Annotated in this window: 135 protein-coding genes and 1 pseudogene; 82 read left to right on the plus strand and 54 right to left on the minus strand. The window is 39.5% G+C overall.

What is annotated here, in order from left to right; translation table 11 throughout:
- Positions 1 to 881: 881 nt before the first annotated feature.
- From CTN07_RS07900 to CTN07_RS08015, 26 genes and pseudogenes are all read left to right on the plus strand, one after another.
- On the plus strand, positions 882 to 1,682 hold the full coding sequence (locus tag CTN07_RS07900; RefSeq protein WP_005305738.1) for a TIGR02642 family protein: 801 nt from the start codon (positions 882 to 884) through the stop codon (positions 1,680 to 1,682).
- 61 nt (positions 1,683 to 1,743) lie between these two features.
- Positions 1,744 to 2,337: a hypothetical protein gene (locus CTN07_RS07905; RefSeq protein ID WP_005305735.1), complete on the plus strand. Its 594-nt coding sequence runs from the start codon at positions 1,744 to 1,746 to the stop codon at positions 2,335 to 2,337.
- Between the two features lie 67 nt (positions 2,338 to 2,404).
- On the plus strand, positions 2,405 to 2,650 hold the full coding sequence (locus CTN07_RS07910; protein WP_036765810.1) for a hypothetical protein: 246 nt from the start codon (positions 2,405 to 2,407) through the stop codon (positions 2,648 to 2,650).
- Positions 2,640 to 3,185 carry a lysozyme gene (locus CTN07_RS07915; protein ID WP_005305731.1) on the plus strand — a complete coding sequence of 182 codons (546 nt, stop codon included), beginning with the start codon at positions 2,640 to 2,642 and terminating at the stop codon, positions 3,183 to 3,185. Before CTN07_RS07910 ends, CTN07_RS07915 begins: the two co-directional genes overlap by 11 nt.
- Before the next feature lie 40 nt (positions 3,186 to 3,225).
- On the plus strand, positions 3,226 to 3,540 hold the full coding sequence (locus tag CTN07_RS22680; RefSeq protein WP_146154883.1) for a hypothetical protein: 315 nt from the start codon (positions 3,226 to 3,228) through the stop codon (positions 3,538 to 3,540).
- A complete protein-coding gene (gene lysC / locus CTN07_RS23380; RefSeq protein ID WP_036765808.1) occupies positions 3,422 to 3,739 on the plus strand; it encodes an Rz1-like lysis system protein LysC in 318 nt (105 codons plus the stop codon). Before CTN07_RS22680 ends, lysC begins: the two co-directional genes overlap by 119 nt.
- Positions 3,740 to 3,832: 93 nt before the next feature.
- Positions 3,833 to 4,006: a hypothetical protein gene (locus tag CTN07_RS22760; RefSeq protein WP_157132374.1), complete on the plus strand. Its 174-nt coding sequence runs from the start codon at positions 3,833 to 3,835 to the stop codon at positions 4,004 to 4,006.
- Positions 4,007 to 4,017: 11 nt separating this feature from the next.
- On the plus strand, positions 4,018 to 4,815 hold the full coding sequence (locus CTN07_RS07925) for a hypothetical protein (RefSeq protein WP_005305729.1): 798 nt from the start codon (positions 4,018 to 4,020) through the stop codon (positions 4,813 to 4,815).
- Positions 4,808 to 6,472 (plus strand): terminase large subunit, encoded by a 1,665-nt coding sequence (locus CTN07_RS07930; RefSeq protein WP_005305725.1) that lies wholly within the window; start codon positions 4,808 to 4,810, stop codon positions 6,470 to 6,472. Before CTN07_RS07925 ends, CTN07_RS07930 begins: the two co-directional genes overlap by 8 nt.
- A pseudogene (locus tag CTN07_RS07935) lies at positions 6,472 to 8,554 on the plus strand (portal protein). The gene CTN07_RS07930 and the pseudogene CTN07_RS07935 overlap by 1 nt, the downstream one beginning before the upstream one ends.
- 321 nt (positions 8,555 to 8,875) lie before the next feature.
- Positions 8,876 to 9,883, plus strand: a complete 1,008-nt coding sequence (locus tag CTN07_RS07940) for a hypothetical protein (protein WP_005305720.1) — start codon at positions 8,876 to 8,878, stop codon at positions 9,881 to 9,883.
- Between the two features lie 60 nt (positions 9,884 to 9,943).
- Positions 9,944 to 11,155: a phage capsid family protein gene (locus CTN07_RS07945; protein ID WP_005305716.1), complete on the plus strand. Its 1,212-nt coding sequence runs from the start codon at positions 9,944 to 9,946 to the stop codon at positions 11,153 to 11,155.
- An 18-nt stretch (positions 11,156 to 11,173) separates the two neighbouring features.
- Complete coding sequence (locus tag CTN07_RS07950) at positions 11,174 to 11,554, plus strand: hypothetical protein (protein WP_036765807.1); 381 nt, start codon at positions 11,174 to 11,176, stop codon at positions 11,552 to 11,554.
- A gap of 57 nt (positions 11,555 to 11,611) precedes the next feature.
- The gene (locus tag CTN07_RS07955; protein ID WP_005305714.1) at positions 11,612 to 12,040 is read left to right on the plus strand and encodes a hypothetical protein; all 429 of its coding nucleotides are present in this window, start codon (positions 11,612 to 11,614) and stop codon (positions 12,038 to 12,040) included.
- Between the two features lie 2 nt (positions 12,041 to 12,042).
- Entirely contained in the window at positions 12,043 to 12,624 is a 582-nt protein-coding gene (locus CTN07_RS22685) for a hypothetical protein (RefSeq protein WP_005305712.1), read from the plus strand.
- Positions 12,624 to 13,244, plus strand: coding sequence for a phage adaptor protein (locus CTN07_RS07965; protein WP_005305709.1), 621 nt, complete (start codon positions 12,624 to 12,626; stop codon positions 13,242 to 13,244). Before CTN07_RS22685 ends, CTN07_RS07965 begins: the two co-directional genes overlap by 1 nt.
- Positions 13,245 to 13,253: 9 nt before the next feature.
- The gene (locus CTN07_RS07970) at positions 13,254 to 16,280 is read left to right on the plus strand and encodes a peptidase associated/transthyretin-like domain-containing protein (protein WP_005305706.1); all 3,027 of its coding nucleotides are present in this window, start codon (positions 13,254 to 13,256) and stop codon (positions 16,278 to 16,280) included.
- A gap of 17 nt (positions 16,281 to 16,297) precedes the next feature.
- Positions 16,298 to 17,899 carry a hypothetical protein gene (locus tag CTN07_RS07975; protein ID WP_005305704.1) on the plus strand — a complete coding sequence of 534 codons (1,602 nt, stop codon included), beginning with the start codon at positions 16,298 to 16,300 and terminating at the stop codon, positions 17,897 to 17,899.
- Entirely contained in the window at positions 17,899 to 19,077 is a 1,179-nt protein-coding gene (locus CTN07_RS07980) for a phage tail tip fiber protein (protein WP_005305702.1), read from the plus strand. The genes CTN07_RS07975 and CTN07_RS07980 overlap by 1 nt, the downstream gene beginning before the upstream one ends.
- 3 nt (positions 19,078 to 19,080) lie before the next feature.
- Positions 19,081 to 19,389 carry a hypothetical protein gene (locus CTN07_RS07985; RefSeq protein ID WP_036765806.1) on the plus strand — a complete coding sequence of 103 codons (309 nt, stop codon included), beginning with the start codon at positions 19,081 to 19,083 and terminating at the stop codon, positions 19,387 to 19,389.
- A gap of 2 nt (positions 19,390 to 19,391) precedes the next feature.
- Positions 19,392 to 20,096, plus strand: coding sequence for a hypothetical protein (locus CTN07_RS07990; RefSeq protein ID WP_005305699.1), 705 nt, complete (start codon positions 19,392 to 19,394; stop codon positions 20,094 to 20,096).
- A 348-nt stretch (positions 20,097 to 20,444) separates the two neighbouring features.
- Positions 20,445 to 20,849, plus strand: coding sequence for a hypothetical protein (locus tag CTN07_RS07995; protein ID WP_036765805.1), 405 nt, complete (start codon positions 20,445 to 20,447; stop codon positions 20,847 to 20,849).
- Positions 20,850 to 20,851: 2 nt separating this feature from the next.
- The gene (locus tag CTN07_RS08000; RefSeq protein ID WP_005305696.1) at positions 20,852 to 21,526 is read left to right on the plus strand and encodes a hypothetical protein; all 675 of its coding nucleotides are present in this window, start codon (positions 20,852 to 20,854) and stop codon (positions 21,524 to 21,526) included.
- Positions 21,527 to 21,536: 10 nt separating this feature from the next.
- Complete coding sequence (locus CTN07_RS08005; protein ID WP_036765803.1) at positions 21,537 to 21,905, plus strand: hypothetical protein; 369 nt, start codon at positions 21,537 to 21,539, stop codon at positions 21,903 to 21,905.
- On the plus strand, positions 21,905 to 22,144 hold the full coding sequence (locus CTN07_RS08010) for a hypothetical protein (protein ID WP_036765802.1): 240 nt from the start codon (positions 21,905 to 21,907) through the stop codon (positions 22,142 to 22,144). The genes CTN07_RS08005 and CTN07_RS08010 overlap by 1 nt, the downstream gene beginning before the upstream one ends.
- A gap of 12 nt (positions 22,145 to 22,156) precedes the next feature.
- Entirely contained in the window at positions 22,157 to 23,479 is a 1,323-nt protein-coding gene (locus tag CTN07_RS08015) for a hypothetical protein (RefSeq protein ID WP_005305693.1), read from the plus strand.
- Between the two features lie 39 nt (positions 23,480 to 23,518).
- Here CTN07_RS08015 and CTN07_RS08020 read toward each other — a convergent pair whose 3' ends face one another.
- Positions 23,519 to 23,917, minus strand: a complete 399-nt coding sequence (locus CTN07_RS08020; protein WP_036765800.1) for a hypothetical protein — start codon at positions 23,915 to 23,917, stop codon at positions 23,519 to 23,521.
- 264 nt (positions 23,918 to 24,181) lie between these two features.
- Here CTN07_RS08020 and CTN07_RS08025 point away from each other — a divergent pair, with 264 nt between their 5' ends.
- The gene (locus tag CTN07_RS08025) at positions 24,182 to 32,314 is read left to right on the plus strand and encodes an LPD5 domain-containing protein (protein WP_005305691.1); all 8,133 of its coding nucleotides are present in this window, start codon (positions 24,182 to 24,184) and stop codon (positions 32,312 to 32,314) included.
- Between the two features lie 317 nt (positions 32,315 to 32,631).
- Here the strand turns inward: CTN07_RS08025 and CTN07_RS08030 are convergent, their stop codons facing one another.
- Positions 32,632 to 33,306 carry a fructose-6-phosphate aldolase gene (locus CTN07_RS08030; RefSeq protein ID WP_005305688.1) on the minus strand — a complete coding sequence of 225 codons (675 nt, stop codon included), beginning with the start codon at positions 33,304 to 33,306 and terminating at the stop codon, positions 32,632 to 32,634.
- A gap of 245 nt (positions 33,307 to 33,551) precedes the next feature.
- Here CTN07_RS08030 and CTN07_RS08035 point away from each other — a divergent pair, with 245 nt between their 5' ends.
- The 4 genes from CTN07_RS08035 to CTN07_RS08050 all read left to right on the plus strand — a co-directional run bounded on the left by CTN07_RS08035 (position 33,552) and on the right by CTN07_RS08050 (position 38,761).
- Positions 33,552 to 34,493: a glycyl-radical enzyme activating protein gene (locus CTN07_RS08035; protein ID WP_005305685.1), complete on the plus strand. Its 942-nt coding sequence runs from the start codon at positions 33,552 to 33,554 to the stop codon at positions 34,491 to 34,493.
- Positions 34,494 to 34,495: 2 nt separating this feature from the next.
- On the plus strand, positions 34,496 to 36,919 hold the full coding sequence (locus CTN07_RS08040) for a formate C-acetyltransferase/glycerol dehydratase family glycyl radical enzyme (RefSeq protein WP_005305684.1): 2,424 nt from the start codon (positions 34,496 to 34,498) through the stop codon (positions 36,917 to 36,919).
- Positions 36,920 to 36,993: 74 nt separating this feature from the next.
- Positions 36,994 to 37,731 (plus strand): DeoR/GlpR family DNA-binding transcription regulator, encoded by a 738-nt coding sequence (locus CTN07_RS08045; protein WP_036766055.1) that lies wholly within the window; start codon positions 36,994 to 36,996, stop codon positions 37,729 to 37,731.
- A gap of 580 nt (positions 37,732 to 38,311) precedes the next feature.
- The gene (locus CTN07_RS08050; protein ID WP_036765798.1) at positions 38,312 to 38,761 is read left to right on the plus strand and encodes a hypothetical protein; all 450 of its coding nucleotides are present in this window, start codon (positions 38,312 to 38,314) and stop codon (positions 38,759 to 38,761) included.
- A 43-nt stretch (positions 38,762 to 38,804) separates the two neighbouring features.
- Here the strand turns inward: CTN07_RS08050 and CTN07_RS23220 are convergent, their stop codons facing one another.
- Positions 38,805 to 39,167 carry an HMA2 domain-containing protein gene (locus CTN07_RS23220; protein ID WP_036765797.1) on the minus strand — a complete coding sequence of 121 codons (363 nt, stop codon included), beginning with the start codon at positions 39,165 to 39,167 and terminating at the stop codon, positions 38,805 to 38,807.
- A gap of 141 nt (positions 39,168 to 39,308) precedes the next feature.
- Here CTN07_RS23220 and CTN07_RS08060 point away from each other — a divergent pair, with 141 nt between their 5' ends.
- From CTN07_RS08060 to CTN07_RS08080, 5 genes are read left to right on the plus strand one after another with little or no spacing between them, the layout of a single operon-like run.
- On the plus strand, positions 39,309 to 39,641 hold the full coding sequence (locus CTN07_RS08060; RefSeq protein WP_080551776.1) for an HMA2 domain-containing protein: 333 nt from the start codon (positions 39,309 to 39,311) through the stop codon (positions 39,639 to 39,641).
- Positions 39,638 to 40,348: a YtxH domain-containing protein gene (locus CTN07_RS08065; protein WP_005305680.1), complete on the plus strand. Its 711-nt coding sequence runs from the start codon at positions 39,638 to 39,640 to the stop codon at positions 40,346 to 40,348. The genes CTN07_RS08060 and CTN07_RS08065 overlap by 4 nt, the downstream gene beginning before the upstream one ends.
- Positions 40,341 to 40,640: a magnetosome protein MamC family protein gene (locus CTN07_RS08070; protein ID WP_036765796.1), complete on the plus strand. Its 300-nt coding sequence runs from the start codon at positions 40,341 to 40,343 to the stop codon at positions 40,638 to 40,640. The genes CTN07_RS08065 and CTN07_RS08070 overlap by 8 nt, the downstream gene beginning before the upstream one ends.
- Positions 40,637 to 40,939, plus strand: a complete 303-nt coding sequence (locus CTN07_RS08075; protein ID WP_036765794.1) for a YtxH domain-containing protein — start codon at positions 40,637 to 40,639, stop codon at positions 40,937 to 40,939. The genes CTN07_RS08070 and CTN07_RS08075 overlap by 4 nt, the downstream gene beginning before the upstream one ends.
- Positions 40,939 to 43,002: a heavy metal translocating P-type ATPase gene (locus tag CTN07_RS08080; RefSeq protein ID WP_005305674.1), complete on the plus strand. Its 2,064-nt coding sequence runs from the start codon at positions 40,939 to 40,941 to the stop codon at positions 43,000 to 43,002. Before CTN07_RS08075 ends, CTN07_RS08080 begins: the two co-directional genes overlap by 1 nt.
- Before the next feature lie 43 nt (positions 43,003 to 43,045).
- Here the strand turns inward: CTN07_RS08080 and CTN07_RS08085 are convergent, their stop codons facing one another.
- Complete coding sequence (locus CTN07_RS08085) at positions 43,046 to 43,642, minus strand: Rha family transcriptional regulator (RefSeq protein WP_005305671.1); 597 nt, start codon at positions 43,640 to 43,642, stop codon at positions 43,046 to 43,048.
- A 683-nt stretch (positions 43,643 to 44,325) separates the two neighbouring features.
- On the opposite strand from CTN07_RS08085, the gene CTN07_RS08090 reads away from it, so the two are divergent.
- Genes CTN07_RS08090 through CTN07_RS08100 form a run of 3 tightly spaced genes read left to right on the plus strand, consistent with a single transcriptional unit; the run spans position 44,326 to position 45,835 of the window.
- The gene (locus CTN07_RS08090; protein ID WP_005305668.1) at positions 44,326 to 45,195 is read left to right on the plus strand and encodes an LAPAL motif-containing putative phage structural protein; all 870 of its coding nucleotides are present in this window, start codon (positions 44,326 to 44,328) and stop codon (positions 45,193 to 45,195) included.
- A 56-nt stretch (positions 45,196 to 45,251) separates the two neighbouring features.
- A complete protein-coding gene (locus tag CTN07_RS08095; RefSeq protein ID WP_036765792.1) occupies positions 45,252 to 45,449 on the plus strand; it encodes a hypothetical protein in 198 nt (65 codons plus the stop codon).
- Complete coding sequence (locus tag CTN07_RS08100; protein ID WP_036765791.1) at positions 45,449 to 45,835, plus strand: hypothetical protein; 387 nt, start codon at positions 45,449 to 45,451, stop codon at positions 45,833 to 45,835. Before CTN07_RS08095 ends, CTN07_RS08100 begins: the two co-directional genes overlap by 1 nt.
- A gap of 71 nt (positions 45,836 to 45,906) precedes the next feature.
- Here CTN07_RS08100 and CTN07_RS23225 read toward each other — a convergent pair whose 3' ends face one another.
- Together CTN07_RS23225 and CTN07_RS08110 are read right to left on the minus strand one after the other, a co-directional pair.
- Positions 45,907 to 46,014 carry a YegP family protein gene (locus CTN07_RS23225; RefSeq protein WP_197574034.1) on the minus strand — a complete coding sequence of 36 codons (108 nt, stop codon included), beginning with the start codon at positions 46,012 to 46,014 and terminating at the stop codon, positions 45,907 to 45,909.
- A gap of 510 nt (positions 46,015 to 46,524) precedes the next feature.
- Entirely contained in the window at positions 46,525 to 48,444 is a 1,920-nt protein-coding gene (locus CTN07_RS08110) for a RecQ family ATP-dependent DNA helicase (RefSeq protein ID WP_005305666.1), read from the minus strand.
- Positions 48,445 to 48,836: 392 nt separating this feature from the next.
- On the opposite strand from CTN07_RS08110, the gene CTN07_RS08115 reads away from it, so the two are divergent.
- Positions 48,837 to 50,480 carry a methyl-accepting chemotaxis protein gene (locus CTN07_RS08115; RefSeq protein ID WP_005305663.1) on the plus strand — a complete coding sequence of 548 codons (1,644 nt, stop codon included), beginning with the start codon at positions 48,837 to 48,839 and terminating at the stop codon, positions 50,478 to 50,480.
- Between the two features lie 57 nt (positions 50,481 to 50,537).
- On the opposite strand, the gene CTN07_RS08120 is transcribed toward CTN07_RS08115, so the two are convergent.
- A complete protein-coding gene (locus CTN07_RS08120) occupies positions 50,538 to 51,023 on the minus strand; it encodes a CreA family protein (protein ID WP_036765789.1) in 486 nt (161 codons plus the stop codon).
- A 205-nt stretch (positions 51,024 to 51,228) separates the two neighbouring features.
- Between CTN07_RS08120 and CTN07_RS08125 the strand changes: the two genes are divergently transcribed.
- On the plus strand, positions 51,229 to 51,564 hold the full coding sequence (locus tag CTN07_RS08125) for a hypothetical protein (protein ID WP_036765788.1): 336 nt from the start codon (positions 51,229 to 51,231) through the stop codon (positions 51,562 to 51,564).
- Positions 51,565 to 51,668: 104 nt separating this feature from the next.
- Here the strand turns inward: CTN07_RS08125 and CTN07_RS08130 are convergent, their stop codons facing one another.
- From CTN07_RS08130 to CTN07_RS08145, 4 genes are all read right to left on the minus strand, one after another.
- Entirely contained in the window at positions 51,669 to 52,697 is a 1,029-nt protein-coding gene (locus tag CTN07_RS08130) for a hypothetical protein (RefSeq protein ID WP_005305660.1), read from the minus strand.
- Positions 52,694 to 53,008, minus strand: a complete 315-nt coding sequence (locus tag CTN07_RS23315) for a DUF1289 domain-containing protein (protein ID WP_036765787.1) — start codon at positions 53,006 to 53,008, stop codon at positions 52,694 to 52,696. Before CTN07_RS23315 ends, CTN07_RS08130 begins: the two co-directional genes overlap by 4 nt.
- Positions 53,009 to 53,106: 98 nt before the next feature.
- Entirely contained in the window at positions 53,107 to 53,655 is a 549-nt protein-coding gene (locus CTN07_RS08140) for a GNAT family N-acetyltransferase (RefSeq protein ID WP_005305657.1), read from the minus strand.
- A 694-nt stretch (positions 53,656 to 54,349) separates the two neighbouring features.
- Entirely contained in the window at positions 54,350 to 54,919 is a 570-nt protein-coding gene (locus tag CTN07_RS08145) for a hypothetical protein (protein ID WP_005305654.1), read from the minus strand.
- A 445-nt stretch (positions 54,920 to 55,364) separates the two neighbouring features.
- Here CTN07_RS08145 and CTN07_RS08150 point away from each other — a divergent pair, with 445 nt between their 5' ends.
- Entirely contained in the window at positions 55,365 to 56,582 is a 1,218-nt protein-coding gene (locus tag CTN07_RS08150) for a NupC/NupG family nucleoside CNT transporter (RefSeq protein WP_036765786.1), read from the plus strand.
- 88 nt (positions 56,583 to 56,670) lie between these two features.
- On the opposite strand, the gene CTN07_RS08155 is transcribed toward CTN07_RS08150, so the two are convergent.
- On the minus strand, positions 56,671 to 57,540 hold the full coding sequence (locus tag CTN07_RS08155; RefSeq protein WP_005305648.1) for an NAD(P)-dependent oxidoreductase: 870 nt from the start codon (positions 57,538 to 57,540) through the stop codon (positions 56,671 to 56,673).
- A 232-nt stretch (positions 57,541 to 57,772) separates the two neighbouring features.
- Between CTN07_RS08155 and CTN07_RS08160 the strand changes: the two genes are divergently transcribed.
- From CTN07_RS08160 to CTN07_RS08180, 5 genes are all read left to right on the plus strand, one after another.
- Complete coding sequence (locus CTN07_RS08160) at positions 57,773 to 58,330, plus strand: hypothetical protein (RefSeq protein WP_005305645.1); 558 nt, start codon at positions 57,773 to 57,775, stop codon at positions 58,328 to 58,330.
- A gap of 181 nt (positions 58,331 to 58,511) precedes the next feature.
- Positions 58,512 to 60,341 carry a protein translocase subunit SecD gene (gene secD, locus CTN07_RS08165; RefSeq protein ID WP_172460614.1) on the plus strand — a complete coding sequence of 610 codons (1,830 nt, stop codon included), beginning with the start codon at positions 58,512 to 58,514 and terminating at the stop codon, positions 60,339 to 60,341.
- 4 nt (positions 60,342 to 60,345) lie between these two features.
- Positions 60,346 to 61,257, plus strand: coding sequence for a protein translocase subunit SecF (secF, locus tag CTN07_RS08170; protein WP_036765784.1), 912 nt, complete (start codon positions 60,346 to 60,348; stop codon positions 61,255 to 61,257).
- Positions 61,258 to 61,367: 110 nt separating this feature from the next.
- A complete protein-coding gene (locus CTN07_RS08175; protein WP_005305638.1) occupies positions 61,368 to 62,570 on the plus strand; it encodes a cystathionine beta-lyase in 1,203 nt (400 codons plus the stop codon).
- 70 nt (positions 62,571 to 62,640) lie between these two features.
- The gene (locus CTN07_RS08180) at positions 62,641 to 62,931 is read left to right on the plus strand and encodes a hypothetical protein (RefSeq protein ID WP_036765783.1); all 291 of its coding nucleotides are present in this window, start codon (positions 62,641 to 62,643) and stop codon (positions 62,929 to 62,931) included.
- A gap of 29 nt (positions 62,932 to 62,960) precedes the next feature.
- On the opposite strand, the gene CTN07_RS08185 is transcribed toward CTN07_RS08180, so the two are convergent.
- Entirely contained in the window at positions 62,961 to 63,224 is a 264-nt protein-coding gene (locus CTN07_RS08185; protein ID WP_136039880.1) for a hypothetical protein, read from the minus strand.
- 327 nt (positions 63,225 to 63,551) lie between these two features.
- Between CTN07_RS08185 and CTN07_RS08190 the strand changes: the two genes are divergently transcribed.
- Entirely contained in the window at positions 63,552 to 64,490 is a 939-nt protein-coding gene (locus tag CTN07_RS08190; RefSeq protein WP_005305635.1) for a cation diffusion facilitator family transporter, read from the plus strand.
- Positions 64,491 to 64,587: 97 nt separating this feature from the next.
- Here the strand turns inward: CTN07_RS08190 and lplA are convergent, their stop codons facing one another.
- The 7 genes from lplA to CTN07_RS08225 all read right to left on the minus strand — a co-directional run bounded on the left by lplA (position 64,588) and on the right by CTN07_RS08225 (position 74,174).
- On the minus strand, positions 64,588 to 65,604 hold the full coding sequence (lplA, locus tag CTN07_RS08195) for a lipoate--protein ligase (RefSeq protein WP_005305632.1): 1,017 nt from the start codon (positions 65,602 to 65,604) through the stop codon (positions 64,588 to 64,590).
- Between the two features lie 524 nt (positions 65,605 to 66,128).
- Positions 66,129 to 68,249 carry a type I secretion system permease/ATPase gene (locus CTN07_RS08200; protein ID WP_005305629.1) on the minus strand — a complete coding sequence of 707 codons (2,121 nt, stop codon included), beginning with the start codon at positions 68,247 to 68,249 and terminating at the stop codon, positions 66,129 to 66,131.
- 2 nt (positions 68,250 to 68,251) lie between these two features.
- Positions 68,252 to 70,180 carry a bifunctional diguanylate cyclase/phosphodiesterase gene (locus CTN07_RS08205; protein ID WP_036766051.1) on the minus strand — a complete coding sequence of 643 codons (1,929 nt, stop codon included), beginning with the start codon at positions 70,178 to 70,180 and terminating at the stop codon, positions 68,252 to 68,254.
- 5 nt (positions 70,181 to 70,185) lie between these two features.
- Positions 70,186 to 70,857: a transglutaminase-like cysteine peptidase gene (locus CTN07_RS08210; RefSeq protein ID WP_005305623.1), complete on the minus strand. Its 672-nt coding sequence runs from the start codon at positions 70,855 to 70,857 to the stop codon at positions 70,186 to 70,188.
- Positions 70,858 to 70,862: 5 nt separating this feature from the next.
- Entirely contained in the window at positions 70,863 to 71,453 is a 591-nt protein-coding gene (locus CTN07_RS08215; RefSeq protein ID WP_036765780.1) for an OmpA family protein, read from the minus strand.
- Between the two features lie 13 nt (positions 71,454 to 71,466).
- Positions 71,467 to 72,777: a TolC family outer membrane protein gene (locus tag CTN07_RS08220; protein ID WP_036765778.1), complete on the minus strand. Its 1,311-nt coding sequence runs from the start codon at positions 72,775 to 72,777 to the stop codon at positions 71,467 to 71,469.
- 2 nt (positions 72,778 to 72,779) lie between these two features.
- On the minus strand, positions 72,780 to 74,174 hold the full coding sequence (locus CTN07_RS08225) for an HlyD family type I secretion periplasmic adaptor subunit (protein ID WP_005305614.1): 1,395 nt from the start codon (positions 74,172 to 74,174) through the stop codon (positions 72,780 to 72,782).
- Positions 74,175 to 74,488: 314 nt separating this feature from the next.
- On the opposite strand from CTN07_RS08225, the gene CTN07_RS22765 reads away from it, so the two are divergent.
- The gene (locus CTN07_RS22765) at positions 74,489 to 97,990 is read left to right on the plus strand and encodes a retention module-containing protein (protein WP_005305611.1); all 23,502 of its coding nucleotides are present in this window, start codon (positions 74,489 to 74,491) and stop codon (positions 97,988 to 97,990) included.
- 110 nt (positions 97,991 to 98,100) lie between these two features.
- Here CTN07_RS22765 and CTN07_RS08320 read toward each other — a convergent pair whose 3' ends face one another.
- From CTN07_RS08320 to CTN07_RS08335, 4 genes are all read right to left on the minus strand, one after another.
- Entirely contained in the window at positions 98,101 to 99,813 is a 1,713-nt protein-coding gene (locus CTN07_RS08320; protein ID WP_005305608.1) for an ATP-binding protein, read from the minus strand.
- Positions 99,814 to 99,817: 4 nt separating this feature from the next.
- The gene (locus tag CTN07_RS08325; protein ID WP_036765776.1) at positions 99,818 to 100,351 is read right to left on the minus strand and encodes a heme NO-binding domain-containing protein; all 534 of its coding nucleotides are present in this window, start codon (positions 100,349 to 100,351) and stop codon (positions 99,818 to 99,820) included.
- Positions 100,352 to 100,541: 190 nt separating this feature from the next.
- Positions 100,542 to 101,054: a hypothetical protein gene (locus CTN07_RS08330; RefSeq protein ID WP_050787820.1), complete on the minus strand. Its 513-nt coding sequence runs from the start codon at positions 101,052 to 101,054 to the stop codon at positions 100,542 to 100,544.
- A 101-nt stretch (positions 101,055 to 101,155) separates the two neighbouring features.
- Positions 101,156 to 101,884 (minus strand): nitroreductase family protein, encoded by a 729-nt coding sequence (locus CTN07_RS08335; protein WP_005305604.1) that lies wholly within the window; start codon positions 101,882 to 101,884, stop codon positions 101,156 to 101,158.
- A 260-nt stretch (positions 101,885 to 102,144) separates the two neighbouring features.
- Between CTN07_RS08335 and sgrR the strand changes: the two genes are divergently transcribed.
- Entirely contained in the window at positions 102,145 to 103,833 is a 1,689-nt protein-coding gene (sgrR, locus tag CTN07_RS08340) for an HTH-type transcriptional regulator SgrR (protein WP_005305601.1), read from the plus strand.
- A gap of 71 nt (positions 103,834 to 103,904) precedes the next feature.
- Here sgrR and CTN07_RS08345 read toward each other — a convergent pair whose 3' ends face one another.
- Positions 103,905 to 105,149 (minus strand): serine hydrolase, encoded by a 1,245-nt coding sequence (locus CTN07_RS08345; RefSeq protein ID WP_005305598.1) that lies wholly within the window; start codon positions 105,147 to 105,149, stop codon positions 103,905 to 103,907.
- Positions 105,150 to 105,216: 67 nt separating this feature from the next.
- A complete protein-coding gene (locus CTN07_RS08350; protein WP_036765775.1) occupies positions 105,217 to 105,675 on the minus strand; it encodes a hypothetical protein in 459 nt (152 codons plus the stop codon).
- A gap of 449 nt (positions 105,676 to 106,124) precedes the next feature.
- On the opposite strand from CTN07_RS08350, the gene CTN07_RS08355 reads away from it, so the two are divergent.
- The gene (locus CTN07_RS08355; RefSeq protein WP_005305595.1) at positions 106,125 to 107,015 is read left to right on the plus strand and encodes a phosphotransferase; all 891 of its coding nucleotides are present in this window, start codon (positions 106,125 to 106,127) and stop codon (positions 107,013 to 107,015) included.
- Positions 107,016 to 107,063: 48 nt separating this feature from the next.
- Here CTN07_RS08355 and CTN07_RS08360 read toward each other — a convergent pair whose 3' ends face one another.
- The 3 genes from CTN07_RS08360 to CTN07_RS08370 form a co-directional block, all read right to left on the minus strand.
- Positions 107,064 to 107,882, minus strand: a complete 819-nt coding sequence (locus CTN07_RS08360) for a DUF2797 domain-containing protein (protein ID WP_036765773.1) — start codon at positions 107,880 to 107,882, stop codon at positions 107,064 to 107,066.
- A gap of 48 nt (positions 107,883 to 107,930) precedes the next feature.
- A complete protein-coding gene (locus CTN07_RS08365; protein ID WP_005305589.1) occupies positions 107,931 to 109,217 on the minus strand; it encodes a winged helix-turn-helix domain-containing protein in 1,287 nt (428 codons plus the stop codon).
- A gap of 382 nt (positions 109,218 to 109,599) precedes the next feature.
- Positions 109,600 to 110,052 carry a DUF3069 domain-containing protein gene (locus CTN07_RS08370; RefSeq protein ID WP_005305586.1) on the minus strand — a complete coding sequence of 151 codons (453 nt, stop codon included), beginning with the start codon at positions 110,050 to 110,052 and terminating at the stop codon, positions 109,600 to 109,602.
- A 299-nt stretch (positions 110,053 to 110,351) separates the two neighbouring features.
- On the opposite strand from CTN07_RS08370, the gene CTN07_RS08375 reads away from it, so the two are divergent.
- The 4 genes from CTN07_RS08375 (at position 110,352) to CTN07_RS08390 (ending at position 112,893) form a co-directional block, all read left to right on the plus strand.
- Positions 110,352 to 111,008: a YceH family protein gene (locus tag CTN07_RS08375; RefSeq protein ID WP_005305584.1), complete on the plus strand. Its 657-nt coding sequence runs from the start codon at positions 110,352 to 110,354 to the stop codon at positions 111,006 to 111,008.
- 156 nt (positions 111,009 to 111,164) lie between these two features.
- Positions 111,165 to 111,482 carry a GIY-YIG nuclease family protein gene (locus tag CTN07_RS08380; protein WP_036765771.1) on the plus strand — a complete coding sequence of 106 codons (318 nt, stop codon included), beginning with the start codon at positions 111,165 to 111,167 and terminating at the stop codon, positions 111,480 to 111,482.
- A gap of 139 nt (positions 111,483 to 111,621) precedes the next feature.
- Entirely contained in the window at positions 111,622 to 112,161 is a 540-nt protein-coding gene (locus CTN07_RS08385; protein WP_005305582.1) for a YaeQ family protein, read from the plus strand.
- 84 nt (positions 112,162 to 112,245) lie between these two features.
- Positions 112,246 to 112,893: a YdcF family protein gene (locus tag CTN07_RS08390; protein WP_005305578.1), complete on the plus strand. Its 648-nt coding sequence runs from the start codon at positions 112,246 to 112,248 to the stop codon at positions 112,891 to 112,893.
- Between the two features lie 163 nt (positions 112,894 to 113,056).
- Here CTN07_RS08390 and CTN07_RS08395 read toward each other — a convergent pair whose 3' ends face one another.
- Positions 113,057 to 113,842 (minus strand): thioredoxin domain-containing protein, encoded by a 786-nt coding sequence (locus tag CTN07_RS08395; protein ID WP_005305575.1) that lies wholly within the window; start codon positions 113,840 to 113,842, stop codon positions 113,057 to 113,059.
- A 307-nt stretch (positions 113,843 to 114,149) separates the two neighbouring features.
- On the opposite strand from CTN07_RS08395, the gene aphA reads away from it, so the two are divergent.
- The gene (gene aphA, locus CTN07_RS08400) at positions 114,150 to 114,875 is read left to right on the plus strand and encodes an acid phosphatase AphA (RefSeq protein WP_005305572.1); all 726 of its coding nucleotides are present in this window, start codon (positions 114,150 to 114,152) and stop codon (positions 114,873 to 114,875) included.
- Between the two features lie 67 nt (positions 114,876 to 114,942).
- On the opposite strand, the gene CTN07_RS08405 is transcribed toward aphA, so the two are convergent.
- Together CTN07_RS08405 and CTN07_RS08410 are read right to left on the minus strand one after the other, a co-directional pair.
- Positions 114,943 to 116,244: a GGDEF domain-containing protein gene (locus CTN07_RS08405; RefSeq protein WP_005305568.1), complete on the minus strand. Its 1,302-nt coding sequence runs from the start codon at positions 116,242 to 116,244 to the stop codon at positions 114,943 to 114,945.
- A 268-nt stretch (positions 116,245 to 116,512) separates the two neighbouring features.
- Complete coding sequence (locus CTN07_RS08410) at positions 116,513 to 118,516, minus strand: exoribonuclease II (RefSeq protein ID WP_005305565.1); 2,004 nt, start codon at positions 118,514 to 118,516, stop codon at positions 116,513 to 116,515.
- A gap of 525 nt (positions 118,517 to 119,041) precedes the next feature.
- Between CTN07_RS08410 and CTN07_RS08415 the strand changes: the two genes are divergently transcribed.
- Both CTN07_RS08415 and cfa read left to right on the plus strand, forming a co-directional pair.
- The gene (locus CTN07_RS08415) at positions 119,042 to 120,985 is read left to right on the plus strand and encodes a DEAD/DEAH box helicase (RefSeq protein ID WP_005305562.1); all 1,944 of its coding nucleotides are present in this window, start codon (positions 119,042 to 119,044) and stop codon (positions 120,983 to 120,985) included.
- 369 nt (positions 120,986 to 121,354) lie between these two features.
- The gene (gene cfa / locus CTN07_RS08420; RefSeq protein WP_005305559.1) at positions 121,355 to 122,506 is read left to right on the plus strand and encodes a cyclopropane fatty acyl phospholipid synthase; all 1,152 of its coding nucleotides are present in this window, start codon (positions 121,355 to 121,357) and stop codon (positions 122,504 to 122,506) included.
- 112 nt (positions 122,507 to 122,618) lie between these two features.
- Here the strand turns inward: cfa and CTN07_RS08425 are convergent, their stop codons facing one another.
- The 3 genes from CTN07_RS08425 to CTN07_RS08435 all read right to left on the minus strand — a co-directional run bounded on the left by CTN07_RS08425 (position 122,619) and on the right by CTN07_RS08435 (position 126,491).
- Positions 122,619 to 123,962 carry a TldD/PmbA family protein gene (locus CTN07_RS08425; protein ID WP_005305556.1) on the minus strand — a complete coding sequence of 448 codons (1,344 nt, stop codon included), beginning with the start codon at positions 123,960 to 123,962 and terminating at the stop codon, positions 122,619 to 122,621.
- Positions 123,962 to 125,347, minus strand: a complete 1,386-nt coding sequence (locus CTN07_RS08430) for a TldD/PmbA family protein (protein WP_005305553.1) — start codon at positions 125,345 to 125,347, stop codon at positions 123,962 to 123,964. Before CTN07_RS08430 ends, CTN07_RS08425 begins: the two co-directional genes overlap by 1 nt.
- Before the next feature lie 154 nt (positions 125,348 to 125,501).
- Positions 125,502 to 126,491, minus strand: a complete 990-nt coding sequence (locus CTN07_RS08435; RefSeq protein WP_005305551.1) for a CobW family GTP-binding protein — start codon at positions 126,489 to 126,491, stop codon at positions 125,502 to 125,504.
- A 190-nt stretch (positions 126,492 to 126,681) separates the two neighbouring features.
- Here CTN07_RS08435 and modD point away from each other — a divergent pair, with 190 nt between their 5' ends.
- From modD to poxB, 5 genes are all read left to right on the plus strand, one after another.
- A complete protein-coding gene (gene modD, locus CTN07_RS08440) occupies positions 126,682 to 127,542 on the plus strand; it encodes a ModD protein (RefSeq protein WP_005305548.1) in 861 nt (286 codons plus the stop codon).
- A 330-nt stretch (positions 127,543 to 127,872) separates the two neighbouring features.
- On the plus strand, positions 127,873 to 129,216 hold the full coding sequence (locus CTN07_RS08445) for a paraquat-inducible protein A (RefSeq protein WP_005305545.1): 1,344 nt from the start codon (positions 127,873 to 127,875) through the stop codon (positions 129,214 to 129,216).
- A 36-nt stretch (positions 129,217 to 129,252) separates the two neighbouring features.
- Positions 129,253 to 130,896, plus strand: a complete 1,644-nt coding sequence (gene pqiB, locus CTN07_RS08450) for an intermembrane transport protein PqiB (RefSeq protein WP_036765769.1) — start codon at positions 129,253 to 129,255, stop codon at positions 130,894 to 130,896.
- 2 nt (positions 130,897 to 130,898) lie between these two features.
- Positions 130,899 to 131,462: a PqiC family protein gene (locus CTN07_RS08455; protein WP_036765768.1), complete on the plus strand. Its 564-nt coding sequence runs from the start codon at positions 130,899 to 130,901 to the stop codon at positions 131,460 to 131,462.
- 320 nt (positions 131,463 to 131,782) lie between these two features.
- Positions 131,783 to 133,501 carry a ubiquinone-dependent pyruvate dehydrogenase gene (gene poxB / locus CTN07_RS08460; RefSeq protein ID WP_005305536.1) on the plus strand — a complete coding sequence of 573 codons (1,719 nt, stop codon included), beginning with the start codon at positions 131,783 to 131,785 and terminating at the stop codon, positions 133,499 to 133,501.
- A gap of 81 nt (positions 133,502 to 133,582) precedes the next feature.
- On the opposite strand, the gene CTN07_RS08465 is transcribed toward poxB, so the two are convergent.
- Positions 133,583 to 134,746 (minus strand): alpha-hydroxy acid oxidase, encoded by a 1,164-nt coding sequence (locus CTN07_RS08465; RefSeq protein ID WP_005305533.1) that lies wholly within the window; start codon positions 134,744 to 134,746, stop codon positions 133,583 to 133,585.
- 367 nt (positions 134,747 to 135,113) lie between these two features.
- Between CTN07_RS08465 and CTN07_RS08470 the strand changes: the two genes are divergently transcribed.
- The gene (locus CTN07_RS08470) at positions 135,114 to 135,374 is read left to right on the plus strand and encodes a hypothetical protein (RefSeq protein WP_005305530.1); all 261 of its coding nucleotides are present in this window, start codon (positions 135,114 to 135,116) and stop codon (positions 135,372 to 135,374) included.
- 83 nt (positions 135,375 to 135,457) lie between these two features.
- On the opposite strand, the gene CTN07_RS08475 is transcribed toward CTN07_RS08470, so the two are convergent.
- Positions 135,458 to 136,441 (minus strand): GlxA family transcriptional regulator, encoded by a 984-nt coding sequence (locus CTN07_RS08475; protein WP_005305527.1) that lies wholly within the window; start codon positions 136,439 to 136,441, stop codon positions 135,458 to 135,460.
- Positions 136,442 to 136,599: 158 nt separating this feature from the next.
- Between CTN07_RS08475 and CTN07_RS08480 the strand changes: the two genes are divergently transcribed.
- Positions 136,600 to 138,456 carry a beta-ketoacyl synthase gene (locus tag CTN07_RS08480; protein ID WP_005305524.1) on the plus strand — a complete coding sequence of 619 codons (1,857 nt, stop codon included), beginning with the start codon at positions 136,600 to 136,602 and terminating at the stop codon, positions 138,454 to 138,456.
- 139 nt (positions 138,457 to 138,595) lie between these two features.
- Here CTN07_RS08480 and CTN07_RS08485 read toward each other — a convergent pair whose 3' ends face one another.
- Positions 138,596 to 139,888, minus strand: a complete 1,293-nt coding sequence (locus tag CTN07_RS08485; RefSeq protein WP_005305522.1) for a DEAD/DEAH box helicase — start codon at positions 139,886 to 139,888, stop codon at positions 138,596 to 138,598.
- Between the two features lie 333 nt (positions 139,889 to 140,221).
- Between CTN07_RS08485 and CTN07_RS08490 the strand changes: the two genes are divergently transcribed.
- Positions 140,222 to 140,647: a hypothetical protein gene (locus tag CTN07_RS08490; protein ID WP_036765767.1), complete on the plus strand. Its 426-nt coding sequence runs from the start codon at positions 140,222 to 140,224 to the stop codon at positions 140,645 to 140,647.
- 71 nt (positions 140,648 to 140,718) lie between these two features.
- Here CTN07_RS08490 and ylqF read toward each other — a convergent pair whose 3' ends face one another.
- A complete protein-coding gene (ylqF, locus tag CTN07_RS08495) occupies positions 140,719 to 141,672 on the minus strand; it encodes a ribosome biogenesis GTPase YlqF (protein ID WP_036765765.1) in 954 nt (317 codons plus the stop codon).
- 537 nt (positions 141,673 to 142,209) lie between these two features.
- Between ylqF and CTN07_RS08500 the strand changes: the two genes are divergently transcribed.
- The 7 genes from CTN07_RS08500 (at position 142,210) to CTN07_RS08530 (ending at position 152,411) form a co-directional block, all read left to right on the plus strand.
- Positions 142,210 to 142,989 carry a hypothetical protein gene (locus CTN07_RS08500; RefSeq protein WP_005305516.1) on the plus strand — a complete coding sequence of 260 codons (780 nt, stop codon included), beginning with the start codon at positions 142,210 to 142,212 and terminating at the stop codon, positions 142,987 to 142,989.
- 3 nt (positions 142,990 to 142,992) lie between these two features.
- Entirely contained in the window at positions 142,993 to 145,932 is a 2,940-nt protein-coding gene (locus CTN07_RS08505) for a coiled-coil domain-containing protein (RefSeq protein WP_005305514.1), read from the plus strand.
- Entirely contained in the window at positions 145,925 to 147,337 is a 1,413-nt protein-coding gene (locus tag CTN07_RS08510; RefSeq protein WP_005305510.1) for a hypothetical protein, read from the plus strand. The genes CTN07_RS08505 and CTN07_RS08510 overlap by 8 nt, the downstream gene beginning before the upstream one ends.
- On the plus strand, positions 147,334 to 147,900 hold the full coding sequence (locus CTN07_RS08515) for a condensin complex protein MksE (RefSeq protein WP_005305507.1): 567 nt from the start codon (positions 147,334 to 147,336) through the stop codon (positions 147,898 to 147,900). The genes CTN07_RS08510 and CTN07_RS08515 overlap by 4 nt, the downstream gene beginning before the upstream one ends.
- A gap of 219 nt (positions 147,901 to 148,119) precedes the next feature.
- Positions 148,120 to 150,582 (plus strand): DUF8426 domain-containing protein, encoded by a 2,463-nt coding sequence (locus tag CTN07_RS08520; RefSeq protein ID WP_005305504.1) that lies wholly within the window; start codon positions 148,120 to 148,122, stop codon positions 150,580 to 150,582.
- Positions 150,575 to 151,876 carry an McrC family protein gene (locus CTN07_RS08525; RefSeq protein ID WP_036765762.1) on the plus strand — a complete coding sequence of 434 codons (1,302 nt, stop codon included), beginning with the start codon at positions 150,575 to 150,577 and terminating at the stop codon, positions 151,874 to 151,876. The genes CTN07_RS08520 and CTN07_RS08525 overlap by 8 nt, the downstream gene beginning before the upstream one ends.
- A 133-nt stretch (positions 151,877 to 152,009) precedes the next feature.
- A complete protein-coding gene (locus CTN07_RS08530; protein WP_036765760.1) occupies positions 152,010 to 152,411 on the plus strand; it encodes a (deoxy)nucleoside triphosphate pyrophosphohydrolase in 402 nt (133 codons plus the stop codon).
- Positions 152,412 to 152,543: 132 nt separating this feature from the next.
- On the opposite strand, the gene CTN07_RS08535 is transcribed toward CTN07_RS08530, so the two are convergent.
- Complete coding sequence (locus tag CTN07_RS08535) at positions 152,544 to 153,212, minus strand: glutathione S-transferase C-terminal domain-containing protein (protein ID WP_005305496.1); 669 nt, start codon at positions 153,210 to 153,212, stop codon at positions 152,544 to 152,546.
- 281 nt (positions 153,213 to 153,493) lie between these two features.
- Between CTN07_RS08535 and CTN07_RS08540 the strand changes: the two genes are divergently transcribed.
- Together CTN07_RS08540 and CTN07_RS08545 are read left to right on the plus strand one after the other, a co-directional pair.
- On the plus strand, positions 153,494 to 155,485 hold the full coding sequence (locus CTN07_RS08540) for a TonB-dependent receptor family protein (RefSeq protein ID WP_005305494.1): 1,992 nt from the start codon (positions 153,494 to 153,496) through the stop codon (positions 155,483 to 155,485).
- A gap of 79 nt (positions 155,486 to 155,564) precedes the next feature.
- Positions 155,565 to 156,632 (plus strand): ABC transporter substrate-binding protein, encoded by a 1,068-nt coding sequence (locus CTN07_RS08545; RefSeq protein WP_005305491.1) that lies wholly within the window; start codon positions 155,565 to 155,567, stop codon positions 156,630 to 156,632.
- 119 nt (positions 156,633 to 156,751) lie between these two features.
- Here CTN07_RS08545 and CTN07_RS08550 read toward each other — a convergent pair whose 3' ends face one another.
- The 3 genes from CTN07_RS08550 to CTN07_RS08560 all read right to left on the minus strand — a co-directional run bounded on the left by CTN07_RS08550 (position 156,752) and on the right by CTN07_RS08560 (position 158,999).
- Complete coding sequence (locus CTN07_RS08550; protein WP_005305488.1) at positions 156,752 to 157,777, minus strand: Rossmann-like domain-containing protein; 1,026 nt, start codon at positions 157,775 to 157,777, stop codon at positions 156,752 to 156,754.
- Between the two features lie 90 nt (positions 157,778 to 157,867).
- Positions 157,868 to 158,191: a cupin domain-containing protein gene (locus tag CTN07_RS08555; RefSeq protein WP_005305485.1), complete on the minus strand. Its 324-nt coding sequence runs from the start codon at positions 158,189 to 158,191 to the stop codon at positions 157,868 to 157,870.
- The gene (locus tag CTN07_RS08560; RefSeq protein ID WP_005305482.1) at positions 158,184 to 158,999 is read right to left on the minus strand and encodes a methyltransferase domain-containing protein; all 816 of its coding nucleotides are present in this window, start codon (positions 158,997 to 158,999) and stop codon (positions 158,184 to 158,186) included. The genes CTN07_RS08555 and CTN07_RS08560 overlap by 8 nt, the downstream gene beginning before the upstream one ends.
- 194 nt (positions 159,000 to 159,193) lie before the next feature.
- On the opposite strand from CTN07_RS08560, the gene CTN07_RS08565 reads away from it, so the two are divergent.
- Complete coding sequence (locus tag CTN07_RS08565; protein ID WP_036765757.1) at positions 159,194 to 159,868, plus strand: Crp/Fnr family transcriptional regulator; 675 nt, start codon at positions 159,194 to 159,196, stop codon at positions 159,866 to 159,868.
- A 123-nt stretch (positions 159,869 to 159,991) separates the two neighbouring features.
- Here the strand turns inward: CTN07_RS08565 and CTN07_RS08570 are convergent, their stop codons facing one another.
- The 6 genes from CTN07_RS08570 to CTN07_RS08595 form a co-directional block, all read right to left on the minus strand.
- Positions 159,992 to 160,645, minus strand: a complete 654-nt coding sequence (locus CTN07_RS08570) for a TorD/DmsD family molecular chaperone (protein WP_005305476.1) — start codon at positions 160,643 to 160,645, stop codon at positions 159,992 to 159,994.
- A 64-nt stretch (positions 160,646 to 160,709) separates the two neighbouring features.
- Entirely contained in the window at positions 160,710 to 163,127 is a 2,418-nt protein-coding gene (locus tag CTN07_RS08575) for a DMSO/selenate family reductase complex A subunit (RefSeq protein ID WP_005305473.1), read from the minus strand.
- Between the two features lie 25 nt (positions 163,128 to 163,152).
- Positions 163,153 to 163,977 carry a DmsC/YnfH family molybdoenzyme membrane anchor subunit gene (locus CTN07_RS08580; RefSeq protein ID WP_005305470.1) on the minus strand — a complete coding sequence of 275 codons (825 nt, stop codon included), beginning with the start codon at positions 163,975 to 163,977 and terminating at the stop codon, positions 163,153 to 163,155.
- A 2-nt stretch (positions 163,978 to 163,979) separates the two neighbouring features.
- Positions 163,980 to 164,603, minus strand: a complete 624-nt coding sequence (locus tag CTN07_RS08585) for a DMSO/selenate family reductase complex B subunit (protein WP_005305467.1) — start codon at positions 164,601 to 164,603, stop codon at positions 163,980 to 163,982.
- A gap of 106 nt (positions 164,604 to 164,709) precedes the next feature.
- A complete protein-coding gene (locus CTN07_RS08590; RefSeq protein WP_005305464.1) occupies positions 164,710 to 165,360 on the minus strand; it encodes a response regulator transcription factor in 651 nt (216 codons plus the stop codon).
- On the minus strand, positions 165,360 to 167,126 hold the full coding sequence (locus CTN07_RS08595; RefSeq protein ID WP_005305462.1) for a sensor histidine kinase: 1,767 nt from the start codon (positions 167,124 to 167,126) through the stop codon (positions 165,360 to 165,362). The genes CTN07_RS08590 and CTN07_RS08595 overlap by 1 nt, the downstream gene beginning before the upstream one ends.
- Before the next feature lie 379 nt (positions 167,127 to 167,505).
- Between CTN07_RS08595 and deoD the strand changes: the two genes are divergently transcribed.
- Positions 167,506 to 168,213, plus strand: a complete 708-nt coding sequence (gene deoD, locus CTN07_RS08600; protein WP_005305459.1) for a purine-nucleoside phosphorylase — start codon at positions 167,506 to 167,508, stop codon at positions 168,211 to 168,213.
- A 79-nt stretch (positions 168,214 to 168,292) separates the two neighbouring features.
- Complete coding sequence (tsgA, locus tag CTN07_RS08605; protein WP_005305456.1) at positions 168,293 to 169,465, plus strand: MFS transporter TsgA; 1,173 nt, start codon at positions 168,293 to 168,295, stop codon at positions 169,463 to 169,465.
- 115 nt (positions 169,466 to 169,580) lie between these two features.
- On the opposite strand, the gene CTN07_RS08610 is transcribed toward tsgA, so the two are convergent.
- From CTN07_RS08610 to CTN07_RS08620, 3 genes are all read right to left on the minus strand, one after another.
- Positions 169,581 to 170,255: a Crp/Fnr family transcriptional regulator gene (locus CTN07_RS08610; protein WP_005305453.1), complete on the minus strand. Its 675-nt coding sequence runs from the start codon at positions 170,253 to 170,255 to the stop codon at positions 169,581 to 169,583.
- Between the two features lie 259 nt (positions 170,256 to 170,514).
- Entirely contained in the window at positions 170,515 to 171,120 is a 606-nt protein-coding gene (locus CTN07_RS08615) for a YhgN family NAAT transporter (RefSeq protein WP_036765754.1), read from the minus strand.
- Between the two features lie 674 nt (positions 171,121 to 171,794).
- Entirely contained in the window at positions 171,795 to 172,295 is a 501-nt protein-coding gene (locus CTN07_RS08620; RefSeq protein ID WP_005305441.1) for a GNAT family N-acetyltransferase, read from the minus strand.
- A gap of 440 nt (positions 172,296 to 172,735) precedes the next feature.
- Here CTN07_RS08620 and modA point away from each other — a divergent pair, with 440 nt between their 5' ends.
- Together modA and CTN07_RS08630 are read left to right on the plus strand one after the other, a co-directional pair.
- Entirely contained in the window at positions 172,736 to 173,503 is a 768-nt protein-coding gene (gene modA, locus CTN07_RS08625) for a molybdate ABC transporter substrate-binding protein (RefSeq protein WP_005305438.1), read from the plus strand.
- Between the two features lie 97 nt (positions 173,504 to 173,600).
- Positions 173,601 to 174,113: a lipoprotein gene (locus tag CTN07_RS08630; protein ID WP_050787819.1), complete on the plus strand. Its 513-nt coding sequence runs from the start codon at positions 173,601 to 173,603 to the stop codon at positions 174,111 to 174,113.
- Positions 174,114 to 174,206: 93 nt separating this feature from the next.
- Here CTN07_RS08630 and nagA read toward each other — a convergent pair whose 3' ends face one another.
- Positions 174,207 to 175,340: an N-acetylglucosamine-6-phosphate deacetylase gene (gene nagA, locus CTN07_RS08635; protein ID WP_005305432.1), complete on the minus strand. Its 1,134-nt coding sequence runs from the start codon at positions 175,338 to 175,340 to the stop codon at positions 174,207 to 174,209.
- A gap of 211 nt (positions 175,341 to 175,551) precedes the next feature.
- Here nagA and CTN07_RS08640 point away from each other — a divergent pair, with 211 nt between their 5' ends.
- Together CTN07_RS08640 and CTN07_RS08645 are read left to right on the plus strand one after the other, a co-directional pair.
- Positions 175,552 to 176,934, plus strand: coding sequence for an MDR family MFS transporter (locus tag CTN07_RS08640; RefSeq protein WP_005305429.1), 1,383 nt, complete (start codon positions 175,552 to 175,554; stop codon positions 176,932 to 176,934).
- 207 nt (positions 176,935 to 177,141) lie between these two features.
- Entirely contained in the window at positions 177,142 to 188,454 is an 11,313-nt protein-coding gene (locus CTN07_RS08645; RefSeq protein ID WP_170107344.1) for an Ig-like domain-containing protein, read from the plus strand.
- 109 nt (positions 188,455 to 188,563) lie between these two features.
- On the opposite strand, the gene CTN07_RS08650 is transcribed toward CTN07_RS08645, so the two are convergent.
- The gene (locus CTN07_RS08650) at positions 188,564 to 189,097 is read right to left on the minus strand and encodes a DUF4832 domain-containing protein (RefSeq protein ID WP_470381921.1); all 534 of its coding nucleotides are present in this window, start codon (positions 189,095 to 189,097) and stop codon (positions 188,564 to 188,566) included.
- Positions 189,098 to 189,178 lie beyond the last annotated feature (81 nt).

Raw genomic sequence — 189,178 nt, forward strand, 5'->3', positions numbered from 1 at the left:
ACTCCATTTATATTTTGTTTGTGGAGTTTAGCTTTATTGTGATTGTGTACTATGATGATAGTCACATATTAGTAATTTATAAAATAGATATCTAAATGCTGATTACTAGGGATTTAAAATTAATAAATATAAAAAAGGGCTACAGATAATGTAGCCCTATGATAATGAACCTAGTTAAATTAATGGCTTCGCTTCCAACGAGAAATCATTTCATGCGTTACTTCTCGTTCATAACAAATAGGAGAGTAACCGCCAGGCTTGCTCCACGCACTTCTTTTACCACAACGAGACCCATTGCTTGTTACATTGTAAGGGCAAGGACATCGACCTGGATAAGAGCGTATAGATTGCTTGATGATTTCTTGTTTTATTTCTGCATTAGTCTTTGCGCTTACAGATAAAGATGGAAGACTAAGAACGAGAATAATAGTAACTAATATAGATTTCATGTTAAATATACAAGTTAAGATGTATGGCAAGAACTTGAACAATAATAACAGCCATTAGCCTTTGAATAAGTTTTTTTTGCTTCAGTCACAGCTTTGCTACAACTAACAAAATCACCAAGGTAATCTCTATTATGTTCTAAAGGTAGGCGTGTACAGCTTGCGGAATGAACTTCATGATCACCATTTGCTTGAGCATTTTTGTTTACATAGTAATGAGTCATAATATTTCTCATGTTTGATTGAGTGGAGACAATATTTTGCTGCTATTTATAACTTACTCAATAGTAAATTATCATATATGAGCCAAGCTGCATAATTGAGTTGTAACTTTTTCTATAGTTGCAGGAGATTATCCTAGCTAATGTCTCATTTATCTTGTTATGTCGCGGTACCATTTGTATCTACTTCGTTTATTAATACATGGAGATACCTATGAGTAGAGCTGTTGAGTTACTAGCCCGCATGCATGAAGTTCGTAGTATTACTGCAGATGAACATGGTCGGCAGACAATTACTGGTGATGTGATCATTGCTGTTTTTGGTAGAGTGCAGCACGAAATGCCTTTTGGTATGGATTTACTCATGGCTAAGTATGTTCATGATGCTCAGGCATTTAATCGGTTAGTGGATCGTATTACGGTTTCTGTTCAAGGTGAGCCATTAAAACGAAAAGATTTAGCTATTGCTCTTGGTTGTGTTGCATTAGATGTGTTTTGTGATAAGCCCGTCGCTAGTCAACAACGTCAACTGACATCACTGTGGCGTAAATACAGTACACAAGCCAAGCGAAGTCATAAACTCGTTAAACGTTGGGAGTGTCAGCTCAAGAATATCGAACGAGAGTTAGACTATTGTGAGACGATATCTGCTGAAGACCGAATAAATGCTCGAATATCTAATATTGAATCGTTAATCATCAAGGAACGTCGTCGCTTGGATGAATTCGCTCAAAGTCAGGGACTGTCAAAGTCTATTTGTCCTCGTTGTAGCGGTACCGGTTTTACTCAAACTACACAATGTCCTTCATGTGATGGTAAAGGTTCGTTTACGCCAACGCTTGATAATATTCGCCAACATTTACGCCATATAGGACTTGCTAGAGTGAGTGATAAGCTATGGGATGGAGAGCTTAAACCATGGTTTGATAAATGCTTAACAATGATGCATCGAGAGGCAGGAGAAGCCACTTGCGAATTAACTAATCAGTTAAATAAAGAAAAATCAATAGTATAATCTAATTCCCTTGATAGAATAGTTATAGATAATTAGTTTGTGTGTTTTATACAAGGGATATATGAAACTAAAGTTTATAGATAGCGCTACCTTCATAGCGATTTTCGCAAGTTATTTCTACTGTATTGATACAGTTTATACCAATGGGTATTTAAGCGTATTTGGATTAGATAATGATTTGCTTGAAAGAAATTTTCACCAGGTGATTTATTCTGGATTTATGAGGGCTTATCATGGAATATTCTTAGGTGTTGGTTCGTTATTTTTGGTTTTTTCCGTTCTAGCGTTATGTAAATTAAACATAAACTTTGATTTTAATCCATGGAGAAAAGCAGTTTTTTGGTTCTCTGCTATGATATTTATGTTTGGTCTGATATATGTTTTATCTCATTACGAGAGTAATGGTATAGACGATGCTAAAAAATGGAAGAAAGAAATTGCAAAGGGTCATTCTTCCGTTGTGACGATTGATAAATATAAAAATGAATTGGCTTATTTATATTGTGGTTCTAAGAATTGTGCTGGATATGACATAAAAGAGCAAAAGATAATATACTTCCCTCAGACAATATTAGCTATTAGAAATAAAAACATAACGATAAAAGCAATCGAACGTAAAGGTAAAACAGCCAGTCTTGACCCTACCACAAACTAAGGTAATCTATATTAATCATGCCAAGCCTCGATTATTTATCGGGGCTTTTTCATATCTGGAATTTTTTATGTTTGATAGATCAACACTTGCTATCAGTGCCGGAACGGGTACTGTAATTGGTATCGGTGCTACCAAGTCCATTGAAAATGTTCAATCATTGCTAAATAGTAGTTTAGACCAAATTATACATGGTCAATTTACTTGGTATGGCAGTGATATTGGAATGGTTGTAGGTATTATCCTTTCTCTTATCGGCATCGTAGTGACTATTTATCGTATTCGAGTCACTAAAAGTATTCGTGATGCGTTATAACAAACTTACTGCAAAGATTTTAGCTGGTGCAATTGCTTTGACGGGGGGATTTGAGGGTTATCGTCACTATGCTTATCAAGATAGTGGTGGGGTATGGACAGCCTGTTTTGGTGAAACTGAGAGAATACATCCAGGCGATCAATTCACTATCTCTGAATGTGAAACGATGTTGGCCACATCACTTGATAAACATAACGCACCTATTCGTAAAATTCCTCAACAATTACCTCTTTCTGTCCATCTAGCTGCTTTAGACATGTCCTACAATATTGGCATATCTGCTTTTGAACACTCGACAATGTATCGCTACTTACTTAATGGCGATTATCCTAGTGCCTGCCGTCAGATTTCTCGTTGGCGTTTTGTTGCAGGTAAAGACTGCGCAATTAAGCGCAATAACTGTTATGGGATCGTAAAACGCAGAGAATTAGTTCAAAAGTTATGTCTTGGAAAGATAACCATTAATGATGCTCTTATCCAAATAGGACAGGAGCCGCTGGATGAAGATATTTTGAGACAGATGAATGCTGATTAGTCGAATCAAAACCATAGTTATAGTTTTGCTCGGTGTATCAATGGCAATAACAGTCTTTCAGCTAAAACGAATTACAGCCTCCTTTGAAGAGCAAAAACAAGAAATGGCCTCGTTACATTATCAGTTGGCCACAACTCAAACTATTAAAGATTCTCAATCAAAACAAATTTCGCAATTGGTTCAAGAGCGTAATGAACTGTCTACGTTACTTCAAGCTCGTGTAGAGGAACAAAACAGTGAACGAGAACGGTTATCTCAAAATATTGCGGTGCTTAAGAAAGAGCTATCGGATAACCAATCTTTCAATACTCCTTATCCTAAGTCTGTTCTTAAGCGGTTGCGTCAGTCCTACTAAGGTTATTACTAAAACTGATACGATCTACGTACTACCGCCTGTCGGCCTTGTTATTCCATGTCATAAGCCAACAGTTACTGCAAAAACGCCAGCTCAACTGCCGGCAGACGTATTAAGATTGAAGTCCGCATTAAAAGAGTGTGCGCAATACGTTGATGATTATCTTAATTGGCGCAAAGTAAAAGAGACATCTAACTAACCACTAATGATGAATGAGCATTACTCAGGGCTCTTATGAGTGTCATCGATAATATTTCCTCCAAATATCCTCTTTCCTTTCTGAGTTACCATCATGACTATGAATATAAAAACAGGTCGAGTTGCGAAAGTTAAAAAGCAACAAGGTTTACTTGTACGAGTAATGCTAACTAATGGTGTTGAAATAGACGTCAAAGCGCCTTATGAGATTAAAATCGGTGACTGGATTATAGAAGGAGAATTTAGTAGAGAACTAGCAGCTAAGTAGTAGTGAATGGTATGGCTAAAGACTGGAGTCAATTACAACAGCAGTTTCTTATCGACAATGCTAGAACTGGTATTACTGCTAAAGATTGGTGTGAACGACAAGGGCTTAATTATCAATCTGCTCGTCGTTACATCAAAGTGCGCACTGCGCAAAAACATAGTGCGCATTCTGCGCAAAGAACAGCGCATGACAAAACTGTGCGCAAAGCAAATAAGACTTCAAAGCATTCAAAAGGAAATCGAGATAATAAGAATCGGCTCGGAAGAGACAGTAAAGGTCGATTTACTGAAGGTAATCCAGGTAATACGAATATCCCAACAAACGCATTTGAGAAAGGTAACCAATACTCAAGAAAGCATGGCGGTTATGCGACACGTTTCGATGATTGTTCCTTATTTGATGATGCAGTTGAAATGTCACTGCAAGAAGAGCTTATTCTTTGTCGCGCTCGTGCTCTTAGTTGTATTGATACGATGAAACTAATCCGAATTGATTTAAAAAATGCTACATCAGTTGAACAACGTATTGAGCTTTACAATGCGATTGCTAGCACAGAGCAAGCACTAGACAAAAATGTTATTCGTATTGAATCCATCACAAAAACATTATCGTCTATCCGTATTGATGATGTTAACGAATATAAAATTATTGCTGATACATCCCGAATTGAAGCAGCTACGAATAAACTCAACCTTGAGTCAGATAAACTAGCTAAAGATGGTAAAGGCTCGATAACTCCTATCTCTGAAATGATTTCTGAGCTGCAAGAAATGGGCAGTGATGGTCTTATGAGCAATATTGATGAATAACCCAGAGAATATTGCTTATATCAAAGCAAGGGTGGGTAATAAGTGGTGGCGTTTAAATAACCTTTATAAGATTGAAAATGAAGATGGCCAACTCGTCACCTTCAAATTACGCCCTGCTCAAGCATTGCTGTTTAAAATGATGGGGCGAAAAAACATCATCCTTAAAGCGCGTCAATTAGGGTTTTCATCAGCGATTGATATTTACCTTCTTGATGAAGCTCTATGGCATAAGAATCTTAAATGCGGAATTATTGCGCAAGACCAAGGCGCTGCAGGTGAGATCTTCCGTACCAAAATAGAAATCCCATTTGATAACCTTCCTATATGGCTTAAAGCTGAGTTTCCCATAGAGAGTCGTCGTTCTGGAGCTAATGGTGGCTATATTTTGTTTAAAAATGGTTCATCAATCCAATGTGCGACTAGTTTCCGTTCAGGAACGGTCCAACGACTCCATATTTCGGAGCATGGAAAAATCTGTGCAAAGTATCCACAAAAAGCCAAAGAAGTAAAAACAGGTACCTTAAACACGATACACCAAAAGGCTATTTGTTTTATTGAAAGTACAGCTGAGGGCGTCGGTGGTGATTTTCATTCGATGTGTGTTCGTTCTCTGGATTTGTTTAATTCAGGTGAAGTCATTGGTGATATGGATTATAGGTTTCATTTCTTTGCGTGGTTCCAAGATCCTAAGTATGCAGCGGCATTGCCGAAATCAGGGTTGCAGTTAAGCAAGCACCATCAAGAATATTTTGCAGCAGTCGAGGCGGCGATGAACGTCATTCTCACTGATGAGCAAAAGCAGTGGTACATCAACAAAGAAATTGAACAAGGGGAGGAAATTAAGCAAGAGTTTCCATCTACACCTCAAGAGGCATTTCTTACTTCTGGTCGAAGGGTCTTTGATGCAATCAAAGTAATGAATGCAGAAGCTTATACATGTAAGCCATTGATTATCTATGACGTAGAGCCTGTTATGGGTAAAAAAACAAAGGCTCAGTCCATGCGAAATGCCGAAAATGAAATGTTACAGCGTAGTTTATTAAATATGCTGCTTGTATGGGAACTTCCTGATATGGAGGAAGATTATGCAATCGGCGTTGATATTGCTGAAGGACTTGAGCATAACGACCGCAGTAGCTTTGATATCGTTAAGAGATCTACAGGAGAGCAAGTTGCACATTGGTTTGGTTATCTCGATACCGAACTCTTTGCTTCACTCGTTCGTCATATTGGGCTGATGTATAATACGGCCTTTGTTGGTCCTGAACGAAATAATCATGGTCATGCATTTATTCAAGCTTTTAGAGATATTTATCCAGTAAGACGTATCTATCAAGAGCAGTATATTGACCGTGACAATAATAACGACACACCTAAGCTGGGTTGGCTTACAACCAAACAATCTAAGCCAATTATTATCGAAGGGCTTAAGGAATTACTCCGAACTCAATCATCTGGCGTTCGCTGGATAGGTACCATTTCTGAACTTAATTCGTATGTTTATGATGCAAAAGGCAGCATGAATGCACAAGCTGGTTGTTTTGATGATCAGGTCATGAGCTATGCCATTGCTCAAGAAATGCGAGCTCGGATGCCTGCAACAGTAAAACGTAAACAAAATAATCACCGAGCATCAAATCATTGGATGACAAAATAATGATGATACAAACCAAAGTAGATCAAAAAAAACTACTCCAAATTATGGCTGATATTGATGCTCAACCCGATTGGCGTAGCTTGGCAAATAAAGCTTGTTCTTATTACGATGGAGATCAATTAGCTCCTGAAGTTATTTCTATTCTTAAAGAGCGTAATCAGCCAAGAACAACACATAACCTTATCAAGCCAACGATTAACGGCGTGTTGGGGATGGAAGCTAAAACTCGCACTGATTTGCTTGTAACTGCCGATGATCCAGATGATGAGATGGAACAACTTGCTGAGGCGATTAATGCTGAGTTCTCTGATGTATGCCGTTTAGCTCGTTTAGATAAGGCTCGTTCTGATGCTTATGCTTCTCAGATTAAGTCAGGTATTGGCTTTGTTGAGGTCTTTCGTAACCCTGATTTGTTTGGTTCAAAGTATAAGATTAAAAATGTTCCTCGTGATGAAATCTTTTGGGATTGGTTATCAACCGAGTGTGATTGGTCTGATGCTCGTTGGGTTATGCGCCGTCGTTGGATTGATACTGATGAACTCATTTCATTAATACCAGGTAAAGCTGAAATCATTAAAAATGCAGCAAACTGTTGGCATAATTTTGTCGATGTCGATCATATTGATGGTATGGACTCAAACTTATTGAGTGCTTATAACGAGTATCAATCATGGAGTAGAGAGGATAGTGAGTGGTTAAGTGGTAACCGTCAGCGCATTCGTCTACAAATCATCTATTACCGTAAGATTGAGCGTAAGCCAGTTATAGAGTTATCAGATGGTCGTATCATTGAGTACCAGTCGCAGAATATTGCACATGTAACGGCTGTCGCTATGGGAAAAGTAAAATTACAGATGGCCCAAGCATCAACCATTATAGAAAGCTGGTATGCAGGACCTCATCATCTCGGTGATAAGTTATGTGATGCACCTTATGGTATGTTTCCGATTGTCCCATTCTGGGGGTATCGTAAAGACAGTAGTGGTGAACCATATGGTTTAGTTGCCGATGCTATTCCAGCTCAAGATGAAGTGAACTTTCGTCGTATTCGATTAACTTGGTTGCTGCAGGCTAAACGTGTCTTAATGGATGAAGACGCAACGAATATGTCAGATAGAGCAGTTCAAGAAGAAGTTGAACGTCCTGATGGTTTAATAAAGCTAAATCCTGATAGACGTAATCAAAAATCAATGAGTGAAGTATTTCAAGTTCAGCAAGACTTTAATATCGCTAGCCAGCAATTTTCTGTGATGCAAGAATCGATGAAATTGATCCAAGATGCCATGGGTGTTTACTCATCATTTCTTGGCCAGGATGGAGGACAAAAATCAGGTGTTGCTATTGCTAACTTGGTAGAACAAGGCGCTACAACCTTAGCTGAAATTAATGATAACTATCGCTTTGCTTGTCAGCTAGTCGGAGAGTTGATCTTAGGTTATATCCTAAATGACATGAAAGGACGTCGAAATTATAAGTTGATTATAAATCGCGATGATAAATCTAAGCGGAAGCCTATTGTGATTAATGAAGAAACAGAACAGGGCTTGAATAATGATGTGACAAGATTACGAGCGCATATAGCTTTAGCACCAATTCAACAGACTGCAGCATATAAATCACAACTTGCTGAACGAATGATGCAAATAACATCGCAGCTACCTCCTGAGGTACAAAGCACTGTCATTGATTTAGTACTAGAACTCAGTGATGTACCGAATAAGAGTGAATTTATGGAGCGTGTTAGAAAAGCTCTTGGGGTGGGAAAAGACCCTGAAGATATGACGCCAGAAGAGCAAAAAGCGGCTTTGGAACAACAGCAACAAGAGCAAGCCCAACAAAAATTAATGATGAGAGAGCTAATTGCTCGAGTCAGTAAGATTGAGGCAGAAGCTACAGCGAGTAGCCTCATTGGCTGAAAAGGAACGGGTGATTGCTGATAGTCAACGCTATACCAACGCTAAGACTCAAGCTGAGACAGGTAAGATTCTGACTGAGATGGAGAGGGTTAACCAAGAAGTCGAACAAATCAAACAAGGCTTATTAGCAAACCTGCAACAGCAAATAAATTCTATCGTTATATAGCAAATAATAAATAAGAATATTCGCTCTAGAAATAATAGTGTATAAAAGTATTTACCGCACAGCATTAACGTTGACGTGTAGAAAAGCAAACGGATTAATATAGTCACACGGAAGTGATAAACTTATGTTTAGTTCCCCCTAATCTTAAGTATTTGAGTCGTCTTGACTCTACCCAAATCTAAGATAGTCTATCTCTATTATGACGAGCTGCACCCGAAAGGGATGCGGCTTTTTTTATACCTGTTTTTGCGGTTAAGTACTTTTCTCTAAGAATACTTACCCGCACAGACAGCGATACGTCTACAAATAGGAGTGCTAATTGTGGCTATTGAAATTACAGGTTACGAAACACTTGATGAGTTAGAAGCGATGCTAGATCAGCTTGAGGATGCAACTGTGGTTGACGAACCCCAAACAAGTGTTGAAGAACAGCCTGAAGTAGTATCTGACTCATCAGAAAGTACGGTAGAAGAAAGATCAGATGGCGATAAGGACGCAGCTTCGCCAACTGCGGATCAAGATGATACCGTTCCTAGTGATGAAGGAACTGATGAACCCAAGAAAGTTATTATTGCAAAAGATGGTGTACATACAATCCCATACGATGTACTAGAAGCTGAACGCCGAGAGGCCGAGCGTCTACGTCAACAACTTGCTGAAATGGAAAGCAAACAAGTTGAATATGAGAATCAAGCACGACTTCTTGATATCCGTGATAAACAACTTCAAAAGCTTGGTGTTAATCCTGATGACTTACCTGAAAATCTCAAAGTTAGCGAGCAGCAAATCGATGAATTACGCGAGAATTATCCTGAATTAGCTCCTTTTATTACATCTCTTATGGCGAAAGTTGATGCTGTTTCAACGAGTGTGAGCACTGCTCAAAGTTCAACATTAGAGCACAATCCGATTATGGCTGATATTCGTGCGAATACAGATTTAAATAGTTGGATGGAAGAAAAAGGAGATAAATGGTCCCTTGCGCTCGATATTGACGATCGTCTGTTAGCAGATCCAAAATGGTCTAGTAAATCTCAACCTGAACGTTTTAATGAAGTAGTTCGTCGAACTAAAGCTGCGTTTGGTGAAAATATACCAGAAGCAAAGCCAGTAGCTACGAATAAAGAAATTCAAGAAGAAGCGGCCGATAAAGAACAAACTGTTACGAATTCTTTACCGGCAAGCCCTTCTTTGGTTGGTGCATCAAATACGCATGAAGGAAGTGTATTGCAACAAGCTGCAAATATGAATAATGAGCAGCTTCAGGTATTGATGGCGGGGATGACTGCTGATCAAATTGATGCGCTTTTAGATCAAATCGATTTTTAAATCAGAACAACTAATTACTGAACCCGCCATTGTGCGGGTTCTTTCGTTTTAGGAGTCGTTATGACAACTATCACGCCAGCACAGGCGAAACATTTACAAGAAGTTGCGCTTTTTACTGCTGCGAACCGTAATCGTTCGTTTGTAAATATGCTAACTGAAGAAGCTCCAAAGCAGACCTCTGGGGATAAAAAAGGTAATAAGCAAACATCACCTCATGCACCGATTGTTCGTGTCTCAGATTTACAAAAGCAAGCCGGTGAGTCTGTTGATATGCAAATTATCCATAAGTTATCAAAACGTCCAACAATGGGGGATCGAAAACTAGAAGGTCGTGGTGAGAATCTTGAATTCTCTAGCTTCGACCTCAAAATTAATCAGGGTCGTCATATGGTTGATGCTGGTGGCAAAATGAGTCAACAGCGAACATCTCATGGTATTCGTCGAGCAGGTAGAACGCTGTTAGGTCCATATTTTAATGATCTACAAGATCAGATTGCGACGATCCAACTAGCGGGTGCTCGTGGTGATTATTTTGATGATGACATTATTGTGCCTCTTTTTGACCATAAAGAGTTCGGTGAGATCATGGTCAATGACATTACGCCTCCAACGTATGACCGACATTTCTTTGGTGGTGATGCAACGTCTTTTGAGTCACTCGATTCAGCTGATATTTTCAATATGGAAGTGGTTGATAATATGGGTCTGTATATTGAAGAGATGGCCCATCCGCTACAACCTATTCGATTTCAAGCTGACGAGCTTGCAGGGGATGAACCTTTTTATTTGTTAACTGTTACTCCACGCCAATGGGCAACATGGCAAAAAACGTCATCATATAAAGACTGGCAACAACTTACAGCTGCTGCGATTAACCGAAGTCGTAATTTCCGACATCCCGTCTTTGCTGGCGAATGTGCAATGCGTGGAAATATCCTTGTACGCAAGTATAAAGGAATGCCGATTCGTTTTAATCAGGGGTCAGTTGTTAATGTCTCTAATAATGATAATCAGGCTACAGCAAAACAAGTTGAAGCTAAGACAACTATTGACCGAGCGATGCTAATTGGTGGCCAAGCATTAGCGAATGCTTGGGGAGCAACATCATCTGGTAATCAATTTAAATATACTGAGAAGAAAGTTGACCATGATAATGGTACTGAAATCTCTATTGCCTGGATGAATGGCCTTAAGAAAATTCGTTTCCCTGATAAACGAGGTCGAATCAATGACCATGGCGTTATTGCTCTTGATACAGCAATTAACATTTAACGAAGTTGAGAGTGAGTTATGACAAAGATTATTGCTCCAAGTATGCGTGATACGCTCTATGCAGGACCTGCAGGTAATCTGAGTGTTGCCGTGACTGGTGTAACTCTAAAAGCAGCGGTAACGGATACGGAAGTTGAATTGATAGAGTTACCTATCGGACTTAACCTAATTGGTTTACGAGTTGTTACTAGTGGCCTAGGAACTGGTGTCAAAGTGGATGTGAAGGTCGGTAAAAAGATATTAGCTACAGAGCTCGATGTTTCCAGTAAAAGCGCAGTAACAATGGCCATTGAACCTGTATATCTAGTCGACAATACAACACTAGAGTTGGTGATTAAAGGTGGATCGGCGACTGGTGATATTTCTGTGATGCCAGAGTACATTTCTGTCGGGTTTTAATAAGAATCTTAATCATGGAAGCGCTCTTGATGGGCGCTTTTTTATTTTGGGGGATTTATGTCAAAAATCAGTATTGCTTACATTGGTGATAAACCATTTAAGAAAGATACCATCACTGGCTCGTTACTTGTTTTTCCTCAGTATCAACCAATTGACGTTGAAGCACCAACTGCGTTTATGTTGTTGCAATATCCGAAAGTATGGGTTCGTTCTGAAGATATTGAGGTAACCAAAGAGCAGAAACAGCTAGCAGCTGATGAACGAGCGAAGTTGCTTGAGGATGAGCAAAAAGAGCAGGAAGCTTTAGAGTTTGCAAAAAGTATGGTCGTGACAGTAGCTGGTGAAAATCTGGATTTAGCTAAATTACCTTCTGTTAAATTAGCAACTCTCATTGAAGCAAATGATTGGGAGCTTGAACCAAAAGGAGCTCAAGAGTCTGTAGATGAGTTCCGTACTCGAGTACGTGATTTTATTCGCGGATTATAAACATGATTAGAGTCTCTGAATTTTTACCGTCATTGAGATTGTTAGTTGATGTTCCCTTACCAGGATTAATGGAGAGAGCGATAATACAAGCATCTATCCGTTTTTGTCGCGAAAGCCGTAGTTTGGTGAAGAGACGATCTTTTGAAGAGGTATTTGAGCTGCAGACCATCTCGGCCATTAGCAGACAATATGACATAAAAGGAATTCCCCAATTGAAAGGAGCAGGGCTTATCTCTGTTTCAAGCCAATCTCAATTATTAGAAGCTGGTGTTGATTATACGGTATTAGGGTTGGACAAGATTACCTTTCAGCAGGATTTTATTGATGTAGAGATCTACGCTAGAGCAGAACCCACTCAATCAGCAGCAATGTTACCCGAAGAGCTTTATCATGATTACTGTGATGTAATTTGCTCAGGTGCCGCCGCTATTCTCCAGATGCAGCCAAATCAAACATGGACTGGCCCTAACTTGGCAAAATATAACGAGCAATGTTTTGTTGAAGGATATCGCCAAGCTTTTCGTCATGCAGTCGAACATCAATCATTTACCTCTAGGCCAGAGAGAAAGCGGGTATTTATCTAATGAAGGTTAAAATCCTAATCGACCGAGTTAGCAGAGAATTGGTTGATCCTCGTAATACCCGTTGGTGCCGAGATGAATTAACTCAATATCTCAATGAAGCTATTGGAGTTATTGCAACAAAACAACCAGGTCTTGTAGCAAAAGCCACTGACTTATCTGTAACGTCCAGCCCAATTGATCTCCCTAGAGATGGTTATTCTTTATTAGCGGTTCATTCAATTAATGGTATTGCTGCTCAATATGTATTAGTTGAAAAGCTTGATCATATGTATCCGACGTGGCAACTCGATAAAGGTGTACCTATATGTTGGACCAAAAGAGAATACGATCTCAAAAGGTTCTGGATTTATCCTCAGCCGAGTGAACCTGTTGTTGTTTCGATTCTTTATGTTCCTGAGATTAGGATTTCGGATGAAGAGTTTGAGGTCTCACTTCCAAACATTTACGAAGGGGCTTTAGTTGATTTTATGATGTATCGAGCGTATTCGCGTGATGGTGAAAATGTTAGTGAAGCCAATAAATCGCAACAACACTTCCAATCTTTCTCTCTGTTTCTTAATGATGATCAAGCATTGAAAAATAATCGAGAACAGCGGCTGAACCAGTCTATCTTCAAATAAGGTTTAACTATGTTAGTTAAAGGTATTCTTTCTGATGCAGCTGATCAGTGTATTCCGAAAGGGATTATTCAGATTGTGTCCATCAATACATCAGAGTCTGTTCTTGAGGGTTCCACTGTATGGATTAAAGCCGATAATGAAGGACACTATAGCTTTACCTTATTGCCTGGTTCGTACTTAATTTATGCTCAATCGGGTAGACAAAATGATGTGGTGTATTTGGGAGAGACGATAGTTACCGATGATACACCAGATGGAAGTTTAAATAGTATTGTGGGTATTACGACTCCAGTATTACCACCGCAAGTTCAACAAGCCGTGAATGCGGCAAATAAAGCAACTCGGTCTGCAGAAGACGCAAATGATAAGTATCAAGATCTCATTGAGTTAGCAAAGACGGTAACAAATTCTATTAATGATTTAGTTACAACAGTGAATCATGTCGAGAACCTATCACAATCAGTTGAAGGTTACGCTTTAGCGAGTGGTAATGCCTTACAAGGCTCATTACGAATAAAAGCTGAAGTGGGAGCTGTTAATCAATCCGTTAGGTTGGTTAAAGATGAAATCTTGTCCATACAAAAAAATATTATTCATCTAAAATCTGATGCAGAAACGTTTAGTTCTAAAGCATCATCTAGTGCTCAGAAAGCCCAAAAACAGGCAAATAGCGCGGTACTTAGTGCAAACAATGCTGCTGCTGATAGCCAAAAAACATTTCGCTTGATGACGGTAGTTGAGAAGTATCGTGATGATGTAATGGGAGCATTAGACGAAACTCATCAGTCACTTGAATGGCTTAAGTTCATGCAAGTGCAGTTTGACACTAAACTGCAGGAAATGACGTTAATTGACGAGCATCTTTCCATTCTTGCAAGAGAGATTGAAAAAAACAAACAGAAAGTAGAACAACTTCGGCTGAATGCTAGAGAAAGTGCAGGTAATGCAGCTACAAGTGCGTTAAGAGCAGAGCATGAGGCTAATCGTGCAGAAGTCGCTGCTAGTATTGATATTGTCCGCGAGGCAGAAAAACAGGCTAAATCATCAAAATCCGAAGCTGATAAATCGTTGTCAGCATCTTTGGTTTCTGTTAATGCAAAGAACGTGGCAGTGGCTAAAGCTAATGAGGCTAAACAGTCAGAGCTATCTGCAACAACGAGTGCTCAAAATGCTGAGCAAAATAGCTTAACTGCTAAAGAACAAGCAAAGCTTTCAACAGAGAAAGCCAGTAGTGCAGCTATCAGTGCTAAAAATTCAAAAAGTAGCGAAAAATCAGCTCTAGAAGCTGCAAGCGAAGCAGCTTTAAATTCCACAGCGACTAAACAATCAGCTAACTTAGCCAGTAGTCATGCAGTTACTGCTGGTGAAAGTGCGAATACTGCAGAACAGAAAGCTGATGATGCTGCAAATCAAGCATCGATTGCGACTCAACAGGCAGGTATAGCAAAGAGTAATGCTGACGCTTCATTAAATAGCCAAACACTAGCAGCCAACAGTGTTGAATTAGCTTCAAATCAAGCAAAATTAGCCAGTAACAGTGCTAAGGTCGCTGCAGAAAAAGCAATGATAGCCATAAACCAAGTGTCTTTAGCTCAACAAGAAGCTGCCAAATCTAGAGTTAATGCGGGTGGAGCAGCACAGTCAGCAAAAGATTCAGAACGAAGTTCCCAAACTTCAATCGCTAAAGCTGATGTTGCAGCTAAGAATGCAGGGTTATCTGCTACTCATGCCATTGAAGCATCTCAAAGCTTTATTCGAGCATTATCCGCTGAAGAATCGGCAATTAGTGCAGCAAAACGAGCAGAAACAGCAGTTGCTAGTTTGTCTGGAGCTATGATTGAACAAGGAGGGGTCGATCTTTCAAAAGGTGTTGCGCCACAACCTCCGCTTGATATTAATGGAGCTAAGAGAGCTTGTTTTTGGAAAGTAACGGCAGCAGGCACCGTTAACAATATTGAGTATGGTGTTGATGATTCGATTGTGTATTCAGCTAGTATGGATACGTATTACAAAATAGATAATACAGAAAACGTTACGTCCGTAAATGGGCACCGAGGTGTCGTTAATCTCACCAAAAAAGATGTAGGTCTTAATCTTGTTCCTAATAAGACTCATACTGAAAGTGTACTTGCTGATAGTGTGCCTATTCGAGATCACTCTGGTGATGTTAGTTCGAGATTATTTCGTTCAAATTATACTGAACAACAGACTATATCAGGAGCTCTTGCTTTTCGAATTGATAATGTTACGGATAATTACATTCGATTTTGTTCTAACCAAGAGGCCATTCGAACGTGGTTAAGTCTGTATTCTAAAGATGAATCAGATAACAAATATTTATTGAAGTCTGTACAAGATAGTTTTGCTCAAAAGATAAACCCGTCTTTTACCGGGCGAGTTTCTATTTCGAGTGACGAAAGTACGTCAGATGCTCCATGCCTTCTAAGCTTACAAGCATTATCAACACGGGGGCACCCACACCCGACACCGATTATTAACGATAATCAAGGATTAGATTCTGATGCTGATATATACAAATACCGAAATACATTCACAGGCTCTATTTCTTATGAGTATATTAAATCTCTCAACATAGATTTAACGGGGAAAAATGGTAAATACGTGAAGATTGCATCGGTATATATCCCACAAGATGGATCTACAGCAGAGATTGAAATTATTGGCGGTGCAGGTTTTAATTTAGGATCACATACACAATGTGATCATAGTCGAATTATTATTCGTTCTGGGAATGGTACCCCAAAAGGGATTAACTGTAGAGTTTATGCTCATCAAATTCATACGTATCGTTTTTTCACTAAAATTTATACTCACAATGTTACTTCCGATTGGTACGATATTTATTTGTTAGTTGTTAACGCCTATGCAAGTAATCTTATCTTCAAGTTCTCCAGCTCTGTTGGATGCTATATCAAACCCTCGTTAAGGGATCCCTTAACTTTATCCGCTCTACCTTCTGGTAGTCAGAAAGGCGTGATCTATCTGTATAGCTATAGCCAAGATGATATTGAGTAGATCAATAGAGATAATTTATGTTAGTAAATATTCCTTTAATGAAAGGTGAAATCCCTCGATTAAAACCTCATCTTTTACCCAATGAATCATCAGTCAAAGCTATAGACTGTCAGTTTGAGAATGGGATTATTTCGCCAATCAAGTCTGATAAATGGGTTCAGAACTTATCAATTTTGGTGAAAACATTATTCAAATATAATGATGAGCATTGGTTTATCTGGCCAAAGAAAGTTGAAGCTATTCATAACCCAATGGCTCAAGATAAATGGCAGCGAGTCTATTTTACAGGAGATGGCAAACCCCAAGTTACTGCCCAAGATATCGCTATTGGTCCAGTGAGTCCTGCTGCGAGTTATGAGCTTGGCGTACCGGCTCCAGCAACTAAACCTGTTATTGAGCAAATTGACGACTCAACGGGTGAAGAACCGTCACAAGGCGAAGCGGCTTTGTTTGATGATGAGACGCGTTTTTACATTCAGACCTATGTAACCCGGTTTGGTGAAGAGGGGATGCCATCGTTGCCCAGCTCTGAAATTCTAATAGAGAAACCAGGCTCTACCGTTCACCTCCTTTTAGCTCGTCCTGAGCAGAACAAAAATAACATAACGCGTACACGGCTATATCGAAGCGTGACAAGCAATAATAGTGCTGAGTATATGTTAGTGGCAGAGTTGCCTATCTCGCAGGAACGTTATTTGGACGCAGTAAAAACAATAAATGGCCCTATTTTAGAAACATGGGATTTTGCTGTTCCAGATGCAAATATGCGAGGGCTATGCCAAATGGCTAATGGTATCTGTGCGGGTTTTGCCGGAAACGAGGTGATGTTTTCTGAGGCCTATCTTCCTTACGCTTGGCCAAAAGGATACCGAGGTACCACTGAACATCCAATTGTAGGGATTGCGGCGATTGGTACGAGCCTAGTTGTCCTTACCAAAGGGTATCCTTATCTTTTCTCAGGAGTAACGCCAAGTGCTATTAATGGTACTAAGATAGCATCAGAACAGGCTTGTGTGAGTGCAGAATCTATAGTTGTGGTAAATGGAGCGGTTATTTATGCATCCTCTGATGGTCTGGTTGCTATTGGCAGCGACGGTGCAATGACGATTACTGATCAATTGATTACTCGTTCACAGTGGCAAAAGAAAACTCCTCAGACAATAAGAGCATGGGCAGCAGAAGGCTTGTATATCGGAATATCAAAGACAGGTAGTTTTATTTTTGATCCGGTATCTCAAGACTTTAGAGAGTTATCAAATCGATGGGACTGCGCTTACTCTGACTTAGAACGTGATCAGCTCTTTGTTGTGAAGGATAAACAACTTTATATCTGGCAAGGTGGAGAAAATGATTTACCGTTGATTTGGAGGAGTAAGGTTTTCAAATTACCAACAGATAGTTTGATGTCATGTGCTCGGGTCATCTCAAATGATATTTCTAAGTTATCCATCAAGATTATCGCTGATGGCAAAGATATTTATTCGCTCTCGACTGGAGAGCTAACAGATAGAAGTTTTCGATTACCTGCAGTAAGAGCAACTAATTGGCAGATTGAAGTTTCAGGCAATGCAGAAGTAGAGCGTTTAGCCATAGCTAGTTCTCTGCAGGAGTTAACGTAATGGTTTCACCTAATCGAAATAAGATAGCAGGTTTTAGGGGGGGACGGGATCCTGCTGCGTTACAGGAAAATATGGAGTTGTTAACCGGTCAAAGAGGAAATGGTTTAGATCGCGCTATTACTGTGCGAGAGCTCGCCCAGCTTGGCTTAATTAACGTAACACGTAATAGCCAGGGTTCTGTTGTCACGAAACCAGTATTGCCACAGGCCCCAGATGATAAACCTATTAGTATTCCAGATGCTCCTGTTAATTTCTCTGGCTTTGGTGGTTTTGGTGCCATCATGCTTGAGTGGAAAAATCCTACATTTAATGGATTTGCTTATGCTGAGATATGGAGAGCGGTACCAAACCAGGATAATTCAGCCCCAAGTATTAAACAGGCAGTTTTAATTGCTACAACACCCGCTACGGTATTTGGTGATGTGGTTGATCCTGGTTCTACGTTTTATTACTGGTGTCGTTTCGTTAATACCAATAATGTTCCTGGTCCTTATCAGGGTATTGATGGAGTTAAGGTCTCAACAAGTACAAATATTCATGATGTGGTTGATGATATTGGATCACAAATGAAAGATTCAGAGCTTATTAAGTCTTTATCTTCAGATATCTCAAACCTTTCCTCGTCCGTCACTGAGTCACAACAAGCGATTAAATCAATAAATAAAGATGGATCTTTAGCGTATCAATCTCTGTGGAGTATGAAGGCTCAAGCTGGAGATATCAAAGCGGGTATTGGATTTTTGGCTAAATCAGATGGTACCAGCCAGGTCGCTGTATCAGCAAGCCAGTTCTTTGTGTTCGATCCAAATGTCGCAGGTGGTGAAACGCAGCCGCTATTTGCCATCGACAAAGGCAATGTCGTTATACCTAAAGCTTTGATTGAATCAGCTACTATTCAGATTTTAACTGCACAAACCATCGTTGCAGATAAAGTAAAATCTGGCATCAGTATTTCATCGCCTCAGATTCATGGTGGACAAATTACTGGGGGATGGGCTGGATTTGGTATTGGAGGCCCATATCGAGGATATCATACAGCTATCTCTAAAGATGGAGTCATTGAAACAAATAGATTGAGGTTCAAGTCTGCTCAATCAGGGACGCGGCTCGAAATAAATGGTGATCGTATTGAGGTATGGGAAAATGGAAGTATTCGTGTTCGAATGGGAAGACTGTAGTAAATGACCTTTGGTGTGCAATGCTGGAGTCCAACAGGTCAGACGGTAATAACAACGATCCAACCTATGAATCTTGTTGGGATATACCCCATATATGAAGGTCGTCATACAATCGCTATTGAGGGAAGTATTGATGGTGTACTTGAATGGACCTTTGCCTTTGGTGAGCAAGGAAATGGCACAACAGGTGTAGCGATATCTAGCGTGTCTGTATCAGGTAACAAATTAACGTATGTTGGTACAAAATTCAGATCCCCAGATATGCAAAGTTTAGTTCAAAAACCCAGTATTAGTATTTATATAAGGCGTTAAATATGACTTATGGTATTGATATGCGAACCACCAATGGAAAGCGCATGGTGTGGGGAAGGGAGGAAGTTTATTTATACTGGGGGAGGGTGGAGGTAAATTATGAAGGAAATGAAGGTAAAAAGATTCATAGCTTATTTAATATTCCTATAAATTGGTCACCGTTGGTTTTTAGCCGAATCTTAAGCAACTCAATACCAAATATTGTAGCCGGAAAAAGTGATGGTATTCACATGGTTAATAAGAATGAAAGGTTACATGTTGAGTCTAATTTTGAAGGTAATAGTGGCTCAAGAAAAATATCGTATTATGTTTTCGTGCCTGCAAAACATATTCCTTTGCCCAAACATGGCCTAATGGTGAAAAATGATATTGGTAACATATGTTTTCACAGTGGGCGTCGATCATTAAATGTTAAGGACTTGTTGAAGAAAACCAATATAGGTGCGAGTGGAGTATCAACAACCTATTCTTATAATGTAGCTGCACAAACAACACTTACAGGAGCCGCAAGAATACCGATCAGTCCTTATCAATCATTTGGTTATTATCGGACCACTTTAGGAAGCGAAAGAGGCATCCATATTTCGTGGTTTTTGGTTGAATCTAGTAGTAATCCATATCCAGAAACACCAACATTTATAACAGCGTCAGTTCCTTTGATTAATGCTGACGAGTATCATGATATTTCTAGCTTGCATTGGATTTAGATGGACAAACTAAGTTATACACCTCGGACTCTTTAAGCATCCCTCTGATCATGACGCTTTGAGCACGATAAAGCGTTTTTCCATGACGCTCTATCTTCCCAATAATTCTTGTCTTTATTGCCTCTAGAGGGGCGCCTCTAGGTTTCTGGTAATTCGGTAGATACACAAGAATATCAGCGTAACAGTCAAGGGATGTATATCCTCCGTAGTATTTATGTTCGTGAGTAGCTGAACAAGATGAAACCAAAAAAGAAATAATAAAAAAGTATAAAATACGCACTATGAGATTCCTAAAAAATTTAAAATTCTCTGGCATTTTAATGTGAATCAAACGGTAAAAAGAGACAAATGAATATAAATGTTAGTAAATCTTATTGGATAAATTATCGAGATAAGTTACTTCCAATAATGAAGCAAATAGAACGAAGAAATAGTCATGTGTTTGCTGATGAAACAGATAAGGCTCTATCGGAAGGTAGAGCCTTTTTGTTTGTTGGTGAAGATGGTTTTTTCATTTTAGATCCTTTACTTCGGAATGAGGAAATTATCGTGAATGTGATGTTTGCCTTTAATTGGGGAAATAATGCTATTGCTAGATACCAAGAAACGATTGAGCGTTTGTCTCTTGATATTGGAGCTAAAGGATTAGAGTTATGTACTGCAGTAAAAGGGTTGATTCCACTTTTAGAGCAGCAAAGATGGGAGTGGGTTTCTACTGACAATAATGTGATGTATTGGATTAAGAGGTTGTGATCATGGGTGGCCGCAAATCACAAGAAGTACCAGAAACAACGGCTCAAAAAACGCAAGCAGAAGTGGCGAATAAACAATGGGATCTTTATGAAAATGAACTAAAAGGTTTTGAAAATAAATTTATTCAACGAGTCGATAATTTTAACTCATCGAGCAAGATGGAAAAGACAAAGCAAACAGCTGGACTTTCATATGCCTCAAGCTTTGGCCATGCACGTAAGCAGTTAGATCAAAGTATGACTGCAAATGGCGTGGATCCAAGTAGCCAGAAATTTCAGAATGCTCAAGCAAATTTATCAGACGATCAAGGATTAGAACTATCTGATACAGTTAATCGTGCTCAATCTTCTGAGCAAGATAAATATTTAGCTGGTTTACAAGATGTAGCTGCCATGGGAATGGGACAGAAAAGTGATGCTTTAGGCAGTATAGGTGATGTTGCTAATGCGAGCTTAAGAAAGGCGACATCTGACGCTTATGATTCTTTTAACCGCCGAGCTGCAAACAACCAGTTAATTGGCACTGTTACAGGAGCGGGGGTTTCTGCTGGACTTCGTCAATTACCGTCATTTAAAAGTGCATCTTTAGATGGCGCTAGTGTTGATGGGATTTCAACTACCAAGCGATTGAATTCATACAACAATCGCTTTAATCCAAGTGGAACCATGATAACTTAAGGATATAAATATGGGTATTGCATCAGATACTTATGCCAATATAACTCGTCAAATGTATGAAGATTGGGAACAGAGGTTTTATCCCAAACAAAAGGAGCTATTAGATAAGGCTGTATCGGGAGAGTTAGCAACTGAACAGATCAATCGTGTTGACAGAAATATGCAAGATTCTATGCGTTCAGCAACCCAAAGTAATATAAACCATATGGCTAGATATGGTGTTGACGCTAGCCTATCTCCGAATATTGAAGCCAGACAGGCACTTGGATTAGCCAGCGCTAAAAATGCCATTCGAGAATCAGAGCAAGAACGCTCAATGGGAATTTTTTCTGACTCAGGAATGGGATTACGAGAGAAGATTAATATCGGAGGTATGTAATGTCATATGGATTATTATCTTTGGGACAAGATACTCGCCAGCAAGCTTTAAATGGATTACGTAATGCTGCTAATCAAGAACAGGAACGGGAGCAGATAAATCAGCAACTAAAAAATGCTCAAAGAACACAGACTATGGGCTCTATTGGCTCAGGTGTAGCAATTGGAGCTATGGCTGGGGGGCCTGTTGGTGCATTGCTTGGTGCTGGAGCAGGGTTGATCCTTGGTGAGTTATTTTAATTTGGGGGTTATATGGTGATAGATACCCGGGGTTTTATGGATGGGGCTTTGCGTGGTTTTGATTTAATGGAAAATCATTATGACCGAGCTGAGCGTAAAGCGGACCGTGAAAGAAGCTTAAGACTTGCTGATGAACAAAATAAAAGGCAAGAGCAATGGCGGCAAAAGGCATGGGATCGAGATGAAGACCGTTATCAGGAACGATTGAAAACAGATCAAGCAAATAATGATAAAGAAGAACGTCGATATCAAGATGGGTTAAAACTAAAAAAGCAGCAGTTAGCTCAGAGCAATGCTGTTAATGCAGCTCAACAACAATACTATCAACAACGAAATAACCGAGAAAAGAGATTACAGTTTATCCAGGATAATGCTCCTTTGATTGATCAAGCTTGGACTCGATTTAATGAAACGGGGGAGTTGAGTGATATCTTAAACAACGATTATATAAAAGGAACTGCGTATGATGTTCGCTCTTATACGCCAGATAAAATTAATGCTTTTAATAATTTACGCACTAACATACCTAACGTACTGTCAGGGAAAGCAGACGTAGACTCTCTTGTTCCTGATATTGGTGTTGTGTACAAATCAAATATTGATCGAGTCATTGGCTCAAAAGATGATTCGGGAAAACGAACAGTAACAGGGGCTGAATTAGCTAACATTCACCTAGCGTCAGACATAAATCCAGATATCAAAGGGGATCAACCTGGTTTGGTTTTAGGACTAAAAGTGAAATATGATGATGGCTCTACAGCAGTCAAACCTGTAACGAAGCTGCGTAGCTCAGATCCCAATGACCATCCATTAGTCATCCCATTAGATGAAGCAATGAAAGACCTTTCAGGGCAGATGAAATTAGCTCGATTAGCTTCAACATCTAAGGCTTATCAGCAATTGTTTGGAAAAGATAATAAAGCTCAGAAATCAGTGGATAAAGAATATCGCGGAGAAGTAAATAAGATCTCTAAATGGTATGGTGATGCGACTTTAGACTTAATGAAAAATAGCGGTGGAACTGTAAGCCCTGAGCAACAAGAACAATTAGATAAACAACGGGATGATATGCTGGCTAAGTTGAACAAAATGTATGGTAAAGCTCAAACCACTACCATTACCAAGTTCACCCCAACAGAGCGTTGGGCAAGCGGTGATGGGACTAAGCAAGAGTATCTTCAGGCCATGAAATCAGCGGGTAGAGATATTGGTTCTTTGAGTGTTGAACAGTTAGAGCAGGGGTATCAGCAAGCTTTGATCCGCAAAAAAGAAAGAGAAAAGGAGCAACATGAATCAGAGATTGCAAATAGGATTAGAGGAGGCATAGTTTATTGATAGTGGCCAACCAGTTGATAATTAGCCACTATTTAAGACTTAGAACTCATATTGATTCTTAATATCCGGAGATAGTGCTATCACTATAAAACGGGTATCTATCGATCCTTGAATTGTAGCGGTGCTATTTATTTTACCATCTATCAAGGTCATCAGTTGCTCGCCTATATGTTTCTTCGTTAGTTGCTTTAGTGAATCAGAAGCATCTTGTGATATTTCTAGTAGAATGGAGTTATCGTCTCTGATGGTGGTTTTTAAAATATCCTGTTGTGAAAGATAAACGGAATCGCCAACTTTGATATCGCCAATATTTTTAGTGACGTTCTGGCTTAAATGGTTCTTAACAATAGTAAACTCTATTCTATCTATTTTCTTTTGATGTGAAGAGCATGCACTTAGCAATAATATACTAATTAGTAATAAGATGTTCTTTCTCATAAGCTACTTTTCATATTCCTTTAATATTACGAAGGTCGATTATAAATTAAATGCGATATCTTTAAGGATCTTAAGTGTCTATATTTGTCATATAGTGTCATTTTATTGTAACCCTTTTGTGTTTCTTTTATCGATAATAATGAAATGACCTGTGTCTCTTTATTTGCCTAACACTAAGGCAAACTAACCCCATCATGGATAAATCTATTTCAAGCCACTGCCTATTTGGGCAGTGGCTTTTTTATTACGACTGAAGAGGTTGGTATGAATGATCAATTGCTTGGTGATGATGTAGCTCCTAAGGCAACCGTTAATGCAAAGACTGATATGACTACATTTTCTAAGCAGGACCTTGGAAACTCAGGATTACCTGCTGAACCTAATTATGAGGTTGGGATAAGTGATATAGGCAAGTCGACATTATCTGCCGGCTTGCGTTCAATCTCTGGTATTGCCGAAATAGGAAATCAGAATGTTAAGGCATTGGAAAATAAAGCGAATAAGGACGATGGTTTTGTATCTGGTATAGCCAATGCTATGACTTATGTCCCCATCATTCCAATTGCTGACAAGGTCTTACCTAAATTAAGAGATGGATTGTCGTCAGTTGCTAATTCTATTGATAACACCTTGAGTTCTGATGCTAAGAAAGCAGCACAAACCATGCCCGTTACAAAAGAAGGTGATGAGTGGCGATTTTCATCAGATCCAGCTGTATTTGGGATGAATTTTGCCAATGTCGTTGGTTATATGCTGCCTACCGTTGCGACAGCGTTTGCAACGAGAGGACAAAGTCTTGCAGCGTTAGAGCCCGCGTTAACTCGAGCAATGATTAGAACAGGCGCAAGTAAGGCGGTTGCTGAAAAAGCACTACCGTATGTAGTTAATGCTCTGAAATCAGCTCCTGCAACAACAGCGGGCATTACTTCTGATTTGGGTAGCCAGGGCAATGATATGAGAAGACAAGCCCTTGATAGTAATTTTGATCAATTATCTGAATCTAAATATTTTAGAGAAGCCTTTTCTGATATTGATAGCAATCCAGAAACAGCATCATTAACTGATGGACAAAAATTGTCATTAGCAAGAGAACGTGTTGCTGATTTTGCTTCTAGAGCAACAATATCAGATCCAAAGAATATTGCAGCGAGTGCGGCAGCAACTATGCTCGGGGATGTTCCTTTAGCAAATGCAGCACTCAAAGGTCTAAAAACAACAGCTGGTGGATTGCGAGGTGCTGCTCATGGGTTTATTTCTGGAGGATTACGAGAAGCTCCGTTAGAAGGAATGCAAGAGGGCATTCAACAAAAAGTTTCCAATAACGTTTCAAATCAATATTTAGGTTCAGATATCGATCCAAATCAAGGTGTTGATAAAGCACGTGCAAATGGTGCATTACTTGGCTTCTTAAGTGGAGGAAGTTTAAATGCAATCGGTGGACTCAGGGGAGAACATGAGCAGGCAATAGAGCCTGAAACACAAACTGGTGAAACGGGTTCTCCAGACAAAGTAGATGAAGAACCAGAAACAACACCTGTTGATGTTAGTGTGACACGTGATCTTAATGAAGAGCCTCAAGATAAACCAACACATGCCCAACATGGCTATACAAAAGAAGAAGCCGTAGATGATCTTAATGCACCAGCTTATCTACGAGAAGAACTTAGAAATCAAGCTGGACCACAACCTGATCTTAATACAGGGCAATCTTATGATGTTGATGATCTTTCAATTCCTGCATATTTACGTAACGGGAAAGAAATTAATGAAGATCCAGAAACTCATGAGCGGGTGTCAGAACCAAATACTAAAGAGCAGTCATTCTCACATAAAGAAGGATCAGTAACACCGAAAACGTTCGATGAGACGTATCTATTGGATGATGGCACAACCACTTTGGATACTGAGCACCATATGAAGGGTAAAAATGACATTGTGTTTAGTGATGTACCCCCAAGTGTTATTTATGGACATGATCAGCGTTCTAAGGTTTTGGCTCAGAATAATGATGATAAGCAAGTGGGGTATCCTGAGTTTGATGGTGGTTTGAAAAAGTCACAAAGGCGTGAGTTAGAATACTTAGCCAGACGTCGAGCTGATAAAATTCCATTAGCTATGCAAAATCTTAAAGGGGCTGCACGTATCACTCGCCCCGAATATAGAGAGGAGCTAGTGCAACTGGCAGATCAATCAAGTGCCCTTTCTCATAATAAAGAAGTTAATCATCAATTAGATACTGTAACCTCAGCCATCACAAAATTAGGCGGTATCAACCGTGACTTAGCAAAATCTGAGGGTATAGATGAAGCTCATTTTAAACGTAATCAGCTGTTTCCCACAAAAGGTGGACGCACTTTTGATGAAATGGCTGAAGTATTGAATGAACATGGTTTTACCGCTCGTTCGGGTAAATCATTATCGGCTAATGATGTGTTGGATTTAGTTGGTGGTGAGCTTGATAACAATGAACGACATTATAGTAATCAATCTGATGCTATTACGGAGACAGATAAAGGCAGTGCTTTGGCGGAGCTTGTTCGTGAGTATGGTAATGAGAGAATCCAAATCGCAATTAAAAAGGCACTTAAAGGGGAGCGATTAGGTGACCGACAAGGTGATATCGTTAATGAAGCTATGGACGTTATTGAAACTGGGCGAATTGAGCAAGCGGGGGGTATCGAATCGCGACGAAATGAACGTGATATGCGTCGAGCATCTCGGCAAGCTAAACGAGAGCAAAAACTAAAACAAGCATCTCAAGACTTGGGATTACCTGACTGGGTAACTTCTGATTACAGTATGAATCTTGAACAAGAATATTCAGATACTGTAGAGAGCCTTTTAGATGATTCAATTTATCAAGCATCATCAATTGATCATCAAGCTACTGAACATCTAATTAAAGAGTATGAAGCCGGAAAATTAACAACCGCTCAGTTAATTTCTAAATTAGGAGAAATAGATTATGCCGATCAACAAGCAGTCTCAAACATGGAAGACGCTAAACCAATTACCGAAATCACGGATACTAAAAGCGCTGAAGAACGGACACGCACGAGCACTTTACGAACTGAGCAAAAAGCAGAACTCGAACATGATGCAGGAGCAAAAGAAACAGTAGAACAAGGTAAACAAAATCTAGGAAAGAATAAACCTGAGCCTAAATCCACACCAAAAACAGAAGAAGGTACCCAAGAACATTTAGATAAAGAAATATCAGTTGAACCAACACTATCAAAACCTCATCTAGTAAAAAATGATATTCAAGATGTAGGTGAAAAAATTGGTGGAGCTCGAAAAGATATATGGGAATCTTATTCATCAACAGTTGAAGGTCATACAAAAGGAGAGCTTCAATCTTTACCTTTATCTAAGTCATGGCCACAACCAAATTATCAAGCAATGCTCAACCAAGGTGGCTCACTTGATACGCTTAGCCTTTTTCGTGCAATTAGAGATAGTATTACGGCTAAACCGCGAAGTGGATATAAGGTTTCACGTTGGGCTAATAATGTTCACTCCTTACGTGAAGTGGCGTTAAAAGTATTAGATGGCTCTATAACAAAAGAGCAAGCCGATACTATTTTAAAAACCTCAACTAGCCGAGAAGCTCACCAGATTGCGGGACGAGCAGCGCTTTATCAAGCCATGGGATTGAACAATAGCCTTTCTGGTTTTACTGTTTCTCAAGGTGAGTATTCTCTTTTTAATGGACAACAGTTCAATCCGCCTAAAACTATTTGGACCGTGGAACGAACAACCAAAAGTAATGGGCTGAATCACTGGCCACGAATGATGTCATTTGGCGATACACAGGCCGAAGCTATTGAGAAATTTAAACATAAGTATCAAGAACTGATCGACGGTACCAAAGATGAGCCCAAGTTAGCTACGTTTGATATTTATACTAAATATCAAACCCACGGGTATTTTATCGGAAAAGAAGTTGGTCGTTCTTATGTAGATCTTGAAGGCCCAATCGATTCTATCAAAGAAGCAAGACGAATCCTTAATGAAGAAAATGAACGGTTAAGCCAAAAACTAGCACGAGAGAAATACGTTCCTGCGTTACGAGGGGAAGAAAATTATCCTCGTGTTGGTGAAGATATGCGTCAAGGTAGTGATGTATCAGCAGATGACTTTGCTAACGTATTTGGTTTTCGAGGGGTCGAGTTTGGTAATTGGGTTGATCAAAAGAAACGCCAAACGATGGTCAATGAAGCCTATGATGCACTAATGGATATGGCCGCAGTTTTAAATATCTCGCCTAAGGCTATTTCTCTTAATGGCGAGTTGGGATTAGCTTTTGGTGCCCGAGGAATTGGTGGCAAAAATGCCGCAAAAGCCCACTATGAACCAGGAAAGGTTGTGATTAACCTCACTAAGAAGAAAGGTGCTGGTTCGCTTGGCCATGAGTGGTGGCATGCGCTAGACAATTACTTTGGAAAAATGGATGTTTTAAAGAGTAATCCCGATCCACAAGAGATGATGACTTTAAGATCTCTGAAGGACCGTAAAGAGATGGTTGTTCGGGCAGAAATGCGTGCTGCTTTCAAAGGCGTTATGGATGTTATTAATGATAGTGATTTAGTTAAACGTTCAAAACACCTAGATAAAACAAGGTCAAAGGATTACTGGTCAACGCCAGAAGAAATGAGTGCTCGTTCTTTTGAGTCTTACCTTATTGCAAAACTTGCAGATCAGAATGTTAGAAATGATTTCTTAGCAAATATCGTAAAAGAGCCAGAATGGAATGATGATGCTAAAGAGAACGGTAGCCTAGTTAATTCTTACCCATATCCTAATAAAGCAGAATCAAAAAATATTCGAAGCTCTTTTGATCATTTATTTAATACGATTGAAGAGAATAAATTCGACGACGGTCACGTCATGCTCTTTTCTAGAGAATCATTTACTCCAGAGTCTAAAAACTCATCTAAAGGTATGCCTGTAAAACAGGCTCGGTTGGCTGTTCAGTCTTGGCTGCGTCAGTATAAAGGTGGTGCTGGTGTATCTATTAAAGTTGTCCAGACTCAAGCTGAAGCAGAGCATATCTTAGGCGCAAAGCTTGATGGTTATAAGATTAATGCGTTTTATGATGAAGTATCGGCGTCTGTTGTTGTCGTCGCTGATAATATTGCGAATACAAAAGAGCTTAGAAAAAAATTACGTCATGAAATTCTAGTCCATCATGGTCTACGTGCAGTAGTTGGAGACACCGAATATGGTCGGATCTTAAAAATGGTTTACTCTGGCCTTGAATCCAAACATCTCAAACCACTAATCCATGAACTTGAACAACATTATAATCGTTCAGACTTGAATAGTTTCGTTGAAGAAGTATTAGCGCATGTTGCGGAGAAAGAACGTAATACCATTCAGCAATGGTATGACCGTATTGTGAGTTCGATTGCGCAAGCCTTAAGAAAAGTTGGGCTCATGTCGCAATCGGATATCACGAAAGCTGAATTACACAATATAGTTCAAACTTTAACAGAGCGTATAAAATCTGTTAATGAATGGGGACCTGGAACTGAATCCCCTAAAGAAAGCGGTCACGGTCGTTTATCACGAACAAAATTTAGTAAGACAAAAGCTGCTGATGGTTTGTTTGATCGTGATGCTTTTCTTGCAGCCGTTGATAAGGTTCGCAAGATAACTCAAGGAACGACGACAACAACGACCGCAGGGTTTGATATTCCAACTGAAAATCTTAAGTCTCAAACTATTAGAAAACTGGCTGATAAATTTCAGGTATTAAAAGCACTGCAGAAAAATATCGCTCAAGCTGGTGGTAAAGTGGATGAGAATAATGATGTTTATTTAGCTGAAGAGCTATTTCATGGCAAGTCTGAAAATGATTTGCGCTTAATGAAAGAAAAGTATATCCAGCCTCTAGCTGACAAGATGGCCAAGTTTAATATTAACCAAGCTAAATTGGATGAATACTTGATTGCTCGCCATGCACAAGAACGTAACGCGTATATTGCTAAAATTAATCCTAAGTTTCCTGATGGTGGTTCAGGCATGACAAACTCGGATGCAGCAGCCAAATTAGATGAAATCAGACAAAGTGGTAAACAAAAGCAATATGATGAGTTAGTTCATATTATTGATGCCATGATTGCAAAACAGCGTGATGTCATAAAAGCCAGTGGTCTTGAATCAAATGATCTAGTAGATACCTGGCAGTCTCACTATAAACATTATGTTCCACTGAAAGGGATTGCTAAGGATGAACCATCATCAGCGCGAACTGGCAAAGGTTTTAGTATTGGTGGAAAAGAATCAAAGACAGCTAAAGGTCGCCAATCTATGGCTGAATCACCAAGCAGTCATGCCATTATTGATTTAACAGAAAAATTAATCCGAGCTCAAAAAAATGAGGTAGGTAATACTCTGTTGAAATTAGTTCAAGATAATCCATCTCCTGATTATTGGCAGGTATTTACAAACGAACATCCAGATACGGTACCTGATATTGTTGAGCGAAAGAACGCAGTTACTGGTGAGAAAGAAAGGACTGTAATCGATCGAGCTGTTCCAATGGCTATGATGTCTGATTATTACTTTCCAACCAAGAAAGATGGCAAGGTTTATTATATTAAGCTCCATGACTCTCGTTTGATGAATGCAATGAAGAACATGGGACCTGATACTAGTAATGGCGTTATCCGCACTATGGCCAAAGTTAATCGATTTTTAGCAACGGTAAATACATCTTACAACCCTGAGTTTGTGGTCGGTAACTTTGCACGTGATATCCAAACAGCATTCTTGAATTTATCAGCAGAACAAACCCGTGACGATGGCAAAATTAAAGGCCAAAAAGTAGTAAAACATACTATTAAAGATATTCCTAAAGCAATGAGAGCTGTTTATGCCTCACTACGAGAGAAATCACTCGATACAGCTCAAGGGAAGGAATGGCAAAGTTACTTTGAGGACTTTATGTCTGATGGTGCTAAAACTGGTTGGTTTGATATGAAGGATGTCGACGGCCAGGCAAAAGAACTTGATCGCATGGTAGCCATGGCATCAGGTACCACAAAGGGTAGAGCTTACAAGCTATTGAGTTCTACCACAGGATTTATCGAAAATCTAAACAGTGCTGTTGAAAATGCAGTCCGACTCTCTGCTTATGTTAATGCCAGAAAATCTGGAATTAGTCGTAAAAAGGCGGCAAGTCTTGCTAAGAACATGACGGTCAATTTCAATAGAAGAGGTGAAGTGGGAACGACTCTTAATGCGATGTATATGTTTGCTAATGCCTCAGTACAAGGCTCAGTAAACTTTATGCGCACTATGTATGGGCTTAATGGTGATGGGAAGCTCAAATGGAAGAACTTAAACCAGGCTCAAAAGATTGCAATGGGGGTTGTTGCAGGATCTTTTGCGTTGTCCTTTGCTAATCGTAACTCAGCTGGGAATGATGAGGATGGCCAGAACTGGTTTGATAAAGTGCCCAATTACGTAAAAGAACGTAACTTTATCATCATGAAGTCGTTACTAGGAGGCGAACAAGACGGAAGCTATTGGAGTATACCAATGCCTTACGGATACAATATTTTCGCTTTGCTAGGTTCCGGTGTTGAATCTGCAGTTAATAGTGATTACTTAACTAAAGCTCAAGTAACAGGAAATATTGCACTTGCGACATTAAGTTCTTTCTCTCCAATTGGCTTGAGTGAATCAAATACAGTTACCGGCACTATATTGCAAAATGTGGCACCGACAATAACCAAACCATTTTTAGATGTTGGTCTTAATGAAAACTTTTATGGTGGCCAAGTCTATAAAGAAAATATGCCGTTTGGCACACCTCTGCCTGAGAGTAGCTTGAGTAAGATGGGTACAAGCGAACACTATAAGTACATCGCAAAATGGTTGAATCAGGTGACTGGAGGTAGTGAGTTTCGTTCTGGAGGCATTGATGTTAGCCCCGATATTTTGCAATACATGGTTGGTTATCTTGGTGGGGCAGCATTACGCTTTGCCGATGTAAAAGTTCCAGGGCTTATAGATAGATTAGAAGGTGAAGAGGTAGAACCGAGTCAGGTTGCATTCTTATCCCGAATCTCTGGTCGTGTTATGCCATATGAAGACCAGCAGAAGTTCTATCAAAGACGCGATGAATTGATGCAGATTGCTGATGAAGCTAATAGTTTATCTGGCGCTAAACGGCAGGCTTTTATAGGGCAGTATAAGCAACAGTTAAAATTAATGTCGATACTCAAATCAACAGATAAGCAGCTTAAGAATTTACGGAAAAAAAGAGATATTATCTACGCTCTAAACATCCCACCAAAAGACAAAGAACTTCGGATAAAGAATGTTGAAAGAAAGATGAAGACAGTTATTGATGATTTTAATTTCAAATATCCCTCTAGTCTGTAATTATATGATAATTGTAAATATTTCAATTCTGCTAAAGGAGAGTAAGACCGATCGGAATTATTTTCATGAAACTAAAAAATTTAATTGATTCAATGGATTAACATACAGCGCAATATCAATTATGCTGTATGTTAATATCAATTATTACTACAAATTTCACATTTAAATTCTAAATGTTTTTTATTATCTTCAATTGTTTTTCTTTGGCGTTTTAGCCGAATATAATAAAAATTGATGTATAAGCATTTTTTTTATTTCATCATTAATGCTTTGGCTAATGAGTCGTGTTTTACTCATGTTACATTTCATACGTTACCTTAGCTTTCAAATGAAAGTTTATCGCCAAATACCCCTTTCCAGTCTACGTCGAATTGTTCAACGGCAGGTTTTACTGCTGGATGAGCGAACATTTGTGCTGCCACATCGGTTGGTAATGTAATAGCTTCTATACCGATCTTCATCACTTCCATCGCTTGTTGCGTATTTTTGAAGCTGGCTGCCAAAATCTTCGATGATAATTTGTTTTGATCTAACAGTAATTGAAGATCTGCGACTACTTCAACACCGTTACCGTTTATGGCATCGATGCGATTTACATAAGGCGCTAGGTAATCTGCGCCACACAGTGCCGCAAGGAACCCTTGTTGAGCCGAATATATAGCGGTAGCAAGAACCGTAATTCCTTCTTTTTTCATTAATTTAATTGCTGATAAACCAGTTTCTGTTGCGGGTACTTTTACCACCATATCGTAAGGTAATTCATTTAATTGACGTGCTTCATCCACCATACCGTTTACTGTTGAGCTAATGACTTGAGCGTGAAAACGAGGTGTACCGCCAAGTGCTTCTTGCATGCTAGCTAGTGTTTCATTCAGTCCCTGCTTTGACTTCGCCAAGATGCTTGGATTTGTCGTCACGCCTTTCAGTGGTAGGCATTGGTTAAAGCGTTTTACTTCTGCCACATCAGCAGTATCTAAATAAAGTTCAATCATGGTTTCTACCTTAAACAAAATCTCTGTATTGATGATGAGATCACTATAGATCTGGAAATCGAACTAGATCTTGATTTTGATCAATTGAAATTTCATTTGAAAGTATAATAATTTCATTTAATGAAATTTAGGGTGATTTGTGAACAATAAAGTGATGCTGTCAACTCGAACCAAGAGGAGCAGCTCATAAGAATTAAGTAACTAATAAGTAAATAGTGAAAGAGCAAACCAAGAGGCAAGCAGAGATGTATTTCAATATCCAACGATTCTCTACCCATGATGGCGATGGTATTCGTTCCATTCTTTTTCTTAAAGGATGCAGTTTGTCTTGCCCTTGGTGTCAAAACCCAGAAAGTCGCAGCGAAAAGTATTCACTGTTGTTTGATCAGCGAAGCTGCATGGAAGATTGCCAGCTGTGCGTTTCTGCTTATCAAGCTACAACTCAATCCACAGCGGGTGGTGAGACAGTGGGGGATGGTATTCAACGTATCGACAACCAGATCATCATCAATCGCAAAGCAATCAAAGAAGACCAACTGATCACGCTGAGAAACGTTTGTCCTACACAAGCACTGACCGTATGCGGTGAAGAGGCAAAATCAGACATGTTGTTCGACATCTTAATGAAAGACAAAGCTTTCTACGACCAAAGCCAAGGTGGAGTGACCTTCTCCGGTGGTGAGCCACTCATGCAAGCGGATTTGGTGGCAGAACTCGCACAGCGTCTGCATGACAACCAAGTCTCTACCGCCATTGAATCGTGCATGCATGTACCTTGGAAGAACGTCGAAAAAGCCGCACCGCATATTGATTGCTGGCTGGCGGATTTAAAACACACCAACGAAGAAAAGTTTCTTAGCTGGGCGAAAGGTTCACTGAAACGCATCAAAGACAATTTCCGAAAACTGGCGCCTATCGCGAAGCGTATTGTGATTCGCGTTCCTGTTGTGCCGGGGTTCAATGACACCATCGAAGAGTTGAAAGACATCATCGATTTTGCGGCTTCACTAGAAAGCTGCCAAGAACTTCACTTGCTGCCGTACCACACACTCGGCATCAATAAATACCGTTTGCTCGATATGCCTTACGAGTGTTCTGATAAGCCATTAAACAAACCAGAACTGCTAGAAAGCGCCATGCAATATGCAAGCGAAAACACCCAACTTAACGTGATTGTAAGAGGTTAACAATGGACCTGAATTACCTTCCTGAGCGTATCAAAGCGCACAAATCGGCACTGGTAAATATCGTAACGCCACCCGTTTGTACCGAACGTGCAGAGGCATACACTCGTGCTTATCAAGCAAACGAAGACAAACCTGTGATTGTTCAACGAGCACTAGCACTGCAAGAGCATTTACGTACTCGTACTATTTGGATTAAACACGATGAGTTAATCGTCGGTAACCAAGCGAGCAAAGTGCGCGCTGCGCCTATTTTTCCAGAATACACAGTACGCTGGATTGAAGCGGAAATTGATGAGCTAGCCGACCGTCCTGGCGCAGGCTTTGCGGTCACTGAAGAAGATAAGCAAAGCATCCACAGCATTACACCTTACTGGCGCGGTAAAACCGTTCAAGACCGTTGTTATGGTTTGTTTACTGATGAGCAGAAAGAAATCTTAGCCAGCACCATCATTAAAGCCGAAGGCAACATGACTTCGGGTGACGCGCACCTAGCAGTGGATAATGAGAAAATCTTGAAGTTAGGCATGAACGGTTTACTAGAGGATGTTCGTCAGCACCGTGCTAACAATGATATTTCGACCTTTGAAGGCTTGCAGAAAGAGCAGTTCTATAAATCAGTTGAAATCGTACTGCTTGCGATTCAAGCTCACATGATGAGCTACGCTGAATTGGCGGCAAAAATGGCGTTAGAAGAGAAGCGCCCGCTGCGTAAAGCTGAGCTAGAAAGCATTGCGGCAAACTGTCGTCATATCGCGAGCGATGCGCCGGAAAGCTTCTGGCAAGCCCTGCAATTGAGCTACTTTGTTCAGTTGATGCTACAAATCGAGTCGAACGGTCACTCGGTTTCTTTCGGTCGTATGGACCAATTCCTAAACGAATTTTATGTTCGTGATATCGAAAACGGTACGATTGAAAAAGACTTTGCACTAGAGTTGCTACAGAGCTGTTGGTTGAAGCTGCTTGAAGTGAATAAGATTCGTTCTGGCGCGCACTCAAAAGCATCGGCAGGTTCTCCGCTGTACCAGAATGTGTGTATCGGCGGTCAGAAGTTGAATGAACAGGGAGAGCCTGAAGACGCAGTGAATCCACTTTCTTGGGCTATTCTGGAATCTTGTGGTCAGTTACGTTCTACGCAACCTAACTTGAGTGTGCGTTACCATGAAGGTTTAAACCAAGAATTCCTGATGGGCTGTGTTGAAGTGATTAAATGTGGCTTCGGTATGCCTGCGTTCAACAATGACGAGATTGTCATTCCTGAATTCATCAAACTTGGCGTAGAGAAAGAAGACGCTTACAACTATGCATCTATCGGCTGTATCGAGACGGCAGTTCCAGGCAAATGGGGTTACCGTTGTACGGGCATGAGCTTCATTAACTTTGCTCGTATCCTGTTGGCAGCACTTAACGAAGGTGTGGACGCAACAACGGGTAAAGCTTTCTTACCGCATGACAAGTCTTTGGCAAAGGGCAATTTCGAAAACTTCGAACAAGTAACAGCTTCTTGGGCAGAGCAAATTCGCTATTACACGCGTAAATCGATTGAGATTGATACGGTAGTCGACAGCGTACTTGAACAGCAAGCACAAGACATCTTCTGTTCAACGCTGGTAGATGACTGTTTGGCTCGTGGTAAAACCGTGAAAGAAGGTGGCGCGAAATACGATTGGGTATCTGGCTTGCAAGTCGGTATCGCAAACTTGGGTAATAGCCTAGCAGCAATTAAACACCTTGTTTTCGATGATGCGCAAATCACCCAACCAGAGCTAGCAAAAGCATTGGCTGAAGATTTTGAAGGCATGGAGAACGAACAACTTCGCCAACGTCTTATCAACTATGCACCAAAATACGGTAACGATGATGATTCAGTAGACCAACTACTGGCAGACGCGTACCAAGTGTACATTGATGAACTAGAGCAGTTCGTCAATACGCGTCATGGACGTGGTCCAATTGGCGGCGGTTACTATGCGGGAACATCAAGTATTTCGGCAAACGTTCCATTCGGTGCTTCAACCATGGCAACGCCAGACGGTCGCAAAGCGAAAACGCCATTGGCAGAGGGTGCAAGCCCATCTTCTGGCTCAGACCGTTTAGGTCCTACGGCAGTGTACAACTCGGTTGGTAAAATCCAAGCGAATAAGATCCTGGGTGGCGTGCTGCTTAACCAGAAATTAAGTCCAGCAGCGGTTGAGTCTGAAGGAGATAAGCTCAAGCTCTCTATGTTGATTCGTACCTTCTTCAACCACCACAAAGGTTGGCATGTGCAGTACAATATCGTCTCTCGTGAAACCTTGTTAGCCGCGAAGAAGAACCCAGAGCAATATCGTGATCTTGTTGTGCGAGTTGCAGGCTACTCAGCCTTCTTCACCGCGCTATCACCAGACGCGCAAGATGACATCATCGCACGTACTGAACATTCATTATAATTGTTGTTTCGTTTTGATTTCAAATGAAAGGGAGAGGTATTATAATACCTCTCCCTTTTTCTGAGCTTAATGTTATGAACAAAAGACGTAATGAAATCCTTCAGATGGTTAATCATCGAAAAAGAATACAAGTATCTGAACTATCAGAAATTATTGGCGTTTCTGGAGTTACAATACGTCAAGATTTGAATTTTTTAGAAAAAGAAGGGTATTTAAAGCGTATTCATGGTGCCGCAGTCGTCAATCATGTTGATGATATCGATACCCGCTTAGAAATATGTTTTGATGTAAAACAGTCATTAGCAATTAAAGCTGCAGATTTAGTTACTCCTAATGAGACGGTTCTTATTGAGGGCGGAAGTGCAAATGCATTACTTGCTCGACTATTAGCCGAACGAGGAGACGTCACAATTATTACTCCCTCGGCATATATTGCTCATTTGATAAGAAATACTTCTGCTAACGTGATTTTATTAGGAGGTGTTTACCAACATCATGGTGAAAGTTTAGTTGGCCCTTTGACTAAATTATGTATAGAAAACATCAACTTTAGTACCGCTTTCTTAGGCGTAGATGGGTTTCATCAGGATACAGGTTTTACCAGTAGGGATATGATGAGAGCGGAAATAGCTTCTGTTATCTTAACTAAGAATCGCCGTAATATTGTTTTAACAGACTCAAGTAAATTTGGGCAAATTTATCCATCGACTATAGGTAAAACTAATAATATCAACATATTGGTTACCGATAGTGGAATATCAGATGGTGACCTTACGTTTTTCAAAAACAATAATGTTGAAGTCATCTTTTAAGTATAAGTTTTCCTGTCAACACATTCAGTCTAAAAAGATTGAATGTGTTATTTAGAATTGTCTGTTCAAAAATAAGCAATATCTTTATCATCTTGTACGATGGTCTTAATTTTATGTTCTGTGTTTAGATCCGCTCCAAATAGTGAATTTGAAGTTGATCGTTCTTTTGTTTCTGTTTTCTTTTTGCCAAACCAAAATCTTAATAAGAACTCCAAGTGCTTGACTATTAGTAATTTATGTTCAATCTAAAATAAACAATAAAAACAACAGGTTAATGATTTATTTTGGCTACTCCCTTAAATTACCACAATAAAAATGCTAATTGTTTTCATTTGCTTTGTGTATTCTAGATTTCTCTATGGACTGTACTTGAGCGAAATCAAATAAACGTAAAACTTTGCTATGATATTTTTTGTAATGCGTCAGAAGTCTATTTCATAAGTGATCTTTGTCTCGGTAGATTATCGAGAGGACTGCTGTCCATAAAAATATAGATTGATCGTTTATTATTCGATAATGAGATTTGTTTACAATTAATAATGTGATAAATTGCGTCAGTTATATGTGAAGAGATGATGTTATGAGCGCAAAAAAAACACTTAAAAAACTAAAGAAGAAAGCAGTAAAAAAAGTGCTCTCATCGTCGCAAAAAAAGCTATTAAATTTAGAAAAGGGCAGTAAGTCTAGAAACAAGGGCTCAGTTGGTGATAACTTTAAAAGAAGTGCATTATTTGATGATTTGGTACAAGTTACAAATCAAGCTGCGTTAAGTGCGGCTTATGAGTTGGCAGTTCCTCTAAAGCCTATTTTATCGTGGTTTGATAATGCCAGCGGTATCGTTGACATGACATTTTCGACTAGAGAGGATGATATTCGTGTAACTAAGCAAAAAACCAAATATAAGGATGCTCAATCATTATCAGTTCGGTCTATTGGCTATCTTCCTCTCAAATCGCCACCCTGTAAGCGATGTCCAGCACTTAGCAATGGTATTTGTAAATGTGCAGCTAAAAAATTCAAACTAAATTAATATCTTACGGTTGTTGTTATCATTGGTTAATAATCAATAGTGATTAAGCTAAATTCATGAGCACTCGACTCATTGATGGACCAACCAATCGAGTTAATGCAATACCTGTTAGCCCCTTCACAAGACTCTTAGTACCACTAACTACTGCTTTTTCTACTATAGATGGTTTCTCATTTTGTTGTGTCCAATGATGACTTTCAAGAATCTCTAGTAAGCTTTCACAATCTAACTCATTTTTATCAAAATGAATTGCCACTGAACCTGCATATTTCTTGTACTTTATTTCATGTATTGTATCAATTTCTTGTAGCTTAAGGATTAGGTTCTCTACCTCTAAAGGATGTTCTTTGATATAGTCAGATCTGACTCTAAGTCTATGATTTGTTTTGTGAATGTAAGTATTCATGATAGTTTTAACTCAAATGATAACTATTAACATTCGCAACATTATCATTGAATTCAAAAAAGCGCAAAATATTTGTGATGAGTTAGTGATTTGGTTAATTTTTTTCAATAAACAAAGAATATTTCGTCATATACTTATTCCATGAGAACATACGTTGAGCAGGCCTTAAAACTTAGAAAATGGGTAACGATTGGCCATCATATCCCAGGACGAATTAGATTAAAGTACAAGCTTGGTATCGTTGCTCAGCTTGCTAGTTTCCGTAAGAGTGATATTGAGAAGGTTGTTGCTTCAATACCTGCATTTACGAGTTATACCGTAAATAATGCGACAGGCAGTATTGTTATTGAATATGACTACTCGATTGTTAAATATCAGTCTATTGATGAGTTATTCTCAGAATCAGAGCAAATTGCAGAACGGGCATGTTATGCGATCGCCCAACAACTTAATTTAAATGGAGAGCGTTCGTGAGCGACTCAATAAATAATACAAATCCATATGAAGCTTACTACAAAGCTATGATGGATATGCAGATGGAAATGACGAAGATATATATGGCAAATATGCAAAATGGTGAAGTACCACCGATGCCGCCATTTCATAATTTTCCTCCGTTTCCACATCCAGGGTTATGTCATCCTTTTCAGATGCCGCCAGTAATGGGAGCTCATCCATATCATGGGATGCTTCCTCCTAATCACTGGCATCAACCAGGAATGATGCAACCAACACAAGAATCGCAGTCACCTGAACCATCAGAGGATCATCCTTTGTATGTACAAGCTCAAGCAATGCTTGATGGTGCTTTAGGTGAAGATGCCGGTACGTTTAAAGAAATTTTAGGGAGTTTTGGTATGAATGATAAAGAATTTTGGAAAGGCGCAATGGTTGGCGCTGCAGCGGCTCTACTTCTAAGTAATGAGAATGTAAGAGGAAAGCTGATGGGGCTAGTTTCAGGGGCTGGTAGTATGCTGAAATCTGGTGGCGAAAGTGTAAAAGAAGGCGCTATGAATACAGCTAGCACAGTAAAAGAAAATGTATCAACAGGTAGTGAAATTTTCAAAGAAACTTATGCAGCAGGAAAACAAGGTTTCCAAGAATCTGTAGAGCGTCATAAAACTGAGAGTGCTCCTACTTCAGATGATTCATCACAACCAGATGTAAAAACTAATGAGTAATGCAACGAATAATAGCAATGTTGCGAGTAGGGCTATGCTTGTTGGTGCTATTGCGGGTGGTAGTGCAACTGCCGTTAATCATTGGAAAGATTATAAAGCTGGTAATATCAACACAAACCAGATGACGGCTTCTGTTGCTAAATCGGCTATAAAAACGGCAGCAGTTGCAGGAGCCACAACTTATGTGGCTGAAAAAATGGCCGGTCGTCCAGCTCTTTCAATGTTGACAATTCTCAGTGTGGGGGCTGCTGGCCTCTATTTATTGGATCAAGTATCGGAATCTAAGAAATGAACAATAATCCTTTTTACGGTTATCCTTATTACGGGAATCAACAACCAAATCAGGTGGCAGATACACCAGTGGAACAACCATACAAGAAGCAAAATTCAAAAACACACTTTATGATGGGCTTAGCTGCTGGAGCTGCTGTCGCTTATCTATTAACAAACAAAAAGTTCCAACAAGGTGTTGCTAATACTGGTGAAAAAGCCTGGTCAGCAGTTCGAGGTGAGGTTGAAGAGCTTAAAGAGCGCTTAGAAGATACTCAAGCGGAACTAGAATATTATAGAAACCTACATAAAGGCGAGTAATGATTTCGATTCAGGTTAAGCATCACTTTCCAGGACGAATTCGTTTCAAGGTGCCATCACTAAGATTCCACCAAGGTGTCGGTAGCTGGATTGAAACCAGTTTATTAGCAATTCAAGGGATCAGCGATGTTCGTGTAAATGAGTCTGCTTATTCTGTTGTTATTGAGTACGATACACAGCTTCTTCATGCAAAGGTTGTTGAAGAAAGGCTAAATCAATTAGATTTATCTAACGCTACAATTGACAGTGATCCTGAACACAAATTCACTCGTGGTGATATTGCGATGAATGTGATTGGGACGATTGCTGCAGCACTTTTACCAAGTAAGTGGGGAACATTATCAACAGCAGTATTGATTGCTCCTACGTTGTTTGCTGGTGCTCGTGACCTGAAGGAAAAAAAGGTCTCGGTTGAAGTTCTTGATGCAATTGCTGTAGGCCTTTCTGCGTGGCGAAAAGACTATCGTACAGCGATGATGACACAGAGTCTGATTAGTCTTGGCGAATATATGGAGCAAAAAACTAGCCGAAATAGTGATCAATTATTGGCTGATTTGATGCGTCCACAGGAGTCGATCGTTTGGCGAATTCAAAACGGTACTCGCTCGCAAATCAATTCAACTGAATTAGAGGTCGCAGACGTTATAGAGCTCTCTCCTGGTGTTTCTATTCCTGTTGATGGAACCATAATTAAAGGTACCGCTTTAGTTAACCAGTCTTCATTAACTGGAGAGAACGTTCCTGTTCGTCGTGAAGAAGGGGCTTTTGTTTATTCGGGTACAAGTATTCATGAAGGTACCATTCAAGTTCGCGTAGACAAGGTTGGCAGTGAAGCTACAACTGCGAAAATTGCTAAACTTATTTATGATTCCTTGAGTGAAAAGAGCGAAATTCAGCAAGTTACCCAGGATATGGCTAACCGAAGAGTGAAAATCACTTTAGGTATTGGTGCCGCAGTATTTGCATTAACTCAAGATATTAATCGCGTTGCTTCTGTTTTTCTTGTCGATTATTCATGTGCTCTTAAACTCAGTACGCCTGTTACATTTAAGTCGATTATGTATCGAGCTGCTCAACAAGGGATCCTTTTTAAAGGAGGTAGCGCAATTGAGAAGCTGGTAAACATAGATACGTGCGTCTTTGATAAAACAGGAACACTGACTCATGGCGATATGCAAGTTACTGATGTTATTCCATTATGTGAATCTAACTCAGCAAGAGATCTATTAGCTATTGCTGCATCTGTTGAAGAGCATAGTAATCATCCTCTTTCTCAAGCTGTAGTAAACGCAGCAAAACATAACCAATTACCTCATATTGAACATGGGGAAGTTGAATATGTTATTGCTCATGGTTTAAGAAGTACTTTAAATGAACATGAGTTAGTGATGGGGAGTCGACATTTTTTAGAGGTTCATGAAAATGTCGATTTTTCATCTTTTGAGCAAATAATTAGAGAGTATGAAGCGAAAGGTCGTCATCTTATATTTATTTCGCATCAAAATATTCTCATTGGCATGATTGGACTTCGAGACCATTTACGCGAAGATGCACTTGAAACGCTAAGTATACTTCGTCAGTTTGGAGTCAAAGAGCTGATTATGGTGACCGGCGATAGCAAGTTTAAAGCGAGTATTCTCGCTGAAGAACTTAAGCTCGATCGTGTTTTTGCAGAAGCAGTACCATCTGAAAAATCTACAATTGTCGAGTCGCTACAAGCGTCAGGTAGAAAAGTCATGTTTGTTGGTGACGGGGTGAATGATGCTCCAGCATTAACCGCTGCTGATGTTGGCGTTGCTATGTGTCGAGGTACAGAATTGGCTAGACAGGTCGCTGATGTTGTCTTGCTACGTGACCAACTACATGGATTAGCAGAAGCTAAAGAGTTAGCAGATATCGCAATGAATGTTATTAACTCGAATATTAAGATTGCTGAGTACGTTAACAGTGGCATCATGCTAGCTGCAGCAATGGGATGGCTTAGTCCAACCATGAGTGCATTACTTCATAATGGCACAACGTTATCTATTTTAAGTCGCTCTGCTAGCTTAAAATACCAATAGCCTATCTATAATATTTAGCCCCTTCTCAGGGGCTAACATCCATCTACTTCTGCACCAACGGCTTTCCATGAATCTTCGCAAGTTCAGCTATCTTTCTATTGGCACTATTCGCAATCTCCAACAGTTCATCGACAGTAAATACATTTCCTTCTTGTAGTAGGGAAGGGAGTTTAGATTTACTGATGATGAACGCATCATTAGGAACAAGTTTGGATTCTATCGGTTGACCATTTTCAAATACGGTCAGTGTTCTGTGGCAAGGTAGAAAAGCAGATTGTTTCTTGAGTTGTTCAGCCATCAAATTAAACGCAGTGATGTAAGCTTCTTTTATGACAGCTGCTCTCTTTCCAGTAAACCCCATCACTAAAAACATAAAGCCGTCTTTGGTCATTTGGTAGTACTTAGAATCTCGAATTGCATTGTTTCCAATATCGAGTTTTCGAACATGGGCGTAAAAATGCGCTGATGTAAAAATCTCTGAGCAATCAAGGGTTTCAATCTTTCTTAATATGTCTTTATGTTGCTTGTGGAAGTGCTTTGAAATAGACATGGAATCAGTGACAAGATCATTGTCAGGAGAGAGAAAAACAAGATCTGAGGGACTAAGTTGGGCAATTGATAATACATTTTGACTAGGCATAATAGCCTCCTGTAGTGATTATCTATTATCACCACTCAGAGGTCTCAATCACTGGGTGGTGAACTGAGCAAGGTTGAGACTACCGCCTACAGGAAACGGCCTATCCGAAGATAGCCTCACTCAGCCCACCATAATTCAGATGTGCAAGAGCGCCGCAATAAAAAACCAGCATATGCTGGCGTTATTACGCCTGTAGATCATACGGGGTCTCAATCCCGACATTAGATTTTGCTAATGCTTTCACATAATAGGGTAGTGATAAGAAAGGTGTCAATAGTGACTTTATCTAATTGTTATGTTTTGGGCAAATTGTATAAATCAACATCAACAGTTTGACTTTTCAGTACGTTGAGAAAAATAGAAGTTAAAAAACGTTATCAATGTCATGATATCGAGTTGTTAAATACAATATCATTGTACGGTTTTATAGGCATGAGAAAGTATATTTTTAAAATTACGAAATAGTTCTTATTTTATATTGAACATTAAATATATTTTTTATCTGCACGGATATTAGCAAAGATCTCTCTATAATATCAAAAAGGAATTTATAGATAGCGGATTCATGATTGTATATTCATTTTTAATATTAAAGAAAAGAATTTATCTGCATTTATCCTTTTATGGAATGAAAATGAATATGCATTTAAGTACACGATAAGTTAGATATAGGCAAATTTTTGATGAATGATAATGCAATAAAGAAAGTCTTCAAATGCTCTTATGATATGCCATCGACAAAAGAACATACGATAGATGCTGAACTTTTAGGAAACACTATTTTAAGCTTAGCAAAAGTTATAAAAACATCGAATAGGTTAGTTAATGGTGAAGATGCCAATATTAAATTAAATGTTAAAGCCCATGAAGAAGGATCATTTGTTGTTGAGTTTGTAGCATGGGTTAATCAGAATGGATTAGATATTTTAGACATTTTAGGTATTACAATGGGTACGCCAATTATTGGTGGAACAGTTTTTGGAGCTTTAGAGCAAATAAAAGACAATAAAATAATTGCCAAAATAAAAAAGAAAGACCAGCAATATCAATTACAACTTAGTAATGGATCATTTGTCGAATGTACGGAACAAGTGGCCGATATTGTAACAGACCCTATTGTTAGAAGTGATTTGGCGAAAGTGATCAATAACCCATTATCTGGTGATAAAGATAGTAAATTCATTTTAAAAGATGAAAATAATCAACCTATATTAAGTGTTGATGGAGAGTCTGCTCAAAGTTTTCAGTCGATTCCTCGTACGACACTAGAAGAAGTAATTAATGATGTAAAACAAGTGACAATTCATTTTTCTCAGGTAAACTTCGACGGCCCTACAGGATGGAAATGTGCACTACCATCTGGAGAAATTGTATCTGTTAGAATGCGAGATACTGCATTTCGTGATCGTATTAACAAAGGTTATGAAGAATTTTCAAAAACAAAACCTTCTTTAGTTAAATTATTGACAGTTGAAAAAAAGAAAGCAGATGGTTCTGTAACTATTAGCTATTATATTGAAGAGATGATACGGCAGTTAGGTAAAAATGGTTAGTTATGAATAATGTTCTCACAGTTTCAGAATCGATAATAGTAGTTATAGGTAGCATAATGGCTTGGCCTTGGCTATTCACTATGTCTCGCTCTTTTGGACGTGCGCTCATCGTAGCAATTTACCCTAAAAAAAGTGTTATTTTGGAGATTGAAGAAGAAGATGGTTCAATCGTTAGAAAAACAGTTAAGTTATCCAGTGATGAAGAATTAGTTAAGATGATTTTATCACATGAAAAGATAAGGGTTATGGATTAATGGGTGAGTTAACACATGAAACCCCTGTTTCTCAAAATAAACCAAACCTCAACCCTAGTCTTTCTGTCGGAGGACTATCAACAGTCCTCATCGTTATTGCTAATCAAATTGTATCTGCACATTATCCTAGTATAAACAAAGAATTAATAGCTTCTGTTATTCCTATACTAGTTGGAGTCTTATTCTGGTTATCGCAAGTTTTTTGTGCATGGTTTGGTTATGGAACAATCGCAGAATTAAAGACTGAACGGCAACTAGATAAAAGAATAAAATTTCTTGAGAAAAGGCTGAAGAAAGCTCGTACTAGTAATCGGGACCCTCAGTGGATAGCGGAATTAGAAAAACAATTACTTGATACTGAAATGGCTAGAGTTAAGGTATCATAAATTATTGTTTTTTCTGATTATTGTCATAAATATTAAGCGTCATTAATGGCGCTTTTTTTAATCTGTTCAATCTATTCTGTTTCATCATGTATACTTTTAGATGCGCTGTTTTTCTGAACCGAAGCCACGCCGCTTTCTGCTGCCAACTTGCTAGAATACATCTCACTGCGGGCGATCACTTATCCATTTGCTGCTTTGAGCATAAACCAATACGGCTACGCGATGTCATGAATTTCAAAGTAATCCATATTTATCTGCCTTTTAGCTTAATAACATCATTTAACTATATGATAGGCCACAGATGATTCAAAAAGTCACAACTTGATATTATGCACAATTAATGGCTTTTTAATCATTTGATGATTTCTAAGAGCTAGATTAAATGTATGGAATAAAAAGGTATGAAATGCCAAATCTTAAACTTCCATAATCTGACGTTTTCTAGCTGATGTTTTGAGTTAAAATCTAGGGATTTCATGGGGCGCTAAATGGGGCGTTTTGAGTCCATGGGGCAGTAAATGGGGCGATATTTTGACCTTTTTAGGCTTAAAAATATCACCCCAAATACAGTGTAACTCTATGAATTTAATTAAAAAGTTAAGAAATACATAAAGTTGTGTTTTTTGCTAACTTTTCGTAAATGATGAAAACTCAGTTTAGTAATACTGAATGATGTTTTTTTGTCTAATTTATCCATAACATTGCTTAACATGTTCAAGTACATCTTTGTACGGGTAATGCTCTAATTGGGCAAAGCCTTTTAGACTTTTGGCTTTTATCGTCGTGTGGATCGGAGAAGCCATTCCGGTTAAAAAGCGACTTAAAACACTGGCTTCTGGTTGTTCATTACATTTGGCTATAAATTCATCACACCATTGCGTTATTTTTCGATTATCTATCGGTTCCGCTAACACGATTGCGGGCAAAGTTGCGGTTTTCCCTCTACATACGGAACAGTGATGACACTGCTTAGGAGCGTTTTCGTCACCGAAGTATTGAGCAAGTTTATAGCTTAGACACTCTTTGCTTTCGAAAAATCCTATCATTTCATCAATGCGGTTGATCTCATTATTTTCTTTATTATGAAAAAGGTCATACAAGGCCTTGGCTTCATCTTCTATGTTAAATGAGCTGTGTGTGATTTTATACACGTCGGTCATTTGCTTACTTTCTAGGGTCAACCAACCTTTTTGTGCAAGATAATCCATCGCAGCCACAACGCGTTGTCTTTCACACTGATAGAGTTGCCATAACGCAGTAAAATCTAGTGTATGCCATACTTTTGCTTTAGGCGAACATGAGAATATGGCTTGTAAAAACTGTAAACGTTCGCCTTCAAAATGTTGCAAGATATCATTGACTGGAATGTTGAATTTAAAGCGATACTCAGCGTAATAACTGTATACGGGCTCGATAATATTACGAATTTCTAGATAAACGAGTAGCGTCTTTAATGGCAATAATCGAATATTACTATCTCTCGATAGACGGTTGATCATCACTTCCCAATGCTGCTCTGCCTGTGCTATTTCGCTTAACACTTTAATGATGGCACTTTGTTCTGGAGTATCGCCATAGATAAAGTTTTCCAAAACATTTAGGCCCGATTTATTCGCAATAACAGTGCAGGTTGACTGCTGACCATCACGTCCTGCTCGGCCAATCTCTTGGCTGTAGTTTTCAATTGACTTAGGTAAATCAAAGTGAATAACTTGGCGAATATTTGATTTATCAATACCCATGCCAAAAGCAATGGTAGCAACAATACAGTCGATTTTACCCTGCATAAATTGTTGCTGAATATCATTACGTCGCTCACTGCTCATGCCGGCATGGTAGGCATGAGCATGGATATGGTGACGTTCGAGTTCTTCAGCAAGCCATTCTGCGGTATTTTGCAAAGTGACATAAATAATTGTTGGACCTTGATTTTGATCGTTCGCAATTTGATTTAACAAACTTGAGAATTTCTCATCTTCTTCTGATGTAAGAATGTTGAGATCTAAATTAGGACGATAAAAGCCTGTTACTACAATATTCTCTTTTTCGATGCCAAATTTTAGTTGCATATCATCGATAACAGCGGGTGTTGCCGTTGCTGTTAATAGTAGCACTTGAGGAATATTGAGTGCCTTTTGGTATTCAGGTAATTTCAAATAGTCAGGACGAAAATTATGTCCCCATTCAGAAATACAGTGAGCTTCATCTATAACCAGTAATGAAATCGGAACATGTGAGATAAATTGTCGAAATCGTTCGTTTTTTAGGCGTTCAACAGAAATCATTAAAATTTTGATATCACCTTGTCGAACTTGTTGCATGATATTTTGACTTTCATCCCATGTTTGGCTTGAGTCAATTGATGCCGCTGCGATACCTTTGCTTTGAAGGAAATCAACTTGATCTTTCATTAGTGCCAATAGCGGCGAAATGACCAAAGTAAGATGAGGGAGAAGCAAAGCTGGTAGTTGATAACATAAAGATTTGCCTGAACCTGTCGGAAAGATGGCAGCACTTGAATGTCCATCTAAAACTCGGGAAATCACATCATCTTGCCCTTGTCGCAGTTGAGCAAATCCAAAGACTTTTTCTAATGTTTGTAAGTACATAATTCAGACACTCTGTATTTTTTTCTTATCCTACCTTATTCCTCGGGTGTTGGGCATACCTGCACAAAAAATGTGATCGTTTTATAACTATTTCTGTTGTTTTATGAACGCTATTTTGGGGTAGTGTTAGATTCATCGAGAATAATTGGACCAGAAATGAGGTGGAAATTTGAAGCTTGTGCAGTTCATGGTTGAATTCAGGGATTATGTCTAACAGAAATATATTTATGTCTATTATTGAGCGCTTAGGTTTATATCATGAGTCGTAACTGACTCTTTTATTATTACTATCGAGATGTTTTGTGATATCACTCATGAGTGCTGAAAATTGCTTTTAAGTTAATCTCTCTGTTGCAGATAAAACAGAGAATTTATTTTTAAGTGATATATGTATGCAGTGGTTTAAAAATTTATCTTTCCGTTGGAAATTTGCTATTCCAATGGCGTTTATCGTTAGTATTTTTCTATTGATTATTGGCTTTGCATTAGTTGTTTTTAGTAATGTTGCAGAGTCTGAGCGAATACAGAGAGCGGAGGTCCAACCGGTTCTTGATAAACTTGAAGATGGATATCGCGATCTCTACCAAGTTGTGACTGCTGGTCAGGGTATTATTTTGGCAAAAGGTGATGCTAAACTATTGGCATATCATCAATTTGAGTTTGAGGACAATGGTAGTAAAGCTTTACCTCGTTTAATGTCAGTACAAGAGCTAATTGATTCAAAGTTCTTACCAACCTCGACCCAAAGCCAATTATCACAATTGCGTTCAACTTATGAAGCTTGGATCCAGCATTATTCTTATATGGCTGATAATCCTATGTTGGCAGAATCCTATAGTCGAGAGAATGATGCTCAAATGAATAAAGAGTTTGAGCAGTTAAGATCTCAACTAAAAGGTATTCGAGGACAAATAGAGTCATCATTAACTGAACTTCGTCAAAGTATTGAATCTGATATTCGTCAAGCGGTACTGTCGCTTCAGATCGGTGGTTTTATCGCATTGATGCTGGCTATAGTTGTTGTATTAGGTGTTGGACAAGTGGTTCTTGCTCCTATGCAGCGCTTGCGTATTGCAATGGAAAATATTGCAACAGGTGATGGGGATCTAACTCAACGAGTACCTGTGGAATCTAGTGATGAATTAGGGCAGTTAGCGACATCATTCAACCAATTCGTTGATAAAATTCATGTTACAGTTCAAGCCGTTTACCAAACCATTAATACGGTTAGTTCACAAGCTGTTCAAATCAAAGATACGACTCAAACGGTAGTTGAAAGAGTTGTTGATCAGCAGGAACAGAGTGCACTTGCCGCCACTGCTGTAAATGAGATGAGTGCAACAAGTGATACGGTTAGCCAGCATGCAAGTGAAGCGGCTCAAGCAAGCCAATTGGTTTCTGATGAATCTAATGCTGCTAAAGTTGTACTTCATCAAACGGTGGCTGCTATTAATCAACTTTCTGAAGAGATTGAATCCTCAAGTATTGTGATTAGTGATCTTGAACGAGATGTAAGTAATATTGCCTCTATACTTGATGTTATTCGAGGCATTGCTGATCAAACTAATCTGCTCGCTTTAAATGCTGCCATTGAAGCGGCTCGAGCAGGAGAGCAAGGTCGTGGTTTTGCTGTTGTGGCTGATGAAGTTCGCTCTTTAGCCAGTAAAACACAGGAAAGTACTGGCGAGATCCAGATTATGATTGAGCGTCTTCAGCAAGGTGCAAATCAAGCAGTGAAAGCAATGTCTTTGAGTAGTCAAAGTGGTATTGCAACTGTTGAGCAAGCTAATAATGCTAATCGTTCACTAGAGAGTATTACTGATTCTATTAATGTTGTGAATGAAATGAATTTGCAAATAGCAACAGCGGCTACTCAACAGAGCCAAGTTAGTGAGGATATAAATCTTAATATTCAAAAGATTGCTGATAATAGCCAAGATGTGGTTGTTAGCTCAAATCAGTGTCACGATATTATTCAAGACTTAGCAACTAAGTGTGAGCAATTAGATACATTAATTCGACAATTTAAAGTGTAGCATTAATAGGAAATAGGGCGGTTCATCATTCTAAGATAAACCGCCTTGTTTATTCTTTTAGTTACTATGCTCTGTTACCGCAGGTGCAATATAGGCTTTTGTTCCCCAAAGAGGTACAGTCGATAAACTGTGTTTAAAACTGCCTGAGGTCTCTTTAGTTGAGTAGCTTAAGTACATAAGAGTCTGATGTTCAGCATCAAATATTCGACGAATTTTCATCGACTTAAAGAAGATACTCTTAGATTTTTTAAAGACAACTTCCCCTGATTTTGATTTATCAATTTGAGCGATCATTTCGGGGGTGATTTCGCCCGTTTGACGACAAGAAATTGATGAGTCTGATGGATCGGCTAGACTTAAGTTTGCTTCAATACTTGCAATATGACATGTCACTCCAGGAACATCAGGGTCTACAAGAGAATTTAGTTTGATGTCTTTAGTTGTAAAAGCACCTAAAGAAACATCACCCACTTCATCACCTCCACAGCCACTTAGTAGAGTTGTTGCAGCAATAAGGGTTGCAATTAACGGCGCTTTTTTCATATTTATCTCCAAATAATACAAGCTATTGGTTTATCTTAATATTTATAGTGTGATTTTGCGTCAGATTTTAGTGAATTAGCTCTACTTGCTCGATATTTTGACATAAAAACTTTAAATTAACAAAAAATCAACATAGTATAAAAGTGTGACTGTAAAAAAGGTGCAATGAAATGCGATAAAAAAAGTAATCAATTTGGAGGGGGCTATGTCTAATGTATTAAAGTTTCCTGTGCAAGAACCACGCAGAGAACCCACTGAACTTGAAAAGATGGTAGAGCAAGAGCTGGTTGATCTCGGAGCTGATGTAGAGATGGCTCGAACCATTACTCAGCGAATGGAACGTTTTTTAGAGTTGGCTGCTTTTGAATTTGATATGCGGATGAAAGTATCGAAAGAGTGCTTGGATGAAATGAACCAGAATGTTTTTCCTGTTATTTCTGAAATGCAAGCCTCGGTACAAGAGACAATGAGTGAGATTTTAACTGAACGAGTTATGCATGAAATTCAGTTGTATAATCTTGAGCTTAAAGCGGGTCGTTAATATTTGAGAATATACGATAATGGATAGGGTTGCAGATTAAAGCCGTTGGGAGGATAAAACCAACGGCTTTGTTGTTTCTATGGTAAAGGTTATTAATACGGGACTTATTTGTTTATATCGCTGGGGTATAACTTTTCGGCTTTACTGCCTAGAGCCCAAAAACTGATAGCGAGTAGAGCAAAGAAAATGGTTTTATGCATGCTATCCCAAAAGTATTCAAAGAATCGGGTGTATAAGTTAATCAGTAAAAATGTAATACCAAAGCTGCGATATAACACTTGATTGTGTTTAATACCGAAATAGATAGCGCCCAGACAGCCAAAAATTGAGAAAGCTGCCCATTGTATAAGCTCTATTTGTGGTGTTTTTTGCCATAAGTTGATTTCTGAGTAGTTACCAAAAATCGAGAGGAGCCATAAAGCGAAGAAACTGTACAGCAAACCCATAAATAAGGTGGAATCTTGTAAATATGGTTGGCGTTCTTTTTGCCAATGACCAAATGCAAGTATAACAGCACCAAAAAAGACGAATCGTAATGGAATATTAGTACCTAAAAAGTAGTGTTCAGAGCTGCTCCATAGATCGGTTTGGAGTAAATACCATAATCCTGCTCCAATGAGAAAGAATAACCAGATAAGTATGGATCTAAGTTGAAAGCCCAGGAAGCCATAAATAAGGGTGGGAGCCAAAATAAACCAAGTATCACTCCACTGATTAAATGTTGATGTTTCATGTAAAAAGCCGAAGGAAACGGCTGTCATGAGAACTCCAAAAAAGAAGATAGCTTCATTACTGATGTTTTTACTGGGATTAAGGCGACGACGGCGGATCCCAAATCCATAGAACATAGTAGCGATTAGCGCAGATAGTAGTGCAAGAATACTGGCTGGCGTATCAATAATTTTTGCGATTAATGACATTAAGTAATCATCTGCAACAAGCACACTGACAGAGATGACAAAACATGAAATAGCGATCCAAAATGAGTAAACAGCTAATAATTTCCAATCAAAACCAATAATTTCATAACTGACTGCTAGCTGTTTAGCTTGTTCATCATCAATTAATCCTTTTTTATGCCAATGAGAAAGGGTTTGGTCTAAAAATTGTGCTTGGCGTTTGGTTATTTTCATAGTGACGGTCGCTTTGCTAAACACTGGCGGCATAGACATTGGTTATGAGATGTCTGTTTACGTGTCTCAATTTTTTTTACATCTAGATCAAAACACCAACACGTTTCATCTTCTGCTTTACACCCACAGTAAGTTGGTTGTTGGCACTGAGGGCAGGTGTGCGTATATCTAACCCCTCGAATTTGGAGGATCTTTATCTCTTGTTGTTCCTCGGTTAAAGCTGACCACTGCTGAATTTCAGCTTTTGTTCTGCCACAACCTATACAGATGCCATTTTTCAATTTACACACACCGATGCATGGAGTTTTCATAGATACCGTTATCGCTTTTTATTCAGGTCTCTAATAATACTAAAAAGAGATGTTCTTGTATGGATTTCTCTTCTTAATTACTGGTGCTGAGTTTTGGGTTATTTCGTTTCAATATGGCTTTTTGTTAGTACGCATTCATAATAATCAAGCTGTTCTTTATGATTATTATGTAGACGTTCGACAGAGTTTTTGTACTCCATTCCTATCTTTTTCATAACTTTGCCAGATGATGGTTCACGATGTAGATGGCGTGCGTAGAGATAATGAAGTTCTAAGTCACGACTCGCATATTCCTTTACAGCCAAAGCCGCTTCTGTACAAAACCCATTCCCCCAATAAGGGACTCCTATCCAAAAACCAATTTGTGCGTGGTTATCTTTGATATGTTCTAGACCTACGCAACCGATGAGTTTGTTTGATTGTTTTTCCACAATGGCGAACATAATGGATGTTTTTGCTTGCCACCCGGCTAAATGAACGCCAATCCACTGTCCTGCCATTCCATCATGATAAGGGTGAGGTACCGATAGTGTTTTATTTGCAATACTGAAGTCTCCGGCAAGGTGCTGAATCTTGGTAGAATCTGATAATTCTAAGGGGCGCAGTAATAAACGAGGTGTTTCTAATAACGGTTGGTGAAGAGACATAAAACCTCCAAGATTAAGTCGCTTCTTTCATTTAAAGAGAATTAACAGTTTTACTCTAGTTGTAAGATCAATTTTTTGACATATAGCATGAGGAAAGTATTCAAAATGGGATCTTAAAGGCTCTTTTTATCGTGGTATTCCATATTGAGATTAAAATCTATTTCCATATTCTTCAAAGGGTTAAGGGTTTCTTAAAATTAAAGTATGCTTTTTGTTCAAAAAATAGTTGCTAAGTTTATTAAAGCTACTTATATTAGGCAGGTTGATATAAGTCGTAAGGTGAAAATTAGCACTGTAAGCCTATCTAGCTTTAACCGTCACTGAAGTTAAGAACATCACTCCACGCAACATATCACATTTCTAAAAATAAACTTTAAGTAGAAACTTGAAACTTTTAATTAGTTCTACGGTCTCACTTAAAGTAAACGTAAGCTGTTAGTCTCATTGTCATGAATATGTCATTAGAGTTTATTTAAACAGTAACAATAATAAAGCAACATAATAATCAATTTATACCGTTGGTAATTTTTTGATTTATGTTCAAAAATAAAAACAGAGGTGTTTTATGAAATCACGTAATCGTAGACAGTGGTTTTACTATCAAAATCAATCAGTTAAAACTACTGCAAAATCTAAGTGATTAAACCTGTAAGCGATACTTTAGGTGATAAGTATCGCTTTAATATCTCAAAAGTTAATTAATTACTCTACCTTTTATTTGTGCCGATTCTGGTATTTCTTTTATTTTACTTCCTGATAGATATAAATTCCCACCTACTTTTAGATTAAGAGGCAAATAGGTGAGTTTTGTATTGTTAAGATATAAATTTCTACCAACAAATAGGTTATTGGGTAAATAGGTAATGGGGGTTGAAATTAAGCTTAAATCACCAGGTATCATTAACCCTTCCGGCAGGCGATTAACCTGAGAATGTGCAAGGTTTAAATATCCTCCAACTTTTAGCGTGTTGGGTAGAAAGGTGAGGTTGGTATAAGACAAGTCTGCATTTCCTTCAACCTTTAAAGGAGAGGGAAGAGGCGAAATTTTAGTGTGTGATGCGATAAGACTGCCGTGGACGTCTAACGGTGAGGGTAATTGAAGATCACTAAATCTAGGAAAGTATAAGTTGCCATAGGTATCGGTATAATTAAGCAAGTGAACTTTCGATAATACGACTTTCGCAAATACATTGGATGAGCAAAGAAAAAAGACAATACAAACGATTATCTTTAATTGATTGAGCAGTAACAGAGATTTAGTCATACAATTTAATACTAACTGTTTGTTTTTATATGGTTCTTATATTATCGGCAGACCATATTAACACTTGAGCTAAACGTTATCCTTTTGGCTAGATTCCCATCAGATAAGCAAATAAACTAAAAAAAATGCCTTTAGGGCTTGTTTTTGTGATCCATATCTCTATATACTCCGCTCCCGGCCAGAACCATCGAGTTCAGCCACCTTAGTTACAAGCTGTCACCATGGAATGTGAACGACCCACGGAGTTGGACCGGCGTTAATGTTAGCTTGTTAATTTAGGTGACTTGTATGTTGTACAATCGGACGGAATCAATTTTGTTTGTTAAGCCTTTGGGTTTGACACCTTCCTATTTTGCTTTTTCTCTAAAGCATCTGTCCTATTTGTTTCAACAGACAGCAAGACCTACATTTTTCGACATCCAATTAAAACTCGTAGGACGAAATAATGCAGTTATTAATTAGTATCGCCGGTATTTTGGTGCTGATTTTGTGCGCTTGGGCTTTTTCTGAAAATAAAAAAGCCATCAATTGGCGCACAGTAGGCGGAGCTCTGTTTTTACAGGCGGGCTTTGCAGCGTTGGTATTATATATACCTATTGGGCAGAAAATGCTAGGGGCCATGAGTGATGGTGTTGCTGGCCTATTAAGCTTTGCTGATGTGGGTATTCAGTTTGTTTTTGGTGATTTATCCAATATTCAAAAAAGCGGCTTTGTTTTTGCTATTCGTGTCCTCCCTCTTGTTATCTTCATCAGTGCTCTTATTTCCCTTCTTTATTATCTTGGCGTAATGCAATGGATCATCAAAGTTCTTGGTGGTGGAATTCAAAAAGCTTTAGGTACTAGTCGTGCGGAATCATTAGTTGCAACAGGTAACATCTTCCTTTCTCAAGGCGAATCGCCACTTCTTGTTAAACCTTTCCTTTCTCAAATGACTCGCTCTGAACTGTTTGTTGTGATGACCTGTGGTATGGCATCAGTAGCAGGCTCAGTGCTTGGTGGTTATGCAGGCTTAGGTGTTGATCTGAAATATTTGATTGCTGCTAGCTTTATGGCTGCTCCTGGCGGTCTATTAATGGCAAAGATCTTAGTACCAGAAACCGGTACGCCTGTTGAGCAAACTGCGATTGAAATGGAAAAAAGCGATCACAGCAATGCAATTGATGCTTTAGCAGCTGGTGCAATGAACGGCATGAAAGTGTCTGTGGCTATCGGTACAATGCTGATTGCCTTTGTTAGTGTTATCGCTATGGTAAATGCTGGATTAGAATCTGTTGGTGAGATGTTTGGCTTTGCTGGCATGACGATGCAGAAAGTTCTTGGTTATGTATTCTCCCCATTGGCTTTTGTTGCGGGTGTTCCTGCTCATGAAATGTTGAAGGCTGGCTCTTTCATCGGTGAGAAACTGATCCTAAATGAATTTGTAGCATTTATGGATTTTGCAAATGTTAAGCAGACTCTTTCTGAGCATACTCAAGTGATCATTACTTTTGCTCTGTGTGGTTTTGCTAACATCGGTTCAATTGCGATTCAAATCGGCTCAATTGGTGCGATGGCGCCAGATCGCCGTAGTGATGTAGCAAATCTTGGCTTCCGTGCTGTTCTTGCCGCGACATTAGCTAACTTGATGAGTGCAGCTCTTGCAGGTATTTTTATTTCTCTATAATGAAGAGTGATAAATAGTTGATTCGATAGGGGAGGCTAAGTGCCTCCCTCTGTTTTGTAACTGTATGTTGGATCAAATATCAAACAGCTTATTGTTCAAATTGTTTAATAAGTACTGACGTATCACAACGGTTTAAACCTTGCTGCTGTAATTTTTCATACTCTTTATCTACTTGGTGAGTCATAGGTAAATCAACACCAAGCTTGTCCGCGGCTTCAAAGCAAATGGCGAGATCTTTTCTCATCCAATCAATGGCAAAACCGAAATTAAATTGATCAGCAGCCATAGTCGAGGCTCGGTTCTCCAGTTGCCAAGAACCTGCTGCGCCATGTTTTAATACTTCAGCCATCTGTTCTATATTTAAACCCGATGCTTTCGCTAACGTGATGGCTTCTGATAATCCTTGCAAAATACCGGCAATGCAGATTTGATTCGCCATTTTTGTTGTTTGTCCAGCACCTGAATCGCCCATCAAGGTTACTGCTTTTGCGAAAGCGGCTATTGTATCTTTTGCTTGTTCAAATACATTTTTATCGCCCCCCACCATTACTGTTAAACAGCCATTAATTGCTCCTGCTTCACCACCCGATACAGGTGCATCTAAAAAGTGGCAATTGACCTCTTTAGCTGCATTGTAAAGTTCTTGAGCCAGTTGTGCTGATGCCGTAGTGTTATCAACAAGAATGGCTCCTGGTTTAGCATGAGATAAGATACCATTATCGCCATAATAGACTTCTCGAACATCATTATCATTACCGACACAAGTAAAGATAATTTCAGCCCCTTTAGCTGCGACTGCTGGCGTTAATGCGCACTCACCTCCATATTCTTTAACCCAATTTATTGCTTTTTCATGGGTTCGATTATAAACCGTGACCTGATATCCTGCTTTTTGTAGGTGAGCAGCCATTGGGTATCCCATGGTGCCTAAACCAATAAATGCGACCTTTTTATGCACGACTATCTCCTTGTTGTTTATATTTTGTGTCTGCGAGGATATATACCCAAGCTATTGTTATTGAACTTAACATCTTAAAGGTATTTGAGGATAAAGACTCAGATTTTTGTCATAAGCTCTGTCGTGTGGTGAACTTTGCTGTTTTATGTAATTATTCACTTGTATCTCTGCGCCGTCAGCCTTATGATGCGACGTCATAGTTTAAAACAGTGGTTAATTTCTCGCTTATTTTATGTTTTCGGTTTTATTTCGTTCATTTATCTTAATGCTCTGTCTTGGGTTAACTTCGGTTGCTCATGCTGACGCTCGAACGAAATTTGAACAAGACTTTTATCATTTGAGTGTAAATGCTAACCAGCTGGTCATCGAAGATACTAATAGTCCCTTTGATATTGCAACGTTATATCGTCAAATTCACATAGATGAGACAGTTGCTTCATACCCCTTTGCTCGACAAGATAAGCTGATTTGGAATTTTGCGAATCAGGCAGAAGAAGAGTCTCATGGCGATCATCAAAGCCGTGAATCCCATGATATTCGGTTAGGGTTAGCAAATTCTAGTCGATTTTTAAGTATGGCTCATCATGATCCCGATGAAGTCCAGCCTCTTTATTATCTCGCCCATGAGATTTCAGTTCCTTCAATTTTGAGTATAGCGAAAAGCTATTCTGAAGATTTATGTCCAACACTTGATTGGATCCTCAAGATAAAACCGTCTTCTAATCGCATCTCTGGTTGGAAAGAGAGCAATTTGACATACCGAATTTATTCACATCAATATTTAGCGTAACTCACGCTCACTCTCTAAGTTTTTTAGTTTCGAATTTCTTATTTCGATAGCTAAATCTATCTATATTTCGTTAAAAAATACCTAATTCGTATTTTTACTTCTATCTTTTGTTATGACTTGTTATCTCATGGTGAGGTCAAGTCAGGTTTATATGTGCTTAACGTTATAAGCATAGGAAGAAATGGTAATGAGAAAAAGAAAACCTCAACAGATCTTAAACCATTACTCGGCATGGAAATATGTCGTATTGGTGGTGACTGTTGCAATCATGCTTTTAAGCGCGATCCCAACGTGGTTTGGTGAAGATGCGGCAGTTCAAATCAGTGCTAAAGGTGGTCCGGTACCCACACCTTTTGCGATTAAAAAAGAGCTAGATGATAATCACATCGCAATTAAGAAAATTGAGCAAAAACCAGCTCATACCATTGTGATTCTGGATGAAGAAGATCAACAAACTAAAGCAAAAGAAGTTTTAGCTAAGTTGATTAAAGGTGAAAATGCTGAAGAGCGTTTGACGCTAGCTCTTGAACCAGCAGCGCCAATGTGGCTACAAGATATGGGCTTTGAACCGATCAAGCTTGGTCTAGACTTACGTGGTGGTGTTCAATTTTTATTAGATGTCGATGTGAACCAAGTCTTTAAGGTTCAAGGTCAATCTCTTGCTGATGATTTACGCGCCGATTTTCGCAAAGAAGGCATTCGTGCCGCTCGTATAGAAATTATGGCTGCTGATAAATTATTAGTACGTCTTCCTAGTTCAGATGCAAACAGTAAGATCCGTCATTTTGTTGAGCAACAGTACCCTCAGTGGCAACCAACAAATGGTAATGGCGATAATCTTATTTTAACGCTTAAAGAAAAAGAGCAGACAGAACTTCGTAACTTAACTGTTCAACAAAACCTTCAGACTATGCGTAGCCGTATTGAAGAGTTGGGTATTACAGAAGCCGTTGTTCAACGTCAAGGTGAAAACCGTATTCGTATTGAGTTGCCAGGTGTTCAAGACCCAGCTGCTGCGAAAAAAGTTATCGGTGCAACAGCAAGTCTTGCATTCTATGCTGTGAAGCAAGAAGGTACAGGCAGTACTATGGTGCTGGATGATAAGCAAGGTCGCCCTGTTCGCGTAGGTCGTAAACCTGTGCTAAGTGGCGATCATATTATCGATGCTCGCGCTGGTTTTGGTGAGATGAGTACTCCAGAAGTAAATATCACACTAGATTCTGCTGGTGGTCATATTATGTCTGAATTCTCTCGTCATAATATCGGCAAACCAATGGCAACATCTTATAGCGAATATAGCCGTAATGATAAAGGTGAAACGGTTCAAACTAACACCATTATCAGTGTTGCGACCATTCAATCTCAATTAGGTAGCCGTTTCCGTATTACGGGAGCTGGTTCTTTAGAAGACGCACAGCAATTAGCGTTACTTCTTCGTGCTGGTTCATTAACTGCTCCTGTTACTATTGTTGAAGAACGTACAATCGGTCCAACTCTTGGTGCTGAAAACATCAAGAACGGTTTTGCTGCTTTAGCATTAGGTATGGGTGTTACATTGTTATTTATGGCAGTTTGGTACCGCCGTCTAGGTTGGGTAGCCAATATTGCTCTTATCTGTAACATGATTATGCTATTTGGTTTATTAGCATTAATCCCTGGTGCTGTTCTTACCCTTCCTGGTATTGCAGGTCTTGTATTGACGGTTGGTATGGCGGTCGATACCAACGTACTAATTTTTGAACGTATTAAAGATAAATTGAAAGAAGGTCGTAGCTTTGCTCAAGCGATCGATCGTGGCTTTAGCAGCGCCTTTAGCACTATTTTTGATGCGAACTTTACAACCATGATCACCGCAGTAGTACTTTATGCTATCGGTAATGGTCCTATTCAAGGCTTTGCTCTAACTCTTGGTCTTGGTCTATTAACTAGTATGTTTACTGGTATTTTTGCTTCTCGTGCCATCATTAACTTGGTATGGGGCCGCGATTCACGTCACGACGTAAGGGTTTAAGACAATGAATTATCTTGTTAAAAACTTAACTAAGCTTCGTTATTTTACGAGTATTGTATCTATCTCTTTGATGGTGATTTCTATCTCTTTTGTTTGTCTTAAAGGCTTAAACTGGGGTTTAGACTTTACTGGTGGTGTAGTAAGTGAAGTACAACTAGCTGATAATAAAGTAACAAGTAGTGAGCTTCGTCCTCTACTAGATGCTGGCTTCAATCAAGATGTGGTCGTAATTGCAGCAGATGAACCTGGACGTTGGGTGTTACGTTATGCGACTCCTGCTAAAGGGGTTCAATATCCTGCACTTAATGAAGTTCTTGCTCCACTAAAGACTGATGTTCAAGTATTGAATACCAGTATTGTAGGTCCTCAGGTTGGTAAAGAACTGGCTGATCAGGGTGGCTTAGCATTACTGTTATCACTGCTTTGTATTATGGGTTACTTAAGCTACCGTTTTGAATGGCGTCTAGCATCTGGTTCACTTCTTGCTCTGCTTCACGATGTGGTTCTAGTGTTAGGCTTTTTCGCGGCAACGCAAATGGAGTTTAACTTAACGGTTTTAGCGGCAGTATTGGCGATTTTGGGTTATTCATTGAATGACTCCATTATTATCGCAGACCGTATCCGAGAGTTGCTAATTGCTAAGCCAAAACAGACATTAGAAGAGACCAATAACGAAGCGATTGTAGCAACGTTCTCTCGTACTATGGTGACATCCGGTACAACATTGATGACCGTTGGTTCTTTATGGTTACTAGGTGGTGCTTCTCTTGAAGGGTTCTCTATTGCTATGTTTATCGGTATTCTAACGGGTACATGGTCTTCAATTTCTGTTGGTACTGTATTACCAGAATATCTTGGTTTGAAACCTGAACATTACATGCCAAAACCAGAACCAAAAGAAGAAGAGTACATCTAACTCTTTCTAATTTGTTTTAAAACTAAGCCGCTTATGAATCTATAAGCGGCTTTTTTTTTACTTCAACCCTTGCTATGGTAATTTAAACGTAAATTAGTCAAGGAAGAGTAATGACAGAGAACAAAGGGTTACACACAAAAATTATAACGGCAGGACGTGCAAAAAAGTGGACGCAACATTTAGTTAATACCCCAGTAAGCCGAGCGTCAACGGTTGTATTTGACTCAGTAAAAGAGATGAAAGAAGCAACGGCTAATCGAGGTAATAAATCTCTTTATTATGGCCGTCGAGGAACCAATACGCATTTCGCTTTTCAAGAAGCAATGACTGAACTTGAAGGCGGGGTTGGCTGTGCTTTATTCCCATGTGGTGCTGCGGCAATAACAAACTCAATTTTGGCTTTTGTTAAGGCTGGTGATCATATTTTAATGGTTGATGGAGTTTATGAGCCAACACGTGATTTTTGCGATAAAGTTCTTGCGCGTATGGGAGTAGAAACAACCTATTATGATCCTTTGATTGGTGATGAATTACGAGAATTAATCAGACCCAATACAAGTGTACTATTTTTAGAATCGCCATGTTCTATCACGATGGAAGTACAAGATGTCCCTAAACTAGCCTCAATTGCACATGAGCATGATATGGTGGTGATGTTGGATAATACATGGGCTTCACCAATTAATTTTCAGCCATTTGACCATGGTGTTGATATCTCTATTCAAGCAGCAACTAAGTATATTGTTGGTCACTCCGATGTCATGTTAGGAACTGCCACTGCTAACGAACGCTGTTGGAGCCAACTACAAGAACAAAGCTACTTAATGGGACAGTGTACATCTCCTGATGATATTTATCTTGCTGCTAGAGGATTAAGAACCTTAGGGGTGAGAATGAAACAACATGAAGAAAGTGCATTAAAAGTAGCTCACTGGTTATCTCAGCGCCCTGAAGTTGATCATGTAAGACATCCTGCCTTTGAAAGTTGTGATGGCAATGCTTTTTTTAAACGTGATTATTTAGGTTCTAATGGGTTATTTTCGTTCGTTCTAAAATATGGTGATATATCTTCAGTAAATGCAATGCTAGATAGTATGAAGCATTTTAGTATGGGATATTCTTGGGGGGGGTATGAAAGCTTAATTCTTGCTAATCATAATATTAATAGTATAAGAGCTGTAGATAAAAAAGAGTTCTCAGGGGCAATAATTAGGCTTCATATTGGTTTGGAGAGTGTTGAAGATTTAATATCTGATTTGAATGATGGTCTTGAGGTATTAAATAAAAAATACAAACAACAAAATATATCATAATGGAATAAATCGATAATCATGCTTATTTTTTTAATTAAGCTAGAATTAAATAGATTATACAGGAGGTGATATGAAACAATTATATTTTACGAGTGTATTATTGATTCTTGCTGGTTGTGCAGGAACGAATACTAGTTACCAATTGTATCCCGATGAATATGTAAGCGATGTTAAATACGATAGCATTTATTATTATGGGTATAATCATGGATGTGATAGTGCCCTTGATAAAATAGGGATGGATAGTTATAACTACTTAAAAGACAACACATTTATCAATACAGAAACCCGTTACAGTGATGGTTGGGAGTCTGGATACCAAGCGTGCAGTAGTGGTGAGAGAAAAGTTATTGAATTATAAGAAAGAGCCACTTGAGAGTGGCTCCTTTTTTACTTAATTTCAATTACTTGATTATTTTTGAAAATTATTTCAGTAACAATCGATAATTCAGAAAATATAATAAAAAACTTATGTTCGATAATATTTTCAATTATAAGGTGAAGATTGCTGTCAATTAATTGACTAAGTTGAGTTGAGTTAAGTTTTTCTGCAATATCTAAGGTTTTATAATTTAAATTACTATCATAGATCCAAGCATTAAATGTGGAGTGATTAGATATATTTCTTTCGGTAAAGGCTGCTAGATTTTCCATAATATTGCCAACTTTTCGGTCCAATAAATACATTATGTCTTGATTTTATTTCTATGTGGAAATTTTAATATTCATTATGTGATATAAACAAGATCTAATGATGAATTTAGTCAATAATAACCCAATGTTGATTTATTTTATGATTAAGTTCTGTTCTTTTTATAAAAATAAAAGTTTTTATAAAAACAGTTAGTGTTAAATCGAGAAATGTTATGAACTATAATGATCGCGGATTTTTTCTATCTGATAAGGGATAACATCAGGAAGAATGATTAATAGGGCAAAAAGAAGTATGATATGAAGCTTTTAGGCTAGCGGTAAGTTTTTATGTCATCAGCACAAACGGTTCAGGTCATCCGTAAAGCAACTTGGATTGGCTCTATTGCGAATATTATTCTTGCAGTGGTTAAAATAGCTATTGGTAAGTTAACCAATAGCCAAGCATTGATCGCCGATGGTGTTCATAGTTTTTCTGATTTAGTTACTGATGCTGCAATTTTGATTGGTGCAAAGTTTTGGACGGCTCCTGCAGACAAAGAACATCCTTATGGGCATGGTCGGTTTGAAACGTTAACCAATATTTTTATCGGTATTTTGTTGGCCCTTGTTGGTATCGGTATTGGTTGGGAATCTCTACATTCTATTAGCCAAGAGCAACATAATAGTCCTAGTTTGCTCGCATTTGGTGCGGCTGTTGCTTCAATCATTGTAAAAGAGATTCTTTATCGTTGGACAGTGATACAAGCTAAAAAGGTAAATAGTCGAGCCCTATTTGCTAATGCTTGGCATCACCGTTCAGATGCTCTTAGTTCATTGCCTGTTGCTATTGCTGTTATCGCTAACTATGTCGTTCCAGATCTTCATTATTTGGATCAAATCGCGGCATTAATTGTTACTTTAATGATTTTAAAGGCTGCAATCGAAATCTTATGGCCAGCAGTAAAAGAGTTGACGGATGCCGAAGCAGATTCTGAATTAGAGAAACAGATTCAGAAACTCGCATTAGAAGATATTAATATTAAAGAGGTTCACGCGATTAGAAGCCGCCGGACCGGAAGTTCAATCCTAATTGATTTTCATCTTTTGGTTGATCCTGAAATGACAATAGAAAAAGCCCATACCATAGCAGAAACTTTTAAAGCTAAGCTACTTGATAATTTAGATGAAGTTGTTGATATTATTATCCATATTGAGCCTTTCAATTGTGCAGAGCGTGTAATGAATCCATGCTGTGATGATTGCAATGAAACAATGAAAGAACATTAAGTTAGAAAGAAAGTTAGAGTAACTTTAGATATTTTAACCCCTTTATTCTGCGAAATTCTCCCCCTATTGTTAAGCTATTCAAACAGGGGGGAGATTGTTATAGAATTGCTTTAACTAACCAATCTTGAAGTTGTTTAAGTTCATCATGGTGAGCTGGATACTGTTTTTGTGTGACTTCTATTGCTTGAGTTATCGTATCTTCTTTATATGGAGCAAGAACCAATTTATTGGCAAAAAATTCAATCACATCAGGTGTTAAGCTATCGGTAAATACCTGTACTTTTGATATATTTCCCTTTTCTACATCAAAATGTAATTCAACTCCCCCCCATGTAAAACGCTCATCTAGTGAATGCATAAATTGAGGCGTATTTCCAAAATTCCATTCCCAGCTTTTTTGTTTCTTATAGCGTTCTTCGAAACCGGGAATGTTAGGCATTTTTTCTGGAGATATCAGTTCTAATTCAACGTGTTCACCATAATATTCAAAGAAAGCTTGAGTTATAGCGGTAGAAACAGATTGATGATCAATGGATGGATTAATATTACTCAAATTAGTTACACGAGCTCTAACAGATGTAATTCCTTTTGCCTGTAATTTTTTTGGATCTGGGTTTAGATAATTTGCTAAACGATTGAGATCGGCATTGAGTAGAAGAGTTCCATGGTGAAAACCTCGATCTAAGGTTTCACGATAGGCTGAACCTGAAAATTTACGAGTACCATCATCGTCTTCAATAACAAGATCATTACGTCCTGTTGCAATAGCATTAATTCCTAATGTTTGTAGTGCATCAATCACGATTTGGGTGGATATGGATTTGTTGTACTCTGGTTTTCCAGCCATAAAGGTAAAGTTTGTATTACCTAGATCATGAAATACAGCGCCACCTCCACTTTGTCGTCTTGCTAGCTTTATATGATCAGATTCCATTTTATGTGTATTACATTCTTTCCATGGATTTTGAGCTCGCCCTATAACCACAGTATTATTATTACGCCATAAAAACAGTACTCGCTGATTTGGTGCCATAGCATGAAAGATGGAGTCTTCAACAGCAAGGTTAAACCATGGATCTGTTGATGTAGATATAAAGACACGAAGGCTAGACATAAAATACCTGACTAAAATTGTACATTATTGAAATGTACTCTGTTTAATGAGCTTGGTAAAGAAAGAAGAAAATTTTAGGTGAGTTGGAACAATTAAGAAAAAAACCAAATCATATGTCTAAACTGGATACATATGATTTGGGAATATTTGATAAGTTATGACTTGCTTAGAAATTTATATTTCAATTGCTTCTAAGAAGACTAACATGATTTATGAGCTACAGATATTAGTAAATCTGCAACATTAGGTTTACTTTGATTGGTTTGGTGTAACTAAAAATGACCATTTATTAATAACTATTCATCATTTCCTTAAAATTATCGGTTTGTACTGTGATGTTTGTCATAATTTTATAATGTTGATGACTTATGAATATTTTAATTAATGTTATATAAAAAAAGCCAGCTATTGAGGGATAGTTCAATATGCTGGCTTTCTATTATCTTAACAATGTTTAATCAAACCGTTGAAATTGGCACGTTATCTGTAAATCTAGTTTTTGCTAAATTTTATATATTACGTAATTAGCTTGCTTTCGCTTTATTCACTGCACCTTCTCTTAATTGTTGTAAGACAAGATCTTTTTTCCCATCAGCAATTATCTGACCTTGTTCCATCACAATTAAGCGATCAACAATATCGAGCATACTTGTTTTATGTGTGATCAGGATTAGAGTTTCTTCATTTGATAGACTTGCCAATTGATGCTTAATGTACATTTCAGAACGGTTATCCATACTGCTGGTCGGTTCATCCATTACAAGAACTGGGGGTTTGCTCAGTAGAGCTCGAGCAATTGCTATCGATTGACGTTGACCTCCAGAAAGTGCTAAACCACCTTCACCAACTTGCTTTTCTAATCCTGCATCATCATGCTGAGTAAAAGAGGTGACCCCAGCACGTTCAGCTGCAATTAGGATATCTTTATCAGTTGCAAGAGGACGTCCAAGAGTGATGTTGTCCCGGATAGAACCAAAAAATAGGGTAATATCTTGTGGCACACATCCAATATTACGACGTATATCAATGTGGTGCATTTGATTGATATCTGTATTATCAATACGAACAGAGCCCTCTGTAGGACGGTATAGCCCCATTATCAAACGTTCTAATGTAGTTTTTCCAGAACCAATACGTCCAATAATTGCCACTTTTTCTCCAGGGTTGATAGAAAAACTGACATTTTTTAACGCAGCTTTTGTGCTGTTTGGGTAAGCAAAACTTACTTTATCAAATTCAATTTTGCCTTTTAGCATTGGATGGTGAATATAACGCTTACCATCTTCTTGCTCTAGTGGCATTTCCATCAACTGTTCAATAATGGTCATTGCAGACTTTGCTTGATTGTAACGAGTTGATAGTAGTGATAATTGAACAAGAGGACCTACAGCTCGACCACTAAGCATAGTTGATGCAATTAGGCCACCCATTGTTAATTGCCCATCTGAAATGAGATAAACACCAACAACTATCATTGCAACCGTTACAAATTGCTGTAGAAATCCAGCAACATTTTGTACCGAGTCAGTTAATTTACGTGACTTAATACTCCAGTTTGACATGTGAGCTACAGCTTCTTCCCATTTATACTGGAACTGGCTTTGTGCACCAAACATTTTGACTGTTTCTAGACCTACTAGGCTTTCAATCAAGTTAGCATGCTTTTGTGAAGATAGACGAGAACCTTCTTCAATTGAGCGACGTAATGGTTTTTGAATTAAGAAGCTGTAAATAATGAGAATGACAACAGCAACCATTGGAACCAATACGATTGGCCCACCAACAAGATAAATTACCAATAAAAATAGCAGTGCAAATGGTAAATCGATCAGTGATGAGACCGTCGCAGAGGTAAAGAACTCTCGAATAGATTCGAACTCTTGTAAATGGCGAGCAAAAGCACCAACAGATGCTGGTTTTGCTTCCATTCGAATTCCCATTACTCGGCTAAATATTTTTGCAGAAAGTAAAATGTCTGATTTTTTACCTGCAATATCAATAAAGTAGCTTCTCATTAACTTAAGAATTAAATCAAAACTAAAAATAATCGTAATACCAATAGCTAAAACCCATAGTGAATCAAAAGCTAGATTTGGTACGATTTTATCGTAAACGAGTCGGGAGAATAGAGGTGCTGCAATGGCAAAAATATTGATCAATATAGATGCAATAAGTACATCTCGATAAATATTTTTTGACTCCCAAAGAGTACTCCAAAACCAGTGACCATCACGAGTTTTTAATATTTCTGGCGAACGCTCATCATAGCGAAAGCGTTTTTTGATAAGGAATAGATGCCCCGTATATTGTGCTGTTAAGTCATCAATACTGATCCATTGTTCATTTCCATCGGCTTGAGGAAGAACAACCTCGGCTTCATTTTTTTCTTTATCGAGACTAAGAACAACACATGCATCTCCCCCTTTTAATAAAGCTATAACGGGGAAGAGAAGAGGAGACAAATCCGTAATTGATTGTTTGGCTTCTTTTGCTTGTAACCCAGCTTTTTCTGCTGCTCTAGGTAATAAGAACGGGGTCAACAAACCATCTGCTAAAGGTAAATCGGCAATTAGGGCATCCGATGAGTTTGCTTGACCATAGAATCGGCTAACGTACACCAAAGATTGTAGTAATGGATCTTTCATGTTCATCGCTCTTGTTTGAAATTATCTGTGATATACCCTTGGAAACCGTTGATCATAAATTCAGATAATTTATCTTTCTGGGCCTCGGTTTCGACTCGTGATGCAATAACGGTAATACCTAGATTCTGTGCGGTTCTGGTTATTGAGGTTAAGGCATCTGCTTTAACTTCATCATCCACTTGATTGGTGTAAGTAAAGTCAAGTTTTACATAAGCAGGACGGAATTGGGATAAATAGCCCGTTGAACCAAAGTTATAGCCAAATTTATCGATACCAAACTGGAAGCCATTTCTATGTAAGATTTCACAGAGTAAACCTACATTGTGAGGATTTTTGATAAAGCTTATTTCTGGTAATTCAAAGTATATTTTATCTTTAAGTGATGGATAACTTTCAGTTTTATTCGATACCCAACGAATGAAGCTATTATCATTAATACTACTTTGCGTAATATTGATCGCAATAGGTTGTTTGATGTTATTGTGTAGTACTTGTTCAAAAATAGCATCTAGAACAAAAATATCGAATGAAGTTCCTGCATTAAGTTGCTCTAGAGCTGTGAGAAATTGGCTTGCTGAAATATATTTCCCTGCTTTGTCTATATACGCAAAAACCTCTTGATGTAACACTTCACCATTTAAATCCACTGCATTTTGGTAGTTGAATCTAATTTGTCGATTGGCGATAGCTTCATCAACGAGATATTTCCATTGTTGTTTCCCGATTAGGTTCAGCTTTTGATTATTTTCACTCTGGATAATAGCGATTGGTTCATTCGGCTGCTGATGAGCAATAGTTAATGCGTTATCCGCCTGTGTTAATAGTGTAGAGATTGTATCTTCTTGATTTTTCATTACAATCCCAACTGCTGCATGTACAGGCGCTAAATTGAGTGGATCGCTATTCAACTCTGATGTCATATTTAGCATTTGGCGACCCAACATTTTTAATTCATCTTCATCTGCTTCTGGTGCGATGAGAATAAATTCTGCTTGGTTAAGTCGAGCAATAGTATAGTAATCACTGGATAGCTCTTTTAATCGATTAGCAAGAGTTTGAACTTGTTGATCGCCAAGCTCATAACCTTGATGAGTATAAGTATCTTCAATAATATCTGCTTTTAGTAACGCAAATCCGCCGCATGAATCTTGTTCTAGCCATGATTGAAGTTGGGACATGAGGAATGTGCGATTAGCTAGACCTGAAACGGGATCTTGATACGCTCTAATTCTTAATTTGTCAGCTTCCGCTGCTTGCTGCTCAAAATATTTTTTAAGCTGAGCACTCATATGATTGAATGCATGTACTACATCTTTGAGTTCTTTTACCGCTGGAATAGGGAGTGGTTTATCAAATTGATTACTCGAAATTAATTGTGCTTGCTTTTGAATATGTTTAAGAGGTGTTAATACATTTCGTAAAATAAGCGCAAGAATAATTGCAGCAAGAATGATGGTAATAATGAAGCCTAAAAGTAGCTGCGTGGTTGCATGCCATAATTGAATATAAGCATTTGCCGGGCTACTTGTAACAGTTAGATGTGCAAGTTGCATCCAACCGCTTGCTAGCGTGGTTGTTTTTGTCACAGGTTCGATCGAAATAAAATTCATATACCACTGTGGTACATCTATAATTTCAATCGGGTATTGGCGAGCAATGGATGTTTTTCCATCAAGCGTTTTGAGCTCAACTGCGCTGTAAAAACTGCTATCAAACGTAGCATTAATTACAGACTCAGCAGCAACATAATCTTTATTTTCTAAATAAGGAGCTAAGGCTAAGCCAACCGCACTAATGGCATTATCTAACTCAGTTGACTGTTGGGTTTGTAGGTAGTCTTTGGTCGTATTAAACTGCACTGCAAATACAGCAGAGATTAATACAAAGAATACAACTAGCATCCATAAAAGTATTTTTCTATAAAGACTCATTACCATTACTCATCAAAGTTTATTTTGGGTCTATGAAGTTCTATTTTTCGGTTTCTATGACGTAAATCGTTCCACATACTAAGACGCGACGCTTTTCCCGCCAATTGTCCTTGCCCCTGTTGTTTGATTAACCATAAGTTACTACCGTTAAAACTGTATATGGGCAAAAGATCTTTTCTCTTATTTGCTGGTTTGATCTCACCATCAAGATTATCGAGAATTTCAGGAACGGCTGTTGGGGTAGGGTAGTAGGCCACAACCATATGAAATTGGTTTAAAGTTAATGACTTTACATAGACTAGGCGTAACTTCGAATCTGGTACGCCCAAAGAGCGAAGTGCCATGTACTTAGCGATACTAAAGTCTTCACAATCACCAGCTCCAACACCCACAAATTCAAGAGGTGTGGCCCAGTAATCTTTTTTTCCCCACAGCTTTATATCATCAACAAAGATAAACTGATTAAAGAAATCATTAACCAGCTTGAGTTGTTTTTGGACTGGGAATTGCCGTGACTTATCGATGAGCTCCCGCCATGCAGTTGCTCGTTTTTCAGCCCTTTCACCATAAAAGCTTCGTATTTTGCTAATTTGCTGTTGCTCTCGACTTGTTAGAGCATCGACATTTGCGGCTATACATAAAAGAGCAACAGCAACCAGTGTAACGAATTTTTTCACTGTTTTTAATTTTCACGCACTGTAAAAATTGTCCACTGATCAACAACGTGACCTTTTGACCCTACAACTTGAGCAACAACACGTCGACTTAATGTATTGCTAGCTTCTGATGTTTCAGCTTGAATCGGATCCGCATCACCGAAACCAACTGTTTTGATTCGATCTGCCGCAACACCAAAATCGATCAATTGTTGTCTAACATTTGCAGCCCGGGTATCGGATAAATATTGGTTATGAGCACTATTGCCAACCGGGCTCGCATAACCTTTTAATTCTATATGAGTTTCTGGGAAAGTTTCTAAAAACTGTGCTGTTTTCTTGAGTTGAGCCATGTAGGTCTCAGGAATGACCGTTGAGTCATTCGCAAATAAAACATGCACACTATTTTTTTCATCGGTTTTAACGTAAGTTGGGCAACCATCATTATCGACAACGGCACCTAACGGAGTATCTGCACACTTATCTCGAGCATTGATAACACCATCGCTATCAAAATCTCGTAAATCTTTTGTTTGTGTTGCAACTGGCGGTTGTTGAGCGCTAATTGAACAACCAAACAACGAAAGAGCCATTAAACTCATTGCAATATTTTTCATTATATTTTCTCGCTTACTTTACTGACTCAGTCCATTCGTTAGGGATATCAACTCGCATTTCATTCAAGATTGTACCCGTTGCATTTAAAACGCGATACTTAGCAAAAATACCATCATAGTGAGCGTTTAAATAAGCTTTGCGTGATTCAAATAGTTCGTTTTCAGTGTTTAATACATCAAGTAGTGAGCGTTGACCAATTTTAAACTGTTTTTCATAAGCAATTACAGTACGCGCTGAAGCATCAACGTGCTCTTGCAAGTATTTTGTCTGACTATTGGCTAATTCCATAGCGCTCCAAGATAGCTTTGTTCCTTCTTTTAGCATACGCAATGCGCGATCTCTAATATCTTTTGATTTATTTAACTGATAAGCCGCTTGACGACTTTTAGCCGCATCGCTACCACCATTAAAGAGGTTATAGCGCATATTTAGCATGGCTTTAAATTCATCGGTATCACCACGAGAACCATTAAGCTCATTGCCCCATTCTTGTGATGCTTCAATATCAAAGGTAGGATAAAAATTACCTTTTGCTTGTTTATATTGATATTCAGCAGCATCAATATCATTGCTGGCAACATACATTACAGGATTATTCTTTTGAGCAATTTTCATTGCATCATCAAGAGAGGTTGGAATGAAGTTAGTGTCAACTTCTGGTGTAACTAAATCATCTGGGAATGTTCCGACAGTGCGAGCAAACTCTGTTTTCTTGTCGTTTAAGTTACTTTGGGCTGCCAATAAATTGGTTTTTGAACGGGCAAGGCGGCCTTCTACTTGTGCTAAGTCTGCTGTTGAACCGATACCTGCATCAGCACGTTTTTTAATATCCACATACATATGTTGGTGGACTTTATAATTCGATTCAGATAGTTTTAAAACAGCTTCTGCACGTAGAACATCAAGATACACTTCTGCTGTTTTTAATGCCTTATCTTGGGCATCTGAAAGTAACTGATAGCGTTGAGCCTCGGTTTCTGATTGGTTACGGTTAATGTTATTCCAAGTAATAGAACCGTCCCACAATAGCTGTCGAATACTGATTTCAGCTTGTTTAGGGTCGTATTCTCCCTTAGTACCAAACTCATTATCATAATTGTTGTAACCAACCCCTGCACGAAGATCAACAGAAGGCAAATAATCGCCTTTTGCTGCATCTATCATTGAGTTACGACTCATAAACTCATTGAAAGCACTTTTAATTTCAGGGTTTGAGGCTAGCGTTTCAGCGACTGCCTGCTCTAATGATTGAGCCATAACAGGCATGGTCATCAGAGAGGCTCCTATCGTGAAGGCTAATTTCTTTAACGTATTATTTTTCATATTTACTCTCTTAAAGCAGAATGACGAGCTTTTAATATAGGTTTAAGTAGATAGTCCAGAACTGAGCGTTTTCCTGTGATTATATCTACAGAAGCTGTCATACCTGGGATGATAGGTAACGATTCACCATCTGGCGCAGTAAGACTATTTTTATCTGTTCTAACTCTCACTTGATAGAAACTGTTACCTTCCTTATCTTGGATCGTATCAGCACTGATGGTTTCAACCACGCCATCAAGGCCTCCATAACTAGTAAAATCGTATGCAGTAAATTTTACTATTGCTTTTAGGCCTGGTCGTAAGAAGCCAATATCTTGAGGTGCGATTTTTGCCTCAATAAGTAATGTATCTTCTGTAGGTACTATTTCGATTAAGTTCATGCCGGGTTGAATAACACCGCCAACAGTATTAACATAAATCTTTTGAATAGTGCCGGTAACAGGAGATACCACCGTGGTTCTTTTTACACGATCTTCTAAGCCGATTCGGGTCTCGTTCATACTAGATAATTGATCACTAGTATCATTAAGCTTTGACTGAATATCACTTCTAAACTGCAGTGCAATATCCATATATTTAAAAGTAGCTTCTTTAATCGCGGATTTTGCTACGGGAGCTTGCAGCCGGGCTGAGGTTAAATCTCGTTTTGTATCATTTAATGAACGTTGCAATTTTAGCAGTTCAATTTTAGGTACAACACCTTCATCTGCTAGAGGCTTAGTGATGTTATACTCTTTAAGAGCAATGTTGTAACTGCGTTGTAGATTAGCGATTCTAGATTGATTTTCTGTTAATTCTCTTTGTTTTTGAGAGATTTGTTGAGCAACAACTGATAATTGGTTTTCGAGGTTCGAAATATTATCTCGATATTCATTCTGTTGACGTCGAACTTTATCTGGATGTGATTTTTTATACTCACTAGTAAAGGCCAGCTGAGCCGGTTTTATAACCACCGTTTTTTGCCAATCCTTCGATGCTTGAGACTTATCTACTTTAATACTAGCAAGTAAGCCATTAAAGCGAATAATATCTGCTTGTAAACCAGCGACGCTTTGATCTTTTTCTTTATAGTCTGATTGAAATAGAGTGTCATCAATCAGTAATAGTTTTTGTCCCTTTGTTACATGTTCGCCTTCGCGCACCATAACTTGCTTAACGATACCACCTTCAAGGTTTTGTACGACTTGCAATTGACTTGATGGAATTACCTTACCAATCCCGGTTGTTACTTTGTCTAACTTAGCGACCGATGCCCATGCGAAAGCTACAATAAAAAAGAGCAGTATTACCCAAAGTAAAATACGCGCACTAGTTGGTGTGTTAAGTAGCAGTGCAGCTGATTTATCATCAACAAAATCCAGATTGGATAGAGTATTTTTTTTATCATTATTGGCCATCATGCATCCATCACAATTTGAGTAAATATCTATAGTAAGTAGGAACTAGTCAGGTTTAAATCAAAGCAAAGGGACATGAACTAGCAAACTTAAACTATCGCATTTTAAAGTAGTAAATTTTTGTTTATCTTACTATTAATTTTACAGATGCAACATGCATTTGGTTGCTAGATAATAAAGTGACAAATTATTGGCGTAAAGTATTTTCTTCAAATGCAGTTCACGTTATTATCATCGATTAGTAAAACTTATTATAACGATAAATTATTCTAATTAGGAATAACTATACCTCTATGGCATTTATTGGTGGTAGAATGGAAAATCTAAATAAAGTAGTCAAAATTCAAAATGGTGAAGCATTTATACTATCTGCTAGTGGCAAAATTGTACGAGTAGCAGATAAACATGCCTTAACGGAAGATGAAATTTTATTGCTTGATAAAAATACTCAAGCAGTCTTGGTTGATGAGTTTGATTCAGAATCGTCTGCTTTTTCAGATGATTGCATATCATGTATCGCTGTTAATAATAATGATCAAATAATAGAACAGCAATTACCGGAAAATGCTCAATTAAATTTATCAGAATTGCTAGAAGGTAATGTCTCAGCCGATGAAATAGCTGCAATTCAAAATGCAATATTATCAGGAGAAGATCCGACTCAAACACAAGAAGCACCTGCTGCGGGTATCGTTTTAGCAGGCTCTGCAATTGGGCGATTTATTACGATTGATTATGATAATGATTCCATGCTTGCTGAAGCCGGATTTGATACATCGTATGATCCGTCATCTCAACAAAGTGTTGAAGAACCACTAGCAATACTAATTGCTGAAGGTGGAGAACAAATCTCTTTACAAGTAACAGAAGGGGATTTAAGTGATCATTCTTACCCAGTATCCACATCTCAAATAATTACAATAGAAGCAGGTTCTCTTCCTCTCGATCCCGATTCATTTACATTTACACCATCTTCCCTCGCTTCATTACTGAATGAATTATCATCAGATATTCGCTCTGGTGATCAACCTGTTCTGTTCATATTTGATTCAAATTCAAATTCTATTGTTGGCACTCAGAATGGCCAAATAATCTTAACTATAGAGATTAAAGGTGTTGGTACGCATGATAACAATGCTGATATTGAAGTTATCACAACCATTCATGCACCTATTGATCATAACTCAAGTGATTCAAATGGCGTAGTTACTAGTTCTGGTGATCAAATACATATCAATTTTGATATCACAGGAGCGGATACAAGTGGTAACGAGATAGATAATCCAATCAACACAGATGTAACAATTGTAGATGGTCAAAACCCAAGCTTTGGTACCGATTCTGGTGTCACCATCAATGAAAGCACAGAAAAAGGCCAAGTGATCCACGGTGAAGTGCCGCTGGATGTGGGCTCAGATGCGATTGATTCACTGACTTTTGATGAAAGCCAACCAAGTTTAGTGGGGCTAACCTCAAACGGTGAGCCAACAACTGTTGAAGTTAACGGCAACAGCTTAACTGTGCTGGACGCACAAGGTCAGCCAGTACTGACGGTGACAATTGCAAAAGACGGCAGTTACGAAGTAAAAGTGACCGGGCCGCTGGACCAAGGTGACAGTGAATCCATTGATTTGGATTTGAATGTGACGGCAACCGACTTTGATGGTGACAGCACCTCAGGTGTAGCAAACATCACCATCACTGATGGCAGCGATGCTGCCGGTGGTGAAGAGATCGCTATTACCATTACCGAAGGTGATTTAGACACCAACGGCGCAGCAACGGGTAATCCAACGACCTATCCTGTGAGCCAATCAGGCTCGTTTGTGATTGCCGCAGGCGAAGACCGTCTAGTACCAAGCAGTGTGCAAGTCGACCCTGCGCAAACACAAGCTTTATTACAAGAGCTCTCTGCTGAGTTAACCTCGGGGAGTCAATCACTTACCTTTACCCTAGATAGTAATGGCAACATTATCGGCACTCTGCCAGATGGTACAGTTGCGCTCACCGTGAGCCTAAGTGCGGTGCAAGATGGGCAAGACGTTAAGGTTACGGTTGACATTGAGCAGAACGTACCACTTGATCACACCAACAGAGGTGACAGTGATGGTTTTGTGCATTCTCAAGGGGATAACATTGAAATCTCTGTACCGGTGCAGGCGCAAGATACCGATGGCGACGCATTAGAAAACAGTGCTAACGTTGATATCACGATTGTAGATGGTCAAAACCCAAGTTTTGGTACCGATTCTGGTGTCACCATCAATGAAAGCTCTGAAAAAGGCCAAGTGATCTACGGTGAAGTACCACTGGATGTGGGCTCCGATGCGATTGACTCACTGACTTTTGATGAAAGCCAACCAAGTTTAGTGGGGTTAACCTCAAATGGTGAGCCAACAAGCGTTGACGTTAATGGCAACAGCTTAACCGTATTGGATGCACAAGGTCAGCCGGTACTGACGGTGACAATTGCAAAAGACGGCAGTTACGAAGTAAAAGTAACCGGGCCGCTGGACCAGGGTGACAGTGAATCCATTGATTTGAATGTGACGGCGACCGACTTTGATGGTGACAGCACCTCAGGTGTGGCAAACATCACCATCACTGATGGCAGCGATGCTGCCGGTGGTGAAGAGCTCGCTATCACCATTACTGAAGGTGATTTAGACACCAACGGTGCTGCAACGGGTAATCCAAGTACTTATCCTGTGAGCCAATCAGGCTCGTTTGTGATTGCCGCAGGCGAAGACCGCTTAGTACCAAGCAGTGTGCAGGTCGACCCTGCGCAAACACAAGCTTTATTACAAGAGCTCTCTGCTGAGTTAACCTCGGGTAGTCAAGCACTGACCTTTACCCTAGATAGTAATGGCAACATTGTCGGCACTCTGCCAGATGGCACGGTTGCGCTCACCGTGAGCCTAAGTGCGGTGCAAGATGGGCAAGACATCAAAGTCACAGTCGATATCGAGCAAAACGTACCACTTGATCACACCAACCGTAGTGATGGTTACGGTTTTGTGCATTCTCAAGGGGATAACATTGAAATCTCTGTACCGGTGCAGGCGCAAGATACTGATGGCGACGCATTAGAAAACAGTGCCAATGTCGATATCACGATTGTAGATGGTCAAAACCCAAGTTTTGGTACCGATTCTGGTGTCACCATCAATGAAAGCACAGAAAAAGGCCAAGTGATCCACGGTGAAGTACCGCTGGATGTGGGCTCCGATGCGATTGATTCACTGACTTTTGATGAAAGCCAACCAAGTTTGGTGGGACTAACCTCAAATGGTGAGCCAACAAGCGTTGACGTTAATGGCAACAGCTTAACCGTATTGGATGCACAAGGTCAGCCGGTACTGACGGTGACAATTGCGAAAGACGGCAGTTACGAAGTAAAAGTGACCGGGCCGCTGGACCAAGGTGACAGTGAATCCATTGATTTGGATTTGAGTGTGACGGCGACCGACTTTGATGGTGACAGCACCTCAGGTGTGGCGAGCATCACCATCACCGATGGCAGCGATGCTGCCGGTGGTGAAGATGTTGCTATTACCATTACCGAAGGTGATTTAGACACCAACGGCGCAGCAACGGGTAATCCAAGTACTTATCCTGTGAGCCAATCAGGCTCGTTTGTGATTACCGCAGGCGAAGACCGTCTAGTACCAAGCAGTGTGCAAGTCGACCCTGCGCAAACACAAGCTTTATTACAAGAGCTCTCTGCTGAGTTAACCTCGGGTAGTCAATCACTGACCTTTACCCTAGATAGTAATGGCAACATTATCGGCACTCTGCCAGATGGTACGGTTGCGATCACCGTGAGCCTAAGTGCGGTGCAAGATGGGCAAGACGTTAAGGTTACGGTAGACATTGAGCAGAACGTACCACTTGATCACACCAACAGTGGTGATGGTGACGGTTTTGTGCATTCTCAAGGGGATAATATTGAAATCTCTGTACCGGTGCAGGCGCAAGATACCGATGGCGACGCATTAGAAAACAGTGCTAACGTTGATATCACGATTGTAGATGGTCAAAACCCAAGCTTTGGTACCGATTCTGGTGTCACCATCAATGAAAGCACTGAAAAAGGCCAAGTGATCCACGGTGAAGTGCCACTGGATGTGGGCTCCGATGCGATTGACTCACTGACTTTTGATGAAAGCCAACCAAGTTTGGTGGGGCTAACCTCAAATGGTGAGCCAACAACCGTTGACGTTAATGGCAACAGCTTAACCGTATTGGACGCACAAGGTCAGCCGGTACTGACGGTGACGATTGCGAAAGACGGCAGTTACGAAGTAAAAGTAACCGGGCCGCTGGACCAAGGTGACAGTGAATCCATTGATTTGGATTTGAGTGTGACGGCAACCGACTTTGATGGTGACAGCACCTCAGGTGTGGCGAACATCACCATCACCGATGGCAGCGATGCAACTGGTGGCGAAAATGTTGCTATTACCATTACCGAAGGTGATTTAGACACCAACGGCGCAGCAACGGGTAATCCAACGACCTATCCTGTGAGCCAATCAGGCTCGTTTGTGATTGCCGCAGGTGAAGACCGTCTAGTACCAAGCAGTGTGCAAGTCGACCCTGCGCAAACACAAGCTTTATTACAAGAGCTCTCTGCTGAGTTAACCTCGGGTAGTCAATCACTGACCTTTGCCTTAGATAGTAATGGCAACATTGTTGGTACTCTGCTTGATGGTACAGTTGCGATCACCGTGAGCCTAAGTGCGGTGCAGGATGAGCAAGATATCAAGGTTACGGTTGATATCGGGCAGAACATGCCGCTTGATCATTCCAACCGTGGCGATGGTGACGGTTTTGTGCATTCTCAAGGGGATAATATTGAAATCTCTGTACCGGTGCAGGCGCAAGATACCGATGGCGACGCATTAGAAAACAGTGCTAACGTTGATATCACAATTGTTGATGGTCAAAACCCAAGTTTTGGTACCGATTCTGGTGTCACCATCAATGAAAGCACTGAAAAAGGCCAAGTGATCCACGGTGAAGTACCGCTGGATGTGGGCTCCGATGCGATTGATTCACTGACTTTTGATGAAAGCCAACCAAGTTTGGTGGGGCTAACCTCAAATGGTGAGCCAACAAGCGTTGAAGTTAATGGCAACAGCTTAACCGTATTGGACGCACAAGGTCAGCCGGTACTGACGGTGACAATTGCGAAAGACGGCAGTTACGAAGTAAAAGTAACTGGGCCGCTGGACCAAGGTGACAGTGAATCCATTGATTTGGATTTGAATGTGACGGCAACCGACTTTGATGGTGACAGCACCTCAGGTGTGGCGAACATCACCATCACCGATGGCAGCGATGCTGCCGGTGGTGAAGAGATCGCTATCACCATTACCGAAGGTGATTTAGACACCAACGGTGCTGCAACGGGTAATCCAACGACCTATCCTGTGAGCCAATCAGGCTCGTTTGTGATTACCGCTGGCGAAGACCGCTTAGTACCAAGCAGTGTGCAAGTTGACCCTGCGCAAACACAAGCTTTATTACAAGAGCTCTCTGCTGAGTTAACCTCTGGTGGTCAAGCATTGACCTTTGCCTTAGACAGCCATGGTAATATTGTCGGTACTCTGCCAGATGGCACGGTTGCGATCACTGTGAGCCTAAGTGCGGTGCAAGATGGACAAGACATCAAAGTCACAGTCGATATCGAGCAGAACGTGCCGCTTGATCACACCAACCGTGGCGATGGTGACGGCTTTGTTCATTCTCAAGGGGATAACATTGAAATCTCTGTACCGGTGCAGGCGCAAGATACCGATGGTGACGCATTAGAAAACAGTGCTAACGTCGATATCACGATTGTTGATGGTCAAAATCCAAGCTTTGGTACCGATTCTGGTGTCACCATCAATGAAAGCACAGAAAAAGGCCAAGTGATCCACGGTGAAGTGCCATTGGATGTGGGCTCCGATGCGATTGACTCACTGACTTTTGATGAAAGCCAACCAAGTCTGGTAGGACTAACCTCTAATGGTGAGCCAACAACCGTTGAAGTTAATGGTAACAGCTTAACCGTGCTGGATGCACAAGGTCAGCCAGTACTGACGGTGACGATTGGGAAAGACGGCAGTTACGAAGTAAAAGTGACCGGGCCGCTGGACCAAGGTGACAGTGAATCCATTGATTTGGATTTGAATGTGACGGCGACCGACTTTGATGGTGACAGCACCTCAGGTGTGGCGAACATCACCATCACTGATGGTAAGGATGCAGCCGGTGGCGAAACGGGCAAGGTTGAAGTTATTGAGCCGGATTTAGTGCCAAACGACTACCCAGTAACAGCAAAGACCGAGATCACCTTACATGCAGGAGAAGATCGTCTCGACCCGACTTCTGTGACTCTTGATAAAACTCAAATTAATACACTATTAAATGAATTATCTACCGAGGTCACGTCAAATGGTGAAAGCTTAACCTTCACTTATGTTAATGGCGTATTAACAGGTCAATTGCCAAACGGTGAGGTAGCCTTAACCATTACATTGACCGCTATTCAAGATGGTCAAGATGTCAAAGTAACGGTTGACGTGGAACAGAGTCGACCATTAGATCACAATCCATTAGGTAACAGTGAGGGAATGGTTTCGGTTTCTGATGGTAATATCAGTATTGATTTGCCAATTCAGGCAACAGATACCGATGGTGACCCATTGGGCAATGCCGCTAATATAACGGTCGATATTAAAGATGGTGTGCAACCATCATTTGGTGATGACACAGGCATTGAGATTAATGAAGAAACGGATGAAGGTAAAATCCTAGCCGGTCACATCAGTGTGGATGTGGGCAGTGATGAGGTTGCTAGCATTCACTTTAATGACAATCAGCCGCATCTTGATGGCATCACCAGTAATGGCCAACCTGTAACAGTAAGCACCCATGAAAATGTCTTAACTCTGGTTGATAGTCAAGGCAATACCGTTCTTGAAGTGACGATTAATGCAGATGGTAGTTATAGCGCTAAGATAACCGGTTCATTAGATCAAGATATTAATAATATTGTTGATTTACCGCTTGATATTACAGTGACAGATAAAGATGGTGACAGTGCGCAAGGAACCATAGAAATTACCATCACCGATGGCAGTGATGCTGTCGGTGGTGAAGAGATCGCTATCACCATTACTGAAGGTGATTTAGACACCAACGGCGCAGCAACGGGTGATCCAACGACCTATCCTGTGAGCCAATCAGGCTCGTTTGTGATTGCCGCAGGTGAAGACCGCTTAGTACCAGATAGCGTGCAGGTAGACCCAGCGCAAACACAAGCCTTATTACAAGAGCTGTCAGCTGAGCTAACCTCTGGCGGTCAATCGCTCAATTTTACTCTCGACAGTAACGGTAACATTGTTGGTACTCTGCCAGATGGCACGGCTGCGATCACCGTGAGCCTAAGTGCGGTGCAAGATGGACAAGACATCAAAGTCACAGTCGATATCGAGCAGAATGTGCCGCTTGATCATACCAACAAGGGGGACAGTGATGGTTTTGTGCATTCTCAAGGGGATAACATTGAAATCTCTGTACCGGTGCAGGCGCAAGATACCGATGGTGACGCATTAGAAAACAGTGCCAATGTTGATATCACGATTGTTGATGGTCAAAACCCAAGCTTTGGTACCGATTCTGGTGTCACCATCAATGAAAGCACTGAAAAAGGCCAAGTGATCCATGGTGAAGTACCGCTGGATGTGGGCTCCGATGCGATTGACTCACTGACTTTTGATGAAAACCAACCAAGTTTAGTGGGGTTAACCTCAAATGGTGAGCCCACAACCGTTGACGTTAATGGCAACAGCTTAACCGTGCTGGACTCTCAAGGTCAGCCGGTACTGACGGTGACAATTGCGAAAGACGGCAGTTACGAAGTAAAAGTAACCGGGCCGCTGGACCAAGGCGACAGTGAATCCATTGATTTGGATTTGAATGTGACAGCGACCGACTTTGATGGTGACAGCACCTCAGGTGTAGCAAACATCACCATTACTGATGGCAGTGATGCAGCCGGTGGCGAAGAGATCGCTATTACCATTACCGAAGGTGATTTAGACACCAACGGCGCAGCAACGGGTGATCCAACGACCTATCCTGTGAGCCAATCAGGCTCGTTTGTGATTACCGCTGGCGAAGACCGCTTAGTGCCAAGCAGTGTGCAGGTCGATCCAGCGCAAACACAAGCCTTATTACAAGAGCTGTCAGCTGAGCTAACCTCTGGCGGTCAATCGCTCAATTTTACTCTCGACAGTAACGGTAACATTATCGGCACTCTGCCAGATGGCACGGTTGCGATCACCGTAAGCCTAAGTGCGGTGCAAGATGGACAAGACATCAAAGTCACAGTCGATATCGAGCAGAACGTGCCGCTTGATCATACCAACCGTGGCGATGGTGACGGTTTTGTGCATTCTCAAGGGGATAACATTGAAATCTCTGTACCAGTGCAGGCGCAAGATACCGATGGCGACGCATTAGAAAACAGTGCCAATGTCGATATCACGATTGTTGATGGTCAAAACCCAAGCTTTGGTACCGATTCTGGTGTCACCATCAATGAAAGCACTGAAAAAGGCCAAGTGATCCATGGTGAAGTACCGCTGGATGTGGGCTCCGATGCGATTGGCTCACTGACTTTTGATGAAAACCAACCAAGTTTAGTGGGGCTAACCTCAAATGGTGAGCCAACAACCGTTGAAGTTAATGGCAACAGCTTAACCGTGCTGGACTCTCAAGGTCAGCCGGTACTGACGGTGACGATTGCGAAAGATGGCAGTTACGAAGTAAAAGTAACTGGGCCGCTGGACCAAGGTGACAGTGAATCCATTGATTTGGATTTGAATGTGACGGCGACCGACTTTGATGGTGACAGCACCTCAGGTGTGGCGAACATCACCATCACTGATGGCAGCGATGCAGCCGGTGGCGAAGAGATCGCTATTACTATTACCGAAGGTGATTTAGACACCAACGGCGCAGCACCGGGTGATCCAAGTACTTATCCTGTGAGCCAATCAGGCTCGTTTGTGATTACCGCAGGCGAAGACCGCTTAGTGCCAGATAGCGTGCAGGTAGACCCAGCGCAAACACAAGCTTTATTACAAGAGCTGTCAGCTGAGCTGACCTCTGGTGGTCAATCGCTCAATTTTACTCTCGACAGTAACGGTAACATTGTTGGTACTCTGCCAGATGGTACGGTTGCGATCACCGTAAGCCTAAGTGCGGTGCAAGATGGACAAGACATCAAAGTCACGGTCGATATCGAGCAAAACATGCCGCTTGATCATACCAACAGGGGTGACAGTGATGGCTTTGTGCATTCTCAAGGGGATAACATTGAAATCTCTGTACCGGTGCAGGCGCAAGATACCGATGGTGACGCATTAGAAAACAGTGCTAACGTCGATATCACGATTGTAGATGGTCAAAACCCAAGCTTTGGTACCGATTCTGGTGTCACCATCAATGAAAGCACTGAAAAAGGCCAAGTGATCCACGGTGAAGTGCCGCTGGATGTGGGCTCAGATGCGATTAACTCACTGACTTTTGATGAAAGTCAACCAAGTTTGGTGGGGCTAACCTCAAATGGTGAGCCAACAACCGTTGAAGTTAATGGCAACAGTCTAACGGTATTGGACGCACAAGGTCAGCCGGTACTGACGGTGACAATTGCGAAAGACGGCAGTTACGAAGTAAAAGTAACCGGACCATTGGACCAAGGCGACAGTGAATCCATTGATTTGGATTTGAATGTGACAGCGACTGACTTTGATGGTGACAGCACCTCAGGTGTAGCAAACATCACCATCACTGATGGCAGCGATGCAGCCGGTGGCGAAGAGATCGCTATTACCATTACCGAAGGTGATTTAGACACCAACGGCGCAGCACCGGGTGATCCAAGTACTTATCCTGTGAGCCAATCAGGCTCGTTTGTGATTGCCGCAGGCGAAGACCGCTTAGTGCCAAGCAGTGTGCAGGTCGATCCAGCACAAACACAAGCTTTATTACAGGAGCTCTCTGCTGAGCTGACCTCTGGCGGTCAATCGCTCAATTTTACTCTCGACAGTAACGGTAACATTGTTGGCACTCTGCCAGATGGCACGGTTGCGATCACCGTAAGCCTAAGTGCGGTGCAAGATGGACAAGACATCAAAGTCACGGTCGATATCGAGCAGAACGTGCCGCTTGATCACACCAACCGTGGCGATGGTGACGGCTTTGTGCATTCACAAGGGGATAACATTGAAATCTCTGTACCGGTGCAGGCGCAAGATACCGATGGTGACGCATTAGAAAACAGTGCTAACGTCGATATCACGATTGTAGATGGTCAAAACCCAAGCTTTGGTACCGATTCTGGTGTCACCATCAATGAAAGCACAGAAAAAGGCCAAGTGATCTACGGTGAAGTGCCGTTGGATGTGGGCTCAGATGCGATTGACTCACTGACTTTTGATGAAAGCCAACCAAGTCTGGTGGGACTAACCTCTAATGGTGAGCCAACAACCGTTGAAGTCAATGGCAACAGCTTAACCGTGCTAGACGCACAAGGTCAGCCGGTACTGACGGTGACAATTGCGAAAGATGGCAGTTACGAAGTAAAAGTAACAGGACCATTGGACCAAGGCGACAGTGAATCCATTGATTTGGATTTGAATATGACAGCGACCGACTTTGATGGTGACAGCACCTCAGGTGTGGCGAACATCACCATCACCGATGGTAGTAATGCAGCCGGTGGCGAAGAGATTGCTATTACCATTACCGAAGGTGATTTAGACACCAACGGCGCAGCAACGGGTGATCCAAGTACTTATCCTGTGAGCCAATCAGGCTCGTTTGTGATTGCCGCAGGTGAAGACCGCTTAGTGCCAAGCAGTGTGCAAGTCGATCCAGCGCAAACACAAGCCTTATTACAAGAGCTGTCAGCTGAGCTAACCTCCGGTGGTCAATCGCTCTATTTTACTCTCGACAGTAACGGTAACATTATCGGCACTCTGCCAGATGGCACGGTTGCGATCACCGTAAACCTAAGTGCGGTGCAAGATGGACAAGATATCAAAGTCACGGTCGATATTGAGCAAAACATGCCGCTTGATCATACCAACAAGGGGGACAGTGATGGCTTTGTGCATTCTCAAGGGGATAACATTGAAATATCTGTACCGGTGCAGGCGCAAGATACCGATGGCGATGCATTAGAAAACAGTGCTAACGTCGATATCACGATTGTAGATGGTCAAAACCCAAGCTTTGGTATCGATTCTGGTGTCACCATCAATGAAAGCACAGAAAAAGGCCAAGTGATCCACGGTGAAGTGCCGTTGGATGTGGGCTCCGATGCGATTGACTCACTGACTTTTGATGAAAACCAACCAAGTTTGGTGGGGCTAACCTCAAATGGTGAGCCAACAACCGTTGAAGTTAATGGCAACAGCTTAACCGTGCTAGACGCACAAGGTCAGCCGGTACTGACGGTGACAATTGCGAAAGATGGCAGTTACGAAGTAAAAGTAACTGGGCCGCTGGACCAAGGCGACAGTGAATCCATTGATTTGGATTTGAATGTGACAGCGACCGACTTTGATGGTGACAGCACCTCAGGTGTGGCGAACATCACCATCACTGATGGCAGCGATGCAGCCGGTGGCGAAGAGATCGCTATTACCATTACCGAAGGTGATTTAGACACCAACGGCGCAGCCACGGGTGATCCAAGTACTTATCCTGTGAGCCAATCAGGCTCGTTTGTGATTGCCGCAGGCGAAGACCGTCTAGTACCAAGCAGTGTGCAAGTCGACCCTGCGCAAACACAAGCTTTATTACAAGAGCTCTCTGCTGAGTTAACCTCGGGGAGTCAATCACTTACCTTTACCCTAGATAGTAATGGCAACATTATCGGCACTCTGCCAGATGGTACAGTTGCGCTCACCGTGAGCCTAAGTGCGGTGCAAGATGGGCAAGACATCAAAGTCACAGTCGATATCGAGCAAAACGTACCACTTGATCACATCAACAGTGGTGATGGTGACGGTTTTGTGCATTCTCAAGGGGATAACATTGAAATCTCTGTACCGGTGCAGGCGCAAGATACCGATGGCGACGCATTAGAAAACAGTGCTAACGTTGATATCACAATTATAGATGGTCAAAACCCAAGTTTTGGTACCGATTCTGGTGTCACCATCAATGAAAGCTCTGAAAAAGGCCAAGTGATCCACGGTGAAGTACCACTGGATGTGGGCTCAGATGCGATTGACTCACTGACTTTTGATGAAAGCCAACCAAGTTTAGTGGGGTTAACCTCAAACGGTGAGCCAACAAGCGTTGAAGTTAATGGCAACAGCTTAACCGTATTGGATGCACAAGGTCAGCCGGTACTGACGGTGACAATTGCAAAAGACGGCAGTTACGAAGTAAAAGTAACCGGGCCGCTGGACCAAGGTGACAGTGAATCCATTGATTTGGATTTGAATGTGACGGCAACCGACTTTGATGGTGACAGCACCTCAGGTGTGGCGAACATCACCATCACCGATGGCAGCGATGCTGCCGGTGGCGAAGATGTTGCTATTACCATTACCGAAGGTGATTTAGACACCAACGGCGCAGCAATGGGTAATCCAACGACCTATCCTGTGAGCCAATCTGGCTCGTTTGTGATTGCCGCAGGCGAAGACCGTCTAGTACCAAGCAGTGTGCAAGTTGACCCTGCGCAAACACAAGCTTTATTACAAGAGCTCTCTGCTGAGTTAACCTCGGGTAGTCAAGCACTGACCTTTACCCTAGATAGCAATGGCAACATTGTCGGCACTCTGCCAGATGGCACGGTTGCGATCACCGTGAGCCTAAGTGCGGTGCAAGATGGGCAAGACATCAAAGTCACAGTCGATATTGAGCAAAACGTACCACTTGATCACACCAACAGAGGTGACAGTGATGGTTTTGTGCATTCTCAAGGGGATAATATTGAAATCTCTGTACCGGTGCAGGCGCAAGATACCGATGGTGACGCATTAGAAAACAGTGCTAACGTTGATATCACAATTGTTGATGGTCAAAACCCAAGCTTTGGTACCGATTCTGGTGTCACCATCAATGAAAGCACTGAAAAAGGCCAAGTGATCTACGGTGAAGTGCCACTGGATGTGGGCTCCGATGCGATTGACTCACTGACTTTTGATGAAAGCCAACCAAGTTTGGTGGGGTTAACCTCAAATGGTGAGCCAACAACTGTTGAAGTTAATGGCAACAGCTTAACCGTATTGGACGCACAAGGTCAGCCGGTACTGACGGTGACAATTGCGAAAGACGGCAGTTACGAAGTAAAAGTAACCGGGCCGCTGGACCAAGGTGACAGTGAATCCATTGATTTGGATTTGAGTGTGACAGCGACCGACTTTGATGGTGACAGCACCTCAGGTGTGGCGAACATCACCATCACTGATGGTAGTAATGCAGCCGGTGGCGAAACGGGCACGGTTGAAGTTATTGAACCGGATTTAGTGCCAAACGACTACCCAGTAGCAGCAAAGACCGAGATCACCTTACATGCAGGAGAAGATCGTCTCGACCCGACTTCTGTGACTCTTGATAAAACTCAAATTAATACACTATTAAATGAATTATCTACCGAGGTCACGTCAAATGGTGAAAGTCTAACCTTCACTTATGTTAATGGCGTATTAACAGGTCAGTTGCCAAACGGTGAGGTAGCCTTAACTATTACATTGACTGCTATTCAAGATGGCCAAGATGTCAAAGTAACGGTTGAAGTGGAACAGAGTCGACCATTAGATCACAACCCATCAGGTAACAGTGAGGGAATGGTTTCGGTTTCTGATGGCAATATCAGTATTGGTTTGCCAATTCAGGCAACAGATACCGATGGTGATCCATTGGGCAATGCCGCTAATGTAACGGTCGATATTAAAGATGGTGTGCAACCATCATTTGGTGATGACACAGGTATTGAGATTAATGAAGAAACGGATGAGGGTAAAATCCTAACCGGTCATATCAGTGTGGATGTGGGCAGTGATGAGGTTGCTAGCATTCACTTTAATGACAATCAGCCGCATCTTGATGGCATCACCAGTAATGGCCAACCCGTAACGGTAAGCACCCATGAAAATGTCTTAACTCTGGTTGATAGCCAAGGCAATACCGTTCTTGAAGTGACGATTAATTCAGATGGTAGTTATAGCGCTAAGATAACCGGTTCATTAGATCAAGATATTAATAATATTGTTGATTTACCGCTTGACATTACAGTGACAGATAAAGACGGTGATAGTGCGCAAGGAACTATCACGATTAAAGTTACTGATGGTTCTAACGCTTCTGGAGGTGAATCAATTTCAATTGAAGTCGTTGAAGGTGATTTAGAACCGAATGGCGCTGGAACCGGGTATCCAGTTCAACAAACAGGCAACTTGGTCATTATTGCTGGAGAAGATCGACTATTACCTGAATCTGTAAAAATTGATCATACCCAAGTTGATGCATTACTAAATGAGCTTCATCAAGAGGTCACATCTGATGGGCAACCAATCGTATTTACTATCGATAGCAATGGTAGCATTGTTGGTACATTACCTGATGGCACGATTGCAATCACAGTTGAATTAAATGCTGTTCAACAAGGTTTAAACGTCAATGTTAATGTTGAAATCACTCAGAATGTACCCCTAGATCATACAAATACTGGGGATAGTAAAGGATTCATTGGTTCTGATGGCAATAAGATCACGATCAACGTTCCAATTGAAGCTTCTGATAGTGATGGAGATCCACTAGATAAACCTGCCGACATTAATATTACTGTTGTTGATGGTGATAATCCTACTTTCGGTATAGATACAGGAACAAATATTAAAGAGACTGAGGGTAGTCAAACGGTAACGGGATCAATTGATTTAGATTTAGGTAGTGATCATATTGCACAGATGAATTTTAATACTGTGCAGCCATCACTTGCTGATCTCACTTCAAATGGGCAGGAAACAGATTATCTTGTTAGTGGTAATCAGATTATTGTTTCTATTAGTGAAGGTCCTCATGCTGGTGAACCTGTTCTTACTATCACGATTAATAATGATGGTTCTTACTCTGTGAAACAAGATCATCCGCTAGATCAAAACAATGCGGATGGAGATTCAATTCATCTTGACCTTGGTGTTACTGCGACAGATATGGATGGTGATAAGAGTAATGAAGGTCATATCATCATTAATATTGCAGACGGTCAAAATCCGACAGGGCAAAACGTTATTGCTAATATTTCAATAACAGAAGGTGATTTAGAGAATCCAGCTCAAGGCAAAGGTTATCCTGTTGCTTCTAATGGGTCATTTACGGTTGACGCTATTAATGATCAACTGGTTGCGACTTCGATGCATGTTGAACCTAACGTTGTTAATGGTTTATTAGGCGAGTTGAATAGCCTGACTTCTGGTGGTCAAGCTCTTAGCTTTATGATTGTACAGGATCCAGCAACCGGCAATATTACTATTATTGGTGTTACTGAAACTGGAAGCTTACCTGTACTTAATGTGACATTAACGCCTCATCAACAAGCTAATGGTGATGTAACTGTTGATATGTCTATTGAGCAGAGTGCGCCATTAGATCATTTAGATAGTGATGGTAAATATATTGATGTTACTGATGGTGACATTAGCATCCATGTTCCTGTTCAAATGAATGATTCTGATGGTGATAATCTAGATCAACCTGTTGATGTGACGATTACTATTGAAGACGGTCAGCTACCATCGTTTGGCGACGATTCATCAATTACTTTGAATGAAGGTGATGATGGTATCGTTTCTGGTTCTGGCCAAATTAATGTTGATACCGGTAGTGATGTTATTGCTGATGTTTATTTTGCTGATAATCAATCGAGTCTTAATGGGTTAACCAGTAATGGGCATGCGACAACATATACAATCAGTGATGATGGTCATACGTTAACTGTTACGTTAGCTGGTGATCCTTCAACAGTAGTTATGACGATTACTATTGATATTGATGGTAATTATGTCGTCAATCAAACGCAGCCGATCGATCAACGTGATGATACGATTAACGATAATGAAAACATTGTTATTGATGTTATTGCCAAAGATGATGATGGCGATATCAGTCAGCCAGGGCATATTGTTATTAACAGCCATGATGGTGATAACGCTCAAGGTGGGCAATCAGGCTCTATCAGTATTACTGAAGGTGATTTAACACCATCGGAAGGCGAACAAGGTTATCCAGTATCTAGCAGTGCAAAAATTCATGTTGAATCTGGTGTGGATCGTTTAGATCCAAATACAGTAACCATTGATAAAGGTGTGCTTGCTACATTAGTTTCTGAATTGCAACGAGAGCTTACTTCTGATGGTCAAGCAATCTCATTTACCTATGATCAAGAGACAGGAAAACTGGTTGGAACTGTTAACGGTGACACAGTACTAACGATTGATATTGACGCTGTGCAGTCATCAAATGGACATGATGTCGATGTAACAGTAACCATTACACAAGAGCGACCTTTAGATCATTCCGGTGATAAAGGTGATGGTTTGGTTACTTCTGATGGCGATAAGATTAATATTGAAGTGCCAATTCAAGTTCAAGATACGGATGGTGATAATCTCAATAATGATATTGTGGTTGATGTTTCTATTGCCGATGGTAATAACCCAGTCATTATTGGTGCAGATGCAATTACGGTCTCTGAAAGTGCCTTAAATGGTGACAAAAATCATCATCAAGGGTCAAATCCTGGTGATAAGGGTGAAACAGCTAAAGGTCAGATAGAGGTTGATAGCGGTAGTGATCATATTAAAGATTTCGTTATTGATGTTGATAGTTTTAATGCGGCTAATAAAGGGGTATTAACCTCCGGTGGGCAGCAAATTACATTAGTTTATAACGCTAAAAACGATACCTATATTGGTAAAGCTGATGGTAAAAATATTTTCACCATTACTATTGATGAAAATGGTAATTATACCTTTAAACTAAAAGGTGCGATCGATCATCAAGAAGGCACTGACACGGATGATTCATTAACTATTAATATTCCTGTACAAGCCGTTGATTCAGATGGGGATATGAGTAATACCGTGAATATTCCGGTAACGATTGAAGATGATATCCCTTCTGTAAATAATGTGACACTTTCCATGGAAGAGGGCCATACATCGCCATTATTTGATGTGTTGACGATTGCTGGCGAAGGTGCAGATGATGCACAAGTTACAGCCTTAATTGTGGATGGCCAGCGTATCGCATTAGATGATATTCCTGTTAATGGTCAATATCATGTTTATGAAGTAAAAGATGGAGATATCGTTCTCGGTCAGCTAATGATTACTGCTGAAGGTGAAACCTATTTCTACGCTAATAAAGATTTGGATCACGACCAAGAAGAGATCATAAAAAATATTGGTGTCGAAGTTACCGATGGCGATGGCGATACTGCAACCGGTACTATCACTATTGAGATCAGTGATGAAGATGCAGTATTAAAAGTTGAAAATAGCCAAGTTCATGAAGATGCCCAGCAGCATGATGATGCTAATGTCCCATCGGATTACTACGGTGTTGATATTAACATGTCAATTGATGTGGGCGATCAAGATCGTGGTGAACATATTGGACAAGTAACCATCTCCGCAATAGGTACGATGCATGGTTCTTTCTTCTTTAATGGGGTTGAATTGCCAGTTATTGATGGCAAAGTGACGATTCCTTCTGCTGCATTTAAAGATAATGGCGATGGCACATTCAGTTTAGATGGTGTTACGTTTAAACCCGATTCAGATTTCTCGACTATTGACGGTGTTTTGGACTTCAATGTTTCAGCTGAAGTTGTCAATAGTGATGGTAGTAAACATCCTGAAATGAACGGTAGTTTTACCGTTACTGTTGATGGCGTTGCTGATATTCCAACATGGGATGATGATAACTCTGTTTATCACTACACGGTGAATGAAGACGCCGATAATGTACAACTTGATTTACAAGCAGTGCTTAATGATGACGATGGATCAGAGAACTTATTCTACTTCATTACAATTACTGAAGGAGAAGGAACCCTTGTTGGCAAAGGGTTAGTAGAAGTTTCTCCTGGTGTTTACAAAATTGCAGCAAGTGATATTGATACTATTAAGGTTGATCCTGCGGATAACTTTAGTGGCGATATTAAGTTAGATGTTTATGCTCAAAGTGAAGAGAAAGACAATCACGATACCGCCGACTCTGACCATAAAGAGATCATCATTAATGTTAATCCTGTTGCAGATGATGGTGTATTAAAAGTCAGTCGTATTGAAGCAGATGAAGATCAGAGAATTGATTTAGCGTCTCATATTCATTTAACGTCAAATGATGATTTTGATGGATCTGAACATCTGTATATCCGTATCTCTAATTTGCCAGAGGGGGCAGTACTGTTCTTAGATGGTCAGCCTGTTGCTTTGGATCCAAATGGATACTATGAGATTGATTATGACAAGATTAGTTCGCTACAGCTGCAACCACCTCTAGACAGCAACGTTGATTTTACTTTCACAGTTGAAGGAGTTGTAAAAGATACAATTACAGTAACTGATGAGAATGGTAACCCGAAAGATCTGGAAGACGTTAAGGTCATTGGCTCTGGCAATATTGATGTCGCGTTAACAGGAGTTGTCGATGAACCTGAATTAATTCCAAATAACCCTGACGATTGGTCTCCATTACCAGATAATGCAGGTTTAGAAACAACAATCAAAGAAGATGCCGAAGGTGGTGTTAAACTTGATTTTGATGTGGTTTCAGGTGAGCACATTATTGATCCTGCAACGGGTTCAACAGACGGTTCAGAAACGCTTAGCGTCGTGATTTCTGGCATTCCAGAAGGTGTTGAGATTAAAGGTCCTGATGGTGTGCCTTATGCGCTTGTGTATGCAGGTGAAGATGAAAATGGTAACCCGATTTATCAAGTGGATTTAGATTCGCTTGATGGTATCACTATTATTCCACCAACGAATAGCACTGAAGATATTCATCTTGATGTACGAGTTGTAGTGACAGAAAACGATGGTGCAAGTCAGTCTTTTGATAAAGATGTCATCATTCACATTGAACCTGTTGTCGATGCAACCAATTATATAAATCATTCTACAGGCTATGAGGATGAGTTAACTCCAATTGATTGGAGACCTAATTTAACTGATAGCAAAGAGCAGGTTACTTCTTTAACAATTAAAGATCTGCCTGCGGATTTTGATCTGTATATTGATGGACAATTTATTGCTCATGGTGGCAGTTCTATTACATTAACACCTGAACAATTTGCTCTCATTAATCAAGGAAAACCTTTACAAGTTAAAGGACCTGAAGATTCTGATACTGACTTGACCCTTCATACAGAAGTTACAGTCACTGAAAATGATGTCGATTCATCCGCCTCAGACAGTAAGGTGGTTGAGGGGACTATTGATGTCAATATTATTTCCAAGGTTGAAGATGATGGGCATCTAGGGGTATTGGTTCCAGGCATAGGAGAAGGAACTGTTATTGAGGTTGATACCATATCATCAACAGATAAAGGTGTTATAGATCTTTCAACAGGGGATGGTTCTCAGGGACATATCGGCTTTGTTGAAGATGATGATTCGAGTAATGAGGTTGTAACTCAAGTTGTTCTAACTTTCCCTGAAGGGCTTCCTGATGGCTTTGTTGTGGTTGGCGGTATTAATAACGGTAATGGTAGCTGGACTGTGCCTCAATCCGCTTTGGATGGGTTAAAAATTATCGCTCCTGATGGATATACAGGCTCGTTTGATCTAACCATTAGTGCCAAAGTCCAAGACCAAGGTGACAATGGTGAAGGTGATGTGAGTTCAGAGAAGATCTTTGAAGATTCTATAAAACTCGACTTCTCGAATAACGCGACTTCATCTGATGAAGAAGCGGGCGAAATTGAAATCAATCATGATTATGTGGTGACAGGCGATGAAGATCATCTGCTTGATCTCGGTAAACAATTAGCAAATGTTGTTTCTGTTTCTACGGATGATGGACAACAAAAATTTGATGAGTTTACTTTGGTTATTAATGCATTGAGTCTCCCTCATGGTGCTGTTATTACCGGTATGCATTTTGACTTTGAGACTGGCGAGTATGTCCTTAAGGTTCCTGTAGGGGCTGATGGCTCGGTTGATTTATCTGGCGTTGGATTAATTCTACCACCTGATTTTGCTGGTGATTTTGATCTAGATATGCGCTATGTCACTACCGATACCGAAAGCGGTGATGTGAATACCATTGATGATCAAGTGACAATCGAAGTGAATCCGATTGTTGATATTCCATCAAATCCTCAAACGGGTGATCATACACCAGATATCTCTATCTCCGTTGTGAAGACTGAAGGACTGGATGATAATAGACAACCTATAACTGAAGGTGAAGATCAGCATCAATATGATGGTATTGCCTATGAGGATGGTGATATTACCCTTGACTTGAGTGTTGCTTTAGCAGACACCGACACGTCAACAAATGATGGCTTAGAAACCATTGATAGTGTCACTGTCACTGTTGATCCTTCTATGGGATATTTTGTGGATAGTGACGGCAATCTGGTATCGAGTCTAACCGTGTCATCAGATCAACTTAATAATATTCAGTTTAGACCTGCACCTGATTTTAGTGGTGAAGTTTCGGTTCATGTCAAGGTCGATATTACAGATACAGCGGACTTTAACCAATCAGGCAATACAGTAACAGATAGCGGCTCGTTTGAGACTGATGTTTCGTTTGATGTTGTTGCAGTTAATGATGAAGTCATATGGCAGGGAACGGATAAAGTTATTGTTGGCCAAGAGGATTCATCAATTTCTCTTGCTGGTATTAGTGGGTCGATTGAAGATATTGATGGTTCTGAGCAGATTCTATCCATTAAATTAACCAATGTACCTGATGGCTTTATTATTGATGGTGCAGTAAATAACGGTAATGGGGTATGGACAATTTCAATCCCACCAGGTCAAACATCATTTAATTTGGATTCATTGAGTATTACACCACCAAAAGACTTTAGCGGTCAGGTGGATATCAATGTTGTGGTGTATAGCAAAGAAGACTCTTTAGATAAGCCAGCAGAAAACTCAACAACGATTTCTATTGATGTTAAGCCAGTAGCAGACAAGATCGACAGCGATATTACAGATCATGTTTCCGGTACTGAAGATGATGCCATTGTTATTGATTTAGATATTAAAGCATACGATGACACCAATACTACGGATGGCTCTGCGGGTAATGTTACTGAGAATGGCCCAGAAACACTGCAAATTACCTTTACTAATGTCCCTGATTCAAGTTCTTTCAGTTTACCTGATGGTGTTGTAGGTACATGTGAGAAGCAACCTGATGGATCATGGATAATTAAAGTTGATTCTAGTGAATTGGATAAGGTTATTTTCCATCCAGGTGATGCAAATGAAAATAATTGGGATGGTCAGCTCAATATTGATGTTCGTGCGGTTGATAATGGTGTTGTTGCTGATGACAGTATTGCCGTTAAAGATGTAATTGATGTTGATGTAACGCCAGTTAATGATGCTCCTGTTGTTCATGTACCAGATGCACTAGAAACTGATGAAGATACCAAACTTGTGATTACATCATTGCAAGTGACTGATGTTGATGCAAGTGAAACACCAGACGGTAATATCACCATCAGTATTAATGTTGGCCATGGTACTTTAAGTTTCCCTAATGGAACGGATCTTTCGGGTCTAACTGTTCAGCAAGATAGTAAAGGGCGAATCGTAATTACTGGCAATGTTGATGACATCAATAAAGTATTAAGTGATGGTATTGAATATCAACCCGATCAAGATTTTAACGGTAATGACACTATGTTTGTTACGGCAGATGATTTGGGTAATAGTGGTGATGGTGGTCCTCTTAATGACGTTGGTCGTGTCGATATTGCCGTAACGGCGGTCAATGATGCACCAGAAAACACGGTGCCTAATGAAGTTGTTGCTCAAGAAGATACGACAACTGTTATCTCAGGCCTCTCGGTATCAGATCCTGACTATAGTGAATCCGGTTCTAGCGATAGTATGACCGTAACATTAAGTGTAGATCATGGTATTTTAGATATTACGCTTCCTGCAGGTAGCTCACTTGTTGTTACAGGGAATGGGTCTGGAGATCTGGTTATTTCGGGATCGTTGGACGAGATTAATAAGTTGCTCGATCAAGGTGTTAATTACACTGCTGATGAAAACTACAGCGGTTCTGATGAATTAACTATGACAACCAACGATGGTGGTAATGTCGGTTCTGGTGTGGAGCAAAGTACAACCAGCAAAGTACCTGTAACTATCACTCCTAAAGCAGACATACCTACATTAAGCTTGAGCGATAGTTTGCCGCAAATGAGTGCGATTAGAGCTTCATCTGGAACTCTAATTCCGTTACTGGGATTAATTGTTTTGGCAGCTGATGCATCTGAAACATTATCTGTCGAATTGAGAAATCTGGGTGCAGGCAAAATTGTTGATGGTCATGGTAATCCGATTGGTCAGGATATGGGGAATGGCGTTTGGATATTAACTCTAGATCAACTTGCTGATGCCCATATTTCAGATTTGCCAGATGGAAATAATCACATTGAGATTGTTGCTGTTTCTACTGAAAGCGATGGCTCTACGGCAGAATCTGCGCCGATTGATATTAGTATTGTGGTTGATAATCTCGCTACATCTAATGGCCAAATTGGCGGTTCTGCACCATCAGATGAAGCAAATTTAGTCATTGATAGCACTGCGGAAGCGACTCTTATTGGTGGCGCTGGTAACGATATTTTAGTTGGCGGTCAGTCATCTGATATTCTTTTAGGTGGTGCAGGTAATGATATTCTTTGGGGCGGAGATTTAAATGGTACTGGCGATCACGCAAAAGATATCTTTAAGTGGGAGCGTGCTGATTTAGGTCATGTTGGTAGTGCAGCAGCAGATACCATTATGGATTTCGAAGTTGGAATCGATGTGATCGATCTTGGTAATGCTCTTGATACTAGTCATTTAGCATCGATGAATGATTTACTTCATTTGTTGCAGTTATCTGAGCAAGAGGGTAATGCTGTATTGACTCTATTTGATAATGACCACAATGAAATTCAGTCCATTACCTTAAACGGGGTATCTGAATCTGATTTATTAGGTCAAGATCCAACTGGAATGACGGATGAAGATAAGTTAGAAAACTTGCTTAATAGCGGTAACTTACAGCTATCAAACAATTTTGGTGATGAGCACAGTAATACTTTAACTGCTGATAGCCAAGGTGAGTCATTATTTGGCTTTGATGGTGATGATGTTCTCGTCGCTGGTAGTGGAGATGATATTTTAACAGGAGGAGCGGGTAATGATCTCTTTACATGGCATCATGATGGACTTAATACTTCTAGTCGTCCTGATATTATTACCGACTTCACGCTTGATCAGGATCAGTTAGATTTTCGTGATCTATTGCATGACAATAGCAAATCACAAATGGACGATCTATTATCCCATTTAGATGCAAATATCAATGATGAGGGTAAAGTGGATTTAACGGTATCAACTGATGATGGCAAAGAACAGCATGTTGTTCTTGATAATGTGACGGCTCAAGATTTAGATCTTTCTGATTCGGCAAGTTCAGCAGATATTGTGAACCAGTTATTTAGCCATGATGCGTTTAAAATTGATCCTAGTAATATGTAATAGATAAGTTGATTTAATAACATAAAAGCTCAGCGTCTCTGCTGGGCTTTTTGTTTATTGAACAGCTGTATTTGTTGAGATAAATTTTATTAAAACATTTTGAGTTAGAGTCAGACCCATTTCATCAACATTTTGTGTAACTCTGCTCGCTGATAAGGCTTACATAAAATATCATCCATTCCTGAAGTCAGACATTCTTCTCTTTCTGTTGTTGTTGTCCCGGCAGTTAATGCAATAATCGGTTTTGTATAGCCATTATTGCGAAGTAAACGAGTCGCTGTGTAGCCATCCATGACAGGCATTCGACAGTCCATTAATATGATATCGAATGATGTATTACTAATAATATCAATAGCCTCTTGCCCATTATTGACAATTTTAGGTTCTATTCCTAATTTTGTTAGCATTAGCTTTATAATCATTTGATTAGTAGCGAGATCTTCGACAACAAGTACCTTTTTTTGAGAAGATAGCTGGGTTGGTTTAATCGTTTGTTGAGAGATATCTAGGGGGGTATCACAAAGTTTTAATGGTAAAATAACCGTAAATGTAGAGCCTTGTTCTGGGATACTTATTAGCTTTATTTCTCCTGACATTAATTCGCAAAGTTGTTTACAGATAGCTAAACCAAGCCCTGTTCCTTCATGAATTCTTTGGCTTGAAATATCAACCTGACTAAAAGGCTTAAAGAGCTTCAGTTGTTGTCCTTCTGTGATACCTATTCCTGTGTCCTTGACCTGAAAGATCAGTTTGTCTTCGCACCATGTTGTATTTAGGATGATACTACCTCTATTTGTAAATTTAATTGCATTATTAATAAGGTTGACAAAAATTTGTTTAATTCTATCTTCATCTCCTAGCAAACAATTAGGGACGGTGTTATCAATAACTAAAGTTAATAATAATTGTTTCTCTTGTGCTTGATACCGCATAATATCGGCTAGATTATTGATAATTTGGTGCGGATTAAATGGTTTGATTATAAGTTCTAGCATTCCAGCACTGATTTTACTGTAGTCAAGTAAATCGTTAATAATAGCTCGTAGTAACTCCCCTGAATTATTTAAGGTATCAAGTAATTTTTTCTGCTCAGAGGATAATGACGTATCTGCTAACAACTCTGCTGCACCGAGTAAGCCATTTAAAGGTGTGCGTAATTCATGATTAATCATAGCCAAAAAGTCTCTCGTACTACGCTCTGAATTTTCAGCTCGTTTCTGAGCTGAAATAGCATTGTTCATAGATATTTTTCGACCAAGGGCTGAACAGAGTAGCTCTTTAAATAAGATCAAATGTTGTTGTAGCGTTTTCAAAGAGGCGCTTGTTGATGATATTTGAGCTGCAAAATGGCCAATAATCTGATGGTTATGAGTTAAAGATAACCATAATATTTTGTTCTTATGATCCCAATATTTGGTTTGTATATTTAAGTTGGAATGGAATGACCATAAATCGATATTTCCAGCCTGATATAATCCTTCTAAAGAGGTATCTGAATCAGTTTGAATGAAGATACAACAGCTGGAAACATACCTATTATCAATTAGTTGCTCTACTAAATGGTTTAGTATGCTGGGGGTTGGCTCTTGTTTTAAAAAGAGTTGAGAATAGTAAAGGAGATGATTCTCCATTTGAGTTTGATAGGCTAATAATTGTGAATCTAGTTTAGCTTGATGTTTTATCTTTTCTGCTGAGTCTTCAATGAGTCTCTTGGCTTCGTATAGTTCAAGGCTTTTTTCTTCAAGCAGTTTTTCTGCCGTAATTCGAGCTTTACGTTCTCGGTTTATTTTTTTTTGTAATAATCGCAGATATGGCTCATCCATATAGTTAACTCACACAAAGTTCAAAATGGACATGGCTTTGCGTTGAATTTAGAGGTGTCATCGTAATTTCAATCGTTTGATTAAAATATTGAGCACACCCTTTGAGTAAGCCTAGACAAACATGTGACATACAGCGGGCAGAATGATAATCAAATATCAAATAAGTTTGAGTAGAGGAGATAAACTCAAAACGAGGTGGTGTAGCGTCAGGATATAACTTTTTTACTTCTGTATGTATATGATTTTCTACTCGTTGAATAAAAGAAAAAGTAGAGTCATCACCTGTAATCTGAATGGGTAAGCTAGTCAGTAAGCGAGGGAAAACAAGATAGCCAAAACTTTCTTGTAATTCTGCAGCACTGATTTTGGTAATTTTGCTCAATGCTAGGATTAATTTTACTAAACTTGTATGTTCATAGCTTCCAACGGCAGTATAGATACCTTCATCTTTTGCTTCATCAAGCATCTGTTGACAGATCGCAAGCCCAAACTGATCTTCAACAATATCAATAAATTCAGTAAAAATTATTCCTTTCATTTTTATTATCCATCATAAATACGTAGTGTAATTTATTATCAACGTATTTATTAGTATGGACACTAAAGATAAAAGAGATCAAGTTCATACTCTATAGCAAAGAAAAATAGCCTGAGTAAGCCCTCGAAATTAGAATACTGCACACTCTTTATAATCGAGAAAAATTGCAGTATTCATGGGCATTTGCAGACTACTGCTGCAGGTATAGGTCAGTATGACGATGAGATGCTTGTGAAACTAAATAGCTAACCATTTCATCTCTAAGTTGTTGATGTGTTTCTATATTAATTGCATTTACATCTGTAATAAGAGCGATATCGTCATCTTCACTGTAGATCATGCCACATGCTGCAGGTTTTCCCTTATAGAATCCCACATAAAGCTGAGCAGGAGATGTATCTTCTAACATAATTTGGGTTAGAAATTCGATCGCCATTTCTCTTGCTTCATCATTTTCCCAGTGTCCAGCTTGAACAATCGAATAACGAATGGTTAAGGGATGACAATCAACAGGGTAGAATGATAGTAAGTTTGATTCGAAGTCAGAGCAGGCTTCGATAGGGGAAGTGATGAGTTGTGATTGGTATTTATTATATATTTCTAAACCTTGTAGGCTTTGAGGCGTTGGATATTCAGCATCAGTAACATGACTGGCCATCCATTGATTTTTACGTTCAATCAGCGTTTCAATATTTAAAGGCATAACATCACTTCTTTGTCATATTTCGCTCTACCTTACAGTAAAAAGAACTAATAAGGTATGGATAAACGAGTGGTTGTCGAAATTATAAGCAAAAGTACCTACTAATGCTCGAAAATAACGTCAGAGTGGTTTACTCGATGCCTTTCGCCATAGATACCGTCATCTGCGCGAAGACCACAGCCAATGATCATGGTGATTTCTGCCTGTTTTGGTAACTGTAGTATCTGTTTTACTCTTTTTGAATCAAACCCTTCCATAGGGCATGTGTCGTACCCTTCTGATCGCATTGCTGTCATAAATGTCATCGCGGCAAGAGAGCTACTTTTATGTAAACATGTTCGCAAATCTTGTTTACTTACTTCTCTAACCATTGGTCTTTTTAATCCGATGATAGCACTTAATAGTTTACGACCAGTACCAAATAAACCCAATCTATCATTGTTATAAATGAAGGGTATGAGTTTTTCGTAATACTTTAAAGCTCGTGTTGCCGTTGCATCCTCGCGTCCGGTAAAAGCCTCACGTATCTGTTGTGCATTCATTTGGGCTCTTTGTCGCCATTTATAAGGAGTGGTAACAACAATAACTAACTCACTGGCTGTTTTTGCTGCATTTTGCCCCATGCAGAAAGTCGCAATTTGTTCTTTTAGGTTTGGGGTTACAACGCGGTGAAATTCCCAAAGCTGCATATTTGAACTATTCGGTGATAGAGTTGCAAGCTCCAGTGATCTGGCAACGGCTTGATGATCAAAGTGTGCTGTTTGGTCATATTTTCGGACTGAACGACGGCTTTCAATTAATTCTTTAAATGTATCGTGATGATTAGTCATAAAAGTGCTTGGTTGAGAGTAGTGGCGTTTTTATAACAAGCTTCTATCTAGTTTTGCAATCCTTTGCTAACAAGTTTGCGGGAGGACCAACAGCAAACAAATGCCGTTGGTCCGACTGATAGCACTCAGGAGTTCGTGTATTTGGGGGTATTTACACGATATTTGCGATCAGACACCAAATACTTTGTGGTGCCTATCTATTTTTAAGTTAAAATGATGAAGTTAAAAGAGAATAAATGAAATTATAGGTTTCCCCTTTTATGAGTGGTCAACGATTAAAGCTGCAATTTCAAAGACTTTATACCCATTTCAACGGTCAAAATAGTGATACAAATCTGCAAGATATCGCTGATGTTTTATTTTGTACTAGGCGAAATGTGCGGATGGTTATCAATAAAATGGTCGATGAAGGCTGGATTAATTGGCAACCAGCGGTTGGACGCGGGAAACAATCTCATTTAACGTTTCATAGTTCAGATAGCGAATTACAGCTTAACCACGCTAGAAAGCTGGTGGCTGACGGAAAATTAGAGCCCGCGTTATCGGCTTTAGATAATAACGCTGATAAATTAGCACAGTTAATCCAAGAACAACTGGGGCTCTCTCACCATCTTGGTAAGCAAATTGTTCGGCTGCCGTACTATCGTTCTTTTGAGGCATTAGATCCGTTGAAACCTTTGCGTCGCTCAGAGCAACACCTCATTCGTCAGATTTTTAATGGTCTTACTCTTATTAATGAGGAAAAAGAGGAAGTAGAAGGGGATATTGCTCATGCATGGGAGATGTTATCACCACAGCACTGGCGTTTTTATTTACGCCCTTCAGTTCGATTTCATGATGGTAAATTACTTGATGTTCAAGATGTTATCTCGACCTTCGAGCGTGTAAAAGAACATCGTCTATACTGGCATATTCATTGTGTGAAATCACCATACCCAAATACGGTTGATTTTATTTTGTCTGAGCCTGATGTTCATTTCGCCGAGTTAGTTGCTAATATCTCAGCCGTTATTCAGCCAGCAGATGCAATACAACGAAAAGATTTCGATCATTTCCCTATTGGTACTGGCCCGTATCGAGTTATTGAAAATAATAAACAGCGACTGAAGTTAGAAGCATTTGATCACTATTTTGGTTTCCGTGCTTTGACCGATATTGTTGAGATATGGATTTTATCTGGCACAACGGCTTGTTACATTAAGCCGTCTGAAGTAACCGAAATACAACCCTCAACGCTATTTTCAGGTCGTTTTACCCTTGATGAAGGTTGTAACTATTTACTCTTTAATCGTCAGACTGGTATCTGTGCTCAGCAAGAGTGGCTAGATTATTTAAATGCAAAGCTGACGCCTCTTAACCTATTAAAGCATTTGGATCCCAATGAGTTAGGTGACTTTAGGTTTACCAATGCTTATGGGTTACTACCAGGATGGATTCATAACTCACTGGCTGAAAAAGAAGTCAATGTTCCAAGTAAGCGTACCATCACGCTGGCTTATCAAATGGAACATCCCATTTATCCTTACCTGTCGACCATTATTGCCAAGCTCTTAGCTGAAGATGGCATAAAATTAAAAACTTATGAAATATCATATGAAGATCTTCTCAGTGGTAAGGGGCACGAGAAGGTTGATATTTGGCTTAATGGCATGAGCTTGGGTAGCCGTCGTCCAGAAGCTTTTCTACCTTGGTTTTATAACCATGATTTTATTTATCAAGCAATGCCTACTAATGAGTTTGCTTTACTACAAGATGACATTAGTTTGTGGCGCTCTTTGCCTGATAAAGCCTTTCCATCAGAGAAAATAGCACGTCACTTGGTGAATGCTGGTCAAATGATGCCTTTGTTTTATGTTTGGGTTGGTATTGATGATACTGGGCAGTGGCAAGGTATGGAATCAAACTCTATGGGGTGGTTTGATTTTAAATCAGTGTGGCTAAAACCATGAATAAGTCACCTGGGTATAAATTGATGGACTTATTCATAAGTTCTAGCTTCTGAAATTATAGCTTCATAAGATTATTGCTGAGACATAGGCTGAACTATATCTCTTGCCTGTAATTGTTCTCTTTGTTTTGTCAGCCCATATTTATTAAGCCATGTATATATAGGTTGCAATAAACTGTCTATTGCTGAGTTATACCAAGGGGCTTTTAAAATTTCGCCTTGGGTTAAAATAGGTTGGCTGACGAGCAATTGTTCATTAATGTACCAGTCAATCTTTCCTACTTGTTGGCCTTTTTCTAAGGGAGGAGCCAGATTTTCTCTGTAGGTTATGATGGGTTTTAATTTGTTCTTTAATCGACTTGGTACGGTAATCATCCCTGCATCACCTAGAGTTAACTCTGCTGAGGCTGGTTCACCATGCCAGATACGAATGGGTTCTAAGAGCTTATCATCAAGTTGTGGTGTAATATCTTCATAGAAACGAAATCCCCAACTAAGTAGTTGTTTGCTTTCAAGACGACGAGCTTTTGCTGATTTGGTTCCAAGAACAACCGCAATTAATCTTTGTTCACCATTTTTTGCTGATGAGACTAAGCTATAGCCCGCTTGTTTGGTATAGCCCGTTTTAACTCCATCCACATGAAGCGTTTCATCCCATAGTAAGGCATTACGGTTACCCTGTTTAATATCACCGAAAGTAAAAGATTTCTCTTTATGCATATCGTAAATATCGGGAACTTCTTGAATAAATGCTCTTGTTAATAATGCCATATCATACGCACTGGTGGTTTGGTCATCTGCATCTAGACCGTGGGGATTGGAAAAATAGGAATCTTTCATGCCATATCTTTCAGCATATTGATTCATCATTTTTATAAAAGCACTTTGATGACCTGCAACGTGTTCGGCTAATGCTACGGTTGCATCATTCCCTGAAGATACAATTACACCACGTAAGAGATCTTCGACACTGACTGAGTCTCCCACATTAAGAAACATTTTTGATGAGCCAGGAAATTTTTTACCCCACGCATTTTCGCTGATAGTAACCATATCAGATAATTGAATATTACCTGCTTTGATCTCTTCTCCCACTACGAAAGTCGTCATTATTTTTGTAAGACTTGCTGGAGCCAAAGGTTTATGTAAGTTGTCACCAGCGATAATTTGACCCGTGTTATAACTCATCAGAACCCAAGCTTTAGCGTCAATATCAGGAGGATCAAGCAAGTATGCAGAATGACTGTAGAATGATGGAATGACTAAACAAGAAGCAAAAATTAATCGATAAACGTACAAATTTAAAGTTTTTAGCATTGTTATAATCCCTTAAAATTAATTATATTATTGTTTAGAGTTGTAAGTTTATTTATACGCTCAATTCTTATTGATAATACAAGTTTTGATTATTTAAGCTTTTCATGAAAATAACATGATGATTAATCAAATCAGTACTTTGTTGACATAAATTATTATGATTGGATTGTTGACAGTACTCGAGCATACAAACAATGAGTTGATCTAATTTCTTTAGAATCCATCGTTTTAAATCTGGTGAATGATGATATAAAGATACCATTGCTTGTAACTTTGAGTAGGCAAGTTGTAGATAATCTAAAGATAATGAGTAGTTTTGTTTACTATTATAATAATAATGAAGTTTGAAACAGCTATCGAGCCAGTAAGCAAAGGCTTCTTGATCTTGATTTGAGTGAATCTGTTTGAAGATCGAGGCTGGCACATTATTGTTTAAAACCTCCAACGCTTCAATTTTAACTGAATGATTTTCCTCCATTTTTAAATAGAGTGCCTTTATACGAGGTAACCAGTTTTCTGTATTCATAGCACTCTCCTAAATATTTCCTATTTATTCCATCTTAAGTTTAGTATAAATATTTTAGTTATAATCATTCTTTTTAGGGATAAGTCTAGGATGGGTAAATTACGCTTTAGTTATTCCTTTAAGGAAATATTGAAGGTGTTTAGCAGCAGATATTATTTCGTATGGTACGAGTAGATATTAAATGAAAAAATAGAGTTAAAGCGGTATGAATGTATAAATTTCCTCTTTTTATGTAATAATTTGCTTATAGTGTAATCGTTTTACTTTATTTTTAGTCTCAATAATAAAAAAAATTTGTATTATTAATGAATTTTTTCTGGTGTTAGTTCTAAAAATATTGCAATCTAAATGTATAGTAACACTTGGTTACAAATAAAATTATTACTAAATTCTTTATTGGTATTTAGACATTTAATTAAAAACTCATATTTACGCTAGAGGAACGCTTTATGAATAAGCCTCAGCTATTAAATATTGCTAAAAAAGCATATTTAACGATGTTTAATACACAAGCTGAAGTTTGCGATATTCAAGAGACGTTTTATGGCTGGATTGTTTTTCTTGTTGGTTCAAAGGGAAAAATTGTTGTTAAGTTCTCCAAGGAAGTGGGACGAATAGCAAAAGAAGCAAATGCTTTAAAACGCTTAAGAACGGTTGTAGACTGTGCTGTACCATCAATCTACTTTTTTGGTCGTGATGAAGGTTACGACTATTTAGCATTAGAGTGGATTGATGGTGTATCTGCAAGTGAATTACCGAAAGAACATCATGCAATCAAAATTTTTTCTGAAAGCTACTCAGATATTTTAGTGGCATTGCATGAGCATCATAACGATCAAGGATTTGAATGTAACTCAGAGTCTTTTACGCCTGATTTCATCAATGCTTTTGAGCAATGGACAATGCCATTACATCGCTTTATTCAAAGCGGTGGATCTCCATTTTCAGGCCAAGAAAGAGAGCAATTTGGGCAATTGTGGGAAATGAGAGAGACATTACTTGATCCAATTCGGCATACCGAATCATCTCTAATTCATGACGATTGTAATCTTGCTAATGTGTTGTTTGATCCAAAGACATATAAAGCCATAGCATTACTCGACCCATGTGATATGGGATTTAAACATAGAGAGATGGACTTAATTCATTTAAATCACTATCGCTCAGATGTGCCTATTTTAGATTGTTATATCGAGAAGTCGCCTCTAACGGAGAACTATCTAATTCGTCAGGAATTCTTCCGTTTATGGGATGATGCAAAACATTGTAGGAATACTGGATGGTATAATAATCAATGGTTTAGTACTCAATTAAGCCACTTTATTGATGTTGTTCGTTAGTTTGTTATATTTCTGCGCTAATTAGGTCAATTAGCGCAGAAAATAGTACTAATAACTTACAATGACTTCATAACTTGTGAATTTTCGAATATTGATTACACCAGTGTCAAAAATAAGATATTGGCCTTTGATGCCTTGTAGAATACCTTCAACTACAGGGCTTTTATCAAAGTTATGAGATGTGATTTTTGTTGGAAACTGTTCAACAGGATAATGAATATCTTGGCTTTCTGTCGAAAGATACTCTATTGCATCATCACCGTATTGTTCGGTAATCGCCAACAATTCCTTTTGGATTTCAGGAAGTAATTGCTCTGAGTAAGACTTTAGATCCAACTGGTTATTATTTCCTTTCAACATATTGCGCCAGTTGGTTTTATCTGCAACAAATTTTGCTAATGCAATTTCCACCAAACCAGAAATATGACGGTTTTTAACTTTTAAAATGGTTAGGCCTTGTGTTGCACCCTGATCAATCCAACGAGTTGGTATTTGAGTATAGCGTGTAATGCCAACTTTCAAAGCTGACGTATTAGATAAGTAGACATAATGAGGCACCATACAATTATCTTCACCCCAGCTCGGTTCACGACATGTACCTTGAGCATAGTGGCATGTTTCAGGCTTCATAATACACATATCGCAGCTAGCGAGCTTTTTCATACATGGGAAGCAATGGCCTTGTGAGTAGCTCTTTTTAGTTGTTTTGCCACAAGAGCTACAAATAATTTTTCCTGTATGAGTGAGCGTGATCGTTTTACCAATTAATGAATTTAATACGATTTCGTTATCACCCACTAAGAGAGAATAATTTACATTCTGCTCTAGAGTGGACTTCATTTTTTTCAGTGTACCTTGTACTTGCATGACATTTACTCATATAAAAACGCCCAAGTTTTCAGCTTGGGCGTTATGCTATTTTTTAGTTGCTTGGGCGACCGATGACCTAAAGAGTTCCGTGACTTTTTGACTGTTATTTACCCAGTATAAGCCACGAGAAGCTGAGAGCATCAAATCTAAATAATCTTGATGATAGAGTAAATAGGTATGATTAACACTCAGTGCATTATGCTTATTTTTTAAATTAATTTCGTTGTTTAATGCAATGGATTTATTTTTATTAATATTTAGACCATCATCGGCGTAGGCCCAGTGATACATTTCTGGTTCTATGCGAGTTGTGGCAATAAACTGGGATCTAGATGGATCGATAGTAACCGCGGCTGCTCGGATAGACAATGCATGGTGATAGTCACTATTTTTTTCAGTAATAAATGACATAAATGAGTAGTTCATTTCGCCATCTTCTTCCTTTGAAATGTAATAGTGAGTTACCTTAGATTTTATACCCGATCCATCCATGTAGTTGGTAAATACTTGAGCGGTTGGCTCTCGAGATAATTCCGTTTGAATAATTGGGGTATCTCTAAATATCTTGCCTTGTTCACTCGATAGCTTGGCAAAAGCGGGCCACTTTTCCGGTGAGATTCTATATGAAAAATCTGTTTTAGGAATACAGCGATTAGAATTATCTTCTGTTCTGCACCAGGCAACAGAATAAGCACCACTCATATTTTTATACATGTAGATAATACGATTTTTGATCGTACTTTTATCAAAAATTTCTACATTATCTTGATAGATGGAATCAGCCTTTTGTTCAAGATCTGCAAGATCGGCTGCGTTTAACGCGATATACGTGATCTTATTGGTTCCGATCGTTTCTTGTTTTACTTCAAAGGTCGGGATATTAGGATCTTTATTTAAGTAAAACCAAGATACAGACCCCAACATAATTGCTACTGTACTGACGGCTAATGCAGGTTTTATCCATGTTTTTTCAGCTACACTTTGTTCTTGTTCTTGCTGTGATAGCGATACAGTTTCTCGTTGGAAATCTCTAATTTGATAACCGACACGAGGTAGCGTTTCGATGATATCGCCTTTTTGTTGCTCTTGTAATTTTACGCGAAGTGCGCGAATAATCTGAAATAAAGAGGCTTCAGTAACGATGCGATCAGGCCAACCAACTTTTAAGAGTTCTTCTTTGGTTACTGGTCGCTGATGGTTGTCAATCAGAAAAGTTAGAATGTATTGTTCGGAAAGATTTAACTTTTGAGTTGAATCATCTGCCTTGAGCATTCCCTGACTTGGGATATAGCATACATCCGTTTTAAACTTTATCTGCTCAACTGTTGGCATTTAGAACTCTTCCTATAAAAATCATTACGATAGTAGTCTACCATGAAACAAAACGATTGAGTATTTACGTTAATGTTAAACGAATGATTAATCACACTAATATTATGTAACAATGTTTGTATCTGTATGATATTGAAAGGAATGGTTTTATATGCTTTAGCTATATGTCTATAAAATCACATTTACAGACCAAGTTTTGTATAAATTTTATCCGGAAATGACAGTTTTTTGACAATGGCAAATAGAAGATTTAACGGAGCTATGAATCTCTGTTTTATATGTTTATTGCTAATTAATCTTTACAGGTCTAATTATATTCCTCTTGGGGATAATAAAGGAGTGGCAATCGCACTCCTTTGCATAACTGTAATCAATATGTTGATTATTTTTTGAAGATTTCTTGGAATTCGCGTTTCATTGGTGGATTTTGACGCGCTTTCTTAAGCTGTTTTGCAAGATCTTTTACGCAGTTATGTAGAACTTTATCTAACATGGTTGCTTTGTAGTTTGCTTGCTCTTCTGCGCCCATATCTTCAGGAAATTCAGTTTCTTGCATTTCACCTAAGAAATCCACACCTGAATATGTTTGGCTAAGAGCAACTAGAGCATGAAACTGCTCAAAGTTATCCAAAACATTTTGAGCACTTTTAGGTAGTGCATTCCATACTTCTAGAGTAGTAGGCTCAGATACTTTATATACGTTAATTAGCATATCATGAAGTTCTGCAGGCACTTCTTCAACTTCAATGATTTTGCGTAGTTCTGGTGAACAGTCATCTAATGTAAATTGAACTTCTTCAATTACTTGTTCGTCTTTTTTTTCGATATCAGACATCGTATTTTCCTACCACTAAATGTTATGAGGATGGGAATCGTATAGAGATCACTTTAAATGTCAACAGATGATGGCATTTAAACTGAATGCTTGATAGTAAATTGATCACGAAACCAAACGGAATATGCTAATAACTGTGGATATTTTCGACACTTGATGGTTTAGGATCTTGCTCATTGATCGGTTCATGCTAATCTGCCTAAGAACGATACCGTACTATACTCATATTACTTAATTACGCATTCGTTGAGTTGAATTCGGTATCTCATATAGTGGTCAATAAAGGTTAAAAGAAGAGCATGGATATTAATTTTTCACAGAATGAAGCTCGTATTATTGGTTGTTTACTCGAAAAAGAAGTAACTACTCCTGATCAGTATCCACTTACTCTTAATGCATTAACAACTGCCTGTAACCAAAAAACCAACCGAGAGCCAGTATTAGCGCTAACAGAAGCTGAGGTAATGGATTCGGTTGAAGAATTAAAAGAAAAACGTTTAATCAATGAATTGGTTGGCTTTGGAAGTCGAGTTCCTAAGTATAAGCATCGATTTTGTAATACTGAGTTTGGTTCTCTGCAATTCTCTAAACAAGAGTTTGCTGTAATCTGTGTTCTGTTACTTCGAGGACCACAAACTGCTGGCGAATTAAGAACAAGAACAAATCGTCTATGTGATTTTAAAGATGTAAAAGAAGCAGAAGAAGTATTAACTAAGTTAGCAGAGCACGAGAAGGGACCTTATGTTGTAAAATTGCCTAAAGAGCCAGGAAAGCGAGACTGTCGATATATGCATCTATTTAGTGGTGAGGTTGATATCAGCACGCTCGCAGCATCGACTTCAGTTTCTAATTCTTCAGCCAGCTCATCTCGAATCGAGCAACTTGAACTTGAGGTACAGGCATTAAAGCAAGAATTGGCAGAATTAAAAGAAACAGTACAAATGTTAACAGAATAACCATAGCCAATACTTGTTTATGTTGATTAATAGGTCGTAATATCGGCCTATTTTATTTATCGATTTTTAGTCTAGGCCTAGAAGAGATTCTCACTCTATCTAACTATTATATAGATATATAGAACTCAGATATGACTCTTGTGATGAAGTTGTAAAATGAATGAATATCAAGAAGATAAGATAAAAATAGCACCTTCATGGTGGGTCTATTTGATTAGAACACAGCAAAATTCTTTGTATTGTGGTGTAACGACTAATATTGAACGTCGCTTTCATGAACATCAATTTACAGCAAAGGGGGCGAAGTACTTAAAGGGAAAAGGGCCTCTTCAACTTGCGTGGTATAGCGAAATTGGTGATAAAAAATGTGCTATGCAATATGAATATCGGATCAAAAAATTATCGAAATTACATAAAGAACAGTTAGTCGAAGGTATAAAAACGCTAGATATGTTAATTCCGAATATGGATTAAATTCGTTTTATTCTCAGTGAGTTTCCTCTATTATCCTTTCCTTATTTCTGCACTATCAGCCGATTGGCATCATTAATGCACGTGTTTTCGTATCTTGGTGTCTGTATTAAAAGGCAAAATTATTATAAAGGTGGCCATTATGGCTCTTAAAGCAACTGTATATAAAGCGCATATCAATGTGGCAGATATGGATCGTCATGTTTATCTTGATGTTAACCATACTGTCGCGTGTCATCCATCAGAAACTATTCAACGCTTTATGCTACGCATTTTAGCTTGGGGGCTAAATGCCGATGAGAACCTTAAATTTACAAAAGGTTTATGTGATACTGATGAGCCTGATCTATGGATTGTAAATTACAGTGATGAGATTGAGCTTTGGGTTGAGTTAGGTCTTCCAGACGAAAAACGTCTACGTAAGGCCTCTCATAAAGCACAAAAAGTGATTTTATTTGCTTATGACAACAATGCGGCAACTATTTGGTGGCAACAGAATCAAAATAAGATTAACACACTTGATAATGTGTCGGTTGTATTTATAAATGATCAGACTTTAGTAGAGTTAGAGCAGGTTGCTGAGCGATCAATGCAGCTACAGTTGACCATTGAAGGTGAACAAGCGTGGTTGAGTAGCGACAAAGGCAACGTGACTATTATTCCGGAGTGGTGGAAACGCTAAATTTGATATATTTAGTGTGATTCTCAAGTAATCTTATGATGCTTGGATCTATGCCACTGCTTGGTAAACAAAAGGAGATATGCAGTGGCAGATAGGTTGTATCAACATGCTCAAACAATCTGGGATTATCATGTTTTAAACCATAATTTAAAACCAGCAGATTGTATTGTTGTTTTAGGTAGTAACGATGTTCGAGTTGCAGAGCGAGCAGCAGAGCTTTTTCATCTTGGTTTGAGCTCTAAAGTCTTATTTTCTGGTGGGGTAGGCGAGTTAACCCAAAATATGTTTGATTGCTCTGAAGCGGAAGCTTTTGCCAGTATTGCTATGTCGCTAGGTGTACCTCAAGACGCAATACTAATTGAAAGTCGCTCAACAAATACAGGAGAGAATATTCTCTTTTCTCAGCAGTTGTTCGATCAAGAAAGAATAAATCCTCAGTCTATTCTTTTAGTGCAAAAGCCATTTATGGAAAGAAGGGCTTTTGCAACGGCTCAAGTTTATTGGGCAAATAAGAATTTACAAGTTACATCACCGCGACTCTCTTTTGGTGATTATCCAAATGAAATTCTCTCATTTCCCGATATTGTTAATGTGATGCTTGGCGACTTGCAACGTATTGATGAATATCCAGCGTTAGGGTATTCCGTTAAACAAGATATTCCATTAGACGTATGGCATGCTTATGAACAATTGGTTGCACTAGGGTTTAATGGTCACTTATTAAAGAAATAAAGATCTTACTCCTTGGCCACGACAGAATTTAAAGCCTTATCACTGATTCCTACATCTTGAAGTCACTTGGACATATATTAAAATAGAGCAAATACAGTCAGTACTTGCTCTATTTTAGTAAGCGGCTTTTATACTCTTTCAAACAAAAAGAGTGCTATGGAGCTTACTTTGTTTTTGCTGTTAGATCTGCAATTGCATTTTTTAGGCCTTGAGGGTCAAAGCCATTAATTACTTTTACATTGTCTTTATTTGCATTTTCAGTCGGCATAACGATAAGTGCAGGGGTGCCTTGGAAACCAAGTTCACTAAACAGTTTAAAGTTCTGCATAAAGCTATTGTCTAAATTCATCTTAGTGGTATCTACACCAACAGATTTCGCTGCTGTATCAACATCTACCTTAGTTAGATTACCTTCATCTTTACGCGTTGCAAAAATAGCATTGTGGTACTGTTCGTAAGCAGCACTGCCTTTCTGTTCAAAGATCCAATTACCCATATCTGCAGCATATTTAGATGCTTCCCAACGGTTAGCAAAAATAGGTGTCTCTTTGAAGATAAATCTAACATTTGGATTTGCTTTCTGTAGCTCTTTAACAACAGGCGCAATTTTAGAACAATACATGCATTGGTAATCAAAGAATTCAATAACATTTACTTTTGCATCTTTAGGTCCAACAAATGGGGTCGCTTTATCATTAATTAGTTTATCGGTATTTTGGATAATGGCACTGACTGCTGCTTGTTGCTGTTGCTCCATCTGTTGTTTTTGAAGAGTCTCAGATGCTTTAACCAAGATTTCTGGGTGAGCGATAATATAGTCACTCGCAATTTTTTCGATCTGTGCTTTCTGTGCTGAAGAGAAATCAGCAGATGAAGCATTGTTCGCTTGGCTATCGTTACAACCCGTTAAAGCGGCAGTAATAAATAATGGTAGAAGATACTTTTTCATTTGAAACCTTGAGCAGAATAGATAAGTGATTTACGTATTAGAAAAGAGCAAAAGCTAAAGTTCCATAACTTTGTTGTAAGTTATTTGAAATGAGCATAAGGTCGCTTTTTTTTATTTATTACTTTAAATGTATCTTATTGATTATTAGGTGAATTCTATTGTTGTTTTTAGGGTCTCTTTCCTGTGTAGCATTAAACAAAAACTTAAATTCCATATAGGGAATACTGCAGATGTGATTGATGTCGCTTTTTTCATCACTCAAGTTACGTAATTTTAATCACACCTTGTTATATAAAACATTCTTATTATGAATAAATCCTTTTTATCGTTAGTGCTTGGAACCGTATTGGCGAGTTCTTTTGTTATTGGTAGTGCATATGCTGATCCAAAATTAGCAGGTACTGAAACGGGCTACAGTTCAACTCAATTAATGCAAATGGGCGAACAACAGGCAAAACTTCATTGGGTTTCGGTTGCGGATATCGAAAAAAGCTTAGAAGGCAAGCCACCTATGGCAGTAGGCTTCGATATTGATGATACTGTTTTATTCAGTTCGCCAGGTTTTTATCATGGGCAGCAAGTATTTTCGCCAAATGGCTACTCTTATTTAAAAAATCAGAAATTCTGGAATAAGATGAACTGTGAATGGGATGTATTCAGCTTACCTAAAGATATTGGTAAAGAATTGATTGCTATGCACCAAAAACGAGGTGATAGCATTTACTTTATTACTGGTCGAGATCCATCAACATGTAAAGAAATTACATCCGACTATTTACAAAAAGTATTTAATATTAAGCATATGAATCCAGTTGTTTTTGCGGGTTCTAGTAAAACAGAATATACCAAGACTAAATACATCAAAGATAACCATATCAAACTTTATTATGGTGATTCTGATGGTGATATTATCTCAGCTCGTCATGCAGGAGCTGAAGGTATTCGAATTATTCGAGCGTCAAATTCAAGCTATAAACCAATTGCACAAAACGGTATTTATGGTGAGAAAGTGGTAGAAAATTCACAATATTAATTTTCTACACGGCTTTCATCACACGGAAAATCGCTCGGTTATATAGAGTATTCTTAAAGCGGCTATTTTATTTGGTCGCTTTTTTCTTTTTAGGCGTTCTTTTTTTCTTCTTTGTTTTACGCAAAGTGTAATCCACAGATACTTGATTTCGACCATCATCTTTGGCGTTATATAGAGCAATATCAGCTAGATTCAGTACATCATTTGGTGTCGGAGCGGAGTAACTATCGGCAGCACCGATGCTGACTGTAATGTGGACAGCGTTTGGCTCTAAATCATTATGCTGGCGCTTTAGTTTACCTTGAAGCGCTGAAAGAGGTCTATTGTCATGGTCTCTTAACACCAAGTCATAGCAGGCAATTTCTTCTCGAACATATTCTAGTTGAGATTGTACTTCGTTGATGTTCTTGCCTTTAAATAAAAGGGTAAATTCTTCACCACCATAGCGAAAGACTTTTCCCACGCCTGATATTTTTTGACTGATCTGTGCGACAAGACGTAAGACTTCATCACCTGTTTCATGACCGTATAGATCATTAAAGTCTTTAAAATTATCAACGTCCATCATAGCAAGAGTATAAGTTCGGCCTAAATACTTTAGTTCAGTATCTAGTGCTCGTCGACCAGGGATTGTGGTTAAGGGATCAATATAGACTAATTCATGAGTTGATGTAATAAGGCTGCTAAGAAGCAAAATTGCAGCACAGGAATAACTCATACTGGATATGAACGGGTTATCAAACCATGCAAGAGTTATAAAGGAGAATAAAAGACAAATATAAATGGCCTGATCTGTTCGTTGGTTTCGTTTTAATATTGCAGAAGCACTGCTACAAATAAGTGCAATATTGAGCAGTAATAATATTATTGGCAGAGGTGAAATATTATTATAAGAATAAAAGACAGCATACCACCAATCAGAGAGTGCCGAGCCATCGTAAAGCCATACTATAGCAACGGATAGGGCAATTTGAACCATATTAAAAATAAGCATGGCAAAGCCGCATCGAGAGAGAAAGCGTTTTTCAGGAACGATATGCAGTAATAATAAATTTAGAGGTAATAATGCTGATAATAAGATATAGATTAGACGTGTATCGCCACTTGCTAATGGTTGTTGTAGGCAATTTAAAATCAGGAAATAGGATTCAAGCATTAAGATTGCAATAATACCAATACGACCTTGATTAAAAGGCTGGCTGAGAATAATAACAAGCGCTAAAACAACGAAGGGGAGCACTTGTAAGCTTGCTTGGAAAGGCGTAAGCAAAACATATAGTTGAGGATAGATGAAAATAAGCAGTCCAGCTATCAGTAATGGGATAAGTAATCGAATACTGGCATTACGTAGCATAGAGAGAGAAAACATAGATATCCCTGATGAATAGTTTAACCAATGTCTGCTTATTATTTTAGTATACAAGAGCAGAAAATAATTCAATGAAATTATACTCTTGATAAAACTAACAGCAAATCATAATTCAATATTTTGATTTTTATTTCAAACCTAATTCATATAGTATAAATTTCGAATATATATCGATATTTACAAATAATAGTATTTAATCTTAATATCTTGTTCATGCCAAGATAAAAAAGGCCAGTAAATACTGACCTTAATTATAAGTTTCTAACTATTATTGCTCGACTTGATTTTCATTATCTTGAGCTGTCGTTTTTAACTCTGGATAAGTCTTTACAGGTTTTGCAATAAGCTGACGTGTAGTTGAACGAATCTCTGCAAGTTTAACGTCAAAAGTATCTCCGAGCTTATACTCTTCAGTACCATCAATGCTAATTGTTCCCAATTCACCGCTGCATTGGATTCGTTCTTTATTGTCGATAATCAATGGTGCTGGAATAAAGACAGTTGCACCATTTTCAAGTAAACGAGCACGAATACCTGCACGATTGATATCAAAGACTTCTGCAGTAAAGACAGTTTCTTTTTTTACTGCATCTTTAAGTAAGCGGACATACAACCAATCGGCAACATCGCGTTCTGCCATACGGTGAAGACGGCGGTGTATAGCAATCTCTTCACCAACATTATCATCAGGTGTTTGCGTTGATGGATTGCCAGTAATAACAGATTTTAGTAAGCGATGGTTGATCATATCACCATACTTGCGAATTGGTGAGGTCCAAGTTGCATAAACATCAAGGCCCATTGCATAGTGAGGACCTGGTTTATTACCCACTTCGCTGTATGCTTGGAACTTACGTAGACGATTATCTAAGTAAGAACTCTCCTGCTGGTTTAGCCAACGACGAAGCGCACTAAAGCCTTCTAGTGAGATAACTTCTTCTTTTGAAAAAGGTGCTTCTGCTTTTGTTAAAAACTCCATGGCAGTATCGAGTTTTTCAAGATTGAAACCACTGTGTAGGTTAAAAACACCTGTTCCAAATTTATCAGATAGTACTCGACCCGCACAAATATTTGCTGTAATCATTGCTTCTTCAATCATACGGTTTGCAGTACGACGAAAATCAGTATGAATTGCAACAACATCATTATCAGCACTTAGCTCAAAACGATAATCTGGACGATCAGGGAAGATGACTGCATTATTTTGACGCCACTCGGTACGAGCATTCGCAAATGCATGAAGTGCTTTAATTTGTTCTTCGATAACAGGTGTTGGTTGCCAGTTATCACAATGTCCATTCTCTAAGTAATCTGAAACATTGTCGTAAGATAGGCGGCCTTGAGATTGAATCCAAGCGGCAAAAAAGCTGATATCGTCTTGGATTTCGCCTTGTGCATTAACGGTAACTTGGCAACAAATAGCAGGACGCTTTTCACCTTCAATTAACGAACATAGCTCATCACTTAATTCACGAGGTAACATTGGAATGTTACGGCCCGGCAAATAAATGGTAAATCCACGCTCACGGGCTTCATCATCCATTTTGTCGCCAACAGAGATATAAGAAGTTGGATCGGCAATAGCGATAGTAATTTCGAAGCTACCATCATCTTTCTGGACGGTATATAGCGCATCATCCATGTCTTTAGTTGAATCACCATCAATGGTAATAAAAGGTAATTCAGTGAGATCTTGACGTTCTAGGCCTTCATCGATCATGTTCCAACTATCTTGCGGAGCAGGTTCAGCATTTGGCAGATCATGATGTGCTAAGGTTACCCACCATGGTGCAATTTTGTCATTGCTGTCTGTGATTTTTTCTGACACTTCGCAGAAGAATGTTTTATTGTCACCAACAAGAGGATGGCGAGTAATTTTGGCTACAACCCAATCGCCTTCTTTTAGTGTCTCTGGATTAACACCTTTGGCTGCTTTAGCTCGGATAGCATCTTTAAGTTGTGGATGATCGGGCACTACATGCATACGATCACGGATTAATTTAATGCGGCCGATAAAACGCGTTAACGATGCTTCGATTAATTCTTGTGGTTCTGCAACTTCACGTTCTTTTTCCGTACGAATAATTGCCATAACACGGTCACCGTGCATAACATTTTTCATATAGTTCGGCGGAATGAAATAGCTTTCTTTACTGTCAACTTCTAAAAAACCAAAACCTTTGTCGGTCGCTTTAACGTTACCTTCTTTTTTGGTTAGAGTATCTTGGATTTGCTTTTTAAGCTGTGCTAGCAGTGGATTGTCTTGAAACATTATGCCCAGTCTCTGTTTAATAACCCTCACACTATACGTTTTTGATAATAGAAAACCAAGATTTGGTATTGAGTTTGTCTGCTCTTTTTAGTTGGAAACTTGTTAGTAGTGAATGAAAAGGGTGAGATGGATTGATTTTATTGATGAGTGATTGAAAGTAGGTTGTTTTGAAAGATCTTTAGGCTAATGAGGTGAAATATGAGGTTTAAATGTTGTTTAATTCTCAAAAAAGCCACCATTATTTGTCTACTCTTATATAATTACTCTTTAGGTTTCGGGGAGTTGTGCAAAGAAGTAGGCGTTTGATATCGATTTCTGCGCTTACCTGATATGCGTATTGTACAAATATTAGTTTTTCAATAGCCAATTTGTGACATTGTTCAATTTTTTCTGGATTTTTGCCCAGTATTGGCGCACAATACGCGACTCTTATTTATCGAGGCCCATGCTTGTGGTTGCTGTTGCAGAACCGTTATATAGCCAAAGGGGCCCCGTTTTGTGTATGATTATCTTATTGGGATCCCAATGCAAGAATCTGTTACAGAATTTCGCCAGTTAGAACTGGCCGACACACTATTATCCGCACTAGATAAAATGGGCTTCGTTGCGCCTACACCTATTCAGGCGGCGTCAATTCCTCTACTACTAACTGGTACTGATGCTTTGGGTAAAGCTCAAACAGGTACTGGTAAAACAGCTGCGTTCTCTCTTCCTTTATTGAACAAGCTAAAATTATCTCAGCATAAGCCTCAAGCAATTGTTATGGCTCCAACTCGTGAGCTAGCGATTCAGGTTGCTGCTGAAGTTAAAACTTTGGGTCAAAACATCCAAGGTCTTAAAGTATTAGAAATCTACGGTGGTGCATCTATCGTAGATCAAATGCGTGCACTTAAAAATGGTGCTCACATCGTTGTTGGTACTCCTGGCCGTGTTAAAGACCTAATCACTCGTGATCGTCTACACCTAGATGAAGTTCATACTTTCGTGCTTGATGAAGCTGACGAAATGCTAAAAATGGGCTTTGTTGACGATGTAACATGGATCATGGAACAAGCTCCAGAGACAGCACAGCGCGTTCTATTCTCTGCGACAATGCCTCCAATCGTTAAAGAAATCGTTGATCGTTTCCTACGTAACCCAGCTCGTATCGACGTTGCTGGTGAAAACCGTACTGTTGCTAAAGTTGATCAGCAGTTCTGGGTTGTTAAAGGCGTAGAGAAAGATGAAGCTATGATGCGTCTTCTTGAAACAGAAGATACTGACGCTTCAATCGTATTTGTACGTACACGTCAAGATACTGAACGTCTAGCTGATTGGCTATGTGCTCGTGGCTTTAAAGCTGCTGCTCTACACGGCGATATCCCTCAGTCTCTACGTGAGCGTACTGTTGAACACATCAAACGTGGTGTTATCGATATCCTAGTAGCAACTGACGTTGTTGCTCGTGGTCTTGATGTGCCTCGTATTACTCACGTATTCAACTACGATATCCCATTTGATGTAGAATCTTACATTCACCGTATCGGTCGTACTGGCCGTGCTGGTCGTGAAGGTAAAGCGATTCTATTGGTTCGCACTAACCAAATTCGTATGCTACGTACAATTGAGCGTGTAACAAAATCTCGTATGGAAGAAATTCAACTTCCTCTACGTGATGCTGTTGCTGAAGCTCGTCTAAACCGTCTAGCAAAAGAACTTGAAGCACAAAAAGAGCAGAGCAGTGTTGAAGCATTCGTTGAGCTTGTAGAAAAACTACAAGAATCAATTGAAGTGGATGCAGCAACTCTAGCAGCAATGCTTCTTCAGCGTCAGCAAGGTAACCGTCCTCTGTTCTACAAAGGTCCAGACCCAATGATCGCTGCTCTTGAGCGTGATAAGCAACGTCGAGACCGTCGTGGTAATGACCGTGATCGTGGCGAACGTGGTGAGCGCGGTGAACGTCGCGAGCGTCGTACTTTTAACGCTGCAGATTGGGATACTTACCAGCTACAAGTTGGTCGTGAGCAAGGTATTCAGGTTAAAGATGTTGTAGGTGCAATTGCTAACGAATTAGGTCTAAACAAAGACTTCATCGGTGCAATCAAACTTGCTCCTGAGCACACTTATGTTCAGCTTCCTAAGAAGATGACAGCAGAAGTTGCAGCTCAGCTTAAGAAACTACGTATTCGTCAGAACGAAGTGAAAGCTGTTGTTGTTGATGGTGAAGTTCTACGTGAACACCGTCGTGGCGGTCGTGATGGTAATCGCGATGGCAACCGTGGTGGTTACCGTGGCAACCGCGATGGTAATCGTGATGGCAACCGTGAAGGTGGTCGTGGTCGTCGTGATGGCGAGCGTCGTTTCGACCGTAACCGTGGTGGTGATAACCGTGGTACTTACCGTGGTGAGCGTAATCACGGTGGCGATCGCAATAACAGTAATGGTGGTGAGCGTCGTCGCTCTGATCGTAAGCCTCGCTTCGAATCATAATCAACCCCATTTGATGATTGCTAAAATCTAAATGAAAGCCAAGATGTAATGTCTTGGCTTTTTTTATTAATTGTATTTTTATTGTGTTTACCTAAACTTCCTCGCTTCTCGCTTCTCGCTTCTCGCTTCTCGCTTCTCGCTTCTCGCTTCTCGCTTCTCGCTTCTCGCTTCTCGCTCATTTGTTAAATATTATCATTTATTGAGCTCTATTTGTTTCATTTTGCATTTTAAGTATTTAGCCAATTTATTAAGATTAAGTTTGAATTAACTTGATATTCAATACTTTAAAAAGAATTTGTTGTTTTTGAGTATTGAGTTTTGTCATAAAACATGGCAATTTGTCATACAAATAACAAGGGAATAATAGTAATGACAAACGAACAATTTTTTCAGCAGATTCTTGATTATGCCGATGTAAAAATAAATGGCGACCGCCCTTGGGATATCCAAATTTTAGATGATGCTGTTTATGACCGAGTACTTGAACATGGTTCGCTTGGTTTTGGTGAGAGCTATATGGATGGCTTGTGGACTTGTGATGCTATTGATGAAATGATTTCCCGAGTTCTACATGCTCATATAGAAGAAAAGTTAGGTATTGCGACAAAATTAAAAGTGGGTTTTAAAGCAGGTAAAGCTAAATTAAAACACTTATTTAACGCACAGAGTATTGAGCGTTCAAGTCAAGATGTCCCTTTTCATTATGACTTAGGAAATGATCTGTTTGAAGCTATGCTTGATAAACGTATGACGTATACTTGTGCCTATTGGCAAGGTAAGCATGGCGCTGAGTATTTAGATGAAGCACAAGAGGCTAAATTAGATCTTGTCTGCCGAAAAATGGGATTAGAGCCTGGAATGCGTGTGCTGGATATTGGCTGTGGCTGGGGAAGTTTTATGACCTATGCCGCAGAAAAGTATGGTGTGATTTGTGATGGCTTGACCCTATCTAAAGAACAAGCAGCACTAGGTCAACAGCGCGCTAATAACAAAAATCTTCCTGTGAACTTTATTTTGCAAGATTATCGCTTATATACAACAGAACAGCCTTATGATCGTATTGTTTCCATCGGAATGATGGAGCATGTAGGCCCTGATAATTATCACGACTATTTCAAAGCAGCATTTTCACTACTAAAAGAAGATGGAATTTTCTTACTTCATACTATCGGCAGCCCTGAATCGAAATCAGAAGCTGATGCTTGGATTCATAAGTATATTTTCCCTAATGGGGTGATTCCATCTATGTGTCAGATTGGTGCTGCGGCCGAAGATTATTTTAATATAGAAGATGTTCATAATATTGGCCCTGATTACGATACTACGTTGATGGCTTGGTGTGAAAAGTTTGAACAAGCTTGGCCAACGCTTGCTGATAAGTATGGTGAGAAGTTCCATCGGATGTGGCGTTACTATTTACTCTCTTGTGCAGGTGCATTCCGTTGCCGAGATCTTAATGTTTGGCAATTTGGTTTAACTAAAAAAGGGGCGGAATTACCACATTCTGTTCGTGCCGCTTAATCTTATCCTATAAATGGTAAGAATCGATAAAGAAAGCTCCCAACTAATGGTTTAGCTGGGAGCTTTTTTAGTCACTTATTTTAATCATTAAGCCGTTTAATAATAAGAGGTTTTATTTACCTGCAATATTTAAACGAGAAAAACGGATTGTTGGCGCATAAAAATCGTGTTCATCGTCAGCATGCAGAACATTACTCATAACATCAATTTCTTTGATCATCTGATAAAAGTTACCTGCAACGGTAATGCCACGAACGGGCTGAAGGCGTTGCCCATCTCGACATAAGAAACCACTGGCACCAAATGAAAAATCACCGCTGACAGCATCAGCACCAGAGTGAACCCCCTGCAGATCGACTAATTCTAAGTACTCGCCAGCTGTTACATCACTCTCAGTCGCTGTGCCTGTAGAAATAACGGTGTGATTACCACCTACACTTAATCCACCTTTTGCTGAACGTGAAGCGTGCGCTGTATTAGATATACCAAAATAGCTTGCAGTATGGCTATTATGAAGCATGCTTTGTAACTCACCATTACCAATAAGCACAGTATCTTGACTAGCAAAACCTTCGCTATCAAAGCTTCCAATAGCAAAGCCACCTGGCATATAGACTTTATCGGTAAGTGTAAGCTGGGTGCTAGCAACTTGGCTATGCAAAGCATCTCGCCATGGATTGATTCCCTTCATGGCAGATACTCCAGAGAAACATAAGCCAAAAGCGCCGAATAAACTGCTTAATGCATTATGTTCAAAAATAACCGAGTAAGCTTTTGTTGCAATCGGGGTTCCATCAGCTAACGCTTTCGCCATTTCATACCCATGCTCAATACAATGAGTTGGGTCAAGATCGCTAAATTTACGGCCTAAAGACATTGCTCCATACATAGATTGCTTATCATCACACTCATATAACGTGTATGCGTAGCAATAGGTTGAGCGAGACTTTTGATAACATTGAGTACCTTGAGTATTTGCGATAAGTATTTGGCTCTCTGATTCTGCAAATCCATTGTAGGGAGCCCCTTTAGCGTTAGGTTTTGCAACGACTCCGCGCTCTAGACTGAGTGCTAAATCAATTTTTTGATCAGCATTGCCATCATCTGCCTGATAAATTTCAGCAATATCTGTAGTAATTCGGCTGTTTAAACAGCTGATTTTTTGATGTTCATCAATCTGAGAATATTGCGCATTTAATAGGGCATTCTCAACCATGATATTGAGGCTTTGAGGCTCTAAAGATTCAGAGTAACTGGTTGCAACACGTTGATCTTTAACAACACGAACACCAATTACTTGGCCTGAAGTGACTTTATATTCGTCCAGTTCACCATTGTTGGCTTTTAGCGAGAAGTTGTTACTGCAACTGGCGATAACATCGGCTTCTGCTCCACGTTTTTGTGCTTCGTTTAAGACAAAATCGATCGCTTGCTGTAATTGAGTTTGATCGGCCATTAGTTACCTCCACCAACAAGAATATTATCTACTTTTAATGTTGCTTGACCTACAGTAGTTGGCACAGAACCACTGACTGAACCGCACATACCTGCTGCCAATTCAAAATCACTTCCGACCATACTGATCTCTTTTAGTACCTTAGGACCTGTACTGATAAGCGTGGCAGATTTAAGTGGTTTAGTGATTTTGCCATTTTCAATGAGATAAGCTTCTTGTACTGAGAAGTTAAATTCTCCTGTGCCTGGCTGAACCGAACCGCCGCCCATTTTTTTCGCGTAGATACCACGTTCTACACCGGCAAGCATTTCGTCTAAGCTTGAGTTACCTGGTTCAATAAAGGTATTACGCATACGAGAGGTTGGGGCATATTTGTATGATTCTCGGCGACCAGAACCTGTAGATGCATAACCTGTTTTAAGACCGCCCATCTTATCGACCATAAAGCCGGTAAGTTGGCCTTCTTTAATCAATTGAGTGCGTTGTGTTTCTACGCCTTCATCATCGATATTGATTGAGCCCCACTCGTTGACTAGAGTGCCATCATCAACGGCATTTACTGCAGAATTTGCAATCATTTCGCCCATTTTATCGTGGAATACCGAGGCTTTTTTCGCGACAGAGGTGGTCTCAAGCAAGTGGCCACAGGCTTCGTGGAAAATAACGCCACCAAAACCATTACCGATGATGACAGGCATCTCACCAGATGGACAAGCATCAGCAAACAGTTTAACCATCGCTTGTTTAGCAACATCTTGGCCTAACTGTTCCGGATCTACTTTATGATGGAATTCCCAGCCTGTAAGTGCTCCAGGAGCTTCGTAACCGCTTGATTGCTCTGTGCCATTTTGAGCAATAGCGTTGGCAGATAGGCGGGTGTAGTGACGAATGTCATTGATATGCAGACCTTCGGAGTTGAAAATCTCTACTTTTTGTTCTCGACTACCAATGCCTGCCACTAATTGCGAGATTTTTTCATGTTCATTACGTGCAGCGTTATCAATTTTACGTAAAAAAGCTATTTTTTCCGCTAGATTTGGATCTCCACTAAGAGGGAGTTCGCAATGATGGCGACTCTCATAACGGCGTAAATCAAATGATATTGGAGCGACAATACGTTCACGTTTATCTTTCGCAGCCAGTAAGCTTGTTACACGCTTTAATTCTTCTTCGTCAGTGCTATTGGTATAACCGTAAAGGACTTTAAGCCCAAAAAACAGACGAATACCGATACCGAAGTCGATACCTGAGTTAACACGATCAATATCGCCTGAGATAAGTTGGACTGAGCTCGATTGATGATGCTCGACAAACAATTCGGCAAAATCCGCCCCTAAGAAGAGTGCGTGATCGATAACCGCTTTGGCTGTTGTAGAATTTAGCATAGAGTCTCCTTTGCTAATGACGAGATCGTTCAGCAATCAATAACAGCAAGTCAGTGAACGATTTTAATTGAGACAACCTATCACAATTTAAGATTGGACTGACTTATCATTGTGATAGGTTTATTAGATGACTTGGGTGGTTAATTTGTATGCATTAAGCTGCTGTTACTATTGAGCATAGGATATTTTCTAGCTCATCCCAAGGTAGAATTTCTTTATCAATGACTTCAAGGCGTGATTCAAACCCTTCTAATGAGAGTTCATTAACAGTCACTATACGGTTAACAACATTGAAGGCATAACACCCTTTATCTGTATTAACAACGGCCTTTACACGCTCGGCATTAATATTAGAAAGAAGCGAAAACAGCTTTGAAAAGTCGAATAATTGTTCAGCCGCAAAGAACCATCCACAGCTATGATAGCCTTGGCCCTGATTTTCTTTACGAATAAACTGCTGTCCAGGAGCGAGTTCAAATTCAGGGAGGGGAGCTAACTCTGCATTATCATCATTGTGATGGTGGTGATGGCTATGGCTTGCTTCTCGTTGCAGTCTTTCTACATCTAGCCATGCCGGGTCAAGTTTGCCATTCTCAACATGAGCAAGCAGCGCTTTCTGCGGTTCTGCTTTTGCAAGAGTCTCTTCAAACAAAAACAGATCATAGTCATCACATTGGTCAATTTTATTGGCAACGACGATATCTGCTAATGCAAGTTGGTCTTGGAAGTTCTCGTTTTCGGTATAGATTGACTCCGAGAAATGACGAGGGTCGACTAACGTGATGGTTGCTCTTAAATCAATATAGTTCTTATAGGTGTCAGAAGTGAGTTTGTTAATTACTTCTTTTGGATGACCAAGACCTGTTGGTTCAAGTAATAATCGGTCAGGTTTTTGTGCTAATAGAGCATTAATACCAACCGACATAGGCAGGCCCGCAACACAACACATACAACCACCCGGTACTTCTTTAATTATCGCACCTTGTTGTTCCATCATTGCGCCATCAACACCGACGTTACCGAATTCATTGATAAGAACAGCCCATTTCTCATTTTCTGGCTTACGCGCCAACAGGGATAATATTGCGGTTGTTTTACCAGCGCCTAAAAAGCCAGTAATAATATTGGTAGGTATGCGTTTCATGCGGTTCCATTTCTCCATTAGCGTTAGACGCAGTTGACCTAGTGTACGTGACCTATTCTGACCATGCTAGTTTAGGACTAGAATTGTTTTTGGTTTGGTTAAAAAAAATCCGAGTTTATTACCCATACCCGTTTTTTTCGGTACAATCGATATATTATTTTGTATATAACGATTAACAAGGATAGACCCTATGATTTATTTTTCTGAACAAGAATTAGATGCTCTGTTATTAGAAGATATTTACCGTGGGGATGTAACAACACGAGGCTTAAATCTTTCTCATCAAGAGGCTACGATGGTGTTTCGTCGAAAACATTCTGGCGTTGTCGCGGGAATAGATGTATCAGTACGATTATTACAAAAATTAGGTTTAACGGCTTATAGCTACGCAAAAGATGGCGATATTGTCGATACTGGATTGACACTAATTGAAGCTAAAGGGTCTGCTGATAAATTGCATCAAGGTTGGAAAGTTGTGCAGTTGGTTATGGAATGGTGTTGTGGTGTAGCTCAATATACACATGCGTTAGTCACTCAGGCAAAAGTCATTAATCCAAATGCCATTATTGCATGTACCCGTAAAAGTATCCCTGGAACCCGAAAATTAGCAACTTTAGCGGTATTAGCAGGTGGTGGGCATATTCATCGTGCAGGGATCAGTGAAACCGTTTTAGTTTTTACTAATCATCGACGATTATTAACAGAACCTAATAATTACGCCAAACAGGTTCAATTGCTGCGTCAATCTGCGCCTGAGAATAAAATCACCATAGAAGCTGATTCTTTAGCGGACGTTGTGCCTATTATTAGTGCAAAACCTGACATTATTCAGCTTGATAAATTTAGCATAGAAGATGTGAACCGAGCTCTAGAACTGGTGAATAGCGCAACACAATCAATCACATTATCAGTCGCTGGCGGGGTAAACATCCATAATATTGAGCAGTTTGCCTCAACAGGGGTTAATCTATTTATTACCTCTGCACCATATTATGCTCAGCCTACCGATATTAAAGTTATCATCACGGCCAATAGTCTAGAAACAAATTAAATTTTCTTAATACCATCAAAATTAAAAGAAAAGATGTATAATAACAATAATTGAACGCTGATTTTTATTGGTGATAAACGGCTCTGATGTCAAGTTTTTTATGATCTTTAAAGATGCGGTCTATGCAACAGTCTGTTTTTTTTAATCACCAATAAAATCAGATAAAATAAGCGAGATATCAAAGAGGTATCTCGTTTGTTGGTAGCAAACTTACTTAGGGATGTAGACCTGATTATACGTAAAAATAAAAGAATACTACTATTAATTCTTAACGCATTTAAAATCTGAGAAGTTGATGTTGATGATATTACGAAAAAATAACTGGGGTCTATGGTGTCACTAGAGCAAACTACCGCGACAACTGCATCTTTACCTCATGAGCTAATTGCTTGTGAAGAGTGTGGGTTGGTTGTCGATATTCCAGATATTAAAGATGGTCAAAAAGCAACATGTCCAAGATGTGGGCATACATTGCTAAAGAAAATTAACAACCCATACCATAAACCTATTGCTTATGGCATTGCTTGTTTGATCATGTTGGTTTTGAGTGTGTCTTTTCCTTTTATGTCATTCAGTGTACAAGGATTAACCCACGAGATTACTTTAGCCAATGCCGCTGAAATGTTAAGGCATTTTGATAACGGTATTCTTTCCGCTCTTTTTATGGGGTTTGTTTTGGTTTTGCCTGCATTTTATGTTTTGGCAATCATGTACCTAAATTATCAAGCAGCTAAAATACATCAAGGTCATTATGACGTTAAGAATATTGAAACGATAAAAAGTTTATGTCGCATTATTTTTAAGATTGAACCTTGGACGATGGTTGATGTATTCCTGATTGGTGTATTAGTGAGTTTGGTAAAAATTGCCGCACTAGCTGATGTGGGATTAGGCAGTTCTTTCTGGGCATTTTGTGCTTATACCATTCTTTTTGTGAAGTGCGTGTCCCTAATTGATCGAACTTGGCTTTGGGATCAATTTATCCCAATGACTCATATAGCAGGAGTTAAGCCTGGTGATGATCACTCAACACATAATCATGTTGCATGTCATACTTGTAATCAATTAAACCCAATGCCAACAACAAAACATGCTAAGTGTTTACGTTGCGATAGCCGACTTCATGTATTTGATCCTCGAATGAATTTGCAACGAGCTTGGGCTTTTTTGATTGCATCTATCGTTTTTTATATTCCAGCCAATTTATATCCGATGATGTACACCGTAAGTTTAGGTCAGAAAGACGGATCAACAATCATGGGAGGGGTAGCCCTGTTATGGCACTTAGGCTCTTATCCTGTCGCTGCGGTAATATTCTTTGCCAGCATAATGATTCCAATGGCAAAAATGTTTGCGCTAATGTGGCTGTATTATAGTGCTTCAAAAAAACCGGATTGCTCTCAACGTGATGCCATTCAGCATTTAAAACTCTATCGTATAACCGAGCTCATTGGCCGTTGGTCGATGATTGATATATTCGTTGTATCAATCTTAGTCGCGTTAGTGCAATTACAAAACCTAATGGCGATATTACCGGGTCCAGCAGCACTTTCTTTTGCTGCAGTTGTCGTCTTTACTATGTTATCTGCAATGACGTTTGACCCAAGAGTGTTCTGGTCAAATACCGACCTCAAATCTTCAGCTGATGGTAAAGCATCTGCTGCTATTAACTAATTAATCGTAATGTCTAATTTTAACGAGAACCCCAATATGAGTGATAATAAGCCAACTCAGGCTGAGGTGAAGAACCTAAAACAGGTTTCTGCCATTTGGATTATTCCAATTGTTGCCTTAGCCATTGGTATATGGATGCTGGCGCAATATATTACCAGTAAAGGCCCTGAGATAACGTTAAGAATGCCTACAGCTGAAGGAATTGAAGTTGGCAAAACTCAGATTAAGTCTTTAAATGTTAAAGTTGGCGTTGTCACCAATATCCAACTAAGTGATGACTACAGTTATATCACTGTTACTGCCCGTATGAATAAAGATGCTGAGCGTATGCTTCGTGATGATACGTTATTCTGGGTCGTAAAACCTCGTATTGGTAAAGAAGGCATTTCAGGACTAGATACTTTGCTATCTGGTTCTTATATTGAGCTGCAACCGGGTAAATCTGATATTAAAAAGCATAATTTTAAAGTATTAGATGTACCACCGATTGCGCCACCTGATGCAAAAGGGCTACGTGTCGTATTAACCAATAAAGAAGCAGGCAAATTGAGTGTCGGTGATCCTGTACTTTATGAAGGTTTTACGGTTGGACGTGTTGAACAAGTATCGTTTAATACCAACACTAAGTTAGCAAACTATCATCTATTTATTTTCCAACCATACGATAGCCTAATTCAGACAACCACAAAGTTCTGGTTAGCTTCTGGTGTTGATTTCCAAATGAGTGCGTCTGGTATTAACGTAAAGATTGGTTCATTAGAATCACTAATTACTGGTGGTGTAAGTTTTGGTCTTCCTGATGGCGTAAGTTCAGGTGAGAAAGTAACAACACAAAATGAAAAATATCGTCTATACGACAATATGAAGCAAGTAACTGAAGGTATGTACGATCAGTATTTGCCTTATGTCATGCTATTTAAAGAGTCTATTCGAGGTCTTCAGCCTGGTGCTCCTGTTGAATATCGCGGTGTTCGTATTGGTACAGTTGAAAAAGTTCCATTTAAACTGCCTACCAATAAGCACGGTTTCTCCAATAAGATGATTCCAATCTTAGTGCATATTGAATTAGGTCGAATTACACAGCTTGGTGGTCATGAAACTCTTGAAGGGCTAAAAGCCGACTTGCAAAAAGAGTTTAAGACAGGTTTACGAGCAACATTAAAAACCGGTAGCTTAATTACAGGTGCGCTGTTTATTGATCTTAATGTTGATCCTGATGAGAAAGCACCAAAGCTTCAATCGTTTGATGGCTATGATATCTTCCCAACTAAAGCGGGTGGATTTGCCGAAGTTCAGAAACAAGTAACTGACCTGTTGAAGAAATTGAATAACTTACCGGTTGAAAAAACAGTGAATTCTTTGAACAGCACGCTAGCTGCGACTGAAAAAACATTGCAGTCAGCAGAGCGTGTTACTGCAGATCTTGATCGTTTACTGAAACAAAAAGATACGCAGCAGCTTCCGGCAGATATTCGCCAGAGCTTAAAAGAGATTCAGCACACATTAAACAGCTATGGACCAAATGGTGCTCCATATCAAAATCTGGAAGGGGCATTAAACCAGTTCCAAGATGTGATGCAAGAACTTCAACCTGTACTAAAACAAATCAATAAAAAGCCAAACTCATTGATTTTTGGTGGTGATAAAACGGCAGATCCAATTCCTGCTGGAGGTAAATAATAATGAAAAAATGGTTAGCAGTTGCAGCGTTATTTTTAGCAGGGTGTAGTAGTGCACCTGAAACCAATACGTATTTACTTCCTGCAGCGCCACAAACGACGATGAGCCATGTTAACGTGAGTAAACCTATGCTGGTGGTAAGACCGGTTGAGATGGCTTCTCATCTTAATGGTTCTGGATTGGTTTATCAGGTATCTGATACCAAGGTTGTGGAAGCACAAAATAACCTATGGGCTGAAGCAATCAATAAGCAGTTAACTCGTCGTATTACTGATGATCTACGAAATAAACAAAACAAGTTTTGGCCAACTCAGTTAACACCAACACTTGATATTGCAGGCGCGACACGCTTACAAGTTCGTATTGATCAGTTTAATGGTACTTATAATGGTATCGCCGATGTTGCCGGAGAATGGATGGTGATGAATGCTAATGGTGAACTAGAAAGTGTTCATCCATTTGAATTTAAAGTGCCATTAGCTGAACCTGGTTATAATGCTCAGGTGCTAGCGTTATCAAAAGGTGTTGATGAGTTAACATCTCAAATAGCGCAGCAGATTAAGTAATACGTTATTGTTTAAGCAAAAGGAGCCTCAGTTAGGCTCCTTTTTTTATCTGTATTATTGAAAGCTTAATACAATATATTGTTATCGTTAATATGAATATCTTTCATTGGCAATATCCTTAAAACGCTACCAATAAAGTATAAAATCTATTTTCTATATGTTATGTATATAACAAAAGAAATACTATGTTATTAATCTATACCTTTGTGATTTTGGGGGTGAGGTTTAGTTAGAATAGTTTGTTTTACTACTAGGTAACGGTTTGAAGCGTAAGAAGCGCTAGATAAAAAAATCGAGTATATGCTGATAAGGGAAGTAAAATGAAGATAGCTCAATATATGGTGAAGCTACTTAGTGAGGCTGGCGTTAAGCGTATTTGGGGAGTTACAGGCGATTCATTAAATGGAATCAGTGATAGTTTACGAGCCGATGGTACGATAGAGTGGATTGGTACCCGCCATGAAGAAGTTGCTGCATTTGCTGCTGGCGCAGAAGCTGAATTAACAGGTGAATTGGCGGTTTGTGCCGGTTCTTGTGGGCCAGGTAATATGCATCTTATTAATGGACTATATAACTGCTACCGTAATAAAGTGCCAGTACTTGCGATCGCTTCAGATATTCCATCTTCAGAAATTGGTACTCACTATTTTCAAGAAACTGATCCTACTCGACTGTTTAAAGAGTGTAGTGTTTTCTGCGAAAAATTAACGACTCCTGAGCAGATGCCTCAACTTATGGAAACCGCGATGCGCCAAGCTATTTTAAAGCGGGGTGTGAGTGTTATTGTGGTCCCAGGGGATGTAGCATTACTCGACATGCCGAAAAACACCGCAATAAAATGGCAGCGTCCAACTTTACCGCTAACAATGCCGATAATCTCTGATCTTAATCAGTGTGCTGAAATACTAAATCAGTCAGTAAAAACGGTATTATTTTGTGGGGCCGGAACAAAAGATTCTCATAAACAAGTCATCGAGCTTGCCGAAAAACTAAAAGCGCCAATTGTACATGCGCTACGAGGCAAAGAGCATATTGAATATGATAATCCTTTTGATGTTGGTATGACGGGATTAATCGGTTTTTCATCTGGTTATCATGCGATGGAAAACGCAGATGTTGTTATTTTAGTTGGTACAAGTTTTCCATTTAGACCTTTTTATCCTAAAGGGGCTAAAATCGTTCAGATTGATAATGATTCTAGTGCGATTGGGCGACATACCCAGATTGATTTAGGTATTGTGGCAGATGTTCAACCGACCTTATCGGCATTGTTACCATTATTAGATGAAAATCATAATACTGAGTTTCTTAATAAATGTGTTGAACACTATCAAAAGACACGAAAGGAGCTTGATAATCTGGCTGAAGTTAAACCTAAGAGTGCCTTAATTCACCCACAAACACTATCAAAAGTCATCAGTGAAAAAGCACATCAAGATGCTGTATTTACTTGTGATGTTGGTACGCCAACACTGTGGGCTGCCCGTTATCTGAAAATGAATGGTCATCGTCGCTTACTGGGATCTTTTAATCATGGTTCGATGGCGAATGCAATGGCTCAAGCTATTGGTGCTCAAGCTGTAGATAAGGACCGCCAAGTTATCGCTATGTGTGGTGATGGTGGATTCTCAATGCTTATGGGTGATTTGTTAACGTTAGCGCCGTATCAATTACCGGTAAAAATTGTAATTCTTAATAACAGTGCTCTTGGTTTTGTTGATATGGAAATGAAAGCGGCGGGTTTTGTTTCTAATGCGACAGATCTCCATAACCCAAGTTTTGCAGCCATCGCTAATGCTTGTGGTATTAAAGGTATTAAGGTTTCAGGGCCTAAGAAATTAAATGAAGCCGTTGATGAACTCTTAGCTCATCAAGGTCCTGCTTTACTGGAAGTCATTACGGATAAACATGAGCTTAGCATGCCTCCTAAAATTCAGTTAGCTCAAGAAAAAGGCTTTGCTATTTATATGTTGAAAGCGTTATTTAATGGTTATGGCGATGAGCTGGTAGAAGTAGCTAAGACCAATTTATTGCGCTAAATATTAGAAGATACGGACTAATAACAAAGCTGGGTAACATGAATTATCCAGCTTTTTATAGTATCAATAAGCGTTTTATCGTTACCAGAGGTTCTTAATCTCTGCTAAGTGGTTTGGTAGATCTTGAGGCTTCTCACAGCATACTTGTTCCATGACTTGTTGAAGCTGCTTTTTCAACATATTCATCGCATGGTTGCCGCCGTTATGACCTAAAGCTCCTACGGTATACATAAAACTACGGCCTAAGAAGGTAAAATCCATTCCAGCAGCCATAGTGCAGGCAATATCTGAGCCTTCTCTAATACCACTATCCATCATAATGGTCGTTTTGCCTTTGCAAGCATTAAGTATTTCAATACCTTTATTTATGGTTGAAGGACCAGCATCAAGCTGACGTCCTCCATGGTTAGATACGATAATGCCATCAAGTCCTAAGTGAATTGCTTTTTCTGCATCCTCAACAGTGGATAACCCTTTTAGAACTAGATTACCGTCCCATTTATCTCGTAGTTTTTGTACTTTTTCTTCACTTAAGCGTCCATTAAATGTTTTATCCATAAATAACGCTAAATGATGCATATTCATGGAGCCTGGCATGTATTTAGTTAACGTCCTAAATTCAGGCTTACCTTTTATCAATGTTTCTAAAGCCCACTCTGGTGAGGCCATGATTTGTAATATATTCGGAATGGTCATTTTAGGAGGCATTGCTAGACCATTTTTAATTTCTTTTGGGCGATAGGCGAATGTTGGAACATCAGATAAAAGTACTAAGGTTTTGACTCCCGCTGCTTTACAACGAGCTAGTAAGTCATCGGTAATAGCATCATCGGCAGGGTGATATAACTGAAACCACATTTTACCTTCGGTAATTTCGGCAATCGTTTCTATTGGAGCGGTTGAAACTGTACTTAAAATAAAAGGAACATTATGGTCGAAAGCGGCTTTAGCTAAAATTTCAGGTGCTTGTGGCCAAATTAATCCTTGTAAGCCAATAGGGCTAACACCAAATGGTGCGTCATAAGTTTCACCAAAAAGTTTCGTTTTTAATGATATTTCTTGATAATCACGGAGATAATAAGGAATAAGTTCTAATTTTCGGATGTCATCAGTATTACGTTTTAAGCCAATTTCGTTGTTACAACCACCATCAACATACTCAAAAGCAAATTTAGGTAAGCGACATTTTGCTTTTTTTCGGAGTAAATCGATAGAAGGATAGTTAGTGTTAAAATAGTCCTTCATTGTATAACCTTACATTTTATTATTGTTAATGGGTATTATTACCACTGGCTTCTGCTTAAGTAAATGCAAAATATTTGTATGAGGTGATAAAGAAATAAGTAACAAATTTGTCATTTTTTTTGAGGGTAAGAGGTGGGGTTTAGTCTATTTATTAATCGAGTCGAAAAAGTTTAAGAGTTAATTTTGCATTCATGGTAGGTTCATTTTTCAACCGCTATGATACATTCAAGCTTGAAAAAGATGGATAGGAACCCCATCTATGAGTTATAAGAGAAAGAGATAACGAGAGCTGTTCGATGGAGAATGAGGCGTAGCAAGTTGGTTGATACGGTTAATCCTCATCACAGAATAGACAAGAGGGCTCAAAATGAGAAATCTTATTGCTGGTTTTATTGCCGTTGTTATTGGTATGTTTACCCTATTTTTCGCTGCGATTATGGGGCTATTCGTAAGTGTTGCTGCATTGATTACTAAGCCATTCTTAAAGCGTAAATTGGCTTACGCAGATTATGCATATCAAGAGCAAGGTTTTACCGATTCACGTTTTGGTGATGCTCGACAAGAAAAAACAAGTGCATCGTCAAATGTTATTGACGGTGAGTTTGAAGACATTACAGACCGTAAATAGTCGGCTATCGATTTAGTCCGATCGAATATAGAATTATTAACGCCAGCTTGAAAATATGTTTCGAGCTGGCGTTTTCGTATGTTCTAACCACTAACATTATAAATTTTAGCTTTAACCATATTTCGATATTGGCTCGGTGTGACCTTAAATACTTGCTTAAATCGTGTCGAAAAATGGTATGCGTCTTGATAGCCCACATGTTCGGCCACATCCTGTATTGATAACCCAAAATCACGCAACAATTGTTGAGCTGTATCCATTCTTATCCCCTGTAAGTACTGATGCGGGGTTTGCCCAACTTGATCTTTAAAACGGCGATTAAATGTACGTAGGGGGAGCCTACATGCATTGGCGATATCTGTAGCTGTTATTGATTCAGATAAATGACGTTTCATCCACTCTTGCGCTAAAGCTATTGATTCATCAAATTGAGCTTGTCCCCCAATTTGATAGAAGGGCTGTTGACCAGACTTACTGATTTCGTGGCCGTAGTGAGTTTCGATTGTCGTCGCAATTTTCTGACCATAATATTTTTCAATAATATATAGGATCATTTCAGTTTGAGAGTTAATTGATCCTGTGCAATATAAGCCATTTGCTGCCGTAATAGAGGCTTGACGATTTAATTTAATTTTTGGATATCGTTGACTGAATTTATCATAAAAATACCAGTGGGTTGTGGCGACTTGATCGTTTAATAATCCAGTTTCTGCCAGCCACACAACAGACGTTCCTGTCGCCATCAATTGGCTACCATTTTGATATTGTTTGATTAACCACTCCGTTAATCCTGGAGTATTGTGAATCGCAGACAATGGATTGCCCCACATAGGCGGTAAGATCACAAGATCAAATTGTTCTTCATCATTAAAGGTAACATCCGGTTCAATTCTGATCCCAGCTGTTAATTTAGGCGAAGTTAAGGTTGGTGCGACTATTTTCAAACTAAAAGGGGACTCTTTCTGTAAACGTCTTTCCCGCAACGTCGATGCGCTAGAGAGCATTTCAGCAGCTAGAGATATACCTGTAATGAGTGCTCGATGATAAAGCACAAAACCGACTCGCATTGTTCTATCTCACTTTATAAATTGATGATTAGATATTCAATCACATTTAAGTGGCATTATTTTCAGTGTTTTTGGCATAAATTCAAGGTGTGCTAAGCAATAAACTTGTTATTCTGATATTAGAACAGTGTATTGAAAGATTTTTCAGGAAGTGATGTATGGCAAAGTTACCGTTAATCGTTGGATTTGGCGGCATTAATGCGGCGGGTCGTAGTTCTGGGTTTCACAGCTATAAACGAATGTTAGCAGATGTGTTACCCCAAGAGACTATGGCATCAACATGGCAAGATCTTGCGATTCGTATGGGACTGAGCGATACCGGTTGTGATGTTTCAGATGAAATTATTGCGGCGATTAAAGCGGGTACTTTGGTTCGTCGAATCGATTCATTCGATCCTGATGCGTTGCTGTATCAATATAAAGCGAATTTAGAAACAGAATCTGAAGCGATTACTTTTACTCTGCGCAAATCAAAATTACCGACTCAAATCCCAGATAACTGGCTGGTTGAGGAGCAAGGTAGCAAAGTAAAGATTACCGTAACGGGCAGTATTGATGCATTACTTGAAGATCGCGTAACTTTTCCTGTATCGAGTGGTGGTAATATTCCAGCAGGTTTTGACCCTGGCAAATTATATAACTCACGTTTTCACCCTCGTGGTTTGAAGTTGACCGTATATGGCGCTTCAGACGCTTTAAACTCACTTGGGTTTGAATGGAATCAAGTGCTAGAACATGTTAAACCTGATGAAATTTCGGTATATGCAGGCAGTGGTTTGGCGCAAGTTGATGATCAGTCATTGGCGGGGATGATTGCCGCGCATTTAACAGGTGGACGAGTTAGCTCAAAAATGATGGCTTTGTCTCTTGCTGAAATGCCTGCTGACTTTATTAATGGTTATGTGATTAATAGTGTTGGTACCACGGGCACAAATATGGGTGCCTGTGCCACTTTCCTATACAACCTTCGTCAGGGTATGTACGACATTCAACACGGTAAATCAAAAGTCGTTATTGTGGGTAATGCCGAAGCACCTGTTGCGCCTGAAGTTATGGAAGGTTTCCGTGTTATGGGCGCTTTAGCCGAGGATGAACAGCTAAAAGCACTTGATAACAGTGATTGTGTTGATAACAGTCGTGCTTGTCGTCCGTTTTCGACTAATGCTGGATTTACCATGGCTGAAGCATCGCAGTTTGTGGTGTTAATGGATGATGAATTAGCACTAGAGTTAGGGGCTAATATTTACGGTTCTGTTGCTGATGTATTTGTTAACGCTGATGCTAATAAGAAATCTATTTCGGCACCAGGTGTGGGCAACTATGTAACGGTGGCTAAAGCCGCAGCACTTGCTAAAGCCATTTTGGGCGCAGAAGGCGTTAAGCAAACCTATGTGCAATCTCATGGTACGGGTACACCACAGAACCGTGTAACCGAAAGTCATATTTTAAATGAAGTGGCGAAAACTTTTGCGATAGATAAATGGCCTGTAGCGGCGATCAAGTCTTATGTAGGTCATTCAATGAGTGCAGCGGCAGGGGATCAGCTTATCGCATCTTTAGGCGTGTGGCAGTATGGTTGGATTCCTGGTATTACTACGATCGATCATATTGCAGATGATGTTCATCAATCCAATCTTGAGATTTTAACTTCGCATAAATTTGCAGGAGAGCAGGGCGAAGCATATAAGGCTGTTGTATTAAATGCCAAAGGCTTTGGTGGTAATAACGCAACTGGTCTGGTGCTTTCTCCTCAGCAAACTCTTGAGATGTTAACGGTGAAATACGGTCAAGAATGTATCGACTCTTATAAAACAAGAAATACGCCAGTTGCTCAAATTGCAAAGCAAAACGATCTTGCTGCATGCCAAGGCCAAGAAACGATTCGCTACGATTTTGGTTCAGAAGTTATGGACGGCGATTCTGTTGAAATGGATCAGCAAAGCTTAAAATTATCTGCTTTTGCACAAGCAATTGATTTACCAACAGTAAACCCATTTGCTGAGTACAGTAAATAAGAGATTTATTGAGTTGCGAGATAGCGTGAGTTGGTAAATATTAGTTTAATATAGAGCTTATTGAGTATAAAAATGCCGCTACTTATAGAAAAGTTAGCGGCATTTTTTTATTTAAATGAATTTAGGTATAAGTCGTTTATTACTTAATAGAACCTAATTTTGCTTTGTTTTGAATCGCTTTACGAAGACGAGCACGACGTTCTGCCGATGATTTATCTTCATTTGGATTATTCGTACGACCACGGCGATCGCGGAACGAAGCTTTAGTATTCATTTTCTCGAGTAGGGCATCACGGCTCTTTGGCTCATAACCTACTAATTGTACGCGGTGAATACGCTGACCAATCAAACGCTCTATTTGGATCAGTGTTAGCTCTTCTTCACGGCTTACAAATGATACCGCATGGCCTTGTTGACCTGCACGACCGGTACGGCCAATACGGTGAACATAGTCCTCAGCAAGAAATGGCATGTCGTAGTTCACTACATGTGGCAAACCTTGAATATCCAAGCCACGAGCAGCGACTTCGGTTGCAACCATTACGCGAGCTTTGCCTTCTTTAAACTCTTTAAGAGCACGACGACGGGCACCTTGCGCTTTATCACCATGACAAAGAACGGCTTTAATACCGTCTAGTTCAAGCTCTTCTACTAGCTGGTTTGCGGTTTCTTTGTAGTTAACAAAAACCAGTACTTGCTGCCAGTTTTTCTTACCAATTAGCTCCGATAGCATTTCACGCTTGCGTTCTTCATCAACCGGATAAACAACGTGCGCAACGGTCTCTGCGGTTGAGTTTTCAGGTGTTACAGAAATACGTTTAGGTTTGTTTAGTAGCTCTCCTGCTAACTTATTCATTTGAGATGAGAAAGTTGCAGAGAACAGCATGATTTGAGGCGTAGAGTTAACGTTACTTAAAATTGTACGGATCGCGCTAATAAAGCCCATATCCAGCATACGGTCAGCTTCATCAAATACTAAAAATTCAATGTTCGACAGCAGTACATTTTGTAACTCTAAATGCTCAAGTAAACGACCTGGGGTAGCAACTAAGATATCGCAGCCTGATTCAAGCTTTTTCTCTTGAGTCGCAATTTTACGACCACCAAAAACAGCCACTGTCGTTAAGTCAGTATAACGGGTGTAGTCTTTAATATTATTAGCAATTTGCTCAACTAGCTCACGTGTAGGCGCTAAGATCAGTGCGCGAACGTTCATACGAGAGCGAGGCTGAGGGTTATCCAGCATTTTCTGAATAATTGGTAATGAAAATGCGGCTGTTTTACCAGTACCTGTTTGTGCATTCGCTAATACATCGTGACCACGACGAAGTTGAGGAATGGCTTGCTTTTGAATTGGAGTCAGCTTTTCATAGCCGATCTCTGTTAATGCTTTTACCAGCTCTTGAGAGAAGCCTTGGGCAGAAAATGACATAATGGTTTCCTAATATCTGGCCTATGTCTATTACATTCATAACCGAACCATCTTTATGATGCATATCGTTTATGGATGTAGTCGACAGGAGAATAAAAACGGTCGCACATTATAGAGGATCCTAGCTCGTTTTAACAAAGAAAGTTAAAGCTCTATAACAAGTATTTATTTACAAGGTGAATTAAGTAAGGTCTAATGATTCAAAACAATAATGAACGGTGTGCATTTTGTCTTTTTTGTAGTCAAAAAAATGTCGTTTTGTGTTTTTGTGCTTTCATTTTAAACCTTGTCTTGTAGAATCTGACAATAAATTTACATATTTCTGATGTTGTTATGAATAAAGCCTTTCTTTTTTTACTCTGCGGTTTATTGCCGAGCTACGCGGTTGCGTTTAATCCAAGCCCTTTTATCGATAATTTGGTTTCGTGTAAAGGGAAAGGTTATACACAGTGTATTGATAACTCTGGTAGTGAAGCGGAAGTGAGTATCAGAAAGGTTGATCTTAACAAAGATGATATCGACGAAATTATTATTGAGATCCACGGCAGCTCAGTTGAATTTGGTATGGCTGGTGGTTATGTTCAGGTGCTAAAACGAGTGAGTCGTTACCACTATCGGATCATCAATTCATTGGCTGCGTACAGTTGTAATGTACTTGATAAAAAAACAAATGGTTATTTTGATCTTAACTTTTCAGGACCAGGCCTTAATGTTCCCTATGAATGGTACTGGAATGGAGCGACTTACGCAGCTAGATAGTAAAGTCTAACTATGAGCTAATTTGAAAAAGAGGAAGCCAATAGATGACTCCCTCCAACAACATCAAAAAATTAGCGCTTATTGCGTAGGTAACGCTTACGGCGCTCTTCTTTATTCTTTGCTTTTTCTTCTGCTTTACGTTCAGCTTCTACTGCAACGTCGATAAGCTCTTGAGTGATCATCTCAGGGCGTTCCATCGTGATCTTACCCAAAGTACCATTACGCAGCTCATTGATCAGAATTTCTGATACTTTATGAAGATCGACACGACCGCCACCTTGTAAACAGCCTCGGTTACGACCAATCTCTTCTAATAACTCAATTTCAGAATCAGGAAGCTCATCATCTAGGTTGTAGCGTGCTTTTAGTAAGTCAGGGTAGGCTTGAGCTAAATACTCTACAGTAAAGAAAGCAACGTCGATATAATCCATTGCCGTATCTTTAACTGCGCCTGTTGCAGCCAAACGGAAGCCACTGTGCGGGTTTTCAACTTTAGGCCATAAGATTCCTGGAGTATCTGATAGCACAATACCATTTTGCAGATTAATACGTTGCTGCTGGCGAGTAACTGCTGGCTGGTTACCTGTTACCGCCACTTTACGGCCCGCTAATGTATTGATGATGGTTGATTTACCCACATTAGGGATACCCATGATCATGGTGCGAATATTTTTGCCCATCTCTTCACGATGAGGAACAAGCTTACGACAAAGCTCCATGATTTGATGAACTTCGTTGATATTGTCGGTTGTAATCGCAATCGCTTTAACGTTTTGCTCTTGTTCTAAGTGGTCAATCCAACGTTGAGTCATTTCAGGATCGGCCAGATCTCGCTTGTTTAGCACCTTAACAACAGGCTTTTCGTTCTTTTCACGAAATCTTTTGATCAACGGGTTTTCACTACTAAACGGAATTCGGGCATCAAGCACCTCGATGATCACATCTACTTTTGGTAGTGCTTCTTCAATCTCTTTACGCGCTTTGTGCATATGGCCCGGAAACCACTGGATAGTTTGGCTACTCATTTGATTCTTATACTCTTTATTTTTGTTAGTAGACCCATGGGGTAGATTGGGGTACTAAAACTTTTGTAAAGATAGCGGTGGACATCATTTTCTGTCCACTCTGGTAATGCTGCTATCTCTTACATACAAATACTTATCACTGAGTTTACCACAACTGATAGAGGATGCTTGCCCGTTAATGTATTTAGTCATTACAGCACCGTAAGTATGGTCAGTTACTGTTCGGTCCAGCTAAGGCCCGTATTCGACTGAGTACAAACGAGTGTGTAGAACGCAATGAATTCTAACATTCAGTATCAAGATAAAAGATCCCTTTAAATTGGGCATTTATTCATTTGTGAACTCTTCCTCAATTGTACTACGTAACCATGTAATCAGTGTTTACCTGTAGTTAATGACACCATATTATTTTGAGTAATAAATTCAGTCATTAATTAATCGATCTTAACGGATTCTAATCTACTAGGATCGCATTTCTATCTATGCGATCTTGGTATAATTTCCTCACTACTCTCAATATTACTTTGGTTCGAGTAAATGAAAATAAATAGTTACTTAAAAAAGATAGAACAAGGTCAACCAATTAATCTCGAACATTTTCAGCGATGTCTACCTTTTTCTGATAATAACGCCTGGAGAAAGATTTACCATTTTGTTCGAGTTCGTGATGGCTATCTGTTAACCATTGATGATATTGAAGCTCACAATGAATTGTATGTAGATAAGCCGAGTAATCGAGTTAGTGCCTCTAAATTAGGTCGCTCTCATGACTTTCAGACAAATTTCTCTCATCTATTGGTATTAAATCGTATTAATGATTCTCAGATTCCCTTCGTCGTTGTGTGTGATATTAATGGATTTAAGACGGAAGGTAAGCTTGTAGGCAAGCGAGCTATTCTAATTGAAAATATAGAGAATTTTTACAGATATCATGAGTTTATAGAGGCTCTTGGTCACTCAGGGTTGGTAGACGATAGTGATGTTATTTTTGGCTCTGGGAATCAAATATGCCATCACCTAAATATTTCGTTTCTATCAAATTATGAAGAAATCTATTGTGCTCAAGATGTTGAACTTGGCGGGCTGACTACATTTAAGACCTTAAAAAACGTATTACCGCAGTGTAAGTGGTTAGCTCCTATTGATTGGGAATCTTTCAAAGGTCGCTTTAAGTTAAAGCCTAAGAATAGTAGCCATCTTGCTAAAGCAATTAAACTCGCCAGAGAGCTAGATCTCAATACCGAGGCTGATTTAATGAACCAAACTCGTCATTTTATGGAGCAGGAAGCTTTTCTTTCTGTATTTAAACAGGATTAATTTATGCTAAAGAATGCCATAGATAATTTACTTATTAGTATTTCTCGTTTAATTGCTATTGATTCGGCGGGGGTGGCTATTGCAGAGATCGACCTTAGAGAGGGAGGAATTTTAATTGGTGGCGGGAATATTGGTAAAACGTCAATCCTCAATGCGATTCGGTTATTTTTATTACCAGAAGAAAACTTTAAAGATTCAAAAAACAAGTTTGGCTTTTCAGATAAAGAAGGCAACTTTTACTCCAATGATGAGTGTTTTGAACACTATTTTCCGAGTAGCACTAGCTTTTTGATTTTAGAGTGCGATAACTATTTAGGCGGCCCCATCCCTCACTGTCAGATACTCTATCGTGGTAGTTCAGAAAAACTTGATTATCGCCGGCTGTTTACCTCTCTAAGATATGAGCAAATACGCCACCTTTTTTGGGATGATAATGCTGGAGATGATGGAATTGGTGGACGAATCAATGATCTATCTCTCAGTAAAGTGCAGGCTTATCTTAAGAGTCATGATAAGCATTTCAAACCATTGGTACGTTCCTCTGCAATTAGAGATATTATTTACGCTAACCAACTACTCGATATTGATGCGATGCGTTTTTGTTTGTTTCCTCTTAATTCAACTAAAGATGCAGATGTTGATGCCTTTCGCGCGCTCGTTCGTTTGTTATTCGATATGAAGACTGGCTCGGATACGGTTCGTTTAGCCGTTGCCAATATTATTGAGTCCCGAAAAAAAGAACGTAAAGATGAGCTTAATTTCGATATTGATGCCTTTATTAATCATAACGAGAAGTTGTCACGCAGCGAGCTAACACTCAAAAAGATTGAAAGCCTAAGGCCCGTGTACGAAAAGCTTGTTTTGAGTCATCAACAATTAGTGAGCAATAAACATGCTGAAGATGCGTTGATGCAGTATGCCATGATGCTTGACAGCCGGATTACACACGAAAAGCAAATTCTTGAGCAAGAAGAGAAACGGCTAACGTTACAGAAAGGAAAGGTAAGCTCGGCTAAGAAAGCGTGTGATGGTACTCTTGATAAACAAAAGACGCTACAAGGTGAAATTAACGCACTGTCCCGTAGGCAGAAAAAGCTTGATGATACCGTACAAAAAACGAGTTTAATTGTTAATCAATATGATGAAAGCGAGACTATCGAATCAATTGTCTCAGGTCATCGTGGGCACTTAGCTGACAAAGAGCAAGCATTAGCATTAAAGCAAGATGCGCAGAAACGACAAACTGAATTGGAGGATCTCAAGCAGGAAGTTGGAAAACTTGAAGAGATGGAAGCTCTTTATTTGACTTCAATCAATGCTCAGGAATACAAGCTATTTAATCAGTTACCAGAAAGTGTTTGGATGAAATTAGCCGCTGTTAATCTTGAGATAGCGGAGTCTAACCCTACACGGCCTTTAACTTTGTCTGAACAACAAGCAATTAAATCTTTTACGGATTTGTTAGAGGAGCAAGAACAGCATTATACGCTCTGGGGACTAGAGCTTGAGCCAATTCAAGTGGACAATCGAGAATCAGATCAAATCCGCCTATCTAAGGTACAAGAGACATTAGAGCGCAAACGCAAGCGAATGTTGGACTTGAGCGCGATGGATAGTCAGTCTCGCTTTGAACGCGTTAAAGACATATCTGTACTTGAAACTGAAATTAAACGTACACGAAACGAAATCAGCTTGTTGCTTGCATACACCAATGACTCTCATCAGCTTACAGAGATTAATAAAGAACTGGCGGAAGCTGAACAAGCTCGTGATTCGTTAGGAAAACAGTTCAACACACAAAATGAACAGTTAGTACAAGAGAAGCTATTGGTTGAAGCGCAAACAGGCAAACTAACTGAGAAAAAAGAGCAGTTAGAAGAACTAAATGGTTATCAGGTTAGGGCTAAAGCGGAACTTCAAGCGCATCATCTGCCAGTAAGTGATTTTTCAGTCTTACCCGACCAAACTGTGGACTTGTCGGAAGAAACACTGCACAAACGAATTGAGAGTCTATATCGTAAGCGTCAAGCGAAGACAGATGTTACAGAGAGGCTTCAAGATTTCGTTAGAGAGCAAGTGTTAGAAAATGACGATAAGTTGATGCTTTCTCACCTTGATGATGAACTGCTAGAACATGCATTTCACCAGCTTCAAACGCGCTATCAAGGCCTAGATGAAGAGTTTGATATTTTGCGTAAACACTTTATTGAACATAAACACTCTGTTCACGCCATAATCAATGAGCTAAAAAATAATCGAGAAATGGTTCGCCAATTTGAGCAGAGTATCAATCGCGCGTTTCAGGGGGTAGTGATTAATGATTTGTCGCAAGTAGAAGCCAAAATCAAAGTGGAAGCTCGATTTGATGATTTGGTCAATGAAATAGAGTTTTTTGATACTCATTCTGATCAAAAAGCCTCTGAACAATTTATTGATCGTCTTAAGGCCTTTAGCAAAAAGTTTTTCCCAGAAGGCAAAGCTGCATTGTTAACGATGGAGCAGATAGTGTCTGGTATTTCATATCGAGTGAAAAAACAGGGACAAGAAGGCTGGGAGACTAAATCACAATCTACTTCGACCATTATGCTTATTAACATCAAACTGGTTGAAATATTACTTGGAAGATTGAGAAATAGCGCATGTTCCACTCAGTTTCCACTAGTTATTGACGAAGGAGCTTCGGTTGATAGCTCTCAATTTGATTGGCTGTTGCCGAATATGAAACAAGCCGGATTTAGAGTATTAAGTGCATCGACTAACTCTGCATCTAGTGAAATTATCTTTAAGTTTGGGCAGCACTTTCGATTAGACGCCATGCGCACAGCAACTCCTTATAGCAAAGCAAGAACCATTGCTTTTACTGGCATGCCAGAAGGCTTTGTGACAAAAGGAAGTCAGCTAGATAGAGAGCAGCTTGATATGTTTGGAGAAGCTGATGAGTGATCAACGCCTCCTAACTATCCCTACGTTTTCGATAATGCTTGAACATCACACCATCATGAGAGATGTGATTCGTACCATGGATGAGAGTGGTGAGCCTTATGTGAGAGAAGCGTCGTTTATTTCTAAATTGCACCGTTACATACAGGGGCAAAGCAAAGATAAACAGAAACAATTACGTACAGCCTTTTCTTCCGACAACTTGTTAGCTACCCATATTTTGGTGGACAAAGACGAGTTTGGTGGCGAGAGTCGCTTGATTTTTGATCGTGCGGTGATCGGAGTATTTCGTCTGTTTGATCGCAGTCTATTTCAAGACCTTACCGATGTGGCTCTTAAGATTCAGCTTGGAGGGATACGGTTACTCCTTGAAAAGCTTCAATCTGGAACCATGCTGTTTAGCAATAGTGACCTAGATTTCAAAGAGTTGATTGATGAGCTATTTCGTCAATTGAGCGAGCTGCTAAACAGCATCCGCCTGAACTTGGTCAAAATGCAGACTATCAACCAAGAGCTCAGCGATGCGAGTGAGCTTGCCGCCAAGTCTCATAATCCACAGGTATTTTCTGCTCTTCAGCAAGAGTCGATAGAAAAAATCTCTTTATTATTGTCTCGTCACATATTGCCAACTAGGCAGTTTTTAGATGAAAAAAGCCGTTTGAAAGATGGTCCGAACTTGTTTGAATGTCTGCAAAGCTTACGCAGTCAGTTCGATCAACATCAAGACTACCAGCGGGCTAATGCGATGTTAAGATATGAGGTGAGTTTTAATAGCTTTCATAAACAGATCAGCAAAGTTTCTCAATCGGTGGATCAGTTTTTGGCTCGTTCCAAAAAACGCCTTCAACAGTTTAATGCAATTGAAGGTGCTTTTAGTGAGCTGGTGAATGCATTAGATGCGACAAAACAAAACCTCAAGCGTAGCCAGATTGATGGGCAATTTGCTCGTGATAACGGAACTTTTATGGGGTTAATGCAGCAGGCTCGGCCAAAAGTGCTGCGTATCAGCAGTTCAGAAGCCTACTTAAACAACGTAGTGAGTGATATTGAAGCGCGAGTTGTGGATAGGAGTCTACTAGAGCATAGCTGTTATGTGGATTTAGTCAGCGTAAAAGATAATTCTACCGAGCAGAGGCTTGCGCGTGCAGAGCAGATCTTTGAGCTAGTCAAAAATATGAAAATGGCAGAGTATCAAGATCTTACTCTCTCACTACATCGTCGCCTTAAAGATTCTTTTTCTGACTATCACTTTGTTGATCTGTTGGAAGGTCTTAGCTTCATATTGCGAAGTGAAGCAATGCTTGATGGGCATGCAGTCAAAATGACCAACTTTCGCCAGCGTCTCGCACATGGCGACAATATTTATCTATACCGTAAAATTCGAACAGAGCGAGTAACTCAGCAATGACTCCATTTTCTCAAATCAACATGGTGAGAAGCCAGCAGATATACGCCACCTTTGTTAATGGCAAGGTGATTACCAAACAGATCTATGACCTTTATCAGCAAAGCTTTCTAGAGAGCCCTCTTTATACTGAACTTTACAACCATTTAGATCACTTTACCCAACTCTACCTTCATATCGGTTACACACTTAATTTCAATGTTGAAGGTGAGTTTTTCTATATTAGCCGCAGTGAAGCAGAAGAAGACGCCGACACGAATGCTACTAAAATTCAGGCAATGTTGTTGATTATTGCACGCTATTGGGTAGACAAAGGTTATGACCTCGATGATTTACTGACACCAGTAATTGGCCTCGGACGTACGGCATTAGAAGAGATTGCTGAACAAACGATTTATGATGATATTCGTCAAGCTCTCGGAATAGAGACATGGGATAAGGCCTTAAATTATCTCGCAGACAGAAACTTTCTCTATCAATGTGGTGATAAGCATTACATTTTGAGTTCAGCAGGCATGCATTTCCTTAATCTTCATGTTGAAAAGTACACACACGAGCAAGATTAGTTGGCTTTTGCTTTTATGGAAGGGCTAAGTTAGGTTGAAAATAGTTAGCTAACTTTCTGAATTAACTAAAAGTCTTAAACATAGTAGAATACTACTCTAGTTGCATTTAAGGCTTAACGCTGGGGTATTATTTACGGCACTTCAAGAAAAAACGTACGCTTTGAGCTTTAAACCCACTTAGGTATAGATTTTGGCTATTAATAAAAGCAGGGAATAAAAGTGGCTATATATTGTGGTAACAACAATTCTACTTATTTAATTGAAAATGCTAACGAATTTAAAGAGAAATGCCTTATTCAAGGTAAATCTCTTTTTACTGAGCACTCAGTGTGGAATTCATCAACAAACCAAGAGCTCATTGATTACTTCGTTGAAAACTTAGATGAAGGTGACGGTGACTTTTTTGAAAAGTTAGAAACTCAACTGGCAGATGCTTCCCCAGAAGCCAAAGTACTGGTGTCTGAAATGCTGTGGTTGATGTTTCTTTGCCCAAGCAATACTGGGCCTGAATCTAAACGTAACAGTATTGAAAGAGTATTTTCTTGGAGTGGATACGAGGTTAACACAAAGTCTAGGCAAAGGTTCCTTTCTGACAAAGCTTTAACCGGAATTGGTAGTGCTGGCACCGCATACAACACACTTCGCTGGCGTGAGCTTGTTTATGTTATCCGGTTGGTTGAAGCGTTGCTAAAGCTCTCTGACTTGGAGAGAAAAGAACTTTTGAAGGATGTTGAGCGCTTGCCTCAGTGGTTGGAGTCTATTCCAGAAAATGGCACGAGACAGTTTCGTCATATGTTTTTATATCTGCTGTTTCCAGAGGCCCATGAGCGTATCTTCGGTAACACGGACAGAAAGTCTATTTTAACAACTTTGGCCGATATATCGAGTGCCCAATATAACCGAATGCATACAAAAGATGCTGACGCTAAACTATTGGCACTAAGACAGTTATTTGAAGCTGAATATGGTACTCAAGAACTTGACTACTACGTCGAGCCGTTGCGTTCTAAATGGAAGGAACCTAAATCATTGTCCACTAATGAGGTCAACGATACAGTGCTGGAGTATAGCGTGAAGAGTAATGATAAACCTCAACCGCTTAATGCGATTCTCTATGGCCCTCCAGGCACAGGGAAGACTTACAACTCGATTAATAAAGCTTTAGAGATTGTTGACCCTGAGTTTTACCACCAACATAACGATGATCGAGTCGCTATCAAAAAACGATTCGATGAACTTCTAAACAGTAATCGTATTGGTTTTGTTACTTTCCATCAGAGTTTTAGTTATGAAGACTTTGTAGAAGGCTTGAAAGCGACGACAGAAAACAATCAAGTTAACTACGAAATCGAAGATGGTATTTTTAAACGCTTATGCGAATCTGCTCGTGCGAAATCAACAGTAAAAGAAGATCAAGATCATGTTGATATTAGTGGTCGTAAAATTTGGAAGATGTCGTTAGGTGATATCGCTGGTAATGACGCCTTTATCTATCAGCAATGTGTTGATAATGGCTATGTTCTTTTAGGTTATGGTGATGACATAAATTTCAAACAGGCAAGTGATCGTAAACAAGTCGCTCAAATTTATCGTGATAACGAAGTTGTTATTGAAAGTGAGAATAACAATTACTCAGTTACATCAGTTAACAAGTTTAAGAATGAGATGGCCATTGGTGACCTTATTGTAGTTTCAGACGGTAACCGTAAGTTCCGTGCTATTGCTGAAATTACAAGTGATTACTACTTCGATGACTCTGCGGTTGATGATGTTGGCTATTCTCAAGCAAGAAAAGTTACTTGGCGCAGAGTGTATGAGCCATCATTGCCGGTAGATGAATTGTTTAAAAAGAACTTGTCTCAAATGACTTTGTATCGTCTATACGATTCCACCATAGATACAGAGAAACTCCAAGCTATATTACAAGGTTGTGATGAAGCAAGTAATGTTGCGTCAGGACACACAATTGTTAGCAAAAGAATGTCGCCATCGAATCAAGCATCTTCTGATAAAAGAGTATTGATTATTGATGAAATCAACCGAGGTAATATTTCTAATATCTTTGGTGAGCTAATTACCTTGATTGAGCCTAGTAAGAGAGCTGGCGCTAAAGAAGCCCTATCAGTTAAGTTACCATACTCTAAAGAGATGTTTTCGGTTCCAGATAACTTACACATTATCGGTACGATGAATACAGCTGATAAGTCACTCGCTCAGATTGATATCGCATTACGCCGCCGTTTTCAGTTTGAAGAAATGATGACTAACTACGAACTGCTTGCAGAGATCCCATTAATTGATGGGATTGATATAGAGCAGATTGTTCGAGTCATTAATAAGCGAATAGAGTTACTGTATGACCGTGAGCACACGATAGGCCACAGCTTCTTTCTATCGCTAAAAGATAACCCGTCGATTGAACATCTGGCGGAAATTTTTGAATTACAGATCCTTCCGTTGCTGGAAGAGTATTTCTTTGAAAACTGGGAACGAGTAGCAATGGTATTGGGCGATCATCTTAAAACAGATGAAGGCTTACGCTTTGTTGTTGAGCAATTTGATGCGAACGAAATTGCTCAGTTGATGGGAGATGATTGGGACCAAGAGGGCATACAGCCTTATGTTAGAAACGATCACGCCTTTAAAGCCGCTGCAGCGTATATCGGTATCTATAATGTTTAGTAGGAATCATGACTCCGTGATTGTCGTTCGTGAATTCGGCTTGTTACTCAATGGTGGTAATGAGTCGAGTACCGACTGCCACTCAATACCCAGTAAAGCGTTTGAGTGGTTAATGGTTAACGGTCAAAGTAATAACCAAGATTCAGTTGATCTTATAAAGGTAAAAAAGCATGGTAGATCGATTGCTTTACAAGTGATCAATTATGTTGGTGTGTTAGAAACCCCTTGTGGTATTCGTATTGAGATTCATCCTAAGATATCAGATAAGCAAGACACTCAAGCTACCATGAAAGTGCTTCTTAAGATGCTTTCAACGGTTTATAAGCTTAACATGCATAGGTTTGAACATTCTTCTCTACAAACGTTAAACAGACCTCTATTTGAAGTATTGATTAGTTATTTCTTGAAAGAAGTTTCAAATATCATTCAGCAGGGTATCCGTAGTAGGTATACGAGAGTTCAAGATTGTAAGCCTTACTTAAAAGGTCAGCTACAAACTTCAAAGCAAATTAACCAAAGGCCTGGTTGTCTTAATAGTTTCCACATTTCTTACGATGAGTTTTCACCAGATAGAGCAGAAAATAGATTAATACGCTCTGCGCTTAATCAAGTGATAAAATGGTCTAAAAATAGCGATAACTTGCGTTTAGGTAGTGAATTACAATGTGCGCTTGATGATATCCCTTGCTCCAAAAATTATGCACTGGATTTTCGTCAGTGGTCCAAGGATCGTTCTCTTGTTCACTATCGCTCTGTAAAACCTTGGTGTAAGTTAATTTTGAATTACCAATCGCCAGTTTCACTATCGGGGCGACATAAGGGCATCTCAATGCTTTTCCCGATGGAGAGCCTATTTGAGCAATACGTAGCGATCAGGCTCGGAAAATCGCTTTCTCATGCACTCACGTTAAGAACTCAAGTAAGCAATTGCGCCCTAGTTACTCATACGCCCCGTAGCGGAAAGTCTCAAGAGTGGTTTAGGCTCAAGCCTGATATTGTTGTTTGGGATAAGACTTTGCATAAGCCGCTTTGTGTGGCCGATACCAAGTGGAAACGAATTAACGAGAAGCAAGCTACAGCTAAACACAAGTATGGTATTAGTCAATCTGACATGTATCAGATGTTTGCTTATGGTCAAAATTGTTTAGGCGGTTCAGGTGTGGTATATCTTATTTATCCGGCATACGAGGATTTTAATGAGTCTCTACCGCCATTTAAATTTGATAATCGTTTATCGGTTAAAGCTATTCCGTATGATCTTACAAACGATGAATGTGAGCTATTAAGTATGTAATAGCCAGAGCTATAGCTGTATTTATAGCGTTGGTGCTGAGTTTGACTGAGTATTTTTAATAAATATACTCTCCACTGTTTTTTAATAAAATATAGAAATTTCTCATCCTCAAACCATTAGAAGATCTAACTTAATGAATAAAAAACAAATTGAAGTCGTTGCTGCCGTGTTGATAAATGGTGGCCAGTTTCTGGCTGTTCAAAGGGGGGAGTCGAAGTTAAGTTATGTGAGTAAAAAGTGGGAGTTTCCCGGTGGTAAGGTTGAAGCTGGTGAAACACTTGTCGCTGCAATTACGAGAGAGCTTGAAGAAGAGTTAAGAATTACCATTGCAGAGCCTCAGTTTTTACTAACCGTTGAGCATAGTTATCCCGACTTTGATATTACAATGCACTGTTTCGTTGTTAATGTTCTGACACGTGAATTAGAGCTGACTGAGCATCTTGACTTTCGCTGGTTGAACAAAGATCAATTGTGGGATCTTGATTGGGCTGCTGCTGATGTAGCTGCGGTAGAGATGTTGAGTGTAACATTTTGATATCCAGCTATTATACCCAAGTACTAGGCGGTCACATTTAAATGAGCTTGATACTTGGGTATATTTCGAACTAACTACATTTTGTAACTGATATCTAATTAAACTCGCTACCGTATAAGACCAATTTATAGGCTAGTTATTTTTAATATCCAAATAGTTATATGTCTCTAAACCTATCTTTGTTTTAGATCGTTGACAGCAGCGATCAACCCAATTGAGAATGTTGGGGTATTTACTCATATCGATAACCGAATCAATATGATAAAAATTTCGAATCCAGATAATCCATGGGAACATAGCGATATCTGCAATCGAATACTCATCAGCGACAAGGTAGCGCTTACCCGTTAATTCCGACTCAATATAATCTAATACTTTGATACTTTCGTTTAGATAACGCTCTTTAGGGTAGGGATCTTTGACTTTATCTTTGGCATAGGTCGAAAAGTGACCGTAAGCACCAAATACGGTTCCCTCTGTACTTGCTTGGTAAAATAGCCATTCAATGGTTTGAGCGCGATGGAGAGGATCATTTGAGATAAGTTTATTAAATTTCTCTGCTAAGTAGAGCAAAATAGCGCAAGATTCACCAATAATTTGGGGATGCTCACTATCTTTCGATTTGTCTGCTAAGACCGGAATTTTATGGCGGGGATTAATTTTAGAAAAAGCTGCAGAGAACTGCTCGCCTTTTGTAATATCAATAGTGTGTAAATCATACATAACGCCCATTTCTTCCAATGCAACTGGAATTTTAATCCCATTGGGTGAACCTAATGTATATACCGTTAGATCTGACATGTGATCTCCTTAATAATGATTTAGGTATAAAAGGTGTATTAAGATTACATTATTTGTGACGAAATAAAAATGATATATCTGAAGTTATATATTGCTGAATTTAACGTTTAGTTCTAGAGCTAACTGGTTGAAATATAGATAAAGCTTCATTTCCTTCTTTGAATACTAAGAAATAGAATCAATCGCCTTAATTTCATATATGCCATTGATAATTATCAAGAGTAGCCGCAGGAATTTACCTCTATTATTCTGTTGAGAATGATTATCAATTAGGTGGGTTCATGAAATATTCAATAACATTGCTGACTTTACTGCCTTGTCTCTCTTATGGTAGCGAAGTAACAACGTTAGATGAAGTTTTGGTTGTTGATCACAATAGTGCGGTGTTACATCCAACTCGAATGGCGCAAGAAAAAATTATTCGAAATCAACCAGGAGGGGGAAGTTTAATTACAGATAAACCAATCATTAGTGCTCGCCCTGAAGATGCTTTGTCACAGCAAGCTGGCGTGGTGGTGCAAAGTTTTTCTGGCGGAAATGATCAAACGCGTTTAAGTGTACGTGGTTCTGGTATTCAAAGTTTTCCACCTACTCGCGGGTTAGCTATTTTCCAAAATGGTTTCCCAATTAATGATGCGGATGGCTCGTTTAATTTAGGTCTAGTCAATTTTTCAAACACACAGTTTATCTCAGTGCTACGTGGTGCCAATGCTCTGCGTTCGGCAACCTCAAGCTTGGGCGGTGAAATTGAGCTCTTTTCAAATCAAGGCCGTCAAAATAATCAGGTTTCTTATCAATTAGGTAGTTTCGGCCGCCAAAATACTTTTGCGACAGTCGGGGGCGAAAACAGTGATGGCGATATTAATCTGAGCGCTAATTTAGATGATTATGACGGCTATCGAACTCAATCATCTTCCCATCGAAAAGGTTTGTCGCTTAACTCAACGTATTTTTTATCAGACCATTTATCAAACAGCTTATACGTAGATTTAGCAAAGTTACGGTTCAATATTCCCGGCCCTTTGAGTAAAGATCAGCTAGAAGATGACCCAACACAAGCGAACCCTATGTATGCGAAAGCAAAGCCGTTTCGTCATTTAGAAAATATTCGAATAGGTGATCGACTCTCTTTTGCTCAAGGTCAGCAACGCTACGATCTGCAATTGTGGTATAGCCATACATTTGATGATTTCAAAACGCCAATGAGCCGTTATATCAGTCATATTAATACATACGGTTCTTCTCTATCTGCTGATATTAAGCTAAATGATCAACACCATTTAACTTCTTATCTTTCTTTTGATCAAAGTGATATTGATAGGTCGTTTTATGCTAAAAATAACGCATCCATGGGTGTATATAACCTTACTGCTAATAACCTACGATTTAATGTTCGAGATCATTATCAGATTGATCGGAACTTTTCTGTTATAGCGGGAACCGATTTTGCTTTATCTCATCGTAATGGCGAAAGTAAACATCAAAATCTGGACCAACTCTATCGAACTTTTGCCCCTAAAATTGGTGCTTTATATCAATGGAATGCAGCAAATACGCTGTTTACTAATGTCAGTTATAGTGCTGAGGTGCCAACATTTTGGGATATTCAAGATACTAAGGGTCAAAACGTAATACTTAAGCCTTTAGAGCAGCAAAAAGCCACCACGTATGAAATTGGTGCTCGTGGTTCACTGTTGGATAGTTGGTATTATGATTTAGCCATTTATCATGCCATTGTCGATAATGAAATTGTCTTAACGTACGATGATTCTGGTACTCAAATGGGGGCTTTCAACTACCAAGGAACCTCTTGGCATCAAGGTGTTGAATTGGCTCTTAATAAAACACAGCATTTTGGCAGTACGGAGCTAGATTATAACTTAACCTGGACTTTTAACCGCTACACGTTCCAAAGTGGGTTATATCAGGGTAAACATTTACCTACAATTCCTGACCATATTATTACGGCGCAAATAAAAGCGAAGCATGGCAAATTTGGTGCTGGAGCCGATATGAATTATGTCCCAACCTCGACACCTGTTGATTATGTTAATAGTGGACGCCAAGAGCTTGATCCATATTTAATTGTGAATGTTGGTGTTGATTATCAACCTATTACTGACCTGACATTGTGGGCTAAAGTCGACAATATTTTAGATGAGAATTATGCCGCGATGTCGGTTGCCCGTGATAAAGTCGGTTCTAGTAAGCAGCCTACGCAATTCCCTGGGTTAGGTCGTAGTGTCAATATTGGTTTTCAATATAAATATTGATCCGTCTTAAAATAATAGGAATTCATGGCCGAAGAGTTATCTCTTTGGCTGTGGCCTATAGATTCCAAATTAAAACGTTATGAATAAAAAAATAATTGGTTTTTGTTTTGCTTTCATATTAGGGCTTAATCCTGTCAATGCCTTAGCAATTACCGTGACTGATATGATGCAAAACCAAGTTTCAATTGATTCTCCGCCCAAACGAGCCGCTATTGCAACCGTACCCATAGCTTCTTTGCTTATTAGTTTAACGGATCAACCTGAGCATTTAGTTGGAGTCCATCCTTTTGTTAAAGAGACATTACTTGATGGCACGCTTGGGCAACATTATCCTCAATTACATACACTAAAAACCGATGTTATCGCACGTAATTTTACACCAAATATTGAGGCTCTCTTAGCTTTGCATGTGGATCTTGTCGTTCAGTGGGGGCATCTTAATCCTAAATTATATAAACGGCTACAGGCAGCTCAGATTCCAACAATTACGCTACTATATGGCACAGAACATTATAGTCAGCAGTGGATTACAATCATGGGAGAAATATCAGGACAGTCTGATAAAGCGTCTCACTTGTTGACCCAACGTAAAGCATGGATTGAGAAACTCCAACAACAACAGCAAAGATATCAAACCAAACCTAAAGTACTTTATTTGTCTTCTTGCAAAGGCAGTCGCTGTTTTTCCATGAGTGGAAACTCCAATGTTCAATTTGATATTGAACTGGCTGGTGGCATTAATTTAACCCAAGATATTCATACTCAACAAAATACCAGTATTAATATGGAACAAATTATTGAGTGGGACCCAGATATTATTCTATTGGGTAACTTTGATAAAAACTTTATGCGGCAAGATATTGAGAAAAATGCACTGCTATCTTATACCACTGCGGCTAAAAAACATCAGATATATAAAATACCGCAAGCTGGCTTTATTTGGGATGTTCCAAGCCATGAAAACCCTGCTTATTGGCTCTGGCTCAGTGCTATTTTTCATCCATCGGCTCCAATTAAACTAACGACGATTGATCTTAAACAGATGATAAAGCAGTGGTACGGTATTGAATTAACCCCACAGGATATTAAGGCAATTTTAAAAACAGATATAAATCGTTACGATGCGATATTACAGTTTGATCGTTAATGGATGAATAAGAATATAGTGTTCAAAAAGAGAAAAGTAACAGGCTCAGTTATTATTAGCTGGGTCTGTTACTTTTGTTATTGATAAATCAGATAGTCTTTTTAGATATTATTTTTTATTTAGTTCACAGGAGGATTTGGTTTTTCGGTGTATGTCTTTGCACATAAATAACGACTTTCTACCAAATCATCTAGCATGATCATTGCGCCTGATTCGGCAATAAACTGCATGACTTTGGTTGGATTTTTCACAATTAAACCACTAATTTCATCAATGCCATAATCAAAAAGAATAGGACATAAAGGCGCACTAGGGCCGACAAGTAGATGATGTGGGACATTACGGCTGCTACATAAAATAGGCTCTAAACTACCATTCATTAATGTTTGAGCTGTTATTGCTAATTGTTGCGCAGTTTGAAAAGCCATTGGTGCATCTTCAACCGCAATATCTCCAGGTCTGGGTTCCCGTTCAATAATTTTCGCGCTAGGCAATCGTTGCTGAACAGAACGAAAACCGCCAATGATGACTAAGCCATTCCCTGGAGGTGTAATCGCAGAAAATCCGCCAGTATGGTTAAAATGATACGGGTTATCAATTCTATTCCAATAAGCGTTGATGGCTGCCAGACCGAGAGCTCGACATAAAGGGTCGAATGAACAGAAGTATTGTGCTAGTTGAGCCAGTGTTTTTCCAGCAAAGCCTTCTTTAGGACGAATTGTGCGGGCTCCTTCTGTTCCTCGTTCTGGACTGCGAGCAATACCACATAAATTACCTGCTTTCACGAAAACCCAGTTAAAACCAAAAAGAACGCTATCTACAACGATGGAGTTTGGAATACTAGCTGCTAGTGCTTGTTCAAGTTGTCCGCCGCCAATAGCCTGAATAATGGCGAAAGGATCGGGTGTGATCCCGTGATGATTGATGGCGAATTCTAAGCTTGAACAAGTAAGGATTGTGACAGGGTAACCCAATGGTGTTGTATTGATTGTGAATAGATCATCTTGAGAAGAGAGCTCCCATCCTGTTTGTTGTAGTTGTTTAATCGCAGAGGTAAAGCAGATGGTTTTTTCTGAAGAAGAGGTATCTACGTAAAGTGTGTAATGATCCTGGCAGAAGGTAAGGGAATTTTGAGATATCTGCATGTAGAGCCTATGGTTATGTTTTGGAATGACTAAAAGTGATGAGACTAAAAACGGGCAAGATTCCCGTTTTTAGTTAAAAAGAAATGTAAATTATTGATTGTCTTTTAATAGATGAAGTAAAAATTTAAGGGGCTTTGTCGCTTGAATACTGTGTGGCATTTTAGCATCCATGATGGCCCATGAACCGGGAGTCATAGTGCGAGGCTCTTGATCAAAAGTGAAGATACATTCCCCTTCTAGTACTTGAACAATTGCTGGGCTTGATGCTGTATGCTCGGTCATTTCTTCATTTTCAGCAAAACCAAAGATAACAGCTCGAACTTTATCTCCTTGATATAGAGGGCGAGAGGTGATGCCTACACGAGGAATTTCGATTTCTTCAAGCAGATTTTCATAAAGGGTGTAGTTAAACATTAAGTTGTTCCTTCTTTTTAACAACAAAAGTAATGGCGGCTATATTTCGGCCATGTTCACGGAAGATATTTCGCATGGATAAAACTCGTCTTCTGACATCAGGTTTTAACACTAAATTTTTGAAAATTTTTATACATCCTATGATGCCTTCATCTTGTATCATTCGAGTTGGCTCAAGCAGATGCATAGGTGCCATAGCTTCATATTCAATATCAAAGCCACACTCTTGAATTAATTGACGCCACTCTCTAGCGGTTAATGGTTTCGCTGGGTGTTGAATGGCTTCGGTCAATGATTTTTGAATATCTCGTTGTCGATGAGGTGCAATATCATCAGGCGTTATACACATTTCATGAATACCAAACCGGCCATGTGTTTTAAGAAGACGATACGCTTCGATCATTATTTGTTTTTTTCGTGCAGTCGTTTGCATGGTTAGCATTGCTTCACAATAGACGACTGTTGCTATTTCCGAATGTAATGTCGAATCTTGAGCACTATTAACATGGCAGATTTGGTTCTTACCGTTAAGATAAGAACGAACAATCTCAGCTGCGTGTTCGTTTTGCTCTACTGCCGTATACGTTTTTGGCTGTTTTGCTAAAGTCATCTTAGCGGTTAATCCAACACCCGGAGCAAATTCAATAACCTCATCAATAGCCGTAATATTGAGCTCATTTAACATCTTATTGGTTAGTTCAAGCCCTCCTGGACGTAGTACTGTTTTTCCAATTTGAGCAAGTACCCAATGACCCGGTCTCTTTGTTATTTGATGATTTTCGCCCGGCATCGTAAGTTTGTTCGGCATCGTGTTTTCCTATCTAGTGAAAAATAATAGGAACAAACAGTAATAGCAGGGATACAAAACTTACCCAGCGGAAAGTTACGCTAATCTCATCCATAAAAAGTTCCTTATAAATATTGCATCTCAAATGATAATCATTATCATACAATGATGTATTTAAAATATATCTTGATAATTATCAAGTAAGGAAGGGTATGATGAGTTTTTCAATTATCTCTTTACTGAATAAAACGCAGTTAGAGAAACTGGCATCCCATCAAGAGAAACTCATTTGTCATACGGGATCGATACTTTTCCATCAAGGTGATGAGGCGAATCGAATGTATGTCATAGAGAAAGGCAAAGTTATCCTTTATCGTTTGATGCCTAATGGCGAAGAGAAAGTGTTTAACGTTTTTCTTGCGGGAGATGTTATTGCTGAAATGGCTTTGTTTATGTCGCCTCGTCAATATCCAATGACGGCTCGAATAGAACAAGATTCGGTTTTATTGGCTTATCAACATAACGATGTGAAGCAATTGGTTTCTGAGACCCCTGAACTTGCTGTTCGCGTAATGGAATATATGACTAATAAAATTCATAGCTTAGTTAATGATGTTAATATCTTAACGCAGGTCAATGCTAATCAACGTTTTGTTATGAAATTAGCTGAGATATATAAGAAACAAGGGCTAAAAACCGACAAAATTAATCTATTAACAACTAAAAAATTATTAGCTACTCAGTTAGGTATGACCCCGGAGACATTATCACGAGCGATTAAGCGGTTAAAAAATGAAGGACAAATAGTTGAAAGTGGAAACAGTTTGAAGATTGTGGATATTTCAGAACTCTGTCGCTCTGTTGAGTTAACTCCCGATATTTTTGAATAGGTGTTATATACTTAATTGTCGGGAACTATTTTGATATTAAGAGAAGGTGCATTAAAATTCGACCTTCTCAATATTATCATCTTAATAGTTAAGTGTTATCTATTAACTTTTATCGATTAAATTTTAATAAAATAGCTTTTTTTCTATATCATCAATGTTAAATATTACCTTTAATTCATTAAGTGTTTGATATAGTAGATTGCCAATATATTTATAAAAATAAGTTTGTGATTTTTCAATAACTAAGTGACAAAATCGTTCGCTCCATGGTAGAAGATATTGACTTAGAATTGTTCTAATACTGTGATAATAGAAATCTATATTTAGATTATCATCTTTTAATTTATACCATAAAGTTGAAATTACAGAAATCATTAAACCAATATGATCATATGGTTGTTGTTCCGTAAGATTAAATTGAAAGTGTTGCTGTTCTAAAAAATCCAACCATTGATAGGTTGATTCTCTTAATAATAAATTTTCTTCATTGAGGTATATTGAACCCCATGGTGGTGCTAATGGCATACCTAAACCAACAAATAGAGATAAATGATCTAATTGTATATTGTCAATGTCATTATTTAAATTTATCAATTTATTTTGTAATGATAATCTAATATTAAGTTTATTTTGTAAATATAGTAAAATTCCACTATCTTCAATTTCTGATAATAGTAATGATGTTGGTTCAAAATAGAGTGCTTGATAAAGTAACTTTAAGGTGATCTCTATATCAGAATAATCTAGTTTGTTTTGCTTTATTTGATTTTTATTCATATCTGTTGTCTATCTTAAATATAAGATACATCCTTGTTTCCTATATTAATTGGAGGGTCTATTTTTATGCTGACTTAACTTCAACTAAATTGGTACCTTGAGGATTTGCTTTTGCTAAGGCTGTAGGTTTTAATCGGGTAATCGTATTAATACAACCTCCGACATCTATACCTTTACTATCTGGTTGATACCATGCCCCTTCACCCAGAGCGACAACTCCAGGCATTATTCTTGGAGTGATCTTTACTGGAACCTGAATTGTTCCTCGATCGTTATAAATATGAATAAGTTGTCCTTGCACTAACTGGCGCTCTTTAGCATCAATAGGATTCATTATTAAAGCATCTTCAACTACTTCTCTTAGCCAAGGAACATTATGAAATGTAGAGTGAGGTCGACCTTTCGATTTAAAACCAATCAACTGAAGAGGATATGTTCTTTTCGTTTCTACGTCGGTATAACTCTCCCAGGTTCCAATATATTGAGGTAATGGGGTAATTGTATCTCCAATAGGTAACTGCCATGTTCTCGAAAACTCGGCCAATTTATGACTAAATATTTGAATTTTTCCTGATTCTGTTGGTAAAGGATTCGATTGTGGATCTAAACGGTACTCTTTTAATACATAACGATCGGCATCTGGATCAAATGGTAAACGAACTGTTTTATACTTTGATAATACATCATAGCTTGGAAAGTTAGGGTGATTTACTCTACTTTGTTCATAGAGGTAGCGTTGCCAGTCGTCCCAAGTTCTTCCTTCCATATATTGTTCTTTGACGCCAAATTTTTCTGATAAATCAGCAAAAACGTCGTATGGGTGACGACATTCATACATAGGATCAAGAACATGTTCAGTTTTGGTCACGTGAGTTGAAAAAGCAACAATTCGTGAGTTTTCTAGCCATGTAATATCAGGAAGTAAAATATCTGCGAATTTAGCACTGGCTGTCATGTGATTATCCATAACAAAAATAAATTCAAGTAAGTCTTCATTTGCTAACATTTTTGACATGGCATTACAATCTGAATGCTGATTAAGCAGCCAGTTTCCTTGATACATAAAGACACATTTAATATTTGTGTCTAATTTATCTACACCAACTATACCGTCAGTTAATGCTGTCATACTATTACCTCTATATACAGCTTCAGACCATTTAAAGCAGGGTACTTTTGCTTTAATTGGGTTTGTACCTGTTGGCATAGTGACAATATCAGTTTTATGGAATAAGAAATCAGAACCTCCATTATTGGTACCTGGTAGGCCAATCTTGCCTAGTAATATAGGTAGCATGAAGATTGCCCGAGCCGTTTGCTCTCCTGCTGCATGTCGTTGTGGTCCCCAGCCTTGGGCAATAAAAGGAGCTTTAGCATGACCTAGTTCACGGGCTAGTTTATAAATCTGTTGGCTAGGAATACCACAAATTGGTGCCGCATATTCAGGTGTCTTTGCTAAACCATCTTTTCCAAGTCCTAATATATAGGACTTATATCCATATGATGCATCTAGAGCAGGTATATTTCGTTCTGGTATTGCAGGTTCAGAATCGTAACCATAGCAATATTTTTTAACAAATGATTCATCAACAAAATTTTCTGTTATAAGAACCCATGCTAAGGCTTCAATGAGTAATGCATCGGTACCTGGACGAATTGCAATCCACTGGTCCTCTCGACCGCAAGCTGTATCTGTATATTGAGGATCAATAATAATGGTTCGAGCAGAGCTTTTAGCTTTACTAACTTGATAATGGTAAGTATCACTTCCTCCACTCATCCTAGTATTTGCCGGGTTATTGCCAAAATAAATAATCAAATCTGAACGTGATAATTCGGTTGGTGCACTGCCCATCGTGTATGATTTGTGGCCATATGTATAGAGGGCTGCGGTATCGATCTGATGACTACTATAATTTCCTGCAGGTGATAAAAAACCACCAATTAAATTGAGGAAGCGAGGTACGTAATGGTATGGCCCATTGGGTTTACCATAACCTATACGACTGAAGATAGCCTGGTTACCATGTTGTTTTATAATTCGACTGAGCTGTGAATGAACTTCTGTTAGAGCTTCATCCCAACTGATGCGTTTGAATTTACCTTCTCCTCGTTTACCAATACGCTTCATTGGATATTTTAGGCGATCTGGTGCAAATGTCCGTTTATGTAAAGATCGTCCACGCAGGCATGCTCGAACTTGATGTTGACCAAACTCATCATTACCTTGATCGTCTGTTTCTATTCGCTTAATTTTTCCATTTTCTGTAACTATTTTTAATAAACAACTTGAATGACAGTGTGCCCAGCAATTGTGCCATTTTGTTATTTCGCCTACGTGAGTATTGATAACTGCTGATGCAATTGCATTTAATGGGTGAGTAGAAATAAAGGCTCCAGTACCCAAGTAAGCACTTAGTTTTAGGAAACTACGACGAGAAAATTTATTTGTTTTGTTTTTTTCTTTTCTATTTTTAAACATATTGATTTCTTAATGGTAAATATAATTATAAACTGTTTATTAAGCTTAATTCATAAAAAGCAATACGACCGAATAATTCAGCAGTAATGAGTAAACTAACAATAATTATATAAGTTCTAATATTTAATTTAGTATCAATCCTTATGCACCAAATAAAAGATATTATTATAAGTATATTCTTTATAATCAATAACCATTCAATTAGAGCGGGTAATGTTAAACCAATAGTTGATAGTTTTGCATGTAGATCAAAAATATACCAAATATTTAAAGATATACTTATAAAAAGGATGGTGCACCATAAATTTTTAAAAGAAAAGCTATTCTCTTTAGATGATTTATTTATCAGTAAAGCTATGAGCAATGATCCAGGAATAAAACCACTATATATAAGATTAGTCCATGTCCATAAAGTATTCCAAAGATAAACAGTTTTTAAATAATAAACATTAGCAATTGCAATTAACTGTAATATGGCAAATAAGGTCGTAAATATATTTATTATTTTACTCAGGTAGTTACTTGTGTTTAACGCAGTAAGTATTATTAGGCTAAAAATGAGAGACCCAAAGATTGAGACCGTTATAATTTCAAGAGACATAGCTGATAGATGAGCTAAACCAAATAATACATTAGGTGCTCTTAATGGAGATCCCAAATGTGTTAACGCTGCACTCCCTGATACACCTAACAATACAAGTAATATAAGGTATATTTTTATTTTTTTGTGTTTTTCTTTAGCCATTGTATAGCTATTAAAAGGAGAGAAACGTAAAGCTTGTAGTAATAAAAAGCTAGCTGCTACTGTTTGGGCTAATACGGTGAAAAATACTAATGGAAGTTCGTGCATAATTACCACTCTGCCTTATTAGCAATATAACCTTGTTTATCTAAGGTTGGTTTAGCATGTCGATTATGCTGAATAACCAATGATGGTTTAGTCAATTCTGAATTAGGTAAGGGGGCAATATCAGCAGTATCGCCATATTTAACTCTTAGATCATCGATAGGACCAAAATCTAAAGCTCGTAATGGACAAGAAGAAACACAAATAGGCTTTTTTCCTAAGGCAATTAATTCAAAACAACCATCGCATTTCGTCATGTGTTTTTTTTCTGAATTGTATTGAGGGGCGCCATATGGACAAGCCATCTCACAATATCGACAACCGACACACACTTGTTCATCAACAACAACTAAGCCATCTTGTTCTCGTTTATGCATAGCACCAGTAGGGCAGGCTTTAGTACAAGCTGGTTGACTGCAATGATTACAACTAATGGAAACATAATAAGCAAAGATGTTTTGTTGCCATGTATCGTTATGTTGTTTTGTCCATTCTCCACCTGTGTATTCATATACACGACGAAAGTTTACGCCTATAGGTAATGTATTCTTATCCTTACAAGAGACCTGGCAAGTTTTACAACCGGTACATTTAGTCGTATCGACAAAGAAACCGTACTGTTGTGTCATTTTATAACCCTAAATTGAATTTAAATATTAGGGTCATATTGAGTAGATTAGAAGCGACTTTCTATAAGGGATTGCCACATAAATATTAAGGATTTGAACTATCTCCTCACTTTCGTTTAATGCGTGTAGGTGGAGGAGGAATTGTATCCAATATTGATTCAACATGAGTATAAATGGTAATCATCTCAGCTAGAGTTGTTACTCCTAAATGACGTAATAGATTAGATTTATGCACTTCTACAGTTCGAGGTGAAATGTGCAACTCATTTGATACATCGATATTATTATTACCCTTCGCAAAAAGAGCAAGCATATCTCGTTCTCGTTGAGTCAGTTGTTTATATTTTTCTATGGATAATTGTCGAATAATTTGCCGGCTACTGTATTCCAAGGCATTCTTTATCGCTTTTAATAAAGAATCGATATGAATTGGTTTTAATAAGAAATCAACGGCTCCTGACTTTAATGCATCTACAGCCATCGGAATATCGCCATGTCCGGTGAGAAAAACAATTCCTAGTGAACTATGGAGCTGATTGAGTGCTATCTGTAATTCTTGTCCGCTCATGCCGGGCATACGACTATCTAAAACTAAGCATCCAGTGATCATTGTTCCTTGTTGTTGAATAAACTGCCAAAATAAATCAGCAGATAAAAAGCAGTGAGGTTCATATCCTTCTCCTTGAAGTACAAATTCTAAAGCGTCTAAGACAGCATCATCGTCATCAACTAAAAATAAATGGGTTTTTGTTAACATCAAAATCTCCTAACATAGGGGAAACGGACAATAGCCAAGCAGCCTAAGCTAGGTATATTAAGCAGCTCAAGTTCACCTTGGTGAGATTCTGTAACTTCTTTACATATTGCTAAACCTAATCCTATGCCGTGTTTTTTTGTTGTAATAAAGGGTGTTAATAATTGCTCGAATGGCATAGGTAACCCTTGACCTTGATCTTGGATTTCTAATTGAATCTTATCGCTATTTTTAAGTAATGAAATGCTGACTTTTTCCTGTTTGTTTAATTTAGTAGCATCTATAGCATTCGTTAGAAGATTAACAAGTAGTTGCTCTATTGCTGCTTTGTCACATAATAGATACACTTTCTCATTAATGTCTTGCCAATATAAATGGATCTGCTGTTGATTAGCGTAGACTTCGACAAGACTAATAGCATCCATAATGATAGAGTTGATATCAAATAACTCTTTTTCTATTGTTTTTTTTTGAAGTAAAGACCGAAAACGACTCACAACCTCATCAATTCTAATCGCTTGCCTTTGTATTTTACTAAGCAATAGTGTGATATCTGTGTCTAATCGACCTTGCTTTCGGCGAGATATCTCTCCTTCGGCATAGAGGCGAATAGCTGCTAATGGTTGATTTAGTTCATGCGCTAAACTTGATCCTAATCGATCAACTAATGCTCTACGGTGAACAAGCTGTAAGCTTTCTTGTGCGCAACGAAGCTTATAACTGTTCCGTCGATAACGGACGGTAAGAAAAATATATTGGCTTGGTAGAATAGTAAATAAGATTAGAATAATTAATGCAATATAGTAATTATTTACTAGCCACTGCCAGGCTCCATGCCACCACTGTTTTTGGAGTGGGTGTACGCCAAGTTCTGAAAATAATTTATCCAGTTCTACTTCACTTTCAGGAACAGACCAACCAAGAGATTGAGCACTTTTTGCAGCTAAAGAGTGAGGTGGAATATTCAGTAAGACTTTTATAATTTGTTTTGCTAAGGGGCGATCTGCCGTACTGGTCATAGCAAAACTCCAATTAGGGTACAATGGAGTCGATGTCATGCACATATCATTAGCACTATTTTGTTGACCTATAATGCGTAACTCGTCTTCCTTTAGCTCTTTTTTAGAGATCATAGATTCAACTAAACACACAGGAAGAATAGCAGCATCTATGTTGCCACTAATAAGGGCTCTTACAACTGATTCATGAGGGTATCCCAATTCAATTAATTGATGAAAATAATGAGATAAAGCGTAATTTTGAGCAATTTCTCTAGCAAAAGCCATAAACCCCCCAAAAGCTTGTTGGCTGGCAGTACCGATACGATGGCCAGATAATGAGCTAATTGTTGTTATGTTACTTGTGGCTTTTACCCAAACTGCAGAGCCTGTCGAGAACGTACTGCCATCTCCAATTGGACTGATCAAGGTAGCTAACCGTGCTAAAGGATATTTTCGTCCAATTCGCACACACTCTGAAGGATTAACAATAATAAAAGGTAAGCGTTGTTGGGAAATTTCTTGTTGTAGTTGTTCTAATAGCAGTGGTTGCAATACAAAGTGATAATGGGGAATCTGAGTATTAAGCAAATCAATTGTTTTTTGCCAACGTTCATGAGCTTCAAGTTTGCCTCTATCGGCAAAAATACCGACTGTAATGGTTTCTTTTTTTTTAATTAAGCTCTGAGCGTATATTTTTGAACTATTCACTAAAGACAAAATGGTTAAAAATAATAATAGTTTAGAGCTAAATAATAAATTAATTTTCATAAACAACATATTGAATATAATGTAATTGACTTGATAAGGTTGTTCGTAGACTATTTAAAATAGATCTAAATAGATAGATTTTCAAATTATAAATCACATTTAGATTTAAATACTGTAGGGTTAAATTAGCTGAGTATCCATTGTCATTAGTTTGTTTTGATTAATTTAATTTTATTGTAGAAATAAGCTCAACCTAGCAAATAGTTTAGATTTTTCATCATTAGTATATTAAATGTTCATTTGATCATAAGGATATTTATATTAAGAATAGAATAGTTCATTTTTGTGCTCTTCAACTGAGAAACCGGACTTTTGTCCTGAAACATTACTTATTATGTTCTTTATGATGAGCTTAATTAGAAAGAAGAGGATATAACAAATGACAGCTCATATTGCTGGCTCAATAGAAGATTTTGCATCCACCGTAATTATGCCAGGTGACCCATTACGGGCAAAATACATAGCCGAAACTTACTTAGATGATGCCAAGCTAGTTACAGATATTCGTAATATGTTAGGGTATACAGGATATTACAAAGGGCATCGTATATCTGTTATGGGGCATGGAATGGGGATCCCATCAATGGTACTTTATGGTCATGAATTAATTAATAATTTTGGAGTTAAACGTATCATCCGTATCGGTAGTATTGGTGCTACTCAAAAGGATGTACAGATGCGTGATGTGATTTTAGCTCAAGCCGCTGGGACTGACTCTCCAACGAATGCTAAACGCAGTAGCGGCTATCAAATGGCTACCTCAGCAACTTTTGAGTTATTACACTCAGCTTATATAACAGCGCAAGAAAAAGAGATTAACGTTAAAGTTGGAAATATTTTTACAGGGGATCTGTATTACGACCCGGATGAAGACTTGATTGCAGCTCTTGAGCGTTTTGGTGTATTAGGTATAGATATGGAAGTTGCAGGTTTATATGGCCTAGCTCATCAATTTGGCATCGAATCTCTTGCTATTTTAACAGTCTCTGACCATTGTATTACCGGTGAAGAAACTACGGCAGAAGAGCGACAACTTTCATTTAATAATATGATTGAAATTGCTTTAGAAACAGCGATTAAATCATAACATTATTGATTGAGAGAGTTAAAGATTTAGCTCTCTCTTTTATAAAGAACATCTATATTAAAGATCCCTGGAGTGAATTATGAAAAATAAAATAACACTCACTGCAATAAGTTTTTTAGCTAATTTCATTATGGCAGGATTCGCTACTCAATTTGGTATGCTAGTGGAACCTCTTGCGACTACATTTAACGCTAATATTAATGAAGTTGCGTCTATTTTTTCATTATTAAATGGTGGGGCACTTGCTGGTACAATAGCCGCTTTTTTCGTAATTGAAAAAATAGGTATTAAACGCATGACTGTTCTGTGTTATGGAGCTATAGCAGTTTCTGCACTGAGCTTATATATTGCGCCATCCTTATTTATAGTTATGCTGGGTATGACAATTATTGGATTCTGTGGTGGAGTTGGGTTATGCATTGCAGGAACTATCGTTGTATCAGTTTGGAAAGATAAAACCCAAAGCACAATGTTGGTTGTCCAAGACGCGACGTTTAATATTGCGGGGGTGGTTTTTCCTCTTATTACAACTTATGCTCTTACTCATGCAATGAATCGGAGCATTAGTTATTTAAGTGTTGGTGTGGTTGCCTTAGCAACTATGTTTGTTGCTTTGCTGACAAACTTTAAGCAATGTCATGAAGATGCTGAGTCAGAACATGTTACGCAATCTGAATGGAACTTTGGTATTATCAGTGGTGGTATTGGTCTATTCTTAGGTATGTTGGCTCTCTATACATTCCTTACATGGGCGCCAATGTTTGTCAAAGAGAAATTTGATATTCCTTTTGAACAAGCTGGTAATATCATTACTCAATATTGGTCTGCTGCACTTGTTGGTGCTTTAGTATCAACTGTCATTGTTTCTCGAATGAAAATTCAAACTTTTTTATTGGTTATTATTTTCATTGCGATGTTGATTACTAGTATTATTGTGACTACAGATAAACTTTCGTGGTTGTCATACCTTACTTATGGCTACGGCTTTGCTTGCGCTGCGCTTTATAATGCATTTATTGCTTATGGTGTGTCCTTTGTTCGTAATGCAACTAGTAAGAATGTTTCTTATATACTAATAAGTGGTAGTGCAGGTGCAATGTTTAGTCCCGCAATTAGTTCAGTATTAGAAAGTGCCGTAGGTCTACAAACTGTTATGTATGCTATTCCAGTAATTTATGCTGTGATAGTGTTTATGTTGGTGGTTACAAAAAAATTAAAACCGATGATAAAACATAACAAACAAACTGCATAATTGAGTATACAAGTAAAAGGCCTGATTGTTGAAGTGACCCCATAAAGTTGGACATTTCTGTTAAGCTGCTTGTAAGGCCTGATTTCGATATTCCATCGGAGTCAGGCCTTTTATTTTAGGCCTCTACAAACGCTTTTAATCCTTTATGATCTAAAATACAAATTCCCTTTTTTTCTTTTATAATAAAGCCTTTATTTTCGAGCTCTTTTATTGCCCGTCGATATACCCGATCTGAGGTTGCAAATCGCTCTGCTTCTAAATAGTCTTTATTAAAGCCATCAATAGGAAGATCATTGAGATACTGATGATAGAGATCATACGCGACATTATAAGTGATAGGATATAGGAGTCGACGAGAGAGAATCTCAACAGTGTCTTGATAATCGATAGCAATAGCGCTAGCAAAGTATAGAGAAAGTCGAGGGTGGTCGAGTAGGCAGCGTTGTAACTTTATAGTATCAATAGTAGCCACTTCAACAGCCTCGATAGCAACGATGTCCATCTGGCATCGATATCCAGTGAAAAACTCCATTTCACCAAATAACTGTTGCTCACAATCTAAAGTACCTAATAAGAAAGTTTTACCATTTCGTGCTGTTATCCCCATAGAGATCCGACCTGAATCAACAAGATATAGATTATCTACAAGTTCACCTTGAGTGAGGATTTTTTCATTCTCATCAAAAATTCGGCGTGTTGAAATACAATTACGAATTGTCTGTTCAATAAGCTGTTTGTCTTGACTCCATTCATCTTCAAATCGTCCTTTACCAAGCGTCTGAAGTTGCATTTATTTACCTTAAATATGATGATCAATATGTACGGATGATAGCATTATGGAGATAAATAGCTCTATTCCAAATTAGCTAGAGTGTTTTTTTAGGTTACAGATTCGAGTTAACTTCTATCAAGTCGTAATACTCATATTTATTTTAGATTTTACTGGTAAGTAATTGAAATGGATTGTACTGGTATTAAGAGATGGTTTTGATGTGAGGGCAAACATAGCTACAATCGAACCGTTGTAGCTATGCTTATTGATTTATCGATTAAGAATGAAGCGTTTTAATATATTCAAAATAGCCAAATACGCCATCTAGGAACATCTGTACCGCAAGCATAAGTAGCAACATACCCATTAAGCGTTCAATTGCAGTTAATCCTTTCTTACCGACAATGCGCTCGAAGACTTCAGAGAACATTAAGATAGCAGCGGATGCTCCCCACGCACCAATTAAAGCAATACTCCAGTCAAACATACGATTTGGATCTTGGTGCGCAACTAAAATCAAAGTTGCCAATATAGAAGGACCAGCAAGCATAGGAATAGCAAGTGGGACCAGAAATGGTTCTTCACCTGCAGCCATATGGCTAGAGCCTTCTTTGGATGGAAAAATCATTCGAATTGCAATAAGAAATAGAATGATCGCACCAGCAATAGAAACAGCTTGTTGTTTAAGATTTAAGAAGTTAAGTACGGTTTCTCCCACAAATAGAAAGAGAAACATGACTAACAACGCAAAGCAAAGCTCCCGAATTAAAACGATGCGTCTTCTCTTTTTATCTATATGCCTAATGATTGATGAAAACATAGGGAGATTTCCCATAGGATCCATAATCAAAAAGAACATAACAGCAGCAGAAAGAGTGTCCATAGCGTACCCTAAATAAAATGTTAAACAGTCTGAGAGGAATCTCAGGAATTAATGATATCGATTATCTGAATTGTAGCGATTCGGTGTGCTTTATGAGTAAAAGCAGGATAGTGTTCCGTATTATTAAAATGTCTCGCCGTTTTTCGGGCGTAAGTCTACGCTTTTCTTTTACGAACGCATAGATATATTTTGTACTTTTTAACGGCATTGTGTGCGTTATTTTATCTAGGTAAACGATTGTTTTTACCTTATATGTTGCTTCTTTGGGCAGGAGTTATAGGTGAGTAAAGAGTAAGTAAATGCTTGGCGACAGTATGAGCGTCTACAAAACGTAGGTTTGATCAAAAAGTGCTATTTTAATCGTAGTATTTTGAGATTTAGGGTTCGTTATTAATAAAATGACTGCTAGTATAATGATTAAAAGTGTGAAGTGTTTCTAATCTTTGCATAAGGTATAGAATAATAACAATATGCTTTTTCTTTGAGAAAGCACTCCCAGTATTACGCTTAAATGAGGTTTGGCCGCCACTATGTTAAATGTTAATACATCTACTTGTTACAACATAGCTGAACTTACTCTTTGCTCTACATATCTGTAAGTTATTCGTGACAAACCCGGATTGATACTCCGGGTTTTTATTATCGAGAAAATGAATGATTATATTGTAATACAATTAACGGATTCGTTTTCTCGGTCCTGCTAGCTGCATCATAATAGCATCGAGATTAATGGTTTCATCTAGAACTAAAGCGAACCAATCGTAACTCAGATCCAGTCCTTTTATATGGCCGTAAGTACCGTAGTATTTGAAACCAAACTTATCTAAGTTATTTATAGATGCGTGATTGTCAGGTTCTACAATAGCGTACAGTACCTTTACGCCATTCTTCTTAGCGTAATCAATCCGAATTTGGGTAAATTTAGCGGCAATACCCATACGTCGATAGTCTGACGATACAAATAAGTACCCTAATTCAAGATAGTCAGACTGCGTTTCAGATCCCTTGATACTGGCCATACCAATAACTTCTTGTTTGGTATTGACGGCGACGACATTCAAAAATGAGTCAGTAAGACTTTTCCAATTTTTTGTTTGGCGATTAAAAACAATCTCTGCTTCAGAAACAAGTTGAGCGTTAGGAGCAGTGATAAATTCAAAAGAATCGTGAAACATCGAGAACCTGCAAAGGTAAATAATCAAAGAAAAATGCTCTTGAAGCGATAAGTGCTCAAAAGGCGGCGTAGTTTCTTTTTTGTTTGATTAAAAAGCAAGGGATTTTTAAGCGATTTTCTTAATTATTGAGAAATATAGGGTGTGAAATATGCTTACGCAAACATTGTTTTCTAAAATGAGGGACTTAAGTACTGGAAACCACCTTTGTGAGGAATAAAATTGAGTTTTTATTTATAGAATGGAGGTAGGGTCATGAAAAAAGCATCAAAAAATAGAAAGTTGTGGTATTTCCATATGCATGAAAAACGCAGTAATGCACCTGTAAGAAAACATATGAAGGTTTAAAAAAGCTAAATAAGCTGAAATTCTTTTCTATTCGCTCTCTTGTAATTTTCGATATGTATTATAGTATATATCGAAAATTCATGGAGAGTATTATTATGTCTGTAAAAACCTGGGCTTATTCATCTTTGTTACTCGCACTTTTTAGCCAAGGCGTTATGGCAAAAGATGTCACAGTGTTTGCTGCGGCTTCGTTAACCAATGCACTAAACGAGATTTCTGCTGATTATAAAAAAGAATCTGGAATGAATACGGTGATGTCATATGCCTCTTCTTCTACATTGGCTCGTCAAATTGCACAAGGTGCGCCTGCTGATATTTATCTTTCTGCTAATGAAAAATGGATGGATTATGTTGCAGAACAAGGTGTTATTGATAAAAATTCTCGTATAGATTTACTGAAAAACGCCTTAGTGCTGGTGGCTCCAAGTAACTATCCCGAAAATAAGATCACGATAACTTCATCGTTCGATTTAACAAAAGCACTTGATGGTACTCGTTTAGCGGTTGGCGATCCTGCTCATGTTCCTGCGGGTCGTTATGCCAAGCAATCTTTAGAAAATTTAGGGTTATGGAAACAAGCGGAACCTTTGTTAGCAAGAGCAAATAATGTGCGCGGTGCTTTAGCTTTAGTAGAAAGAGGTGAGGCTAAATTAGGTATTGTTTATAAGACCGATGCTGATATTACCAATAAAGTTAAAGTTGTTGCGGATTTCCCTGCTGCTTCTCATAAACCAATCACTTATCCTATTGCTATTGTGAAAGGTCAAGAAGATAACAAAGATGTTGTTAGCTTTTATGATTATCTCCGAGGGAAGCAAGCTAAATCCGTGTTTACTAAATATGGATTTACAATCGTTAAATAGCTGACATATTGCAACGGCTTGATATGGTGATGCTTATTTGGAATAAATGATGTAATCTCACAAGTATCTTGAGTTACACATAAGTAAGAAGGTTTTTATGCGTCGAACACTGATTGTGGCAGGTTTTATAGCGACACTTGCTGGTTGTAGCAGCGCTTCTCAGAATACTGAGTCTCAACAAGCGGCGGAGCAGCAAGGCTACAATGATGGTTGTAAAGGAGCCTTACAAAATCAATGGCTACCTGCTCAAACAACTTTAGATGCAATGAATGCAAAAGATAAGCTCAGTTATCAACAAGGCTGGAAAGCTGGATTTCAGCGTTGTGTTATTGGCATAGGACCAGTAAAAATTAACAGTTCCATGCCGATTGCTAAAGAGCATATCAAGCCCGAATCGATGACTGAATATGGTTACGATCAAGGGTGCAAAAATGCGCTTCAAGGTACCTATTCAATTCAAGATGATTTTGCAAATGCGCCTAAACTTTCTGGTACGGCTGCTGAGTATACATCTGCATGGCACCGTGGTTATAACCGTTGCCGTATTGGATTGGGGCCTGTAAAACTGGCTCCTGGATTAATGGTTCCAAATCAGCATACAAATAAATAACAGCTCTAAAATAAATGTAAAAAAGCGAGCTAATAGGTTAATTTAGCTCGCTTTTTATTAAACTCTTTTATGAGAGCATTTTTAGATAAAGACTTAAAACTCTTGACGACCCATCTGGAAAATATGCTCAACCTGATTGTTATCATTTAATAGAACAATATTCGCTTTATAACCTTCAGTAATTTTACCGTAGCTATCATCGATTTTAATGGCTTTTGCCGGATAAAGAGAGGCCATTCTCAGTGCTTCTTCTCGAGATAGACCAACATGCTGGATTAGATTACGAACGCCCTCAATCATCGTAATTGCCGCACCCGCAATAGTCCCATCTTCATAATGACACTTACCGTTTGTTACATACGCTTTTACACCTGCCATATCGTATTCGGTCATATCTGTACCTGCTGGTGTTACAGCATCGGTAACCATAAATAATTTTTCACCCATAAGTTGGTGAGCGATACGAACCGAAGGATAATCAGCATGGATGCCATCTACAATGATCCCTGCATGAGGTTTTTTATCAAAAATATAACCAACAACACCTGGTTCACGAGATCCGAGGGGAGTCATTGCATTATATAAATGAGTAGCCATCTCTAAACCATTTTTTTCGCATACTTGAGCATAGGTTGCATTGGTGTGACCTAGAGAAACAGTAATTCCTGCATTTCTAACAATATCAATAGCTTCTTGACTAGTATTTTCAGGAGCTACGGTTAGAACTCGAATCTTATCTGCATTTTGAGCAAAGAAGCGCGCAGTTGGTAGATCCAATTCACGAATAAATTCTTGGCGATGAGCGCCTTTCTTTTCAATACTAATGAATGGTCCTTCAAGATGGAGACCGAGCACGCCATGAGTTTCTGGCTGATCTAATTCACCAACAATTGAGACAATATTTTCCATTGCTTGTTGATCGCTGGTGATAAAGGTGGGTAAAAATTGAGTTGTCCCCGTCTTCAAATTTGTTTTATTCATGATATCTAAGGTATTTAGACTAGGATCGGTATTAAGTAATACGCCACCACAGCCATTTAACTGTAGGTCAATAAACCCTGCCGTTGCTAAATAGCCTTTACCATCTATTTGGACATTAGGCAGTTGCATGTCCATTATTTTATCATTCGAAATAACTTTTGTAATTGTGTCATTTTCAATAATGATAATTTGATTGTGATGAATTTCTACACCATCGAAAACGTTAACATTAGTAATCGCGTACATACAGGGCTCTCGTTATTGTAAGTTATTTTTCTTTGTGAAATAACATACCAGTCATTTTATAAGCAGGTCAAGAGAAAGCAATCTGATCTGAGCGTGATAGAAGTTATAAATGGTATGAAAAGATAAGTTTAGTTAGGGACGGTTAATGTTTCTTTTGTTCAAAACAAGCGATAATAAGTGGTTATTAATCCATTAAACAGTAGGTTGCTTGATGTCTCCCCAAACTATCTTTGCGAGTGTTGCATTAGTTATCGCATTAGGTTCTCTTGAAAAAAGTATTGTTACCACACCATTACCATTGATAGGGCAAGATCTTAATGCTGGCCAAGCACTAACTTGGGTAGTAACTGCCTATTTATTAGCAGCAACGGCAGTATTACCTGTTTATGGAAAGCTTAGTGATATATTTGGGCGAGTGAAAATGTTAAACGTTAGCATTGTTCTCTTTATGCTCGGCTCTGTTGCTTGTGGTTTATCCGACTCTTTAACTCAGTTAATTCTGGGACGTATTTTACAAGGACTGGGTGGTGGAGGTCTGATTGCATTGGCATTTACCGTTATTGCCGACAGTATTCCTGCTCGTGTTGTGGGCAAGTATCAAGGTTATATTTCCATTGTTTATGCGGTATCGAGTATTGCTGGTCCCTTGCTTGGGGGGTACTTTGCTGAGCATTTAAATTGGCGATGGGTATTTTGGATCAATTTACCGCTTGGAATTCTGGCGATTTGGATGATCAATCGTAATTTGAAACATTTAAGTACAGGCCGTAAATCTCCATTTGATTGGAAAGGGGCGGGGCTTTTGATGTGTTCAACTACATTGACACTATTGATATTATCTCCTGAAGCTAATTTACCACTAGGGTGGGCCGCTTTTGCATTATTATTGTCTCTAGTTGTTCTTTATTGGGTCGAACGTAGTGCCAGCGATCCTATTCTTCCTGCTCGTTTAGCCCGTTTACCTGGTTATTTAGTTAGTGTCAGTCTAATTTTGTGTTCTCAGTTATTGATGTTTGCTGTCTTAGTATATTTACCTCTTCAAATGCAGTGGCAAAAAGGGATGACAGCATCGGAAAGTGGCCTATTTATGATGGTCTTTATGTTCAGCATTACAACAGGTGCATTTATAGGCGGTAAGCTGATTGCTCGCTGGGGAAATTATAAGATCTTTGTTGTACTTGGTTTCTTGATGGCTTCTCTAGCGTTATGGCAATTACACTTTGGGTTATGGATCCGTGTTGCATTAGCTTTTGCTGGTCTTGGCTTAGGATTTACTCTGCCAGCTCTTAGCGTAGTAGTACAAAATGTATTGCCGTCAAAGGATCGTGGTATCGGTATGTCTTTGTTTAACTTTGGTCGAGAGTTAGGTGGGGCTATCGGTGTTGCCGTGTGTTCAGCTGTATTTCATTTCCAGCTACCAAAAGATATTGTAATTAATAAAGCTGATGGACTAGCAAGCCTTGAACCTCAGTTACTCGCACAAAGTTTTAATACGACTTATGTTGTGATGGGGATTTTTGCTTTAGGGGCTTTCTTGTCTGCAATCATATTGTTGAAGTCTCAGTCCTTAGCGATAGATATTGAGAAACAATAACTTCTAATGCCTTTATGGTATATTTTATGTTGAATTAAATTTATAAAATACTGTTTGATTTTACGTAATTTCGAGAATTGATGTTTACTATCAGGAGATAAATTCAATAAAGTCAAAAAAATGACATTACCCATACATGCCCATTAGATATATATTGACCCTGTTTTATTGTGTGATAAATTCTCCATGCATATAAAAGGGGTCTGTATGAATATAATTGATTTAAGAGATGATTTAGTAGTCGAATCTGTACAAGGTTCTGTATATACAATTGATAATAAAGGAAACTTAGTTCAATTATATGCAGGTAGTCACCTTAATAAGGGCGATAAAGTTATTTTACAAAATGATGCTTCTTTTGACGCTCTTGTTCATAATCAAACTGTAACATTTGATAATAGTGCAGATAACATGACTGTTGAGGATTTGAAAAATTTACTCAATCAACAGTATGCTGCAACAGTACATCAAAATTATATCAATCAATCTCAACCAGATGATGATTTAGCTTCTTCTCTGTTAGTGAAGCAATCTCATAGTGTTGATCATCAAATTTCAAATAACGTAACCTTAGATACTATCCATAGAATGATTGAGGATGGTCAGGATCCAACGTTAGCACAACCTAAGCCTGCTGCTGGTAATGAGCTGAGCAGTTCGGCTCCTGGTTCTGTATATATCGATTATGACAACGATCAAATGTTGGCAGAGGCTGGGCATGATACTGCTTATAAGCCAACTAATAATCAAGAAAGAAAAGATTATATCGGAGGGGATGAGTCTCTTTTTCTTCCACCGCTGCATGCTGGCGTACAGATCCTTTCAATTGCTGAAGATAATGTTATTAACGAATCCGAAGCGCATTCAAAAGTATCTATTACAGGTACAGTATCTCAAGATGTCAAAGTCGGTGATATTGTCGAGTTATCATTAGATAAGCAGCCTATTGGCCATGCGACAGTGACTCTTGTTGATGGGGAACTAGTTTGGACGACATCTGTTGATGGTTCAACGTTAGTTAATGCTAATCTCGATTTAGTGACAGCGACAGTAACAACGCATGATTCACATGGTCGTACAGTAAGCGCAACAGACGATCACACTTACAGCATTGATACAGACATTGCTGCGAAGATTACTATTACTTCGATTGCAACAGATGATGTCATTAACGCTGATGAAGCGTACAGCAAAGTACCGGTTACTGGTACTGTGGGTGCAGATGTGAAAGCGGGTGATACGGTCATTGTGATGGTTGATGGCCACAAAGTGGGTGAAACTCAGGTTGTGGAGCAAGATGGCAAGCTAACGTGGACGGCGCAAGTCGATGGCAGCGTGCTAGAGCATGCAAGTGCTGATAGCGTAAAAGCTACGGTGACCACCACCGATGCGGCGGGTAATAGTGCCACCGCAACAGACGATCACACTTACAGCATTGATACAGACATTGCTGCGAAAATTACGATTACCTCGATTGCAACCGATGATGTCATCAATGCTGATGAAGCACACAGCAAAGTACCCGTCACCGGTACTGTGGGTGCAGATGTGAAAGCCGGTGATACGGTCATTGTGATGGTTGATGGTCACAAAGTGGGTGAAACTCAGGTTGTGGAGCAAGATGGCAAGCTAACGTGGACGGCGCAAGTCGATGGCAGCGTGCTAGAGCATGCAAGTGCTGACAGCGTAAAAGCTACGGTGACCATCACCGATGCGGCGGGTAACCGTGCAACTGCAACAGACGATCACCTTTACAGCATTGATACAGACATTGCCGCGAAAATTACGATTACCTCGATTGCGACCGATGATGTTATTAACGCCGATGAAGCGCACAGCAAAGTACCCGTTACCGGTACTGTGGGTGCAGATGCGAAAGCCGGTGATACGGTTATGGTGATGGTTGATGGCCACAAAGTGGGTGAAACTCAGGTTGTGGAGCAAGATGGCAAGCTAACGTGGACGGCACAAGTTGACGGCAGCGTGCTAGAGCATGCAAGTGCTGACAGCGTAAAAGCTACGGTGACCACCACCGATGCGGCGGGTAACCGTGCTACAGCAACAGACGATCACACTTACAGCATTGATACAGACATTGCTGCGAAAATTACTATTACTTCGATTGCAACCGATGATGTCATTAACGCTGATGAAGCGCAAAGCAAAGTACCGGTTACCGGTACTGTGGGTGCAGACGTGAAAGCCGGTGATACGGTCATTGTAATGGTTGATGGCCACAAAGTGGGTGAAACTCAGGTTGTGGAGCAAGATGGCAAGCTAACGTGGACGGCGCAAGTCGATGGTAGCGTGCTAGAGCATGCAAGTGCTGATAGCGTAAAAGCTACGGTGACCACCACCGATGCGGCGGGTAATAGTGCCACCGCAACAGACGATCACCTTTACAGCATTGATACAGACATTGCCGCGAAAATTACGATTACCTCGATTGCAACCGATGATGTTATTAACGCCGATGAAGCGCACAGCAAAGTACCGGTTACCGGTACTGTGGGTGCAGACGTGAAAGCCGGTGATACGGTCATTGTGATGGTTGATGGCCACAAAGTGGGTGAAACTCAGGTTGTGGAGCAAGATGGCAAGCTAACGTGGACGGCACAAGTCGATGGCAGCGTGCTAGAGCATGCAAGTACTGACAGCGTAAAAGCTACGGTGACCACCACCGATGCGGCGGGTAACCGTGCAACTGCAACAGACGATCACCTTTACAACATTGATACAGACATTGCCGCGAAAATTACGATTACCTCGATTGCAACCGATGATGTTATTAACGCCGATGAAGCTCACAGCAAAGTACCTGTTACTGGTACTGTGGGAGCAGATGTAAAAGCGGGTGATACGGTTACGGTCATTGTTGACGGTAAGACAGTCGGCACCACAACGGTTGAAAACCACGATGGCAAGCTAACGTGGACGGCACAAGTCGATGGCAGTGTGCTAGAGCATGCAAGTGCTGACAGCGTAAAAGCTACGGTGACCACCACCGATGCGGCGGGTAACCGTGCAACTGCAACAGACGATCACACTTACAGCATTGATACAGACATTGCTGCGAAAATTACTATTAGTTCGATTGCAACCGATGATGTGGTGAATGCTGATGAAGCACACAGCAAAGTACCGGTTACTGGTACTGTGGGTGCAGACGTAAAAGCGGGTGATACGGTTACGGTCATTGTTGATGGTAAGACGGTCGGCACCACAACGGTTGAAAACCACGATGGTAAGCTAACGTGGACGGCACAAGTCGACGGCAGCGTGCTAGAGCATGCAAGTACTGACAGCGTAAAAGCTACGGTGACCACCACCGATGCGGCGGGTAACCGTGCTACAGCAACAGACGATCACCTTTACAGCATTGATACAGACATTACCGCGAAGATTACTATTACTTCGATTGCAACCGATGATGTTATTAACGCCGATGAAGCACACAGTAAAGTACCCGTCACCGGTACTGTGGGAGCAGATGTAAAAGCGGGTGATACGGTTACGGTCATTGTTGATGGTAAGACAGTCGGCACCACAACGGTTGAAAACCACGATGGCAAGCTAACGTGGACGGCGCAAGTTGACGGCAGCGTGCTAGAGCATGCAAGTGCTGATAGCGTAAAAGCTACGGTGACCACCACGGATGCGGCGGGTAACCGTGCCACCGCAACAGACGATCACACTTACAGCATTGATACAGACATTGCCGCGAAAATTACGATTACTTCGATTGCGACCGATGATGTGGTGAATGCTGATGAAGCACACAGCAAAGTACCGGTTACTGGTACTGTGGGAGCAGATGTAAAAGCGGGTGATACGGTTACGGTCATTGTTGACGGTAAGACAGTCGGCACCACAACGGTTGAAAACCGCGATGGCAAGCTAACGTGGACGGCACAAGTCGATGGCAGTGTGCTAGAGCATGCAAGTGCTGATAGCGTAAAAGCTACGGTGACCACCACCGATGCGGCGGGTAACCGTGCAACTGCAACAGACGATCACCTTTACAGCATTGATACAGACATTGCTGCGAAAATTACGATTACCTCGATTGCAACCGATGATGTCATTAACGCTGATGAAGCACACAGCAAAGTACCGGTTACTGGTACTGTGGGTGCAGACGTGAAAGCCGGTGATACGGTTACGGTCATTGTTGATGGTAAGACGGTCGGCACCACAACGGTTGAAAACCACGATGGTAAGCTAACGTGGACGGCACAAGTCGACGGCAGCGTGCTAGAGCATGCAAGTACTGACAGCGTAAAAGCTACGGTGACCACCACCGATGCGGCGGGTAACCGTGCAACTGCAACAGACGATCACCTTTACAGCATTGATACAGACATTGCCGCGAAAATTACTATTACTTCGATTGCAACCGATGATGTCATTAACGCTGATGAAGCGCACAGCAAAGTACCGGTTACTGGTACTGTGGGTGCAGACGTGAAAGCGGATGATACGGTTACGGTCATTGTTGACGGTAAGACAGTCGGCACCACAACGGTTGAAAACCACGATGGTAAGCTAACGTGGACGGCACAAGTCGATGGTAGCGTGCTAGAGCATGCAAGTGCTGACAGCGTAAAAGCTACGGTGACCACCACCGATGCGGCGGGTAACCGTGCTACAGCAACAGACGATCACCTTTACAGCATTGATACAGACATTGCCGCGAAAATTACTATTACGTCGATTGCGACCGATGATGTTATTAACGCCGATGAAGCGCACAGCAAAGTACCTGTTACTGGTACTGTGGGTGCAGACGTGAAAGCCGGTGATACGGTTACGGTCATTGTTGATGGTAAGACGGTCGGCACCACAACGGTTGAAAACCACGATGGTAAGCTAACGTGGACGGCACAAGTCGATGGCAGCGTGCTAGAGCATGCAAGTGCTGACAGCGTAAAAGCTACGGTGACCACCACCGATGCGGCGGGTAACCGTGCCACAGCAACAGACGATCACCTTTACAACATTGATACTGACATTGCCGCGAAAATTACGATTACTTCGATTGCGACCGATGATGTGGTGAATGCTGATGAAGCACACAGCAAAGTACCGGTTACCGGTACTGTGGGTGCAGACGTGAAAGCCGGTGATACGGTCATTGTGATGGTTGATGGCCACAAAGTGGGTGAAACTCAGGTTGTGGAGCAAGATGGCAAGCTAACGTGGACGGCGCAAGTCGATGGTAGCGTGCTAGAGCATGCAAGTGCTGATAGCGTAAAAGCTACGGTGACCACCACCGATGCGGCGGGTAATAGTGCCACCGCAACAGACGATCACACTTACAGCATTGATACAGACATTGCCGCGAAAATTACGATTACTTCGATTGCGACCGATGATGTGGTGAATGCTGATGAAGCACACAGCAAAGTACCGGTTACTGGTACTGTGGGTGCAGACGTGAAAGCCGGTGATACGGTTACGGTCATTGTTGATGGTAAGACAGTCGGCACCACAACGGTTGAAAATCACGATGGTAAGCTAACGTGGACGGCACAAGTCGATGGCAGCGTGCTAGAGCATGCAAGTACTGACAGCGTAAAAGCTACGGTGACCACCACCGATGCGGCGGGTAATAGTGCCACTGCAACAGACGATCACACTTACAGCATTGATACGGATATTGCCGCGAAAATTACGATTACTTCGATTGCGACCGATGATGTGGTGAATGCTGATGAAGCACACAGCAAAGTACCGGTTACTGGTACTGTGGGTGCAGACGTAAAAGCCGGTGATACGGTTACGGTCATTGTTGATGGTAAGACAGTCGGCACCGCAACGGTTGAAAACCACGATGGCAAGCTAACATGGACGGCACAAGTCGATGGTAGCGTGCTAGAGCATGCAAGTGCTGATAGCGTAAAAGCTACGGTGACCACCACGGATGCGGCGGGTAACCGTGCAATTGCAACAGACGATCACACTTACAGCATTGATACAGACATTGCTGCGAAAATTACTATTAGTTCGATTGCAACCGATGATGTGGTGAATGCTGATGAAGCACACAGCAAAGTACCCGTTACCGGTACTGTAGGTGCAGACGTGAAAGCCGGTGATACGGTTACGGTCATTGTTGATGGTAAGACAGTCGGCACCACAACGGTTGAAAATCACGATGGTAAGCTAACGTGGACGGCACAAGTCGATGGCAGCGTGCTAGAGCATGCAAGTACTGACAGCGTAAAAGCTACGGTGACCACCACCGATGCGGCGGGTAATAGTGCCACTGCAACAGACGATCACACTTACAGCATTGATACGGATATTGCCGCGAAAATTACGATTACTTCGATTGCGACCGATGATGTGGTGAATGCTGATGAAGCACACAGCAAAGTACCGGTTACTGGTACTGTGGGTGCAGACGTAAAAGCCGGTGATACGGTTACGGTCATTGTTGATGGTAAGACAGTCGGCACCACAACGGTTGAAAACCACGATGGCAAGCTAACATGGACGGCACAAGTCGATGGCAGCGTGCTAGAGCATGCAAGTGCTGATAGCGTAAAAGCTACGGTGACCACCACGGATGCGGCGGGTAACCGTGCAATTGCAACAGACGATCACACTTACAGCATTGATACAGACATTGCTGCGAAAATTACTATTAGTTCGATTGCAACCGATGATGTGGTGAATGCTGATGAAGCACACAGCAAAGTACCCGTTACCGGTACTGTAGGTGCAGACGTGAAAGCCGGTGATACGGTTATTGTGATGGTTGATGGCCACAAAGTGGGTGAAACTCAGGTTGAGGAGCAAGATGGCAAGCTAACGTGGACGGCACAAGTTGATGGCAGCGTTCTAGAGCATGCAAGTACTGACAGCGTAAAAGCTACGGTGACCACCACGGATGCGGCGGGTAACCGTGCTACTGCAACAGACGATCACACTTACAGCATTGATACGGACATTGCCGCGAAAATTACGATTACTTCGATTGCAACCGATGATGTTATTAACGCCGATGAAGCGCACAGCAAAGTACCGGTTACCGGTACTGTAGGTGCAGACGTGAAAGCCGGTGATACGGTTATTGTGATGGTTGATGGCCACAAAGTGGGTGAAACTCAGGTTGAGGAGCAAGATGGCAAGCTAACGTGGACGGCACAAGTTGATGGCAGCGTTCTAGAGCATGCAAGTACTGACAGCGTAAAAGCTACGGTGACCACCACGGATGCGGCGGGTAACCGTGCTACTGCAACAGACGATCACACTTACAGCATTGATACGGACATTGTCGCGAAAATTACGATTACTTCGATTGCAACCGATGATGTTATTAACGCCGATGAAGCGCACAGCAAAGTACCGGTTACCGGTACTGTGGGTGCAGACGTGAAAGCGGGTGATACGGTTATTGTGATGGTTGATGGCCACAAAGTGGGTGAAACTCAGGTTGTGGAGCAAGATGGCAAGCTAACATGGACGGCACAAGTCGATGGCAGCGTGCTAGAGCATGCAAGTACTGACAGCGTAAAAGCTACGGTGACCACCACCGATGCGGCGGGTAACCGTGCAACTGCAACAGACGATCACCTTTACAACATTGATACAGACATTGCCGCGAAAATTACGATTACCTCGATTGCGACCGATGATGTGGTGAATGCTGATGAAGCGCACAGCAAAGTACCGGTTACTGGTACTGTGGGTGCAGATGTGAAAGTCGGTGATACGGTTACGGTCATTGTTGACGGTAAGACAGTCGGCACCACAACGGTTGAAAACCACGATGGTAAGCTAACGTGGACAGCGCAAGTTGACGGCAGCGTGCTAGAGCATGCAAGTACTGACAGCGTAAAAACTACGGTGACCACCACCGATGCGGCGGGTAATAGTGCCACTGCAACAGACGATCACACTTACAGCATTGATACAGACATTGCCGCGAAAATTACGATTACTTCGATTGCAACCGATGATGTTATTAACGCCGATGAAGCACACAGCAAAGTACCTGTCACTGGTACTGTGGGTGCAGATGTGAAAGCGGGTGATACGGTTACGGTTATTGTTGATGGTAAGACAGTCGGCACCACAACGGTTGAAAATCACGATGGTAAGCTAACGTGGACGGCGCAAGTCGATGGTAGCGTGCTAGAGCATGCAAGTGCTGATAGCGTAAAAGCCACTGTGACTACCACCGATGCGGCGGGTAATAGTGCCACCGCAACAGACGATCACACTTACAGCATTGATACAGACATTGCCGCGAAAATTACGATTACCTCGATTGCAACCGATGATGTTATTAACGCCGATGAAGCGCACAGCAAAGTACCGGTTACCGGTACTGTGGGTGCAGACGTGAAAGCCGGTGATACGGTCATTGTGATGGTTGATGGCCACAAAGTGGGTGAAACTCAGGTTGTGGAGCAAGATGGCAAGCTAACGTGGACGGCGCAAGTCGATGGTAGCGTGCTAGAGCATGCAAGTGCTGATAGCGTAAAAGCCACGGTGACCACCACCGATGCGGCGGGTAACCGTGCCACCGCAACAGACGATCACCTTTACAGCATTGATACAGACATTGCTGCGAAAATTACGATTACTTCGATTGCGACCGATGATGTGGTGAATGCTGATGAAGCACACAGCAAAGTACCGGTTACTGGTACTGTGGGTGCAGACGTAAAAGCCGGTGATACGGTTACGGTCATTGTTGATGGTAAGGCAGTCGGCACAACAACGGTTGAAAACCACGATGGCAAGCTAACATGGACGGCACAAGTCGATGGCAGCGTGCTAGAGCATGCAAGTGCTGATAGCGTAAAAGCTACGGTGACCACCACCGATGCGGCGGGTAACCGTGCAATTGCAACAGACGATCACACTTACAGCATTGATACAGACATTGCCGCATCTATCACCATTACCTCGATTGCGACCGATGACAATGTGACAGGCCCTGACTCTGAGCATAGCCAGACAATCATCGGTACGGTAGGTGGCGATGTGCAAGAGGGGGACCACGTCATCGTAAGTCTCGATGGCAAGGTATTGGGCACCGCGACAGTCCAAGCCGATAAGTCTTGGAGTTTGAACGTTGATGGTAAAGTCTTGCTGGATGCAGGCAGCGATAGCGTGACTGCAATGGTCGACATTCGCGATGCGGCGGGTAACCAGGCTCATGCAACGGCGACACATGATTATACTGTCGATGTATCTGCGAGCATTGATATTGACCCGATCACAGGCGATAACATCATCACTCAAAAAGAGGGGCATGAAAAAGTATTAGATGTAACTGGTAAAGTTGGTGGTCAGGCTCGTGAAGGGGATGAAGTTACAGTAACTATTGGTAATAACAAGTATATAACTCATGTTCAGAAAGACCTCACTTGGAGTATTGCTGTTGCTGGTATGGATATTTTACATGCCAATCAAGCGATCGCTAGTGTAACAACATCTTATAGCTCACATAACGTTACAGTTGATGCTGATGAGCCATATAAAGTTGATATTGGTGCTCTAGTCACTATTGATTCAATTGCAGAAGATAACATTGTGACTCAAGCTGAAGGTAAGAGCTCTGTAGTAATTAATGGTTCTGTAGGTGGTGATGTTAAAGATGGAGATATAGTCACATTAACAATTGATGGACAACAATTTACTGGTGAAGCTAAAGATGGTCGTTATCAGATTACCGTCGAAGGTAGTGCTTTATTAAAGGATAGTGATCGTATTGTAGAGGCTTCTGTCACTACAACTGATGGTGCTCATCATTCTGCTTCTGATACAGCAGAAAAATCATATCAAATAGATGGTGTGGTGATCCAAGCTGATAATGGTGATAACACTATAGTTGGTACAGTTGGCTCGGATTTATTAATTGGTGATCTAGATCCTGCTAAAATTGTTGATGTTCCAACTAATGTTAATTTTGTGATAGATACATCAGGCAGTATGTATTACGGTCGATTGTTAAACCTTGATTCTATTCATATGAATAGTGCTGAAAAGTATAAAGTCTTTGTAAATTATGGTGCAACATTGACCGCCGCTGATGGCACACAACTTTATAATGGTAGTTCTCAGAGTGGATGGGTTACAGTTACCTACGATCAGATGAAAGCTGGCTTGCAGTATGATGGTTATAGGGCAGAGGATCCAATCTATATTAAGTCATCAATAGGGGAAGATCAGACGTATAAGTTAACAGATTTTCCTTCTGTTTTTGATATGACAAAGCAGGCTTATCAAGTGTTAGTTGATGAGATCTTGACGAATACCAATGATAAAAGTTCTTTAAACTTTAATGTGGTTACCTTCAATAGCACTGTTGGGGGGGACTCATCGTTTCATTATGATGCTGAGAGTAATAGCTTTGTAAATAGTCGTGGTACCGATATTCATAATTATCTGAATTCTTTGATTGCTGGAGGTGGTACTGAATTTGAAGCTCCATTAAAAACTATTAGCGATCATATTGTTACAGATGGTAATACTAGAAATGTTGTTTACTTCCTAACTGATGGTAAGGACAATACAGGATTTAGTAATTCAGCTAATAATTCAGATTATGCGGCTTTAAAACATGCAGAGGTTATTTCAATTGCTGTTGGTCCATCAGGAGATGCAGATCAAGTTAACCAAATTGCTCAATTGGGTGAAGGGTATAACAATAATAATGACTCAGAGCCAAGCTATTCAAAAGTGATCACAAATACCAATGAGTTAACAGATATATTTAAAGACATCGGTCAACACTTCATTCCTGGTAGTGACACTATTACAGGAAGTGATGATAACGATGTGCTTGTTGGCGACGCTTTAAATATTCATTGGATGTATGACGAAGGATTGTTGCATGGACAATACCATGAGCCTGTAAAAGGTAAAGTTGATACATATCCTGCAACTATTATTAAACAATATTTAGCAGATGAAGCCCACAATGGCGATACTAACAAGGTTCTTACTTCTGATATTAACCATTTTATTGCCGACCACTTAGATAAATTTGGCAACAATGAATATGGTGGTAATGATCATATTAGTGGTGGTAAAGGCAATGATATCTTAATTGGCGATGGTGGTAATGACACTTTAGATGGTGGTTTAGGAGACGATCTACTTGATGGAGGCCTTGGTAATGACTTCCTAACTGGCGGGGCTGGTAACGATACCTTTATTTGGAGTGATCGTTCACTTGTAGCAAAAGATTCAGCAAATAATAATCCTATAGATCATATTAAGGATTTTGCTATCGGTGAAGACAAGATCGATCTAACCGATATTCTTGATAAGAGTGACAATACCACTATTGATGATTTGCTAAAGCATGTGAGTGCAGAAATTAAAGATGTCGGTAAAGATGATAAAGCTGATGTCGTATTGACAGTTCACAATAGTGATAGCTCAAAACAGGCAACCATTGTCCTAGATGACTTTGCTTCACACTCTGATTTAACAGGTATCACCAGCTCGAATGAGATTGTGCAACACTTGTTTAATGATCATGTCTTTAAATAACACTTAGCTTAAATATAAATAAAAGGCCCTTAAGTTCGATGAGCTTAAGGGCCTTTTGATGTCTCAAATCCAACTATTTCAGCAGGATATAAAATAAAACTTCATGATTTTAGTTACTGATAGTTATTATGGCTAGTTCATGCCAGCGATCTTTCATTGCACCATCAATGCCGAGTAGTATTTTAGGTTGATTTGTTTCTGGATCAACTAAAGCAACATCAATATAGTATTTGCCAATAGCAAGAGTACTTGGTAACGATAATTCATTGGTTATTTCATAACTAGGGGCTTGGCCATTGAGTTCTTCTGCTGGTTGCCACAGAGTGATATCAGTGTTGGTTTCAAATTCAATGGTACTATCAGAGCTTACTGAACGTAAACGCCAGCGAATAGGATAGTTATTGTAACTTGGCGCAACACCTACATTTTGCCACTGAGAGACAAGCTTAATGCGTTCTCCTGCATGGGCGGTTATAGGTAAGAGTAATTGTGTTAGCTCAAATCGGTATCCCAGTTTTTTTAGTGTATCTTGAACAATACCTTGATACATATCGGGTATTTTTTTTGATTTAGCATTAATTAATGAAGCGTGTTTTTTGAGAGTGTCCTGAATTCTGTGTAACTGTCTAAACTTAAACCTCAAAGGTTAAGGATGGACAATATGGATAAGAAAGCACTCGAAGCTTTTGCTCGTGAAGCAGCAAAGTCAATTAAGACAGAATCT

The organism is Photobacterium damselae, from assembly GCF_003026815.1.
Classification (GTDB): Bacteria; Pseudomonadota; Gammaproteobacteria; order Enterobacterales; family Vibrionaceae; genus Photobacterium; species Photobacterium damselae.

Coding starts and splice junctions, on each gene's coding strand:
- CTN07_RS08500 (WP_005305516.1), top strand. CDS start 142,210: ATGAAAATAAATAGTTACTTAAAAAAGATAGAACAAGGTCAACCAATT.
- CTN07_RS08510 (WP_005305510.1), top strand. CDS start 145,925: ATGAGTGATCAACGCCTCCTAACTATCCCTACGTTTTCGATAATGCTT.
- CTN07_RS08005 (WP_036765803.1), top strand. CDS start 21,537: ATGGGTATTGCATCAGATACTTATGCCAATATAACTCGTCAAATGTAT.
- CTN07_RS08545 (WP_005305491.1), top strand. CDS start 155,565: ATGAATAAAAAAATAATTGGTTTTTGTTTTGCTTTCATATTAGGGCTT.
- CTN07_RS08080 (WP_005305674.1), top strand. CDS start 40,939: ATGATTTCGATTCAGGTTAAGCATCACTTTCCAGGACGAATTCGTTTC.
- CTN07_RS23220 (WP_036765797.1), bottom strand. CDS start 39,167: ATGAATACTTACATTCACAAAACAAATCATAGACTTAGAGTCAGATCT.
- CTN07_RS07985 (WP_036765806.1), top strand. CDS start 19,081: ATGACCTTTGGTGTGCAATGCTGGAGTCCAACAGGTCAGACGGTAATA.
- CTN07_RS08335 (WP_005305604.1), bottom strand. CDS start 101,884: ATGACTAATCATCACGATACATTTAAAGAATTAATTGAAAGCCGTCGT.
- CTN07_RS08045 (WP_036766055.1), top strand. CDS start 36,994: ATGAACAAAAGACGTAATGAAATCCTTCAGATGGTTAATCATCGAAAA.
- CTN07_RS08480 (WP_005305524.1), top strand. CDS start 136,600: ATGGCAAAGTTACCGTTAATCGTTGGATTTGGCGGCATTAATGCGGCG.
- CTN07_RS22685 (WP_005305712.1), top strand. CDS start 12,043: ATGATTAGAGTCTCTGAATTTTTACCGTCATTGAGATTGTTAGTTGAT.
- CTN07_RS08070 (WP_036765796.1), top strand. CDS start 40,341: ATGAGTAATGCAACGAATAATAGCAATGTTGCGAGTAGGGCTATGCTT.
- CTN07_RS08475 (WP_005305527.1), bottom strand. CDS start 136,441: ATGCGAGTCGGTTTTGTGCTTTATCATCGAGCACTCATTACAGGTATA.
- CTN07_RS07990 (WP_005305699.1), top strand. CDS start 19,392: ATGACTTATGGTATTGATATGCGAACCACCAATGGAAAGCGCATGGTG.
- CTN07_RS08555 (WP_005305485.1), bottom strand. CDS start 158,191: ATGTTTAACTACACCCTTTATGAAAATCTGCTTGAAGAAATCGAAATT.
- CTN07_RS08020 (WP_036765800.1), bottom strand. CDS start 23,917: ATGAGAAAGAACATCTTATTACTAATTAGTATATTATTGCTAAGTGCA.
- CTN07_RS08430 (WP_005305553.1), bottom strand. CDS start 125,347: ATGCTAAATTCTACAACAGCCAAAGCGGTTATCGATCACGCACTCTTC.
- CTN07_RS08395 (WP_005305575.1), bottom strand. CDS start 113,842: ATGAAAAAGTATCTTCTACCATTATTTATTACTGCCGCTTTAACGGGT.
- CTN07_RS08060 (WP_080551776.1), top strand. CDS start 39,309: ATGAGAACATACGTTGAGCAGGCCTTAAAACTTAGAAAATGGGTAACG.
- CTN07_RS07925 (WP_005305729.1), top strand. CDS start 4,018: ATGGCTAAAGACTGGAGTCAATTACAACAGCAGTTTCTTATCGACAAT.
- CTN07_RS08175 (WP_005305638.1), top strand. CDS start 61,368: ATGACAGAGAACAAAGGGTTACACACAAAAATTATAACGGCAGGACGT.
- CTN07_RS08160 (WP_005305645.1), top strand. CDS start 57,773: ATGTTTTCGGTTTTATTTCGTTCATTTATCTTAATGCTCTGTCTTGGG.
- CTN07_RS08180 (WP_036765783.1), top strand. CDS start 62,641: ATGAAACAATTATATTTTACGAGTGTATTATTGATTCTTGCTGGTTGT.
- CTN07_RS08220 (WP_036765778.1), bottom strand. CDS start 72,777: ATGAAAAATAATACGTTAAAGAAATTAGCCTTCACGATAGGAGCCTCT.
- CTN07_RS08125 (WP_036765788.1), top strand. CDS start 51,229: ATGTCTAATGTATTAAAGTTTCCTGTGCAAGAACCACGCAGAGAACCC.
- CTN07_RS08345 (WP_005305598.1), bottom strand. CDS start 105,149: ATGCTAAAAACTTTAAATTTGTACGTTTATCGATTAATTTTTGCTTCT.
- CTN07_RS08090 (WP_005305668.1), top strand. CDS start 44,326: ATGAATGATAATGCAATAAAGAAAGTCTTCAAATGCTCTTATGATATG.
- CTN07_RS07955 (WP_005305714.1), top strand. CDS start 11,612: ATGTCAAAAATCAGTATTGCTTACATTGGTGATAAACCATTTAAGAAA.
- poxB (WP_005305536.1), top strand. CDS start 131,783: ATGAAGATAGCTCAATATATGGTGAAGCTACTTAGTGAGGCTGGCGTT.
- CTN07_RS08585 (WP_005305467.1), bottom strand. CDS start 164,603: ATGACACAACAGTACGGTTTCTTTGTCGATACGACTAAATGTACCGGT.
- CTN07_RS22765 (WP_005305611.1), top strand. CDS start 74,489: ATGGAAAATCTAAATAAAGTAGTCAAAATTCAAAATGGTGAAGCATTT.
- CTN07_RS08570 (WP_005305476.1), bottom strand. CDS start 160,645: ATGAATAAAAATCAAATAAAGCAAAACAAACTAGATTATTCTGATATA.
- CTN07_RS08565 (WP_036765757.1), top strand. CDS start 159,194: ATGAGTTTTTCAATTATCTCTTTACTGAATAAAACGCAGTTAGAGAAA.
- CTN07_RS07900 (WP_005305738.1), top strand. CDS start 882: ATGAGTAGAGCTGTTGAGTTACTAGCCCGCATGCATGAAGTTCGTAGT.
- CTN07_RS07965 (WP_005305709.1), top strand. CDS start 12,624: ATGAAGGTTAAAATCCTAATCGACCGAGTTAGCAGAGAATTGGTTGAT.
- CTN07_RS08575 (WP_005305473.1), bottom strand. CDS start 163,127: ATGTTTAAAAATAGAAAAGAAAAAAACAAAACAAATAAATTTTCTCGT.
- CTN07_RS08145 (WP_005305654.1), bottom strand. CDS start 54,919: ATGACTAAATCTCTGTTACTGCTCAATCAATTAAAGATAATCGTTTGT.
- CTN07_RS08380 (WP_036765771.1), top strand. CDS start 111,165: ATGAATGAATATCAAGAAGATAAGATAAAAATAGCACCTTCATGGTGG.
- CTN07_RS22680 (WP_146154883.1), top strand. CDS start 3,226: ATGGCAATAACAGTCTTTCAGCTAAAACGAATTACAGCCTCCTTTGAA.
- CTN07_RS08225 (WP_005305614.1), bottom strand. CDS start 74,174: ATGGCCAATAATGATAAAAAAAATACTCTATCCAATCTGGATTTTGTT.
- CTN07_RS08455 (WP_036765768.1), top strand. CDS start 130,899: ATGAAAAAATGGTTAGCAGTTGCAGCGTTATTTTTAGCAGGGTGTAGT.
- CTN07_RS07970 (WP_005305706.1), top strand. CDS start 13,254: ATGTTAGTTAAAGGTATTCTTTCTGATGCAGCTGATCAGTGTATTCCG.
- CTN07_RS08365 (WP_005305589.1), bottom strand. CDS start 109,217: ATGCCAACAGTTGAGCAGATAAAGTTTAAAACGGATGTATGCTATATC.
- CTN07_RS08075 (WP_036765794.1), top strand. CDS start 40,637: ATGAACAATAATCCTTTTTACGGTTATCCTTATTACGGGAATCAACAA.
- CTN07_RS08530 (WP_036765760.1), top strand. CDS start 152,010: ATGAATAAAAAACAAATTGAAGTCGTTGCTGCCGTGTTGATAAATGGT.
- CTN07_RS08030 (WP_005305688.1), bottom strand. CDS start 33,306: ATGATTGAACTTTATTTAGATACTGCTGATGTGGCAGAAGTAAAACGC.
- tsgA (WP_005305456.1), top strand. CDS start 168,293: ATGAAAAATAAAATAACACTCACTGCAATAAGTTTTTTAGCTAATTTC.
- CTN07_RS08445 (WP_005305545.1), top strand. CDS start 127,873: ATGGTGTCACTAGAGCAAACTACCGCGACAACTGCATCTTTACCTCAT.
- CTN07_RS08645 (WP_170107344.1), top strand. CDS start 177,142: ATGAATATAATTGATTTAAGAGATGATTTAGTAGTCGAATCTGTACAA.
- CTN07_RS08130 (WP_005305660.1), bottom strand. CDS start 52,697: ATGAAAATAACCAAACGCCAAGCACAATTTTTAGACCAAACCCTTTCT.
- CTN07_RS08550 (WP_005305488.1), bottom strand. CDS start 157,777: ATGCAGATATCTCAAAATTCCCTTACCTTCTGCCAGGATCATTACACA.
- CTN07_RS08200 (WP_005305629.1), bottom strand. CDS start 68,249: ATGAAAGATCCATTACTACAATCTTTGGTGTACGTTAGCCGATTCTAT.
- CTN07_RS07995 (WP_036765805.1), top strand. CDS start 20,445: ATGAATATAAATGTTAGTAAATCTTATTGGATAAATTATCGAGATAAG.
- nagA (WP_005305432.1), bottom strand. CDS start 175,340: ATGTACGCGATTACTAATGTTAACGTTTTCGATGGTGTAGAAATTCAT.
- CTN07_RS07905 (WP_005305735.1), top strand. CDS start 1,744: ATGAAACTAAAGTTTATAGATAGCGCTACCTTCATAGCGATTTTCGCA.
- CTN07_RS08485 (WP_005305522.1), bottom strand. CDS start 139,888: ATGTCATTTTCTGCCCAAGGCTTCTCTCAAGAGCTGGTAAAAGCATTA.
- CTN07_RS08535 (WP_005305496.1), bottom strand. CDS start 153,212: ATGTCAGATCTAACGGTATATACATTAGGTTCACCCAATGGGATTAAA.
- CTN07_RS08490 (WP_036765767.1), top strand. CDS start 140,222: ATGAATAAAGCCTTTCTTTTTTTACTCTGCGGTTTATTGCCGAGCTAC.
- ylqF (WP_036765765.1), bottom strand. CDS start 141,672: ATGAGTAGCCAAACTATCCAGTGGTTTCCGGGCCATATGCACAAAGCG.
- CTN07_RS08415 (WP_005305562.1), top strand. CDS start 119,042: ATGCAAGAATCTGTTACAGAATTTCGCCAGTTAGAACTGGCCGACACA.
- CTN07_RS08630 (WP_050787819.1), top strand. CDS start 173,601: ATGCGTCGAACACTGATTGTGGCAGGTTTTATAGCGACACTTGCTGGT.
- modA (WP_005305438.1), top strand. CDS start 172,736: ATGTCTGTAAAAACCTGGGCTTATTCATCTTTGTTACTCGCACTTTTT.
- CTN07_RS07930 (WP_005305725.1), top strand. CDS start 4,808: ATGAATAACCCAGAGAATATTGCTTATATCAAAGCAAGGGTGGGTAAT.
- CTN07_RS08615 (WP_036765754.1), bottom strand. CDS start 171,120: ATGGACACTCTTTCTGCTGCTGTTATGTTCTTTTTGATTATGGATCCT.
- CTN07_RS07975 (WP_005305704.1), top strand. CDS start 16,298: ATGTTAGTAAATATTCCTTTAATGAAAGGTGAAATCCCTCGATTAAAA.
- CTN07_RS08470 (WP_005305530.1), top strand. CDS start 135,114: ATGAGAAATCTTATTGCTGGTTTTATTGCCGTTGTTATTGGTATGTTT.
- aphA (WP_005305572.1), top strand. CDS start 114,150: ATGAATAAATCCTTTTTATCGTTAGTGCTTGGAACCGTATTGGCGAGT.
- CTN07_RS08360 (WP_036765773.1), bottom strand. CDS start 107,882: ATGCAAGTACAAGGTACACTGAAAAAAATGAAGTCCACTCTAGAGCAG.
- CTN07_RS08425 (WP_005305556.1), bottom strand. CDS start 123,962: ATGGCCGATCAAACTCAATTACAGCAAGCGATCGATTTTGTCTTAAAC.
- CTN07_RS08205 (WP_036766051.1), bottom strand. CDS start 70,180: ATGAGTCTTTATAGAAAAATACTTTTATGGATGCTAGTTGTATTCTTT.
- CTN07_RS08375 (WP_005305584.1), top strand. CDS start 110,352: ATGGATATTAATTTTTCACAGAATGAAGCTCGTATTATTGGTTGTTTA.
- CTN07_RS08465 (WP_005305533.1), bottom strand. CDS start 134,746: ATGAAGGACTATTTTAACACTAACTATCCTTCTATCGATTTACTCCGA.
- CTN07_RS08325 (WP_036765776.1), bottom strand. CDS start 100,351: ATGAAAGGAATAATTTTTACTGAATTTATTGATATTGTTGAAGATCAG.
- CTN07_RS07915 (WP_005305731.1), top strand. CDS start 2,640: ATGCGTTATAACAAACTTACTGCAAAGATTTTAGCTGGTGCAATTGCT.
- CTN07_RS08610 (WP_005305453.1), bottom strand. CDS start 170,255: ATGCAACTTCAGACGCTTGGTAAAGGACGATTTGAAGATGAATGGAGT.
- CTN07_RS08085 (WP_005305671.1), bottom strand. CDS start 43,642: ATGCCTAGTCAAAATGTATTATCAATTGCCCAACTTAGTCCCTCAGAT.
- CTN07_RS08620 (WP_005305441.1), bottom strand. CDS start 172,295: ATGTTTCACGATTCTTTTGAATTTATCACTGCTCCTAACGCTCAACTT.
- CTN07_RS08385 (WP_005305582.1), top strand. CDS start 111,622: ATGGCTCTTAAAGCAACTGTATATAAAGCGCATATCAATGTGGCAGAT.
- CTN07_RS08190 (WP_005305635.1), top strand. CDS start 63,552: ATGTCATCAGCACAAACGGTTCAGGTCATCCGTAAAGCAACTTGGATT.
- pqiB (WP_036765769.1), top strand. CDS start 129,253: ATGAGTGATAATAAGCCAACTCAGGCTGAGGTGAAGAACCTAAAACAG.
- CTN07_RS08215 (WP_036765780.1), bottom strand. CDS start 71,453: ATGAAAAATATTGCAATGAGTTTAATGGCTCTTTCGTTGTTTGGTTGT.
- CTN07_RS08120 (WP_036765789.1), bottom strand. CDS start 51,023: ATGAAAAAAGCGCCGTTAATTGCAACCCTTATTGCTGCAACAACTCTA.
- CTN07_RS08010 (WP_036765802.1), top strand. CDS start 21,905: ATGTCATATGGATTATTATCTTTGGGACAAGATACTCGCCAGCAAGCT.
- CTN07_RS23315 (WP_036765787.1), bottom strand. CDS start 53,008: ATGAAAACTCCATGCATCGGTGTGTGTAAATTGAAAAATGGCATCTGT.
- CTN07_RS07980 (WP_005305702.1), top strand. CDS start 17,899: ATGGTTTCACCTAATCGAAATAAGATAGCAGGTTTTAGGGGGGGACGG.
- CTN07_RS07945 (WP_005305716.1), top strand. CDS start 9,944: ATGACAACTATCACGCCAGCACAGGCGAAACATTTACAAGAAGTTGCG.
- CTN07_RS08050 (WP_036765798.1), top strand. CDS start 38,312: ATGAGCGCAAAAAAAACACTTAAAAAACTAAAGAAGAAAGCAGTAAAA.
- CTN07_RS22760 (WP_157132374.1), top strand. CDS start 3,833: ATGACTATGAATATAAAAACAGGTCGAGTTGCGAAAGTTAAAAAGCAA.
- CTN07_RS08370 (WP_005305586.1), bottom strand. CDS start 110,052: ATGTCTGATATCGAAAAAAAAGACGAACAAGTAATTGAAGAAGTTCAA.
- CTN07_RS07910 (WP_036765810.1), top strand. CDS start 2,405: ATGTTTGATAGATCAACACTTGCTATCAGTGCCGGAACGGGTACTGTA.
- CTN07_RS08095 (WP_036765792.1), top strand. CDS start 45,252: ATGGCTTGGCCTTGGCTATTCACTATGTCTCGCTCTTTTGGACGTGCG.
- CTN07_RS08185 (WP_136039880.1), bottom strand. CDS start 63,224: ATGGAAAATCTAGCAGCCTTTACCGAAAGAAATATATCTAATCACTCC.
- deoD (WP_005305459.1), top strand. CDS start 167,506: ATGACAGCTCATATTGCTGGCTCAATAGAAGATTTTGCATCCACCGTA.
- CTN07_RS08150 (WP_036765786.1), top strand. CDS start 55,365: ATGCAGTTATTAATTAGTATCGCCGGTATTTTGGTGCTGATTTTGTGC.
- CTN07_RS08320 (WP_005305608.1), bottom strand. CDS start 99,813: ATGGATGAGCCATATCTGCGATTATTACAAAAAAAAATAAACCGAGAA.
- CTN07_RS08540 (WP_005305494.1), top strand. CDS start 153,494: ATGAAATATTCAATAACATTGCTGACTTTACTGCCTTGTCTCTCTTAT.
- CTN07_RS08595 (WP_005305462.1), bottom strand. CDS start 167,126: ATGAAAATTAATTTATTATTTAGCTCTAAACTATTATTATTTTTAACC.
- CTN07_RS08025 (WP_005305691.1), top strand. CDS start 24,182: ATGAATGATCAATTGCTTGGTGATGATGTAGCTCCTAAGGCAACCGTT.
- lplA (WP_005305632.1), bottom strand. CDS start 65,604: ATGTCTAGCCTTCGTGTCTTTATATCTACATCAACAGATCCATGGTTT.
- CTN07_RS08640 (WP_005305429.1), top strand. CDS start 175,552: ATGTCTCCCCAAACTATCTTTGCGAGTGTTGCATTAGTTATCGCATTA.
- secF (WP_036765784.1), top strand. CDS start 60,346: ATGAATTATCTTGTTAAAAACTTAACTAAGCTTCGTTATTTTACGAGT.
- CTN07_RS08040 (WP_005305684.1), top strand. CDS start 34,496: ATGGACCTGAATTACCTTCCTGAGCGTATCAAAGCGCACAAATCGGCA.
- CTN07_RS08525 (WP_036765762.1), top strand. CDS start 150,575: ATGTTTAGTAGGAATCATGACTCCGTGATTGTCGTTCGTGAATTCGGC.
- CTN07_RS08560 (WP_005305482.1), bottom strand. CDS start 158,999: ATGCCGAACAAACTTACGATGCCGGGCGAAAATCATCAAATAACAAAG.
- CTN07_RS07950 (WP_036765807.1), top strand. CDS start 11,174: ATGACAAAGATTATTGCTCCAAGTATGCGTGATACGCTCTATGCAGGA.
- CTN07_RS08330 (WP_050787820.1), bottom strand. CDS start 101,054: ATGCCTTTAAATATTGAAACGCTGATTGAACGTAAAAATCAATGGATG.
- CTN07_RS08110 (WP_005305666.1), bottom strand. CDS start 48,444: ATGTACTTACAAACATTAGAAAAAGTCTTTGGATTTGCTCAACTGCGA.
- cfa (WP_005305559.1), top strand. CDS start 121,355: ATGACAAACGAACAATTTTTTCAGCAGATTCTTGATTATGCCGATGTA.
- CTN07_RS08015 (WP_005305693.1), top strand. CDS start 22,157: ATGGTGATAGATACCCGGGGTTTTATGGATGGGGCTTTGCGTGGTTTT.
- CTN07_RS08410 (WP_005305565.1), bottom strand. CDS start 118,516: ATGTTTCAAGACAATCCACTGCTAGCACAGCTTAAAAAGCAAATCCAA.
- CTN07_RS08035 (WP_005305685.1), top strand. CDS start 33,552: ATGTATTTCAATATCCAACGATTCTCTACCCATGATGGCGATGGTATT.
- CTN07_RS08355 (WP_005305595.1), top strand. CDS start 106,125: ATGAATAAGCCTCAGCTATTAAATATTGCTAAAAAAGCATATTTAACG.
- CTN07_RS08435 (WP_005305551.1), bottom strand. CDS start 126,491: ATGAAACGCATACCTACCAATATTATTACTGGCTTTTTAGGCGCTGGT.
- CTN07_RS08140 (WP_005305657.1), bottom strand. CDS start 53,655: ATGTCTCTTCACCAACCGTTATTAGAAACACCTCGTTTATTACTGCGC.
- CTN07_RS08580 (WP_005305470.1), bottom strand. CDS start 163,977: ATGCACGAACTTCCATTAGTATTTTTCACCGTATTAGCCCAAACAGTA.
- CTN07_RS08515 (WP_005305507.1), top strand. CDS start 147,334: ATGACTCCATTTTCTCAAATCAACATGGTGAGAAGCCAGCAGATATAC.
- secD (WP_172460614.1), top strand. CDS start 58,512: ATGGTAATGAGAAAAAGAAAACCTCAACAGATCTTAAACCATTACTCG.
- modD (WP_005305548.1), top strand. CDS start 126,682: ATGATTTATTTTTCTGAACAAGAATTAGATGCTCTGTTATTAGAAGAT.
- CTN07_RS08590 (WP_005305464.1), bottom strand. CDS start 165,360: ATGTTAACAAAAACCCATTTATTTTTAGTTGATGACGATGATGCTGTC.
- CTN07_RS08000 (WP_005305696.1), top strand. CDS start 20,852: ATGGGTGGCCGCAAATCACAAGAAGTACCAGAAACAACGGCTCAAAAA.
- sgrR (WP_005305601.1), top strand. CDS start 102,145: ATGAGTGGTCAACGATTAAAGCTGCAATTTCAAAGACTTTATACCCAT.
- CTN07_RS08100 (WP_036765791.1), top strand. CDS start 45,449: ATGGGTGAGTTAACACATGAAACCCCTGTTTCTCAAAATAAACCAAAC.
- CTN07_RS08505 (WP_005305514.1), top strand. CDS start 142,993: ATGCTAAAGAATGCCATAGATAATTTACTTATTAGTATTTCTCGTTTA.
- CTN07_RS08350 (WP_036765775.1), bottom strand. CDS start 105,675: ATGAATACAGAAAACTGGTTACCTCGTATAAAGGCACTCTATTTAAAA.
- CTN07_RS08405 (WP_005305568.1), bottom strand. CDS start 116,244: ATGTTTTCTCTCTCTATGCTACGTAATGCCAGTATTCGATTACTTATC.
- CTN07_RS08115 (WP_005305663.1), top strand. CDS start 48,837: ATGCAGTGGTTTAAAAATTTATCTTTCCGTTGGAAATTTGCTATTCCA.